At 68.2% G+C, this 230686-nt stretch carries 177 protein-coding genes, 2 tRNA genes, 1 other RNA gene, 1 pseudogene, 1 CRISPR repeat array and 1 riboswitch (1 of these 183 running past the window's edge); of the genes and pseudogenes, 108 read left to right on the forward strand and 73 right to left on the reverse strand.

Going from position 1 to position 230686, the window contains the following annotated elements:
* Positions 1–1199: 1199 nt before the first annotated feature.
* Positions 1200–2314 (reverse strand): IS3 family transposase gene (locus H4O13_17710; GenBank protein MBE5317233.1). Its coding sequence is split into 2 segments (ribosomal slippage): positions 1200–2062 and positions 2062–2314, totalling 1116 coding nucleotides; the frame shifts between segments, so codons are not numbered across the junction.
* A 142-nt stretch (positions 2315–2456) separates the two neighbouring features.
* Between H4O13_17710 and H4O13_17715 the strand changes: the two genes are divergently transcribed.
* On the forward strand, positions 2457–4103 hold the full coding sequence (locus H4O13_17715; GenBank protein ID MBE5317234.1) for an IS66 family transposase: 1647 nt from the start codon (positions 2457–2459) through the stop codon (positions 4101–4103).
* Positions 4104–4338: 235 nt separating this feature from the next.
* On the opposite strand, the gene H4O13_17720 is transcribed toward H4O13_17715, so the two are convergent.
* Together H4O13_17720 and H4O13_17725 are read right to left on the reverse strand one after the other, a co-directional pair.
* On the reverse strand, positions 4339–5781 hold the full coding sequence (locus H4O13_17720; GenBank protein MBE5317235.1) for a hypothetical protein: 1443 nt from the start codon (positions 5779–5781) through the stop codon (positions 4339–4341).
* A gap of 206 nt (positions 5782–5987) precedes the next feature.
* Complete coding sequence (locus H4O13_17725) at positions 5988–6194, reverse strand: hypothetical protein (GenBank protein ID MBE5317236.1); 207 nt, start codon at positions 6192–6194, stop codon at positions 5988–5990.
* 78 nt (positions 6195–6272) lie between these two features.
* On the opposite strand from H4O13_17725, the gene H4O13_17730 reads away from it, so the two are divergent.
* From H4O13_17730 to H4O13_17795, 14 genes are all read left to right on the forward strand, one after another.
* The gene (locus H4O13_17730) at positions 6273–6794 is read left to right on the forward strand and encodes a hypothetical protein (protein MBE5317237.1); all 522 of its coding nucleotides are present in this window, start codon (positions 6273–6275) and stop codon (positions 6792–6794) included.
* A 183-nt stretch (positions 6795–6977) separates the two neighbouring features.
* Entirely contained in the window at positions 6978–8450 is a 1473-nt protein-coding gene (locus tag H4O13_17735) for a hypothetical protein (GenBank protein ID MBE5317238.1), read from the forward strand.
* 793 nt (positions 8451–9243) lie between these two features.
* Positions 9244–9957: a hypothetical protein gene (locus tag H4O13_17740; protein MBE5317239.1), complete on the forward strand. Its 714-nt coding sequence runs from the start codon at positions 9244–9246 to the stop codon at positions 9955–9957.
* Positions 9908–10375: a tetratricopeptide repeat protein gene (locus H4O13_17745; protein MBE5317240.1), complete on the forward strand. Its 468-nt coding sequence runs from the start codon at positions 9908–9910 to the stop codon at positions 10373–10375. The genes H4O13_17740 and H4O13_17745 overlap by 50 nt, the downstream gene beginning before the upstream one ends.
* Complete coding sequence (locus H4O13_17750; protein ID MBE5317241.1) at positions 10362–11360, forward strand: hypothetical protein; 999 nt, start codon at positions 10362–10364, stop codon at positions 11358–11360. The genes H4O13_17745 and H4O13_17750 overlap by 14 nt, the downstream gene beginning before the upstream one ends.
* Positions 11357–11512: a hypothetical protein gene (locus H4O13_17755; protein ID MBE5317242.1), complete on the forward strand. Its 156-nt coding sequence runs from the start codon at positions 11357–11359 to the stop codon at positions 11510–11512. Before H4O13_17750 ends, H4O13_17755 begins: the two co-directional genes overlap by 4 nt.
* An 8-nt stretch (positions 11513–11520) precedes the next feature.
* Positions 11521–12165: a hypothetical protein gene (locus H4O13_17760; protein ID MBE5317243.1), complete on the forward strand. Its 645-nt coding sequence runs from the start codon at positions 11521–11523 to the stop codon at positions 12163–12165.
* 338 nt (positions 12166–12503) lie between these two features.
* Positions 12504–13268, forward strand: a complete 765-nt coding sequence (locus H4O13_17765) for a hypothetical protein (protein MBE5317244.1) — start codon at positions 12504–12506, stop codon at positions 13266–13268.
* A gap of 195 nt (positions 13269–13463) precedes the next feature.
* The gene (locus H4O13_17770; protein MBE5317245.1) at positions 13464–13904 is read left to right on the forward strand and encodes a hypothetical protein; all 441 of its coding nucleotides are present in this window, start codon (positions 13464–13466) and stop codon (positions 13902–13904) included.
* A gap of 117 nt (positions 13905–14021) precedes the next feature.
* Positions 14022–14450, forward strand: coding sequence for a hypothetical protein (locus H4O13_17775; protein ID MBE5317246.1), 429 nt, complete (start codon positions 14022–14024; stop codon positions 14448–14450).
* Between the two features lie 38 nt (positions 14451–14488).
* Positions 14489–14905 (forward strand): hypothetical protein, encoded by a 417-nt coding sequence (locus tag H4O13_17780; GenBank protein ID MBE5317247.1) that lies wholly within the window; start codon positions 14489–14491, stop codon positions 14903–14905.
* Positions 14906–15351: 446 nt separating this feature from the next.
* A complete protein-coding gene (locus H4O13_17785; GenBank protein ID MBE5317248.1) occupies positions 15352–15957 on the forward strand; it encodes a hypothetical protein in 606 nt (201 codons plus the stop codon).
* 316 nt (positions 15958–16273) lie between these two features.
* Positions 16274–17188 (forward strand): hypothetical protein, encoded by a 915-nt coding sequence (locus tag H4O13_17790; protein ID MBE5317249.1) that lies wholly within the window; start codon positions 16274–16276, stop codon positions 17186–17188.
* A gap of 84 nt (positions 17189–17272) precedes the next feature.
* On the forward strand, positions 17273–21316 hold the full coding sequence (locus H4O13_17795) for a patatin-like phospholipase family protein (protein MBE5317250.1): 4044 nt from the start codon (positions 17273–17275) through the stop codon (positions 21314–21316).
* 1359 nt (positions 21317–22675) lie between these two features.
* Here the strand turns inward: H4O13_17795 and H4O13_17800 are convergent.
* From H4O13_17800 to H4O13_17810, 3 genes are all read right to left on the reverse strand, one after another.
* On the reverse strand, positions 22676–23797 hold the full coding sequence (locus H4O13_17800; protein ID MBE5317251.1) for a slipin family protein: 1122 nt from the start codon (positions 23795–23797) through the stop codon (positions 22676–22678).
* Between the two features lie 612 nt (positions 23798–24409).
* Positions 24410–24484: transfer RNA gene (locus H4O13_17805), tRNA-His, on the reverse strand.
* Positions 24485–24486: 2 nt separating this feature from the next.
* A tRNA-OTHER gene (locus tag H4O13_17810) sits at positions 24487–24564 on the reverse strand.
* Positions 24565–25356: 792 nt separating this feature from the next.
* Between H4O13_17810 and H4O13_17815 the strand changes: the two genes are divergently transcribed.
* On the forward strand, positions 25357–27309 hold the full coding sequence (locus H4O13_17815; protein MBE5317252.1) for a hypothetical protein: 1953 nt from the start codon (positions 25357–25359) through the stop codon (positions 27307–27309).
* 372 nt (positions 27310–27681) lie between these two features.
* Positions 27682–28491, forward strand: coding sequence for a hypothetical protein (locus H4O13_17820; GenBank protein ID MBE5317253.1), 810 nt, complete (start codon positions 27682–27684; stop codon positions 28489–28491).
* Positions 28492–28498: 7 nt separating this feature from the next.
* Here the strand turns inward: H4O13_17820 and H4O13_17825 are convergent, their stop codons facing one another.
* Positions 28499–29179 carry a phytanoyl-CoA dioxygenase family protein gene (locus H4O13_17825; GenBank protein MBE5317254.1) on the reverse strand — a complete coding sequence of 227 codons (681 nt, stop codon included), beginning with the start codon at positions 29177–29179 and terminating at the stop codon, positions 28499–28501.
* 233 nt (positions 29180–29412) lie between these two features.
* On the opposite strand from H4O13_17825, the gene H4O13_17830 reads away from it, so the two are divergent.
* Both H4O13_17830 and H4O13_17835 read left to right on the forward strand, forming a co-directional pair.
* On the forward strand, positions 29413–35304 hold the full coding sequence (locus tag H4O13_17830; GenBank protein ID MBE5317255.1) for a S8 family serine peptidase: 5892 nt from the start codon (positions 29413–29415) through the stop codon (positions 35302–35304).
* 158 nt (positions 35305–35462) lie between these two features.
* On the forward strand, positions 35463–36818 hold the full coding sequence (locus H4O13_17835) for a S8 family serine peptidase (protein ID MBE5317256.1): 1356 nt from the start codon (positions 35463–35465) through the stop codon (positions 36816–36818).
* Between the two features lie 274 nt (positions 36819–37092).
* Here H4O13_17835 and H4O13_17840 read toward each other — a convergent pair whose 3' ends face one another.
* The 7 genes from H4O13_17840 to H4O13_17870 all read right to left on the reverse strand — a co-directional run bounded on the left by H4O13_17840 (position 37093) and on the right by H4O13_17870 (position 43640).
* Positions 37093–37389, reverse strand: coding sequence for a hypothetical protein (locus tag H4O13_17840; GenBank protein ID MBE5317257.1), 297 nt, complete (start codon positions 37387–37389; stop codon positions 37093–37095).
* A gap of 126 nt (positions 37390–37515) precedes the next feature.
* Positions 37516–37821, reverse strand: a complete 306-nt coding sequence (locus H4O13_17845; GenBank protein MBE5317258.1) for a zinc ribbon domain-containing protein — start codon at positions 37819–37821, stop codon at positions 37516–37518.
* 227 nt (positions 37822–38048) lie between these two features.
* Positions 38049–38909 (reverse strand): aminotransferase class IV, encoded by an 861-nt coding sequence (locus H4O13_17850; GenBank protein MBE5317259.1) that lies wholly within the window; start codon positions 38907–38909, stop codon positions 38049–38051.
* Positions 38900–39136: an acetolactate synthase gene (locus H4O13_17855; protein ID MBE5317260.1), complete on the reverse strand. Its 237-nt coding sequence runs from the start codon at positions 39134–39136 to the stop codon at positions 38900–38902. The genes H4O13_17850 and H4O13_17855 overlap by 10 nt, the downstream gene beginning before the upstream one ends.
* Positions 39120–40886 (reverse strand): acetolactate synthase 2 catalytic subunit, encoded by a 1767-nt coding sequence (locus tag H4O13_17860; GenBank protein MBE5317261.1) that lies wholly within the window; start codon positions 40884–40886, stop codon positions 39120–39122. Before H4O13_17860 ends, H4O13_17855 begins: the two co-directional genes overlap by 17 nt.
* On the reverse strand, positions 40883–41923 hold the full coding sequence (gene ilvC / locus H4O13_17865; protein MBE5317262.1) for a ketol-acid reductoisomerase: 1041 nt from the start codon (positions 41921–41923) through the stop codon (positions 40883–40885). Before ilvC ends, H4O13_17860 begins: the two co-directional genes overlap by 4 nt.
* A 73-nt stretch (positions 41924–41996) precedes the next feature.
* A complete protein-coding gene (locus H4O13_17870) occupies positions 41997–43640 on the reverse strand; it encodes a dihydroxy-acid dehydratase (GenBank protein ID MBE5317263.1) in 1644 nt (547 codons plus the stop codon).
* A 453-nt stretch (positions 43641–44093) separates the two neighbouring features.
* Here H4O13_17870 and H4O13_17875 point away from each other — a divergent pair, with 453 nt between their 5' ends.
* Positions 44094–45101: a DUF2333 family protein gene (locus H4O13_17875; protein MBE5317264.1), complete on the forward strand. Its 1008-nt coding sequence runs from the start codon at positions 44094–44096 to the stop codon at positions 45099–45101.
* 1 nt (position 45102) lies between these two features.
* Entirely contained in the window at positions 45103–46722 is a 1620-nt protein-coding gene (locus H4O13_17880) for a diguanylate cyclase (GenBank protein MBE5317265.1), read from the forward strand.
* Positions 46723–46984: 262 nt separating this feature from the next.
* Here H4O13_17880 and ppa read toward each other — a convergent pair whose 3' ends face one another.
* The 18 genes and pseudogenes from ppa to H4O13_17970 all read right to left on the reverse strand — a co-directional run bounded on the left by ppa (position 46985) and on the right by H4O13_17970 (position 68249).
* Positions 46985–47533: an inorganic diphosphatase gene (ppa, locus tag H4O13_17885; protein MBE5317266.1), complete on the reverse strand. Its 549-nt coding sequence runs from the start codon at positions 47531–47533 to the stop codon at positions 46985–46987.
* Positions 47534–48121: 588 nt separating this feature from the next.
* Complete coding sequence (locus tag H4O13_17890; GenBank protein MBE5317267.1) at positions 48122–49714, reverse strand: beta-lactamase family protein; 1593 nt, start codon at positions 49712–49714, stop codon at positions 48122–48124.
* 10 nt (positions 49715–49724) lie between these two features.
* Complete coding sequence (locus H4O13_17895; protein ID MBE5317268.1) at positions 49725–50723, reverse strand: DJ-1/PfpI family protein; 999 nt, start codon at positions 50721–50723, stop codon at positions 49725–49727.
* Between the two features lie 1030 nt (positions 50724–51753).
* Positions 51754–54611: direct repeats of the CRISPR family, unit length 37 nt; unit sequence GTTTCAACCCACGCCTGCTCGTTGATGAGCAGGCGAC.
* A 176-nt stretch (positions 54612–54787) separates the two neighbouring features.
* On the reverse strand, positions 54788–55078 hold the full coding sequence (gene cas2 / locus H4O13_17900; GenBank protein ID MBE5317269.1) for a CRISPR-associated endonuclease Cas2: 291 nt from the start codon (positions 55076–55078) through the stop codon (positions 54788–54790).
* Between the two features lie 7 nt (positions 55079–55085).
* Positions 55086–56129 carry a type I-C CRISPR-associated endonuclease Cas1 gene (gene cas1c / locus H4O13_17905; GenBank protein ID MBE5317270.1) on the reverse strand — a complete coding sequence of 348 codons (1044 nt, stop codon included), beginning with the start codon at positions 56127–56129 and terminating at the stop codon, positions 55086–55088.
* Positions 56126–56749, reverse strand: a complete 624-nt coding sequence (cas4, locus tag H4O13_17910; GenBank protein ID MBE5317271.1) for a CRISPR-associated protein Cas4 — start codon at positions 56747–56749, stop codon at positions 56126–56128. The genes cas1c and cas4 overlap by 4 nt, the downstream gene beginning before the upstream one ends.
* Positions 56730–57110: a DUF5615 family PIN-like protein gene (locus H4O13_17915; GenBank protein MBE5317272.1), complete on the reverse strand. Its 381-nt coding sequence runs from the start codon at positions 57108–57110 to the stop codon at positions 56730–56732. The genes cas4 and H4O13_17915 overlap by 20 nt, the downstream gene beginning before the upstream one ends.
* 3 nt (positions 57111–57113) lie before the next feature.
* The gene (locus H4O13_17920) at positions 57114–57353 is read right to left on the reverse strand and encodes a DUF433 domain-containing protein (GenBank protein MBE5317273.1); all 240 of its coding nucleotides are present in this window, start codon (positions 57351–57353) and stop codon (positions 57114–57116) included.
* Position 57354: 1 nt separating this feature from the next.
* A complete protein-coding gene (cas7c, locus tag H4O13_17925) occupies positions 57355–58266 on the reverse strand; it encodes a type I-C CRISPR-associated protein Cas7/Csd2 (GenBank protein ID MBE5317274.1) in 912 nt (303 codons plus the stop codon).
* The gene (cas8c, locus tag H4O13_17930) at positions 58263–60020 is read right to left on the reverse strand and encodes a type I-C CRISPR-associated protein Cas8c/Csd1 (protein ID MBE5317275.1); all 1758 of its coding nucleotides are present in this window, start codon (positions 60018–60020) and stop codon (positions 58263–58265) included. The genes cas7c and cas8c overlap by 4 nt, the downstream gene beginning before the upstream one ends.
* Positions 60017–60682 (reverse strand): type I-C CRISPR-associated protein Cas5, encoded by a 666-nt coding sequence (gene cas5c, locus H4O13_17935; protein ID MBE5317276.1) that lies wholly within the window; start codon positions 60680–60682, stop codon positions 60017–60019. The genes cas8c and cas5c overlap by 4 nt, the downstream gene beginning before the upstream one ends.
* A 10-nt stretch (positions 60683–60692) precedes the next feature.
* Complete coding sequence (cas3, locus tag H4O13_17940) at positions 60693–62924, reverse strand: CRISPR-associated helicase Cas3' (protein MBE5317277.1); 2232 nt, start codon at positions 62922–62924, stop codon at positions 60693–60695.
* A 175-nt stretch (positions 62925–63099) separates the two neighbouring features.
* Positions 63100–63334 (reverse strand): annotated as a pseudogene (locus H4O13_17945) (sodium/proton-translocating pyrophosphatase).
* 51 nt (positions 63335–63385) lie between these two features.
* The gene (locus H4O13_17950) at positions 63386–63727 is read right to left on the reverse strand and encodes a hypothetical protein (GenBank protein ID MBE5317278.1); all 342 of its coding nucleotides are present in this window, start codon (positions 63725–63727) and stop codon (positions 63386–63388) included.
* Positions 63714–64235, reverse strand: a complete 522-nt coding sequence (locus H4O13_17955) for an RNA polymerase sigma factor (protein MBE5317279.1) — start codon at positions 64233–64235, stop codon at positions 63714–63716. Before H4O13_17955 ends, H4O13_17950 begins: the two co-directional genes overlap by 14 nt.
* A gap of 9 nt (positions 64236–64244) precedes the next feature.
* Positions 64245–64988, reverse strand: a complete 744-nt coding sequence (locus H4O13_17960) for a hypothetical protein (protein ID MBE5317280.1) — start codon at positions 64986–64988, stop codon at positions 64245–64247.
* Between the two features lie 121 nt (positions 64989–65109).
* Positions 65110–67143 carry a sodium-translocating pyrophosphatase gene (locus H4O13_17965; GenBank protein ID MBE5317281.1) on the reverse strand — a complete coding sequence of 678 codons (2034 nt, stop codon included), beginning with the start codon at positions 67141–67143 and terminating at the stop codon, positions 65110–65112.
* Positions 67144–67484: 341 nt separating this feature from the next.
* A complete protein-coding gene (locus H4O13_17970; protein ID MBE5317282.1) occupies positions 67485–68249 on the reverse strand; it encodes an NYN domain-containing protein in 765 nt (254 codons plus the stop codon).
* Positions 68250–68365: 116 nt separating this feature from the next.
* Between H4O13_17970 and H4O13_17975 the strand changes: the two genes are divergently transcribed.
* Positions 68366–68647 (forward strand): hypothetical protein, encoded by a 282-nt coding sequence (locus tag H4O13_17975; GenBank protein MBE5317283.1) that lies wholly within the window; start codon positions 68366–68368, stop codon positions 68645–68647.
* A gap of 601 nt (positions 68648–69248) precedes the next feature.
* Complete coding sequence (locus tag H4O13_17980) at positions 69249–69671, forward strand: hypothetical protein (protein ID MBE5317284.1); 423 nt, start codon at positions 69249–69251, stop codon at positions 69669–69671.
* Positions 69672–69800: 129 nt separating this feature from the next.
* Here H4O13_17980 and lpdA read toward each other — a convergent pair whose 3' ends face one another.
* Positions 69801–71711: a dihydrolipoyl dehydrogenase gene (gene lpdA / locus H4O13_17985; protein ID MBE5317285.1), complete on the reverse strand. Its 1911-nt coding sequence runs from the start codon at positions 71709–71711 to the stop codon at positions 69801–69803.
* An 80-nt stretch (positions 71712–71791) separates the two neighbouring features.
* On the opposite strand from lpdA, the gene H4O13_17990 reads away from it, so the two are divergent.
* Complete coding sequence (locus H4O13_17990; GenBank protein ID MBE5317286.1) at positions 71792–74158, forward strand: prolyl oligopeptidase family serine peptidase; 2367 nt, start codon at positions 71792–71794, stop codon at positions 74156–74158.
* A gap of 503 nt (positions 74159–74661) precedes the next feature.
* Here H4O13_17990 and H4O13_17995 read toward each other — a convergent pair.
* The 3 genes from H4O13_17995 to H4O13_18005 all read right to left on the reverse strand — a co-directional run bounded on the left by H4O13_17995 (position 74662) and on the right by H4O13_18005 (position 78721).
* Positions 74662–76425: a S8 family serine peptidase gene (locus H4O13_17995; GenBank protein MBE5317287.1), complete on the reverse strand. Its 1764-nt coding sequence runs from the start codon at positions 76423–76425 to the stop codon at positions 74662–74664.
* Positions 76426–76719: 294 nt separating this feature from the next.
* A complete protein-coding gene (locus tag H4O13_18000) occupies positions 76720–77304 on the reverse strand; it encodes a uracil-DNA glycosylase family protein (protein MBE5317288.1) in 585 nt (194 codons plus the stop codon).
* A gap of 16 nt (positions 77305–77320) precedes the next feature.
* Entirely contained in the window at positions 77321–78721 is a 1401-nt protein-coding gene (locus H4O13_18005; protein MBE5317289.1) for an FAD-binding protein, read from the reverse strand.
* A gap of 150 nt (positions 78722–78871) precedes the next feature.
* Between H4O13_18005 and H4O13_18010 the strand changes: the two genes are divergently transcribed.
* From H4O13_18010 to H4O13_18125, 24 genes are all read left to right on the forward strand, one after another.
* Entirely contained in the window at positions 78872–79564 is a 693-nt protein-coding gene (locus H4O13_18010) for a response regulator transcription factor (GenBank protein ID MBE5317290.1), read from the forward strand.
* A complete protein-coding gene (locus H4O13_18015; GenBank protein MBE5317291.1) occupies positions 79524–80843 on the forward strand; it encodes a HAMP domain-containing histidine kinase in 1320 nt (439 codons plus the stop codon). The genes H4O13_18010 and H4O13_18015 overlap by 41 nt, the downstream gene beginning before the upstream one ends.
* 650 nt (positions 80844–81493) lie before the next feature.
* The gene (locus H4O13_18020; protein ID MBE5317292.1) at positions 81494–81715 is read left to right on the forward strand and encodes a hypothetical protein; all 222 of its coding nucleotides are present in this window, start codon (positions 81494–81496) and stop codon (positions 81713–81715) included.
* A gap of 71 nt (positions 81716–81786) precedes the next feature.
* Positions 81787–82191, forward strand: coding sequence for a glutaredoxin family protein (locus H4O13_18025; GenBank protein MBE5317293.1), 405 nt, complete (start codon positions 81787–81789; stop codon positions 82189–82191).
* Between the two features lie 422 nt (positions 82192–82613).
* Entirely contained in the window at positions 82614–83864 is a 1251-nt protein-coding gene (locus H4O13_18030; protein ID MBE5317294.1) for an HlyD family efflux transporter periplasmic adaptor subunit, read from the forward strand.
* A gap of 222 nt (positions 83865–84086) precedes the next feature.
* Positions 84087–84860, forward strand: a complete 774-nt coding sequence (locus H4O13_18035) for an ABC transporter ATP-binding protein (protein ID MBE5317295.1) — start codon at positions 84087–84089, stop codon at positions 84858–84860.
* Between the two features lie 47 nt (positions 84861–84907).
* Positions 84908–87289 (forward strand): ABC transporter permease, encoded by a 2382-nt coding sequence (locus tag H4O13_18040; protein MBE5317296.1) that lies wholly within the window; start codon positions 84908–84910, stop codon positions 87287–87289.
* Positions 87290–87367: 78 nt separating this feature from the next.
* On the forward strand, positions 87368–89794 hold the full coding sequence (locus tag H4O13_18045; protein ID MBE5317297.1) for an ABC transporter permease: 2427 nt from the start codon (positions 87368–87370) through the stop codon (positions 89792–89794).
* Positions 89795–89819: 25 nt separating this feature from the next.
* On the forward strand, positions 89820–92285 hold the full coding sequence (locus tag H4O13_18050) for an ABC transporter permease (GenBank protein ID MBE5317298.1): 2466 nt from the start codon (positions 89820–89822) through the stop codon (positions 92283–92285).
* Positions 92286–92287: 2 nt separating this feature from the next.
* Positions 92288–94687 carry an ABC transporter permease gene (locus H4O13_18055; GenBank protein ID MBE5317299.1) on the forward strand — a complete coding sequence of 800 codons (2400 nt, stop codon included), beginning with the start codon at positions 92288–92290 and terminating at the stop codon, positions 94685–94687.
* Between the two features lie 110 nt (positions 94688–94797).
* Entirely contained in the window at positions 94798–97203 is a 2406-nt protein-coding gene (locus tag H4O13_18060) for an ABC transporter permease (GenBank protein MBE5317300.1), read from the forward strand.
* A 496-nt stretch (positions 97204–97699) separates the two neighbouring features.
* Positions 97700–100087, forward strand: a complete 2388-nt coding sequence (locus tag H4O13_18065) for an ABC transporter permease (GenBank protein MBE5317301.1) — start codon at positions 97700–97702, stop codon at positions 100085–100087.
* A 49-nt stretch (positions 100088–100136) separates the two neighbouring features.
* Positions 100137–100805 carry an ABC transporter ATP-binding protein gene (locus tag H4O13_18070; GenBank protein MBE5317302.1) on the forward strand — a complete coding sequence of 223 codons (669 nt, stop codon included), beginning with the start codon at positions 100137–100139 and terminating at the stop codon, positions 100803–100805.
* Positions 100806–101218: 413 nt separating this feature from the next.
* Positions 101219–102601, forward strand: coding sequence for a sigma-54-dependent Fis family transcriptional regulator (locus H4O13_18075; GenBank protein ID MBE5317303.1), 1383 nt, complete (start codon positions 101219–101221; stop codon positions 102599–102601).
* Positions 102602–102948: 347 nt separating this feature from the next.
* Positions 102949–104286, forward strand: a complete 1338-nt coding sequence (locus tag H4O13_18080) for a histidine kinase (protein MBE5317304.1) — start codon at positions 102949–102951, stop codon at positions 104284–104286.
* A 399-nt stretch (positions 104287–104685) separates the two neighbouring features.
* Positions 104686–105384, forward strand: a complete 699-nt coding sequence (locus H4O13_18085; GenBank protein MBE5317305.1) for an outer membrane beta-barrel protein — start codon at positions 104686–104688, stop codon at positions 105382–105384.
* 381 nt (positions 105385–105765) lie between these two features.
* Entirely contained in the window at positions 105766–106221 is a 456-nt protein-coding gene (locus H4O13_18090) for a hypothetical protein (GenBank protein MBE5317306.1), read from the forward strand.
* Between the two features lie 1573 nt (positions 106222–107794).
* Positions 107795–108391: a hypothetical protein gene (locus H4O13_18095; GenBank protein ID MBE5317307.1), complete on the forward strand. Its 597-nt coding sequence runs from the start codon at positions 107795–107797 to the stop codon at positions 108389–108391.
* Positions 108392–108439: 48 nt separating this feature from the next.
* Positions 108440–109546 carry a hypothetical protein gene (locus H4O13_18100; protein ID MBE5317308.1) on the forward strand — a complete coding sequence of 369 codons (1107 nt, stop codon included), beginning with the start codon at positions 108440–108442 and terminating at the stop codon, positions 109544–109546.
* A 508-nt stretch (positions 109547–110054) separates the two neighbouring features.
* Positions 110055–110267 carry a hypothetical protein gene (locus H4O13_18105; protein MBE5317309.1) on the forward strand — a complete coding sequence of 71 codons (213 nt, stop codon included), beginning with the start codon at positions 110055–110057 and terminating at the stop codon, positions 110265–110267.
* Positions 110268–110922: 655 nt separating this feature from the next.
* Positions 110923–111276 carry a hypothetical protein gene (locus H4O13_18110; GenBank protein MBE5317310.1) on the forward strand — a complete coding sequence of 118 codons (354 nt, stop codon included), beginning with the start codon at positions 110923–110925 and terminating at the stop codon, positions 111274–111276.
* Between the two features lie 923 nt (positions 111277–112199).
* Positions 112200–112607, forward strand: a complete 408-nt coding sequence (locus tag H4O13_18115) for an ankyrin repeat domain-containing protein (GenBank protein ID MBE5317311.1) — start codon at positions 112200–112202, stop codon at positions 112605–112607.
* Between the two features lie 101 nt (positions 112608–112708).
* Positions 112709–113065 (forward strand): hypothetical protein, encoded by a 357-nt coding sequence (locus tag H4O13_18120; GenBank protein MBE5317312.1) that lies wholly within the window; start codon positions 112709–112711, stop codon positions 113063–113065.
* Between the two features lie 69 nt (positions 113066–113134).
* The gene (locus H4O13_18125) at positions 113135–113602 is read left to right on the forward strand and encodes a hypothetical protein (protein MBE5317313.1); all 468 of its coding nucleotides are present in this window, start codon (positions 113135–113137) and stop codon (positions 113600–113602) included.
* Positions 113603–113869: 267 nt separating this feature from the next.
* Here the strand turns inward: H4O13_18125 and H4O13_18130 are convergent, their stop codons facing one another.
* From H4O13_18130 to H4O13_18150, 5 genes are all read right to left on the reverse strand, one after another.
* Entirely contained in the window at positions 113870–115606 is a 1737-nt protein-coding gene (locus H4O13_18130) for a diguanylate cyclase (protein MBE5317314.1), read from the reverse strand.
* 147 nt (positions 115607–115753) lie between these two features.
* On the reverse strand, positions 115754–118723 hold the full coding sequence (locus H4O13_18135; GenBank protein ID MBE5317315.1) for a diguanylate cyclase: 2970 nt from the start codon (positions 118721–118723) through the stop codon (positions 115754–115756).
* 207 nt (positions 118724–118930) lie between these two features.
* Positions 118931–119854 (reverse strand): branched-chain amino acid transaminase, encoded by a 924-nt coding sequence (locus H4O13_18140; GenBank protein ID MBE5317316.1) that lies wholly within the window; start codon positions 119852–119854, stop codon positions 118931–118933.
* Positions 119855–119961: 107 nt separating this feature from the next.
* The gene (locus tag H4O13_18145; GenBank protein MBE5317317.1) at positions 119962–120330 is read right to left on the reverse strand and encodes a YraN family protein; all 369 of its coding nucleotides are present in this window, start codon (positions 120328–120330) and stop codon (positions 119962–119964) included.
* A complete protein-coding gene (locus H4O13_18150) occupies positions 120308–122092 on the reverse strand; it encodes a penicillin-binding protein activator (protein MBE5317318.1) in 1785 nt (594 codons plus the stop codon). Before H4O13_18150 ends, H4O13_18145 begins: the two co-directional genes overlap by 23 nt.
* 215 nt (positions 122093–122307) lie before the next feature.
* On the opposite strand from H4O13_18150, the gene rsmI reads away from it, so the two are divergent.
* The 5 genes from rsmI to sucD all read left to right on the forward strand — a co-directional run bounded on the left by rsmI (position 122308) and on the right by sucD (position 127183).
* Positions 122308–123141 carry a 16S rRNA (cytidine(1402)-2'-O)-methyltransferase gene (gene rsmI / locus H4O13_18155; GenBank protein ID MBE5317319.1) on the forward strand — a complete coding sequence of 278 codons (834 nt, stop codon included), beginning with the start codon at positions 122308–122310 and terminating at the stop codon, positions 123139–123141.
* 49 nt (positions 123142–123190) lie between these two features.
* Positions 123191–123546, forward strand: an RNA gene (gene rnpB / locus H4O13_18160) — RNase P RNA component class A.
* 276 nt (positions 123547–123822) lie between these two features.
* Positions 123823–124386, forward strand: a complete 564-nt coding sequence (locus H4O13_18165) for an Ax21 family protein (GenBank protein MBE5317320.1) — start codon at positions 123823–123825, stop codon at positions 124384–124386.
* Between the two features lie 698 nt (positions 124387–125084).
* Positions 125085–126248 (forward strand): ADP-forming succinate--CoA ligase subunit beta, encoded by a 1164-nt coding sequence (sucC, locus tag H4O13_18170; GenBank protein MBE5317321.1) that lies wholly within the window; start codon positions 125085–125087, stop codon positions 126246–126248.
* A gap of 59 nt (positions 126249–126307) precedes the next feature.
* Positions 126308–127183 carry a succinate--CoA ligase subunit alpha gene (gene sucD, locus H4O13_18175; protein MBE5317322.1) on the forward strand — a complete coding sequence of 292 codons (876 nt, stop codon included), beginning with the start codon at positions 126308–126310 and terminating at the stop codon, positions 127181–127183.
* A gap of 141 nt (positions 127184–127324) precedes the next feature.
* On the opposite strand, the gene H4O13_18180 is transcribed toward sucD, so the two are convergent.
* From H4O13_18180 to H4O13_18195, 4 genes are all read right to left on the reverse strand, one after another.
* Positions 127325–127570 carry a prevent-host-death protein gene (locus H4O13_18180; GenBank protein MBE5317323.1) on the reverse strand — a complete coding sequence of 82 codons (246 nt, stop codon included), beginning with the start codon at positions 127568–127570 and terminating at the stop codon, positions 127325–127327.
* A 221-nt stretch (positions 127571–127791) separates the two neighbouring features.
* Positions 127792–129036, reverse strand: a complete 1245-nt coding sequence (locus H4O13_18185) for a hypothetical protein (protein ID MBE5317324.1) — start codon at positions 129034–129036, stop codon at positions 127792–127794.
* A complete protein-coding gene (locus H4O13_18190; protein ID MBE5317325.1) occupies positions 129033–129548 on the reverse strand; it encodes a sigma-70 family RNA polymerase sigma factor in 516 nt (171 codons plus the stop codon). Before H4O13_18190 ends, H4O13_18185 begins: the two co-directional genes overlap by 4 nt.
* On the reverse strand, positions 129545–130759 hold the full coding sequence (locus tag H4O13_18195) for an acyltransferase family protein (protein MBE5317326.1): 1215 nt from the start codon (positions 130757–130759) through the stop codon (positions 129545–129547). The genes H4O13_18190 and H4O13_18195 overlap by 4 nt, the downstream gene beginning before the upstream one ends.
* 194 nt (positions 130760–130953) lie before the next feature.
* On the opposite strand from H4O13_18195, the gene H4O13_18200 reads away from it, so the two are divergent.
* On the forward strand, positions 130954–132576 hold the full coding sequence (locus tag H4O13_18200; protein ID MBE5317327.1) for an NAD+ synthase: 1623 nt from the start codon (positions 130954–130956) through the stop codon (positions 132574–132576).
* 312 nt (positions 132577–132888) lie between these two features.
* On the opposite strand, the gene H4O13_18205 is transcribed toward H4O13_18200, so the two are convergent.
* The gene (locus H4O13_18205) at positions 132889–133392 is read right to left on the reverse strand and encodes a hypothetical protein (GenBank protein ID MBE5317328.1); all 504 of its coding nucleotides are present in this window, start codon (positions 133390–133392) and stop codon (positions 132889–132891) included.
* A gap of 814 nt (positions 133393–134206) precedes the next feature.
* Here H4O13_18205 and H4O13_18210 point away from each other — a divergent pair.
* Positions 134207–136570, forward strand: coding sequence for a cellulose binding domain-containing protein (locus H4O13_18210; GenBank protein MBE5317329.1), 2364 nt, complete (start codon positions 134207–134209; stop codon positions 136568–136570).
* A 222-nt stretch (positions 136571–136792) separates the two neighbouring features.
* On the opposite strand, the gene H4O13_18215 is transcribed toward H4O13_18210, so the two are convergent.
* The gene (locus H4O13_18215; GenBank protein ID MBE5317330.1) at positions 136793–137623 is read right to left on the reverse strand and encodes an outer membrane protein assembly factor BamD; all 831 of its coding nucleotides are present in this window, start codon (positions 137621–137623) and stop codon (positions 136793–136795) included.
* A gap of 116 nt (positions 137624–137739) precedes the next feature.
* Here H4O13_18215 and rluD point away from each other — a divergent pair, with 116 nt between their 5' ends.
* Complete coding sequence (gene rluD, locus H4O13_18220) at positions 137740–138735, forward strand: 23S rRNA pseudouridine(1911/1915/1917) synthase RluD (protein ID MBE5317331.1); 996 nt, start codon at positions 137740–137742, stop codon at positions 138733–138735.
* Complete coding sequence (pgeF, locus tag H4O13_18225) at positions 138692–139549, forward strand: peptidoglycan editing factor PgeF (protein MBE5317332.1); 858 nt, start codon at positions 138692–138694, stop codon at positions 139547–139549. Before rluD ends, pgeF begins: the two co-directional genes overlap by 44 nt.
* Positions 139550–139738: 189 nt before the next feature.
* Here the strand turns inward: pgeF and H4O13_18230 are convergent, their stop codons facing one another.
* On the reverse strand, positions 139739–140350 hold the full coding sequence (locus H4O13_18230) for an alpha/beta hydrolase (protein ID MBE5317333.1): 612 nt from the start codon (positions 140348–140350) through the stop codon (positions 139739–139741).
* 30 nt (positions 140351–140380) lie between these two features.
* A complete protein-coding gene (gene aspS / locus H4O13_18235) occupies positions 140381–142141 on the reverse strand; it encodes an aspartate--tRNA ligase (GenBank protein MBE5317334.1) in 1761 nt (586 codons plus the stop codon).
* A 182-nt stretch (positions 142142–142323) separates the two neighbouring features.
* Between aspS and H4O13_18240 the strand changes: the two genes are divergently transcribed.
* A complete protein-coding gene (locus H4O13_18240) occupies positions 142324–143805 on the forward strand; it encodes a tetratricopeptide repeat protein (GenBank protein ID MBE5317335.1) in 1482 nt (493 codons plus the stop codon).
* A 270-nt stretch (positions 143806–144075) separates the two neighbouring features.
* On the opposite strand, the gene H4O13_18245 is transcribed toward H4O13_18240, so the two are convergent.
* The 5 genes from H4O13_18245 to H4O13_18265 all read right to left on the reverse strand — a co-directional run bounded on the left by H4O13_18245 (position 144076) and on the right by H4O13_18265 (position 150557).
* Positions 144076–144789, reverse strand: coding sequence for a hypothetical protein (locus tag H4O13_18245; GenBank protein ID MBE5317336.1), 714 nt, complete (start codon positions 144787–144789; stop codon positions 144076–144078).
* Positions 144790–144907: 118 nt separating this feature from the next.
* Positions 144908–145579, reverse strand: coding sequence for a Fe2+-dependent dioxygenase (locus H4O13_18250; protein MBE5317337.1), 672 nt, complete (start codon positions 145577–145579; stop codon positions 144908–144910).
* 72 nt (positions 145580–145651) lie between these two features.
* Positions 145652–147799 carry a TonB-dependent siderophore receptor gene (locus tag H4O13_18255; GenBank protein MBE5317338.1) on the reverse strand — a complete coding sequence of 716 codons (2148 nt, stop codon included), beginning with the start codon at positions 147797–147799 and terminating at the stop codon, positions 145652–145654.
* A gap of 476 nt (positions 147800–148275) precedes the next feature.
* On the reverse strand, positions 148276–149505 hold the full coding sequence (locus H4O13_18260) for a membrane dipeptidase (protein ID MBE5317339.1): 1230 nt from the start codon (positions 149503–149505) through the stop codon (positions 148276–148278).
* A 155-nt stretch (positions 149506–149660) separates the two neighbouring features.
* On the reverse strand, positions 149661–150557 hold the full coding sequence (locus H4O13_18265; protein MBE5317340.1) for a hypothetical protein: 897 nt from the start codon (positions 150555–150557) through the stop codon (positions 149661–149663).
* A 347-nt stretch (positions 150558–150904) separates the two neighbouring features.
* Here H4O13_18265 and H4O13_18270 point away from each other — a divergent pair, with 347 nt between their 5' ends.
* On the forward strand, positions 150905–151066 hold the full coding sequence (locus H4O13_18270) for a hypothetical protein (GenBank protein ID MBE5317341.1): 162 nt from the start codon (positions 150905–150907) through the stop codon (positions 151064–151066).
* Positions 151067–151085: 19 nt separating this feature from the next.
* Here the strand turns inward: H4O13_18270 and H4O13_18275 are convergent, their stop codons facing one another.
* Together H4O13_18275 and H4O13_18280 are read right to left on the reverse strand one after the other, a co-directional pair.
* Positions 151086–151943, reverse strand: a complete 858-nt coding sequence (locus tag H4O13_18275) for an SAM-dependent methyltransferase (protein ID MBE5317342.1) — start codon at positions 151941–151943, stop codon at positions 151086–151088.
* Positions 151944–152453: 510 nt separating this feature from the next.
* Positions 152454–153389, reverse strand: a complete 936-nt coding sequence (locus tag H4O13_18280; GenBank protein ID MBE5317343.1) for a hypothetical protein — start codon at positions 153387–153389, stop codon at positions 152454–152456.
* Positions 153390–153543: 154 nt separating this feature from the next.
* Here H4O13_18280 and H4O13_18285 point away from each other — a divergent pair, with 154 nt between their 5' ends.
* Positions 153544–157389 (forward strand): hypothetical protein, encoded by a 3846-nt coding sequence (locus H4O13_18285; protein MBE5317344.1) that lies wholly within the window; start codon positions 153544–153546, stop codon positions 157387–157389.
* A 334-nt stretch (positions 157390–157723) separates the two neighbouring features.
* On the opposite strand, the gene H4O13_18290 is transcribed toward H4O13_18285, so the two are convergent.
* Positions 157724–158902, reverse strand: a complete 1179-nt coding sequence (locus H4O13_18290) for an alkane 1-monooxygenase (GenBank protein ID MBE5317345.1) — start codon at positions 158900–158902, stop codon at positions 157724–157726.
* Positions 158903–159007: 105 nt separating this feature from the next.
* Between H4O13_18290 and H4O13_18295 the strand changes: the two genes are divergently transcribed.
* Positions 159008–160021 carry an AraC family transcriptional regulator gene (locus H4O13_18295; protein ID MBE5317346.1) on the forward strand — a complete coding sequence of 338 codons (1014 nt, stop codon included), beginning with the start codon at positions 159008–159010 and terminating at the stop codon, positions 160019–160021.
* 63 nt (positions 160022–160084) lie between these two features.
* On the opposite strand, the gene bla is transcribed toward H4O13_18295, so the two are convergent.
* Together bla and H4O13_18305 are read right to left on the reverse strand one after the other, a co-directional pair.
* A complete protein-coding gene (gene bla, locus H4O13_18300; GenBank protein ID MBE5317347.1) occupies positions 160085–161017 on the reverse strand; it encodes a class A beta-lactamase in 933 nt (310 codons plus the stop codon).
* 134 nt (positions 161018–161151) lie between these two features.
* The gene (locus tag H4O13_18305; protein MBE5317348.1) at positions 161152–162024 is read right to left on the reverse strand and encodes an RcnB family protein; all 873 of its coding nucleotides are present in this window, start codon (positions 162022–162024) and stop codon (positions 161152–161154) included.
* A 359-nt stretch (positions 162025–162383) separates the two neighbouring features.
* On the opposite strand from H4O13_18305, the gene H4O13_18310 reads away from it, so the two are divergent.
* The gene (locus tag H4O13_18310) at positions 162384–163115 is read left to right on the forward strand and encodes a class I SAM-dependent methyltransferase (GenBank protein ID MBE5317349.1); all 732 of its coding nucleotides are present in this window, start codon (positions 162384–162386) and stop codon (positions 163113–163115) included.
* A gap of 162 nt (positions 163116–163277) precedes the next feature.
* On the opposite strand, the gene H4O13_18315 is transcribed toward H4O13_18310, so the two are convergent.
* On the reverse strand, positions 163278–163529 hold the full coding sequence (locus H4O13_18315) for a DUF3297 family protein (protein MBE5317350.1): 252 nt from the start codon (positions 163527–163529) through the stop codon (positions 163278–163280).
* 125 nt (positions 163530–163654) lie between these two features.
* Here H4O13_18315 and H4O13_18320 point away from each other — a divergent pair, with 125 nt between their 5' ends.
* Complete coding sequence (locus H4O13_18320; GenBank protein ID MBE5317351.1) at positions 163655–164182, forward strand: histidine phosphatase family protein; 528 nt, start codon at positions 163655–163657, stop codon at positions 164180–164182.
* A 7-nt stretch (positions 164183–164189) separates the two neighbouring features.
* Here H4O13_18320 and H4O13_18325 read toward each other — a convergent pair whose 3' ends face one another.
* From H4O13_18325 to H4O13_18340, 4 genes are all read right to left on the reverse strand, one after another.
* Positions 164190–165695, reverse strand: coding sequence for an aminotransferase class V-fold PLP-dependent enzyme (locus H4O13_18325; protein ID MBE5317352.1), 1506 nt, complete (start codon positions 165693–165695; stop codon positions 164190–164192).
* Positions 165696–165798: 103 nt separating this feature from the next.
* Positions 165799–167574 (reverse strand): GGDEF domain-containing protein, encoded by a 1776-nt coding sequence (locus H4O13_18330; protein MBE5317353.1) that lies wholly within the window; start codon positions 167572–167574, stop codon positions 165799–165801.
* A gap of 75 nt (positions 167575–167649) precedes the next feature.
* On the reverse strand, positions 167650–170946 hold the full coding sequence (locus H4O13_18335) for a PDZ domain-containing protein (GenBank protein ID MBE5317354.1): 3297 nt from the start codon (positions 170944–170946) through the stop codon (positions 167650–167652).
* A 188-nt stretch (positions 170947–171134) separates the two neighbouring features.
* Positions 171135–172049: an Hsp33 family molecular chaperone HslO gene (locus H4O13_18340; protein MBE5317355.1), complete on the reverse strand. Its 915-nt coding sequence runs from the start codon at positions 172047–172049 to the stop codon at positions 171135–171137.
* A 12-nt stretch (positions 172050–172061) separates the two neighbouring features.
* On the opposite strand from H4O13_18340, the gene mtgA reads away from it, so the two are divergent.
* The 17 genes from mtgA (at position 172062) to H4O13_18425 (ending at position 186720) form a co-directional block, all read left to right on the forward strand.
* Positions 172062–172814, forward strand: coding sequence for a monofunctional biosynthetic peptidoglycan transglycosylase (gene mtgA, locus H4O13_18345; protein MBE5317356.1), 753 nt, complete (start codon positions 172062–172064; stop codon positions 172812–172814).
* Positions 172815–172868: 54 nt separating this feature from the next.
* Positions 172869–173849 (forward strand): glycosyltransferase family 2 protein, encoded by a 981-nt coding sequence (locus tag H4O13_18350; GenBank protein MBE5317357.1) that lies wholly within the window; start codon positions 172869–172871, stop codon positions 173847–173849.
* 17 nt (positions 173850–173866) lie between these two features.
* On the forward strand, positions 173867–174397 hold the full coding sequence (locus H4O13_18355) for a sigma-70 family RNA polymerase sigma factor (protein ID MBE5317358.1): 531 nt from the start codon (positions 173867–173869) through the stop codon (positions 174395–174397).
* The gene (locus tag H4O13_18360; GenBank protein MBE5317359.1) at positions 174390–174860 is read left to right on the forward strand and encodes a hypothetical protein; all 471 of its coding nucleotides are present in this window, start codon (positions 174390–174392) and stop codon (positions 174858–174860) included. The genes H4O13_18355 and H4O13_18360 overlap by 8 nt, the downstream gene beginning before the upstream one ends.
* 104 nt (positions 174861–174964) lie before the next feature.
* Positions 174965–175558: an LON peptidase substrate-binding domain-containing protein gene (locus H4O13_18365; GenBank protein MBE5317360.1), complete on the forward strand. Its 594-nt coding sequence runs from the start codon at positions 174965–174967 to the stop codon at positions 175556–175558.
* Positions 175559–175603: 45 nt separating this feature from the next.
* A complete protein-coding gene (gene mltB, locus H4O13_18370) occupies positions 175604–176653 on the forward strand; it encodes a lytic murein transglycosylase B (GenBank protein ID MBE5317361.1) in 1050 nt (349 codons plus the stop codon).
* A gap of 74 nt (positions 176654–176727) precedes the next feature.
* Complete coding sequence (locus tag H4O13_18375; GenBank protein ID MBE5317362.1) at positions 176728–177657, forward strand: septal ring lytic transglycosylase RlpA family protein; 930 nt, start codon at positions 176728–176730, stop codon at positions 177655–177657.
* A gap of 27 nt (positions 177658–177684) precedes the next feature.
* Entirely contained in the window at positions 177685–178941 is a 1257-nt protein-coding gene (locus H4O13_18380) for a D-alanyl-D-alanine carboxypeptidase (GenBank protein MBE5317363.1), read from the forward strand.
* Between the two features lie 128 nt (positions 178942–179069).
* Positions 179070–179567 (forward strand): hypothetical protein, encoded by a 498-nt coding sequence (locus tag H4O13_18385; protein ID MBE5317364.1) that lies wholly within the window; start codon positions 179070–179072, stop codon positions 179565–179567.
* 33 nt (positions 179568–179600) lie between these two features.
* Positions 179601–180188, forward strand: coding sequence for an RNA polymerase sigma factor (locus H4O13_18390; protein ID MBE5317365.1), 588 nt, complete (start codon positions 179601–179603; stop codon positions 180186–180188).
* A complete protein-coding gene (locus tag H4O13_18395; GenBank protein ID MBE5317366.1) occupies positions 180185–180601 on the forward strand; it encodes a hypothetical protein in 417 nt (138 codons plus the stop codon). The genes H4O13_18390 and H4O13_18395 overlap by 4 nt, the downstream gene beginning before the upstream one ends.
* Positions 180598–181164 (forward strand): periplasmic heavy metal sensor, encoded by a 567-nt coding sequence (locus tag H4O13_18400; protein MBE5317367.1) that lies wholly within the window; start codon positions 180598–180600, stop codon positions 181162–181164. The genes H4O13_18395 and H4O13_18400 overlap by 4 nt, the downstream gene beginning before the upstream one ends.
* 84 nt (positions 181165–181248) lie before the next feature.
* Entirely contained in the window at positions 181249–181545 is a 297-nt protein-coding gene (locus H4O13_18405) for a DUF493 domain-containing protein (protein MBE5317368.1), read from the forward strand.
* Positions 181533–182240 carry a lipoyl(octanoyl) transferase LipB gene (gene lipB / locus H4O13_18410; protein ID MBE5317369.1) on the forward strand — a complete coding sequence of 236 codons (708 nt, stop codon included), beginning with the start codon at positions 181533–181535 and terminating at the stop codon, positions 182238–182240. The genes H4O13_18405 and lipB overlap by 13 nt, the downstream gene beginning before the upstream one ends.
* Complete coding sequence (gene lipA, locus H4O13_18415) at positions 182237–183229, forward strand: lipoyl synthase (protein ID MBE5317370.1); 993 nt, start codon at positions 182237–182239, stop codon at positions 183227–183229. Before lipB ends, lipA begins: the two co-directional genes overlap by 4 nt.
* A 254-nt stretch (positions 183230–183483) precedes the next feature.
* Entirely contained in the window at positions 183484–185661 is a 2178-nt protein-coding gene (locus H4O13_18420; GenBank protein ID MBE5317371.1) for a carboxy terminal-processing peptidase, read from the forward strand.
* Positions 185662–185715: 54 nt separating this feature from the next.
* A complete protein-coding gene (locus tag H4O13_18425) occupies positions 185716–186720 on the forward strand; it encodes a metal-dependent hydrolase (protein ID MBE5317372.1) in 1005 nt (334 codons plus the stop codon).
* A 430-nt stretch (positions 186721–187150) separates the two neighbouring features.
* On the opposite strand, the gene lrp is transcribed toward H4O13_18425, so the two are convergent.
* Positions 187151–187801 carry a leucine-responsive transcriptional regulator Lrp gene (gene lrp, locus H4O13_18430; GenBank protein MBE5317373.1) on the reverse strand — a complete coding sequence of 217 codons (651 nt, stop codon included), beginning with the start codon at positions 187799–187801 and terminating at the stop codon, positions 187151–187153.
* Positions 187802–187831: 30 nt separating this feature from the next.
* On the opposite strand from lrp, the gene ald reads away from it, so the two are divergent.
* Entirely contained in the window at positions 187832–188950 is a 1119-nt protein-coding gene (gene ald / locus H4O13_18435) for an alanine dehydrogenase (GenBank protein MBE5317374.1), read from the forward strand.
* Between the two features lie 119 nt (positions 188951–189069).
* Here the strand turns inward: ald and H4O13_18440 are convergent, their stop codons facing one another.
* Positions 189070–190692: a hypothetical protein gene (locus tag H4O13_18440; protein ID MBE5317375.1), complete on the reverse strand. Its 1623-nt coding sequence runs from the start codon at positions 190690–190692 to the stop codon at positions 189070–189072.
* 72 nt (positions 190693–190764) lie between these two features.
* On the opposite strand from H4O13_18440, the gene H4O13_18445 reads away from it, so the two are divergent.
* The 11 genes from H4O13_18445 to H4O13_18495 all read left to right on the forward strand — a co-directional run bounded on the left by H4O13_18445 (position 190765) and on the right by H4O13_18495 (position 200467).
* Positions 190765–192033, forward strand: a complete 1269-nt coding sequence (locus H4O13_18445) for a serine hydroxymethyltransferase (protein ID MBE5317376.1) — start codon at positions 190765–190767, stop codon at positions 192031–192033.
* A gap of 307 nt (positions 192034–192340) precedes the next feature.
* Positions 192341–192865 (forward strand): transcriptional repressor NrdR, encoded by a 525-nt coding sequence (gene nrdR, locus H4O13_18450; GenBank protein MBE5317377.1) that lies wholly within the window; start codon positions 192341–192343, stop codon positions 192863–192865.
* Entirely contained in the window at positions 192862–193410 is a 549-nt protein-coding gene (locus tag H4O13_18455) for a GNAT family N-acetyltransferase (protein MBE5317378.1), read from the forward strand. The genes nrdR and H4O13_18455 overlap by 4 nt, the downstream gene beginning before the upstream one ends.
* Before the next feature lie 241 nt (positions 193411–193651).
* Complete coding sequence (gene ribD / locus H4O13_18460) at positions 193652–194710, forward strand: bifunctional diaminohydroxyphosphoribosylaminopyrimidine deaminase/5-amino-6-(5-phosphoribosylamino)uracil reductase RibD (protein MBE5317379.1); 1059 nt, start codon at positions 193652–193654, stop codon at positions 194708–194710.
* Between the two features lie 327 nt (positions 194711–195037).
* Complete coding sequence (locus tag H4O13_18465; GenBank protein ID MBE5317380.1) at positions 195038–195643, forward strand: riboflavin synthase; 606 nt, start codon at positions 195038–195040, stop codon at positions 195641–195643.
* 239 nt (positions 195644–195882) lie between these two features.
* Positions 195883–196989, forward strand: coding sequence for a 3,4-dihydroxy-2-butanone-4-phosphate synthase (gene ribB / locus H4O13_18470; GenBank protein ID MBE5317381.1), 1107 nt, complete (start codon positions 195883–195885; stop codon positions 196987–196989).
* A 291-nt stretch (positions 196990–197280) separates the two neighbouring features.
* Positions 197281–197760 carry a 6,7-dimethyl-8-ribityllumazine synthase gene (locus tag H4O13_18475; protein ID MBE5317382.1) on the forward strand — a complete coding sequence of 160 codons (480 nt, stop codon included), beginning with the start codon at positions 197281–197283 and terminating at the stop codon, positions 197758–197760.
* Positions 197761–197830: 70 nt separating this feature from the next.
* Complete coding sequence (gene nusB, locus H4O13_18480) at positions 197831–198295, forward strand: transcription antitermination factor NusB (GenBank protein MBE5317383.1); 465 nt, start codon at positions 197831–197833, stop codon at positions 198293–198295.
* A 14-nt stretch (positions 198296–198309) separates the two neighbouring features.
* A complete protein-coding gene (gene thiL, locus H4O13_18485) occupies positions 198310–199278 on the forward strand; it encodes a thiamine-phosphate kinase (GenBank protein MBE5317384.1) in 969 nt (322 codons plus the stop codon).
* Positions 199279–199370: 92 nt separating this feature from the next.
* Positions 199371–199874: a phosphatidylglycerophosphatase A gene (locus tag H4O13_18490; GenBank protein MBE5317385.1), complete on the forward strand. Its 504-nt coding sequence runs from the start codon at positions 199371–199373 to the stop codon at positions 199872–199874.
* Entirely contained in the window at positions 199871–200467 is a 597-nt protein-coding gene (locus H4O13_18495; protein MBE5317386.1) for a DNA-3-methyladenine glycosylase I, read from the forward strand. The genes H4O13_18490 and H4O13_18495 overlap by 4 nt, the downstream gene beginning before the upstream one ends.
* A 33-nt stretch (positions 200468–200500) precedes the next feature.
* Here the strand turns inward: H4O13_18495 and H4O13_18500 are convergent, their stop codons facing one another.
* Positions 200501–201133 carry a hypothetical protein gene (locus H4O13_18500; protein MBE5317387.1) on the reverse strand — a complete coding sequence of 211 codons (633 nt, stop codon included), beginning with the start codon at positions 201131–201133 and terminating at the stop codon, positions 200501–200503.
* Between the two features lie 142 nt (positions 201134–201275).
* Between H4O13_18500 and H4O13_18505 the strand changes: the two genes are divergently transcribed.
* The 3 genes from H4O13_18505 to H4O13_18515 all read left to right on the forward strand — a co-directional run bounded on the left by H4O13_18505 (position 201276) and on the right by H4O13_18515 (position 205385).
* Entirely contained in the window at positions 201276–202832 is a 1557-nt protein-coding gene (locus H4O13_18505; GenBank protein ID MBE5317388.1) for a 2,3-bisphosphoglycerate-independent phosphoglycerate mutase, read from the forward strand.
* On the forward strand, positions 202829–204007 hold the full coding sequence (locus H4O13_18510) for a peptidoglycan DD-metalloendopeptidase family protein (GenBank protein ID MBE5317389.1): 1179 nt from the start codon (positions 202829–202831) through the stop codon (positions 204005–204007). Before H4O13_18505 ends, H4O13_18510 begins: the two co-directional genes overlap by 4 nt.
* A 130-nt stretch (positions 204008–204137) precedes the next feature.
* Complete coding sequence (locus H4O13_18515; GenBank protein ID MBE5317390.1) at positions 204138–205385, forward strand: S41 family peptidase; 1248 nt, start codon at positions 204138–204140, stop codon at positions 205383–205385.
* 139 nt (positions 205386–205524) lie between these two features.
* On the opposite strand, the gene H4O13_18520 is transcribed toward H4O13_18515, so the two are convergent.
* The gene (locus H4O13_18520; GenBank protein MBE5317391.1) at positions 205525–206073 is read right to left on the reverse strand and encodes a winged helix-turn-helix transcriptional regulator; all 549 of its coding nucleotides are present in this window, start codon (positions 206071–206073) and stop codon (positions 205525–205527) included.
* Positions 206074–206233: 160 nt separating this feature from the next.
* On the opposite strand from H4O13_18520, the gene hppD reads away from it, so the two are divergent.
* From hppD to H4O13_18565, 9 genes are all read left to right on the forward strand, one after another.
* Positions 206234–207316, forward strand: a complete 1083-nt coding sequence (hppD, locus tag H4O13_18525; GenBank protein ID MBE5317392.1) for a 4-hydroxyphenylpyruvate dioxygenase — start codon at positions 206234–206236, stop codon at positions 207314–207316.
* A gap of 197 nt (positions 207317–207513) precedes the next feature.
* Positions 207514–207930, forward strand: a complete 417-nt coding sequence (locus tag H4O13_18530) for an endonuclease domain-containing protein (protein ID MBE5317393.1) — start codon at positions 207514–207516, stop codon at positions 207928–207930.
* 14 nt (positions 207931–207944) lie between these two features.
* Positions 207945–209243, forward strand: a complete 1299-nt coding sequence (locus H4O13_18535; protein MBE5317394.1) for a homogentisate 1,2-dioxygenase — start codon at positions 207945–207947, stop codon at positions 209241–209243.
* A 155-nt stretch (positions 209244–209398) separates the two neighbouring features.
* Entirely contained in the window at positions 209399–210391 is a 993-nt protein-coding gene (locus tag H4O13_18540; protein MBE5317395.1) for a fumarylacetoacetate hydrolase family protein, read from the forward strand.
* A gap of 311 nt (positions 210392–210702) precedes the next feature.
* Complete coding sequence (maiA, locus tag H4O13_18545) at positions 210703–211368, forward strand: maleylacetoacetate isomerase (GenBank protein MBE5317396.1); 666 nt, start codon at positions 210703–210705, stop codon at positions 211366–211368.
* A gap of 373 nt (positions 211369–211741) precedes the next feature.
* Positions 211742–214660: a TonB-dependent receptor gene (locus H4O13_18550; GenBank protein ID MBE5317397.1), complete on the forward strand. Its 2919-nt coding sequence runs from the start codon at positions 211742–211744 to the stop codon at positions 214658–214660.
* A gap of 263 nt (positions 214661–214923) precedes the next feature.
* Positions 214924–216942 (forward strand): S9 family peptidase, encoded by a 2019-nt coding sequence (locus H4O13_18555; GenBank protein MBE5317398.1) that lies wholly within the window; start codon positions 214924–214926, stop codon positions 216940–216942.
* 285 nt (positions 216943–217227) lie between these two features.
* Positions 217228–217914, forward strand: coding sequence for a hypothetical protein (locus H4O13_18560; protein ID MBE5317399.1), 687 nt, complete (start codon positions 217228–217230; stop codon positions 217912–217914).
* A gap of 3 nt (positions 217915–217917) precedes the next feature.
* Entirely contained in the window at positions 217918–219300 is a 1383-nt protein-coding gene (locus H4O13_18565; GenBank protein MBE5317400.1) for a M50 family metallopeptidase, read from the forward strand.
* A 67-nt stretch (positions 219301–219367) separates the two neighbouring features.
* Here H4O13_18565 and fabB read toward each other — a convergent pair whose 3' ends face one another.
* Positions 219368–220585, reverse strand: coding sequence for a beta-ketoacyl-ACP synthase I (fabB, locus tag H4O13_18570; protein ID MBE5317401.1), 1218 nt, complete (start codon positions 220583–220585; stop codon positions 219368–219370).
* On the reverse strand, positions 220585–221094 hold the full coding sequence (gene fabA / locus H4O13_18575) for a 3-hydroxyacyl-[acyl-carrier-protein] dehydratase FabA (protein MBE5317402.1): 510 nt from the start codon (positions 221092–221094) through the stop codon (positions 220585–220587). Before fabA ends, fabB begins: the two co-directional genes overlap by 1 nt.
* Before the next feature lie 318 nt (positions 221095–221412).
* On the opposite strand from fabA, the gene H4O13_18580 reads away from it, so the two are divergent.
* The 3 genes from H4O13_18580 (at position 221413) to metB (ending at position 226260) form a co-directional block, all read left to right on the forward strand.
* Positions 221413–223671, forward strand: coding sequence for a TonB-dependent receptor (locus tag H4O13_18580; protein MBE5317403.1), 2259 nt, complete (start codon positions 221413–221415; stop codon positions 223669–223671).
* Positions 223672–223822: 151 nt separating this feature from the next.
* Positions 223823–223955: riboswitch (SAM riboswitch) on the forward strand.
* Between the two features lie 89 nt (positions 223956–224044).
* The gene (locus H4O13_18585; protein MBE5317404.1) at positions 224045–225091 is read left to right on the forward strand and encodes a homoserine O-succinyltransferase; all 1047 of its coding nucleotides are present in this window, start codon (positions 224045–224047) and stop codon (positions 225089–225091) included.
* Positions 225091–226260 carry a cystathionine gamma-synthase gene (gene metB / locus H4O13_18590; GenBank protein MBE5317405.1) on the forward strand — a complete coding sequence of 390 codons (1170 nt, stop codon included), beginning with the start codon at positions 225091–225093 and terminating at the stop codon, positions 226258–226260. The genes H4O13_18585 and metB overlap by 1 nt, the downstream gene beginning before the upstream one ends.
* Positions 226261–226498: 238 nt before the next feature.
* On the opposite strand, the gene H4O13_18595 is transcribed toward metB, so the two are convergent.
* A complete protein-coding gene (locus H4O13_18595) occupies positions 226499–228253 on the reverse strand; it encodes a DUF11 domain-containing protein (protein ID MBE5317406.1) in 1755 nt (584 codons plus the stop codon).
* A 564-nt stretch (positions 228254–228817) separates the two neighbouring features.
* Here H4O13_18595 and H4O13_18600 point away from each other — a divergent pair.
* Positions 228818–228922 (forward strand): PLP-dependent transferase, encoded by a 105-nt coding sequence (locus H4O13_18600; protein MBE5317407.1) that lies wholly within the window; start codon positions 228818–228820, stop codon positions 228920–228922.
* A 251-nt stretch (positions 228923–229173) separates the two neighbouring features.
* Here H4O13_18600 and H4O13_18605 read toward each other — a convergent pair whose 3' ends face one another.
* Both H4O13_18605 and H4O13_18610 read right to left on the reverse strand, forming a co-directional pair.
* Complete coding sequence (locus H4O13_18605; GenBank protein MBE5317408.1) at positions 229174–230358, reverse strand: chemotaxis protein; 1185 nt, start codon at positions 230356–230358, stop codon at positions 229174–229176.
* 127 nt (positions 230359–230485) lie between these two features.
* A protein-coding gene (locus H4O13_18610) for a chemotaxis response regulator protein-glutamate methylesterase (GenBank protein MBE5317409.1) crosses the window boundary here: on the reverse strand, positions 230486–230686 show its end. 870 nt of this gene lie beyond the right edge of the window; 201 of the gene's 1071 nt are visible here — the last part of the coding sequence; the start codon falls outside the window, past its right edge; the stop codon is at positions 230486–230488.

Genomic DNA, 230686 nt, shown 5'->3' on the forward strand with positions numbered 1-230686 from the left:
ATCTTCTCGGCCTGGATCTCGTTTCTCAACTGGGGTGTCTTTTTCCAGGGCATTGTGAAGAAGAAGCAGGCATCTAACTGGATCCCTCTTCTTGGTGGTCTCTCGGGTGCCGTTGGTTTAATCGCTCTGCCCTCCGAGCAATTTGGGGTCTACTGGTTTCTCCCATTGTTCTTGGATTGGGGTTCCATCCCCGGGTTGGCTTACAGCGCGTTCGCGAGATCAGAGTCGGGTCCAGCGACATGACGGGGCGAGGCTCCGGCCCATCTTCTTCGGTAAGGGGGTAAGGTTCACTTTGTGGTACGGATAAGCGGGTACCAAAAGAGGAAGAAAAGGGTCAGGTTAATTTTCCATGAGCATGTGATTTTCACTGACCCGTTCCGCGCGCCGTTATTGAAGCACTTTTCGGCTAGGCGGCATCGGGATGAGGAGTGCAATGGATGCTAAAGCGGATGGTCGTGACCTCTCTCTTCACCTTGGGGTCTCTTTGGTCCTTACGGCTAGTCTTGTTTTACTGCCAATCCTGCGTCGGTTCGATAGATGTGCCTAGACAGCTTGAAGCGTCGTGCGACGAGTTCGAGCAGGTGTCGGTGACTTTCGCAACACTCGGTCCGCCAAGATATGTCCAATGCTCTGACGCAGTTGATGCGCTTTCCCGAGGCGAGCTGTTGTCAGTACATCTGGTAGTCGATTCCAGTCGAGCACCTTCTTTCGGACTGCTCCAGCACATAAAGCTGTGCGAGTTCTCTACTCTTGGAGGATCTGGAGAGGTCACCCAGGCCGGAGCATGCCGGTTCGAATCGAATGGATTGTAGTTTTGCGATTTCAATGCTGCGAAAAGAACGGGGTCAGGTTCACTTTGTGGTACGGATGCGAAGAATGGGGTCCGAAGAATGGGGTCAGGTTCACTTTCCAAGGCATGAAAAGATACCCTGACCCCCTGCTTGTTCTGAAGGCGTTCGAGAAGTGAGCACTTCGGCACCCGTGCACCTTCGCCCGATGCTTGCCGCCTACGGCTGGATCTGCGGAATCTTCATCGGCATTCCGGCCTTGCTGATGTCCCTCGCGAACCCCTCAGTCGCACTTGGGATCTTCGCCAGCGTGGCGAGTTTCGTTGTGCCTTGCATGCTGGCCGGCGCCTTGCTCTGCGACTGGGCAGGGCGACAGCTTTCGCAGCGCAAGTGGCCGCGTAAGCTCTCCCGTCAAGCGGACAAGGAATTCCTAGAACCTTCGGCTGCTTGGGCTTTGCGCTCGGCGGGTGTCATCCCGTCGAGGGCGTCATGGGGTCGTTCCTCGTTGTAGTCGAGCATCCACCACCACGCCGCCTCGCGGACGTCGTCCAAGCGAGAGAACAGGTGCGGGTCCAGGACCTCCTCGCGGAATGTCCGGTTGAAGCGCTCGATGTAGGCGTTTTGATTGGGCTTGCCGGGCTGGATGTACTGGATGGCCATACCTTGGGACTTCGCCCAAGCCACGAATGCTTCGCCGAGAAACTCAGGGCCGTTGTCGGTGCGCAGCACCTGCGGCAGCCCACGCTCGCGCTGCAGGCGCTCGAAGACGCCGATCAGGCGCTGCGCGTTGATCGAGGTGTCGACCTCGATGTGCAGCGCCTCGCGGTTGAAGTCGTCGATCACGTTGAAGGTGCGGAAGCGTCGGCCGCAGGCGAGCGCGTCGCTCATGAAGTCCGCCGACCACACGCTGTCGGGCAGTCGCGGCACATACAGCGGTACGCGCTCGCGTTTGGGCAGACGACGCTTGGCGGGGCGGCGCAGATTGAGCTTCATGGCCTTGTACACGCGATAGATGCGCTTGGGATTCCAGTCGGGACGCCGGCGCCGCAGCAGGTCCGAGCACTTCCAGAAACCTCGGCTCGGCCGCTCGCGCACAGCCTCTGAAAGCGCTGCGATCAGTTCGGCATCGCGCACCGTCCAGTCCAGTGGCGGGGCGTACCAGGCCGAGCGCGACAGCCCGATGCAGGCGCAGGACCGACGCAGCGGCAGGCGATGGGCTTCCGAGAGGAAACGCACCGCCTCGCGCTTCTGCGCCGGCGCTACAACTTTTTTGCGATCAGGTCCTTCATCGCCGAGTTCTCCAGCGCGAGGTCGGCGTACAGGCGCTTGAGGCGGCTGTTTTCCTCCTCGAGCTCGCGCACGCGCTTGAGCTCCGAGGCTTCCATGCCACCGAACTTCGACTTCCACTGGTAGTACGTCGCCACACTGATCCCGGCCTGCCGGCAAACGTCCTTGACCGGCATACCCGCATCGGCCTGCTTGAGGATCGAGACGATCTGCGTCTCGCTGAACTTTGACTTGCGCATCTGAACCTCCTGGCTGGGAAACCTTGCCAGAAAGTTCTAGAAACCTGTGTCCGCAGTACCGGGGAGCTTACGCGAGCAGCTTGCCGCCATCACCGACATCGAAGCGCTGCGCGCAGCGGCGCTGGCGATGGTGGATTCGCAGCTGCAGCGGATCGCCGAGCGCGACCGCTGCATCGAGTCTCAGACGCATGAACTTGCCGAGCGCACCGCTGCACTGACCGAGCGCGACCAGCGCATCGCCTCCCAGCAGCGGCAGCTCCAGAATCTCGACCTCACGGTCCAGCACCTCAGCCACGAGGTGGCGCGCCTGAAGCGCATCCAGTTCGGCGCCAGGACCGAAGCGCTCAGCGCCCTGCAGCGTGGCCTGTTCGAAGAGACCGTCGCCGAGGAGGTCGCGGCTGCCGAGCAGGCGCTGGAGAACGCCCAGAGTGCGAGCGGCGCGGACGCGGCATCGCCCGCCGACGCCCCGATCGCACGCCCCGCCAAGGCCACACCCAAGCGCCAGGCGCTGCCGCCGGAGCTGCCGCGCATCACCACCGTGCACGAGCCCGCGACGGGCTGCACCTGCGTCACCTGCGCCGCCGCCCTGGTCAAGATCGGCGAGCACGTCAGCGAGAAACTGGCTTACACGCCGGGCAAGTTCCACGTCGAGCGCCACGTCCATCCGCAGTACGCCTGCCGGGCCTGCGAGACCGTCGTCGCCGAGCCGGTGGCACCGTCCGTCATCGACCGCGGCCTGCCCGCGCCCTCGCTGCTGGCGCAGGTGCTGCTGGCCAAGTACACCGACCACCTGCCGCTGTATCGGCAGCAGGCGATCTACGCCCGCGCCGGCGTCGAGCTGCCGCGCAGCACGCTCGCCGACTGGGTCGGCGCCTGCGCTGTCGCCCTGCAGCCGCTCGCGGATCGCTTGCGCGAGAAGCTGCGAGAGCAGGCCTGCCTGCATGCTGATGAGACCCCGGTCGATACGCTGGATCCGGGCAACGGCAAGACCCAGCAGAGCTATCTGTTCGCTTACCGAAGTACCGCCGGGCCACCGATCGTGGTGTTCGACTACGCCGACAGCCGCAGCGGCAAGCACGCACGCGAGTTCCTCGGGGACTGGCGCGGTGCGCTCATGGTCGACGACTACGCCGGCTACAAGGCGCTGTTCCGCGAGGGCGTCACCGAGCTCGCCTGCTGGGTGCATGTGCGGCGCACGTTTGTCGAGGTCGTCCAGGCCAGCGGCAGCCCCCTGGCGCAGGAGGCCGTCGAACGCATCGGCGTGCTGTACCGCATCGAAGCCGAGGCCAAGGACCAAGGACTCCACGGGGAGGCGCTGCGCGCCCATCGCCAGCAGCAGGCCACGCCGCGGCTGACTGAGCTGCACGCCTGGCTGCAAACACTGGGCCTCAAGGCACTGAAGAACAGCGGCCTGGCCAAGGCGGTGAATCACGCGCTCGGCCGCTGGCCCGCGTTGCTGCGCTACCTCGAGGACAGCGGTCGACCGATCGACAACAACCCGATCGAGACCGAGCGAAGCGAAGGCGTAGTGAGCGTAGCGAACGTTGCTGCGAAGCAGCCGAGCGCTATTCGCCCGATCACGCTCGGGCGCAAGAACTGGCTGTTCATCGGCGGCACGAACGCCGGCCCACGCGCCGCCGCGATCATGAGCCTCGTCGCCACCGCCAAGGCCAACGGCGTGTGCCCGCAGGCCTGGCTCACCGACGTACTCACCCGCCTGCCGACCACCCGCAATCGAGATATCGACAGCCTGCTGCCGATTGAGGGCTGGGCAGCGCTCGGCGGCTGAGGCTCAGCACAGGGTGAGGTCCAGCGGTAGGTGTCGTCGCCGGACGCTTACCGAACAACGCGTACGCGCCCACGTCAAGCGGGACACTGCGTGCGCAGCGCCCGCACCTGTACGTTCCGAGCGCCTGCTCTGCCACCTGGGTTCGGGTGCATCTCGCCAGCTCCCGCACGTCCCAACACCGACAGGCCTGCGTCACCTACACGCCTGCCTGTGGTGCGCCGCGCGCGTTCCGGACTCAGCTCTCGAACCCGTCACGAAACAGCCTGTCGCCGAGCCGTTCATGCGCACCGATGTCGCAGGCGGCGTTGCCATCGTCGTTGCCGTCCTGCGGGCGCAGCGTGCCCACGGCGTCGGTGGCCACGCAGGACGCGGCGTTGCCGCTGTCGACCGTGGGTGAGTTGGCGGCATAACGAATCACCGGCATCGGGCTGTTGACGTCAATGCTGCCGTTCGCCAGCGTCGGGATGATCGATGCGCCGGGGATGACGTTGCCGCAGTTGGTGTCCACGGCGATGTTCGCCTGTGCCTGCTGGACGAGCGCGGTCAGAAAGCAGCCGATGCCGGTGCCTCGGCCCAGCACCGTGTTGTACAGCTCTCGCACGACGCTGCTGTTGGCAGCCGTCAGGTTGGACACCGGCCCGCTGTTGCTCTGGAAGCTCAGGTGACGCGCGTCGAGCAGGGTGCGGAACAGTTCGATCGCGCCCGCGTCCGTGGTGCTGGTGCCGCTGGCTGCGTTGCCCTCGAAGCTGAGGTTGTCCATTCGCGCCACCGAGAGGGCGTTCGTGGCGGTGCGCAGGAACAGGCCTGCGCCGGTGCCGGCGACGTTGCGCACGAAGCTGCTGCGTTCGAAGTTGAGCGCGCACTGGACTGAGCAGTCGGCCATCAGGCCGGCCCCTGCAGACCCGCCGGCCACCGTGCTGTCGGCGCGATTGTCCAGAAACACCGAGTCGCTGACGCTGACGCCACTGAGGGCAAGCACCGCGCCGCCGAAACCCGTGCGTCCCGAAACCTGGTTGAGCTCGAAGCGGGTGCCTTCGACGTTCACGACGCGGCCGTACACCGCACCGCCGGAGGCTTGGGACTGGTTGACCGAACCGTTCGAGATGGCGCCGTTGCCGATGAAGTCGCTGTCGGCGATGTCCACGCTGACGCCATTCCAGTGCACCGCACCGCCGCGGGAGAAACCGGCGTACACCGACACGCACTGGCGGAAGCGCATGCGATCGAGCGTCAGCCGGCTGGTCAGCGTGTCGGCGTTGCTGCCGTCCAGACATCCGCCGCCGCTGCCGGTGTTCTCGGCGCGCCCGGAGGACAGCGTGAAGCCTCTCAGGGTCAGCGCCTGCACCGTGCTTCCGACAGTCAGCAGGCGGAACGAATTCAAGGGGTTGATGGGCTCGACCGACAACCCCGGCGCGGCGCTGGCGTCGATGGTCAAGGCCCCTGCGGTGATGGTGGGCAGCGGCTGCAGCAGCTCGATGATGCCCCCGCTCAGGGCAGGCGCAAACACGATCTGGTGGGGCGGGCTGGGGGTGATGTTGGCGAGCGCGATCTGGTCGCGCAGGCTGCCGCTGCCGCTGTCGTTGAGGTTGGTCACGGTGTAGGTCGCGGCATCCGCGCTGTGCGCCGCGCACGTGAGTGCCATCAGGGCGAGGCAATGCAGCTTCAGGCGTGAAGACATGGGGTTCGCTCTTGGGAAGGTCCCTCCGGTTACGGTGACCAGTGCGAGATTCGGACAGGGTTGTCCTCGCCCCGCGCGCTTGCTGGATACGCTGACCATCGCCAGGTAAGGGGGGCAGGTTCGCTTTCTGGGGCGGATGAGCGGGTGCCGAAAGCGGCTGTCGGGTTCGTTTTCCAGAGCACGAAAACTGACGCTGACCTTTTTCCTCAGCCGTGCGCGCGGCCTGGCTGGTCTGCGACGACTTCCTGCTGGTGGCGCTGCCCGCCGAGTTTGATGTGGTGGTCGGCAACCCGCCCTATCTGCCGCAGCAGCGCATCCCCGCGCATCGCTTCCCGCTGGATCGTTCCGATCTGGCTGCGCGCCTCTGCCGCGCTGGCAAGGAGGCTCGCGTTGCTTGAGCGGGATGCGCCCATGCGGCGCTCCAAGCACGTGCTCGGGGCGGGGTTGACGAGCACGCTTCTTCATTGCGACATGAGATTGGACCTGTGTTCATGGCAAGCGCCTCCTTCCAGCTGACTCACAAGCTGTTCTACATCTCGGTCCTGGCAGCGGCTGCTTCCGCACTGCCGGGCTGTGCGGCGTATGAAACGTACCGCTCGACGGCGGTCTTGGAGCGAAAATTCCTTGTTCCGGCTGCCGACGTCTTTGATCGTGTCGAGCGCGCGGCCAAGGCCTGTTGGAACGAGAAGCGTGCGCTCGCGGGTGTCTCGATCGAGGTCCGCAGATACGACGTCGGAGTTGGCGGCACCTCACTTCGAATTGCCCCCAAGGCATCCAAACCGGGGTTCGCTAGCGCCTTCCTCACAGTGCGGGTGACGGCTTCGACAGAGCGCCTGAGTTTTGTGACGATCGAGGAGGCGCAGACCGTCTACTCAGACAACTACCGCGGGTTTGCGCCGACTGTTGAAGGGTGGATCGAAGGGCGTCTCGAGTGCGGAGGTCGTGTGCCCGGAAGGAACCGAAGCGCGCAACGGGCAACGACCAGGTCGCCGGCTTCAGGCCGATCCTCGTAGCCTCTCCCCAGCCCGCGGGCTGGCTGCGCTTGGGTGTCTCTTCCCCGCGCTCCTGCGTTCCCGGAGCCTGCACTTGCAAGGGTGAACTGAGGCGGGCCTCACTCTCAGGCTGAGATGCGCGCGCCATAGGCCACCGGTAAAGTCCTGCTACGCCGCACCGCAGCCATTGGAGCCAGTCGACCCATGCGCCATGCCACACGCTTCGCCGCCTTCGGGCTGATTGCCTGTCTCCCGGTCGCGGGCTTCGCAGCCGGCCCTGTCGATTCGAGCGCGGTGCGTCATGCATCGGGCGAGTTCGCCAGGACGCAGCCGTCGCCAGCGGAGTTCTGGCGCGTGCCGGCGGGAGCGGCCCTCGCCAAGGCGGCGCGTGTCACCCGTGAGGCGCCGCGACCGGACGAAGTGCAGGCCCTGCATCAGCGCAATGCCGATGGCGCGTTCAAGCGTGTGCAGATCGGCCTGGCGCGCGCGCTTGCGCCAGACGGCGTGGCGCTGTCGGCGCAGTGGACGAAGGCGGCCGGCGGCGAGCGCGTGGCGCAAGTGGAGGTGCGCTCGATCGGTGCCGCTGCGCTGCGCGTGGGGCTGGACGTTGCAGGCTTGCACCCGGCGATCGAGCTGCGCTTTGGCGGCTCGCGCAGCCCGGAGCGGCCGCTGGCTCGTACCACAGTGGCCGAGGCGCAGCGCCTGCTGGGCGATGACGGCCTCTACTGGACGCCCAGCACCGATGGCGAGGTGCAGCGCGTCGAGGTGACCATTCCCGCCGGGGCCGAAGCGCCGGCCGCGCTCTCGCTGCCGCGCTTGAGCCACCAGATCGTCGACAGCCGGACACCGTATCGCCTGCCGCAGAAGATCGGCGAGTCCGGCGCCTGTAACGTCGACGTGGTCTGTCGCCTGAACGAGCTGGGCCCGCACTTCGCCAACGCGCGCCACGCTGTCGCCCACATGCGTTTCGTGGTGAGCGGAAGCACCTACATCTGCACGGGCACGCTGGTGGCCGACAACGACCCGGCCAGCCAGGTGCCGCTGTTTCACAGCGCTAACCACTGCTTCTCTTCGAACACCAGCGTGCCGCCCAACGCGACGCAGATGCAGACGGTGGCCAACACGCTCAACACCTTCTGGAACTACGAAGCCACCACCTGCAATGGCCTCGTCTCGGCACCGCAAACCCAGCTTGCGGGTGGCGCCACCTACCTCGGCTCGGACCATCGCACGGACGGCATGCTGCTCCGCTTGAACCAGACTGCGCCCACGATCGCGTTCTTCGCAGGCTGGAACGCCCAGCCCCTGGCCAGCAGCAGCGCCGTTACCGCCATTCACCATCCTTCGGGGGATGCCCGCATGGTCTCGACCGGCCAGAAGCTGTCGGAAGATGCGGACAACCATGAGGTGGGCTGGCTGAGTGGCACCACGGAGGGCGGCAGCAGCGGCTCCGGGCTCTTCACGATTGCGGCGACCGGAGCCTACGAATTGCGTGGTGGGCTGTTCGGCGGCGCCGCCAGCTGCGCGAACACCGGCAACCTGGGCAACGCCGGCAATCGTGACTACTACTCGCGCCTCGACAAGGACTTCGCCTGGATGTCGCCGTGGCTGCTTTCGAGCCCGAACGTGTTCCAGAACGGTTTCGAGGCCACAACCGTGGTCACCGTTTCGCCCTGACACCGCCGACTTCGACGATCGGCCGCCGCCGCGGTCAGCGCGCCATTCGGGGGCAGATCAAGCGTTCTGACTGCGCAGCGGGTCTGCGGTGATGCTGCGCAGGGCCGTGTCCAGCGACGCTGCGGCCACACAGCGCGTACCGAGGGTCGGGTGAAGGGGTCAGGGTTAAGGGGTCAGATCCGGGTTAAGGGGTCAGGTCTAACTTCGTAGCAGGGGCTTGTTCTTTCGCATCGCAATGCCTGCCGATCTCTTCCCCGCTTGCCTGATCTCTCCTCGCCCGCCACCCCCGCCGCATGCCCTCCCTCTGCGACTGCCTAGGTCCCGCCTTCCGCGCGCCGGACGTCTCCGCCGCGCAGGAATCGCTCGCGGCCGAAAGCGAAGTCGAGCGCGCGGCGGTGTTCACCCGGCCCGAGGTCGCGGCGGCCATGCTTGATCTCTGCGGCTACGCCGCCGACTGCGCCCTGCATCGACTGCGCCTGCTGGAGCCTTCGTTCGGCGGCGGCGACTTCCTGCTGCTGGCGGTGCGCGTCTGCTGCAGAGCTGACGTTCCGGGGGCGGCTCGCCGGAGTCCGCGCTCGGCGATCTGCGCGAGGCCGTGCGCGCGGTGGAGCTGCATCTCTCATGCGGGCCCTTTCCCAATCGGGCCAGCGCTTGGATCGGACCGCGCAAGGTGGCGCAGCCCCTCTGCCAAGTCCGGTGTCTGATCGATCTCCACCCCGTTCTACGAGTGGATCTTCTGCGTGCCCTTCACCCGCGCTTGCCCCTTGACCTCGCTTCCCGAGCCCATGACGCCATGCGCTTCTTCGCCCGCGGCCTTCTCGTCCTCAGCCTGCTCGCACTCGCGGCCTGCGCCACCACCAGCCCTGTGCCGACCGGCCCGGTCATGGCGAATCGCGTCGGCCTGGTCAATCTCGTCCAGCCCCAGCTCACGCACAGCCATGTCGGCGTGACGATGTTCGGCAACGAGGCCAAGCGGGCGGAGCCGCAGCAGCTGCGCGCGCCGGAGTATCTGGCGCAGAGGCTCGGCGAGGCGCTGCAGGCGCGCGGTGTGGAGCTGGTGCCCGTTGAGCTGCCGCGCGAACTTGCTGAGGCCGAGAAGAGCCTCATCTACATGCCGTGGGACACACATCGAGTGCGAGAGGAGTATGAGCCCGCGCTGCGCGAGCTGATGCAGTCGCGTGGGCTGGATGTGCTTTGGGTGGTCGAGTCGTCGGCGTGGCAGGATCCGATCGGCCAGTCCACGGTGATCGTTGAGGGTCATGGCCTCTACACCCGGCGAGTGCTGGGCGATGACCTGCCGCATGCCTACGCGTTCCTTTGGAGCTATGGGCTGCAGGCCGATACCCTCGCTGTCGTAGGCGCGGCCGGTGTGCGCGAGTACACCCCGATCGAGGCCACAGAGCTCGATGCGGCGACGATCCCCAAGGTCGAGGCGGCGCTACAGCCCATGTTCGATCATGCTGCTGGCCGTCTGGTGCAGGCGCTGGATCCGCAGCCGCGTCGATGAGGCGATGGCAGCAGCGGCCGAGCGGATGAAGGATCCACAGCGCGCGAAGACGCCGCTTGACGAGGCTGAGCGGTGGGCCGACACGAAGGCCGCGAGGATCTCGGTGCTGCGGCAGCGCGTGCGACTCGAGCGCCTGCACGGCACACCGGAGAGGGAGCTTGCGAAGCTGTGCCGCATCATCGACATCGACCCCAGCGCGGCCCATGCACACGGAAACCTCGGTGCTGCCCTGCTTCGTATGAAGCGCTATGGAGAGGCTATCCACGCGCTTGAGCGCGCGCTCGCGCTCGAGCGCTATCCTCTGGCGGCGCAGCAGTTGGCCCTAGCGCGACAGGGGCTTGCATCGAATTTGGTTTGTTCAATGCGAGAGACTCGCGAAATCCTGTACTCAAGAATCTTCCTCCATGCACGATCCTAGCCGTTGGTACGGGTCTCCGGACCTCCTGTCCTCCCTCGTGCGCGGGGCCGTTCCATCCGCTTTCGTGCGGTCGCTCAGCCTGCTGTGCGTGCTTTTGCTGGCGGCCTGCGCGCGCACCGAGACACGCCTTGCAGCGAGTGCTGCACCTGAGCAGACGATCGAGCGGTCGGACGATGCAGGCTTCTCTTCCGATGGAACAACGACCTCTTCAGGCGGCAGCTGCAGTCACGGCCTGCGCCTCGAGGGCATGCTGGCCGTGCCGACCTGCCCCGAAAACGGTGAGGGCTGCCGGTACGGCCGCGATGCGGTGAATGCGTATGCCGAGCACATCGATAGTCCGCCCCATGAGTTCAGTGTGCTCGTGGCATCAAGCCCTTGGCGCTTCTACAGCGGGGATGGCCGCATCCTTACCATCGAAGCCTTGACGACGGGGCTGCGAAAGAGCCTCAAGCCTGAAGTGCGCGAAGTAGTGCTGTACGCCAGTTGGTCAGGTGTCGCCCCCGAGGCGCATGTGCGATCGCTTGCGCGGCAGGTGTCGGATGCACTGGACGGGTTTCCGGTTCGGGGTCTGGATGGCTTCATGTGGCTGGAACCGGATGGGCGCGTACGGACAACGCAGCAGGCTTTCAGCGGCTGGCATACCGGCGGCGGCTACCGGGTGGCGCCTGACCAGCCGGTGCTGACTTCGCTCGCGTTCGGCGAAATGATGTTCTACAGCGAGCGCTTGCGCGAAGCCAACGAGTACGGCTTGTTGCTTCACGCGGCGGTAGGTTGGGACGTCCACGGGCTCTGTCCCGAGCGCGCACTCGCCGAGTTCGAGCTGATTGCACCCCATCATCCGATCGCCGCCTACAACGCCGCGCTGATGCGCCTGGAGTCGGGAAAGGCTGAAGACCGGGCGACTGCGCTCCGCTTGCTGCAAGTCGCCGAAAACGCGGGTGACGAAGCTGCGCGTGAACTGCGAAGGAGCCTGCTGTCGCCATGACTGACAGCATTGAGCCGGGCGAGCACGACGGCAGGAGGATCACCATCAAGCACACCGGCCCGACGATCGGTTCCTGCCCTGCTGATTTGTCGCGGCCCACGGCATTCTGCCGTTATCTGCGTGTCCCCTCGAGCCTGAGTCACGACCTGTGAGGAATCCCATGCCGAATCGAATCTCTGTCCTTGGCCGCTTCACCCTCATCGCTGGCCTTTTCGTATTGGCGGGCTGCGTACCGGTGTACCAAGTCGCCAAGCCCGATGCAGAGACCGGCCTGTTGCCCACGACCGTCGAGGTCAAGCCGGAGGAGATCAAGACCTACCAGCCCAGCCCGGTGGTTCAGCGCATTCGATTCGTGCTGCTGCGTACGGCCTCCGGCGGGCTCAACACGGAGCCGTACAACGAGTTTGTGTTCAAGGCCCTGCGTGAGCTTGGGATCACCGAGATCATGTCGCGGGACGAGTTCATGCGCATGGTCATCGACTCGCCGCTTCGCGACACGGTGGGCAATGCCACCGACCCCGTAGCCCTTTCGAAGATCAACGATGCGGTCGGGCCCTTCATCATCGTCGACGCCGTGCAACTGCACGCTGGCGGTGCCTGGTTCGAGACCCGACTGCGTGTGACCGATCCCGCGCGGGCCGACGTGCTGCTGGATGTGCATCGCCTCCGCATCAACTGGTCCAACATGGACAAGGAAGTGAACTACCCGGTCCTGAACGTGCTGAAGCGCTGGTTCGATGAATCGAAGGCGCTGCATGACGAGCCCACGGCTCAAGGCGAGTCGCTTCCAAAGGCCGATATCTGAGTTGGAGCGGCAGGCGCGCCCAGCGCCTCCCTATCCTCTGCGAGCGGCTGGCCCAGCGGCAGTCCTGCATAGCTGCCGCGCTGGAGCCCACGAAGCGCGACAGCCGCGAACATCGCGCGCTGTCGGAGGCGACGAGTTTGAAGGCGCTGTTTCGGGAGTTTGCTGGGCGGATGGTGGCGGTGGTGGGTTGAGGGACGGCATGCAGCGAATCGCGGGCTCATGCGGGCGGCGCAAGCTGCCGCACATGCTGACCGCGCAATCCACGTAAACCGCTTGGCACACTCCACGCCACGGGCCATCCTTCGCCCCGACTCTTTCCTACGCACTGTGCCTCTGCCATGCCATTTCCCTTGCGCATCTACAGCCGACTTCTCGTTGCTGCCGTCCTCGCCGCCAGCCTCAGCGCGTGCGTTACGCCCCAGGGCATCCGCCTCACGCGCAGCGGCCCGAGCGCGGCGGAGCTTACGGACTTCAATGCCCGCAACCTGCCTGTCGGCGCATGGGTCGAGCCCGGCGGGCGGGTCGACACACCGGCAACGACCCTGCTGCAGCCGGTGCCCGGGCCTCGGGTGATCGTGGTGGGTCACGTCATGGCGCTGCAGGCGCTGGATGCGGATGACGTCGACTATCAGAGCTACGCCAGGGCTGCGGCGGGCCCCGGCCAGCGCCCGGCGCTGGACCGGGAGGCCTACGTGCTCACCAGCGCGGGCCGCACGGCGGTGCGAACGGCCGGCGTCACCGGCATCTATTCGCAGCAGAACATGGCCGAAGTGCCGCGTGACCTGGTGGACGGTATCGAGTTCTCGTCGGCCTTCGGCACCGCCATGGTCGGCACCTATGGCGATCTGGTGGCCATGCAGGTGATGCCCCTGCTCGGGCCTTGGCTGACGCATGTGCTGTGCCGCAAGCGCGAGCCGGACTACGCCGGCTGCCTGGAGCGCTACGCCACCGGCATGTTCCAGTCCAGCGATGGCCGCGAGATCGACGGGCGGCTGCGCGTGGTCGAGGACGGCGAACGTATCGACCTCGCCACGTTCCGGCGGGTGCCGCCGCAGACGCACGGCGATGCGCCGGCGGCCGCGCCTGCATCGGCGACCCGGTAGCACCGACGAGGGTCAAGGCCTGTGTGCCATTCGCCCACTGGATGTCGCCTCGACCCTTGCGCCGTGCTGGCCTTGGGACAGGGCTGCTTGTGCCAGCCGCTGTGCGCGCCTGAACGGGTTTGCCGGCTTGAAGAGATCCTCGTCGCTGGCGCTGAATCGTGCAGGCATCGGCACATGCGCGTACTGGAGCTTCGAATGAACAGGGTCAAGCGTCGATTCGTGGAAGCAATCTGCCTCGCCGCGCTGGCCTTCGCGAGCGCAGCCAGCGCTGCTGCCGCGCCGGACCGCGCGCCGGATGTCGATGGCGTCCCCCGCGGCGAATACCACGGCGAAATCTGGTCCGACGGTATGTATGCCTCGGTCACCGAGTTCTACGGCGAGACCCGCGACGGGCGCGACGGCGTCTATCGAATCGACTTCGGCGACGGCAGCGAAGAGGGTGTGCTGGTCGACTGCAAGCGACTCAAGGCCCAGGAGTTCCGCTGCGGCTGGCGGGACAGCTGGGGAACCGGCCAACTCGACCTGGAGTTCAGCACCGACTTCAGCGCCTTCACCGGCGTCTGGAGCGACGACGACAACTCGCCCTCGCTCGGCCTGCGCTGGCATGGGCGGCGCAAGCCGGGCGCGGCGGAGTAAGCCACGTTCACCGGTGGCCCGCCGGGATTCGCGCCCGACGCGGCTGGCCGGCAGGCATTCGATCCATCGCAGTTTCCTTCTGTGCTGCGCAAGCACGCCCACACTCCAGAGGCTCACATGATCAACCGTAGTGCTCTCGCGCTTGTCCTGACCTTGACGCTCGCCGGCTGCATGGGCGGCACCGCCGCGCTGCGCGAGAAGCCCGCAGGCGTGCATACGTTTGAAGTCGAAGGCGCGCTGACGGACGTGGCCAACGCGATCCACGCGCAAGCCCGCCACTGCTACAGCGGCGGCACCTACATGCCCAGCGGCGTACAGACCTCGCAGACGCAGGCGAGCCTGCAGCTCGATGCCGCCGCGGGCCGCGCGCAGATCGACGTGACCCTGCACGGCGCGCTGGGCCCACAGACGTGGCTGCTGATGGATCTTCGGCAGATTGATTCGGCGCGGACCGGCGTCGAAGTGCTGTACTCCCGCAGCGGCTACGAGCGCCGCGCGAAGGCGGTCGAGCGGTGGATCAAGGAGGGGTATGAGAAGTGCCGGTGAATCGATCGGCGACCTCTGACCGGTCCTACCTGCGAGCGATGCTCGCTGCCTACGCTTGGATCTGCGGCATCTTTCTGGGCGTTCCGGCCCTGCTGATGTCGATCGTGAATCCCTCAGCTTCTGGAGAGATTCTCCTGACCGTCGCAAGCTTCGTCGTGTCCTGTTTGCTCACCGGCGCCTTGCTCTGCGACTGGGCAGGGCGAGAGATCGCGCGCCGGAAGTGGCCGGCTTTCTGCATGGCGGGCCTCAGCCTGCTGGTGGCGGTGCTGGCGGTGCCTTCGCTTGCTCTTGTGCTCGCGCCGCCGGCCTCGGGCGTGTCGTCTGGTGTCCTTTGGCTCGGCCTGACGTACGTAGTGATGATGATGATTTTCGGTGCAGGGCCGGCGGCACTCGCAGCGGTACTGTTTATCGGCGGCGTAGAGCGTGCAGACACTTGGAAGAGCGAGGCGAGCTGATCCGTGCGCGGAGTGCGTGCCACGGGCCACTGGGAGCAGCGCGGATGCGAGCGGCGACACTCGCAATCACTAGGCTTCGCCTCGGCCGCGCTCTGCACCGCACTGCGCCGAGCATGCGCATGCTTGCTTTCCCTGCCCAACGCTTTGGCGACGACTGGTGCTGAAGGGAAGGGGGGCGGCAGCACTCCCGCGGCACGGACACGGTCGCGCTGGGCGGAAGTGCTCGACAAGAGCGGCGAACGCGCTAAGGTCGAAGCTCTGCCTTTGCGCTCCGGCGATTCGTCATGGCTCTACACCCCGAAGTGAACTTGTGTTTGCACCCCTCGTTCGGAGCGCGCGGGCGGACTGACTCGCAGGCTGCGCCCGCGCAGGACCGGGTGGACTTCGTGTCTGGCACTGGTTGATCATCTGCAGGCAAATTTCCCCAAAGAACCTTCATGATCGCCATGCGTTCCATAGCTTGGATGTGCTGTGTCCTTCTCGCCGGCTGCGCCACCACCGTGGACAAGCAATTCGCTTCCTTGGAACAGGCGCGCCCCTGCTGCACCTCGATCAGCGAGTTCGAATTCGAGCCGCTGCCTGCAAAAGGCAGCAAGTTCAAACTGGAAGTGCACGCGTCAGTGTTCGATTTCGATTCCGGGCGCAGCTACTTCAAGGCCTTTGAGCTGCCTGGGACTGGCCTGCGGCGATTTCGGGTCAAGACCTATTTCAACGGTATGTGGATCGGTCAGTACCTCGATCCTGTGCTGCTGATCCTCGACGCCGAGCACCGCGAAGTGGCCCGCGGAGCGCTGTCCCTGCGCTTCGACGATGGCAATCTGTTTGGCGACCAGAATGCGCACCTGTTTGGCTTCTTCGCGGTGGATGATGAAGCCCGCTACCTCGTCGTGCTGACTGCGCCCTTCGAGTCCGAAGCGCCGGTGGCGAAGACGGATCCCTCGGTCATGGTCACCATGATTGGCCAAACGCCGATCGCGAGCCCGACGCCGGGAACATCGATCCGCCTGCACCGCTCGCCGACCGGCACGGTGCGCGTCGAGCCTCTGCCGTAGTGCAGCTGGCGGCGCAGCCGAGGTGAAGTCGTTGCGCGGCTTGATTTCTACCCATCCTCGCCTCTCCGCGTTCGCCGATCCGCTGTCGGTGGCGTATCCGTCTGTTGTGGCGCCGCGGGTGCTCGGGCTCCGGGAGTCATCTCGCCAAGCAAAGTGAGACGTTTCGCGCGCTGGCGACACTCTTTGGCCGGGGCGCGGCGGCAGAGCCGCGCGATGGGGCGTAGACGAGCATTTGCCGGGTGTCCGCGCCGCGCGTGGACACTTCGGAGGGCGGTGCTCGAGCCTCGGCGTGGCCGTGACTCGGAGGTGTATCGACATGGAGCTGATCTCTCACTGGATCGACTGGCGCGAGGCCATGGGCAGCCCCAACAGCCGTCAGCGCCGGGCGATCCATGAACTGCTGCAACATCGCCCGATGCTGATGTATCTGGGCGACTCCTGGTTCTCGACGCCGCTCTATCGCAATCTCGCCCGACAGAGCGCCAAGCCCATCGACGGTATGGGCATCGTGCTCGGCAAGCCCGGTGGCCTGGCCGCGGATCTGCTCGCCAAGTCCGCCTTGGACAGCCTGGAAGGGCGACTGCTCGCCAACGATTTCGATGCGCTGATCCTCAGCGCCGGCGGCAATGACTCGCTTTCGGAACGTCTGAAGCGGGTCTTCGCCAAATGGGCAAGCGACAAGCCGGCCGCAGCCAAGATCAGCGCCGACCAGGCTTTTGATGTGCTGGTGAATGCGGGAATCTTCGACGACGGGAACGGCGGCGGCATCCTCGGGCGATACCGGGCGCTGCTTCAGATGGCCCAGCGCGTCCAGGCGAAGCGTCCGGATTTCCGCGTGATCGGGCACACCTATGCGCCCTTGAAGCGCATCGGCCAGGAGGCTGATCTGAGCGTTGCCAACATCGGTCTATTGGCCTTCGTGAAGGGTAGCGTTGGGCCCTGGCTGTGGAGCGTCATGCGGCACGTTCTGGCCGACAAGGACGCCGGGCGGGTGTTCGCGCGCCGGCTGCTGCTCGACGGCTTCAGAACCCTCGTGCTGGATCGGCTCGTCTCAGATTTTCCCGATCTCTTCAGTTACGCCGACTTCAGCACCCTGGTCGGTATCGATGTCGACGCCTTCTGGTACGACGAGATCCACCCCAACGAGGCGGGCTTCGCGCGCATGGCGCCACTGCTCAACGATCGAATTCGCGAGGCCTTGCCGCCCGCGAAGAAGGCTGCCGTGCCCTGAGCCACGGCCAAGCCAGAGGGCGCGCGGGGGGCGCGTCCTCCTGCTGAAAGTGTTTGGCTGGACTGAGTGCGCCAAGGGGGACGCATGAGCGGACAGGGCAGTGCAGATGAGACCGGCAACGGGCCACAGGACTCGCTTGGGACACCTCAGCCGGAGCCGCCTTCCTTAGAGCAGGGCGACGGCTCCGACCCTGGCGATCTCAGGGCACTGTGCTTCTCTGGCGGCGGCATTCGCAGCGCCACCTTCAATCTTGGCGTGCTGCAGGAGTTGGCCCGCAACGGTGGACTCAAGCGCTTCGACTATCTCTCGACGGTGTCGGGCGGGGGTTATATCGGCGCCTGGTTCATGGCGCAGATTGCGCGAGCGCGACACAAGCTGGGGGACGAACGCGCGGCCGAGGCCGCCGTCATCGCCAGCCTCGCGCGCGCCGATGAAGCCGGCGAGCCGCCAACGGGCAGGGGGCCTGAAGAAGAGGTCAACGTGCCTTTGGCACTGAAGTGGCTGCGGGACTACAGCAACTACCTCAGCCCAACCTGGGGCTTGTCCAAAGACGCCCTGAGTCTCGTCTCGATCTACCTGCGCAATCTCGCCATTCACTGGATGATCCTGCTGCCGGTGCTGATTGCTGTGCTGCTGGTGCCGCGCCTCGTGCATTGGGTTCTGCACGACCCTTCGCAGCATGTGGATTGGTTGCTCTGGGCCGTGGTCGGATCCACTTTGTTGATAGCTGCGTTCTCCACCAACGGTCCACCGGCAAAGGGTGAGGTCCGATCGCGGCGTATCAACCTGGTGTGGCATGTGGTGTGCTTCATTCTGCCGTTACTCGTCATGCCGATCGGGCTCACGGCCTTGGTGAGCACGAGGGACGGCCTCGTCGCCCTCGGCGGGGCGCTGGAGGTGATATCGCTGGGCCTCTTCCCATCCACGGTCTTCGAGGACGGGTTCGAAAGAGCGGGGCTCAATCCAGCGGGCGTGCTGTCCCCGGCCGCGGGCTTTGCGTATGCCGGTGCGGTGCTTTATGTCTGCGGAAGCCTGCTTCTCGTGTTGGCCCGTTCGCTGCCTTGGATACTCGGCAAGGACGGCGATTGGCGATTCCCGACGCCCAAGGGGTTTAAATTCAAGCCGAGCATGACCGTTGGCAAGAACTTCGAGGAATGGCGCAAGAGCCTTCCTCTGAGGCTGCCGCTCGCCATCGCCAGTGGCGCCCTGATCGGAGCATTTTGTGGTTTCGCAGCCACGATCTCGGCTGTCACCGCCCCGTTCTGGTCGACACATGCTGAGCTCAGGACAGCTCTGCTGCCTGTGCTGTTCGTGTTCGCCATCTGGCTGGGCTCGGTGCTGCGGGTCGCTATCGCAACCCGCAGGTCGAATGAGCTGGCGCGCGAATGGTGGGCCCGAGCGACCGGCGCGACCCTGATCGGCCTGCTGCTCTGGGTCGCGCTCGCCTTGGTCGTCCTTTGGCTGCCACTGTTTCTGCTTGAACTGCCACAGCTGCGTACCGGCTGGGCGGCGGGGGCTGCGGGGCTGGGCGGATTCCTGTTCGCTGCCGTGACCGCCGCCGTCGGCTTCTGGAGCAAGCACGGCGCAAGCATCGCGGAGCATGCGGAGCGCTGGCGCGATCGTCTCGGCAAGCGACTCACCGAGATCGCCGCGCTGCTGACTCTGCTAGGGGCGTCCCTGGTGCTCAACCTGTTGGTGGGCTCTGTGGCCTTCCAGTTCACGGAAAACGGGGACGTCTCCAAATCCAGTGCGCAGATCTACGCCTGTGCATCCTCAGCGCGCGCCGACATCCTGGGGACAGAGCTGGTTGCGAGGCAGGCCATCTCCTGCCGCCTCGGCGAAGTGCTGCTTTCCGAAATGCACGCGCGGGGTTTCCCCGAGTCCGACATCGTGGGAGCTCGAAACCGATTTGCAGCGTGCTGTCTTGCGTCATCCGCTGGAAAGCCGAGTTCAGGAGACACTTCCATCTGCCCGACCAATGAAGGTGAGTCCGGGTCGATCGACGTGATCGAAACCGACTGGCGTTCCGCGGGCTCTTCCGTACTCGATATGCCCTGTCCGCTGCAGACTCCTCCCGAAGCGCTGACCACCAGCTGTGGCGCCAAGGCCGGTGCGCCCACGTGTGAAACGCCCAAGCCACCGGCCGTTTATCTGGCTGCCGCGCTGCCCTGGTCCCTGCAGATGGCGGTCGAGTACCGTTGGGGCCTTGAGCACACCGATGCGCTGAGTCTGGTGCTGTGCCTGCTGGTGCTGATCGTTCTCTCGGTGCTGACGGCGTTTCTGACCGGCGCCAACACCTACTCCCTGCAGGCGATGTACGCCAATCGACTGGTACGCGCCTATTTGGGCGCATCCAACTTCGGTCGTCGCGAGGTCGACCCGCAGCTGCGCTTCGATGACAGCGACGACATGCCCTTGAGTCACCTCCGTGGCGCAAGGCCGAAGCTGGTGATCAACGCCGCACTGAACCACACGCAGGCCGAGGCGCACGTTCTGGCCTGGCAGCAGCGCAAGGCCTCCTCATTCACCTTTGATCCAAACGCGGCCGAATTCGAAGCTCTCGCGCCGGCTACGCTCGGACAGGCGATCAGCATCAGCGGTGCAGCGGTGTCGCCGAGCATGGGTTACCACTCCTCGCCGGCGGTGTCCGCGGTACTCGCGCTGTTCAATCTGCGGCTGGGACGCTGGGTGCCCAGGCCCCATGCTCCTGAAACGTCGGAGCACGAGAATTGGTGGCGCCGTTTCAAGGGCGTGTTGCGATGCTTGATCGACCCGTGGTGCCTGCTCCTGAAGGAGTTCCTGTCGAAGGTCGGAAGCCGCGGGAGGTTCATCTACCTCTCCGACGGCGGACACTTCGAGAACCTGGGCATCTACAGCATGCTGCAGCGCAGATGCCGCTACATTCTCGCCGTGGATGCCGGCGCCGATCTTGGATACGAATTTGCTGACCTCGACAACCTGATCCGCAAGGCGCGGGTGGATCTCGGGGTGGAGATCGAGATCAGCAATGCAGAGAACTGCATCCAGTGGATCCGCGAAGGCCGCCTGCGCTACCTGCACGTGCGCATCCGCTATCCGAAGGACTCTGATCCAGCGCGTGTCGGACCGAGCGAGGGCGAGCTGGTGCTGCTGAAGCCGGTGCTGTGTGGTGACGAGCCTTTCGACGTCCGCCGCTACGCCGAGACGGTGGCCAAACGCAGCTCGCGCTTTCCACAGCAGTCGACGGCGGACCAGTTCTTCGACGAGTCCCAGTTCGAGTCCTACCGCATTCTCGGGCGGCATACAGTGCAGAAAGTGTTCGGCGCGGATGGCGATTGGCCGTCTAGCCCAGTGCGGCCGGTGGGCGGGCCCTATGCGCCGCTGGCGACCCGGCAGTCCGAGATAGGTATGGGCGGGGCGGCCACGGGTTCGGGAGGGGCGGGCCTGTTCAGTGGTGCGATGGATGCCGTCAACTCGCTGGGCTCGGTGGGGCAGGCGGCGGTGCTCGCATCCGCGATTGGCGTGGTTGGTGTGACCGGTATGGTGACCTTGCAGAACACAACGCTGTCGATTGATCAGGCAAGCCTGGAGCAGCTGCGCGATGTTCGCATGAGGCTCGATGAGGAAAGCGTGCGGCAACTTCAAAACTTGAACTGGAAGGTTGATCTCAACGAGGGCGCCAAAGTCAGTCTGGGCGCCTCGGGCTTCGGCGCTGAGCTGACAGAACAGCTCAAGAAAGTCCGCTGGGCGGAAGTGTTGGCGCCTCAAGAATGGAAAGATCTTCGAGAGGCGCTGCGTGCGGTGGTGAACGAAATCACGCTGAAGGTCCAGGCCGCAGACGATCTGCCTTTGCCAGTGAGGTTGACCAACCCTGGCACCGCAAGTGTCGATCCGCAATTGCTTGAGAGACTCCAAGCCATTACGAATGCCTTGATCGAAGCCGCGACTTCGGTGGACACATCCACGCGAAACCTAGATGAGGCGCTGGAGCAGTTGCACTTGGCCGTGGATGAACTCATGCGTGCTGTTGAAGCCGGGAACCCGGTTCAGATTCTGGGGACGCTCCGGCAGATCAATACGGCCCTGAGCGGAATCGAATCGAGGGTCGAGGAAATTTCCCCCCGCAACACCGTGAGGGCGACCCGATGAGCGCTTCACCGGCAAACGCGCTGAGGCTCCTGATCTTGCTGGCCGCCTGCTGCCTGGTTGGATGCCAGACCACGCGCGGGGCCTGGTACTTCCAGAGAGAGCCAGGCGGCAGCCTCATACCAAGAGAATGCGACCCGCACACGCGCGCCTGCCTCTATCTGAGCGTATTGAACGACACTCGTAGGTCACTGCCGGTACAGGAGATTCGGGTGTACTCAAGCCCGCCCTCCAAGATTCCGCTTGCGAGCAGGGGGCTGGAGTTGTGGTCGTGCGAGTCCAATGCCGCTTCGGCGAAGTTCGAGCTTGAGCCGGCTCAGTTGGTTGTGGTGGCCCTGCCCCATACCGGCGCGGCATCTTGCAGGATTCCCATGCACGCCGAGCTGCTTGACGGGCAGGGGACAAGGCTCGCGGGCGTGACCATCGACTCGAACCAGCCGGACTCCATCCCCGGGTCCTGGTTGGCCTGTCATCGGGTGAACCACATGCCCTCTGAGGAGGCGCAATTCACCCCTGACTGTGACCGTCAGCAGCCCTCGGAAGACTTCGCGGACGGTCTTGAGGCCAAGTGTCTCCCGATGCCATTCGCGTGCCGCATCAGCCATGAGCTGAAGTCCCGTTGAATCTCGCCAGCGCGCAGCGCAACTGGCGGCAACCGTGTGCGTACCTCGTCGCGCTTGAACCCCCGATGCGCGATGAGGGCAGGGAGAAGACCGTACACGGCGCTGCCGCGACTCGATAGTGACGGCGAACGCCTGGCGTGGACCCTTGCGCCTTAACTCCTCCGTCGGGCTTGGCGCCGCAGTCGCCCTATGCTTGCAGTTCGCTGGTTGGCCCCCACGGCTCGCTGTTCGAGACCGCTGCCCGCATGCGCAGCACGCACTCGACCCGCTGCTGCAGCGCTACCGCGCGATCCATGCCTGCCGTCAGCTCTGCGGAACTGCCTGCGCGTTCGCGCGACCAAATCGTGCGGATCAGCTTTGTGTCCGCGACGAAGTGCGCGCGCCAGCGGGACTGTGCGCGCTTCAGCTGGGCCTGTTCATCCGCGGAACGCGAGGCCGATAGCGCGTCCTGCGCTCGCTCAAGCGCGCTCTCGAGACGCGCGAGTAAGGCGTCGATCCCGGTGAAGGCGCTGCCGTCCGCCGCTCCCGCAACGGCCTGCTCATTGGCCGCAGCGCGCGAGCGGAACTCGCCGATGTGATCGGGGGCATCGGGGCTGTCGACTGCGCCAAGGGGCGATGCGCATGCAAGCGGGGTCAACAGAGGCAGGATTCGTATCGCGAGCGCGATGGCTGTGCGCACCTGCGCACCCGTTGATGTGGCAATCGCCGCGCGGCCGATTCCCTTCGGCCGCGCGGGCTCTCATTTCAGCGTCACCAGCTGCTTCAGCACGCCGTCCAGGCCGCCGAACACGGTGAGTTTGTCGATCTTATCGGTGATCTTCTCCAGCGCCTCCAGCTCCTTTAGGCGCATCAGCACCGGGCTTTCCTTCATCAGCTTGGCGCTGTTGAGCAGCGAGCGCGTGGCGTTCGCTTCCTCACGGCGGCGGATCACGTTGGCCTGGGCCGCCTTCTCTGCCTGCACCACGCTGTTCAAGATCTCCTTCATGTCGCCCGGCAGGATCACGTCCTTGACGCCGACGCCCAGCACTTCCAGCCCCAGCGCCGCCACGCGAGCACGCACGTAGCCGAAGATGTCGGCATCCAGCGAGGCCTTGTCGCCGAGCAGTTCGTCCAGCGACTTCGACGACACCGCCTGACGCAGGCCGAACTGCAGCTCGCGATAGAGGAAATCCGCGTACTTGGCGACCTTGGTGCGCGCCGCCACCGGGTCGGTGACGCGCACGCTCGCACCCAGGTTCACCCGCAGCGAGACCTTGTCGCGGGTCAGCAGCTCCTGGCCGCTGACCTCAACGGCCTGCACGCGCAGGTCGATGACTTCAGCCACCACGTTCTTCTGCAGGTTCCAGAAGGACGCAGCGCCGGGCGAGAGCACCCGCGCGAGCTTGCCGTCGACGAACAGCAGGCCGGCGTGCTCGCTGGGCACGGTCACCGACACGGCGACCTTGTCGAGCAGGCCGATCTGACGCAGACGCTGCGCGGTGGCCACATCGATCTCGCTCGATTCGGCCACGGCGATGCGCTGCACCTCAATCGGCACCAGGCCCTTCCAGTAGAGCTTGCGCGTGCCCGGCTGCAGCACGTCCTGCAGCTTGCCGTGCTTGAGCACGAGGCCCAGCTCCTGGCTGCCGATGTCGGCGAGCAGGAAGGTTTCGCTCACGCGCTCGCCCAGGGCAGCGATGAGGGTGTCGACATCCTTGCCGGCGTACTCCGGCTGGGTGATGTCGAACAGGCGCACTTCGACTTCATCGAACCAGGCGCGCAGGCGGTGCACGCCGGGGCCCAGCACGCGCTCGAAGCGACGGTTGCGGTAAACGAGGCCGCGCTCGGCGTCGCCGATCACGACCTTGCGGATCATCAGCATTGCGGTCTCCTTTACTTCCAATCGGCTCGACGATGGACACACAGAGCCCAAGGCCGCGGCGAGCCGATGCGCGGCGAGGGCAGGGGTTGATGCAGCGTTGGTCATCTCCGCTCTGCACGACTGTTCTTGAGGAAACGCAGATCTATCCGGCTGCGCTTCCCGTAGGAGCCTGCTTGCAGGCGACCGCAGCCTGTGTCCTGCACAAGGTCTGCAGGGTCGCGAGCAAGCTCGCTCCTACAAACAGCCGGCTGCGCGAGGGCGAAGACGCATCGAATCGCAAGCGTTCGACGTGTGGAGGAGCCGAAGCCCAGGCCATGTGGAGGAACAGGGCGCGCGGCGCTCAGGCCGCGACGCCCGGAAAAGAAGGGTTCGCCCCGCCGTCCTCAGGACGGAGAGCCGGTGCGCGCGTGCAGGCGGCGTGGCGTGGGTGTCGCGCTCTCCGAAGCGGCAGAGCGGCGATCCCTGCGCGGGCCGGCCGCTGGCGCGGGCGGGGTCCCGGTCACGTGGACGTTGCCGAATGGTGTCTCTTGAACGCTTGGCCGAAGCCGCGTGTTCGCGAGCCGCCAGGCGGCGCGGGGCGAAGCCCGTGGGGCGCAAGGCCCCGGGTGTTGCTGGAGGTCACTGGAGCGGGAGTCGAACCCGCGACACTCGGATTCATGGTCCGATGCTCTACCCGACTGAGCTATCCATGGAGTCGGCGTACGGGACTCGAACCCGCGACCTTCGGACCACAGGGTCCGACGCTCTCACCACTGAGCTAACGCCGCCGTCGCGAAGCCTCCTGCAGCCGGCCCGAGGCATACGCCACGGCAGCGCCGCGCGCACCGGACGGGCTTGGGAACCCGTACCGCTACGAACCGGTGAAAGAGGCTTCGCATTGCCGCCGGGCTACAGCGGCAATTTCTGCGGGCGCTGTGGCCCGCTGCCGGCCTGCTTGAGCGGTGCAGGCCCGCGTCTGTGCTGGTGCTCCTTGAGCGATGGCGAACGCTGAAAACAAAACGCCCCCGGGTGGGAACCCGAGGGCGTTCGCATCGCCTCGGGGAGATCGGGGTCGCCGATCTCCCGAGTGCGGAAGATCAGCCGGTGGTATCGATGCCGCGGTGGCCGATCGACCACGGTCGCAGCACGCGCGCGCAGGCGCTGAAGCCGAAGGGCTTCGCGTGCGGCTGGCGTGGCGGGAGGGCGATGCGGTTCATGTCTGGCTCTGCTCTGGAACAATGCGGCGCGTGCCGTGAGGTCGCGCACGATACGCTCGTTTTGCGCGCTGTCAAGCCCCGCTGCGCGTTTTGCGAAGCGATCCGCGCGCGCATCCCGCGTGTGCCGCGCAGCGCGCGGCCGACAGACACGCGCGACGAGAGGCGAGTGGCATGGCCACGCGTGCGCCGTCGTGGATCCAGAACGCAAGCGCGCCGCTGCGGTGCTGCGCGAACGTCCGCACCGGGCCTGTGGTGCCCGTCGGGCGCTGCCTGGCCACGTCAGACGAGCGCGTGCGGGACCCCGCGATAGTTCGGCAGTCGATGCGACGTATCTGCAGACAGCCGCGCCAGGAGACCCACGCCATGCCTCGCCCACTGCATCGATCCGCCTTCGTCACTGCACTGCTCCTCTCCACGGCCAGCGCGGCCACGGCGCAGTTGCTCAGCCTGGACACGAACTTCGGCGCAGGCGGCACGACGGTGATGAGTTTTCCCAGTGGCTGGTGGACCGACTGGGACGACCGCGACGCCCATCTCATCAACCAGGGCGGCGCGTTTTCGAACAGCTGGGTGGTCGCCGGCAGCCACCGCACGCTGATCGGCTCGAACCTCTTCCATCGCCGCGGCTGGGGCTTTTTCTCCGACAGCCTGAGCGCGGGTACGGTCAGTGGCGCGGCCAGTGAGGCCGGCCCGCCCTTGAGCACCGGCGGCATCGTGCAGAACGGCAGCGAAGTGAGCTTCATCGGCACGGGCGCACCGACGGCCTCGCTCGACTCGGTGGACGTGCGGCGCACCAGCGTCGACCCCTTTGCGATTTCGTCCTCGTGCGCGGGCGGCTTCCAGGCCAGCTTCAGCTACGGCCCGAATCAGCGCGACGAAGTGCGTGGCGCGGCGGCGCGCAGCAACGGCCGCATGCTGGCCGTGGGCAGCACGCGTCTGGCCGATGGCCAGAGCCGCGGCCTGATCGCCGCCATCAACTTCGACTGCTCGCGCGACAGCGGTTTCGGCAGCAATGGCGCGGTGCTGCTCGACGTGAATCCCTTCGTGATCGCGCCGCCGCCGCGACGGGTGCGCGTCAACGCTGTCGCCAGCTACACCAACGGCAACGGACAGGAGCGCATCGTGGTCGCTGGCGGCGTGCGCTATGGGCTTGCCGACACCTCGCCCGGCGCCTGCTTCCTCGCCGTGCTGACGCCGAGCGGTGCGCTCGATGCGAGCTTCGATGGCGATGGCCTGCGCCTGTTCGATGCACAGGCGCCGTCCGCGCCCGGCCCGACCGTCTGTGATTTCCACACCGTGCTGCCCCTCGACGATGCCAGCGGCCGTGGCTTTGTCACCATCGCCGACTGGCGGCGCGACAACAGCAGCGAGTCCGGCCACCACCTGCTGCGTTGGACCGAGTCGGGGGCGTCTTTGCCGGGCTTCAACGGCGCCAATGTGTCCTCGGTGAACGAACACGGCCCGAGCGCGCTCGGACGCCGTGAGGATGGCCTGCTGATCACCGCCCGCAACTATCTGGTGACGGGTCAATCGGCTGCGACGCTGGTGTCCACCGGCAATCTGTTCCTGGTCAACCCCGCGACCGGCGCCGCCATTGCGGGCTCCGGGGGCTTCCTGCCCTCGCCCGCGGCCAGCCGTCAGATCTCGCAGATCGTCACAGCCAGCAACAACCGGGTCTATGTGATGGGCACTGCGGGCCCCGGCCGCTTCGGCCACAACCAAGTTGTGATCGCGCGCTTCAGCGACGGCCGGCGAACGGTCACGGTCAGTACGCTGGGAGGCGGCGGCACCGTGTCGAGTTCACCCTCGGGCATCAACGCCTGCGGTGGGCCCGGCGGCGTCTGCAGTGCGGGCTTTCTGCCGGGCACGAGCGTCAGCCTGACGGCGATTCCACAGCCGTCGCATCGCTTCGCGAGCTGGAGCGGTGGCCTGGCGGGCTGCGGCACCAACCCGCTGTGCACCTTCACGGTCAGCGCTGATGTCAGCGGCGAGGCCCTGTTCGTGGCGACCAGCAGCGTCAGCATCGCGCGGGTGGGGCAGGGCGGGGTCAGCAGCGATCCCGTGGGCCTTGTCTGCGGTCTCACCGCCGGCAGCGGCTGCAGCGGCAGCTTCGATCGCGACCCGGGCTTCGGCAATCAGACGCGCTTCACCGCCACGCCCGCACCCGGCTGGCGCTTCCTGGGCCGGAGCGGCGACTTCGCGGGCTGCGGCAGCAACCCGGTGTGCAGCCAAGTGCTGAACCAGCCGGGCTACAGCGCGACGGCGAGCTTCGAAGCCCTGAGCGAGAACGTTTTTGCGAACGGCTTCGAGCCTTGAGGGCGGGGGCGATCGCGCTGCCGATGCAGCCGTGACGTGTGTGTGCTGTTGGACCGTCCTGTTCCAACTGCTTGTCGAAAAACGCCCTTCCTGGGAGTTTTTCGAGTCGGCGGTCCGGCGCAGGTCCGTACCGCCTCACGACAAATCCATCGATCGCGAGTCCGGCACATGTCCGGACTCGCTTGCGCTGGATCAAGCACTCGCGTGCTCGATCCGCGGGCGCGCTCTCCATGGCGCGCGGCAAAGCTGATTTCTTCAGCGTTGCCTTGGCGTCTGCGAGAGCGATACGTCTGCTGCGGTCGCCCCAGCAGGCTCTCGGCGCCCGGCCCATCCCGCACAATCGTTGGCCCAGCGAGGCGAGTCGACGATTCCATGCATCAGGCCACCTTCGTACTGTCGACCGGCCGCTGCGGCACGCAGTGGCTTGCCGAAGCGCTCGGGCGGGTTTTTGAAGGACCCATCCGGGTCGAGCACGAGCCGCTGCACCTGGGCTACCGGCCGCGCGAGCGCCTGGGGGGCGCAACGCCGCCGGAGGCGGTGCAGCGGCATCTCGATTCGATCGACGCAGAGCTCGCGTATCGGCCCTATCTGGAATGCGGACACCCGTGCTGGAGTGCGCTGCCCTGGATCGCGCAGCGGCTGCCCGGGCGTGTGCGCGTCCTCCATCTCGTGCGGCATCCGCTGCCAACGGCGCTGTCCTGGCTCACGCATCAGGCCTACCAGCCGCCGCTGCTGCCGCATCTGCCCGAGAAGGTGCTGCTGTCGCCCTTCGATGCCGGCGTGCGCTTCCCGGACTACCGTGCGCGCTGGCCGGCGCTGACGCCCTTCGAGAAGAGCCTCTACTACTGGCTGGAGGTGAATGCGTTCGCGCTCGCGCTGGAAGCTGAGGGCGCTCTGCCTTGGCTGCGTCTGCGCTTCGAGGACCTGTTCGCGGCCGGGGGGCTGCACTCCCTGCTTGGATTTCTCGGCCTGCCGCGGGACCCGCGGCTTGAGGCGCTGCGCGCGCAGCGCATCGATCGTCACGCCTCGGTGCTGGCAGCGCCCGAGCGCCTCGCCGCGTGGGCCGAACACCCCGACGTCGTCGAACTCGCCCGAACCCTGGGCTACGCGATGGAGGGTCCGGAGGCGTCGGCTCTGCTGCAGCGCTACCTGCCGCAGCTGGGCGACGGAACGGGGCGCTGACGCTGCCTCAGCCGGGCAGCGGAGCGCCCGCCGCGTCGTAGCGCTGGTCCGTCTGCATGCGCACGCCGCGCAGCCTGGCCGTCTTTAGATGGCCGGCATGGCGGTGCTCGGCGAAGTAGCCGATCAGGATCGAGCGCCGCCGCGCGCCGCTGTGGTTGAGGCTGGCGGCGTGCAGGAGGTCGGCGTCGAACACCAGCACATCGCCCGCGCGACCTTCGATGAACTGGGCCCGCGCTTCCTCTTCGGCATCGGCGGGCGCGCTGTTGCTGGCGGGGCGGTGGCTGGCCGGCACCAGGCGGGTGGCGCCGTTGTCCGGCCCGAAATCATCGAAGAAGGCCAGCGCACCGACCGTGTCGCCGGGCCGTTGCTCCGACAGATCGCGGTGCAGGCCCTGATAGCCGCCGCCCGCCAGGGGCTCGCGGCCTTCCACCTGGGCGACAAAGAACGGGCCGCCGATCAGCGCGCCGGCGGTCTGCAGCAACACAGGCAGGCGGCACACGGCCTGGATGAGCGGTTCCAGATCCAGCTGGGCGTGCCGCCAGTCCGGTCCGCGCGGCACCGGCCAGGCGTGCGAAGGCAGCACGCTGGCGTCGAAGAGGGCGCGCAGTGCGTCCAGCCAGTCGGCGGGAATGGCGCCGCGCAGCAGGGCGTAGCCGTCGGAGTGAAGGGCGTCGAGCGGATGAGGCATGGCGGCAGTGCGGGGGTTCGGGCGGGAACGCGGGGCGATAGGGTGGCCCAGCTTGGGGGCGCCTGTCCCGGGTGTTCGCGCCGACGGCCCCGAAGCCGCCCGTCCGCGGCGCTTGCTGCACCTGGGTTGGCCGCACGGCGCGCTTCTCGCTGGGCTCAAGGAGTGCGAGCATTCGCACGCGAACCCGGTCGAGGGGACCGGTGGATGTGAAAGGGGTGACCATGAATTTCTGGATGCGTGCGCGCGCCAAGCGCTGGGCGGTGGGTGCGGTGATGTTCGGCTTGGCGCTGGGCAGCGCCTCGCAAGGGCTTGCGGCCGATTCACCGGGGGCGGCAGACGCCCGCGAAGAGGCCCGCAAATCGGCCGTCGAGGCTGCGGAGTCGGGCCGCTACATCGTGGTGCTGAAGGAGCACGCGCTGGCCAGCTACCGCGGCGGCAAGCCCGGCTTGGCGGCGCCCGAGCGGGCCGCGGGCTCCGAGCGTCTGAACGCGCGCGGCCCCGCCGCGCAGGCCTATGTCGGCTATCTGCGCGAACAGCAGCGGGCCTTCGAGTCGCGTGTGAGCGGAGTGCTCGGCCGCGCCCCGCAGGTGTCGATGCGCATGCAGCACGCGATCAATGCGCTGGTGATGGAGCTGTCCGCCGAGGACGCCGCGCGCGTCGCCGCCTTGCCCGAGGTGCTGCTGCTCAGCCCCGAGCGCCTGCTCGAACTGCATACCGACGTCGGCCCGGCCCTGATCGGCGCCGAGCCGATCTGGAACGGCACCAATCCGGGATCCAGTGGTCCGGCCCAGGGCGAGGGCAGGGTGATCGCGGTGATCGACTCCGGCATCAACTGGGGCAGCCCCTCGTTCGCAGCGGTCGGCCCCGTCGACGGCTACACGCACGTGAACCCGCTGGGCGATGGCAACTACCTCGGCACCTGTGGGCCCGGTGGCGTCGATGAAGGCCGCTGCAATGCCAAGCTGATCGGCGGCTACGACTTCGTCTGCGGTGCCCCGGCCAACATTTGTACTGCTGCCAATCAGCGCGAGGAGCCCGGCTTCGGCGACACCAACGGCCACGGCACCCACGTCGCTTCGACCGCCGCGGGCAATCGCCGCGACGCGCAGTACGTCGGCAACACGGTGCGCATCGCCGGCGTCGCGCCGCACGCCACGATCATCGCCTACGACGCCTGCTACACGGAGATCTCGACCGGGCTTGGACGCTGTCCGAGTTCGTCGACGGTGGCTTCGATCAACCAGGCCGTCGCCGACGGCATCGTCGATGTCATCAACTACTCGATCGGCGGCGGCGAGCAGCCGTGGTCGGACCCGTCGTCGCTGGCCTTTCTCGGCGCGGTGAATGCCGGGATCTACGTGGCCGCTTCGGCCGGCAACTCGGGCCCCGGCCCGAACACGATGGGCCATCTGGAACCCTGGGTGTCCAGCACGGCGGCGGCCCAGCACGGTCGCGGCACCTTCCAGCAGACCATGAACGTGACCGGGCCCGCGCCCGTGCCCGCTTCGCTGGCGACGCTTCTGCTCACGCCCGGCTCGGGCGGCGTGGCCTTCAACGCCACCATTCCCGGCACCACGCCCCTACGCATCAGCGCCGGCATCGACACCGCTTCCGACGGCTGCGCTGCCTACCCGGCGAACACCTTTGCCGGCGCCATCGCTGTGATCCGGCGCGGCACCTGCAGCTTCGCGATCAAGGCCAACAATGCGGCGGCGGCCGGCGCGGTGGCGATGATCCTCGCCAACAACGCGGCCGGCATCCTCGCGCCGTCAGTGCCGGGCACGACCATTCCGGTGTTCTCGGCGACGCAGGCGGATAGCAATGCCCTGCGCAACTTCGGGCAGGCCAACCCCAGCACCGCGACGGCTGCGATTCCGTTCCCGCCGGCCGCACAGACGAACACGCCGGACCAGCTGGCGGCCTTCAGCTCGCGCGGCCCGGCCGGCGAGTTCGACCTGGTCAAGCCCGATGTGACCGCACCGGGCTCGCAGATTCTGGCGGCCTACGCGGGCACCGCCCTCACCGGCAGCGAGAACCTGGTCGAAATCATCAGCGGCACCTCGATGTCGTCCCCGCACCAGGCCGGCGCCGCCCTGCTGCTGCGCCAGCTACGCCCGACCTGGACCGTGCCGGAGCTGAAGTCCGCCCTGCAGATGACCTCGTTCCGCGGCGTGCTGCGCGAAGACGGCAGCGCGGCTTCGCCCTTCGATATGGGCGCTGGCCGCGTGCGGGTAAACCTGGCCGCCAACGCGGGCCTGGTGCTGGATGAAAGCGTTACGGCCTTCCAGGCGGCCAACCCGGCCTCCGGCGGAGACCCCAGCACCCTCAACCTCGCGAGCATGGGCGAGCGCTTCTGCATCAACCAGTGCCAGTTCGTGCGTCGCTTCCGCAACACCGGCACGAGCAGCGTGGACTGGACTGCCGCGGTGGCCGGCCTGACCGGCACGGTGTCGCCGGCGAGCTTCAGCGTGGCGGCCGGGGCGACGGTCGATCTGACCATCACCATCAACAGCAGCGCGATTCCGTTCGATGGCCTCCACCGCCACGGCTGGCTGGAGCTGCGGCGTGTCGGCGGCAGCGCCACCGACGATCTCAATCTGCCGATCTCGGTCTCGGTGCCGCCGCCGCGGATGAGCCTCACTCCGAACGCGCAGGCAGCCACGATCGTCGAGGGAACGACGGGGGCGGTGAACGTCACGCTGCGCAACGAAGGCGGGTTCCCGCTCAGCTTCGATGCCGATCGCACCGGCGTCGGCGTGGTTGGCGTCGCCAACTCAAGCAGCCAGGGCATCGCCAGCGGCTTCCGCTCCACCGTCTACACCGATCCCGCAACGGCCGGCAGCCAGGCCCAGTTCGCGGCCGACGATATCGTGCTCGGTGGACCGACACGGTTGCGCTCGATCCAGGTCGATGGCTTCGTGGTTTCCAACCAGCCGCTCACGGCCGCGGCCACCAATCTGACCTGGAGCCTCTACCCCGATGCCGGCGGCCTTCCCGCGGGCAATCCCCAGACCAATCCCGCGGCGGCGGTCTGGACCTTCACCTCGACGCCCACCGGCCCCGGGGTGAGCACGGTCGGCGCCAACACCATCGCGCTCGATCTGGTTGCCGCAGGCCAGAACGTCAACTTGCCCCCTGGCCGCTACTGGGTGCTGGTCAATACCCGCGGCACCTTCGCCAACCGCTACGCCTGGTACGGCTCCAACGACACCAACGGCAACCCCGGTTTCGCCTCGATCACTGTGGCCACCAACGGCACCGGCAACTGGAATGCGAACCCCACGCTGCCCGGGCTGACGATTCGCGTGCGCGGCGAAGTGGGCTGCACCGCGCCCTGGGTGGGTGAAGCGACGCCGGACAGCGGCAACGTCGATCGCCTGCAGCAGACGCAGGTCAGCGTGCCGCTGGGTCCGACCGCTGCGGGCAGCTACATCGGCGCCGCCTGCTTCACGACCAATGACCCGCTGGTGCCGCGCGTGGCCTCGACCATCAATCTGACGGTCGAGCCGGCCCGGCTCGCCTTCAGCACCGCGCCGTCGACGACGGCGACGGTGGCGCAGGCCTTTGCGGTGCAGCCGACGATCACCGTGCAGGACGGCGCGGGTGTGACCCAGACCGGCTACACCCTGCCCGTGACCCTCGAACTCGCCAGCGGTGCCGGCCCTCTGACCTGCGACGCGAATCCGGTAACGCCGGTGAACGGCGTGGCCAGCTTCAGCGGCTGCCGCGTCGGCAGCGTGGGCACCGTGACCTTGCGGGCGGTGTCGGGCGCCGCCACCAACAGCCTCACCAATCCGCAGGTGGTGGTCCGCCCGGGCCCGCCGGCGCGCTTGTCCTTTACGCCGGCGCCCTCGGCGACGGCCACCGCGGGGCAGGCGATCGCTGTGCAGCCCACGGTGCGCATCGAAGACAGCTTCGGCAACCTTGCGGATGACGCCACCGCGGCCGTGACCCTGCGGCTGGCCAGCGGCAGCGGCGTGCTGAGCTGCGATGCCAACCCGGTCAACGCCGTGGCGGGTGTGGCCAGCTTCAGCGGCTGCAGCTTGAATCGCGCTGGCACGGTGACGCTGGACGCATCGATGACCGGCATCGCCTCGGCCACCGCACAGCCCAGCATCGTGGTGGCGGCCGCCACGCCCACCCAGCTCGAGTTCAGCACTTCGCCGCCGGCCACAGCGACGGTTGGCATGCCGTGGATGCCGCAGCCGGCGATCACCCTGCGCGATGCCCTGGGCAATGTCGCGCTGGATGCGACCGCGCCAGTGACGCTGTTCCTCGCTTCCGGCGCCGGAACCCTCAGCTGCGCCACCAATCCGGTCGTGCCGGTGAAGGGCGTCGCCAGCTTCAGCGGCTGTCGTGTCGATGCGATCGGCTCGATCACGCTCGGCGCCAGCACCAGCGGCATCGCCAACACCACCACCAACCCCGCCGTGCTGATCACCCGCGGCCCGCCGACGCGTCTGGTGTTCACCACCGCGCCCTCGCCAACGGCGACGGCTGGCGTGGCCTTCGCGGTGCAGCCGGTGGTGCGGGTCGAGGACGAGTTCGGCAATCCGGTCACCGACAAGCCGATTGACATCACCCTGGGGCTGGCCAGCGGCAGCGGCCCGATCAGCTGCAGCGCCAACACGGTGGCGGCGGTGGCGGGCGTGGCCAGCTTCAGCGGCTGTCGCATCAACACCGCCGGCACGGTGACGCTGAACGCCTCGGCGCCGGGCATCACCGGCTCGACGACGCAGCCGCAGGTGGTCATCGCGGCGGCCGCGGCCACGCGTCTGGTGTTCGCCACGCCGCCCTCGGCGACCGCGACGGCCGGTCAGGCCTTTGCAGTGCAGGCCTCGATCGCCCTGCAGGACGCGTTCAACAACGTGGTCACCGACGCGACGACGCCGATCACCCTGCGCATCGCCACGGGCACCGGTCCCTTGCAGTGCACCACCAATCCGGTCACTCCGGTGGCGGGCGTAGCGAACTTCGCCGGCTGTCGCGTCGACACCGCCGGCACGCTCACCCTGGATGCCAGCGCGGGCAGCATCGCGAACGCCACCAGCACGCCGCAGGTGGTGGTCAGCGCGGCAGCGCCCAGCCGGCTCGAGTTCGCGCCGCCGCCCTCGGCCACGGCCACGGCCGGCGTGGCCTTCGCCGTGCAGCCGCAGCTGCGCGTGCTGGATGCCTTCGGCAATCTGGCGACGACGGCGACCGCGCCGGTCACGCTGTCGCTGGCCTCAGGCAGTGGTGCGCTCGTCTGTGCGGCCAACAGCGTGACGCCCAGCGCCGGCATCGCCGCCTTCAGCGGTTGTCGCATCGATACCGCCGGCACGGTGACCGTGAATGCAAGCAGCGGCAGCATCGCTGCGGCTACCAGCACGCCGCAGATCGTGATCTCGGCCGCGGGTGCGAACCGGCTGGCCTTCTCGGTGGCGCCCTCCAGCACGGCCCAGGCGGGTCAAGCCTGGCCGCAGCAGCCGGTGGTGCGGGTCGAAGATGCCTTCGGCAACCCGGTGAACTCGCCTGCGACCGTGACCCTGTCCCTGGCCTCCGGTACCGGCCCGCTGGTCTGCGACGCCAATCCGGTGACCGCGGTGGCGGGCGTGGCGAGCTTCAGCGGCTGCCGCATCAATACCGCCGGCACGGTCACCCTGACTGCCAGTGCGGCGGGTCTGGGTAGCGCAGTCACCGCGCCCAGCGTGGTCATCGGCGCCGGCGTGCCGGATCGACTGGTGTTCACGACGCTACCGTCCGCCCAGGCCAACGTCGGTGCGGCCTGGCCGCAGCAGCCGGCGGTGTCGATCCAGGACGCCTTCGGCAACGTGGTCACCGCGGCCACCACGCCGATCACGCTGGCGCTGGCCAGCGGCGCAGGTCCGCTGGTCTGCACCAGCAATCCGGTGACGCCGGTGGCGGGCGTGGCCCAGTTCGCCGGCTGTCGCTTGAGCTCCGCGGGCGTGGTGACCCTGACGGCCAGCACGTCCGGCATTGCTGCAACCACGACACAGCCGCAGGTGTCGGCGGTGCAGGCGCGCGCGGCTGTGGTGCCCACTACCGACCGCTGGGCACTGCTGCTGCTGATCGCCCTGGTGGTGGCGGTGGCGCTGAGTCAGCGTGCGATGCTTCGCGCAGAGTGAGCGCCGTGTTCTCACGGCGCTGAGTGAAGCCGCTGCCGTCCCGCGTTGACCCGAAACCGGGGGATGCCTGACGGCAGCGCAGCAGCGGGGACACGCCGCGGGAGTGGCGCGTCCCCGTTGCCCTGTGTCCTCCGCTGTCCAGCCTCTGGAGACCGATCATGCGCACGCGTCACTGCCGACTGTTCCACCTCGCCCTTGTGGTGCTGCTTGCGGGTCTCGCCCCTGGCCTCGCTGCGGCGGCGAAGATCGATCCCGAGGTCGAGCAGGCGCTGCGCAGCACTGGCACTGTGCGCGTGCTGGTGTGGATCGAGGCCCCCGCCGCACGCCAGAGCAGCTCCGCGGCCAAGGCGGCCGTGGCCGAGCTGCTGGCCGCGCACCCGGCGCTCGAAGCCAAGATCCGGCGTCGATTCGAAACCCTGCCGGCGTTCGCGGCCGAGCTGGCCGCCGAGGATCTCGATCGCCTGCGTCGCAGCGACACAGGGGTTCGCATCGGCCTGGATGTAGGCGGCGGCGGCGGGCTGCTGGAGTCGATTCCGCTGGCCCAGGTGCAGCCGGTGCAGCTGGCCGGGCTGGACGGCAGCGGCCGCAAGGTGGTGATCATCGACAGCGGCCTGCGGCTCGATCACCTGAGCTTCGCCGGGCGCGTCGTCGACGAGGCCTGCTTCTGCACGACCTGCTGCCCGAACGGTCAGATCACCCAGTTCGGGCCGGGGGCGGCGCTGGATGCGCATGGGCATGGCACCAATGTCGGCGGCATCGCCGTGGGTGCTGCGGGAGTCAGCGGTGTGCCGCGCGGCGTGGCCTCAGGCGCCAGCATCGTCGCGGTCCGCGTGCTCGACCAGAACAACAGCTTCTGCTGTTCGTCCGACGTGATTGCGGCGTATGACTGGGTGCGCGTGAATCACCCGGACGCGACCGTGATCAATGCCAGCTTGGGCACCAGCGCGCGCTTCCAAGGGAACTGTGACGCCGCCGCCACCTTCACCCAGACGTTTGCTACGGTCATCAACAACCTGCGCGGGCTCGGCGTGCTGGCGACGGTGTCGAGCGGCAACAACGGCTCGTCGATCGACATGCAGGCGCCTGCCTGCGTCGCGTCGGCGCTGGCGGTAGGCGCGGTGTACGACGCCAGCGTGGGCAGCGCGAGCTTCGGCAACGTGTGTACGGCGGCGACCACCGCGGCCGACCAGGTGACCTGCTTCTCCAATCTCAGCACCACCACGGACCTCTTGGCGCCGGGCGCGCCGGTGACCGCTGCGGGTCGCAGCGGTGCGAGCGCCACCTCGACTTTCTCGGGGACATCGATGGCTGCGCCGATGACGGCGGGTTGCATCGCCCTGCTGAAGCAGGCCGTGCCCGAGGCGACGCCCGACGCGATCGAAGCGGCGCTTGAAGCATCTACGGTGCGTCTGCTGCGCCCGCCGATGACCCAGAGCTACCCGCGGCTGGACTGCGCCGCGGCGCTGCTGCAACTCACGCCCGAGCTGTTCTCCAACGGGTTCGAGGCGCCCTGAGCCGGCGCCGATCGGCGACGCGGCTGTTGACATGAGCCTGCGTCGCCGCTGCTGGGCGACGCGGCTTTCGTTTGCGCTTGCGTCGCCGCTGCTGCGCGACGCCGCTTTCGTGTGGGCCTGCCTCGCCGCGGCTGCGCGACGCGGCTCTCGTGTGGGCCTGCGTCGCCGCTGCAGTTCGACGCGGCTCTTGGTGTGGGCTTCTGCCGCCGCTGCTCCGCGCGGTCGCGCGTCGAGTGCGCTTGAGGCGGCGCTGGGCAGCCTCGCGGCCTCGCGCTCAGCGCTCGCCCAGACGTTCCCAGAAACTGCTGGGCAGCGGGTCGATGTCGGCTTTGCCCAGCTTCTCGCGTGCTCGCGCCGGCGGCGGCTCGCTGCGATGCGGGCGTCGGCAGCAGACGCGCACGACATAGCCTTCGCCCGCGGTGTCCTGTACCTCGGCGCTCAGCGCTTCGCCCTGGCGAAGTGCCTGGTTGATGGCTGCGCCCAGTGCGCGCAGCGCTTGCGGGGTTCCGACCACGGTCGGCATGTCGCGCGGGAAGTCCTGCCCGTAGACATGCAGGATCAGATCAGGCATCAGCGGTCTCCGGGGCGGCACATCCGGCTGTGCCGCGCATGCGAAGCCCTCATGCAAGGTCTGCGCCGGCTGGAGTCGCGCCAGCGCGTCGCGCGTCGCAGGCGGGCGCAAGCCCGCGTGCCGGGCTCAGCCGCTGGTGCCAGTCGAGGCGGGCTTGCTGTCCGCGCTGGCCGCCGGCTTGGACTCGGTGGCAGCGGGGCTGGTGCCCGAACCGCTGCTGTCGCCGGCGAGGTTGCGCTTCTTGTCGCTGTCTTTCTTGAAATCGGTTTCGTACCAGCCGCCGCCGGCCAGTCGGAAGCTTGGCGCGCTGATCTGGCGCCGCACCTGTTCGGCGCCGCAGGCGGGGCAGGTGGTCGGATCGGCGTCAGCGAGCTTCTGCAGGCGCTCAAAGCTGTGGCCGCAGGCGCCGCATTCGAATCCGTAGAGGGGCATGGGGTGCTCCGGGCAGTGCAAAGGGTGGCGCACACATGGTGCCAATCAGCGCGAATTCAAGCGCGCCGCGTCCAACGGCCCCGCGCCCAACCGAATCGCATGCACAGGGTGGCACAAGACCCACCCTGTGCAGGTACGGCGATTCCATAGGGTGGGTCTCGACCCACCGAAGCCTGAAACCCGCCACCGACCACAGCAGCCCGGCCCGCTGAGGCGCGGACTTTGCCTCAATAGGCGGTCAGCCACCCGCTGCGCGAGGCTTCCTGCCCGGTGACCACGCGCTGGTACAACCTGCGTAGTTCGAGGCTGATCGGATTCGCGCCCAGTTCGCGCGCATCCAAGCAACCGACCTGGGCGATCTCGGCCGAGGTGCCGGTGAGGAAGATCTCGTCGGCGTCCTTCAATTCTTCCAGCGACACTGGACGCGCGTCCGCGCCGGCCAGCTCGATGACGGTGGCGCGGGTGATGCCGGGCAGGGCGTCGGGGTGTTCGACCGCGGTGACGCGACCGTTCTTGACCATGAACACGTTCTCGCCGGTGCACTCGACCACCTGGCCTTGCGCATCGGTGAACAGGGCCTCGCCGAAGCCGCGCGAGGTGGCCTCGCGCTTGGCCAGGATCGAATTGACGTAGGCGCCGCAGAGCTTCAGAGGCGGTATCGCCGCGGCCGTGTTGCGCCGGTACGGGCTGTGCGCGAGCTTGACCCGCTCGCTGCCGAGATGCGGCTTCCACGGCATCGAGGCCACCAGCACATCCTCGCCCAGCACTTCGACATCGAGCCCGAGGCCGCCGCGCGCATAGGTCGCCAGCGGGCGGATGTAGGCGTCGCGGTGCCGGTTCTCGCGCAGCACGGCGAGCGTCGCCGCCTCGAACTCGCTGATCGAAAAGCGGATGCCCAGCGCCTCGCAGCCAAGCGCCATGCGATCGAGATGATCGCGCAGGCGGAACACCGCGGCGCCGTCCGGCGTGGCGTAGGCGCGGATGCCCTCGAACACACCGGTGCCGTAGTGCAGGCCGTGCGCCAGCGGGTGGATGCCGACCTCGTCGACGCGGACGATGTCCCCGTTGTACCAGAGGCTCAGGGACATTCGGCCACCTCCACCTTCAGGCAGTCGTAGAGCTTTTCCATCTGCCGGCACAGGCTCTCGGGCGAACGTTCGCCGCTCAGAGTCAGCTGGAGGCGCCAGGATTCCTCCTCGCCGCTGCGCTGGCCTTCGATGGCCAGCGGCGTGTAGCCGCGGCGCTCGGCCGTGCCCAGCACGCGCAGCAGCGCGCCTTCGGCCGGGCGCAGGGTCAGGTCAAGCCGGAATCGCATGGGCTTCGGTCTCGTCCAGCATGGTCGCGTTGCTGTGGTTGGGCGGCACCAGCGGCCAGACATTGGCGCGGGCATCGATGATCACGTGCAGCAGGGCCGGGCCCGGTGTCGCCATCAGCTCGCGCAGTGCGGCCTCGGTGTCCTCACGGCGCTCCAGACGCACGGCGGGGATGCCGAACACGCGGGTGAGTGCGGCGAAGTCGGGGTTATCGGAGAGGTCGATCTCGCTGAAGTTCTTCGCGAAAAAGAGCTCTTGCCACTGGCGGACCATGCCCAGCGAACTGTTGTCCAGCAGCACCATCTTGATCGGCAGCTTGCAGCGCGCGACGGTGGCCAGCTCCTGGATGTTCATCATGATGCTGCCGTCGCCGGAGACCAGCACGACGGGCCGATCCGGGCAGCCGAACTGCGCTCCCATCGCCGCCGGCAGGCCGAAGCCCATGGTGCCCAGCGCGCCCGAGGTCAGATGGTTGCGCGGATGGTGGAAGCGCCAGTGCTGGGCCACCCACATCTGGTGCTGGCCGACGTCGCAGGCGACCACGGTGTCGGGCGGCATCAGCTCGGACAGGCGCTTCAGCAGGGCCGGCGCGTACACGCCCTTGCCCGGCGCGTCGTAGCGCGGCGCGCTGGTCGCGCGCATGCGCTGGCAGCGCTGGTGCCAGTCCTCGCAGTTGCTGCGCGCCGCGGCCAGCCCGCGCAGCGAATCGCGCAAGTCGCCGTAGAGCGGCACGTCGGCACGCCGCAGCTTGCTGATCTCGGCCGGGTCGGCATCCAGATGGATCACCCGCGCGTTCTGCGCGAACTCGCTGAGCTTGCCGGTGGCGCGGTCGTCGAAGCGCGCGCCGACGCAGATCAGCAGGTCGCATTCCTGCACGGCGGTGTTCGCCGCACGGGTGCCGTGCATGCCCAGCATGCCGATCAGGTAGGGATGGTCCGGCGGCAGGTTGCCCTGGCCGCGCAGGGTCTGCACGGTCGGCAGACGGGCCGACTCGACGAAGGCGCGGAACTCGGCGACCGCATCGCCCAGCACCACGCCTTGCCCGGCGTAGACCACCGGCCGTTCGGCCGAGGCGATCGCGGCGATCGCTTCGATGAGATGCGCGGCCGAGGGCTGCGGCAGGGTGCCCTGCACCGAAGGCGGCAGCGGACGCAGATGCTGCGCCGGCGCGTTCTGCACGTCTTTCGGGAAATCGATCAGCACCGGCCCGGGCCGGCCGCTCTTGGCGATGCGGAAGGCTTCGTGGACGACCTTGGGCATGTCTTCGATCGAGCGCAGCAGGAAGCTGTGCTTCACGATCGGCAGGGTCATGCCGTAGACGTCCAACTCCTGGAAGGCATCAGTGCCCATCAGGGTGGTGGGCACCTGGCCGGTCAGCACCACCATCGGCACCGAGTCCAGAAAGGCATCAGCGATGCCGGTGACCAGGTTGGACGCACCGGGGCCCGAGGTGGCCACGCACACGCCGACCTTGCCCGAGGCGCGCGCGAAGCCGTTGGCGGCGAGCGCGGCACCCTGCTCGTGGCGCACCAGGATGTGGCGCATCGGCGAGCCGGTGAGCGCGTCGTAGAAGGGCATGATCGCGCCGCCCGGGTAACCGAACAGCACCTCGGTGCCTTCGGCCTCAAGGCAGCGGGCCATCAGTTCGGCGCCGTTCTTGGCGGGCTTGAAGGCCGCCGTCGCAATCGGCGCGGCGGCGGGTTCGGCCGACGCGTCAGACGCGTCCAGGCTGTGGGCGGCGCGGGCGTTCATGCGGCGGCGTCCTGCCGCTTGGCAGCGGGAGCGTCGGCGGCGGGCTTGGCGTCAGCCTTCGGCGCGGCGTTCAGCCAGGCCATCTCGGCGCGCAGGGTCTTGCCGATCTTCTCGATCGGATGATCCAGGTCGGCCTGCTTCAGGCGCTGGTACTCGGGATTGCCGGCCTTGTACTCGGCGATCCACTGGCGCGCGAAGGTGCCGTCCTGGATCTCGGTCAGGATGTCCTTCATGCGCGCCTTGGTGTCGGCGTCGATGACGCGCGGGCCGCGGGTCAGATCGCCGTACTGCGCGGTCTCGCTGATGAACTCGTGCATGCGGGTCAGGCCGCCGTCGTACAGCAGATCAACGATCAGCTTCAGCTCGTGCAGGCACTCGTAGTAGGCGATCTCGGGCTGGTAGCCGGCCTCGACCAGCGTCTCCCAGCCGGCCAGCACCAGCTTGGTCGCGCCGCCGCAGAGCACCGCCTGCTCGCCGAACAGATCGGTCTCGGTCTCTTCCTTGAAGGTGGTCTTGATCGCCTTCGCGCGCGCGCCGCCGACGCCGGCGCAATAGGCCAGCGCCAGCTGCTCGGCCTTGCCCGAACGGTCGGCGTTGACGGCGTAGACGCAGGGCACGCCGCGGCCGATTTCGAACTCGCGGCGCACCAGCGCGCCCGGGCCCTTGGGCGCGACCAGGATCACGTCGAGGTCTTCGCGCGGCGCGATTTCGCCGTAGTGCACGTTCAGGCCGTGCGCGAACAGCAGGCAGGCGCCCTTCTGGATGTTCGGCTCGATGTGCTCGCGATACAGCTGCGGCTGCACCATGTCCGGGGTCAGCACGGCGATCAGGCCGGCTTCGCGGATGGCCTCGGCCGGCGACTTGACGGTGAAGCCGTCCGCCTTCGCCTTGGCCTCGGTCGGGCCGCCCGGGCGCAGTCCGATGATCACGTCGGCGCCGGAGTCGCGCAGGTTGAGGGCGTGGGCGCGGCCCTGGCTGCCGTAGCCGATGATGGCGACGCGGGGCAGGGTGGCGGCGGGATTGTTCGGCTGGCTCATCGTCGGTTCCTTGGAAGGGCGCTGCGGTGGTGGGTGTGGGTCGTTCGCGGGGGCGAGGTTCTGGGCGTCTGCTTCAAGCGGTGGTGATCGCGCCGCGCGAGGCGGAGCTGACCAGCCGGGCGTACTTGGCCAGCACGCCGGTCTCAACGCGCGCAGCGATGCGGGCGGGGATGCGGCGCGACAGGTCGGCGCTGGTTTCGAGCACGCGCCGATCGACGTCGATGATCACGGTGTCGCCGTCGGCCAGCTGCGCGATCGGGCCGCCGCGCGCGGCCTCGGGGCTGGCGTGGCCCACCATGAAGCCGTGGGTGGCGCCGCTGAAACGGCCGTCGGTGATCAGCGCGACTTCGTTGCCCAGGCCTTGGCCCACGAGTGCCGCGGTCACCGCCAGCATTTCGCGCATGCCGGGGCCGCCGGCCGGGCCCTCGAAGCGGATCACCACGATGTCGCCGGCCTTGATCTCGCGCGCCTGCACGGCGGCGAAGGCGGCGTCTTCCGAGTCGAAGACCTTGGCCGGGCCCTCGTGGCGGCGGCGGCCGTGGCCGGCCAGCTTGACGATGCAGCCCTCGGGCGCGAGGTTGCCGTAGAGGATCGAATAGCCGCCGGTGGGCTTGATCGGATGGCTGACCGGGCGAACAGCGTCCTGGTTCGGATCGCCGGCGGGGGCGGCATCGATCTCGGCGAAGAAGCTGCGGCCGCTGACGGTCGGTGCATCGGCCAGCAGGCCGGCGGCCTTCATCTCGCGGGCCACCAGCGCGGTGCCGCCCATCGTGTACAGCTCGGCGGCGGTGTAGCGGCCGCCGGGCTTGAGATCGGCAATCACCGGCACTTCGGAGGCCGCCTGGAACTCTTCCAGATCGAAGGCCACGCCGGCCTCGTGCGCGATCGCCAGCAGATGCAGGGCGGCATTGGTCGAACCGGCGGTGGCCGAGACCGCGCGGGCCGCATTGCGCAGGCTCTCGGCCGTGATGATCTCGCGCGGCAGCGGGCCCTGGTTTGCGAACAGGCGCATCACCTGTTCGCCGCAGGCCTCGGCTGCATCGCGCTTTTCCGGCGCGGGTGCGGGGATATCGTTCAGGCCCATCGGCGACAGGCCGAGGAAGGTCATCACCATCGCCATCGTGTTGGCGGTGAACTGGCCGCCGCAGGCGCCGGCGCCGGGGCAGGCGGCCTTCTCGACCTCGATCAGCTCGGCTTCGTCGATGCGCCCGGCCGAATGCGCGCCGACCGCCTCGAACACGTCTTGGATGGTGATCGCCTTGTCCTTGCAGCGGCCGGGCAGGATCGTGCCGCCGTAGAGGATCAGGCCGGGCAGATTGAGCCGGCCCAGCGCCATCGCGGCAGCAGGAATCGTCTTGTCGCAGCCGACCAGCAGCACCACGGCATCGAGACAGTGGCCGCGCACCGCCAGCTCGATCGAATCGGCGATGACTTCGCGCGAGGGCAGCGAGGCGCGCATGCCTTCCGAGCCCATGGCGATGCCGTCGGTGACCGCGATCGTGTTGAACTCGATCGGCGTACCGCCGCCGCGCTTGATGCCGATGCCGACGTGCTGGGCCAGCTCGCGCAGGTTGATGTTGCAGGGGCTGACGTCGGACCAGGTATGGACCACCGCCACCAGCGGCTTTGCGATCGCAGCGTCGTCCAGGCCTGTGGCGCGCAGCATGGCGCGGGCGGGGGCACGGGCGGGACCAGTCTTGATTGCGTCGCTCTGCACGGGGGGATTCCTGGTGGCGGTGGAAGGGCTGGCGTCGGCGGGGAGAAATCGAGGGCAAGAAAAAACCCCGCCTCGTTGCCGGGGCGGGGTTTTCGGTGTTTTCGGATCCTGGCCTGCTCTCAGGCTGTCTTCGGACCGTACTTTCCTATCCCGCGCCGGGTGGCAGGCCAATAAGAAGTACAAGTACAAGGAGCGCGAGCGCGGCGGCCGCGATGCGTGCATTCGCCGCCTGCACCTGAGCGGTGCGGGCAATGGCGGTAGCGCGGCGGCGGCTGGGCTGGCGATTCATGCGCCGCAGCAAAGCACAGGCTTTCGCAGAGTGTCAACAGCCGAAACGGCATTAGGCCAACTGCCGTCGAGGGCCGGCATTGTCGGCCGGCTGCGCTGGGCGCGCCCGCGCGGCTGGCCGTAAGGTCTCTACACTGGCCCGTGCATTGCAAGGAGCTGCCTATCATGTCCGTCTCGAACTCGAAGCCCCGACGTTACGCCCTGATCGCCGCGCCGCTGATCGGCGTGCCCCTGCTGGCGATGCTCTTCTTCATGTGGTGGTGGGATCACGAGCCGGACGCCTTCGACGTGGTCGCCCACGCCAAGGCGCGCGCATCCGAGCGCGGCCAGCCGGTGGTGGTCGGCACGGTCAGCACCGAGGCCCTGATCCGCGTGGCGCAAACCCTGCTCGACAAGCGCGGTGGTTACCTGAGCAACGACAAGCTGCCGCCGGGCGCGATCATGGACAACGTGCCCAACTGGGAATTCGGCGCGCTGGTGCAGACGCGCGACTTCGCCAAGGCCTTCCGCAACGAGTTCAGCCGCTCGCAGACCCAGAGCACCGAAGACGTCGATCTGCTTGAGGCCGACCCGCTGTTCTCGACGCCCTCCGACCGCTGGCTGCTGCCCGCCTCCGAAAGCCAGTACCGCAAAGCCATCGGCCACGTCGAGGGCTATCTCGGACGACTCTCGGACAGCGATCCCTACTCGGCGCAGTTCTACGCGCGCGCCGACAACCTCGCCGACTGGCTGGCGGTGGTCGAGAAGCGCCTCGGCTCGCTCTCGCAGCGTCTGTCGGCCAGCGTCGGGCAGATCCGCATCGACACCGACCGCGCCGGCGACCGCAGCGCCACCCAGAGCACGCCCGGCGTGTCGCCGCGTATGGTGCAGACGCCGTGGACCGAGATCGACGATGTCTTCTACGAAGCGCGCGGCACCACCTGGGCCCTGCTGCATTTCCTGCGCGCCGTCGAGCACGACTTCGAGCCGGTGCTGCGCGACAAGAACGCCCTGGTCAGCCTGCGCCAGATCATTCGAGAGCTTGAGGAAAGCCAGCACGATCTCGGCAGCCCGATCGTGCTGAACGGCTCTCCTTTCGGCTTCTTCGCCAACCACTCGCTGGTGATGGCCAACTACGTCTCGCGCGCCAACGCCGCGGTCATCGACCTGCGCCAGCTGCTGGAGCGCGGCTGAGGTGTCGACCGCGCCGCGCCTGTCGCTGCTGCTGTTCGTGCTGCTGGCGCTCGGCCTGCACTCGCCAGCAGCCGCAGCGGGCGAGGCGGTGATCCGCACGCATCCCGATTCCGCGGGCTCGCGCAGCCTGCCGGTGGACTGCTCCGACGCCGAGGGCGAAGGCTGGTCGCGCCATCGGATCGAAGCCCCCGCCCCCGGATGGGAGGCCAAACCCCTGGCCGTGCTGGTCAGCGGTATCGCTGTCGACCGCGTGCGGATTGCCCACGGTGATCGCGTCTACTGCGGACAGTACGGCGACGGTGCGCGCGCCGACTCGCGCTTCCGCACCGGCGTGGGCGGCGTGTTCGTGCCGGTCCTGGGCGGCAGCAACCCGATCCAGGTGTCCGTGTCCGGCGCCGCGCTCGATCTCTGGCCCGTGGTGATCGATGTCGGCGCGCCGCTTGAGGTGCAGCGCGCTGACACCCTGCGCTTTGCTTTCCGCGTGGCGGTGCTGGCGATCACCTTCAGCGTGGTGTTCTCGACCGCGCTCGCGTGGGTGGCGCTGCGCGAGGTCGCGCTGCTGAGCCTGTCGGTGAACACCGTGCTGGTGGTGGTCTGGATCGCCGTGATCACCGGGCTTTCGGGCTTTCCCGAGGCCTGGCTGCCGGTGGGCGAGGCACGACTGCGGATCCTGCTGAGCTCGCCCCTGCTGGTGGCTGCGATCACCGTGTTCCTGATGATGACCTCGACGCGCCTGCGCACCCATTCGCGCGGCGCACGCCTGATCAGTGCCGGCTGCGTCGTGCTCGCCATGCTGGCCTTGCCGGCCTGGCTGCTGCCGTGGTCGGCGATTCCCACCTTCGCCGCCTGGGCCGAGTTCGGCGTCGCCCTGCTGTTCGGTGGCGTGGTGCTGGTGTCGCTGCCCGGCATGCTCAGGCGACGTCTGCTGCCCACCGCCAACCTGATCGGTGTGCTGCCCCTGGCCGCGGTCAGCGCCTCGGGCGTGTTTCTGCCCGGCCTGCTGGGCGGCTGGAAGATCGAGGCCTATGTCGGCGGTGCTGCCTGGATCGCCGTGGCCTCCAGTTCGATGCTGATGATGCGGCTGGCCAGCCTGCGCCGGCAGCGCGACGAGATGCGCGCGCTGGCTCAATCCGACCCGCTCACTGGACTCGCCAATCGCCGCACCGCGCTGGCGCGCCTGCAGAGCGAGGTTGAACGTCGGCGCAGCCAGGGCAGCGACTTCGGTCTGGTCTTCGTTGATCTGGACAACTTCAAGCAGATCAACGACAGCTTCGGCCACAGCGCCGGCGACCGCGTGCTGGTCGCCGTGGCCCAGCTGCTGCGCAGCCTGGTGCGCGGCAGCGATGTGGTGGCGCGTTTGGGCGGCGACGAGTTCGTGCTGATCCTGGTGGGCGCCGATATCGCCACCAGTCAGCGCTTGGCCGAGTGTGTGCGCGAGCGCATCGAGCTGCTGCCGCTGGTGGGCAGTGGGCCCGAGGCGCCGCTGGCCTGCACCGCCAGCATCGGCGTGGTCGCCAGCGCCTGGCATCCCGACGCCAGCGCCGAAGAGCTGCTGAAGCGCGTCGACGAGGCCATGTACGCCGCCAAGAAGGCCGGCCGCAACCGGGTGGTGCGCGGCTGAGCCGAGGCATCGTCGTCGCCAGCAGGCGCGCTGAGACCATTGCCGGGATTCGGCTTCGGCTTCGGCTTCGGCTTCGGCTTCGGCTTCGGCACTCGCCAGAGCGACCGCGCTCCGCGCTCCTGCGGGCGCCTGCATGCAGGCCACAGCGCCACGATCAATGCACCGCTTGCCCACCACACACGACAACGCCCGACCAAGGGCCGGGCGTCGCGCACATCCGCCGGATCACGCCGCACTATCGGCGCAAGCCTGAGCGCCTGGATCAGAACTTCGGCTTGTCGTCGCTGCTGTTGTAGCGCTCGATCGCGTCCAGCAGGATGGCCTTGGCCTCGGCGGCATTGCCCCAGCCTTCGAGCTTGACCCACTTGCCCTTCTCGAGATCCTTGTAGTGCTCGAAGAAGTGGCCGATGCGCTCCAGCCAGTGGCCCGACACCTGCTCGATGTCGTTGATGTGGCTGTAGCCGGCGAAGACCTTGCCGACCGGCACGGCCAGCAGCTTCTCGTCCGAGCCCGCCTCGTCGGTCATCTTCAGCACGCCGACCGGGCGGCAGCGGATCACCGCGCCCGGGATCAGCGGCAGCGGCAGGATCACCAGCACGTCGGCCGGGTCGCCATCGCCGCACAGGCTGTGCGGGACATAGCCGTAGTTGCAGGGGTAGCGCATCGGCGTCGACAGGATGCGGTCAACGAAAATCGCGCCGGTGTCCTTGTCGACCTCGTATTTGACCGGCTCGGCGTCTTTCGGGATTTCGATGACGACGTTGATCTCGTTCGGCACATCGCGGCCGGAGGGAACAAGTTCGAGGCCCATGGCTGGCTCCTGCGGGGGGTAGGAAAGGAAGTCGATAGCGGGTCGGGCCCGGCGCTTGGGGCGGAACACAGCGCCCTGCTTGCCCTGGCCGCCGTGCAAACAACGGCCGCCCGCGCGGCGCGAAGGATACGGGATCGGCTGCTGCGGCGCACCACGGCCATAGTCGGTGCGCCCTGGCGGCACGGCCGCACTAGCTTGCGCGTGCCGCGCAACAGAGGTAGCACACAGGGCGCGCGTGTCGCGCACCAGAGGTGGCACATTGGGCGCGCGCACCGCGCTCCCCTCCCTCGTGATGAGCGGCGCCTCGGACGATTTCCAGAAGCCCTGCGAGCAGCCGGTGCACACGGCTTGTCCGCCCAACGTCCCCAGAGTTTCTCGGCCGCGCGTTGCGAGCCAGGTGTTCTTGAAGAGACCGGGGCACGTCCGCTTGCGCGCCCTGTAGGAGCCTGCTTGCAGGCGACCGCTGCCTGCGCTCTGCACCACCCTGCGGGTCGCGAGCAAGCTCGCTCCTACAAACGGCCGCGCCTGGCGGGACGACCAGTGGGTTCCAAGTGTTCTGTTTCTTGAGAGTGTCGAGTGCGCCGTGGGTCAGCGCTCCACGGCGGCACTGCCCGGCGCTTCGGCCACCCGCTGCAGCCTCAGTGCGAACGGCAGCAGCAGGCGCAGCCGCTGCGGCCCCTCGTAGGCCACCAGGGCGCCTTCGAGGACGTCGTCATCGCGCAGGCTGAGCTTCAGCAGCAGCGCGGCCGCGCCGTCCGGCGCGTCGGCCGAACGCCAGGGCCCCTGCACGGCGCTGACCAGCGAGTTCTCCCTGACGATCGCCTGGAAGGTCCGAACGGTGGGCGTGGTCTCGCCGTCGACGCCGGACAGGTACTCGAACCGGCTCTCGCCTTCGGGATCGATCTGCAGGCGAACGCTGCGCGCCTGTCCATCGACCGTGACCGTGCCCGCCCAGTCGCCGCGGAAGCGCGTCGGTGTGCTCAAGGCAGCAAAGCCGGCGATCGGGTCCAGGCCCAGCGCCGGTGCCTCGGGCCAGGCGGTTCTCAAGAGGCGTTCCGCCAGCGCCTGCACGAAGGGCTGGGCCTCGCTGCGGTTGACCAGCACGGTGAGCACCAGGCCCTGCTCGGGATAGAGCGCAAGCAGCGTGCTCGCGCCGGGCATGCCGCCTTCGTGCCAGAGCTGCTGGGGTGCGGCGACCGGGCCGCGCACGTACCAGCCCTGGCCGTACCAGGCCTCGCCATACAGCGGATGCGCGGCGCCGTCGGGGTCGGGGCCGCGCATGGCCATCACCTGCGCTTCTGGCAGCCGCGCGAGCATCGCTTCGAAGCGCGACGGGTCGAGATGAAAGGCGCCGAAGCGCAGCAGGTCGTCGACGCTCGCGAACACGTTGCCCGCGCCCGGTGTGTCGTTCCACAGCGGGCCGATCGGTGTCAGCGACGCGTCGTAGGCGACCGCGCCCGCGTGGGCGTGTGTGCCGGCCACAAACGCATCGCGCATCGCCAAAGGGGTGAACACCGCACGCTGCAGGTAGCGCTCGAAGGAGACGCCGCTGCGCGCGCTGATGGCATCGCCGATCAGGCCGTAGCCAAGGTTCGAATACTCGGCGATCCGGCCCGGCGTCTGCACGGTGCGCAGGTAGGGCCGCTGCGCCATTGATGCCCGGGCTGCGGCCGCCTCGATCGCCTCGCCGTAGTGGATCCGCGCATAGGTGCCCAGGCCCGCGGTGTGGTGCAGCAGCCGCGCCAGCGTGACGCCCTGCGGTGGATCGGCCTGCCCGTTTTCCGGTGCCAGCGCAGGCAGCAGCTCCTGGATCGGTGCGTCCAGCGACAGGCCAGAGGCATGCTGCAGCACGCGCAGCGCGGTCGCGGTGATCGGTTTGCTCAAGGATGCCAGCGCATAGGGCGTCTGCAGGCTCGCCGCGATCCTGCGCTCACGATCGGCCGTGCCAACCGCAGCGGCATGCAGCACCACGCCGTTGCGGGCGATGGCATAGGCCGCCGACGGGATCTCGCCCGCATCGAGCGCCGCGCGCGCAAACGCATCGGCCTCGCTGAAGTCAGGCGGGCGGTGCTCGCGCGCCTCGGATGCGGCGGCAAGGCCGGTCGCCATCGACAGCAGCAGGAACAGCGAAGCGCGAACGCGTGTAGCGGCAGAGCTTGCAGGGCGTGCAGCGGGAGTCATGTCGACAGCCTCAGCGGGTGGATCGGGATTGAAACTGCGCGCGGTACTGCAGCGGCGCGATGCCGTAGTGGCGCTCGAAAGCGCGGCGGAACACATCGGCGCTGAGGTAACCCACGCTGCGGGCGATGCGCTCGATGCCAAGGTGGCTCGCGATAAGCCGCTGCCCGGCCTCTTCCACCCGCAGCCGCTCGACATAGGCCGCTGGCGACAGCGCGAAGTGGCGCATGAACAGGCGTGAGAGCTGACGCTCGCTGCAGTGGCAGCGCGCGGCCAGCGCCGCCACCGACAGCTCGCCGTCGAGATGATCGAGGATCCAGGCCGACAGCCGGCTCAAGCGGACGTCCTCTGCATCCCGCGACGCCAGCCGATCGCAGTACTGGCGCTGGCCGCCCGGGCGCTTGAGATGCACCACCAGCTCGCGCGCCACCGCCAGCGCGCAGTCGCTGCCGTGGTCCTGTTCCACCAGCGACAGGCAGAGGTCGATGCCGGCAGTCACTCCCGCGGAGGTGTAGAGCGCGCCTTGGCGCAGGTACAGGGCATCGATCACCAGACCGATCGCCGGATAGCGCGCGGCGAAGGCTGCGGCATGCTTCCAATGGGTGGTCGCCTGCAGGCCATCGAGCAGTCCGGCTTCGGCCAGCGCATAGGCGCCGGTGCAGATCGAGGCCAGACGCCGCACGCCCGCGTGGTGCTGCCGCAGCCAGGCCGCAGCGCGCGCGAGCCGCGCCGGTTCGCGCAGGCCTTTGCCGCCCGGCACGATCACGGTGTCGGCCGGTGCCGGGTTCTCCAACAGCGCGTCCGCCACCAGGCGCAGACCGTTCTCCGCCGTAAAGCACGGGCCATCGAGGCTCATCACCTGCAGGGCATAGCCACCGCGCCCTCGCGGGCGCCGCTCGCGCAGCCAATCGTTCGCCGTCGCGAACACTTCCGCCGGCCCGGTCAGATCCAGCGCGGTCAGCCCGTCGTAGCCGAGGAGAACAATCTGTCGGGTGCGGGTGGAGGGTTTCATGCGGCCAGTCTGCGCTGGGCGAGGCGGGGCAGAAAGACCAGGAAACGATGATTTCAGCCACGTATGGGTTGCGGCGCGCGCGCCGAAGTAGATGCAGATTCGACCGGACGCTTCAGCGGGCCGAATCACCCTGGGCGATGCGCGCTGCGTTCGACCTCCGCCGCGGCCCTAGGGCGACGCTGGCGTGCTGCAGCGAAGGGTGTGCCCGATCAGCCCATAGGGTGGGTCTTGACCCACCGGCGCTCGACCACCGGCTCTCGATCACTGGCACTCGACTTCCGCCTCGGCCCGGCACCCCGGACAGCGCGAGGCGCTGTGGCAGACACCACGCCGCGGTGGGTCAAGACCCGCCCTATGGATCCGGCGCGATGACGAATGAACGCGTTCGGCATAGCGCGCCGGTTCACGCGCGACTTGTGAACGCCTTGCGCCCAAGACTTCAGCTGGTCGGGTCGATATCGCCGCCTTCCCGCCAAGGTCACAGCCAAGCCACCGGCGCACGGTCAGTGCCTGGGCTTGTGCTTGCGCGACCTTTACCTGCGCTCCAGCCCATAGGGTGGGTCTTGACCCACCGGCTCTCGACCACCGGCTCTCGACCGCCGGCGCTCGATTTCCGCCTCGGCCGGGCACCCCGGACAGCGCGAGGCGCTGCGGCGGACGCCACGCCGCGGTGGGTCAAGACCCACCCTATGGATCCGGCGCGATGAAAATTGAACGCGTTCGGCACAGCGCGCCGGTTCACGCGCGACTTGTGAACGCCTTGCGCCCAAGACTTCAGCTGGCTGGGTCGATATCGCAGCCTTCGCGGCAAGGTCACAGCCAAGCCATCGGCGCCCGGTCAGTGCCTGGGCTTGTGCTTGCGCGACCTTTACCTGCTCTCCAGCCCATAGGGTGGGTCTTGACCCACCGGCTCTCGATTACCGCCCCGTTCCGGCACCCCTGATCCCGCGAGGCACTGAGGCGGGAACCGCCGCCCGCGAATTGATATGCGGGCGACGAGGCCGACGTGTTCGGGCGCACTGACGTTCCAGGTTCAACCCACGCCTGCTCGTTGATGAGCAGGCGACCGACACCAGCGATCCTCACCGTCTCCTCGAACAGGTTTCAACCCACGCCTGCTCGTTGATGAGCAGGCGACCGACACCAGCGATCCTCACCGTCTCCTCGAACAGGTTTCAACCCACGCCTGCTCGTTGATGAGCAGGCGACGCCGCCGCCGCTGGCGCGCGCCAGATCCGCGTTGTTTCAACCCACGCCTGCTCGTTGATGAGCAGGCGACGCACCTGATTCTGCAGGCGCCGCCGCTCGACCCGTTTCAACCCACGCCTGCTCGTTCATGAGCAGGCGACCTCCTGGTACTCGCCAGTGATCTGCACCTGACCCATGTTTCAACCCACGCCTGCTCGTTGATGAGCAGGCGACGGGGCTCAGCCCGCTGGCCAGCACGTACTGCCCGTTTCAACCCACGCCTGCTCGTTGATGAGCAGGCGACATTCCAATTCGGCTGGGCGTCTGCCGCAGCATCGCTTCAACCCACGCCTGCTCGTTGATGAGCAGGCGACCGGGCGCGAAGTTGTCCATGAAGGTCCGCATGCCGGTTTCAACCCACGCCTGCTCGTTGATGAGCAGGCGACCTGGCCGCGCGCTTGGAGCGCGTGCGCGTGGCGTTTCAACCCACGCCTGCTCGTTGATGAGCAGGCGACCCGACACAGACCGCACGCCCTGCGGACTCAGAAAGTTTCAACCCACGCCTGCTCGTTGATGAGCAGGCGACGCCGCGCGCTATCACGAGCACTGCCCGCCAGACCTGTTTCAACCCACGCCTGCTCGTTGATGAGCAGGCGACACAGGCTGCACCCGCGTGGGCAGTGGACCATAGGTTTCAACCCACGCCTGCTCGTTGATGAGCAGGCGACGATCAAGAAAGACCCCAAGCGACTCGCGAACATGTTTCAACCCACGCCTGCTCGTTGATGAGCAGGCGACCGGCCGCGCGGACGCGGCGCGGATGAGGAGCTGGCGTTTCAACCCACGCCTGCTCGTTGATGAGCAGGCGACTCGCACTACCACCGTGCTGTTCCGCCACGGCGAGTTTCAACCCACGCCTGCTCGTTGATGAGCAGGCGACAGGCTGTGCCGCTGCGAATCGCCGCGCGCCTTCTTGTTTCAACCCACGCCTGCTCGTTGATGAGCAGGCGACCTGCTGGCAGAGCGCGAGGCCCTGGGCCTCAAGTTTCAACCCACGCCTGCTCGTTGATGAGCAGGCGACCTTGGCTGCTGCAGAGGCTAGGGCACGCGACCGGGTTTCAACCCACGCCTGCTCGTTGATGAGCAGGCGACCTGATCGGCGGCGAGCTAAACGCGGCTGTTGTGTTTCAACCTACGCCTGCTCGTTGATGAGCAGGCGACGAAGCCTTCGCGCGCGCGCGCGAGGAAGGAGAGGTTTCAACCCACGCCTGCTCGTTGATGAGCAGGCGACCTGATTCGCGGCGCAGGACATTGACTCCGTAGCGGTTTCAACCCACGCCTGCTCGTTGATGAGCAGGCGACCCGAGAAACTGACTCGCCAGCTTGGCGATCTGGTGTTTCAACCCACGCCTGCTCGTTGATGAGCAGGCGACGCAGATGATCTCTTCGCGCTGCTTGTTCACCTTGTTTCAACCCACGCCTGCTCGTTGATGAGCAGGCGACCCGCCCAGGCTCAGGCGAAGGGAGGTGCGGAGTGTTTCAACCCACGCCTGCTCGTTGATGAGCAGGCGACGCGCGTGGATCAGGGCTTGAAGGTGCCGCGCAGTTTCAACCCACGCCTGCTCGTTGATGAGCAGGCGACGCCGGCATCCTTGGCCACAAGCACCGCCGACTGGTTTCAACCCACGCCTGCTCGTTGATGAGCAGGCGACGCTGGCAAAGACTGCCTGCTAGTAGCCATCACTGTTTCAACCCACGCCTGCTCGTTGATGAGCAGGCGACCGGGCTCACGCCGCAGCAGGCCAGCTTTGTCGAGTTTCAACCCACGCCTGCTCGTTGATGAGCAGGCGACGCGTCGCGCGCACCAATGCGATCGATCTTGTCGAGTTTCAACCCACGCCTGCTCGTTGATGAGCAGGCGACGCTCTGCAGCGTGCCGTCAAGCGGATCCAGCCCGTTTCAACCCACGCCTGCTCGTTGATGAGCAGGCGACCTTGGAAAGCAGCGCAACATCCCTCGCCATGCGCTCGTTTCAACCCACGCCTGCTCGTTGATGAGCAGGCGACCGCTTGTTGGTCATGGGTCAGGCCAGCCAAGCGTGTTTCAACCCACGCCTGCTCGTTGATGAGCAGGCGACTCGATCGCAGCGCCGCGCATGGCCGTACTGCAAAGTTTCAACCCACGCCTGCTCGTTGATGAGCAGGCGACCACGCGCATCGTCACACAGCAGGACTGCCAGGCGTTTCAACCCACGCCTGCTCGTTGATGAGCAGGCGACAGCGCTAGACGCGTCTAGCCTCGTCGAGCATGTTTCAACCCACGCCTGCTCGTTGATGAGCAGGCGACCGTTGTTGATCGGCGCCAGCCGCTGGATTTCTAGTTTCAACCCACGCCTGCTCGTTGATGAGCAGGCGACACGCGGATGGTGTAGGGCTCAAGCCCGCCGCGGACTTGTTTCAACCCACGCCTGCTCGTTGATGAGCAGGCGACGTTTTTCTGCCTGCAGCTCGTCAATTGCATCTTGTTTCAACCCACGCCTGCTCGTTGATGAGCAGGCGACACGCCGGTCAGACCGCTGTCGCCCACTGCCGTGTTTCAACCCACGCCTGCTCGTTGATGAGCAGGCGACCGTGTTCGCCAATCCGGTGGTGGGCACCAGCACCGTTTCAACCCACGCCTGCTCGTTGATGAGCAGGCGACTCCACCTCGGCAAAACGCTGATCTGCAAGGCTTGCGCGCACGCTTTGCGCGAACCTCGTTGAATGCTGGACATCGAGCGAGCGAACAGCCACGCGCGGCTCCGCAACTTCAGAGAAATCAGGGCTTTCCGGTCTGCGTGAACCTGACGGGAAATCGGGCGATGCTTGGGGTTCGCGTCAGACCACCAAGGGGCCGTCGAAGTCTAGCGCACGGAAGTTGCCGTGCTGCTTGATGTTGAGTTCCACCGGCTCGTGCAGGCGGTAGAAGCGCAGGCAGTCCTGCTCGGGGTCGATGATCGACAGCAGGCGGCGCTCCAGCTCTTCGAACTGCATCTGGTTGATGCGGCACTCGAACACCGACTTCTGCACGCGCTGGCCGATGCGTTCACAGGCCTTGGCCACGCGGCGCAGGCGACTGCGGCCTTCGCTGGTTTCGGTGGACACGTCGTAGCAGGCGATGACCAGCATGGCGACCTCAGCGGTGCAGATAGGGCAGGTAGGCGGGTGTTTCGCCGCGCAGGCTGCGCGCCAGGATGCGGGCCTGCACCTGCGGCAGCAGACCGCAGGGAATCTCGGCCTCCAGCAGCGGGTGGGTCAACACGTCTTGCTTGCGGGTTTGCCAGGCGGTGGCGACGGTGCGGCGCGCCTCGTCGCCCAGCAGCACACCGCCGCCTTCGGTGATGCGGAAATCGTTCTCGCCGATCTGCCCGCGGTTGATCAAGGACAACGCAGTGCGATCGGCCAGCACCGCGCGAAACTCTTCCACCAGGTCCAGCGCCAGCGCGGGCCGACCGGGGCGCAAGGCATGCAGGAAGCCCATCTGCGGGTCCAGCCCCACCACTTCGAGCGCGCTGCGGCATTCGTGAGTGATCAAGGTATAGAGGTAGGAGAGCAGGGCGTTGCAGCGATCCCGCGGCGGCCGTCGGCTGCGCCCGCAAGGAGCGAAGGCCTCGCGGCGGTCGGGGCGGATCAGGTGCTGGAAGGCGCCGAAGTAGGTGCGTGCGGCTTCGCCTTCCACGCCACGCAGGGCATCCAGATCTTCCACTGCGGTGGCTGCGCGCAGCGAGGCATCGAACTTCTGCACCGCCGCAGCCAGCGCTTCGCTGTCGGCTTCGGTCTTCGCCTCGCGCGCGCCGCGCTGCAGCACATGCCGGCTGTTGCGCAGCTTGCCCAGCACGAACTGGCGCGCGTTCGCCAGCGTGCTGGCGGCATCCGAGACGGCCTGATGCTGGGCCTGTCGCAGCAGTACGTTGCCGCTCATCGGGCCTTCGATGCGCGCGCGGAATCGGCCGCTGCGATCGAGCAGGCAGAGCCCGATGCCGGCTTCCGCGCAGCGTCCGATCAGGGCCGGTGAGATCAGCACATCGCCCAGGCAGACGATGCTGCCCAGATGGTGCAGGGGCACGCGCAGGCGGGTTTCGCGCTCCACTTCGATGCGCACGGTGTCGTTGTCCAGATGCAGATAGCTGCCGCCGGTCATCACGTACAGGGTGTTCTGCAGGGTGTAGCTGAGGCTCATGGCGCGGTCAGCTCCTTCAGCAGCGCCGCGTAGCGGGCGTGCTCGGCCAGCGGCTTGGGTTGGCAGAGTTCGATCAGCGAGCACTCGCGGCAGCGCGCGTCGTTGGCCGGTGGCGGCAGGCGCGCCTCACGCAGCATCTCTCGCACTGCGAGGGCTGCTGCTTCCACCTCGGCGCGCAGCGCGGCGTCGACGCGCACTTCGCGCCGACGACGCGAGCTGTGGTGGTAGATCGCGCCCGCGGGCACCGGCTTGCCGGTCATCTCTTCCAGGCACAGCGCCTGCGCGGCGAGCTGCAGTTCGTCGTGCCGACGCTGGCGTCGGCGACCGTGCTTGTATTCGACGGGGTAGGGCGTGCCGTCAGCGGCGAACTCGACCACATCGGCCTTGCCGATCAGGCCCAAGCGCTCGCACCACAGCGGCATGGCGCGCTCGATGCGCGTGCGGCCTGCACGCTCCAGCCCGGGTTCATCGACCAGCGCATGCACGGCGCGCCCGCGCGCGGTGTGCAGGTTCTCGGCAAAGGCTTGCTCAAGATGGATCAGCGCGCACTGGCGCGGGCAGTAGCTCCAGTGCTGCAGGGCTGACAGCGGGATGGGGTCTTCAGCGTCCACCCGCGGCATCGCCCAAGGGCCGCCAGCGCACGGCCTCGTCCAGCACGATGAAGTAGCCGCCGCTGCGCGCTTCAGCTGTATCGAGCAGGGCCAGCAGGCGCAGCGCGGCATCGTCCACGCCGAAGCGCTGCAGGCGGTAGAGCACCAGCGCAGGCGGTGGCGTCAGCCCGCGCCGGAAGATCAGCTCGCCGTAGTCCATGTCAAAGGTCAGCAGCCAGCGCTGCTCGGCCACGGCGCGCGCCAGCACGCTGACGTCATCAATGCCCGGTGAGTCCTCGCGGATGGCGGCCACTTCAATACCCGCGGCCCGAAGCCGCCGGATCGACGGCGCGGGCAGGTTCTCGTTGGCCAGCAGGCGCGGCGGCCACATGGCCTAGGCCACTGCCTTGCCCGCGGCGATGTAGCGTTCGTCGCGCATCAGCTCGGCGGCAAAGGCCAGGGCGGCCTGGATGTCTTCGGCGCTCAGGTGCGGGTAGGCCTCGATCAGGGTGGGCAGGTCCCAACCGCCGGAGAGCCGCTCCAGAATCCACTCCACCGAGATGCGCGTGCCGCGGATGCAGGGCTTGCCCAGCATCACCTCGGGTTCGGCCACGATGCGGCTCTTCCAGTCCATGTCAGCACCTGCGGATCAGTTCAACGCCCGGGCCGGCGGATACGACTTCGCCCGCGGCAAGGGTACGCCCGTCGAAGTGCACGGCGTAGTCGTCGAAGCGGCGGGCAATCGACACTTCGGGCTTGCGCGCCACCGTGAGACGGTCGAACAGGCTGTGCGCAGGCGCGTTGCCCAGCTCGCTCTCGTGCTTGAACACGTACAGGCCGCGGGTGGACATCTGCCCGCGTGCGGCCGAGCGGTCGTGCTCGAACATCTGGCCGAGCGCCTGCCACAGCAGTTCGAGGTCGACTTCGGAGAAGCCCGACTGCTTGGCGAGGAAGCTGGAGACGAAGCCATGCGCGACATAGAGGCCATAGGGCACGGTGTGCTTGCGGCCCATCGTGCGGTTATCGCCGCCCTGCTTCTCGGCCTCGGCCTCGGCTTCGGTGGCGACCGCCATGCGGGTGATGCTGTGCTCCTGCGCGACGATGGGGTCGACCGAGCGGCCAAAGGTCAGCTGCACGGGGCCGCGGACCTGGCCGCAGTTGACGCCAGTCGACATCACCGCGCCAAAGGTGCGGACATCGAAAAAGTTGCGGCACATCCACTGCCGGGCCTCATCGACATGGGCGCCACCCTTGCGCTTTTTGTCATCGCTGGCCAGCGCCTCGGCGGCGCCGATGCCTTCATAGGCGCGCTCGTGCTGCTTGTTGAGCACGGCGCGCTCCTTGACGTAGATCTCGTAGGGCGGCTGCTCGCTCTTCACCAGGCCGACGTAGTTGCGCACCTTGCGCTTGAGGCAGACGTCGGTCACCAGGCCCAAGCCGGTTTCCACGTCCAAGCGCGGCAGGTTGCCGGCGTCGGGGTCGCCGTTGGGGTTGCCGTCGATCACGTCGAACAGCAGGGCAAAGTCATAGCGATGGGCGAGGCTCATGCGGCGGTCTCCTGTTCATTGACGGTGCGATAGGTCGAAGTGTGCTGACGCTGGTGGTAATAGCCGACGGCAAAGCGTCCCTGGTCGGCGAGCGCCAGGCTGGGTGGGAAGGGCACATCGGCCGGCAGGCCGTCGATGATCGCGCCGACCAGCTTTTCAAGGTTCTGCGCGCGGCCGCGGCTGTCGATCTTGGCGAGGTGGTGATTCTTCAGGCGATTCAGCGTCGGAAACACGGCCAGCGGGTTGCTGGATGCCGAACCGAAATAGCGATCGCGGATCGTGGCGTTGAGGCCCGGATTCGCCTCTTCCTGGATGCGTTCGAGCACGGCAAACAGGCGGCCGAGGCGATAGGCGACATTGGTGTTCTCTGGGTCGAGCGACACGGTGAGCTTCTCCTTGTCTTCAGTGGCCATCCGATTCAGGCAGGCCTTGAGCGCGGCGGCGCGTGGGTAGTCGATGTCCTGTTCGGCCCGGCAGCGCCGCAGCGCGGCCTGCAGCCAGCTCTGCGGGTAGGCCGCACCCGACAGGATCGAACGCAGGATGTCGCCGCCCAGGCTGGGCGGCAGGTGGTCGAGCTTGCCCTGCAGGGCGCAGGCGCGAAGCAGTCGGTTCAGCGGGAGGGCTTCCGGCTGGTTCGGGCCGTGAGCGAGCGCGATGTCATCGAACCAGCGGGCAAAGCGCGCGGACATTCCGGCAATGGTGTCGACATGCCAGAAGCGCACCGACAGCCGCGCGGCATTCGGCGCTAGCCCCAGCACGTAGAAGCGTTGTCGCGCTTCGGGCAGCTGTGCGTACTGGCCGGTGCGCACCGTGGCATACAGCTTCGCGACGCGGTCGGTGTGGGCGGCCGGGTCGTCCTCCTGGGCGATGCCCAGCAGGCTCAGAAAGTCGCCTTGCTCCATGGCGCTGTCGTGCTCGGACCAGAACACCATCGAGGTATCGCCCACCTGCGCGCGCTGCCGGGAGTTGCGGCCCAGCAGATCGTTCAGCGCTGTCGTGTACTTGGCGGCAGCGTCCTTGCCGACGGGGGCATTCGCGCCCTGCGACTTGCCGTAGGACGCGAACGAGGCCTGATTGAAAGACACGATGTTGGCGCCCGAGGTCTGCGCACCCCAGACGCCCTTGATGGCCGCATGCAGTCGTTCGATCGACGCAGGCTCGCCGCTGACCAAACACAGGCCGTCGTTGTCCGCGGCCGACAGCAATGACCTGCACGCGGCCACCACGGCGGGGCGCTGGCAGACGAGGTCGTCATCATTGGAGAGGCGAAAGCTCATCAGAGGGTTGCTGGTGCGGATCTCCTCCCACAGCGGGTCGCGCGCCAGCTGCTCCAGATCGAGCGCATCGAGAAAGGCGAGCACGGCCGCGACGCCGGCATCGCTGCGCGCAGGCTCCGGCAGGCTTTCGACCCGCTGGCGAAAGGCGAGATGCTGTTCGCGCAGGCGCTCGGGCTTGGAAGCTTTTCCCTTCAGCTCGACCGGACAGCCCAGAACGTATTCGGCGGTGTCCCAGAGCAGGTTGGCTTTGACGCCGGAGGTCTTCTTCTCGCCCTGCGGCACGATGCGCGGCCGCGCCCGCCGCGCCTTGCCTTCGCCCTGGCGCACATCGCGGAACTGGAGGAAGCGTCCGCCGCTGTCGATCTCGATCAGGAACGGAATCTCCTTGCTCTCGAACCCCAGCGGCGCCGGCTGCTCATTCCTATCGCTGAGCTTCGCGCGGCGCTCGTACAGCTCGACCAGACTCTGCAGGATCATCCGCGCACCTCCGGGCTGTTCCAGGCCGGCACCTGCACCACGCCCTGCTGCAGCGTCGCTTTGAAGAAGCGCGGCGCAGGCTCGGTGGGGGTGGCGAAGTCGAGGTCGTACAGCATCCAGCCGAGCTCGCGGCTCTCGTCCAGCGCGGCGGGTTCAGCGGCCACGTCTTCCACCCAGCGCACGTCGGCCGAGAACTCGCGGCAGCCGAGGTAGGGCTGGTTGACGCACTGCCCGCGCTGCGCGCGGCGCCGGAACATGTCGGCGAACTTGCCAGCGTTGTCGCCGGGCCCGGCCTCGCGGGTCAGCTCAAAGCGCGCATGCAGGCGGTAGCGCACATCGCGCAGAAACAGGCCGGCGCGTTGCTGGCGATCCTCGTCGGCGTACAGCGCCAGCGCGCCCGAGCCCGACCGCATCGCAGCCTCGACCGAGCGCGACGACACCACCGAGCCGACCTCGTTGCGGCGCAGGCTGAACCAGCGGATCGGGTTCAACACCTCGATCTTCTGCACCTGCCAGCGGATCGCCGGCTTCCAGCAGATCGACTCGAAAATCGCGCGCGCCGCCGACGGGGTGATCACGTCGTAGGACACGCGCTCGGCCTTCATCTCGGGCCGGGTGAAGCAGGCGAAGTCGCCGCGGACGTCCAGACAGAAACCTTGCATGCGTGCTCCATCAAACCATCAAGAGGGCGCCGGCATCCGGGCCATCCAGCCGCAGGCCCAGCACCGCGTCGTACTGCGTTGGAGAGACCAGTTCCCAGACCCCCGGGAACAGCTCGTGAACTTCGTGGGAGTGCTGCAGGTGCTGAAAGTCCCGCGGGTTCACGTTGACCGTGAAGCGCTGCAGCCGGCGCAGCGCAGCGCCTTGGCCCTGCTGCGCCATCAGTGCGGCGCGCGCAGCCGCGTAACGCCCGTCATCGGCATCCGACTGGTACGGCACCAGGATCGCCTGCTGGCCATCATCGATCAGCTTGAAGCGCTCGGCCGCCGTGCGCAGCTGCAGGTTCTGGGCCTTCAGCAGACCGACGATGTCGTGCTGATCCAGCGCGCAGTCGCTGTAGAGGGACTGGAAGTAGCGGGTGAACAGCGCGGGCTGCAGCGGATCACCTTCAGCCTGCTTCAAAACGCCGATGCAGGCTTGCGCGCCCATCCGCTGCAGCCCCGGCGGCGCCGGCTTCATCGGCACGAACACAATCACTCTGCCCAGCTCCGCCAGCAGCCCCTCGCGGTTGCAGCGCCCGGCCGCCTGCGCGATTGAGTCCAGCCCAGCCAGCGCGCGGTAGACCACAGGGAAGTCCACATCCACACCGGCCTCGATCAGGCTGGTGCTGACCACGCGCAGCGGTGCGGTGGCGTGGCCCTCGCGTCGCGCCTCCAGTCGCTGGCGGATCTGCTGGATCACTTCGGAGCGATGGGCGCCGCACATGCGCCCCGACAGATGCAGGCTGCCCGTGGGCAGCACCGCATGCAGCGCCTGCGCATCGGCGCGGCTGTTGACGATCACCAGCACGCAGTCGTGGGCGCTGACGCGTTCTGCCAGATCGGGCCAGTCGGTGCCTCGCGACAGGTCTTCGGGCAGCTCGACCCGCACGCGCTTCAACTGCCGGTACAGCGCCTCGCGGTCTGCAACCAGCTCGGTGGGCTCAGGCAGGCCGCGGAAGTGCTGGCCGAAGCTGCGGCGCTCCGACAGCGCGGGCTGGGTGGCGGTGCACAGAACGATCGAGGTGCGGTAGTGCTGGCCCAGCAGGCGCAGCACGTTGGTGATCGGCAGCAGGAAGGGCGGCGGCAGCATCTGCGCCTCGTCCAGGATCACCACGCTGTCGAGGATGTTGTGCAGCTTGCGGCAGCGGCTGGTGCGGGCGGCGAACAGGGATTCGAAGAACTGCACATTGGTGGTGACGATGATCGGCGCGTCCCAGTTTTCCGTGGCCAGCCTTGAGCGTTGGGTTTCGCGGCTGCCCTCGTTCTGGACCTCGAAGTTGCTGTGGTGCTCGACGACCGAGTCACCGAAGATCCCGCGGAACACGTCTGCGGTCTGCTCAATGATGCTGGTGTAGGGGATGACGTAGATCATCCGCTTGAAACCGTGGCACTGCGCGTGCTCCAGCGCGAAGGCCATGCTGGACAGCGTCTTGCCGCCGCCGGTGGGTACGGTGAGGCTGAACAGGCCCGGCGCGCAGGCTGCGCGCTCGCGGCAGTCGGCGAGAATCTGCGCGCGCAGCTGCTTGACCGGGCTGTCGGCCTTGAACCTCGCCATGTGGGCATCGAAGCGCGGCTTGAGTTCGGCCAGCGCGGGATAGGCGCTGCGCAGGCGTGAGGCCGCCGGGTCGCCGAAGGCTTCGCTGTCTAGCACATCGGCATCGACCAGGCAGGAGAACAGCAGGCGCAGCCAAGTGGCGAAGGCGAGGGGCTCTTTCGCGTGAGCCCCGGGAATCGTGGGTGGCGCAAGTGCGGTGCTGTCGAGAACGTGCGGCGGTGGTGCGCCCAGCTTTGCCGCTTCGAGTCGGCCAGCCGTTCTTGCGCGTTCCAGTCGAGCCTCAAGCTCGGACGCGTCGTAGAGCCCCGCATGGTGGGCTGCGATGGGATGGGCGATGAGCACGCCGAGTTGTCCCAGATGACGCAGGGCATGCAGCGCGCCAGCGGCGGAGTGATCCACGCGACCGCTGTCGCCGATCCCCGCATCCTCGTGATCCACCTCGACGCCATTCGCCTCCAGCAGATAGCGCTGAAAATCGGCAGCGTACTTGCCGAGGTCATGCCAGCGGCCGGCCAGCTCGCCCCAGGCCTCGCCTCCAAAGGCCGCTGCGAAGCGCTGGGCGCGGCTCGCGACGCCCTCCAGATGATCCTCAAGCGCCTGAAACCTCAGTGCGCCCTGGGCGTCCGTGATTGCACGCGCATAGACCATTTCATCGAAGTCCCGAACTGGGAGGGTGGACGCTAGCAGCCAGCGCGCACCTGCAATACCCCACGCACTGCCAAGAAATGCAAACCCGAGGCCGATTCTTTGGTCAGACACAGCGCTGGAAGCACGCGGCCCTCACAAGGCGGGCCGCGTAGCGTTCAGGCATCGACCGCGGCGACTACAGCAGCGGCACCAGCAGCAAGGCGACGATGTTGATGCTCTTGATCAGCGGGTTGATGGCCGGCGGCGATGGCGTCCATCAGCAGCCCGCCCAGCGCGGCTGGGCCGAGCAGCAGGCCGACCAGCAGAGCGATGGTCAGCAGCAGCATGGAGGGCAGGATCCTCTCCTTGATCGCCGCACGGGTCAGCAGGTCGACCGCTCTGTCCTACTCCGGCTTGCCGCTGCCTTCCATGACGCTCTTGATGTCGCGGAACTGTTGGCGCGCGAGGCCCCGGCGAGACGCTTACGTCCGCTCCGCTGCAGGGGCGCGCTCGCGCTGCAGTTCGATGACGCGCGTGCCGTTGTCGAGCCGCCGATCGGAGATCAGCACGAAGCCTTTGGCAGAGATCGGGGCGGATCCTGCGGCCTTGTCGATCGCGGCCTCCAGGCGTTGCCGGAAGGCGTGTTCCTGCCAGGCCCGATGGGCCGCGGGCGCGACCAGCAGCACTGCACACGCAGTCGCAGCAAGCGTCCAGGCGGGGCGCGTTGAGCGCTGACGCGGGGGTGCGTGCAGCGCCTGCTGCAGTCGCTGCAGCCCGCCCGGTGGCGGCGTCAGGATCGGCAGCTTCAGCTCAGGGCTTCTCATGTGATCTCTCCCCACCCAGACGCAGCCGAAGCTGGCGCAGGGCTTCGTGCTTGCGCGAGCCGACCGTGCCCTCGGCGATGCCGAGCAGGGCCGCGATCTCGCGGGTGTCGAAGCCGCTGAACTCCGACAGCAGCAGCACCTCCCGCAGCGCCTGCGACAGCCCGCCCAGTGCGTGACGCAGCGCGGCGTGCTCGGCCAGCAGCTCGGGCGAACGCACCGTCGCCAGCAGGTCCCACTCGCTGGCATCGGGCTCGCTGTCGATGCTCAGAAAACGACGCAGTCCGCGCCAGCGCAGCTGGTTGCGCGCGAGGTTCAGCGCGCTCGCATAGATGAACTGATCGAGCTCTTCGATGCGCACGCGCTCGCGCGCCGCCCACACCTTCATGAAGGCCTCGTGCTGGATGTCCTGGCACTCGCGCGGGTCCCATAGCAGGCGCAGCAGCACGTTGTAGAGCGGCCGTTCGAGTCGTCGGTATGCGCCGCTCAGGTCGGCCTCGGAGATCGGCATTGCCGGCGCTCACGGTGCCGGCGCCGGGTCGATCGGTTCGATGCGCACCACCAGGGCCTCGCCAGCGCCGCGCTCGTCGCGGAAGCTCAGAAGCATGTATTCGCCGGGCTTCATGGTGAGACGCGCTTCAGCACCCTCCTGAGCCAGACTCGCCGCGGCCGTGACGCTGCCGGTGCGGCTCGACGTCAGGCTGAGTTCGGCGAGGTAATCCTCGCCCAGCCGGAGCAGGGTGGCAGAAATGCCGAAGTGGACGCCGGAGCTGAGGCTCGGTCGCCCGTCGGTGGTGCGGGTCTGGACCGAAGCTTCGAGTTGCCGCCAGTCCGCGTAGGGCAGCCCGGTAAGCGCTTGCCTGATTTCGGGTGCCGCCGGTGGCAAGGCATCCAGTCCTTCGCCGGCCTTCAACGCCCAGGTCTGCAAACGCACGCGATGACCGCTGTCGGGCTGAGGCTGCGACTGCTGTTTGGCCTCGCGCATCTGTTCAAGGCTGCTCGCAATCTGCTCCAAGGTGCCGGCGTCGGCGCGAACCAGGATCTGGCCCGGGCCGGCCATGCTGGCCTTGCCTGCAGCCGAAGGCGTGAGCAGAGCATTCAGCGCGTCGACCAGAGCCTCCGTGCGATCTGGTGAGACCTCGAGGTAGCGCATCTCGAGTTCGCGGTTGGCATCCGATCCCTCACCGACCTGGCGACCGCATCCGGCCAGCGTCAGAACGTTGATGGAAAGCAGGAGCGCAAGGGTCCAACGGGCGTGTCGCATGGCGTGTTTCCAGTGGTGGGGTCGATCTGCTTTACACGCGAGCGCAGGATTTCTTCGATCGCCAACGCACGCGGCCCGCACAAAGGCGGGCCGCGTAGCGTTCAGGCATCGACCGCGGCGACTACAGCAGCGGCACCAGCAGCAAGGCGACGATGTTGATGATCTTGATCAGCGGGTTGATGGCCGGGCCGGCGGTGTCCTTGTAGGGGTCACCCACGGTGTCGCCGGTCACCGCGGCCTTGTGGGCCTCGCTGCCCTTGCCGCCGTGGTGGCCTTCCTCGATGTACTTCTTGGCGTTGTCCCAGGCGCCGCCGCCGGTGCACATCGAGATCGCCACGAACAGGCCGGTGACGATGGTGCCCATCAGCAGGCCGCCGAGCGCAGCGGGGCCCAGCAGCAGGCCGACCAGCACGGGGATGATCAGCGGCAACAGCGAGGGCAGGATCATTTCCTTGATCGCCGCCCGGGTCAGCAGGTCGACCGCCTTGTCGTACTCCGGCTTGCCGGTGCCTTCCATGATGCCCTTGATGTCGCGGAACTGGCGGCGCACTTCCTCCACCACCGCACCGGCCGCGCGGCCCACCGCCTGCATGGCGTAGGCGCCGAACAGGAAGGGGATCATGCCGCCGATCAAGAGCCCGATCAGCACGTCGGGACGATCAATCGAGAAGTCGACGGCGTCGACCCCGAACTTCTCGTCGAGCTTGTGCGCGTAGTCGGCGAACAGCACCAGCGCGGCCAGACCCGCCGAGCCGATCGCATAGCCCTTGGTCACCGCCTTGGTGGTATTGCCCACCGCATCCAGCGCGTCGGTGGTCTTGCGGATTTCGGGGCCCAGCTCGCTCATCTCGGCGATGCCGCCGGCGTTGTCGGTGATCGGGCCGTAGGCGTCGAGGGCGACGATCACGCCGGCCATCGACAGCATCGAAGTCGCGGCCACCGCAATGCCGAACAGGCCGGCCAACTCGTAGCAGGCGTAGATCGCGGCGGCCACTGCCAGCACCGGGGCGGCGGTGGACTTCATCGACACCGCAAGCCCGGCGATGACATTGGTGCCGTGGCCGGTTTCAGACGCCTTGGCCACCTGCCGCACCGGGCCGTATTCGGTGGCGGTGTAGTACTCGGTGATCACCACCATCGCGGCGGTGAGCACCAGGCCGATCAGGGCGCAGGCGAACACTTCCGTGGCATTGGTCTTGATCATGTCCTGGGTGACGAACCAGAAGGCGATTGCCGCCAGCACGCCGGCCACGATCAGGCCCTTGTACAGCGCCTTCATGATCTTGCCGTCGCTGCCGACCTTGACGAAGAAGGTGCCGATGATCGAGGCCACAATCGACACCGCGCCGATCACCAGCGGGTACATCACGCCGCCGAAGCCGTAGGTGGCGAAGCTGATGCCGGCGATCAGCATGGCGGCGATGATGGTCACCGCATAGGTTTCGAACAGGTCGGCCGCCATGCCGGCGCAGTCGCCGACGTTGTCGCCGACGTTGTCGGCGATCACCGCCGGGTTGCGCGGGTCGTCCTCGGGAATGCCGGCCTCGACCTTGCCGACCAGATCGGCGCCGACGTCGGCACCCTTGGTGAAGATGCCGCCGCCCAAGCGCGCGAAGATCGAGATCAGCGAGCTGCCGAAGGCCAGTCCAATCATCGGCTGCAGGGCCGCCTTGATCGCGGCCTCGTCATCGACCACGCCGCCGACGAACCAGAAGTAGCCGGCCACGCCGAGCAGACCCAAGCCCACCACCAGCATTCCGGTGATTGCGCCGCCGCGGAAGCTCACCGCCAGCGCCGCATTCAAGCCCACCGTAGCGGCCTGGGTGGTGCGCACGTTGGCGCGCACCGAGACGAACATGCCGATGAAGCCGGCCAGGCCGGACAGCACCGCGCCGATCGCGAAACCAATCGCCGTGGGCCAGCCCAGGCCGGGCAGGAAGCCGATGATCAGCAGCAGGATCACGCCGACCACGGCGATGCTGGTGTATTGCCGGCGCAGGTAGGCGCTCGCACCTTCCTGGATCGCCGCCGCGATCTTCTGCATCCGCTCGTTGCCGGTGGGCTGCGCCAGGATCCAGCGCGTCGAGAACACGCCGTAGAGGATGGCGAGCGCCGCGCAGGCGAGCGCCAGAGTCAAACCGTGCTGCTGAAGCATTCAGAACCCTCCCATTGCCATTCGTATGGACCCGTCGTGCGGGCCTTCGTGGACCGACGCGTCGCGAAGCGAGGAGGTGGATGGCACAGCGCTGCGGATGAAGCGCAGCCCATCCGATCAATCAGAGTTACGAGCCCCCCGGCCCAGGTAACGCCTGCCGCCCGATCATGCGGGCGGGTCGAGTGTAGCGGGAAAGCTTCGGGGCCGGGATTCGGGATTGTGGATTGGGGATTGGCTGTGAGGCGGCGCGTTCGCGCGGCATGCCGCGCGCGCCGCCGAACGCGCGAGCGCTGTGCGCGAGGGCCGGGCCGAAGGCAGGCGGCGCGCTTGCGCGGCATGACTCAGCCGCCGCGACGTCGGCCGCGGGCGGGCTTGGGTTTGTTCGCGGCGCGACGCACTTCCACGCGCACGTGGCCGGCGGGCTCCACCGGTGTGCGCTTGATCTCGAAGGCGGCCAGCGACTCGAACAGCTGGCCGAGTTTCTGATGTCCGTGGCTGCGCGGGTCGAACTCGGGCTGCAGGCGGCCGATCTGGTTGCCGACCTCGCCGAGCTGCGCCCAGCCGTCGTCTTCGGCGGCGGCATCCACCGCCGAGCCCAGCAGGGCGAGCAGGGCGGCATCGCCATCGGCGGGTGCGGTCGCGACGGTGGCCTTCGCCTCCTCGCCGCCGAGAAGATCGGTGTAGACGAAGCGGTCGCAGGCGGCCACGAAGGGCCGCGGAGTCTTGCGCTCGCCAATGCCGATCACGTTCAGCCCGCCCTCGCGCAGGCGCTGCGCCAGCCGGGTGAAATCGCTGTCGCTGCTGACGATCGCCGCGCCCTGAAGCTGTTGGCCGTGCAGCAGGTCCATGGCGTCGATGATCATCGCGCTGTCGGTGGCGTTCTTGCCGCTGGTGTAGCGGAACTGCTGGATCGGCTGGATGGAATGTTCCAGCAGGGTCTCTTTCCAGCGCCCCAGGTTGGGCGTGGTCCAGTCGCCGTAGGCGCGCTTGATCCCGGCCACGCCGTACTTGGCGACCTCGGCCAGCATGCCCGCCACCAGCGAAGCCTGGGCGTTGTCGGCATCGATCAGCACGGCGTAGCGGGGGGCGTCGGAGCGTGGGGTCATGGGGCACCGAGTCGTAGATGTGATGGCATAGGGTGCACCGCCTGCCGGCGCGATGCATGCTGAAAATTGCCACGCTCGCTGAAAGGCCAAGCACCTGAAGAACGATGGATCGACCCATGAGTGAACATTCTCTCCCCGCGTACTGGACCACGGTCGGATCGGATGTCGTCCGCGATGGCATGTTTGCCGAGCTGTGGCGCGAGGCGAATCCGGCTCCTGTGCTCGTCGCCGAGGCCTTCTGGTCCGACGCGAGCGCCGAGTTCACCGTTGAACTTTTCGAGGGTCCGCTGCCGATGTCGGCGGTCGAGCGGTTTCTGTCCGAGGCGCGCGCATCGCTTCCTCCGACGCAGTCTCCGCTGGAAAGCAATCGCGTTTCCGGATTTGGCAGGCCGCGTTGAGATGCGGGGCGGGGGTCAAGCTGCCGACGTCCGAGACCTACGCTGTGGTGGTGCGCCGGAGGTCCTATTCAACGCGTGCCTGCGATAGTCCGAACCGCTGCCCTCTCGGCGCTTGCAGCGAGTTTCGCGCTTGCGACGTTGGGCGGCGCTTCGCTTGGCCCAACCTGCGTGCTACACCGCGATTACGAGCGAAGACATCGCGCGGCGGACGACACACGCGCCGGGCGCGTCCGACACCCCATAGGGTGGGTCTTGACCCACCGATGCGCGGCGAACAATCACAGCGCGTTCGGTGCGGTGCTCTGAGCGATTCAAAGGAAAATCCCGGTGCGCCTCGTGGATTGGCGACCGCGAACCGGGATTCGCAGCATCGCAACCGAGGCAAGCGTCGAGCGCCGGTGGGTCAAGACCCACCCTATGGGCTAGCCTTGGCGTGCCCTGCGGCGCGGCGGTGCACGACGCTCAGAGCTCGCTTCGCGCCACGCATCAGGTCATGCTTGAGGCGCCGACTTCGAGGGACCAGATACGGCTCAAGCGAGATGCGCGTCATGGCTCTGGCGACTTGAATCGGTGTTTTCCTTGGCCTCGCGGGAGCAACGCAATGAGATGGTCCCTGCTGATGACGCTTTCCCTTTCCACTCCGGCACTCGCGACAACGCCAACGCCGGCCGAGCTGACAGGTGTTTATCTGAAGCAGTCCACCGGCGCGATGTGGGATCCGGGGGTGCAACTCGTGCTTACCAGCAGCGGCCGAGGCACGCAGGTGATTCTGAGGTGTGGCAAAGGGGAGCTGTCAGGGCTTCCTCAAGTCCTGGCTGCAAGGGTGACGCGAGGAGAGGTCTCCTTCTCGCTGCCCGAGGGTGGAGACTCGCATTGTCCCGCAGGCGAATACAAAGGCCGCTTCCGCGTCGTCGATGGGGTTGCTACGTCGCTGACTCTCCGTCTGCCTTCGGACGAAACAGCGCTCGATCTGCAGCGCGAGTTTGGGTTCGCCCCCGCCGGCTCCTTTTACCCGTACGAGTAGAGGCTGGCTTTAGCCGACGACATGCCGGCCATGGGCACGCATGCCTGTGCAAGGATTTGCTAGCCCGCGCCCGAGCTCAACAAAGCCACCTGCAGGTGGCTTTGTGCGCGCATTTCATGGCGCTCCGGGCTATTTCTTCGGCAGGTAGAGGTCGGTAATCGTCCCCTCATACACCTCGGCCGCCATGCCCACCGATTCACTCAGGGTCGGATGCGGGTGGATGGTGAGGCCGATGTCGCTGGCTTCGGCGCCCATTTCGATGGCGAGGCCGACTTCGGCGATCAGGTCGCCGGCGTTGGGGCCGACGATGCCGGCGCCGATGACCTTGTGGGTGGCTTCGTCGAACAGCAGCTTGGTGAAGCCCTCGGTGCGGCCCTGGCCGATGGCGCGGCCTGAAGCGGCGTAGGGGAACTTGCCGACGCCGACCTTGATGCCCTTGGCCTTGGCTTCGGTCTCGCTGACGCCGACCCAGGCGATTTCCGGGTCGGTGTAGGCCACGCTCGGAATCACGCGGGCGACGAATTCGGTCTTGTGGCCGGCGGCGACTTCGGCCGCGACCTTGCCTTCGTGCGTGGCCTTGTGCGCCAGCATCGGCTGGCCGACCAGGTCACCGATGGCGAAGATATGCGGCACGTTGGTGCGCATCTGCCGGTCGACGGCGATGAAGCCGCGCTCGGACACCGCCACGCCAGCGGCGTCGGCATTGATCTTGCCGCCGTTGGGCGTACGGCCCACCGAGACCAGCACGCGGTCGAACAGACTCGCCTCGGGTGCTTTGTCGCCTTCGAAGCTGACCTTGAGGCCCTGCGCTTCGGCGACCACGGCGCTGACCTTGGTCTTCAGATGGATGCCCTTGAAGCGCTTGGCCAGGCGCTGCTGCAGCGGGCGCACGAGGTCCGGATCGGCACCCGGCATCAGCTGGTCGGCCAGTTCGACCACGGTGACTTCCGCGCCCAGCGCCGCATACACGCTGCCCATCTCAAGCCCGATGATGCCGCCGCCGATCACCAGCAGGGACTTCGGAATCTCCTTCAGCTCCAGCGCGTCGGTGGAGTCCATCACCCGCGGGTCGCCCCAGGGGATGCCCGGCAGCTTGACCGGCTGCGAGCCGGCGGCGATGACGGCGTGCTCGAAGCGCACGATCTTGGCGCCGTCTGAGGTCTGCACTTCGATCTCGTGCGGGCTGATGAAGCGGCCCGTGCCGGTGACGGTGCGCACCTTGCGCTGCTTGGCCATGCCGGCCAGGCCACCGTTCAGCTGCTTCACCACTTTCGACTTGTAGGCGCGCAGCTTGTCGAGGTCGATCGTCGGCGCGCCGAACGTCACGCCGAAATCTTCGCCATGCGCCGCTTCGTCAATCACGCGGGCGGCGTGCAGCAGGGCCTTGGACGGGATGCAGCCGACGTTCAAGCAGACGCCGCCGATCTCGGGATAGCGCTCGATCAGGATCACGTCGAGCCCCAGGTCAGCGCCGCGGAAGGCCGCGGTGTAGCCGCCGGGGCCCGAGCCCAGCACGGCGAGCTGGCAGGTGTAGTCGGCTTCGCGACCGCTGGCTTGCGCCGCCTGCGGTGCGGCTGCGGCAGGGCTTGAGGGTGCGGGCGAAGGCGCGGGTGCTGGCGTGGCCGCGGGCGCGGGCGTCGCAGCAGGGGCCGCCGCCGCGGGGGCCGCTTTCGCCGCGCCGGCTTCCTCGACGCGCAGCTTGGCGATCACGCTGCCCTCGCTGACCGCATCGCCGACCTTGACGCTGAGTGAGATCAGTACGCCGGCGTGCGAGCTCGGCACTTCCATCGTGGCCTTGTCGGATTCGAGCGTGACCAGGCCTTGATCCTTGGCGATGCTGTCGCCGGGTTTGGCCAGCAGTTCGATCACCGGCACGTCGCTGTGGCCGCCGATGTCGGGCACCTTGATCTCGATTTCCGTGCTCACGCTCGCTCCTGGAGTGCTGTTAAGCGCCCGATTGTAGCGGCAGCGCGCAACCCCGCCGCCAGCGTACGGGGTGGTCTGGCAATGGTCGGCCGACACCCTGCGCGCGGCCCGCATCCATGCCCTTCGGCGGTGTCGGCTGCAGGCGCGCAGCGTCTAGGCTGCCGCCTCCTCCACTGCCTGCATGGAGCGCCTCGATGCGCCGACTGCCCCTGCGCCTCAACGCCACGTTCGCCCTCTACTGCGCCGCGCTGATGCTGCCGCTCGCGATCAGCGCACAGCCGCTGGAACTCGAGAAGATCATGGACGACCCGGCCTGGATCGGGCCGTCGGTCGAGAATCCGCACTGGTCGCTGGACGGCCAGACCGCGCTGTTCCAGCTGAAGCGCGCCGACAGCCCGCTGCGCGATCTGCATCGCGTCGGCTTCGACGGTGCTGCGGCGACCCGGCTCGCGGACGCGGAGCTGGCCGGTGTGGATGCGCCGAACCCGGTGTTCGATGCGGCGGGTGAGCGCGCGCTGTTCCTGCGCGATGGCGACGTGTTCCTGCGCGAGCTCGGCAGCGGCGCCCTGCGCCAGCTGACCCGCAGCGAGGTGCCCGAAGCTACGCCGGCCTTCATGGCCGACGGCCGGGTGATGTACCGCGCGGGCGCCGACTGGATCGTGCACGACCTCGGCAGCGGCCTGGCCGGGCCGATCGCGGTGCTGAAGGCCGAGAAGGATCCGGCCGAGGCGCCGAAGGCCGACGACTTGCGCGACATGCAGCTGCGTCTGATCGCCACGTTGGCGCGCGAGAAGAGCTGGCGCGAGGCCCAGGCCGCGCGCGAGTCCGAGCTGCGCCGCGGGCTGTCCACGCGGATCGCGCCGCCGGTCTATCTGGGCGACACGGTGACGATCGCCGACAGCGCGCTCAGCCCGGACGGTCGCTGGATGCTGGTGGTCACCGAGCCCAAGGGCGGCGAGCCGGGCCGCATCGGCAAGATGCCGAAGTACGTCACCGAAACCGGCTACGAAGAAAGTGAGGACGTGCGCGTGCGCGTCGGTCGCAATCCGCCGGCGGGGCAGGCGCTGGTGCTGGTCGATCTGGCCGATGGCAAGCAGTACCCGCTGGATCTGAAGGCGCTGCCGGGCATCGACACCGATCCGCTGGCCGAGCTGCGCGCGGCCGCCGGCAAGGATGCGCTGAAGGGCTTGCGTCCGGTGCGCGTCAACGCCGTCGAGTTCAGCCGCGACGGCGCGCGTGCGGCGGTGATGCTGCGCTCGGTGGACAACAAGGATCGCTGGATTGCCGAGGTCGAACGCGAGGGCCGTTCGCTCGAAACCCGCCATCGCCTCACCGACCCGGGCTGGATCAACTGGAACTTCAACGAGTTCGGCTGGCTGCCCGACAACCGCACGCTCTGGTATCTGTCGGAAGAAGACGGCTACAGCCACTTCTACACGCGTCGCGGCGACGCGCGGCCGAAGCAGCACACGCGAGGTGCGTGGGAGTTCTCCGAGCCAGTCATCAGCCGCGATGGAGGCGAGGTCTATGCGCTGGCGAACCAGGAATGGCCGGGCAAGTACGAGGTCGTGCGCCTCGATCTCGGCAGCGACCGCATCGACACGCTCACCGCGCTCGGCGGCGTCAACGCGTTCGTGCTCGCGCCCGACGAGCAGCGTCTGCTGGTGCTGTATTCCGAGCCGCATCTGCCGCCCCAGCTCGGCGTGCTGCCGGCGAACGGCGGCGCCCTGCGCGCGCTGACCGACACCCGCAGCGAGGCCTACAAGGCGCAGACCTGGCTTGCGCCCGAGTTCGTGCAGGTGCCCAGCCGCCACGGCGCCGGCACGGTGTGGGGCAAGTACTACGGCCCGGCCCAGCTTGAGCCGGGCAAGCGCTACCCGATCGTGCTGTTCGTGCACGGTGCCGGCTATCTGCAGAACGTGCACCTGCGCTGGTCGCAGTACTTCCGTGAGCAGATGTTCCACCAGCTGCTGGTGGAGCACGGCTACATCGTGCTCGACCTCGACTTCCGCGCCTCCGCGGGCTACGGCCGCGACTGGCGCAACGCGATCTACCGGCAGATGGGCCACCCCGAGCTGGAGGACTACCTCGACGGCATCGAGTGGCTGGTCGAGAACCGCCAGGGCGACCGCGCCAACGTCGGCATCTACGGCGGCAGCTACGGCGGCTTCATGACCTTCATGGCGATGTTCCGCGAACCCGGGGTCTTCCATGCCGGTGCGGCGCTGCGGCCGGTCACCGACTGGGCGCAGTACAACCACCCCTACACCTCGAACATCCTCAACACCCCGGACATCGACCCTGAGGCCTACCGCAAGAGCTCGCCCATCGAGCTGGCCGAAGGCCTGCAGGGCCACCTGCTGATCGCCCACGGCATGATCGACGACAACGTGCTGTACCAGGATTCGGTGCGTCTGGCCCAGCGCCTGATCGAGCTGCGCAAGGACCACTGGGAGCTCGCCAGCTACCCGCTGGAGCGCCACGCCTACGTGCATCCCGAGGCCTGGTTCGACCAGTACCGGCGCATCTTCAAGCTGTTCGAGCGGGTGTTGAAGGATTAAGGCGCGTGCCCTCGCCCGGGCCCCGCAGACATCGAGCGGGGCCGGGCGGCGGCGCCTTCGCTTCCTTGGGGTCGGCCTGGCCTTGGTGGGTCAAGACCCACCCTATGACAGCGCATCGCGGGCTCTCCGAAACCGGCATCGCGCCGGGCCCGTGGGCGGGGCGTGGCCTTGGTGGGTCAAGACCCACCCAATGCGAGCGCATCGCGCGTGCTCCCGAAGCCGGCATCGCGCAGGGCCCACGGGGTGGGCGTGGTTTTGGTGGGTCAAGACCCACCCTATGGCAGCGCATCACGTGCTTCCTCCTTTGGGGCTCTCCCGAACGGATGTCGCGCGGCCCATAGGGTGGGTCTTGACCCACCAGGCCGAAGCCTCGGACGCCTCGCGATCCCATCGGGCGCCGACCGCGTCTTCGGCAGAGCGCCGCGCAGATCGGCCCATCGCAAACGAAAAGGCCGGCGGGTCGCCCCGCCGGCCTTTTGCTCATCGAGAACTCCGATCAAGCGTTACGGGCGCTGCATCCAGAAGTTGTAGCTGCCCGAACCGCTGTAGGAGTACACGCGCCAGCGGTAGTACCCGACGGTGCCGTTGAAGCTCACGTCTTCGCTTGCGGTCGAGCCGGTGCCTGAAGCGACATTGACCCAGCTGGAGCCGTTCCAGCGCTGCAGCGCGAGGTCGAAGTCAGCCCCGGCCGCCGGGCCGCGCAGCCAGCCGCGATGGGTGCCGCTCACCGCGCTGTAGTAGTACGTACCGCCCGGGATGAAGGCCTGTGCACCGGTGCCGGAAAGCGTGCCGCTGTAGGCCTCGCAGCTGGTGCAGGGCGCGGTCGGGCCGGTGCTCACGGTCACCGTGCGGCTGGTGGCGTTGGCCTGGTTCGCGCTGTCGCGCACTGTCAGGGTCACCGTGTAGGTGCCGCCGGCGGCGTAGGTGCGGCTGGTGGTCGAGCCGGTGCCGCTGGCGCCGTCGCCGAAGGCCCAGCTGTAGCTGCTGATGCCGTTGTCGTCGGTCGAGCCGGTGCCGTTGAACGAGCAGGTCAGGCCCGAGCAGCTGAAGGTGAAGCTGGCGGTCGGCGGGTTGTCGACCGGCGTCGTGCCGCCGCCGAAGATCGAATACAGCAGACGGTTCGGCGAGCCCGTGCCGGCGCTGGTCACCTTGTTCGGCGTGCTGTTGTTGATCAACGCGGTGGCCACCTGGGCCGGGGTGGCGGCGGGGTTGTTGGCGAGGAACAGCGCAGCGGCACCGGCCACATGCGGCGACGCCATCGAGGTGCCGCTGATGGTGTTGGTGGCGGTCGTGCTGGTGAACCACGGCGCGGTGATGTTCGAGCCCGGCGCGAAGATGTCGAGGCAGGTGCCGAAGTTCGAGAAGCTCGAACGCGCGTCGGTGTTGGTGGTCGAGCCGACGGTGATCGCCAGCGCCGCGCGCGCCGGCGAGAAGTTGCAGGCGTTCGAGTTGTCGTTGCCCGCGGCCACCACGACGGTGACGCCGGCGTTGTGCATGCGGGTCACGGCCTCATCGGTCGCCGTCGAGGCGCCGCCGCCCAGGCTCATGTTCGCCACGGCCGGCTTGATGTGGTTCGCGGCCACCCAGTCCATGCCGGCGATCACGCCGGAGTTGGTGCCCGAGCCGTTGCAGCCCAGCACGCGCACGGGGTGGACGATCGCGCCCTTGGCGATGCCGTGGGTGGTGCCGGCCACCGTGCCGGCGACGTGGGTGCCGTGGCCGTTGCAGTCGGTGGTGCCGCGGCCGTCATTGATCGCGGTGTAGCCGTTGCCCATGCGGCCGCTGAACTGCACGTGGGTGCCCAGCACGCCGGTGTCGACGATGTAGGTATGGACGTTGCTCGCCGTGGTCAGGTACTCGTAGCTGCTCGACAGCGGCAGGTTGCGCTGGTCGACGCGGTCGATTCCCCAGGTGGCGCCGGTCTGCACGGCAGTGGTGCTGACGTAGCCGTCCTGCTCGACGTAGGCGACGCGCGCGTCACCCAGCAGCTCGGCAATCTGCTTTGGGCTGGCGCGCACCACGAAACCCGGCAGCACATGCGAGTAGGCCATGCTGACCTGCAGGCCGAAGCGCGAGGCCATGTCGACGGCCATTGAGTTGACGTCCGGACCGCGCGTGGCGCTTTCGGCACCGAACCGGACCAGATCTTCTTTCAGTACGACGATGTACTGGCCATCGACCGGCTTGTCGACGCGACGCAGCTCGGAGGCGGCGGCAAGGCCGGGCAGCGCCATGGCCACGGCCACGGCGAAACAAAGCTTGTTCATCAGATGTGACTCCCCGTTGAGTTCAGCGGATTGGACCGGTGGGAGCGGATGCCCTCTGGTACCGGCGCGCGACGCGGGAGTGACGTGTCCATGTGATCTGGCGGCGGGCTCCCCCCGGAGCCCGTGCCGGGCGTCATGCCCCGCGATCGCGCAGCGGAACGTATGTCGAGGTGTCGTGATGTGTCAATCTGCAAACGCGCATTTGCAGGCTCGCAGCGCGATCAGGCTGCCAAAGCGTGATTGACATCGCGAACAGGCGCTCGGATGTGAAGAGCGACACGCTCTGACTGCGCGTCAGTCCGCAAGCGCCTCGGCCACCGCACGCCGCAGCGAGGGCACCACCTCCACATCGAACCAGGGGTTGCTCGCCACCCAAAGCTGGTTGCGAGGGCTCGGATGCGGCAAGGGAAAGAATGGCGGCCCGAACCGCGCATGCTCTCGCACGGTGTCGGTCAGCGTGCGCCCGCGCGCGGCGCCGAGAAATCCGAGCTGGGCGTAGTGACCGATCAGCAGGGTGAGGCGCACATGCGGCAGCAGCGGCAGCAGCTGCGGGTGCCAGGTCGGCGCGCACTCCGGCCGCGGCGGCAGATCGCCGGCGCTGCCCTTGCCCGGATAGCAGAAGCCCATCGGCACGATGGCGATGCGGCTGGCGTCGTAGAACTGCCCGCGCTCCAGCCCCAGCCAGTGGCGCAGGCGGATGCCGGAGGCATCGTTCCAGGGGATGCCGGACTCGTGGACTTTGGTGCCCGGTGCCTGCCCGACGATCAACAGCCGCGCGCTGGTCTGCGCACGCAGCACGGGCTTCGGGCCGAGCGGCAGGTGCGCCTCGCAGAGGCGGCAGTCGCGGATGCGCGTCAGCAGGGCATCGAGTTCGCTCATCCGTGTGCGCGGGCCTTCAGTCGAGGTCGGGCAGCAGTTTGCCCGGATTGAGCAGGCCCTTGGGATCGAAGGCGCGCTTGACCGCGGCCATCAGCTCCAGGGTGCGTGCATCGATGGCGGCGCGCATGAAGGGCCGCTTGGCCAGCCCGATGCCGTGCTCGCCCGACAGCGTGCCGTCGAGCGCGATCACCAGGCCGAACAGGCCTTCGAGGCAGGCCTCGGCGGCGGCATCGCGGCCGGGCTCGGCGGGGTCATACATCAGGTTGACGTGGATATTGCCGTTGCCGGCGTGGCCGAAGTTGACGATGCGGATGCCGTGCTGGTGCGACAGCCCGCGCACGCCCTCGATCAGCTCGGGCAGACGCGAGACCGGCACCACCACGTCCTCGTTGATCTTCTTTGGCGCCAGCGAGCGCAGCGCCGGCGACAGAGCCTTGCGGGCGGCCCACAGGGCTTCGCTGTCGGCGGCGTCGCGCGCGACCTGCAGATCGTTCAGGCCACGGCCTTCCGCGGCACGCGCCACGGCGGTCGCCGCGCGCTCAAGGCTGTCCGCATCGCCATCGACCTCGACCAGCAGCAGGGCCTCGCCGGGCGGCAGATCGAGGCCGCGCGCCCGCACCAGGGCCAGCGCCTCACCGTCCATGAACTCCAGCGCGCAGGGCGTCATCGGCTGGGCCATGATCCGCGCCACCGCTTCCGCCGCGGCGACGATGTCGGCGTAGATCAGGCGCAAGCCGCGACGCAGCGGCGGCAGCGGCGTGAGCTTCAGCGTGGCCTCGGTGATCAGCGCCAGCGTGCCTTCGGAGCCAATCAAGAGGCGCGTCAGATCGAAGCCGACCGCGCCCTTGCTGGTGGGCGCGCCGCAGCGGAAAGCGTGGCCGCTGCCATCGACCGCGCGCAGGGCCAGAACGTTGTCGCGACAGGCGCCGTACTTCACCGCGCGTGGGCCGCCGGCGTTGCAGGCGAGGTTGCCGCCGATCGTGGAATACGGCGCCGAGGTCGGGTCCGGCGGCCAGAAGAAGCCATGCGGCGCGAGCGCCGACTGCAGATCGCCGTTCAACACGCCCGGCTCGACCACGGCGTAGCGGTCGGCGGTGTTGATGTCGACGATGCGGCGCATGCGCTCGAAGCTTAGCGCCACGCCGCCGGCGATCGGCACGCTGGCACCCGTGGTGTTGGTGCCGCGGCCGCGCGCGGTGACGGGCAGATCGTGTTCGGCACAGACCGCGACGACGGCCGCCACCTGCTCCGCCGTCTCGGGCAGGGCCACCGCCAGCGGCAGGGCCTGGCGCTTGCTGTTGTCGACGCTGTAGGCGATGCGGTCGGCCGACGCCAGCAGCAGCGCGGCCGGCGGCAGCGCCGCGTGCAGGGCACGCAGGGCGGAGGGGCTCAGCGAGATGGGCCAGGGCGATGACATCCGCTGCAGTGTATCGGCAGGGCCGCGGGTGAACGAAGCGCGCGCCGGGCTGTCCACCGCGATCGCGTTAACCGTTACCCTTGCGACGCGGCCCAGCCCACGCCACCGCGCCCGCCCGCGCCCTGAGCGCCCCACACCACAGCGGACCCCATGCGCATCCTGGTCATCGAAGACAACACCGACATCGCCGCCAACCTCGGCGACTATCTGGAAGACCGCGGCCACATCGTCGACTTCGCCGCCGACGGCGTCACCGGCCTGCACCTGGCCGTGGTCAACGAGTTCGACGCCATCGTGCTCGATCTCAACCTGCCCGGCATGGATGGGCTTGAGGTCTGCCGCAAGCTGCGCCAGGACGCTCGCCGGCAGACGCCGGTGCTGATGCTTACCGCACGCGACGCGCTGGAGCAGAAGCTCGCCGGCTTCGATGTCGGCGCCGACGATTACCTGGTCAAACCCTTCGCCCTGCAGGAAGTCGAAGCCCGGCTCACCGTGCTGGCGCGCCGCGGCAAGGGCCAGCAGCCGCGCGTGCTGGAGGTGGCCGACCTGCGCTACAACCTGGACACGCTGGAGATCAGCCGCGCCGGCAAGTCGATCAACTTGAACCCGACCGCGCTGAAGATCCTGCAGTGCCTGATGGAAGCCAGCCCCTCGGTGGTGACGCGGCAGGAGCTGGAAACCCGCGTCTGGGGCGAGGAGCTGCCCGACAGCGACTCCCTGCGCGTCCACATCCACGGTCTGCGTGCGGCGCTGGACAAGCCCTTCGACAAGCCGCTGATCCACACCCGCCACGGAATCGGATATCGCCTTGCCGACACCGAAGCAGTTCAGACGCCGGCTTAGAAGCCGGATCATCATCTCCTTCCTGATTCTCGGCAGCGGGCTCACGGCCCTGTTCGCCGTGGCCACGATCGGCCTGCGCACGCGCCTTGAGAACCAGCTGGTCGATAACTGGCTGGCCCAGGAGGCGCAGAACTTCGTCGACTTCAAGCGCCTGAACCCGGCGCCGGATGCGCAGTTCCAGTTCTCGCGCCAGATCGAGCTGTTCGTGGTGCGCAGCAATCGCCAGGAGAGCGTGCCCTTCCGCTGGCGTGAACTGCCCGAGGGCGTGCACCAGGTGGTCGAGGCCGGACCCGAGGGCGAGCCCACCGAGTACAAGCTGGCGGTGCATCGAGCCTCCGATCTGGTTGGCTTCCTGCGCTACGACTACTCGAAGGAGGCCCTGGGCCAACGCCAGCTGATCACCGCCCTGATCGCCGCGGTGGCAATCTTTTCGGTGCTTGCTGGCTTGATCGGCTTGTGGTCCTCGCGCCGCGTGATGCAGCCGGTGGCCGAGCTGGCGCGCCGCGTCGAGGGCTACAGCAGCCGCAGCGCGCCCGAGAAGCTCGCGCCGCATTTCCCCGACGACGAGGTCGGCCAGCTGGCCAGCGCGCTCGACGACTATGCCGAACAGCTGACCGAGCGTGTGACCCGCGATCGTGAGTTCAACGCCGACGTCAGCCACGAGCTGCGCACGCCGCTGGCGGTGATCCGCGGCGCGGTCGAGCTGATCCAGTCGCAGCCCGATCTGAACGACAAGACCCGCCAGCGCCTGCAGCGCATCGAACGCGCCGTGCAGCAGTGCACGGACCTGATCACCGCGCTGCTGATGCTGTCGCGCGGTGAGCGCGGCAGCGGCGCCACCGACGTGCGCAAGCTGGCCGAGCAGCTTGCCGAAGCCAACCGCGTCAACATCGGATCGAAGCCCATCAAGGTCCTCGTCGAAGGCCAGCAGGGCGTGCTGGTCGATGCGCCCGAGGCCATCGTCGCGGTCGCGCTCGGCAACCTTATCGTCAACGCCTTCAAGTACACCAAAGAGGGCGAGATCCGCATCAGCGTGCTCGGCGACCGCGTCGAAGTGCGCGACAGCGGCCCCGGCATCCCGGAAGACGAAGCCGCCCGGCTGTTCGAGCGCGGCTACCGCGGCAGCAGCTCCGAGGGCAGCAAGGGCGGCGGCATTGGCCTCGCCATCGTGCGGCGTCTGTGCGAGCTCTACGACTGGAAGGTCAGCCTGGCGCCGCGTGCGGATCAGCAGGGAGCGCTGGCAACGCTGGAGTTCGCGGCGTTCATGCGCAAGGCGTAGGGCGGGCGGCTGGGAGCCTGTCGGACTTTGGATGGCCGGGCTAGCAGGCTGCTTTTCAACAGCCTGCTAGGTGCGCGGCGCGCCCGCGCGGAACCTCTGCACCTGGGGCGCTCTTCGATCAGACCTCAATCCCAGAACGGCAACACTCGCCACCCCCACGGTGCAGCACGTGCGGAACGGGGCGGATCCGCGCCGCCCCGCAGCGCGTAAGCGACAGCCAAAGGCAGACAGCGTGGGAGCGGTGGCGCCCTTGGCATGAGGCGCAGACTGCGGTGCCTGCAGCCGGGGGTTTCGCCTGCCGCGAGCCCGGCGGCTGTCAGATCTGACAGGTAGGCGCGACCCGTTCCGCAGCTCACCATTCGGCGGTCGGAAGCGCAGCACCTCTTCGGTGCGCCAGAGCTGGCGGGTGGCAAGGCTGAAGCCTTCAGCATTGCCGCGCGCCAGCGAGGGCGCGCACGCGGGTCAGCCACAGTGCGATGCGGGCGACTTCCGACCCTGTTGCGATCTGTCCAGTTGGCCGCGGTGCCAATCCGTGCCGGCGCCACCACCACGGACTGCCTGTGGCGGGGCGCGTCATGCGGAGGGTGTCGCGGGCCGATCTGCGACGGCACGCGACCCTCGACTATCGCTTCCCACACTGGAGAACCCGCATGAAACTGAAGCGAATCGTGTTCTGGGGCGCATGCGCCCTGTCCGTCGGCTTGGGCATGGGCGTTGCCATGGCGCAGTCGGTGCCCGACCTGCGCTGCCAGTACTGCCAGACCATCTTCATGCAGTGCCTTGCCGCCTGTGACGCGGAAGGTGGAGAGGGCGACTGCTATCGGCCGTGCATTGTTCAGCGCCGGCTCTGTCAGCAGACCTTCTGCAATTGAGTGTGACGCGGCGGGGTGCCTGCCCGGCCCCCGCCGCACCTGCAGACGCACACGCATCAGGGAGACCGCGCGTGTCCAAACGATGGGCCATGGGCGTTGGCGTCGCTGCCATCGTCGGCTGCTTTCTGCTGGGGCTTTGGCTGGGGCCGATCGCCGCGGGCTATCTGCGCGCGGATGCCCCGACCTCGGCCTATGTGCACTACGACAGTTCGCGCCTGAGAGAGCGCACGGGGCGCTCGGTCATCCTCTTCTCTACCGCCACCTGCGGCTACTGCGCACAGGCCCGTGCCTTGCTGGATGCGCGCGGCGTTGCCTATGCCGATCTGCGCATCGACGGCTCCGAGGAGGCGCGTCAAGAGTTCGAGGCTTTGTCCGCCGTGGGCGTGCCGGTGCTGTTGATCGGCCAGCGTCGGATCGAGGGCTTCCGCGAGCAGAGCATCGTCGATGCGCTCGTTGCGCTTGGCAGCGACGGCTGAGAGCGTGTGAGAGGCCATCCGCCTACGGCGGCTGCTGCTTCCTGACGCCCGTGCCTGCAGCCCGTTTCGCGGACTCCGCGGTTGTCGGGTTCAACAAACTCCTTTGCGTTCGCGTCGCGCGCTTTGCCACGAACGAGCGGAGACGCCCTCGCGACTGCGTCGGGATTGTTCACACGCTCCCAGCGCAAGGAGGCCCGGTGTCGTCCAGAACACCGACCGCGGCCGACCGCCGGGGTCGCGGCAGCTGCGCTTGCGGTGGGGCGGCGCTTTGCCAGGAGGCGCGGCGACCGAAGCGTCCAGAAGCGGGCAGGGCACGGCTTCGGGCCCTGTTCGGATTCGGACAGTTGTCCCTTGCAGGCTCAGCAAGTGATTGATCGAGCGACGAAAAGGCCCTTGGCACACTGCGTGCTAGCTCCCAGGGCATGGACATCCAGCGCATCGATCTCAAGCAGAAAGCCCGCCGTCGCCGCATCGCCTATGCGGTCGGCGGCGTCCTTGCCCTAGCCGCATTGGTGGGCTTCGTCAGCCGGCTGGATCCAGCCGCCCCCAGCGTGGCTGAGGCCAGCCTGTGGATCGACACGGTCAAGCAGGGCGACATGCTGCGCGAGGTGCGCGGCCCCGGCGTGCTGGTGCCGCGCGAGATCCGCTGGATCGCCGCCGAAAGCAATGCGCGGGTCGAGCGCATCGTGGTGCGCCCGGGTGCGCAGGTCGAGGCGGATACGGTGATTCTGGAGCTGTCCAATCCCGAGGTGATCGATCAGCAGCTGTCGGCGGAATCCGCGCTGACCGCGGCCGAGGCCGATTTCGTCGCGCGCCAGGTCGGCCTTGAAAGCCAGCTGCTGGATCAGCGCGCCGCACTCGCCGGCATCCGCGCCGACTACGAGGGCGCGCGGCTCACCGCCGAGGCCGAAACCGAGCTGGCGACGCGCGGCATCATCTCGCGCATCCAGGCCCGGCGCAGCGAGCTCGCCGCCGAGCAGCTGAAGCTGCGCACCGAGATCGAAGTCGAGCGCATCGCCAAGTTCGAGCAGACCATCCGCGCCCAGCTCGCCGCCGAGCGCGCGCGCATCGAGCAGCTGAAGAACGTCGCCGAGCTGCGCCGCCGCCAGGCCGAGGGCCTCAAGGTGCGCGCGGGCATCGCCGGCGTGCTGCAGCAGGTGCCGGTGCAGGAGGGCCAGCAGGTCATCGCCGGCACCAACCTCGCCCGCGTCGCCAAGCCCGGCGCATTGATGGCCGAGCTGCGCATCAGCGAAACCCAGGTCAAGGACATCGTCCACGGCCAGAGCGTTCGGGTGGACACGCGCAACGGCGTGGTCGCAGGCCAGGTGGTGCGCATCGACCCGGCCGTGCAGAACGGCACCGTGCTGGTCGAAGTCGACTTCACCGAGAAGCTTCCGGAAAGCGCACGCCCGGATTTGAGCGTCGACGGCACCATCGAGATCGAGCGTCTGATCAACGTATTGCATGTCGGCCGCCCTGCCTACGGCCAGCCCGAGAGCGAAGTGCGCCTGTTCCGCCTCGACGAGGACGGCCAGGCCCACCGCATCCCGGTGCGCCTGGGCCGCGCATCCGTCAACCAGATCGAAATCGCCCAGGGCCTGAACCCCGGCGACCGCATCGTTCTTTCGGACACCTCGCAGTGGGATGGGTATGAGCGTTTGCGGATCGATTGATCCGCGAACGCGGGGATTGGGGATTGGGGATGAGGGATTGGCCGACGGTTGAATCACTGCGCAAGGATCCGTGGCCCCGCTACGTAGCGCTGCGCCGCGGAACGCCGGGGACAGCCGGCCGCTCAATCCCCAATCCCTAATCCCCAATCCCGGCTTGAGCAGGGCCAGCCGGCCAAGCCACACCCCACAACACATCGACACACCAGAAACGGAAGCCAAGCAATGACCACCCAAACGGCCCTGCTCAAGCTCGAAGACATCGCCAAAGTCTTCTACACCGACGAAGTCGAGACCCACGCGCTGTCGGGCGTGCACTTCAACATCCAGCGCGGCGAGTACGTGTCGATCTCGGGGCCCTCGGGCTGCGGCAAGTCGACCCTGCTGTCGATCCTCGGCCTGCTGGATACGCCGACCTCGGGCGTGTACGACCTGAACGGCGTGCCGGTGCAGGACATCAGCGCGTCCGAGCGCGCGCGCATCCGCAACAAGGAGATCGGCTTCATCTTCCAGGCCTTCAACCTGATCGGTGATCTGTCGGTGTTCGAGAACGTCGAGCTGCCGCTCACCTACCGCGATGGCGTGTCGAAGGCCGAGCGCCGCGATCGCGTGCAGCACGCGCTCGAACGCGTCGGCATGGCGCATCGCCTGAAGCACTACCCGGCCCAGCTCTCCGGCGGTCAGCAGCAGCGCGTGGCGGTCGCGCGTGCGCTGGTCGGCCAGCCCTCGCTGCTGCTCGCCGACGAACCCACCGGCAACCTCGACAGCAAGAACGGCGAGGCGGTGATGGCCCTGCTGGATGAGCTGCACCAGTCCGGCTCAACCATCTGCATGGTCACCCACGACGCCCGCTACGCCGACTTCGCCCAGCGCAAGATCTGCATGTTCGACGGCCGTATCGTCGACGAGGACACCCTGCATCGCCTGCGCCGCGAGGAAGAAGCCCGTCTGGACGCGCAGATCGCCCGCGCCCGCGCCGGCCACGTCGCGGGGGTCTGAATGCGCTCTGTCCCATCCATCTTCTGCGAGCACGCGAGGCACACGCCATGACTGCGCTCACCGCTATCTGGGGCGAAGCGCTGCGCCTGCTGCGCGCGCGGCCGTTGGGCAACGCCGCGGTCGTGCTGGTGCTGGCCTTGGGTCTCGTTGCGGTCATGTGCGTCAGCGCGATCAGCGCGCTGGTGATGGATGCCGCACCCGACACGCTTCCCGGTGAGCGCCTGTTCGGCTTTGGCGTCGGCGGCAGCGCCGCGCAGGCGCGCAGCCTGCCCGGCAGCGAGGCGCTGGCGCTGCGGCGCGAGTTGCCGGGGCTTGAGCGCACGGTTCTGCTGCGCGCCGTCGAGTTCAACCTGGCCGCCGCCAGTGGCGATGCCTTGCGCAGCGAGCGCGTCAGCGGCGCGCTGCTGGATGGCGATCCCTTCGCCCTGCTGGGCTGGCCGATGGCGATGGGCCGCGGCTTCAGCGCCGAAGACTTCGCCGCCGATGCGCCGGCCGTGGTGGTAATCGGCGATGCGCTGTGGCGCTCGCGCTTCAATGCCGACCCCTCGGTCATCGGCCGCAGCCTGCGCATCGATGGTGCGCCTGCGGTGCTGGTCGGTGTGCTGCCGCCGCAGCGCGCCTATCCCTTCCAGCAGCAGATCTACCGGCCGGTGAATCTCGCTGCTTCGCCCAGCCTGCACAGCCGCTACTGGCAGACCCTCGTGCGCATCGATGAGCCCAGCGCGCTGCCGGCGACCCGCGCGGCGTTTGCGGCGGCGCAGGCCGAGCGCGAGCGCCTGGAGGGCGCCGCGGCCAAGCACGAAGCGCTGCACTTCGGTTCGCTTTGGGGCGCGGCCTCCGGCCCGCAGACCGAGCTGCTGGTGCTGGTGCTGGCGGCGGTGGTCGGTCTGGTCATGCTGATGGCGGCGACCAATGCCGGCGGCCTGCTGCTGGTGCAGTGGTTGGGCCGCGCGCGTGAGCTGGCGACGCGGCGGGCGCTGGGTGCCGGCGCGCTGCGCATCGGCGCGGGCCTGCTGCTGCAGGGGCTGCTCCTGGTCGGCTTGGCCTGGGTGCTGGCCCTGCTGTTGAGCGATCGGATTCTGGATGCGCTGTCGCGCTACTTCTGGAGCGTCGAGAGCGGCATGCCCCTGTATGTCGAACTGCAGCTGTCGGCCCAGGTGCTGGCGATCAGCGCCGCCGCTGCGCTGCTGGCGGTGTTGTTGTTGACCGTGCCGACCCTGATGCGTCTGCGTGGCGCCGGTGCCCTGGCCGAGCTGCGCAGCGGCACGCGTTCGACCAGCCGGATGCTGTCGCGCTTCAGCCGCGGCCTGTTCGCCCTGCAGGCCCTGCTGGCGGTGGTCACCGTGCTCGCCACCCTGCAAGCCGCGTTGGGCGCGCATGCCCAGCAGACGCGGTCGATCGGGCTCGACACCGGGGCGGTACTCGTAGCGCAGTTCAACGGCGCCGACCTCGATGCCCGCGCCGCTTTCAGCGAGCGCCTGCAGCAGCGGCTGCGCGCCGAGCCGGGCGTGAGCGCGGTGAGCGTGTCCAACCACATTCCGTTGGCGGTGGTGAGCCGGCCTGATCTCGAACTCGGCGAGCGCCGCGTCAATGTCGATCTGGCGCCGGTCGATGCCGGTTTTGCCGAGGTCTATGGCTTGCCCCTGCGCCGCGGGCGCTGGTTCAGCGAGGACGAGATCGCCCAGCAGCGCCGCGTGGCGGTGATCGATCCCGCGCTGGCCGCAGCCCTGTTCGAGGGCCGCGACGGCATCGGCGAGAGCTTCACCCGCGACGTGGGCGGCGAGAGCGTGCGCTACCAGGTGATCGGCCTCAGCGAAGAGCTGCGGCTGGCCGAGGCGGTCGGCGCGGATCGCCCCAGCGTGTTCCTGCCGATGCCGCCGCGCAGCGGGGCCGAACTCGCGCTGGCGCTGCGTCTTGAGGGCGATATCGAAGCCTTTGTGCCGCGACTGCAGGCGCTGGCTGCCGAGCTCGATCCGGACTTCGCGCTGGCCGAGATCGGCAGCTTCGCCGAGCGCCGCGCGCGCGCCAACGAATGGGCGCAGATGGTGCTCGGGATGTTCGCCCCGTTGGGCCTGCTCGCCCTGGTGCTGGCTACCACCGGCCTGTCGGCCCTGCTCGGCAGCCTGGTCAACGAGCGCATCCGCGAGATTGGCCTGCGCCGCGCGCTGGGTGCGTCCGGGCTCAGCCTTGGTCGTGGCCTGCTGGGCGGACTGGGCCTGTGGGGCGCCGTCGGCGCGCTGCTGGGCGTTGCCGCGGCGGTGGCCCTGGTCGATCCGCTCAGCCAGAGCCTGTACGGCGAGAGCCAGGTCGGCGCAGTGGCGATCGCCGCGACCCTGCTCAGCCTGCTGCTGGCGCTCGCCGTGGGCGTGGCCGGTCCGCTGGGGCGCGCGCTGCGAATCGATCCTCTGACCGCGCTGCGCAGCGACTGAAGCACAGCGCCACAAGATCCAAGTTCAAGGAGGCGACATGCAAGGACGCATTCATCCACAGAGCCCGGAGGCACAGCCATGACCCTGTTGAGCGAGATCCGTCAGAGTCTGCGCAGCCTGCTGCGCCAGCCCGGCTTTCTGTTCACCGCCGTACTCACGCTGGCGCTTGGCGTCGGCGCGGTCACTGCGGTGTCCAGCGTGGTCTACGGCGTGCTGCTCAAGCCCCTGCCGTACCCGCAGGCCGAGCGCATCGTCGAGGTGCTGCGCGTGCAGGAGAACTACGGCGGCCCGGTTTCGCGGCCGCTGTACTTCGACTGGCGCGAAGCCACGCGCGGCCAGTTCGAGGCGCTGGCCGCGACCAACGGCGGCATCGGCACCCTGCGCATCGGCGACGCCGCCGAGCGTCGTATCAGCTATCGAGTCAGCCCCGAATTCTGGACGGTGATGGGCCTGCCGCCGCTGCTCGGCCGCTGGTTCGGACAGGCTGAGGAGGACAGCGGCGAGAAGGTCGCCGTGCTCTCGCATGCGCTGTGGCAGCAGCGGTTCGGCGGCCGCAGCGAGGTGATCGGCGAGCGTATCGAACTGAACGGCGAAGCCTGGACGGTGATCGGCGTAGCCCCCGCGGCAATGCGTCTGCCCGAGGGCGCCGAGCTCTATCTGCCCACCCATCTGCCGCTGAGCGGCTCGGATCGGGGTACCAGCTATCTGCGCCTGATCGGCCGTGTTGCCGATGGCATCACCCAAACCCAGGTCGATGCGGCCATGTCGGCCTTGAATGCGCGCTTGGCCGAAACCCATCCCGACGATCACGCCAAGCTCGGCGCGCGCCTGAAGCCGCTGCGCGACAGCCTGGGCGCGCATCTGCAGGACGCGCTGTGGAGCCTGTTCGTGGCCTCGCTGCTGGTGCTGCTGATCGCCTGCGCCAACCTCGCCAATCTTCTGCTGGCCCGCGCCAGCCAGCGCCGCGCCGAGTACGCGGTGCGCGCCGCCCTGGGCGCCGCCCGCGGCCGCCTGCTGCGTGCGGCCCTGGTCGAAGCGCTGCTCATCGGCGTGCTCGGTGCCATCGGCGGTGCGCTGATCGCCGCCGCCGGCGTGCCCCTGCTGCTCGCCGGTGCACCGGATCTGCTGCCCGCGCAGGCCGAAGTCGCGCTGGATTGGCGCGTGCTGGCCGCCTGTCTCGCGCTCAGTCTCGGCACCCTGCTGCTGTTCGCCCTGCTGCCGGCGCGGCGCGCGGCCAACGTGCCGCCGGCCGGCAGCCTGGGTGAGGCCGGGCGCGGGCCGGCGGCGGGCCGTCACGGCGGTCGCGCGCGGCGCGCGCTGGTGGTGGCGGAAGTCGCACTCGCCCTGACCCTGCTGGCCGGCGCCGGCCTGATGATCGAGAGCCTGCGCCGCCTCGGCGAAGTCAACACCGGCGTGCGGACCGAGGGCGTGCTGACGGCCAGTGTCGTGCTCAACGTGCCGGCGGGCCCCGACGGCGAAGGCTGGGAGGACAGCTACCGTCGCCACACCCTGTCGATCGCGCCGAAGCTGGACGCGGTGCTCGCAGCGGTCGCGGCACTGCCCGGCGTCGAGGCCGTCGGCGTCAGCGACTCGTTGCCGCTTTCGGCGATGGACAACTACAGCTCCGGCGTGCGGGTGATTGGCAGCGAGCCGGTCGAAGGTCAGGAGCCCGGCGCCAACTGGCGCTTCGTCAATCCGGACTACTTCGCCGCGGTGGGCGTGCTGATCGAACAGGGCCGCGCTCTGCAGGACAGCGACGCACGCGCCGGCGAGCTGCCGCAGACCGTGCTGGTCAACGCCAGCTTCGCCCGCCGCTTCATGGGCGAGGGCGATCCGGTGGGTCGGCAGATCGAGTTCCTGGGCGGGCCGAAGACCGTGGTCGGCGTGGTCGCCGACGCCCGCCACTTCGGCGCCGACCGCGAGCCGACCCCGGAGGTCTACATGCACCACCACCAGGCGGTGCAGGAGCAGTTCTTCCTGGCGCTGCGCGTGCGCGGCGAGCCCATGGCCCTGGCCGAGCCGCTGCGCCGTGCGCTGCAGACACTCGACCCGGCGATGCCGGTGTCGTCGATCCGCCCCTTCGAGAGGCTGGCCGCGGAGTTGAACCAGCTGCGCCAGTTCCGTCTGCAGCTGATGGCGATCTTCAGCGCGGTGGCGCTCAGCCTGGCGGCGATCGGACTGTATGGCGTCATCAGCTACGGCGTGCAGCAGCGTCGGCAGGAGCTCGGCATCCGCATGTCGCTGGGTGCCGATGCCCGGCACCTGCTGGGCCTGCTGCTGCGGCAGGGGCTCGGCCTGCTGCTTGCCGGGCTCGCCCTGGGCGCGGTAGGCGCCGTGCTGCTGGGCCGCAGCCTCAGCACCCAGCTGTTCGGCGTCGGCAGCGTCGAGCCCGGCGTGCTGCTGACCGTGGCTGGCGTGCTCGGCGCGGTCGGCCTTGCGGCCTGTCTCATCCCCAGCCTGCGTGCGGTGCGCGCGGACCCCGTGCAAAGCCTGCGCGGCGCATGACCGCCCGCGCCTTCAGGAGATCGACATGATCGCAAGCCTGCTGCAGGACCTGCGCTACAGCCTTCGCGGCCTGCTCGCGCGGCCGCTGTTCCTGACCATTGCCGTGCTCACGCTGGGCCTGGGCATCGGCGCCAACACCGCGATCTTCTCGGTCATGCACGGCCTGCTGCTGAGGCCGCTGCCGTATACGGACGGCGAGCGTCTGGTCGAAGTGTTCAATCGCTATCCGAACATGAATCTTGGCTATGCGGGCACCTCGATTCCGGACTATCTCGACCGCCGCGAACAGGCGCCCTCGATCGAGGACATGGCGCTGTACACCAGCGCCAGCTTCGGCTTGAGCGCGTCGTCCGGAACGCCCGAGCGTCTGAGCGCGCTGAAGGCCACGCCCAGCCTGTTCAGCACGCTTGGCACGCAGGCGGCGCTGGGCCAGGTGTTCACCGAAGCCCATGCGGAGATCGGCAACGAACGGGTGGCGGTGCTGTCGTGGGCCCTCTGGCGCAACCGCTTCAACGGCGATCGCGACGTGCTGGGGCGCGAGATCCGCTTGAACGGCGAAAACTACCGCGTGCTGGGCGTCATGCCCGAAGGCTTTGGCTTTCCCTCGCGGGACGTTCAGCTGTGGGTGCCGTTCGCCTTCACCGAGCAGCAGAAGAGCGATCAGGAGCGCGGCTTCGAGAGCTCCGCGAGCATCGCCCGCCTGAAGCCGGGCGCCACGATCGAGGGGCTTACCGCCGAACTCGACACCATCATCGCCCGCAACGCCGATCGCCTGGCCTCAGCGGGCGAGCAGGGCGCCGGGTTCGCTGCTTTTCTGCGCGCCGGCAACATGAAGGGCGGCGCCTCCAGCCTGCGCGAGCAGCAGGTGGGCGAGGCGCGCGAGGTGCTGACCATCCTGCAGGCCGCGGTGGGCATGGTGCTGCTGATCGCCTGCGCCAACCTCGCCAACCTGCTGCTCATTCGTCTGCACGGCCGCCGCAAGGAGCTGACGCTGCGCAGCGCGCTGGGCGCAGGCCGCTCGCGTCTGGCGCTGCAGGTGCTGGGTGAGGCCCTGCTGCTGGCCGCGTTTGGCGGGCTCGCTGGGCTGGCGGTGGCCACGGTCTGCATCGAGCTGATGCCGGCGCTGGGCATCCAGCCCAGCTCGGCCGACTACGAGATCCGTCTCGACCGCGAGGTGGTGCTGTTTGGCCTCGGCATCAGCCTGCTGGCTGCGCTGCTGGCGAGCGCGCTGCCGCTGGCGAGTCTGCTGCGCATGGACATCGGCGAGACGCTTAAGGAAGGCGGTCGCTCCGGCGCCGGCGGGCGTCGCGCCGCGCTGTCGCGGCAGGGCCTGGTGGTGCTGCAGATGGCGCTGGCGACCACGCTCTTGATTGGCGCCGGCCTGCTGCTGCGGAGCTTCCAGGCTTTGTCCGAACAGAGCCCGGGCTTCGAGTCCAGCGGCCTGCTGACCGCCCGCGTCGACCTCGATGCGCCGCGCTACGCCGAGGACGCCGCGCGCGCACGCTTCATCGACGAAGCGCTGGCCCGGCTGCGCGCGCTGCCGGGCGTGCAGCAGGCGGCCTTTACGTCGAATCTGCCCTTCAGCAACAGCGACTCCTCGGGCTCGTACAGCATCGTCGGCCGCGACACCGCCGATGGCGAGCCCAACCCGCACGGCATGCAGCGCCAGGTGGGCGGCGACTACTTCGAGGCCCTCAAGATTCCGCTGCTGGCCGGGCGCTACCTCAATGCCAGCGACAGCGCGCAGTCCGAGCAGGTGGTGGTGATCGACGAGATCCTCGCCAACACCCATTTCAACGGTCGCGATGCGATCGGCCAGCAGCTGAGCCGCTTCGGCGGTGATGCGCCAGCGGCCACCATCGTCGGCGTGGTCGGCACGGTCCGCCACCAGCAGCTGGCCACCGCCACCAGCAAGGAAACCCTGTACTGGCCGGTGAGCCAGGCCACGCCGCCGTTCGGCAGCTTCGTGCTGCGCTCGGCGCTGCCGGCCGAACAGCTGCTGCCGCAGGTGCGCGAGGCCCTGCGCGCGGTGGACCCCGAGCAGCCGGTCTACGACATCCGAAGCCTGGATGAGCGCATCGCGATCTCGCTGGACCAGCAGCGCGCGCCGATGCTGCTGCTCGGCGCCTTTGCCGCGGTGTCGATGCTGCTGGCCGCGCTCGGCATCTACGGCGTGCTGGCCTACGCGGTCAGCCAGCGCACCGGCGAGCTGGGCGTACGCATGGCGATCGGCGCCAGCGCACAGGAGCTGCTGCGCATGGTGATGGGGCAGGGCGCGCGGCTGGTGGCGGTCGGTCTCGGTCTCGGCCTGCTCGGTGCTGGCCTGTTCGGCTACGCCGCGCGCAGCCAGCTGTTCGGCGTCAGCGCCGGCGACCCGCTGACCTATGTGGGGGTCTGCGGCTTCCTGGCTACGGTCGCGCTGGCCGCCTGCTACCTGCCCGCGCGCCGCGCCGCGCGGACCGATCCGATGGTTGCGCTGAGGTACGAATAGTCATGTCCAGCCTGGCCAGTGCCTGGAACGAACTGCGCTCGGCGCTGCGTGGTCTCACGCGCGCTCCCGGCTTCAGTCTGATGGCGGTGCTGATGCTCGGCCTGGGCATCGGACTGAGCGTCGCGATGTACAGCGCTCTGCACGGCATGCTGCTGAGCCGCCTGCCGCTGCGGGACGGCGCATCGGTGGTCGTTCTGCAGGCGCGCAATCAGGCGCAGGGCATTGAAGCGGCGCAATTCACCGTAGAGGAGGCCGAGGCGCTCTCGGCGGGCGTGGCGGGCTTTGAGCAGATCGCCTACTACTGGTGGTACAGCGTCGGTGTATTCGACGGCGAGTCGGCGCGTGACCTCACGACCCACATGGTCGGGCCGGGCTACTTCGCTGCACTCGGTGTCGAGCCGGTGCTGGGCCGTCTGCTCAGCGAGGAGGACATCCGCGAGGATCGGCCGGTGGCCCTGCTCTCCCATTCCGAGTGGCAGCGCCGGTTCGGCGGTTCGACCGCGGTGCTGGGTCAGCGCCTCGATGTGATCGACGAGGCGCCGCTGGAAGTCATCGGCGTGTTGCCCGCGGACATCAGCGTGTTCTCTGGCGATGCCGCGCTCTGGCGTCCGTTGTCGCCGCGCTTTCTGCCCCAGGGCGAGCCGCGTCGCACGGTGCGAGCGGTGATGCTGGTGGGGCGCCTGCTGGGTTCGACCTCTGCGCAACAGGCAGACGCCGCGCTGGCGGCGCGGATGCAGGCGCTGGTGCGCGGCGAGGCGGAATCCGGTTGGACGGCGTCGAGCCGCAGTCTGCTGGATCAACTGGTGGGTGATGTGCGCGGCGCTCTGTGGGGCGCGTTCGCGCTGGCCCTGCTGGTGCTGCTGATCGGCGCCAGCAATCTGGCCTTGATGCTCGATGCGCGCCGTACTGCACGCCTGCGCGAGCGCGCTGTACAGCTCGCCTTGGGCGCGAGCTCAGCGCGACTGGGTCGCGCCGCGTTGATCGAGCTCGCCGCCCTTTCGATGGCAGCGGTCGCGATGGGTGTGCTGATCGCACTCGCGGCCATCGCCCTGCTGCGCGAAGTCGCCGAAACCAGCCTGGCGCGCTCTGAACAGATCCAGCTGGATTCCGGTGCCCTGCTGTTTGCGGTCGCCCTGGGCCTGCTGCTGCCGGGTGTGGTGGTGGTGGTGGGGGCAGTACGCGGGGGCGCTGTCGAGGCCGCAGCCATGCGCGGCGCGGGCCTCGGCCTGCCGGCTTCGGCCGGCCCGCAGCGCTGGTTGCCGGCCGTCGCGGTGGCACTGGCCACGCTCAGTCTGGTGAGCGCACTCGGGCTTGCCAGTGGGCTGTGGCGTTTGCAGCAGATTGAACCGGGCTACCAGACCGATCGCGTGCATGCCCTGCAGATCTTCCGCGTCGGCCAGGAGGCCTTCGTGCCCTTCGCCGAGCGCATGCTTGAGGCCTTGGCGGCCATCCCCGGCGTTGAGCAGGCGGCACTGTCCAGTGCGGTTCCCCTGTCCAACATCGGCAGCGCTCAGCTCCAGCTCCGGTCTGCGGACCAGAGCGATGCCGCGCCGCTGCAGGCGGGTGTTCGGCACGTCTCGCCCGGCTATCGAGCCCTGCTCGGGATTCCTCTGCTCAGCGGTCGCGATTTCAGCCGCGAGGATCGACGCGGCTCGGCACCGGTTGTCCTGCTGAGCGCCGCAGCCGCGCGTCGTTTGTTCGCGAATGAGAACGCCGTGGGGCGCCAGATCGAACTGCCCGATGGGCGGGGCGGTCAGCTGCGGCATGAAGTGGTAGGCGTCATCGCCGACATTCGCAACGAAGGCCTGCGCAATGCGCCTGCACCCGAGGTGCTGGTGCCCTACGCGCAATCGCCGCGGATGGGCATGAGCTTTCTCGTGCGCAGCCGCAGCGGTGGGCCCGAGATCGACACACAGGTTCGCGCGGCGCTGCAGACCCTTGATCCGCGTCAGCCGGTGACCGACCAGTTCATGTTGCAGGCGCAGCTGACCGATCAACTGCGGCCGGCGCGTGTGTTCTCGGCCACCGTTGGCGTGTTCGCCGCACTCGCCCTGCTGCTGGCAGCGGCCGGTGTGTATGCCGTGTCCTCGCTGCAGCAGCGGCGTCGCCTGCCTGAGTACGGCCTGCGTCTGGCGGTCGGCGCGCGACCTTCCCAGCTCGCCTCGCGCGCCTTGCGCGAAGGTCTGAGGGTCGGCCTGATCGGCGTCGTGCTGGGTGCCTGCGCCAGCGCAGCTGCGTTCGGCTTTGCCGAGCTCGGCGCCTTGGGGGTTGAGGCGGGTCTCCCCCTGGGCGCCCTGCTGATCGGTGCGGTCCTGATGGTGCTTGTGGCCCTGGCTGCCAGCGCAGGCCCGGCGCTGCGGGCAGCGCGCACGCCGCCCACCGAGGTGCTACGACATGTTTAGGCCGCGATCCGGATTCGCGCGAACGGTCGGTTTCTGTTGCCCCCCAGCCCGGCGCACTTCTCCGCGCAGGCTGATCCCCGGCTTCGAGTTGCATGGAAAGGGAGATTCGCATGCCGATGCTTGAGCTGAACAACGCCGCCCGCCGCCTGCTGCGCCGACCCACCCAGAGTGCGCTGGTGGTCGGCGTGCTGGGCCTCGGGCTTGGCGCTTTCCTGTTTCTGCTGTCGGTGGTCAACGGCCTGCTGATCCGGCCGCTGCCCTTTCCCGAAGCCGACCGTCTCGTGGCCATGGGCGAGCGCCGCGAGAGCGGCGTCGGCGGCATCCATGCCAATGACTACCTGCGGCTGCGCGATGAGCTGCGCAGCTTCGAGCGCATGGGCGTGTACGACGAGGCCACCGCCAACATCAGCCGCGGTGGCGACAGCCTGCCGCAGCGCTACGAGGGCGCGCAGATGAGCGTTGAGGCGCAGCAGCTGATCGGCGTGCAGCCGATTCTCGGCCGCGGCCTGATCGAGGCCGACGACCAGCCCGGCGCGCCCGCCGTGCTGCTGCTGGGCGAGCGCGTCTGGCGCGAGGATTTCGGTGCCGATCCATCGGTGATCGGCCGCGTGCTGAAGCTCAATGGCGAAGCCGCCACGGTGGTCGGCGTGCTGCCGGAGGAGTTCCGCTTCCCTTACATCGCCGAGGTGTGGATGCCGCGCCGCCTGCGCAGCGATGACCCCTACGGTGGGCAGGTGATCGCCAAGCTCGCCGACGGCGTTTCGCTGAGCCAGGCGCGCGTCGAGTTCGACACCGTGGTCGAGCGCCTGGGGCCGGCGCTGATGGCGCACCGCGACCAGCGGCCCTTGAGCCTGAAGCCGCTGGTGCTGCGCTTCGTCAACGAGAACACCCGCGGCATCGTCGGCATGATCTTTGTCCCCGGCGCCCTGGTGCTGCTGCTGGCCTGCCTCAATGCCGCGAACCTGCGCCTGGGCCATGCGCTGGCGCGCCAGCAGGAGCTGGCGGTGCGCGGCGCGCTGGGTGCAAGCCGCGGTCGCCTGCTGCGCGAGCTGCTGGCCGAGAGCGTGCTGCTCGCGCTGGCCGCGACTGCCATCGGCCTGGTCATCGCCGATGCTGCCGGGCGCTGGCTGCTCGCCGTGTTCATCGCCAACGAGGACGCGCCGCCCTATTTCGTCAACTTCAGCATCGACCTTCGCATGTTCGCTTTCGCCCTGCTGGCGGCGCTGGTGACCGCGCTGGCCTCGGGCCTGTGGCCGGCGCTGCGGGCCTCGAAGCTCGACCTGCAGCAGGGCCTGCGCGCGGGTGGCCGCAGCGGCGCCGATGCCGGCGCGGGGCGCACCGTGCGCGCGCTGGTGGTGGCCGAGATCGCGCTCACCGTGCTGCTGCTGGTCGGCGCCGGCACCTTCCTGCGCGGGCTGGAGCGGATCTTTGCCTTCGATTTCGGCACTGCCACGCCGCCCGCGGAAGTGTTGACCGGCCGCATCGGCCTGCGCGATGCGCGCTACGCCGAAGCGCCCGCGAAACAGGCCTTCTACCAAGCGCTGGTCGAAGACCTCGAAGCCCAGCCCGGCGTGCGCGCGGCATCGGTCTCCTCAGCCCTGCCGGGCACCATGGCCGGCGCCAGCGAGAGCATCGGCGCCGCGGGTCAAGCCGAGCCCAAGGGTGGCTGGCCGCGGGCGCTGGCGGCGCATGTCGATCCCGGCTTCGCCGAGGTGTACGGGCTTGAGCTGCTCGAAGGGCGAATGCTCGACGCCCGCGACACCGCCGACAGCGCGCGCGTGGTGGTGGTCGATGCGCGACTGGCGCAGGCGCTGTGGCCCGCCGGCACTGCGCTCGGTCAGACCCTGTGGGTCAACCCGCAGCGCGCCGAGCCCGATGCCTACACGGTGGTCGGCGTGATCGCCCGCCTGCATCTGGAGGACGCCGATGACTCCGTGCAGCCGACCCTGCTGGCGCCGCTGGCCCAGCATCCGCGCGAGTTCGTCACCGTGGCGATCCGCGCCGAGGGCGAGGCGCTTGACTTGGCGCCGCTGCTGGCCGAGCGCGTGCGCCAGCTTGACGCCGACCTGCCGGTGTACCAGCTGCGCACCCAGCAGCGCGCGATCGAGATGGGCCGCATCGGGCCGGTGATCCTGAGCCAGATGTTCAGCGCGATCGGCCTGCTCGGCCTGGTGCTGGCGGCCACCGGCCTCTACGGCGTGCTGGCCCAGGCGGTGCTCTCGCGCTCGCGTGAGATCGGCATCCGCCGCGCGATCGGCGCCGACGCGCGCAGCGTGCTGCGCCTGGTCGGCGGCGGCGTTGGCCTGCAGCTGGCGATCGGCCTGTCGATCGGCATGGCCCTGGCCCTGCCCTGGTCCGGGATGCTCGCCAGCGAAAACTTCCACACGCGCAGCGCCGAGCCCGCGGTGTTCCTCACGGCCCTGCTGGTGGTGCTGCTTGCCGCGCTGGCGGCATTTGCTGGCCCGCTGCTGCGCGCGCTGCGGATCGATCCGATGCAGGCGCTGCGGCAGGACTAGGAGTGATCCGCATGGATTGCACGAGCGTAGGAGTGATCCGCATGGATTGCGCGAGCGTCAGCTCCAGCGACGTCGAGGCGTGCTTCAAGCCCCTCTCCCCTCGTGGGAAGCGGAGCAGAGCGCGTATCGGCTGCCGGTGGCAGCCGATGCTCTGCGGAGCCCGAGCGAAGCGAAGGAAGGTTGGGGAGAGGGGGCAAGGCGTGCCGCAAGCGTTCTCCCCCTCTCCCCCAACCCCTCGCACTCGCGCCAGGGCAGATTGGGACGAGGAGCGAGGCGTGTCGCAAGCGTTCTCGCCCTCTCCCTCAACCTGCCTTCGCTTCGCTCGGGCTCCGGAAAGCGTCGGCTGCTGCCGGCAGCCGACCTGCGCTTTCCTCCGCTTCCCACGAGGGGAGAGGGGAGCCATTCGCCTGAGCGCTCTCGTCTGATGGCCTGCGCTGAATGTCCTGCTATCCCACCACCACCCGTCCCCTGATCCCTCCCAGTCGAGGCAAGACCCATGTCGATCTCCACGGACTTCCGCTACGCGCTCCGCCGCCTGCTGCAGGCGCCCGGCTACTCGCTGGCTGTGGTGCTGATGCTGGCGCTGGGCATCGCCATCAGCACCACCCTGTTCGCTGTGCTGAGCGGGGTGCTGGGCAGCCTGCCGTTTCCGCAGTCCGAGCAGCTGGTGGTGGTGGAAAGCCGCAGCCTCGAGCGCGGCGTGAACAGCAGCGGCCTCACGCCGGCCGAGGCGCGGCGGCTGGAGCAGCCGGATTCGCCCTTCGCCTCGATGGCCTACTTCAACTGGGGCGGAATGACCATCTATGCCGAGGATCGTCCGCGTGAATTCAACATCGCCGTCGTCAATCCCGGCTTCTTCGCGACCTTCGGCGTGCAGCCGTTCCTGGGGCGCTGGTTCGAGCCCGAGGACCACGCCAGCGAGCGCGGCGCGCTGATCCTTTCGCATGCGGAATGGCAGCGCCTGCTGGGCGGACGCGCCGACGCCATCGGCGAGATCATCGAAACCTCCGAGGGCGGCATGCAGGTGGTCGGGGTGATGCCGCCGGACTTCGCTGTGCCTACCAGCACGATTGGCGCCTGGCGCCCGCTGCTCAACAGCACCTTCGACCGCACCGAGCCCTGGATCTGGAACGCGCGCTATCTCGACGCCTACGCGCGACTCGATCCGCAGGTGGACGCGATCCAGCGAGCTCAGCGACTCGACCAGATCAGCGCGGAGTTGGCGCGCACTCACTCGCTCGCCGAGCCGCGCTGGGGCCTGGGTGACCGCCCGCTGCTGGATTGGATCGTCGGCAGCCTGCGCGGCGTGCTGTGGGGCGTGTTCGGCGTCGCCCTGCTGGTGATGCTGGTGGCCTGCGCCAATGTCGCCATCCTGATCGACGCCCGCCAGGTGGCGCTGCGTCATCAGCAGGCGGTGGCGCAGGCACTCGGCGCCACCCGCGCGCGCCTGTACCGCGGGCTGCTGCTGGAGATCGGGCTGCTGACAGCGATCGCGCTGGCGCTGGGCGGGCTGCTGTCCACGCTCAGCGTCGACGCCCTGCGCGAACTTGCGCGCGGCAGCCTGCCGCGGGTCGAGGCGATCGCCATCGATACGCGCGTGTGGCTGTTCGCCCTGGGGCTTGGGCTGCTGGTGCCCCTGATCGCCGCCTGCGCGGGCGCGCTGCGCCTGCAGTCGCGGGCGATGGAAGCGATGCGCGCCGGCCGCGGCGTGCTCGGCCGCCGCGCTTCGCGCGCCTGGCTGCCGGCGGTGGGCGTGGCCCTGTCCACCGCGGGCGTCGCCGCCGGCGGTGCGCTGCTGGTCAGCCTGTGGCAGCTGCAGTCGGTGGATCCCGGCCTGCGCCATCAGGGCGTCTACGTGCTGCAGCTGTTCCATCGCGGCGATGACGACACGCTGCGCGGCTTCGCCCAGCGCCTGTCCGCGCAGCTCGAATCGCTGCCCGGCGTGGAGCAGGTTGCACTGGCCAACGCGGCGCCGCTGTCGGTCATCGGCAACTTCAGCGCCGACCTGAAGCTGCCCGAGCGCGACCAGCCCGAGCCTTTCCAGGTTGGCATCCGTCGGGTCTCGCCCGAGTACCTGCAGCTGATGCAGCTGCCGCTGCTGCAGGGGCGCGGCATTGAGGCGACCGACCGCGCCGGCAGCGAGCCGGTGACGGTGATCAACCAGACCCTGGCGCGTCAGCTGTTCGGTGACGCCAGCGCCCTGAACCGCATCGTCGAACTGCCGGTGGGCGACTCCGAGCGCATTGCCTACCGCGTGGTCGGTGTGTCCGGTGACACCCGCAACCGCGGGCTGCGTGCCTCGCCCGGCCCCGAGCTGCTGATTCCGTATGCGTCCGCGCCGTCCGCGGTGATGACCCACCTGCTGTACGCGCCGAGCGGGCTTGGCAACCACCAGAAGCTGCTCACCGACGCGCTGTACGAGGTCGATCCGCGCGAGGCCAGCACGCAGATCTACACGCTAAGCGATGCGTTCGACGATGAACTGGTGCAGGCCCGCTTCTTCGCGCGCACGGTGTCGGTGGCGGCGCTGTCCGCCCTGCTGCTGGCCGCCTTCGGCGTCTATGCCGTAGCCGCCCTGCGCCAGCGCCAGCGTGTGTCCGAATTCGGCCTGCGGCTCGCGGTGGGCGCGGCGCCCCGGGCGCTGGCCCTGCAGAGCCTGAAGGAAAGCACGCGCGTCGCGGCCCTGGGCATTGCGATAGGGCTGCTCGGCGCCTGGGCGGTGCTGCGCGTGCTCAGCGCCCAGCTGTTCGGGCTGGAGGGCATTCAGCCGCTGGTGATCGGCGCCGCGGTGCTGCTGCTGGCGCTGGCCACGGTGATTGCCGCGCTGGCACCCGCCCTGCGCGCAGCCCGCACCGACGCCATGAGCGCGCTGCGCGAAAGCTGAGCGCCACGCGCGCACGTCCGCACTACGACACCCAAGAGGAAAGCGACCCATGATCGAACTCCGCGACATCGAGAAGTCCTACCCGCTGGCCGCCCAGCGCCACTACGTGCTGCGCAAGATCAGCCTCGACATCCGCGAGGGCGATTTCCTGTCGATCATGGGGCCGTCCGGCTCGGGCAAGACCAGCCTGCTGTCGGTGCTGGGCCTGATGGACTCCGACTGGTCGGGCAGCTACCGCTTCGCCGGCACCGATCTGCAAGCGCTGAAGGAGCGCGCGCGCAAAGACTTCGCCCGCGAGCACATCGGCTTCGTGTTCCAGCACTACCACCTGCTGGATGATCTGACCGTCGCCGAGAACCTGGAGCTGCCGCTCTCCTACCGCAACGTGCGAGGCAGCGAGCGGCAGGCGCGCGTGGCCGAACTGCTCGATCGCTTCGGCATGGCCGCGCGGCGCGACCTGTATCCGCGCCAGTTGTCCGGCGGCCAGCAGCAGATCGTCGCAGTGGCCCGCGCAGTGATCGCCCGGCCGCGCCTGCTGCTCTGCGACGAGCCGACCGGCGCGCTGCATTCGAGCCAGGGCGAGCAGGTGATGGACCTGCTCAGCGAGTTGAACAAGGAGGGCACCACCATCGTCCAGGTCACCCACAACCCCGAGTACGCCGCGCGCGGATCGCGGCGGGTGGAGCTGCACGACGGTTGGATGAAGCAGGTTGCGTGAGAGCGGAGACCCGTGCGGTGGGTCAAGACCCGCCCTATGACCTTGCCGCAGCCCATAGGGTGGGTCTTGACCCACCGGAGCTCGACGCTCGCCTCGGTGTTGGCAAACCCATAGGGTGGGTCTTGACCCACCGGAGCTCGACGCTCGCCTCGGTACGTCGAAACCCATAGGGTGGGTCTTGACCCAACAAAGCTCCGCGCTTGCGTCGACCCGTGTTGTCATTCGACGTTCACCCGATACGCTGTCGCCAGTTCCGATGTCCCAACACGCAACACCGGGGCGAGCTTCGGGCTCCGGTGGGTCAAGACCCACCCTATGAGCTCGCTACGCTGGCGCCCGAACACGCAACACCGGGGCAAGCGTCGAGCTCCGGTGGGTCAAGACCCACTTTATGGTTTGCCACAGAATTCCCCATGACCTCTCGCATCCTCATCGCTGACGACCAGGCCGACGTGCTGCAGGCCCTGCGCCTGCTGCTGAAATCCGAAGGCCACACCTGCGTCTGTGCGGACGGCCCGCGCGAGGCCGTCGAGAAGCTGCGGCGCGAGGCCTTCGACGCCGCGCTGATCGACTTGAACTACACCCGCGACACCACCTCGGGCGAAGAGGGCCTGGCCCTGCTCGCCGAGCTGAAGAAGCTGGCGCCCGAGCTGCCGGTGGTGGTGATGACCGCCTGGGGCAGCATCGATCTGGCCGTGCGCGCCATGCGCGAAGGCGCCGGCGACTTCATCGAAAAACCCTGGGACAACGCGCGCCTGCTCAGCATCCTCGCCACCCAGGTCGCGCTGGGCCGCAGCCAGCGCCGCGCGGCCAAGCTCGAAGGCATGCTCAAGCAGGGCGAGGGCGCCGAGCCCTTCATCGCCGAAGCGCCTTCGATGCGGCCGTTGCTCGATCTGCTCGACCGCGTCGCGCCCTCGGACGCCAACGTGCTGATCCTCGGCGAGAACGGCACCGGCAAGGGTCTGCTCGCACGCGAACTGCACCGCCGCTCGGCGCGGGCCGAGGCGCCGCTGGTCAAGGTCAACATGGGCGGCATCGCCGAGACGGTCTTCGAATCGGAAATGTTCGGCCACGTGCGCGGTGCCTTCACCGACGCCAAGGCCGACCGCATCGGCCGCTTCGAGCTGGCCGACGGCGGCACGCTGTTTCTGGATGAGATCGCCAACATCCCGCCCAGCCAGCAGCCCAAATTGCTGCGCGTGCTGGAAGACGGCGAGCTGGAGCGGGTCGGCTCCTCGCGCACGCTCAAGGTCGACGTCCGCCTGGTGTCGGCGACCAATGCCGACCTCGCCGACGAAGTCGCCGCCGGCCGCTTCCGCAAGGACCTGCTGTACCGCTTGAACACAGTCGAGCTGCGTCTGCCGCCGCTGCGCGAGCGCCGCGAGGACATCGCCGCCATGGCCCGCGACTTTCTCGCCCGCGCCGCCCAGCGTTACCGCCGTGAGGGCCTGCGCTTCGCGCCCTCGACCCTGCGTGCATTGGAGCAACACGCCTGGCCGGGCAATGTGCGCGAGCTGGCCCATGTGATCGAGCGTGCGGTGCTGATGGCCCGCGGCAGCGAGATCGACAGCCTCGACCTCGGCAGCGGCAGCGCCGTGGTGGCGGATGCACCCGCCGCCAGTGCGGCCGCACCCGCTTTGAACGGCATGACCCTGGAGCAGGCCGAGCAGGCGATGATCCGCAACGCGCTGGACCAGTGCCGCGGCAACATCCAGCGCGCCGCCGAGGTGCTGGGCTTAAGCCGCGGCGCGCTCTACCGGCGGCTGGAGAAGTACGGCCTGGCGACGGAGGAGTAAGCGATGGGCGCACGCGCTACGCATCAGGCGCAATCGCACCGCCGCGGGATGCGGAAGCGGCACGGCCCGGTTGCCGCGTTCGCCAAGGCAAAGCTCAAGCGTCCAACCTTGTCGTGCCCCATGCAGGACGCGCCCGCGGATCGAGCGCACCTGTGCTGGATCCCGCGTGACCGAGGGCAGCGAGGGCTTGGCCCGGCAGCGGCCGAATGGGTCGGGAAATGCGCCGGATCTGCGAGCACCGATCAAGGCCATGCTGAATCCGATACGTGTCGGCTTGGCCCCGCCAGCGCGCAGGCGACGTTCGCAGTGCGCGCGTACGCGGCGCGGGAACACAGCGCAGCGCCCGCATGCTGAAGCCCAACTTCGAGCGCCGCCTGCTGCTCGATGCCGCCCTGCTGCTGCTGCCGGCCGCGCTGTGCATCGGCCTGCTGCTGTGGCTGCCGGCCGAGGCCATGAGCCGCCTGCGTGCGCCGCTGCTGATCACTGCCGCCATCGCCAGCCTGCTGCTGGCCCTGCGCCTGAAGCAGCGCGTGGTCTACCCGCTGTACACGCTGGCCAACCTGCTTGAAGCCCTGCGCGAAGGCGACTTCAGCCTGCGCGGCTCGCGCGCCCAGCGCGGCGATGCGATCGGCGAAGTGATCTGGGAGGTCAACGCGCTGTCCGCCACACTGCGCGAGCAGCGCCTGCGGGTGGAGGAATCCAACGCCCTGCTCGGCAAGGTGATCGAAGCCATCGACATCGCCCTCTTCAGCTTCGACGCCGAGTCGCGCCTGCAGCTGGTCAACGCCGCCGGCCTGCGTCTGCTCGGCCGCAGCCACGCCGCCGGCCGCAGCGCGGCCGAGCTGGGCCTTGAGGATTGCCTCGCTGTCGAAACCGCCGCCGTGCTGAAGCGCAGCTTCGGCGGCAGCGAAGGCCGCTTCGACGTGCGCCGCTTCCGCTTCCGCTCGGCCGGCCGCCCGCAGGACCTGCTGGTGATCACCGACCTCTCGCGCGCCCTGCGCGAAGAAGAGCGCCAAGCCTGGCAGCGCCTGATCCGCGTGCTCGGCCATGAGCTGAACAATTCGCTGGCGCCGATCAAATCCATGGCCGGCACCCTGGTGCGCGTGCTGGCGCGCGAGCCCCTGCCCGAAGACTGGCGCGAGGATGTCGACGCCGGCCTGCAGGTGATCGGCGACCGCGCCGAGGCGCTCAACCGCTTCATGATCGGCTACACCGCACTCGCCCGACTGCCCCCACCGCAGCGCCGCGAGGTCGAGCTGGCCCCGCTGCTGCGTCGCGTCGCTGCGCTCGAACAGCGCGTGCCGGTGAAGCTCGGCGCCCTGCCCGAGCTGCGCTTCGCCGCTGACCCCGACCAGCTGGAGCAGGCGCTGATCAACCTGGTCAAGAACGCCGCCGAAGCCAGCCTGACCCAGCGCGGCGGCGTCGAAATCCGCGCTCGCGCCGACGGCGCCCAGGTGCACATCGAAATCCTCGACGAGGGCCTGGGCCTGTCCGGCAGCGACAACCTGTTCGTGCCCTTCTTCACCACCAAGCCCGGCGGCTCCGGCATCGGCCTGGTGCTGGCCCGCCAGATCATCGAAGGCCACGGCGGGCGCCTGACGCTGCGCAATCGCGATGACGCTCGCGGCTGTCGGGCAGAGGTGTGGCTGGAGAGCGGGGATTCGGGATTGGGGATTGGGGATTGAGCTGCCGACTGGGGCGGCGAGAGTCTCCTCTGTAGTGTCGGCGGAGCCTGAAAATCTACCGAGGGGATGCCGGGCGAACACGCCTGCGCGAACTTGCGTCGCGGACGCGCGCGTAGCGACCGCATCGACACGCGTAATTCGCGAACTGCAGCCTAGGCTTGCCGCCGCCTGAGTCCGGTGGCGCGGCCCAAACCCGTCACACCCCACTTCGACACCGACCGCAAGGCGGACCGCTACCCATGGATGATCCGGACGGCCGATTCCGCGGCCCGCGGCGTCGATGCGAACGATCCGCTCTCGGCGTAGCTTCAACAGCATCGGCAGGCCGCTCGCAGGCCGACACCCACAGCCCAGCCCGCAGCGGCCGGTCGCACTCACAAACACACCAAGGAGAAACGCATGACCACGCGACAACGGATGATCGCGCTTGCAGTGACGCTCGCGCTTGGTGCGCCGGCGGCTGCCAGCGCGCAGGACATCGGCTTCAACTACATCGAAGGTGGCATCGTCGGCGGATTCGTCAACGATGTGGAGGGCGCTGGCACCTTCACGGGCAGCGGCACGCCGCTCGAACTCGAAGCCGATGCAGGTGGTGGCGCTTTCATCGGTGTCGCCTGGCAGTTCAGCGAGAACATGCACGTGTTCGGCGAGTACTCCAACGCCGGCCAGGAGTTGGAGGTCAGAGGCGGCCCCGAGATTATCGACGGTGAGTTCGACATCGTGCGCTGGCGCATTGGCGTCGGCTACGCGCATGCGCTGTCGCCTCGCACCAGTCTCTACGGGCGCCTCAGTTTTGACAGCGCCGAGCTGAAGAATCTTGAAGCCGCCAACTTCCGTTTCCCGGCCGACGGTGCCGAAGATGGCTTTGGCAGCGAGGTCGGCGTGATCTGGGCGGCGAGCCCGAGCGTCCACCTGCAGGGCCACGCGCGCTACACCTCGGTGGGCGACGTCGCCAGCGAGGGCTCAAGCGGCTTCGACGCCGACGTCCTGGTCGGCCTGACCGGCCGCTGGTACGTCCGTCCCAAGGTCGCGGTTTTTGCCGGCTACGAGCTGGGCAAGATCACGACCTTTAGCGTGGGGGCGCGCTACGCGTTCTGACGCGGCCTCAGCGATCGAATCGGGGCTTGTCGCACGCCTCGCGAGGCCCAGCGGTTCTGCGAGCGTCCTTCCTGCGAGCGGATTGATCTATCGCGAGTGCAACGCGCCCCGTCGCATCGCAGTTCGCAGGTAGGGCGTCTTCGTACCCGCAGCCGACGCACTCAGCCGGCGTGCTTGCCTTGAGCCAGCCGCGGTGCAAGGATCGCGCGTTGCCAGAGCTTCTGCGAAAGGCCGCCAGATTAGGCCGACGGGATAGGCGGAGCCGGCGGTGTAAGGCTCTGAATAGCGGAGGAAATTTCCCACGCTCGCACGCACGGCTCAAGATTATGCGGCGGTGTTATCACGACGGTTTCCGTCTAATAGTAGTTGGATTCCACGAACATGCGTCGCAAAGTGATTCAACACTTCGCAAACATGTTCCCTCAGAGGTTTATCGACCTCCCTGAGGGATACGATCTCGCTTTGCTCGCACGCGCAAAGCGAGGAGTGCCATCCTTCAATCTCCTCGAGGGTACGGCCTCCATTGATGGGGTTCCTGAGCCGCTGCTCCGAACCGCATCGAGCTATCGTGAGTGGCTCCACAAAGAGGCCGCTGCCCACGGCGTCGAGCTTGAGGGCATCCGAAGCGCATCAATGGAAGTTAGGTTCGAGGTTGATGCTGTTGAGGTGGAGGAGTCTTTTGGTCACGTATCGCACAGTGCAAGATTCCGGTTTGAGTGCGCCAGCGAGCTACGCACCGACGAGAAGTCCTATACGTGCGAGAGCTCATGTGAAAGGCAATGGGGTTACGGCTGGTACTGGGAGCAGCTGTTTGGTGTACCGGCGCGTGGAATCTAACTGTGCGTTCAAGCGGACCGCGGGGAAAGGTTTCGATGTTTCCTGATATGTCTGCGGCCCGCGGCCGCTTAACGCGGCGTTAGATTTCTCGTTCAACGTTCTCTGCGAGATTCAACCAATGGCGTTCCCCGCTTGGCAGGTTGCCCAACTGCGATCTCCGGAGGGCGATACCATCGCAAGGTTCCGAACGGATTGCTCGGGGCTGCTCGGGGATTCGAACTTTCCCGCGGCGCTGTGGGTAAAGGTCGATCCGCCGGACGCGGGTGACCTCGATGCATTGCTGACCGAACTGGATGCGATCGAAGATGCAGTCATGAGAGTCGTGGAAGGAGAGCATGGAGGGCGGCTGCTAGTCACGCTGACTGGCGCAGGGCGCCGAGATCTTGTGTTTGCGTTGCAGGGCGGAGGCAATCTGGTTCTCCGAGCGGTAGCTGAGGTCTCTGCCACACGCGGCAACTGTCTTCAGGCAAGTCTGTATCCAGAGCAAAGATTCGGCCCGTATCAAGCACTTCTTAAGGCCGCGGCGCGTGCAATCTAACTGTGTGCTCAACTGGACCCGCGGGGACATGCTTCATTCAAGCCGATCACCGCTGGCCGCGGGCCAGTTAGCACGGCGTTAGGCCCAATGGACACTCTCGTCGTAAAGCGAGTTGAATCGCTCGGTGAATCGGCCGAAGTCACCCTGGCAAGTGACAGGGGCGAGATCGTTGCCTTTTGTCATCCCTGCAATCTTGTGGCTGGGCAACGTGTTCCCAATCGCCTCCATGGCGCCTGCGAGAGCGTAAAGGCGGCCTTTCTCACAGACTGGCCAGAGGAAGCGAAGCTTTTGCGCGCTGCTGAGCGTCTCGAAAGCGTTGGTAGCTTTACGTATCGAGGGTGCGGGAAGGTTCGCGATCAGTCAGGGGGGCTAGTTGAAGTGCTTGGCTTCATCGTGGATGTTGGTGAAGCATTGCCATTCGATGGGCCCCTTGAGTTTGAGTCCATGCGGATTAGCATATGGGCCTAACAGTTCGCTCAAGCGGACAGATCAATCGCTTCGCGATTGATGCTGCCGCTTAGCTCCGGCGTTAGGATTGGCATGTCAGGTACCCCGCAATCTGCGAAGGCCGCATCCGCTCGGTTCATGGCCGTCGTCGCAGCTACGTTCGCTCTGGCTGCATTCGCTGGCTATGAGGCTCCGGGGCTAGTCTCTGTCGAGTCGGCGTTCTCGATTTTGCTGTTCCTGCTTGGGCTATCCCTTCTTGCACGCCTTCCGGGCTCTCGTTCAATTGCGCAGGCCACCTACAGCGTCTTCGCAGTTCTTGGTGTCATCGGCACCCTTTACAATGCCTTGGTCACATTCGCGGTGCCGCCGCTAGCCGTCAACGGCATCCTTCTTCTTTCCGGCTCCGTCGTTTACACCACGGGTGCCGTTGCAATTGCTCTTTGGCTTCGTGGCTGTGAGGCTCGGCTGCTTCTGGCTAGCACAAAGCAACCCTAACTGTGTGGTCAAGCGGACCTGCGGGGAGAAGCTTCGAGTGAACCGATCACTGTCGGCCGCAGGCCGCTTACCACGGCGTTAGGGAGCATCAGGATGGATGGTCGCGAAGTCATTGAGAATCTTCGAGCGGCGGTTCGGGACGCTGAGGCAGCAGGCCACAAGGCGATAGACCCGGCCGCGCTTAAGTCGTTCTTGGATTCTCTAGAGCGCGAGGCATCTGGTCGGCCTTCGCAGCAAATGGTCGCAGAGGCAAATCTCGAGGAGTACCGAGCCCGCCTATCGAAGTGGATTGCAGATAACGCGCACTTCAACGAGTGGAGTTTGGAGTCCTTTCGTCAGATCATTGCGCTCGGCCAGAGTGCGATCAAAAGCATCTTCTTCATTAACGGTGGCGCGGCAGTTGCCCTTCTGGCGTTCATCGGTCATCTCGCGACATCGGCAACCACGGCTAAGGCTGTAATGCCTTTTGCCCATTCGTTACAGCTCTTCGTCTTTGGTGTGTTTTGCGCCGCACTCACCTCTGCGCTCACTTACCTCTGCCAGCTTGCCTATGGCGGCAGCAAGCGCTGGCACGGCCGTGTCGGCATTGGCTTGCATATCCTCACGGTAGCGTCTGGCGTCGGTTCATTTGTGTACTTCTTCTGTGGTGCCGAGGCCGCATATGGTGCTTTCAAGTCAATCGCCCCCTAACTATCCGCTTAACTCACGCGTTAGGCAGCGCACGGAGATTTGAGGCACGTGAAAGAGGGCACTCCAATCATCACGGCTAATGCTAAGCCGTTTCGCTTCGTGTGCCGAGGTGAAGCGGACGCGTGGAAGCCGTCCCTGGATGAAGTCAACTCGCGCTCCTACGACTACGTGAAGCTTCATCGCATGTCTACATACCTCGACGTGGGAATCGCACCGTTTTCTCTCGGGGTTTGCTTTGACGGCACCTTTGTTCTCCCCGCGATCGAGCAGTACCGCGAGCGTGAAGCAGCTTTGGCCAAGTTCAATCAAACCCTCGTTGAACTTCTAGTAGGTGGCCTCTACTGCGAAGCGGCAGAACCGGACGACATCGGCTACGGGTCACTGTCGATGGATGGCTACAGCAGAATTCTCGGCGGCGCTTACGGGCCAGCGGCTTCTATGCATAAAGCCGCGCGAATGAAAATGCTCGGAACGCTAGACAACATCTCGCTTTTTTCGCCAGAAATCGTTACTGCGGAAGACTTGGAAGCGTCGCTTAAGAAGGGCCGATCTCTTCTGTCCCGGGTCGGCCCCGTGCCCCAAGAGCAGATTCTTTACGGGGCAACCTTCTACGTCCGAAAACAGTGGGCCGAGGCGCTGCTGCACCTATGGACGACAACAGAGCGAATCGTAGAAACAGCGTGGAATCGCCACGTTCTAAGCTACCCAACGCCGCCGTCTAAAAAGCGCCGAGCTTTCCTAGAGGACCACCGCACGTGGACGGTTTCAGCCAAGCTGGAAGTTCTGCACCAGAAAGGGCTGCTGCCGGCGGAGGTTTACGAAGAGCTCGATGAAGTACGCAAGGCTCGAAACAACTTTGCCCATCGCGGCACGGCGCCTGACCATGCTGTCGCAAACAAGGCGTTACGCGCTTGTTTTCAGATGGCATCGCTTTGCGCATCGGAATTCAAGGAGCGTCAGCTATTCTCCGAAGTGGTCGAGTTAGTTGATTCTCGGTGCCACCCGGATCTCTATCCCAAGAAGACGCGCTTCGAGCACTCGGAAGTAACTCATTGGCTTGCCATTCCACCTTTACCAGGCGATGAGGGCTGGGGAGATGCGCCGTATGAAGTAATTGATGAGCTCAGGCTGCGACCCATTGAAGGCGCTGCCTAACAATTCATTCAAGCCGACGCCGCTTCGCGCCGCGGCTTAACTCAGGTGTTAGACTTAATGGAGGACTCGCCCTGTTTTCGATAAAGTCAAATTCTTCTGAGCGCGAACTTGTGTTTTTGTCGTCAATTGACGATCACTTTACGGTCGAGCTCAAGGGGCGGTCTGTCTACGCTACCCAAGTGGTCTATGCGTATACCGACGCTCTTGGCGTCGCAGAGCTCTTTGCACGCCTAGCCGCCAATGAGCGCCCATGGACCGGCGTCGAGAGCTGGGAGTCATTGGAGGGAGAGTTTCGATTGTCTGCAATGTGCTCGCCGCTTGGGGAGGTAACGTTCTTCCTTGAGATCGCTGGTATGCAGGGCGCACCAGAGGAGTGGCGTGTCTCCGCCTCCATCACTACAGAGTTTGGCCAGTTGTGCCAACTTTCAGCGGGCGCTCGCCGTTTGTTTGGTAGCGCCTAACGTCGTTCAAGCGGCAGCTCCAGCGTTGGGCATCTGAGGAGAATTCCATGCAGAAAGGAAACAACGCATCGGCAGGTCGCTACGTCGGCATTGGTCTGTGTATCGGTGTCGCCATCGGCGCAGGGCTCGGCGTGGCATTGGGCAATCTGGCTCTTGGTATGGGGCCTGGTATCGCAATCGGCGCCGCGATCGGCATCGTCGCTTCGCGGCGAGCAGCGTCCAAAGCGGCATCGAGTGCCTCGCAGGCACCCGATGACTAACTTGCCGCTGGGCTCAAGCGTTAGGCCATTATCAATGGACAGCTTGGGACCATTGAGGATGCTCGTCGGGTGGCTCGCGAGGTCCTGTCCGGAACCATGGACCCACATCTGGGTTGTGGGCTTGTTGGAGGCATTGGCAAGAAGTTGAACCACCATCCGTCGCTAATGGAGTTCATCCATATCGCACATCTGCTCGAAGGACCTGGGCACGAGGGTTTCACTGAAGAGTCGTTGTTGCCGAACATCATGGTCGCCTGCCGCGAGCTCGTGGCAGTTCAGGCCTAGATCGTCATTCAAGCCGACGCCTTCGGTACGGCGTTAGGCCGCGCCGAGGGTGCACCGCGTCGCTAGAGAGCTTTCTGAAAAGTGGGTGCACGGTTGTTTTCACCTCCTCTCCGCCCCTCTCCCCTTCTTGGAGAATGAAATGATCAGAAAATCCTGTCGCAGGTCTCGTTTTTCCACATGGGCCGGCGTAGTGTCGGCGCATGTCTCGTCCTCAACGCATTAAGTGCACGGTGCACGGTGCGACGATTAGCCGGCTCGCGCGCCTACGGTCCGTTGCAGCGCATGTCAAAACAAAACCACACTCCGTATCCAACGCCATGGCATTGATCTGGCTGCCTGGTTCGCTGGTTACGTCCAAAAGTAGGAAGCGATGAAAAGAATCTGTGTCTTTGTTGCAATGGCAAGTATTTGCGGTGCTGCGTCATCACAGGAAATGAGCAAGTTGGAGTTCATTTCTGTATCTGGCAAGCAGCTGACTGATGCGCTGTGTCAGTCCGAGCGATTCCTGGAGTGCGTAGCTGACTCGGAGGAGCTATGTCGAGCCCAAATGAATGCGCTAGTCGTCCCGCACTGCCTCAAGGAAAATGACAGCATCATTCCCGAAACAATGGCCGATGGAGAGGCTCAGGAAGTCGCGAATGAACTTAAGAAGTGTGTTGCAACCGCGTATCTGGCATTGAACCAGGTCGATGGGAACGAGTTTCAAGAATGCATAGTGAAGTAGCTTCCTGTCGAAAGCGTGCAGACCCGTTCAATCATCGTTCCGGCGTGCGGTCTCGAATGGATAGGCGAAACTATGTGGCTGTGGTGCATTCGCTGCGATAGATTTCGTGAAGTTCGGATTCAAGTCTTGTTTTTCACATTGCGTTCCTATGCTTTCGCTCTCCGCGGGCAACTGCGCTGTTTCCGGAGCGTTGCAGATCTGGTGTTCCTTGATTGCCGGAGTGGATTGACTTGCAAAGACTCTGTTTCCCGGCCCGCGCCGCAGACCGGCCGCGCTCACCTGGCCACCCTCTGTCGCGCTTGTTTGCCGAGTCGAGCCGGGGAGTTTTCATCGTGGTCCTCACCGCCGGGTTGGTCTCTTGCATCAATCCAGATGTCTTCAGTTCGTCTCACGAGAGCATGGCCGATGCAGTCGCCTCGGGGATTGTACGACAGGGGTGGGTGCCTGATTGGCTGCCTGAGCATGCCAGGCAGATTCGAGAGATCCATGATCTCGACACCAACGAGTGGGCAGTGTCGTTCGCCTATGCCGCGGAGCGCGGGCTGGCCGTTCCCGAAGGTTGCTTTCAGACCAAAGGGCTGGAGACGTTGGCGCCACGACTTGACGCGAGGTGGTGGCCTGAGGATGTGCCCTCAAGCGTCCTCGACACGCCCAGGCACGAGTATTTCCAGTGCGCTGGATATGTGATCGCCAGAGCGGACGCGCGTGGCGAGGGTTTTGTCTGGAGTTCGAGGGCTGGCGAATGAGCGCCGCGCGTGAATACCGCGTACATGTCCTGATCCGCCACACATGTTCGTGCGGGCTGGATGGCTGCGGCGCGAGCGGCCCACTTGGCGTTGGCGCTTGCGCCGCGGTGAATTGCCAAAGTGAGTGGTGCGACGAGTTCACGATCCACGTTTTCTCAATGACGCGGAGTGCTCCGCATGCGTGAACAAAGCTCGGGCGCACGAGGCGAGGCGGAGTCACCGCTGCACGGCGCCGCGTGGTGCAACGAGTCGCGGCGCATTCGTCGCCTGGTTTCGCGCGGGCACGAGGTCAACTTCAGGGATGACATTGGCGAGACTCCGCTGCACGGCGCGGCGGCTTGGGGCAACTGCACGGCCGTGCGCACCTTGCTGAAGCTTGGCGCGCGCCATGATCTGGTGTCGGCCGACGGCATGACCGCGCTGCACTGGGCGGCGGGTTGGGGAGGTCTCGGCGTAGTTCGTGCGCTCGTCCGTGCGGGTGCGGACACGAAGCGGCCGGATGCTCATGGACGCACGCCCGCGCAGCTCGCAGCGTCACGTGGAAAGGCGAAGGTGGCCGCCTGGCTTGCGGCTCAGGGCGCTTGAGGGTGAAAGCGCGGGCTTGGTTTGCTTCCAAGGCACTGGAAGCGCCACGCGCCCCGTAGCGCTCAGCGTGTCGCGAGCGCCAAAGACTGGCACTCAGGAGGATGTGGGTGGATCTGGCTACGAAATCGGACGCGGACATCCTGTCGGTGGCGAACCCCATCATGGACAACCTGATGGAGGCATCCACGGCCATCGACTACGACCGGCACGTCCGCGACTTCACCGATCGCCTCAAGCAGCGCCTGTCCAGGCAGCAGCTGGAGTGGATCTGTCAGGACTACCAGAGCAGCAAGGGCTATTTCGCCGAGCGGGAGTTCGTTGCCGTCTTTCGTCGCCCGGATTCGGTCGCGTTGGTCTGGAAGCAGCGCTTCACCCGGCAGCCCGGTGACTTTGTCGCCGAGATGGTGCTGGTGCAGCAGGACGGCCGCTACCTCGTTGACCATGTGATGGTGTTCTAGCGTAGCGCGCGCCAGTTCATACAAGCCGACCTCGCGCTTCGGCGCAGCACGTCCCAGGCCTTCCTGCTCATGAAAAAGCTCATCGCGTACGTGCTTGTCTCGATGCCCTGCAGCAGCGTCGCCGCATGCGACCTCAGCCTGATCGGGACTTGGAAATCGGACGGGCCGACCACCATGGCTTTCCTGCGTGACAACGCAAAGCTTGAACCGAAGGCCATGGAGTTCCTTGAGGCGCTGATGGGCCAGATGACGCTCACCTTCTCCGACAGCGAGCTGCATCAGGTCATGCCTGACATCGAAGTGCCGGTCGACGGCCAGCTGCGACCCTTCGCAGGCTCGGACGAGCGCAAGCCCTACAGGCTGCTCTTCTGCGGTGACTCCACGATCGTGTGGTCTGCGAAGCGCTCCTTCGGCACAGGGGACGGCGCAACTACCTTCAACTTTGTCGGGCCTGACACGGTGTGGGTCTACATGGGCAGCACCGAGCCCGGCGTTCCGGACCTGCATGCGAGGGAGTACTTCCAGCGGGTTCGTTGAGGCTGGGTTCAGCGGTTGCTGATCTGGCCAAGGCTGGTCGCCTGCTAGCAGGCTCCTACCCACCGCTCGGCTGTCTGGCCCTGTGGCACGGGGGAGCTGCAAATCCCGAATCCCGGCCCGGCCCTCGCGCACAGCGCTCGGGCGTTCGTCGGCTCGCGCGGCAGTGCCGCGCAAACGAGCCTCCTGCCTTCGGCCCGGCCCTCGCGCACAGCGCTCGGGCGTTCGTCGGCTCGCGCGGCAGTGCCGCGCAAACGAGCCTCCTCACTCTCAAGCCTCCACCACCATCACCCGGTTCTTGCCCGCGTGCTTGGCTGCGTACATGGCCTTGTCGGCGCGGTCGATGACGTCGCTGGGGTGTTCGCCTTGGGCGAAGGCGGTGACGCCGGCGCTGAAGGTGAGCAGCAGTTTCTGAGTGTTGGCGAGGAAGAAGCGGCGGGTGAGTTCGCGCTGCAGGCGCTGCACGACGTTGCTGGCTTCTTCGACGCCGACGCCGGGCAGCAGCAGCACGAACTCTTCGCCGCCGAAGCGCACCACCGAGTCGTTGCCGCGCAGGGTTTCGCGCAGCACGGTGGCGATGTGGCGCAGCACTTCGTCGCCGACCAGGTGGCCGTGGCTGTCGTTGATGGTCTTGAAGTTGTCGACGTCGAGCACGACCACGCAGAGCTGAGTGCCCAGGCGCTGCATGCGCGCCATCTCGCGCTCCAGCGCTTCGTCGAGGCCCTTGCGGTTGAGCGCGCCGGTGAGCGGGTCGAGGCGCACGAGCTGGCTGGTTTCCTCCAGCTCGCGCTGCAGCACCAGCACGCTCTGGTTGGCGGTTTCGACCTGCTCGCGCAGATCGGTCAGCTCCTCTGCCGAGCGTGCGGCGGTCTCGCGGGTTTCGCGGGTGCGTACCAGCAGCAGGCTGACCACGTCGGCCAGGGTGTCGAGGCTGTCGGCCTCGCTGATGCGGGTGGCGCAGTCGCTCAGCACGTCGTGGTAGCTCGCGGTGGTGCTGGTGAGTTCGCCGAGTCGGCCGATGAAGCCGGCCAGCAGGGCCTTCAGCCGCTGCTGGGCATCGGAGATCTGGCGGGCGAGATGGCGCTGCTTTTCGATGACCCGGCGCAGTCGACGGCCGACCTCTTCCAGCATGCGCACGTCAAGCTGGTCCTGCAGCGATTCGGCCAGCAGGCCCAGCTGTCCGTGCAGCCAGTGGTCGTCGACCACCAGCAGGCGGATGTTGTCGATGATCAGCCGCAGCAGGTCGATCAGGGCGTCGCGCAGCGCGGCTTCGCTTTGCCCGGCCAGCTCCAGCCCGCGCTGGAATCGATGCAGCTGCTGTCCCAGTGCCTGCAGGTTGAACTCGCCTTTGGATTCGCGCAGCTGGGTGGCGAGCAGGCGGGCTTCGTGGGCCAGCGCGGGCTGGCTTTCGAGCAGCGGGGCGATGCCTTCGTGCAGCAGTCCGGCCAGCAGCTCGTGCAGGCCTTCGCTGGGAGTGTTCGCGGCCTCTTCGCGCGGTTCGCTCGGCCGGCGGTTGCGCCAGTCGCGCACCAGAGCATCCATGCGCCGGTGCAGCTGCGCGGCTTCCATCGGCTGGGCCAGCAGCTGCAGCAGCTGCAGCTGACGCAGGCCGCGCTGTGGGCCGGCGCGATCCGGGTCGAGCTCGCGGAGGGTTTCCAGCAGCAGCGAGGCCCAGGGCAGCTCGGCGTCGACGATTTCCAGCAGGCCCGTGCTGAGTGCGCTGCGCAGTTCGCTCCAGCTGCCCTGGGCGAGTGCGCGTTCGCACTGGCGGGCCAGATTGAGCAGGGCGGGCGTGCCGCGCGGCAGGGCGTTCACGAGGGCGCGCAGCGATTCCTCAGGGAACACGGCGACCGGCTCTTCGCCGCTGATCTGCTGATAGATGCGCGAGTAGTTCTCGGGCGTCGGCGGCAGCCTAAGGTTCGCCAGCCGCTTCAGGGTTTCGCGCGCAAGCTCCGAGGGTGCGATGCGCGCGGGCTCCGATCCGTTCGAGGGGCGATGTGGGCTCATGGTCGAAGCGATTCCGGAAGGCGCAGGGAAAGTTCAGAAGCGCGTGCAACGGGTTTCGTGCGTTGTCGAGCGTACGCCGATCGCAGAACGACGGTGCGGTAGGCGCCAGGCCACGCTGCCGGAGTTGCGGTCCTGCTCGCGTCCATCTCAGCAGGCCACCCGGTTGCGGCCCGCCTGCTTCGCCGCGTACAGGGCGGCATCGGCCTGCGACAGCATGCGGTCGTAGTCGGCGTGGCCCTCGTGCGAGGCGATGCCGATGCTGATGGTGGTGCGCAGCCCAGGCGCGATCGCGTCGAGCTCCAGCCGTTCGACGCCGGCGCGCACGCGCTCGCAGACCGCCAGCGCGTCTGACAGCCGGGTGTTGGGCAGCAGCAGGGCGAACTCCTCACCGCCCCAGCGGGCCACCGTATCGATCTCGCGACACAGCCCGCGCATGCGTTCGGCCACGGCTTTCAGCACTGCGTCGCCGGCGGCATGGGACAGCTCGTCATTGATGCGCTTGAAGTGGTCCAAGTCGACCAGGGCCACGCACAGCGGCTGCTCGCTGCGGCCGGCGCGCGCGAACTCGTAGGCCAGCAGTTCGTCGAGCGCGCGGCGATTGGCGAGGCCGGTCAGCGCGTCCTCGCGGGCCTGCCGTTCGAAGGCCTCGGCCTGCTGGCGCAGCTGCTGCATGAGTTCGCTCTTCTCAAGGTCGGCCTGCTGCAGGCGCTGCGCCTGCAGGCGCAGGTCGGCGGTGCGCTGCTCGACCAGGTCGCCCAGCCGCAGTTCGTTCCGATGGGCGCGCAGCAGCCTGCGCTGCAGCAGCCCATGCACTGCCAAAGCGGCAACTGCGGCCAGGATGAGCCAGGCCCAGGGGCGCTGCCAGAGCTGCGGTGCGATTCGCAGATCGATGCGCGCGACCTGCTCGCTCCACGGCCCATTGGGGTGGGCGGCCTGCACCTCCAGCGAGTAGTGGCCGGGGCCGAGGTTGGTGAAGACGGCGCTGCGCTGCTCGCCGCGCTCGACCCAGTCCTCGTCGAACCCCTGCAGGCGATAGCGATAGCGCACGCGCTGCGGCATCACGAAGGCGAGGCCGGTGAATCCGATTTCGATGCGGCTGGTGCCTGCGGGCAGGTCCAGGCGGCCGTTCAGCGGCAGCGCTTGGCCGTCCACCAGTACCGATTCGATCACCACGGGCGGCGCCTGCTCGGCGAAATCGTGCAGGCGCGCTGGCTTGATGTAGGCCACGCCCTGCGCGGTGGCAATCCACAGGCTGTCGTCAGCGCGCCGCACCGCCGCGGGCATCGAGCCGCCGTTGCACTGGGCGCTGGCCATGCCGTCGGCTTCGTTGAAGTGCTCGAAGGGCACCGGCTCGCTGCTGCTGCCGTCCGCATAGGCATGGGCCGCGGCGCTGGGCAGGCGCAGCACGCCGCGGTTGCCGGTCAGCCAGAGATCGCCGGCGGCATCCTGCAGCACGGCAAAGAACTTCTCGAACGGCAGCCCCGCGGCGTGCCCGACCGCGGCGATGTGGCCGTCGCTGCGGCGCCAGCGCAGCAGTCCGCGATCGGTGGCCAGCCACAGTGCGCCAGCACGCAGGTCTTCGTGGATGGCGAACACCGATTCGATGCCCAGTTCGCGGCCGAGCGCGATGGTCTCGACCTGGCCGCTGTGGATGCGGCCAAGCCCGGTGCCGGTACCGACCCAGAGCGCGCCCTCCGAGTCCTCGAACAGCGCCACGATGTATTCGCCGGGCAGGCCTTCGCTGCGACCGAAGATCTGCAGTGCGCCGTCCTTGCGCAGCGCCAGGCCTTGGGTGGTGCCGATCCAGAGTTCGCCGCGCGTGTTTTCCAGAATGGCCCGCACCTCGTTCGAGGGCAGCCCGGACGCGTCGTCGATGCGCTCTGCCACGCCCGTGTCTTCCACCCGCAGGGCGCCCTGGTGATAGCTGCCGAGCCAGACGCCGCGCGCGCTCGGCGCGAGACTCAGCACCGAGAGGTCGGAGAGCGCGCCGACCGCCGCCGAGGGCCAGGGCTGGACGCCGTGGCCGTTGATGCGGCTGAGGCCGCGGCTGGTGCCGACCAGCAGGCCGCCGTCGGGCAGCTCGAGCACGCTGCGCACGAAGTCGTCGGCCAAGCCGTGCCTGCGGCTGAGCGTGGAGAACGGGGCCGCCCCCAGCCTGACCAGGCCGCCGTTCGTGCCGACCCAGAGGTTGTCCTCGCGATCTTCGAACAGCGCCAGCACGCGGTTGTTGGGCAGGCCGCTGCGGGTATCCATCGCATCCAGCACGGCGCCGCTGCGGCGGTAGAGGCCCTGTGAGACGGTGCCGATCCACAGCTGGCCCTGACGGTCGAGCAGCAGACGGCTGATCGAAGCCTTGGCCAAGGCGGGTTCGATGGCGTCGAAGCCGAGATCGGGATCGGCGGCGGCAGCAATCGGCTGACGCGAGGTGAACAGCCCCTGTTCGGTGCCAACCAGCAGATGCCCCTGCGGGCCCAACAGCAGGGACAGAACGGGGCGCTCGCCCAGCGCAGCTAGCTTGTCAGGAGCGGGCAGCAAGCGGTCGTCTTGCGCCCGCATCAGGCCGCGTGAGGTGCCCACCCAGATGCGGCCCAGGGCGTCTTCCGCCAGCGCGTAGACGCTGCCGCCGCCGGTTTCGGGGGACACGCTGAAGTGTTCGCGGGTGCCGTTGGCGTCGACGCGCATGAGGCCGCCGTTCTCGGTGCCCGCCCAGAGCCGGCCCGAGCGATCGCGCAGCACTGCAGTGACCAGCGCCGGTGCCGTGGGCATGGGCTCCCAGCGACCTTCTGCGCGCCGCACGATGCTGCCGCGCGACCCTGCCACCAGCAGGCCGCCCGAGGCTTCGATCGCCAGCGCGCGCACGCCGGAGTCGAGCATGCCCGTGCCGGCGTTGTAGTCGAAGTTCTGGAAGCGCAGGCCGCTGTAGCGGACCACGCCCTCCCAGGTGCCGAGCCACAGGTAGCCGTCAGCGCTCTGGGTGATGGCGTTGATCGTGTTGTGCGGCAGGCCCTCGCGCGTGGTCCAGACTTCGAGGTTGTACTGGTCGAGCGGTCGCTGCTCTGCCGCAAGCGCCTGCGCCTTGCCGGGCAGGCCCGCGAGCAGCAGGCCCAGAACGAACACGCAGGCCGCCGCCGCGCGCAGCCCGGCGCATCGCCGCGCAGGGCAGGAGCACACCGTAACCGCAAGGCGAAGCAGGCAGGGCATCTGGGGCAGGGCAGGCCGACGTGAGCGAGCCCGAGATGCATGCAAGACCTGAACCGTCAACGACGGTGACGTTGAGACGCGGGCCGCGGCGGAGCGGCTGTCGCCCGCCGCGGCCTGAACCTATCAGCCCACGGCCTCCAGCCAGCCGTGGCGGTCCGGCGTGCGGCCGTTGAACAGGCCGAAGAACAGCTCCTGGATGCGCGCCGTGACCGGGCCGGGCTTGCCGGTGCCGACCGGCTTGGCGTCAACGCTGCGGATCGGCGTGATCTCGGCGGCGGTGCCGCACATGAACAGCTCGTCGCAGAGGTAGAGGTACTCGCGCGGCATGTCGCGCTCGACCACCTCGATGCCGTGCTCGCGGGCCAGGGTCATGATGCTGTGGCGGGTGATGCCGTTGAGGATCGCCGCCGAGGCCGGCGTCGTGTGCAGGGCTCCGTTGAACACCAGGAACAGGTTCTCGCCCGCGCCCTCGCTGAGCAGGCCGGTCGAGGCCAGCGCGATGCCCTCGCCGAAGCCCAGGCGTCGCGCCTCGCGCGCGATCAGCTGGCCAGACAGGTAATTGCCGCCGGCCTTGGCGCCGGTCGGAATGGTGTTCGGCGCCATCCGCTGCCAGCTCGACACGCAGGCGTCGATGCCCTGCTCAAGCACGCCCGCGCCGAGGTAGGCGCCCATGTTCCAGGCCGCCACGGCGACGTCGGTCGGGCAGTCGGCCGACAGGCCGAAGCCGCCCAGACCGCGGTAGGCCACCGGCCGCAGATAGCCCTTGCCGAGGCCGTTGCGCTTCAGCACGTCACGGCAGGCCTGCGCCAGCGTGGCGAGGTCATAGGGCATGGGAATGTCGTAGATCTTGGCCGAATGGAACAGCCGCACCAGGTGATCGGTGAGGCGGAAAATCGCCGGGCCGTTCGGGGTCTCGTAGCTGCGGATGCCCTCGAACACCGAGGAGCCGTAGTGCAGCGCATGCGCCATCACATGCGTGGTGGCCTCGGCCCAGGGCTTGATTGCGCCGTTCTGCCAAATGAATTCGGGGTACTGGGGAGTGCTCATGGGCGCGTGCGTCGGGGCGTGAGAAGGGCCCCGGATGATGCGCGAGCGCTCACGGGCGCGGCAAGGCGACAAAGGTCATCGCGCCGCGCTCGTCGAAAGCCGGCCCTTCAGGCCGATTCGAGCACATGCTGCAGCCAGTGCAGGCGCTCGCCGCTGCCCTGGCCCTCGATGGCGACCACGTCGAACCGGCAGGGGCGCTTTGCCAGGGCGGGATTCGCCGCGAGGTAGGCCTGCGCGGCCTGCCACAGGCGCTGGCGTTTGCCCGCGCCGATCGAGGCCAGCGCGCCGCCGTGGCTGCCGCTGCGGCGATAGCGCACCTCGACGAAGACCAGCATCTCGCCGGCTTCCATCACCAGATCGAGTTCGCCGAAGCGGTAGCGGACGTTGGCGGCGCGGAAGCGCAGGCCCTGCGCTTCGAGATGCGCCCGCGCCTGCGCCTCGCGGCGGGCGCCCTCAGCGGAGACCGGCGCTGCCATCGAGCGGCAGGCCCGTCTCTTCGCTGGGAATGCGCAGCGCGCGGCCGGACTGGAAGCGGCCCCAGCCGGGGCGGCGCTGGATCTGGCCGAACTCGTCGAGGCTCAAGCTGCCGCTGGCGCCTTCAATCGCGCTGCCGGGCAGGCGCGCCAGCGCCGGCAGGGCGGCCAGCACGCGATAGGCATCGAGGCCGAAGGCGAACAGACGCGCCGAGGCCCCCTGCGCGGTGCTGAGGCGGCGGGTGTCGTCCTGCGTCGGCAGGCCCGGGCCGCTGGCGCCCAGCAGCCAGGGCAGCTCGGTGAACTCGATGCCGTCGAAATCACGTTCGGGGCGGGTGTTGCCGTCGGCGCCGCGGATCTGCGAGCTGGCCAGCAGCGGGCGATCGAAGATGCCGGCCGAGCGCAGCTGTGGCACCAGCAGACGCGCCTGTTCGAAGCGCAGCGCGAGGTAGATGGCGTCGATATCGACCCGCACGGCGCCCGAACGGTCGGGCGTGGTGACAGCAGGATCGGGAGCGCGCGAGCCCGCCGCCGCGATGGCGCGCCGGATCTCGGCCGAGTAGTCCGGGCTGCCCTCGGGCAGCTGGATCTCGGTGACCACGCTGCCGCCCCCGCGGGCGAAGGTGGGCAGCAGCGCGGCGAGCACGCGACGCGCATGTTCGTCGCCACCGTTGGCCACCAGGATGCGGCGGTAGCCCAGCGCCAGCAGGCGCTCGGCCGCGGCCATGCCTTCGTCTTCGGGGCTGAGCGCGAAGCTCTGGCTGCCCGGTGGCGGGGTGACCGTGCCGCGGTTGAGCGCCAGCACCGGCACCTGCAGGGTGCCCATCTCGAACAGCGCGGTGACGGATTCGCGCGAGAGCGGGCCGACGATGCGCTCGGCGCCGTCAGCGCTGGCTTCGCGGAAGGCCTGCAGATTCTGCTCGATGCTGTCGCCGGCGTCGTACAGCACCACTTCGGGGCGCTCGCCGGCATCGGCGTAGTAGCCGGCCATGAAGCCGTCGCGCACCGCTTCGCCGGCCGCAGCCAGCGGGCCCGTTCGCGGCAGCAGCAGGGCGACCCGGCGCGCGCGCTGCTCCGGCGATGCGATGGCCACGCCAGAGGCCGAGGGCATGGCCAGGCCGAGCGAGCGCAGCTGGCGCGCGGCGTGGTCGTACAGGGGATCGCCGCGGCGCAGGGCGGCGCTGGCCCGCTGCAGCTCGGCCGGACGCATCTGCCCGAGCAGCGAGGCGATGGCCTGCGCGTTCTCCTCGCGCTCGCCCGCCGGCAGCCAGGCTTCGAGGGCCGCACGCTCGCGCGCCGCATCGAAGGGGCGATCCAGCCCGGCGAACGCCTGCGCGCGCAGGAAGTAGACGCGATCGCGCTGGCCTTCCGGCACCGCTTCGATCGGCTGGCCGAGCACGTCGAGCGCGCGCTGCGGCTCGCGGTCGGCGATGGCGATCTCGGCACGCAGCAGGTTGAGGCGCAGCAGGCCGTCGACATCGAGGCGACGCTCGCCCACGTTCGCCACCAGCGGGCGCGCCTGTTCGATCTGTCCATCCTCGCGCCAGGCTTCGGCGGCGCGAAGGGTCAGCAGATCGCGCTGCGCACGCGAGCGCTTGGCGGCATCCAGAAAGGCCTGCGCCGCCATCGGGAAGTCGCCCTCGGCGTACAGGCGCTCGGCCATCTCCTGCTCGGGCGAAGTCGACGCACGGGTCGGCGTGCTGTCGCAGCCGCTCAGGGCGGTGGCGATCAGGAGGGCGCAGAACAGGGGGCGCAGACGGCGCATGGGCGGGGGCTCGGCGGGAGAGTCGGAAGCGGGAGTTTAAGAGCGGGGATTGGGGATTGGGGATTCGGGATTCAGAAAACCGATGCTTTCGCAGGCTTGACGGCGGGCTCCGGATCTCGCCGACGCCTGCAGCAGTTAGCATGACGCCGCGCCACGGCGCGCCCTCGACGCCGCCGCTGGCGCCCACGAATCCCCAATCCCGAATCCCCAATCCCGTGCTCCCAACCGGCTGCCTCCACGTCGTCGCCACGCCCATCGGTCACCTCGACGACCTCTCGCCGCGCGCGCAGCAGGTGTTGGCCGAGGCCGATCTGATCTGCGCCGAAGACACCCGCCACACCCAGCAGCTGTTGGCGGCCAAGGGTCTGAAGCGACCGCTGCTGGCCCTGCACGAGCACAACGAATCGGCCCAGGTCGAGGCGGTGCTGGCGCGGCTGCGCGCGGGCGAACAGATTGCCCTGGTGTCGGATGCCGGCACGCCGCTGATCAGCGATCCCGGCTTCCGTCTGGTCTGCGCTGCCCGCGCGGCGGGCCTGAAAGTGAGCCCGGTGCCTGGGCCCTGCGCGGCCATTGCCGCGCTGTCGGTGGCGGGCCTGCCCTCGGATCGCTTCGCCTTTGAGGGCTTTCTGCCGGCCAAGTCCGGCGCTCGCCGCGAGCGCCTGCAGACGCTGTTGGGCGAGCCGCGCACCCTGGTGTTCTACGAGTCCAGCCACCGCATCCTCGAATGCCTGGAGGATGCCGTCGCCGTATTCGGCGAGCTGCGCCGGGCAGTGGTTGCGCGCGAGCTGACCAAGCTGTTCGAGACCGTGCTCGACGGCCGCCTGCCGCAGCTGGTCGAGACCTTGCGGGCCGATCCCAACCAGCAGCGCGGCGAGTTCGTGCTGATGATCGAGGGCGCGCCCGAAGACAGTGATGCCGCGCTGCGCGAGGGCCAGCGCATCTTCGCGGTGCTGCGCGAGCACCTGCCGGCGTCGAAGGCCGCCAAGCTCGCGGCCGAGCTCTCTGGCGCGCCGCGCAAGGCGCTGTACGCCGCCGTCAGCGACAGCTGAGCCGGGTGTTCAGCGGGTGCGACCGCTGAGCGCGTACACTGCGCGCCGCGAAGTTGGCCGGATCGTCGCGAGGGTGCTTGCCACCTTCGAGGAAAGTCCGGGCTCCACAGGGCGGGATGCCAGGTAACGCCTGGGCGGCGCGAGCCGACGGAAAGTGCAACAGAGAACAGACCGCCGAACGGTGTCGCAAGACATGCGTGGTAAGGGTGAAACGGTGCGGTAAGAGCGCACCGCGGACCTGGCAACAGGGACGGCACGGCAAACCCCATCCGGAGCAAGACCAAATAGGAAGGCGTTGGCGCGGCCCGCGTTGCCTTCGGGTAGGTTGCTTGAGCCCTGCGGCGACGCAGGGCCTAGAGGAATGACGGTCCTCGACAGAACCCGGCTTACAGGCCGACTTCGCCCCTTCCGTTGACCTCGATCCGCTCGCCTTGGCGGGCGGGTCGAGCGTCGGGCTTTCTTGCGCCGGCTCGCTGCCGTGAGGCCACAGCCTGAATCGCATGTGATCCGCCAGCTCCTTGCCTCGTGGGCGTTCAGCGAATCCTCAATCGGGCGCGCCGAGACTCCGCCCCGCTGCCCCGATCGGGATTGTCGTAGAGCATCCCAAGCAGCGCCCGGAACGAGTCCGGGTGGGCGCCTGCCATCGCAGGCGCCATTGACACACCACAAGGAGGTTCACCCATGAAGCGTTCCCTCATCGCCCTCGGCCTGCTGGCGGTCCTGCCGGTTGCCGCCAACGCCAGCGATCTCTCCTACAGCTACGTCGAAGGCGGCTATGCCCGCGTCAATGGACTCGGTGCGAAGGTTGACGGTGCGGTCCTCAACGGTTCGGTCGCACTCGGCTCGCGTTTCCACGCCTTTGGCGGCTACGAGGCGCTGGATATCGATGCGGCGGATTCCGACGTCGACAGCTGGACTCTGGGCTTTGGCTACAACCACGAGCTGAGCCAGAGCACTGACCTGGTCGCCCGTCTCGGCTATCGGAACTTTGACTTCAACGGCCCGTTCGACCTGTCCTTCGAAGGGGAGTCGTACTTCACCGAGGTCGGAGTGCGCAGCCAGCTGGCACCCAGCTTCGAGGGCTACATCTACGCTGGCTATGAGCGTCCCCAGAACGGTAGCGGCGACTACTACGGCCGCATTGGTGGCCAGTACAACTTCAACCCGAGCTGGGGTCTGGTGGCCGACGCCAGATTCGGTGACGGCGTCGAGCAGTACTTCTTCGGCCCGCGCCTCAGCTTCTGAGCCACGAGCGACATCGCAGCACCCGACGCCCGGCCTTGCGCCGGGCGTCGTCGTTTGCGGCACTCCGAGCACAGTCGCACGGCGCATCAATCACAGTCGCAAGGCGCATAGGGTGGGTCTCGACCCACCGGAGCTCAGCTCTCGCCTCAGCCACTGGATGCGCCCCTGCCAGCGCGGAGACCCCCAAAGCGGTGGGTCAAGACCCACCCTATGCGGGCCCCTGGGGTTTGGTCGTCGACGCCAGATTCGGTGATGGCGTCGAGCAGTACTTCTTCGGCCCGCGCCTCAGCTTCTGAGCCACGAGCGACACCGCAGCACCCGACGCCCGGCCTTGCGCCGGGCGTCGTCATTTGCGGCACTCCGAGCACAGTCGCATGGCGCATAAGGCACAGTCGCAGGGCGCCATAGGGTGGGTCTCGACCCACCTGAGCTTCACTCTCGCCTCAGCCACTGGATGCGCCCCTGCCAGCGCGGAGACCGCCAAAGCGGTGGGTCAAGACCCACCCTATGGGGGCTCGGATGCACGCGCCGGATCGCGATGCCGCCCCGGTCAAAAACCCACCGACCATGGTTTGCTTGGCATCGGCAGCCTGAACGGCGACAATGCCGCGCTGAATCGCGCCGGTAGCCCTACGGTGCGTCGCCCCTTCCGGCGCCGGATCCTGCGCGCCGGGCCCTCCCCCGAAGCCAGGTGCAGCATGAACTTCCACGAGTATCAGGCCAAAGAGCTGTTCGCCGAATTCGGCATCGCCGTCCCCGCCGGGTATATCGCCCGCACTCCCGAAGAAGCCGTCGATGCCGCCAAGAAGCTGGGTGGCGACCACTGGGTGGTGAAGGCGCAGATCCACGCCGGCGGCCGCGGCAAGGCCGGCGGCGTCAAGCTGGTCAAGACCTACGACGACGTCCGCGAAGCCGCCAAGAAGATGCTCGGCACCCGCATGGCCACCTACCAGTCGGGCGGCGTCGCCCTGCCGGTGGACACCGTGCTGATCACCGAAGCGACCGACATCGCCAAGGAGCTCTACCTCTCCGTGCTGGTGGATCGCGGCGCCAAGGCCATCACCTTCATCGCGTCCTCCGAGGGCGGCGTTGAGATCGAAAAAGTTGCGGAAGAAAACCCCGACGCGATCCAGACCCTCATCGTCAACTTCGTCGAAGGCGTGCAGCCCTACCACTGCCGCAAGCTCGGCTTTGCCCTGGGCCTGAACCCCAAGCAGGTGGGCCAGCTGACCAAGCTGATGCTGGGCCTGTACAAGCTGTTCAACGAGCGTGATCTGTCCCTGGTCGAGCTGAACCCGCTGGCTATCGATCAGAAGGGCGACCTGGTCGCGCTCGACGGCAAGGTCAACTCGGATGACAACGCCAGCTTCCGCCAGCCCAAGCTGGTGGCTATGCGCGACATCCGCCAGGAAGACGAGACCGAAGTGCTGGCCAGCAAGTTCGACCTCAACTACGTGACCATGGACGGCAACATCGCCTGCATGGTGAACGGTGCGGGCCTGGCGATGGCGACCATGGACGTGATCAAGCTGGCGGGCGGCGAGCCGGCGAACTTCCTGGATGTCGGCGGCGGCGCCACCAAGGAGCGCGTCACCGAGGCCTTCAAGCTGATCCTGTCCTCGCCCAAGGTCGAGGCCATCCTGGTGAACATCTTCGGCGGCATCGTCCGCTGCGACATGATCGCCGAGGGCATCATCGCCGCGGTCAAGGAAGTCGACGTCAAGGTGCCGGTGATCGTGCGTCTTGAGGGCACCAACGTGGAGAAGGGCAAGGAGCTGCTGCGCAACAGCGGGCTTGCCATCACCCCGGCCGACGACCTCAACGACGGCGCCAGCAAGGCCGTCGCCGCCATCCGCAAGTAATTGCGCGCCCGCACGGCGCGCAGCGCGCCGCGGGCCCACCCACCAAGGATCCAAGACCCATGAGCGTTCTGGTCAATTCCAACACCAAGGTGATCGTGCAGGGCTTCACCGGCCAGCAGGGCACCTTCCACGCCCAGCAGATGCTGGACTACGGCACCAAGGTCGTCGGCGGCGTCACCCCCGGCAAGGGCGGCAGCGAGCACATCGGTCTGCCGGTGTTCAACACCGTGCAGGAAGCCGTCGACGCCACTGGCGCCGATGCCTCGGTCATCTACGTGCCGCCGCCGTTCGCGGCCGACGCCATCCTCGAAGCGGCCGACGCCGGCATCCGCGTCATCGTCTGCATCACCGAGGGCATCCCGGTGCTCGACATGCTGCGGGTCAAGAACGTGCTGAACGGCTACGACGACGTCGTCCTGATCGGCCCGAACTGCCCCGGCGTGATCACCCCCGGCGAATGCAAGATCGGCATCATGCCCGGCCACATCCACAAGCCCGGCAAGGTTGGCATCGTCAGCCGCTCCGGCACCTTGACCTATGAAGCCGTCAAGCAGACCACCGACGTCGGCCTGGGGCAGTCGACCTGCATCGGCATCGGCGGCGACCCGATCAACGGCACCAACTTCATCGACGCCCTCAAGCTGTTCCAGGACGACCCGCAGACCGAGGGCATCATCATGGTCGGCGAGATCGGCGGCAGCGCCGAGGAAGAAGCCGCCGAGTTCATCAAGGGCTATGTCACCAAGCCTGTGGTCGGCTTCATCGCCGGCGCCTCGGCCCCGGCCGGCAAGCGCATGGGCCATGCAGGCGCGATCGCGTCGGGCGGCAAGGGCACCGCGGCCGGCAAGTTCGCCGCACTGGAAGCCGCTGGCGTCAAGACCGTGCGCAGCCCGGCCGACCTCGGCAAGGCGCTGTTCGAGCTGATGAACAAGTAAGCGCCGGCTGCAGCGCGCTTGCACGCAAAGGCCGCCTTCGGGCGGCCTTTGCTTTGGGGTCAGCTACCTCAAGCGACGCGGCCTGTCGGCCACGCCCCGCCAGCGTTGAGCGCTTGTCGGACCATGTCCGAGAGAGTGGGTCTAATCCAAATCGACACCGAACAGGTGCGCGAGCTCTCGATCACCACCCTCGGCCTGGTTTGGAACCTCAAAGGCACCCTTCGCGACCCCAATCCGCTGTGCGCTTGAGGGGGCGTGTGCCGGCAGAAGTCGTGCGACTGGCTGGCCGTTGCGGGTGATCACGAAGCCTGATGCTTCACCTCGCTCCAGCGCTGCGACCAAGCGCGGCAGCCCGGACTCTGCTTCCACCACCTCGACCGTGCTCATCATTCGATTGCTCCATTCTCGGCAAGGCGCGACCTCAGCGGAGGCAGTGGGTCGCGGCGAGATCTCTAGCAGGCTGTTGAAAAACAGCCTGCTAGCCCGGCCAGGGATGGTCGGGACGACGAAGCAAGCGCGTAAGCGATTGATTTGTCGTGAGGCGGTACGGACCTGCGCCGGACCGCCGACTTGAAAAACTCCCCGGAAGGGAGTTTTTCAACAAGCTGCTAGTCCGGCACCCTGCTGCAGCTCAATAGTGCCTCGCCGCGAACCAGCGCGAACCCGCTCAGCGCGTCCGCCCATGCGGACATCCGTTTCGCCCCGCGCCGCGCCTGAAGAACCAGCAGCGCCGTGAAAATCGCAGCGAAGCCCAGCAAGGCGCCGCTCGCAGGCGCTCCCAAGGCGGCGACCAGGTCCACGGCAGATGCGGTCTGCACCACCACCTGCACCAGCATCAGCACCATCAGCGGGAGCCCGATCACGCCGCCGATGGCGAAGCGGCGGCGCAGCTGCAGTGCCGATGCCAGCCGCGCACGGAAGGCGGGCAGGCCGCCCGGCAGCGGGTTCAGCGCCAGGCGCAGCTGGATCGTGGGCGCCAACTGCGCGACCAGCCAGAGGTTGATCAGCACGCCCGGCACGATGAACTGCGGCAGGCCGGCGTGCGCCGCATGGAACAGGCCGATCGCGACCAGTCCGGCCGCACAGGCGAGGATGCCGAGCAGCAGGCGACGGCGCAGGGCGGCGACGTCGGCACGCAGGTCGTCGGGCAGCGTCTGCGACTGCAGGGCGGCTTCGGGGTCGCGCTCGGCATCGAGATCAAAGGCGAGTCGCGCATCGAGTTCCACGCGCGCGCGCGTCCAGCTGTCGCCATCACCGGCGCGGGCGGAGCGTGTGCTCGTCGCGAAGCGCCTGCGCCACCACGCGGCTGCGCCGAGACTGAGCGGGATGAAGGCGAGCCCCAGGCCGAGGTTCACCCACCACACGCTGGCAGGCAGACCGCGCAGCAGATCGCCGCCGAACAGGCCCTTCAGCAGCACCGCCAGCAGCGGCAGCCACAGCAGCAGGCTGCAGGACAGCAGCAGTCGGGTCTGGCGCTGGCGACGTGATTGCAGCCGATCCAGGCGCTGCTGCAGTTCGACGCTGGGCGCGCTCAGGTCGAGACGGCGCAGCGCCAGCCACTCGCTGAGGCCCACCAGGACTTCGCCAAACGCCAGTGCCAGCAGAGCAACGCCCATCAGCACCCAGGCCCACTGGCCCCAGTGCGAAGCGATGAAGACGAGCAGGCCGAGCGACATCGGAACCGCCAGCGCGAGGCCCGCGATGAGCCAACCGCGGTGTCGGCGAAAGGCCGAAGCGGTGCGGCGATCGAGCTGCGCGCGCACGGCGGCCAGATCCAGGTGCAGGCGCTGATCCAGCGCGCGGCCCTGGTCGGCCCAGCGGCCGCGCAGGGTGTCTAGGTCGAGCGGATTCATGGGTGTGCCTCCGAGGCCGCGTAGTCGCGCTGCAGCCGTTGCTTGATGCGGTGGATGCGGGTCGAGACGTTGCTGGTGCTCATGCCCAGCAGCTCGCCGATGTCGTCCTGCGAATACCCTTCCAGCCACAGCAGGATCAGGGCGCGATCGATGGGGTCCAGGCGCGCGATCAGCTGGTGCAGGGCGCGCAGGTCATCGCCTTCGGCGTCGAGCACCGCGTCGGCGGCGGCGAGGTCCATGCCGAAGTCCTCGATCGGCAGCGCGTCGCGGATCCGCCGCGACTCGCCGCGGTGCAGGGAAATCGCCACGTTCATCGCGATCCGGTACATCCAGGTCGAGACGGCGACGCGGCCGTCGAACTTCGGCCAGGCCCGCCAAAGCTCGGCGATCACGTCCTGGATGAGATCGCCGCGGTCCTCACGGCGCGAGCAATACGCGTTCGCGACCTTGTAGAGCAGGCCCTTGTGGCGATCGAGGGCTTCGAGAAAGGCGGTCTGCTGATCGCGGGTCACGGCGAAGTTTCCGAGGCTACCGCCGGGGCCTGTGCGCGTCGCGGCGAGCCACCGTTGAGCCAGCGCCCGAGAGCGGTGTGGCGCACGCCGAGCTGATAGGTCGCCAGCAGAGCAGCGAGGCTCAGAGCCAGCGCCACGGGATACTCGACCCACCAGGGCGCCTGCACCCGACTGGCCAGCACCTGCGCCGCCATCACCACCGGCAGGTGGGCGAGATAGAGGAAGTACGAGGACTCCGCCAGATAGCGCGAGGCCGGGTGCGCGCGCTCCAGATAGCGCAGGGCCAGGCCCAGCAGCGCCAGCGTCCAGCCCCAAGCGCAGAGCCCATTGGCATAGGCGTACAGCCAGGTCAGCGGCGCGCCGTGTTCGGCGGCTGCCGCCGGCGACTGCAGGCCGATCAGCGCGATGCAGGCGATGTGGCCGATCAGGGCCAGGGCAAGATTCAGCGGCCAGCGCCGAGCGAGCGACTGCAGCAGCGGTGGCTGCCGCTGCATCGCCCAGCCGACCGTAAACGCAAGCCCGTAGCAGAGCAGGGCCGCGGCCGAGGGATACAGCGACTGATCCGGCGTCGGAATGCCGAACCACTGCCACCAGCCTTCGCGCATCGCCAGCGCAGCGGCCACGGGCAGAGCGAGGATCAGCGCCGCACGCGGGCCGAGCACGGCGCGCATCAAGACATCCAACGCAGCCTGCACGCGGCCTCCGCGTTCGCTCCAGGCCAGCAGCGCGCGCAGCGCCAGCGCGGCCGGATAGAACAGACAGAGCAGGTACAGGAACCACAGATGCATCAGCGGAAAGTTCTCCGCCGACAGCGGCGGCTGCTCCTGCTCGGGCAACTCGCCGCCGTGCTTCAGCCATGCCGCCCACACCACCACCGCGATCACCGCCACCAGCAGCGGAAACCAGAAGGCCAGCAGCGGCAGCAGGATGCGCCGCAGGCGATCGCGCACGAAGCCGCCGAACCCGCGGCGCTCCAGCAGCAGTCGGCCGAAGTAGCCGGCCAGCAGGAAGAACAGGCTCATGCGGAAGCTGTGCACCCAGAAGAAGAACCCGCCCAGCGCCAGTGAAGCCTGGCCTTCGGCGACGATCCAGAAGGTCTCCGCGCCCGGCAGGTAGGACATGCTGGCGTGCAGGGCGATGCCCAGCAGCAAGGCGAAGCCGCGCAGGGCGTCCAGGCCGTGCAGACGATCGATGGTGGCGGTGGGAGTCACGGAGTCCTCGCTTGCGGTGGTCGGGTTGAGCGGCCCATGCAGCGTTGTTCGCCAGCAGGCGATGGAATCTCACAGTCGTGTGACCTGCGCGGAGAGGTTCGCGCTCGATCTTTCCCGTGACCCGGACGCGTCATCGCGCCGCGGCTCCGTTGCGCAAACTAAACTCATCGGCCAGCACTCGCGACCACCCTCCCATGCGCCTCGCCCTCGCCCAGTTCGATTTCCCCGTCGGTGCCGTCGCCGCCAATGCCGCGCGCATCCGCGCCCTGATCGAGCAGGCGCGCGACCAACTGGCGGCCGATCTGGTGGTGTTTCCCGAGCTCGCGATCTGCGGCTACCCGCCCGAGGACCTGCTGCTGCGGCCCAGCTTTCTGGAGGCCTGCGAAGCGGTGGTCGATGCGCTGATCCCGCAGGTGCAGGGCATCACCGCCGTGGTCGGGCATCCGCAGCGCATCGAAGGGGCGCTGTACAACGTCGTCAGCGTGATTGGCGAGGGCCGCTTGATCACCCGCTACGTCAAGCAGCGTTTGCCCAACTACGCGGTGTTCGACGAGAAGCGCTACTTCGCGCATGCCAGTGATGACGCCGCTGGCGCCGGTGTGTTCGAGGTCGCCGGCGTGCGCGTCGGCCTGCTCATCTGCGAGGACGTCTGGCACGACGCACCGCTGGCCGAGCGAGCGCGTCAGGGTGTGCAGCTCTGCGTCGTCACCAACGCCTCGCCCTATGAGGCCGACAAGCTGGCCGAGCGCGCGGCGCTCTTGGGGCGCCAGTCGGCGGCGAGCGGCGTGGCCATCGCCTATGCCAACGCGGTGGGCGGGCAGGATTCGGTCGTGTTCGACGGCGCCAGCCAGCTCGCCGATGGCGACGGCAGCGTGCACGCGCCGGCGGAGAGCTTCGCCGAACACCTGCTGCTGGCCGGCTTCGATGCCGCAAAGCGCCAGCTGGTGCCGATGCTGTGGCCACAAAACGCTGCGACCTCACGCGCCGCGCAGACCTGGGGCGCGCTGGTCCGCGGCACCCGCGACTATGTGCGCAAGAGCGGGTTCTCGAAGGTGCTGCTGGGCCTGTCCGGCGGCATCGATTCGGCGCTGGTGCTGGCGGTTGCGGTGGATGCGCTGGGACCCGAAAAGGTCAGCGCCGTGCGCCTGCCATCGCGCTACACCTCGGACCTGAGCCAGGACCTCGCCGCAGACCAGGCGCAGCGGCAGGGCGTGCGCCTGCTGACCCTGCCGATCGAGCCGCCGTTTGCGGGTTTCCTCGGCAGCCTCGACGGCCTGCTGGAAGGCCGCGACAGTGATCTGACCGAACAGAATCTGCAGTCGCGCTCGCGCGGTGCGCTGCTGATGGCGCTGTCGAATCTGGAGGGCGCGCTGCTGCTCACCACCGGCAACAAGAGCGAGTACGCGGTCGGCTACGCCACCATCTACGGCGACATGTGCGGCGCCTACGCGCCGCTGCTGGATGTCTACAAGACCGAAGTCTACGCGCTGGCCGAGTGGCGCAATCGCGAGGCCGAAGTCATTCCGCGCGGCGTGATCGAGCGCGCGCCGTCGGCCGAGCTCAAGCCCGGCCAGGTCGACCAGGACTCGCTGCCGCCCTACGAGCTGCTGGACGCTATCCTCTATCGCTTCGTCGATCTTGAGCAGTCGCAGGCCGAGATCACTGCGCAGGGCTTTGACGCGGCGACAGTCGATCGCGTGGCCAGGCTGGTGTTCCGAAGTGAATACAAGCGCCGCCAGGCCGCGCCGGGCCCGAAGGTGTCGCGTCGCGCATTCGGGCGCGAGCGGCGCTATCCGATCTGTTCGGGGTGGGGGTGAGGTGTGCCTCGCGCGCCCCGACGCTCTCGGACGTCCTACTCCCGGGCGACGATCAGGTGAGGCGAGTCCTCGAATTCGGGAAGTCGATCCGAGAGATGGATGTGGTCGTAGCGGGCTCCCATGCGCTCCATCTCCGATGCGCAGTGGTGCAGAAAGCTGGCGATCCTACGCAGCGCTTCGGGGGACGCGCAGAGAGCAACTTCACTGAGTCGGTGAGGAGAATCGCCATCGCGGGTCTCGGGGTGTCCGTATAGCTTCATGTCTGAGATGTCCGGTCTTGGCGTTGGAAGGCACACGCCGCTGGAAGGTGTTTCAGGGCGAGGACGTAGGTCGCCATTCGAACTCGATGTCCCGGCACTCGATCAGCCAGTTGTCTCTGCCTAGAAACTCGATCTCGTGAAGCACGAGACCCCGGTCAGAGAGTCGCACTTCGTCGCGATATACCTCGGTCGGGGATGTATCCGCATGCTTCGAGGAAAGTTGGAAGGAGCGGACTCCGCGATACCTCAGGTGCAGATACCCGTCGTGGTAAGCGCCCAGCAACACGAGTTCCAGATCTGTTGCTCGTTCTCCACCGGCTGTCGGGAGCGAGCGATCAATGAAGTGGATGCTTGCAACCCAGGCATCGTGTGGTGCGCGATGATCGCTGAAGTTGTTGCGCCATGGCGCCGAAGCGTACTCGAATGCCGAAACCGGGAATCGAGCGCAGTTCTCTTCGAGATACGCCGCATAGCGACGGTGGGCCGCGAGCATGTTCTGGATCTCAGCGGCGTCATCGCCGTCGAGTGCTCGCCAGTCTTCGTACAGCGTGAACATGGGGCTGTGGTTCCTTGATCGAGTTGCAGAACAATCGCCGAGCTTCGCGCCCTCGAGCGAAATGGGGCAGAGCCAAGCGCCGCCTTCTTGCATAGCCGTTTCGTGTGCCAAGCCAATGCCGCGAATGGCGTCGCAGAGCGGCATCATCCGCGTTCCGTTGACGTGGGAGGACCGCCAGCCGCCCTGAGAACACCGCCTCCGCAAAGATGGCCAGATCCCACCGCGGTTGATCGAAGGCTTCGCGCGTTCGCTCTTGCTGTGCTTCGCGTCGGTGCTCGCCCGGTAGCCGGTGCTCATGCGAGCTGACGGTGCGCGCCAAGGGCTCGTCCGCCGCCATAGCGCTTCAGGCGAGCTGACTCCGCCCACCGCCTTGAGCGTCTGGCATCGCGCCCCCGTTGCGGCGGTTGACGCTGCTGAAAGCTCTACCCGCGCGCCGCCTGTGCGTATCGGGAGTTCCGATGATCCCGGTAGACATCGACGCCTGACACCGGTGGCGCGCGACGAACGTCGGCGAACGTGAGGGATCTCGGGTCCGGGCGACGAGCGGTTGCGTCGGGGGCATGAACGGCGATGTGACCAAATGTTTCTGCGTGCAGCATGGCGGCGGGGAGAGCGGGCGCGTGTCGCGGCCTGCTCGCGCAGGGGGCTGCGCATTCCGAGATGTCGAGGCTGGCTGCGCGTGGGTCCTCCGACCTGCGCGGCGTCGGCCTGCGTCGCATCGATCGGGTTGCCCGCCCCTGGGCCCTTGCTGCGCCGCTGCGTCCGGCGCCTGAACTTCATCGATCGTCGAACGAATTCCGGAGAACTGTCCGCCATGCTTCTACATTCGCTCACCGCCGCCCTGCGCCTTGCCATTGGCACCGGCCTGTTGGCTTGCACGCTCACCGCACCCGCTCTGGCGGCACGCCAGGCTGAATACCTGGACCGCGGTGTGGTCGCCCTGCCTTCAGGCAACGGCATCTTCGTAAGCTGGCGTTTGCTCGGCGACGATCCCAGCGCGATCGGCTTCAACGTCTACCGCAACGGCACCCGCCTGAACGGCTCGCCGATCACCGCCAGCACGAGCTTCTTCGACGCTGCCGGCAGCACCAGCGCGGCCTACACGGTGCGGCCGGTGGTGAACGGCGTCGAGCGCGCGGCCAACCCGGCCAAGCCGACCTGGTCCAACCCCTACTGGACGATCAACCTCAGCCGTCCGGCGGCCGGAACGACGCCCAGCGGCGAGGCCTACACCTACTCGCCCAACGATCTCAGCGTGGGCGATCTCGACGGCGACGGGCAGTACGAGGTCGTGGTCAAGTGGGACCCCTCCAATGCCAAGGACAACTCGCAGTCCGGCTACACCGGCAACGTCTTCGTCGACGCCTACCGGATGAACGGCACGCGGCTGTGGCGGATTGATCTCGGCAGGAACATCCGCGCTGGTGCGCACTACACGCAGTTCATCGTCTACGACCTGGACGGCGACGGTAAGGCCGAAGTGGCGATGAAAACCGCGCCGGGCACTCGCGACGGGGTCGGCACGGTGCTGGGCGGCAGCAACGCCAACGCCGATTACCGCAACAGCGGCGGCTACGTGCTGACGGGCCCTGAGTACCTGACCATCTTCAGCGGCCAGACCGGCGCAGCGCTGAGCACGGTGGACTACGTGCCCGCGCGCGGCACCGTCAGCAGTTGGGGCGACAGCTACGGCAACCGCGTCGATCGCTTCCTCGCCGGTGTGGCCTATCTGGACGGTGCCCGCCCCAGTCTGATCATGGCCCGCGGCTACTACACCCGCGCGGTCGTTGCCGCCTGGGATTGGCGCGGCGGCAGCCTCAGCCGTCGCTGGACCTTCGACAGCAATGCCAGCGGCAATGGCGCTGCGGCCGGCCAGGGCGCGCACAGCCTGAGCATTGCCGATGTCGACCAGGACGGTCGCGATGAGATCGTCTACGGCTCGGCCACGCTCAACGACAACGGCAGCCTGATGTATTCGACCCGGTTGGGCCACGGCGATGCGCTGCATGTCGGCGACTTCCAGCCGGGCCGACCGGGCCTTGAAGTGTTCATGATCCACGAGTCGCCAGCGAGCTACGGCAACAACGGCGTGCAGATGCACGACGCCCGCACGGGCCAGATCCTGTGGGGCTTCCAGGGCGGTGGCGACATTGGCCGCGGGGTGATCATGGACATCGACCCGCGCCATCCTGGCGCCGAGAGCTGGGCCAGCGTGGGCGGCATCAACTCGCCGACCGGGCTGGCCATCAGCGCGACCAAGCCGGCCTCCACCAACTTCGCGGTGTGGTGGGACGGCGACCTGCTGCGGGAGCAGCTCAACAACACCATGATCGACAAGTGGGACCACAGCAGCAGCCGCAGCGCGCGACTGCTCAGTGCGCACGACAGCGGGGCGGCGTCGAACAACAGCACCAAGGCCACACCGGGGCTGTCGGCGGACCTGCTCGGCGACTGGCGCGAAGAGGTGATCTGGCGGCACTCGAACAACACCCAGCTGCTGGTGTTCTCGACCACCGCACCCACCGGCCACCGCCTGCGCACCCTGATGCATGACCTGCAGTACCGCGTGGCCATCGCCTGGCAGAACGTGGGCTACAACCAGCCGCCGCACCCGAGCTTCTTCCTCGGCGACGGGATGACGCCGCCGCCCGCGCCGGCCCTGAGTTTCGTCGGTGCGAATCCGAACGCGGGCCCGGGGTCGGGATCGAGCAGCAGCGCGTCCAGCAGCAGCGCCAGCAGCAGTTCGTCGAGCAGCCTGTCCTCCAGCAGCAGCTCGTCAAGCAGCAACTCGTCGAGCAGCAACTCGTCGAGCAGCAGCTCTTCCTCCAGCAGCTCTTCCAGCAGCTCTTCCAGCAGCAGCTCCTCTAGCAGCTCGGCGCCGGCGGCAAGCTGCAGCTATGTGATCACCAACAACTGGGGGGCCGGGTTCACCGGCGCGATCCGCATCACCAATCGCAGCACGCGCGCCATTTCCGGCTGGTCGGTGAGCTGGACCTATGCGGGCACCACCCGTCTGAGCGGGGCTTGGAACGCCAACCTCAGCGGCAGCAACCCCTACTCGGCCTCGAACCTGAGCTGGAACGCCAGCATTCAGCCGGGTCAGACGGTGGAGTTCGGCTTCCAGGGCACGCACGGCGCAGCCGAGATTCCCGTGGTGCGCGGCAGCGTGTGCGGCTGACGGGCGAAGAGCAGCCCGGCCCGCGAGGCCGGGCTGCAGCGGGTGGGAGCCGCGACGCAATCGCCTGGGCGCGTCGCCTGTCGTGAAGCGGTAGTGGCCTGCGCCGTACTGCCGACGCCAGAAACGCCCAGGAAGGCCCTCTTTCGACGGACGAGCGGAAGGCGAAAAAGAAGAAGGCCGCGCAAGCGCGGCCTTCGGGTTCAACCGGACGACGCGGCGAGCTCAGCCGCGCGTCTCGCCCATGAAGGGAATCAGCTGCTTCCACTTGGCCTGCTCACGCGGCCAGCCGCCTTCGAAATACGCGTGGTTCGGGTGGTTCAGCTCCAGCACGCGGCGGGCATCGGCTTCCAGCGTGGTCTGTCCCAGCTGGCGGTAGCTCTCGGCCAGCACGGCCACGGCATCGCCGCTGAACTCCGACTGCGGGTAGTTCTCCAGGATGAACTGCGCGCGGTTGATGGCACCCACGTAGGCGCGGCGCTTCAGGTAGTAGGTGGCGACGTTGATCTCGTAGCGGGCCAGCTGGTTGCGCAGGAAGATCATGCGCTGGCGGGCGTCGGCGGCGTAGCGGCCATTGGGATAGCGCTGGATCAGCTCGGCGAAATCGTTGAACGCCTGGCGCGGCGCGCCCTGGTCGCGGCGGGTCATGTCGAGGCCGCCGATGCGCGAGAACACGCTGCGCTCGCGGTCGAAGTTGATCAGACCGCGCAGGTAGTAGGCGTACTCGATGTGCGGGTGCGTCGGGTACGTGCGGATGAAGCGGCCCACCGCCGAGGTGGCCTCTTCCGACTGGCTGTTGCGGTAGTACACGTAAGCGAGCTCGATCTGCGACTGCTCGGTGTAGGGACCGAAGGGGAAGCGTGCGATCAGGCGCTTGTAGTAGCGCTCGGCCTTGGGCAGGTTGCCGCGCTCCAGCGCGGACTTCGCCTCGGCATACAGGCCCTCGACCGGCAGCGTCTCCAGCGGGTCGTCCTTGCCGAATCGGCCACAGGCCGAAAGCATCAGGGCGAGCAGGCTGAGCAGCAGCAGGCGGGGCAGTCCGGCGGTCAGGGTCATGCGGAACGCGTTCCTGTTCGGGGCGAAGGCGAGTCGGGCATCATAGCAGCCCGCTTCCGGCGCGGCCCGGGCTCTGGCCTGACCGCGTATCGGGCGCCCACTAAAGCGCGCAATCGATGAATCCCTCTGGAACACCCGCTGACGACGCCTCGATCGAAGTCCGCGAACTCACCCTGGCGGTCGGCTCGGCAGGCCTGCGCTTCGACCAGGCCCTGGCCGAGGCCCTGCCCGAGTTCTCGCGCTCGCGTCTCGCAGCCTGGATCAAGGCCGGCGACGCCCTGATCGAAGGCCGCACGGCGAAACCCAAAGAGCCGGTCAACGGCGGCGAGCGGGTGCGACTCACCGTGCGGCTGGAGACGGTCGAACACGCCGCCCCGCAGGACATCGCGCTCGACATCCTCTATCAGGACGCCGACCTGCTGGTGGTCAACAAGCCCGCGGGCCTGGTGGTGCACCCCGGCGCGGGCAACCCGGCCGGCACCCTGGTCAATGCCCTGCTGCATTTCGATGAGCGCCTGAGCGCGCTGCCGCGCGCCGGCATCATCCATCGGCTCGACAAGGAAACCAGCGGCGCGCTGGTCATCGCGCGTACGCCCCAGGCGCACGCAGGCCTGGTTGAGCAGCTGGCCGCGCGCGAGGTGCATCGGCAGTACGAGTGCGTGGTCTACGGTGTGCTGGTGGCGGGCGGCACCGTCGATGCGCCGCTCGACCGTCACCCGGTCGATCGCCTGCGTCGCGCCGTGGTCGAGGACGGCAAGCCCGCGATCACCCACTACCGCGTGCGCCAGCGCTTTCGCGCGCACACCCACCTGCAGGTGAACCTGGAAACCGGCCGCACGCATCAGATCCGCGTGCACATGGCGCATCTTCGCCATCCGCTGCTGGGCGATCCGCTGTACGGCGGTGGCCTGAAGCTGCCAAAGGCCGCCGCGCCCGAATTCGTCGAGGCTCTTCGCGCCTTCAAGCGCCAGGCCCTGCACGCCGAGCGCATCGCGTTTGCGCATCCGCGCAGCGGCGAGACCGTCGACGTGGAAGCGCCGCGGCCGACCGATCTGCAGGCCCTGCTCGATGCGCTGGCGGTCGATCTGGCCGAAGCTTCGCTCAAGCGCTGAGGCGGCCGTGATCGATCCGCGCATCCGTCAGCCCCTCGAACGTGCGCTCGACGCGCAGGCGCGGGCTTCGGTGAGGCTTGACGCCGACTGGCCTGCGCATTCCCACATACGCGGCTTCAGCACCCTTCGGCGCGGCTTGAACGTCGGTGTATCCAAGCCGCCGTTCGATGACTTCAACCTCGGCGCGCACTGCGGCGATGAGCCGCAGGCGGTCGCCACCAATCGCGCCGCGCTGGGCTGGGCGGGCGCCTTGCCCTCCGCACCCTGCTGGCTGCGCCAGGTGCACGGCACCCGGGTCTGGCGCTTCGACGCGCCGAGTGCGGTCGAGATCGAAGCCGATGCCTCGGTCACTTCGACGCCCGGCGTGGTCTTGGCCGTGCTGACCGCCGACTGCCTGCCGGTGCTGTTCGCCGCGCGCGATGGCAGCGAAGTCGGCGCGGCGCACGCGGGCTGGCGCGGGCTGTGCGCGGGCGTGCTGGAGAACACCGTGGCGGCGATGCGCAGCGCGCCGAGCGATCTCATCGCCTGGCTCGGCCCCGCTGCGGGGCCGCAGGCCTACGAAGTGGGCGAGGAAGTGCGTGCGGCCTTCGTTGGGCGTGATATGGCGGCGGCCAGCGCCTTCGTCGCGACCCGAGCGGGCCGTTGGCTCTGCGATCTCTATGCGCTGGCGCGGCTGCGGCTCGCTGCGGTGGGCGTGCAGGCCGTACACGGGGGCGGGCGCTGCACCATCAGCGAACCCGCAGCCTTCTTCTCGCACCGGCGCGACGGCCGCAGCGGGCGCATGGCCAGCCTGGTGTGGATCGAGCCTACCTAGGCGGCGAGCCCTCAATCCGTGCGCGCTTGGTGCGTCGTCGACCTCAGCTCAAAGCGCACCACGGGCGAACCCAACGAAGGCGCGTGACGCCGCAGCTTCAACGCGCGGAGTGCCTCGATTCGCATGGGGTGGGCCCGCGCCCACTCTGGCCTCGAACCTGCGCCGACCACCGCGCGACCCCGATCCGCCTCAGCGCTCGAACCGCCCCTCGCGCAGAAACTGTGCTGCCTGCCGCGCGACCTCCTGCGAGTAGATCAGCCCGGTGTGGCTGGTGCGCACTACGACATGATCGACCAAGCCTGGCGGCCGCGTTTCGGCCACGGTGACCGTGCCGTCGTGCGCCCCTTCAAAGCGGCCGAACCAATGGCCGAGGCCCAGCGGCAGCGTGCCGGCGATCACCCCAACCTCGAAGCCTTCGGGCAGCGGCAGCACGCCTTCGCGCAGCAGGTGCACGGCCTTGCCCAGCACGCGCCCCAGCGGTCCGCGCGCGGCCACTCCCGCGGCCGTGCTGCTGCCGGTCAGGGGTGAGCCGAGGCAGAGGATCCGCCCGATCGGCAGCTCCGGATGCGCGCGCGCGCACTCGACGGACAGCAGCCCACCCATGCTGTGCCCGATCAGGTGGATCGGACCTTCGCCCGGCCAGTCGCGGAGGCGACGCTGCAGGCGCGAGAGATGCTCGTGCGGGCTGGCCAACACCGAGCGGTAGTCGAAATACTCGGCCTCGAAGCCCGCCGCGCGCAGGCGCGCGCGCAGCGGCAGCAGGGTCAGCCCACGCAGCCAGAGCCCGTGCAGCAGCAGCACACGCGGGCGCGGCGACTCCGTCACCGCCGCTCAGCCCTGCGGAAGATCGACTTTGACCGACAGCTCCTTGAGCTGTGCGGCCGGAATCGACGAAGGCGCCGAGGTCAGCAAACACTGCGCGCTCGCGGTTTTCGGGAATGCGATCACGTCGCGGATCGACTCGGTGCCGGCGATCAGCGCGGCGATGCGGTCGATGCCGAAGGCGATGCCGCCGTGCGGCGGCGCGCCGTGGTTCAGCGCCTCCAGCAGGAAGCCGAACTTGAGCTGGGCCTCTTCGGCCTCGATGCCGAGCAGCTCGAACACGGCCGCCTGCATATCGGTGCGGTGGATGCGGATCGAACCGCCGCCGATCTCGTTGCCGTTCAGCACCATGTCGTAGCCGCGGCTGACCGCGATCTTCGCGTTCGCGCGCAGGTCGGCGATGTCGTCGACGGCAGGCGCGGTGAAGGGGTGGTGCAGGGCGACGTAGCGGCCGCTTTCTTCGTCCCACTCGAACATCGGGAAGTCGGTGACCCACAGCGGCTTCCAGGCGTTATCGACGCGGCCGAGGTCGCGGCCGAGCTTGAGACGCAGGGCGCCCATGAAGTCGCTGACGACCTTGTAGGTGCCGGCGCCGAAGAACAGCAGGTCGCCGTTCTCCGCATTCGCGAGCTTGAGGATCGCGGCGATGGCCTCATCAGAGAGGAACTTCGCGATCGGCGAGTTGATGCCTTCGCGGCCCTTGGCGATGTCGTCGACGCGCATCCAGGCCAGGCCCTTGGCGCCGTAGCGCGCGACGAAGGCCGCGTAGTCGTCGATCTGCTTGCGCGAGAGCTGCGCCTGCGGCGCGCGCAGCGCGACCACGCGGCCGTCGGCGTGCTCGGCCCATTCGGCGAAGACCTTGAACTCGCAGCCGCGCACGGCCTCGGCGATGTCGACCAGCTCAAGGTCGATGCGCAGGTCGGGCTTGTCCGAGCCGTAGCGGCGCATGGCCTCGGCATAGGTCATGCGCGGGAAGGGATTGGCCAGCTCGATGCCGTCGACCTCGCGCAGCACACGGCGGATCATGTCCTCGACGAAGTCCTGCACGTCGCGCTCGCGGACGAAGGCGAACTCCATGTCGAGCTGGGTGAACTCCGGCTGGCGGTCGGCGCGCAGGTCCTCGTCGCGGAAGCAGCGGGCGATCTGATAGTAGCGATCGAAGCCGGCCATCATCAGCAGCTGCTTGAACAGCTGCGGCGACTGCGGCAGGGCGAAGAACTGGCCGCCGTGCACGCGCGAGGGCACCAGGTAGTCGCGCGCGCCTTCGGGCGTGGCCTTGGTCAGGATTGGCGTCTCGATATCCTGGAAACCGGCGGCGTCCAGATGCCGGCGCAGGGCCTGCACCAGCTTGATGCGGGTGCGCATCATGCGCTGCATCTCGGGGCGGCGCAGGTCGAGGTGGCGGTACTTCAGGCGCGAATCCTCGCCCGGGTTCTCGTGGCCGTAGAAGGGCAGCTTGCCGGCCTTGTTCAAGATCTCGATTTCGCTGGCGACGATCTCGACGCGGCCCGAGCGGATGCGCTCGTTGACGCTGTGGCGCGCACGCACGGTGCCGACCACGCGCAGCACGTCCTCATAGCCCAGGCTGGCCGCGACCTCGAACAGGGCGGCCTGGTCGGGCTCGACCACCACCTGCACCACGCCCTCGTGGTCGCGCAGGTCGATGAAGCAGACGCCGCCGAGGTTGCGGGCGACATCGGTCCAGCCGCAGAGGGTGACGCTCTGGCCGAGCAGGGCCTCGTCGACGAGACCGCAGAAGTGGGTACGCATGGCAGCTCCGGGGCGCCGCGCTTGGCGCGGACGCGATCAGCTTGGGAAAGGGAGGAGGCGCGGCGGCCGGCTCAGGGCCGGTCGCGCGGGCCGCATAGCGTAGGCCCGCGGACCGCCTGCGGCAATGCGGCATCCGGGCTATTCTCGCCGGCTTTCGCGAAAGCACCGGACCCTGTCGTCGCATGAGCACCCCCCAGCTGGACGCCGCCATGAACCTCCACCGCGCCGGGCGCCTCGACGAGGCCGAGCAGGCCTATCGGGCCCTGCTGCCGACCCAGCCGGCCAGCGCCGGGCGAATGCTGGGCGTGCTGCTGCTGCAGCGCGAACGCTGGGCGGAAGGCGCCGCTGTGCTGGTGCCGCTGTCCAAGGCCGAGCCGCGCGACGCCGAGCTGGCGGTGAACGCGTCGCTGGCGCTGCGGCGCAGCGGCCAGCGCGAACCCGCGGTGATGGCGGCGCGCTGCGCGACCGCGGCCGATCCGCAGCGCCTGTCGGGCTGGAACGCGCTGGGGCTCGCTGCGCTGGAAACGGGCGAGCTTGAAGAAGCGCTCACGGCCTTCGAGCGCGGCCTCCAGCTCGCTCCTGGACACCCGGCCTTGTCCCTGCACCGCGCCCAGACCCTGCGTCGGCTGGGCCGCTACAGCGAGGCCGGGCCGGCGTTCGCCGAGCTGGTGAACGCCCAGCCCGCTTTGCTTGAGGCCTGGCGCGGCCTGGCCGCGACCAACGCGGCCGTCGGCAACGTCGATCTTGCGCTTGAATGCCGCAGTCGCGCGCTGGCGCTGCAGCCGCAGGACCCGGAGCTGCGCCTTGAGCACGCGGTCGCCCAGCTGCTGCACGAGCAGGCCGAGGCGGCGGTGCGCTCGATCGAGGCCCTGATTGCGGACGGCCACGGCGATGCCCAGGCCTGGGCCTGGCTGGGCCGCGCGCAGCTCAAGTGCGGCCAGCGCGAGGCCGCCCGCGCGGCTTTCGCGCAGGCGCAGCAGCGCGATCCCCAGGATCAAGTGGTTGCCCACTTTCTGGCGGCGCTCACCGGTGAGCTGCCGAGCGAGGTGGAAAGCGACTACATCCGACGCCTGTTCGACGACTTCGCCGGCCATTTCGAAAGCACCCTCGTCGGCAAACTCGGCTATGCCACGCCGGCGCGGCTCGCGGCGTTCATCCGCGAACAGGCCGGCGATGCCTTCGCGACCGTGCTCGACCTCGGCTGCGGCACCGGCCTGATGGCGGTCGAGCTGGCGGCCGAGGGCCGCGTCATCGATGGCGTTGATCTGTCGACCCGCATGCTCGACGTGGCGCGCACCAAGGGCCTCTACCGCGCGCTCTACGCCGCCGAGGTGCTGGAGTTCCTGCGCGGACTCGATCAGCGCTGGGACCTCATCGTCGCCGCCGACGTGTTCGTCTATTTCGCCGACTTGGCGGCCGTGTTCGCCGCGGCCTTCGAGCGCCTGCCGCCGGGTGGCGGCTTCGCATTCTCGATCGAGCGCAGCGCCGGCGATGCCACCGAGCTGCCGGCCGAGACCGGCCGCTACCGCCACGCGCCTGCAGCGCTGCGCGCGCAGCTGGCAGCCTGTGGTTTCGTTGGGATTGCGGAGCAGCAGGTCGCCATCCGCCTCGAAAAGGGCGAGCCGGTGGCCGGCGTGCTGATGCTGGCCACGCGGCCGGGCTGATCGCGAGGGAAGCTCTGATTTGTTGGAGCTTCCGGCGCGCGAGGGATGGCGCGCCCGCGGATCCAGCAGGCACGTGCTTGATCCAGCTCGACCGAGCGAAGCGGAGGCGTCGCCGCGCAGCGGCCGAACGCGTCCGGACATGCGCCGGACGCGCGACCACGGATCAAGGCCAGGAGGGACTTGGTCCGTGTTGCCCTAGGCTCCGTTCTCCTCGATCGGTCAAGGCGCAGGGAGAGCGGAGCAGCCTGCCTCGTCGCAGCCCCGCCGCGATCAGCTTTCCGCGCGTTTCTCACCGTCGCCGGGCAGCGGCGCATGGCCCCAGGGCGTCGGCGGGATGTCGACCGGCGTGGTCAGGTCGAACTCGACCTGGAACAGGCGGCCGCCCGGTCGCGACAGTTCGTACAGGTAGCGCTTGCCCGGCTCGATCTCGATCGCCCAGGTGTTGGTGGTGGAGACCGCCCGGCCCTGCGCGTTGAACAGGTCGATGCTGAAGGCATCGACCGGGAACTCCTGGCGCAGCGCGCTGCCCTCGCTCGCGGTGTCGCCGCCGTACTGGGTCATCGCGTCCTCGCTGCCGTCGGCATGACGATGGTCGTGCTTGAGTCGCAGGCCGGTCTCGGTGCGGGTGATGACCCAGGTGCGCGAACGGTCGTCGCCGACGTGGAAGGGCAGCTTGACCTCGGTGTCGCCGCACTCGCGCACATGCATCACCAGCGCCTTGCCCTCGAAGGGGTCGTTCGGCTCCGCCGGCACGTTGGTGACGATGCGTCCCGCGAAAGCCTGGCCGCAGTGTTGGCGCAGGGCGTCGAGGAAGGCATCGGGGGCTGCGCGCTCGGCGGGAGCCACCGGCGCTTCGGCGGCGGCAGGTGCGGCGGCCGCGGTCGTCGGTGCCGGCGCTGCAGTGCTGCTGGCGGGAGGCGCATCGTTGCCGCAGGCCGCGAGCAGACACAGGGCGGGCAGCAGGGCCAGTTTCGGAAGCGTCATCGGGCTCGGGCTCGAAAAATGGAAGGCTCGGGACCGTAGCAGAGCTCGGCCGCGAACGCATCGCGGCGCCCGCAGCGTGCTGGTGCGTGGGCCCTCGCTCACCCGGCGCGGTGTGGGTTCAGAGCTCCGCCCACTGCCTCATCAGGTTGTGATAGACGCCCGACAGCTGCACCAGCTCCGCGCTGTCGCCGTGGCGGCGGCGCAGGCCCTGGATGTTGAGATCGAGATCGAGCAGCAGGCGGCGCTGCTCACCGCTGCGGACCAGGCTCTGCACCCAGAAGAACGAGGCGATGCGTTCGCCGCGCGTCACCGGCGCCACGCGATGCAGGGTGGTCGCCGGATAGAGGATCATCGAGCCGGCCGCGAGCTTGATGCGCTGGGTGCCGTGGTAGTCCTCGATCAGCAGCTCGCCGCCCTCGTACTCCTCGGGGCCGTTCAAGAACAGCGTGCAGGAGAGGTCCGTGCGCAGCTTGCGCGTCTCACCGCGGATGGCGTTGTCGATGTGGTGGCCGAAGTCCATGCCCTCGCCGTAGCGATTGAACAGCGGCGGAAAGATCGCGTGCGGAAGCGCAGCGGCGATGAACAGCGGATGCGCAGACAGCTTTCCAACGATCCGCTCACCCAGCACCTGCGCAGCCTCGCAGTCCTCCGGCAGCTGCTGGTTGCGCTTGACCTGGGCCGACTGGTGGCCGGCGGTGATGCGGCCGTCGGCCCAGGGCGCGCGGGCGAGCAGGTCGCGGGCGAAGGCCAGCTCGTCCGCGGTGAGCACATCGGGGATGGGCAGAAGCATGTCTGGTCAGTCTTGCAGTGAGGTTGGCGATGCAGGACGCCGGGCGCGGGCCCGGCGTCCTTTCCAGCGGCATCAGAACGCGTAGCTGAAGCTCAGGCGCCAGCTGCGCCCTTCGCCCGGGGTGAGAAACACCGGGTGCGCGAACTCGAAGTACTCGGTGTCCGCCAAGTTGTAGGCGTTCAGCGCCACTCGCCAGCGCTTCGTGCGGTAGCCGGCATAGGCATCCCAGCGCGTGTAGGCGGGGACGGCCAGCGTGTTGCCGGTGTTGGCGAAACGCTCGCCGACGTGGAAGGCGCCGCCACCCAGCTCGAAGCCGCCACCGAACTCGTAGACGCTCCACAGGCTGGCGCTGCGTCGCGGCGCATTGGCCGGGCGATTGCCTTCGATCGCAACGCCGCTGTTGGTCTGGTTGGATTCGATGATCTCCGGATCCATCAGAGCGACGCCCCCGAAGACGTGCCAGGCCTCGGTGATCGCCCCCGAGATGCCCAGCTCCACGCCGCGGCTGCGCTGGCGGCCGTCCAGGGTCTGCACCGCGGTGTTGCCGGGATCGACGTCGCGGGCGTTGAACTTGTCGAGGGAGAACAGGGCGACATCGACCAGCAGGCGATCGCCGAGGGGCGTGTACTTGAAGCCGACTTCGAGATTGCGCGTCTCTTCGGGGTCGAGCTGGGCCGAGCTCTCGCTCAAGCCGAAGGTTTCCGCCGAGGGGTTGAAGGCGTTCGAGGCGTTGGCGTACCAAGCGGCCTTCTCGCTGGGCTGGTAGACCGCGCCGAGCGTGTAGGCCGTCATGTCGTCCTCGCGTTCGAGCACGGCGCCGGTGAGTTCGTTGCTCACCCGCGCCTCGAACTGGTCGTGGCGCAGGCCAGCCAGCAGCCGCCACTGCTCGCTCAGCTTGAGGTTGTCCTGCAGATAGAGCGCGCGCGTATCGGTCGCGGTCTTGCTGTAGGTCGACAGCGCGGCGCCCTCCAGCGAACTGGGCAGCGGCACGCTGACGCGCACCGAGCCCGGGTTCAGCAGCGGCACCGGCGGCAGCGCGGCCAGACCGGCGCGCGCGCGGTTGCTGAAATCTTCGCGGCCGAGATCGAGGCCAAGCGCGATCTCGTGGCTGATCGCTCCGGTGTTCGCGCTGAAGGCCAGATCGGTCTGGTTGTAGAAATTGTTCTGGGTGGTGCCGGTCAGCGTGTGGTTGCGCGTCACCGGGGTGCTGGCATCGAGAGTGGCGGCGGTGAGCGCGTTCGGCCGCACCATCCGGTGCAGGCGTTCGACATCGCTGAAGCTCATCGTGTGGCGCAGCTCGGCGCCGTTGGCGAAGCCGTGGCTCAGGGCCACGCGGCTGCTCAGAACGTCGTACTGGCTGAAGGAGTCGCGGCCAAGGCCATAGTGATTGCCGCGCGGTACGTCGACGGGCGTGCCTGAGGGCAGGTGCCAGGGGATGCCGTAGTCGGCGACGCCATCCTCGGTCTGCCACAGCAGATTCGCCTCAAGGCGTGTCGTATCGCCGAGGCTCAGGCCCAGGCTGGGGGCCACGCCTCGGCGCTCGACGAACACCGTATCGCGGAAGCTGTCGGCGTCGTGGTAGAGCGCGGCCACGCGCAGGCCCGCGGCTTCGTTGACGCTTTCGTTCAAGTCGAGCACGGCGCGCTGCAGGCTGTGCGCGCCCAGGCTGAGATCGACGCGCTGGAAATCTTCGGCCTGCGGGCGCTTTGAAGCGGTGTTGACCACGCCGCCGGCGGCACCGCGGCCGAACTGCATGGCGGCGGCGCCCTTCAAGACTTCGACCTGCTCGGTGGCGAAGGTGTCGCGGGCGTACTGGCCGTTGTCGCGCACGCCGTCGAGGTAGATGTCGGTGCGCCCACCGAAACCGCGCAGGCTGATGTTGTCGCCTCTGAACCCACCCTCGCCCGAGGCCAGCGTGAGGCCCGCCACGTTGCGCAGGGCGTCGGCGAGATTGATCGCGCCCTGGGTCTCGATGACCGCGTTCGGCACCACGCTGACCGCGCGCGGCGCATCGCGCAGCGGTTCCGGCAGCTTGAGTCCGCCGGCTTCGGCGCGGTAGCGGTCGGGCGTGCTGCCCTGTACGTCGACGCGATCCAGCTGTTCGGCGGGCGCGCTGGCGCCGTCGGCGGTTTCGATGAGGACCGATTCGGCCTGGGCGGGAAGGGCGAACGCAGCGAGCAGGGCCGCATACAGCGGCGCGCTGTGGGACGGGGAGGGCATTGCGTAACTCCGGTCGAAAGGCAGGCGTGTTGTCGTGAGGGCCTGGCTGTGGACCGTGGCGACTGGCCTCGGAGGCGAACGCGATCGGTCGTGCATGACCCGAGCGCGCGGTCGATCCGGAGCGAGCTGCACAGTCCCACTCGAACGGCTGGGTACCCGCGGGGCCGCGCGCACTCAGCGTGGCGCGGCGGGCGGCAAGTGTAGAGTTAAATGAGAATTGATCGCAACTGAAGCCCGGCCCGGAGGGGCAGTCGACCCAGCCGCCGCAAGCCGCGGAGTCTGCGTGCGTATGCGCGTCTTCTCCGAGTTACGAACGCGCCTGGGAGTGGGAGAGCGATGGCGCGCCTGCCAATGGGCCGGCGAGTCGATGCAGGGGCTCAGCGCGCGCAAGCCGCCGCGAAGCCAGGGCGGGCCCTGCCTTCAGGCGTCAGGCGGAGCGCGCGGAGGGCTGGGCAAGCGCTGGTTTGCGCGGGCGCTCAGTCCGCTTCGGCCGCATCCTGCGCCGCGCGCAGGATGCGCAGCACGTTGCCGCCCCAGAGCTTGCGGATCTCGTCTTCGCCGTAGCCGCGGCGCATCAGTTCCCAGGTGACGTTGAGCGTCTCGGCCGCATTGTCCCAGCCGACCACGCCGCCGCCGCCGTCGAAGTCCGAGGCGATGCCGACATGGTCCACGCCGATGAGGTCCACCGCGTAATCGATGTGGTCGACAAAGGCGTCGAGGCCGACGTCCGAATAGCGCGCGCGCAGGTCGAGCACACCCTGGTTGTAGGCGGCGATGTCGGCTTCGCTGGCGGCGTCCCACCCCTTGGCGATGTGCGTGGCGCGCAGCTCGGCGATGCCGGCGGCCACCTCCGGCGCAAGCGCCGCCACGTAGGAACGGAAGGCCACCATCTGCGCGACGCCGCCGTTGTCGCGGATCGCTTTCAGCTGTTCGTCGTCGAGGTTGCGAGCGTTCTCGTAGCGGCCCGCGGCGCCCGAGTGCGAGGCGATGACCGGCGCGCGCGACAGCGACACGGCCTCCAGCATCGAGCGTTTGCCGACGTGGCTGATGTCGACCAGGATGCCGAGATCGTTCAGCGCCTTGACAAGATCTCGCCCGAGCTCGGTGAGGCCTTCGTCCTCAGGGGCATCGCCCAGCGCCGGGTTCGGATTCGAGCTGCCGCCGAACTGGTTGTGGCCCATGTGGGTGAGGCCGACGTAGCGCACGCCGCGCTCGGCCCACAGCGCTATGCCCGCGATCGAGGGGCCCAGCGGATAGGCGTTCTCCATGCCGATCAGCGCGACCTTGCGGCCGCTGGCGTGGATGGACTCGACCTCGTCGGCGGTGGTGGCCAGCGCGATCTGGTCCGGGTAAGCCTCGATGGCGCGACGGATCGCGCGGTAGCTGTTTTCGGCGCTGGCCGCGGCTTTCGCGTAGCCCGCGTCATCGCGCGCGCCCTGACCGGTGAAGACGATCAGGAACATCGCATCAAGGCCGCCGGCGCGCATCTTCGGCAGGTCAACCTGGGCGCGGGTGAAACGGCCGGGGTCGAGTTGTTCGGTCGCATAGCCGCGGCCGATGTCGACGTGGGTGTCAAGAGTGAGAACCTGCGTGTGCAGGGCGCGGGCCTCGGTCTCGGACACCTCGCGCGGCGTGCGCGCGTCCGCGCTGGCGAAGGGCAGGGCGAGGCCGGCAAGCAGCAGGCAGGACAGGACGGTTCGAGTCATCGCTGGGGTTCGCGGAAAGGGAAGCCAAACCCGAGTGTCGCGGCGCGGCCCTCGCCTGCACACCGCCGAAAGTCCCATGGATGTGGGGTCAGCCTGCGCAGCAAAGGCCGCGACCGGGCTCCAGGCGCCCGGTCGCGGCCTTTGCGTGAGTGGCCTCAGCCTTCCGACTCGACCGGCTCGTCGCCGCCGAGCTCGATGTGCACGTGTTCGTTCCAGTCGGCCGCGGCCTCCTTGGTGTACCAGCGGCCTTCGACCAGCACCAGCGACTGCTCGAACTGCAGCGGCGCATCGAACACGGTGACGGTGGTACGCACGCGCGCCTCATCACCCTCCACCTCGAGCACTTCCATGCGCGCGGTCGAGGCGATGGCGTCGACGTCGATGCCATACAGCTTCACCGCCTGCTTGCCGGCGGCCAACATGCGCCCGCCGTGGCCCAGCAGCTGCTCGAAGCTCAGCATCTTGAGCTGGTCCAGCTCGCTGATGCCGGTGCGACGCGCCGCATCCGCGAACAGGCTCAGGGCCTCACGCAGGGTGTCGGCGCTGAAGAAGTCGGTCTCGATGATCCAGGCTTCGATGCCCGGCAGCGCGCGCTTCAGCATCTCGCGCTGCTCGTCGGTCAGCTCGGAGTCCGGCGAGGTGATGGCCATGTTCATCGCGCCCAGACCCAGCAGGATCATGCCTTCGGACTGCGCCGCGCGCTCACGCAGCTTGGGCTCGATCTCCGCCATCAGCTGGTCGACAGCGTCCGGCGCGATCAGCTTCTGCAGGCCTTCGGTGAACTCCGCCCGCTGTGCCTCGGTGGTTGGCTTGAGGCGGGCCTCTTCGTACTTGTCGAGCAGGCGCTGGTAGTGCGACGGCGGCAGGCTGCCGCGGACCAGGGCCGCCAGATCGTTGCTGCGGAACTGGCGCACCAGCTCCTGCAGCTGGATCGCCGGGTCGGCAGCCGCAACCGCGCTTATCGCCACCGTGGCCGGGGTCTGTGCGGGCAGGGTCTGCGGGGCCAGGCCCAGGAAGGCCAGGAGTGAAAGGGTGAGCATCGTGCTGCGCATGGGCATCCTCCTTGTGCGGTGCCGGGCGGATCGCCGCGGCCGCATGTCCCGATCGGAACTCCCGGTCGGCGTCCTGCTGGCCGGGAGTCGGTGTCCTGCACGCGGTCATCCGCTCGCAGCAGGTCCTGCTCGGCGGCGGTTGCGGTGTGCATCCGGGGCAGCAGGTGGGTTTAGTGTTGTAGATAACTACAACACCACGCAGTGCCGGAAGTCATGCCTGTGCGTCACGCGCGGCGGGGGCTTGCGTCCGGCCCTCGCCGAATCGGAGAGTGCGGCGGCAGCCGATGCGGCTCCCCAATCCGCCCTGCCGCGTGCCCCGGCTCGCGGCCGTCAACGAGGAACGCCCCATGCTGAGACTGTGGATCACCCTGCTGCTGGTGCTGCTGCTGATCGGCGCCGTGGTGGGGGCGTTGACGCGGACCGAGCCCAAGCGGCTCTGGGCCTTCGCCTTGGGCCTGCTATGCGTGGGCCTGATCGGCGGCGGGCTGCTGTGGATCTTCGCGCCCTGAGGCGTGGCAGCGCCGCGGGTCAGCGGTGCTGCCGCGTGGCCTTGATCGCGAACACGCCGTCCAGCGCCAGCTCGGCGCGGAAGCCGGCCTTCTCCAGACGCCGCGAGACCTCGCGCGGCACGTCGCGGCCGCTGGTCAGCCGGTTCGGCGCACCGGTGTAGTGGAACAGGCGGCCGCCGGGCTTCAGCACCCGCGCCAGCTGGTCGTAGAACGCCTGCGAGTAGAGCTCGCCGGCAATGCCGAAGCGCGGCGGATCGTGCAGAGCCGCATCGAAGCCGGCCTCAGGCAGATCCGCGATCGCCAGCGAGACGTCACCCTGTCGCAGCTCCAGACGGCCGGCCGCTTCGGCCGAAGATGGATCGGGCGACCATGGGTTGAGTCTGCGCAGCCAGTGCACCGAGGGGTTCTTCTCGAAGCTCAGGATCTGCGCGGCGCCTTGCTCCAGCGCACAGGCAGCGAAGTAGCCGAGGCCGCCGCAGGTGTCGAGCAGGCGCTTGCCGCGCGGCTGCACCAGTTTGACCTTGCGCCGCGCGTCCTCGAAGGGCGAGAGCTTCGAGGTCGGCAGCATCTTGATGCCATCGATCTCGAAGGTCGGCGCGCCCCATTCGGTTGGCACCAGCTTGATCAGCGAACCCGAATACACCTGGACCGGGAGAAACTCGCCCTCATCCCAGTAGTACAGCGTGCGTTCCCGCAGGGCCGAGGGATAGGGAAAGCGCTGCCCCCTGGCGCTCCAGTCTTCGAAGGAAAGCGCTAGGCACTCCGTGCTCCGACCGAGGTCGAGGGAAAGCGTCAGGCCTGCATCACCCCTGTCACGCGCTGCTCTCAGGGCGTCGGCAATGTCCTTGGTGATTAGCAACGTGGTGGGCGCTTTCAAGAGATCGACTTCGAAGAAGGCGGCGCGGACCTTAGCAGATGACCGCAGCCCGTCGAGGCTCTCCTGTCGCGACCCGCAGCCGGTGGGCGCATCCGGCCCTGGCGCGCCTGAGGGCCGCTTTGGCCCACGAGTGCCCGACCGGCGCCCACGCCCCCGATCCTCCAGGAGTCAAGCGCCCATGCCCGCTGCCGTCGCGCTCTTCGCGGGCGAACCGGCGGATCCTTGGAAGACCTCGAAGTGGGAAGGGCTGAAGCACATCCTGCGAAAGCTGCCATCAAGGCGTTCTCGTGCGGATGTTTGGCGTCGAAATCAGCGGCTGTGGTCGTCGACCCGACGCACGGGCAACGCAGAGACGATCCCCGTGTGCGGCGGTTACGTCTGCAGCCATCCGCGCCATCCTGGCGCCCATCGACCAGCGAGATTCGCAAACGCCAACGCTTCAACTGCCGCAGTGGCGCTTGGCATCGCCCGAAGTGGCTGCGTCACCTCAGCATTCGCCAGCGGCTTGCTTCAAGGCGGGTAGGGGCCGCGGAACTCGGTGTCGCGAATCTCAGCCTGCCACAGCCGTTTGCCGTCGCTCAGATTGATTGCCTGCAGCTCCGGTCGCTGGACGTCAATGTCGTTCTCTTCGAACGCAATGCTGAGGGGCTCAACAAACAGCAGCACACCTTCGACCACTTCGAAGGGCAGATACGAGTGCTGGCTGTCGATCGATCCCAGCGCGGCCCCCTTGCTGTCCTGCAGCGTCCAGCGATAACCACCCTGAGAGATCGGTTCTGAGACCAGAGTGTGAGCGCTACTGGCGGAGTGGAAGCGCCGTGCAGCCCCCGGCTGAGGCAGGCCGATTTCGACAAGGCGCGGCTTTTCTGACCCGAGGCCTTTGCTGTTTGCCACCGGCGAGAGCTTGGCATCCGTCCAGTCGACGCTGAAACTGCCCGCGAGCGCTACCGAAGCGTCCTCCGGCTGGGCTTTCTTCGGCGCAGCGCCATCGCGGGTCGGGCCCCAGTCATCGCCGGCCAGCAAAGCCCCGCTGATGTGGCTGTGCCGGTACGCCCAGTCAAGGCTGGCACTGCTGGCCTTGATCTGGAATTGCTCGCCCAGGCGGTCGTCGATGAGTGCCCGAGCGGGGTGCGGCAGAGGCGCGGATCCGTGACCACCGACAGCCCCCGAGCTGGCATCGATGAGGGCGTAGTGCACACGTCCGCGTTCCGCCGGTTCAGCCACGGCCAGCACCCGGTTCTCGCTCAGCGCGACGGGCATGTCGGCGGCCTGACTCGTCCAGCGCTGCTTGCCATTGGCGATGTTGATGGCGGCAATGCCGCCCTCAGGGCGCATCACCAGGACCTGCGAATTGGCAGGGTCCACGAGCACCCCGCGCTGCAACTCGGTTGCTTGCGACGGACTGGCGAAGCCCAGGCAGGCCAACACGCACAGGATGGGGCGCATAGGTATGAACATGGATCAACCTTGATGACTAAGTGCGCATTCTGGCAAGACTGGGCTGCTCCGTCGAATGGGAAGCAATGCCATCGGGTCGCGTATCCTGCCCCTTTTGTGAATCGAGTGTGAGGCGGTCATGAGGAAGTTGGGGCGGAGCTTGATGTCTTTTCTGTGGGGCGTGGTCGGCTGGACATTCCTGGTCGCGGCCGCCCATGCGCAGCCGGCGAATGACAACTTTGCCGATGCCGCGACGCTGTCCGGCGACGTCGTGAGCGCCACCGGCAGCAACGTCGGAGCCACCCGTGAAGCGGGCGAGCCCCAACACGCGGGAAATGCCACTCGCGCCAGCGTCTGGTGGCGCTGGACAGCGAACCGCTCCGGTACCGTCAATGTCGATACGGTGGGCAGTAGCTTCGACACCGTTCTGGCGATCTATACCGGCACGGCGGTCAATGGTTTGACCGAGATCGGCAGCAACGATGACTCCGCCGGCGTACAGAGCCGGGTGAATTTCCAGGCCGTCCAGGGCACGACCTATCGGATTGCGGTCGCGGGCTTCGATGCTGCTGTCGGCAGCATTCGCCTGCAGTTGCTGGCCGGCGAACCGCCCCCGCGAATCGCCTCCAACCCTGCGCCTGGCAGCGCGTTGACGCTGCCGGCCGGCGCCCTTGGAAGCGTCACGCAGCTGCGGCTCGATCTGATCACCACCGGTGGATCCACCGGCTCCAGCCTGCAGGTGACTTGCAATGGCGCTTCGGGAGTGCTGGTGGGTCCAGCAGGCTCAGCGCCGAACAGCGCCAGTTTCAGCCAAACGGTCAACGCCGGTTCGCAGCCCGCCGATCTGCAGATCGCTGCCACCGTGGCGGCGACCGAGCAGCGCATCAGCAACGGATTGAGCTGCCAGGTCCAACCGTCGCTGGGCGACGGCTACGCGCTGGCGTACTCGGTGGTGGTGCCGGCGGCCCAAGACGCCGACAGCCCGCCGCTCATCAGCGCGCTGCCGGCCGGCGGTTCGCGCCTGCTGCTGCGTCCCGCGCTGGCCGGTGGCAGCGCTCGCGGCGGCGTCGACTTGCAAAGCCGGGCCGGCTCGGGCGATGGCTCCGCAACCGTCAACTGCAGCGCCACGGGCAACCTGTTGATCGGTGTTTCCGGCAGCACGCCGAGCAGCTCCGCCTTTGCCTTTTCGGTGGGTGCCAATCAGGAGCCCTTCGACCTGGAACTGGCCGCTGCGGTGGGGGCCACGTCGAGTACGGCTGAGCTCAACTGTCGTGTCACGCCCAGCCGCGGTGCCACGTACACCCTGAGCTTCAGCGTGGTTATTCCTGCGGCCATTGCAGCCGAGGCGGGGGAATGGGAAGCGCAGGGCCCGATCGAAGTGACCGGAGGGCAGGTTGAAGGCGTCAGTGTGCCGCGCGCCAATCCGGTGGCAGGGGCGATCCACGTGGTGGTTCCGCACCCCAGCAATGCCGATATTCTGTACGTCGGCGCCGTCAATGGCGGCGTGTGGAAGACCCGCAATGCAACAGCGCCAGATCCGCGTTGGGTGCGCCTTACGGATAGCCAGTCATCGCTCAGCATCGGCGCGCTGGATCTCGATCGGTCGGTCGCCGACGGCGAGACGCTGGTCGCCGGCATCGGCCGATTCAGCAGCTATGCACGACTTGGCGGCGTGCGCAGCGGTTTGATCCGCACCACCAACGGCGGAGACAGTTGGACCCCGCTGGATAGCAGCATGCGCGGCAGGAACATTTCCGGCGTGGTGGCGCGCGGGAATGTGATCGTGGCGGCGGTCGACACGGCAGACAGCTTTACCTGCAGCAATGTCGGTCTGTTCCGCAGCGTCAGCGGCGGCGCCAGTTTCACCAGGCTTATGGCCGCCCAAGGGTTCCCAAGCGGCGGCGTGGATGCACTCGCCGGCCATCCGACCAACCCCAACGTGATGTACGCCAGCCTGGAGGCGGCTGGGTCCTGCGCCTCCAACGCCGCATTGAACGGCATCTATCGCACCGCCGACGGCGGCGCCAGCTGGGCCAAGGTCAGCGATGCCGTCATGGATGCCTTGATCGATCAGGGGGACTCCAGCAACTACCTGTTCAAGATCCAGGTCGCGCCCGACGGTGCGGTGGTCGTGGCGATTGCGCGCGGCACCCTGTTGGGCGTGTTCCACAGCGCCAACGACGGCGCCAGCTGGACCTCCCTGGGCGTGCCGCAGACCATCGAAGGCGATGAGGCGGTGGGCATTCACCCGGGGCGGCAGGGCAGCTTGCACCTGTCGGTTGCGATCAGCCCGACCGACAGCAATCTGGTGTTTGTCGGCGGCGACCGCCAACCGCGCGGCGGCAATGGCGCATTCCCCAACAGCATCGGCGCCGCCAACTTCAGTGGCCGACTGTTTCGCGCCGATGCGCGAGCCGCCGGCGTCTGGACTTCGATCACTCACAACGGCACCGCGAGCTTCGGCTCCAGCCAGTCGCCTGCCGGCAGCGCGCCACACGCCGATTCGCGCAGCATGGCCTTCGATGCGGCTGGCCGCCTTATAGAGGGCGACGACGGCGGCGTCTATGCGCGCCTGTCGCCCGCCAACAACAGCGGTGACTGGATCAGCCTCAACGGCGATCTGCAGGTGACCGAGCAGCACAGCCTGGCTTACGACCCGCTCGCTCGAGTCACCCAGTCCGGTAATCAGGACAACGCCAACATGCGCCAGCTGCTCAGCGGTCAACCGCAGTGGGGCGTGGTGCTGAGTGGTGATGGCGGCGCGGTGGCGGTAGACCGCTTCCAGTTCGCCTCCGATGGTCGCTCGATGACCTTCTCCAGCACCCAGAACCTCGGCTCCTTCTCCCGCCGCACCTATGACGCCGACAACAACCTGCTGCGCACAGAGTTCCCCGCCCTGCGGGTTACCGGCAACGGAGCCACCCCGCGAGGACAGTTCCTCACTCCGGTCATCGCCCATCAGCTGCAGCCTCGCCGCTTGGCGATCGGCGCTGCGAACGGCGTCTACGAGTCCTTCGACTCCGGCACGACGGCGGTGCTGGTGGATCCCAACCTGCGCGCGTTCTCCATTCCAACCGCCGGCTCCCTTGCTTACGGCGCGATCGACAACCCGGACGTGCTGTACGCAGCCGCCTGCACCGGTGCCTGCGGCGATGTCCGGGACGGCGCGGACGGACTGTTCCTGCGTCGAGCCTTGGGCGATCCCATGACCTTGCTGCGGCAGGACTCGGAGGGTGTTTCCATCGTCAGCGTGACCCTCGACCGCAGGAACTCGAACCACGTCTTCGTGCTCGAGGATCTGGGTAGCGAATCGAGCATTTATCGAACGGCCGACGGTGGTGTCACCTGGACCGGCATCAGTGGCAACCTACCCGCGGGCGCGGGGGAGGTGCGCATCATCCGTTTCCTGCCCGGCCCCAACGGCAGCATGCTCGCCGCCGGCACGGACCGCAGCGTCTACCTCGCCAGCGAAGCGGAGGGGTTCGCGGTTTGGCGCATTGCCGGCAGCGGCCTGCCCGGAGCACCGGTCTATGCCCTCGACTATGACGAGAGCCAGGATCTGCTGATCGCCGGCACCCTGGGGCGCGGCAGCTATAAGCTCTCCGGACCGGTGGTGCGCACCTTCCCGGCGCCGCCGGTGGGCAGCGTCAACCCGCCGCCCGGCACCGATTACTCCGGCGCCTGGTCGAACCCGAACGAGAGCGGTTGGGGTCTGATCATCGTGCGCGGTGGCAGCGGCGCGTATGGGGTGTACATCTTCCACTACGGCGACGACTCAAAGCCTGACTGGTACCTCGCACCCGGCGCCCTCAATGGCAACCGCTTTCAGGCCAACGTCAGTGCCTTCAGCGGCCCCTGGTTCGGCACGGTGCCTTACAACCCGGCCAACGTCAGCGCTCGAAGCGCCGGCTCGATCACGATCGATTTCAGCGGCGAGACCACGGCCAACGTCAGCTTCACGATCGACGGCCGGACCGTGAATTCGAGCCTGAGAAAGCTGAACTTCTAGGGAAGCTCTGATCTATCAGAGCTTCCCGTGCGCCATGAATGGCGCGCTCGCGAATCAAGCATGCAAGTGCTTGATTCAGCGCGAGTGAGTCCGGACCTGCGCCGGACTCACGACGTCTGAAGAACTGCAGGATGGAGTTCTTCAGACCTTCCCTAGTGGATTCCGGGCGGGTTGTGACCCGCCCGGGTCTGCGAAGAGATTCGCTGGCTGCTGCCCTTCGAGGCCTGTCGCAGTGCGCCGTCAGCACACTGCGGCCGAGCCCGGCCGACGCAGTCATTGCTTCGATCCGCGCCGTGGACATGTGGCCGACTGAGGTGGCCGGCGCGCTTGGCTCTCAGCCTCTTCGCGCGAACACTTGGACCGTCCTCCCGGGGTGTCGACGTGAATCCAGGTTGATCCGAGCTGCGTCCCCCTCCGCCGCCGCGATCACCCGCGGGTCCATCACCCGGAACCACAGCGGGGGCAGGTAAGCCAAAAGGAACATGCCGAAGTAGCCGGTCGGCAGCTGCGGAGATTCCTCGAAGTGGCGCAGGCTCTGGTAGCGACGCGCGGCATGGGCGTGGTGGTCGGCATGGCGCTGCAGGTGGAACAGCACCCAGTTCGAGACCAGCGAATTGCTGTTCCACGAGTGCCGCGGCGTGCAGCGTTCGGGTCGGCCTTCGGCGTCGATCGGACGCTTCAGGCCATAGTGCTCGATGTAGTTGGCGGAAGACAGCTGGAAGTTTGCCCAGGCCGAGGCCAGCAGCAGAAAGCCCAGCGCTGCGATGCCGAGCCACAGAATCAGGGCGGTCCACAGCGCGAGCGTGAGTGCGCCGGTCTGCAGGATCTCGTTGTCGGGGTGCCAGACGCTGCGGCCTTCGCGCTGCAGCCGCTCGGCTTCCAGCGCCCAGGCGCGGCGCCAGGCGCCCGGCCACTCGCGCAGCACGAAGCGCCAGATCGATTCGCCCATGCGCGCCGAGGCGGGGTCGGCGAAGGTCGCCACGTCGCGATGGTGGCCGCGGTTGTGCTCGACCACGAAGTGGCCGTAGGCGGTGGGCGCCAACACCCACTGCGCCAGCGCACGTTCGATGCGCGTCTTCTTGTGGCCGAGCTCGTGGCCGGCATTGATGCAGAAGCCGCCGACCACGCCGGTCGACAGCGCCAGCGCCAGCCAGCCGTGCCAGGGCAAGTCGGCCCGGGTCGCGTACCACGCACCGACGATGAACCAGAACCACAGCAGGGGCACCACGGCCCAGGTGATCCACCGGTAGTAGCGGTCCTCCTCCAGCTCCGGCACCTGCGACTCCGGCGGATTGCTGCGGTCTTCGCCGACCGCCCAGTCCAGCAGAGGCAGGATGACGTAAACCAGCAGCAGGGGTGCCCACAGCGCCAGCGGCGTGTTGAGCGCTTCGGCGAGCAGCGGGCCGGCGCCGATCAGGCTGGGCACGGCCAGCGACAGCAGCCAGAGCGGGCGCTTGTGGTCTCGCCAGGGCGGGGCGACCTGCGTCGGCGCTGTGACAGGGGGCTGGGGCACGGTGCGGCCTCGCTCTGCAATGGAGGCACAGCGTGTCGGCTTGGCAGAACGCGTGCCAGCGTTGCAGCTGCCAAGGACTCGTCAGTTCGTGCCAGCATGCTGCGCATGTCCACGCCCTCTGCGCCTGCGCTGCATCCGGCCTACCTGCGCCTGCTTCTGCTGCAGCTGAGGCGTTCCGGGCTGAGCGCTGAGCCCTTGCTCGCCGAGGCGGACATCGCCGCCGCCGAGCTTGAGAGCGACCATCATCTGCTCGACCGCCAGCGCGTGCAGCGCATCGTGATCGCCGCGTTGCGCGTCAGCGGCCGGCCTTGGCTGGGGCTGGAGTTCGGCGCGGCGGTGCCCGTGTTGAGCCATGGGGCGCTGGGCTTGGCGGCCTCGGCCAGCGGCAGTCTCGGCGAGGCGCTGAGCTTGATCGCGCGTTTTCTTGCGCTGCGCGCACCGATGCTGAGCCTGAAGATATCGCCCGCGGCCGGCGGCGTCTGGGCTCGCTTCGAGCCCGCGGCGGAGCTGGGCGAGGCCCGCACCTTCGTGCTCGAAGCCGCGCTGGTCATGCTGGAGCGCCTGCTGCAGGGCTTGAGCGCCCGCGACTTCTGCGAAGCGCGGATCGAGCTGCCCTGGCCGCGTCCCGCCTGGGCGCGCCACTACGCCGCTTTTCTCGCCTCGCCCCTGCGTTTCGACGCCCGCGCCGCGCGGCTGTGGCTGCCAGATGCGCTGATGCATGCGCCCTGCCTGTCGGCCGATTCCGCGGCGCTGGCGTTCGCCCGCGCCGAGTGCGAGCGGCGCCTGGCTTCGGCCAGCCCGCGCCTCGATTTCGTCGCGGCGATCCGTCAGCGGCTTCAAGCCTGCGAGGGGGCGTATCCGGACGCGCTGCAGATGGCGGTGGAGCTGGGCCTGTCGCCGCGCAGCTTCTTCCGCCGGCTGGCAGATGAGGGCCTGCGCTGGCGCGGCCTGCTCGACGAAGCGCGCTGCGCGCGCGCCCTGCAGCTGCTGGGCGAGACCGATCTGCCGGTCGAGCGCATCGCTGAACGTCTGGGCTATGCCGACGCCAGCAACTTCAGCCGCTGCCTCAAGCGCTGGTGTGGCAAGAGCGCGCGGGAGCTGCGGGCCGTGCGGCCCTGAGCGGTGGCGTGATCGCCGCAGCCCGCGTCAAGCCAGCGCTCGGCTTCGCGCCGGGATCGCGCCTCAGGCCATCCATGCCGCGACGATCCGCCCGACTTCGGCCAGCACGGCGTCGTCCTGGGCGCGCATCTTCGGGTAGTGGGCGTCGGCTTCGTAGTAGGCCGCGATCAGCACCGGCGGACGCCGCGGCGGCCAGGCGATGGCGACATCGTTGTGCTTGTTGGCCATGCCCGCGCTGATGCCCGTGCCCGTCTTGTCGCCGATCCGCCAGCTGGGCGGCAGGCCGGCGCGCAGGCGCTTCAGACCCGTGCGCGTCTCGAACATCCAATGCGCAAGCACGCGCTGGCTGCTGGCGTCTAGAAGGCCGGGCCCGAACAGCCGCGCGCACAGTCTGGCCATGCCGCGCGGGCTGACCGTATCGCGCTCCTCGCCAGTCGGCACCTGGTTCATCTCCGGCTCCCAGCGATCAAGGCGTAGGTCGCTTTCGCCGAGCGCGCGCAGCTGGGCGGTGAAGCCCGCGGGGCCATCGAACAAGTGCAAGAGCAGGTTCGCCGCAAGGTTGTCGCTGGTGGTCTGGGTGGCATGCGCGAGTTCGAGCGCGCCGAGCTGGGTGCGCCCCAGCGCGCGCGCTGCGTCTACCGCCGGCTGATGCGGTACGTCCGGCAGGCTGTCCAAGGCGATCGGCGCGTGACCATCGATCCGCCCGGCCGCATGTTCGCGCAGCACCAGTGCTGCCAGCGGCAGCTTGAAGGTCGAGCACAGCGCAAAGCGTTCGGTGTCGCGCCAGCCGAAGCCAAGGCCGCTGCCGGTGTCGATCACGGCGGCGCCGAGGCGACCGCCGTGTTCCTCTTCAAGCTCGGCGAGACGCGCAGTCGCCGCGCTGCTGCTGAGTCGGTGCGCCGCGGGCGCGGCGGAGGCGGCGGTCGGCAGCAGTGCGAGGCCGCCGCCGGCGGCAAGTCCGCCCAGCAGGCGGCGACGGATTCCGAGTCGGGACATGGGGAAGGCTCTGGGTCAGGGCGCTTGAGCCTGCCCTGCGCCCGTGGCGAAACGCGGGCAGCAAGCTGCGAGCCGCTGACAATGCCGCCTCCGGCACACAGCCGGAGGCGGTCGTGGTTTCCGCTCGGCGCGGATCAGTAGTAGAAGAACCCGTACAGCACGTCGACGATCTCGCCGCTGCGCTCGTCCACCAGCAGCAGGTCACCATCGACGCGCAGCCAGCGGCAGCCCCAGGGCGGCGCCGCAAGACGGTAGTAGCGCCAGTCCACGTACCAGTCGCTGGCGAAGAACACCGACGGCAGGCGATAGCCGATGCGCCAGCTCTGCGAGCGGTAGCCGCGCGGGTAGATGTAGCGCACCTCGGCGCGATAGCGGTGTCCACCCCAGCCGTGCCGCCAGTGGCGACGCCACTCTGGATTGCGCCAGTCGCGACGCCAGTCGCTGCGGTAGCGGTTGTCGTGATGCCAGTCGTTGCGGCGATAGTCGTCGTGGCCCCAGTCGCTGCGGCCGCGATGCTCGTTGCGCCAATCGCGGTCCGACTGCCAGTGTCGGGCGTCGTCGCGCCGCTGACCGGAGTTCCAGTGCTCACGTCCACCCCGGCCCCAGCGGTCGCCCTGCCACTGCGGTTCGCGACCGCCACGGGGCTCCGGCTCGCGGTGTCCGCCCTGGAATCCGGCGATGCGCTCCATCTGGCTGGCTTCGCCGCGCGACTCGCCGCGCCAGCCCTCGCTGCGGGAAGCGCCGCGTTCCTGCCAGGCATCCCCTCGATCCTGCGGCTCGGCCTGCCAGGTCTGCTCGCGTTCTCCGCGACCGCCGTTGTGCTCGCCCCAGCCGCCGTCGCCGCGGCCTTTGTCGGGCTCGCCCCGCTCGACGCCAACATCGCTGCCCCGATCGCCGTAGTCGGCGCCCCGATCGGAGCGCTCGGCCTGAGCGCTGCCGGCGCCGAGCGCAAGGCCGAGGAGGAGGGTGGCATGACCAAGGAAGCGACCGCTGAGCTCGGTTCTCATGACTTCAGATCCATCGATGGGTCGGGGTCCCGTCCGCGGGATGGCCTCGACCCGCGCTGCCGCGGGTGGACTTTGCCGGGCGTCCTGCCCGGCCCCCGACGCCTGCGTCGGGAGGCGGCGACCGGCAGCGGTCGTCGCCGGGCAGAGCATCGAGTCTGCAAGCTGTACGCGAGATAGCCCACGCGCGCACGGATGCGGGGCGTTCAGCTGGCGACCGGCTTGCCGCACGCCCGCTGAGCGCGGTGCTTTGGGACATGTCGCAGAGAGCCTCCCTGTTGCGTAGGCCTTGCCGAACGATGCCGGGGGTGGCGACTGCTAGCATCGCGTCCCGTTCTGAAGCGTTACGGGAGTGCGTTCGCGTGCCGACCATCGTCCATCGTCTGTCGCGAAGAATCCGGCGCAGTCTGCGCACCCGCGGTGTGTGGGGAAGCCTGCGTCACACGCTGCGCACGCTGCTTGCGCGCCTGACCGCCCCAAGGGCAGCGGCGGGGCACGCGACCGACGACGACTTCGATCAACGCTATGGCGTCGATACCGGCGGCGTGATTCCGCAGGCGGATCTGGACGTCGAGCGCGACAGCTGGGTCCATGGTTCGGCCTACGTCGCCACCAGCCCCGTGGATTTCGCCGAGGTGCTGGCGCCGTTCGCGCTGACCCCGGAGCGCAGCAGCTTCGTCGATCTCGGCTGCGGCAAGGGTCGCGTGCTGCTGATGGCGGCGGGGCTGCCCTTCGCGCGGATCATCGGGGTCGAGTACTCGCCCGCATTGTCGGAGATCGCGCGCGCCAATCTCGACCGCTATCGCGGCCCGCGCAGGGCGCGGCGGCTCGAAGTGCAAACCGGCGACGCCGGCGACTACACCTTCCCGGACGGTGATCTGGTCGTGTTCATGTACCACCCCTTTGACGAGGTGGTGATGGCGCGCGTCGTGGCGCGGCTCTCTGCCTCGCTGCGCGCGGCGCCGCGCCGCGCGCTGGTGCTGTACTTCAAGCCCGTGCATGCCAGCCTGTGGCTGCAGGCGGAACGCTTTACGCCGCGCCATCGCAGCGGGCTCTACGACGTGTACGAGCACCGCGCTGACGCCGCCCCCTGAGCCTTGTCGCTGGGGCCGCTCTCGCTGGCGGTCATGCGTTCCGCTCGGACTGCCGCCCGCGCCGGGCGGGCTCACCGCACAGCCCCGGCGCTGGCGTCCGCACCGGCAGGCGCCTTCCGGCGCGGCGGCGTCATGGCGCCGCCGCGAGGCGCGTGCCTTGGTTCAGGCCGGTGCGTCCTGATCGAGGAACCACACCTGCACTTCGCCGCTGTGCTTGAAGCACATCGGGCGGCCGCGGCGATCGAGCGTGCGGCCCACCGGCAGGCGGACCCAGCCTTCGCTCACGCAGTACTCCTCGACGTCGGTGCGCTCGACGCCCTTGAAGCGCACGCCAATGCCGCGCTCCAGCGCTTCGGCGTTGTGGAAGCGGCTGCGCGGGTCGGCGCACATGCGGTCGGGGGGCTGGTCACTCATGGCGGTTCCGGGGTTCTGGCGGGCGCGCAAGGATACCGATGCCGGCGTCGCCCGACACCTGCGGGCTTGACCTCGCGCGCAAATGCCGCAGGCTGACGCCCTTCCGATGACAAAGGACAGCGACGATGCGCGGACGATGGATGCTGCTGGCGGCGCTGGCTCTGCCCGTGGCCGCAGCCGCGCAAACCCTGCCGGTGCCCAGCGACGGACTGCTGGTGGTCGTGGTGCGCCACGCCGAGAAAGCGCAAGACGACCCGCGCGATCCCAATCTGAGTGAGGCGGGCCGCGCGCGCGCAATGGCGCTGGCCGAGCGACTGCATGCGCTGCCGCTGGCGGCGGTTTACGCCACGCCGTTCCGCCGCACCCGGCAGACCGCTTCGCCCAGCGCCGAGGCGCAGGGCATCGAGGTCGAGGTGCGCGAGTTCGTAAGCCGCGATCCCGACGAAGATGCCCGCGCCCTGCGCGAAACCCTGCTGCGCGAGCACCGCGGCGAGGCGGTGCTGGTGGTCGGCCACAGCAATACCGTGCCGGCGCTGGTGGAGGCCCTTTCGGGCCAAGCGGCCGAACCGATGCCGGAGACCGAATATGACCGCCTGAGCCTGATCCGCATCGAGGCCGACGGCCGCGCCGAACTGCGCGTCGAGCGCTACTGAACGCAGCTCACAGCGGCGCGAAGAAGCCCGCGGCGGTGCTGTCGACGAAGTCGCAGTCCTGGCGGTGGAACCATTCGTTGCGGCGCTCGCAGTAGTGGTAGTCCTGCGCCCATTCGCGGTGGCTGGCGGCGAGCGCACGGATCGCCTCGACAATGAAGCGCGCCTCGGCATCGGTCATGGTCGGGTGCAGCGAAAGCCGCACCCAGCCCGGCTTGTCGCAGAGGATGCCGGCGCTGATCTTGTCGGTGATCGACTTCGAGCGCTCGTAGCTGACCTGCAGCAGGTAGTGCCCGTAGGTGCCGGCGCAGGAGCAGCCGCCGCGCACCTGGATGCCGTAGCGGTCGTTCAGCAGGCGCACGGCCAGGTTGTAGTGCAGGTCCTCGATATAGAAGCTCAGCACGCCCAGCCGATCCGGGTGGTCGGCGGCCAGCAGGTGCAGGCCCGGGATGGCCGACAGCGCCGGCCAGACGATGTCCAGCAGCTCGTGCTCGCGGGCGAGGATGTTGGCAACGCCCATCTGCTCCTTCAGCTGGACGGCGAGCGCGGTGCGGATCGCCTGCAGGAAGCCCGGCGTGCCGCCGTCCTCGCGGGCCTCGATGTCGTCCACGTACTTGTGCTGGCCCCAGGGGTTGGTCCAGTCGACCGTGCCGCCACCTGGATTGTCGGGAATGCGGTTGCGGTACAGCCGCGTGTTGAACACCAGCACGCCCGAGGTGCCCGGGCCGCCCAGGAACTTGTGCGGGCTGAAGTAGATGGCGTCGAGCCCGGCCTGCGGCCGACCCGGCGGGTGCATGACGATGTCGATGTAGGGCGCGCTGCAGGCGAAGTCGACAAAGCACAGGCCGCCGGCGGCATGCAGGCGCTCGGCGATGTCGTGGTAGGGCGTGAACAGGCCCGTGACGTTCGAGCAGCTGGTGATGCTGGCGATCTTGACCGGCCGCTGCGCGTAGGTCGCCAGCAGCGCGTCGAGCGCACCCAGATCGACCTCGCCATTGCCATCGGGCGGGATCACCTCGACGTCGCACAGGGTCTCCAGCCAGGAGGTCTGGTTGCTGTGGTGCTCCATGTGGGTGACGAACACGATCGGGCGCTGGTCCGGCGCCGGGCTGACCCGGTCGAGGTAGCTCTCGTGCACGCGCAGGCCGAGGATGCGCTGGAACTTGTTGACGACTGCGGTCATGCCGGAGCCGTAGCAGATGATCGCGTCCTCGGGCGAGGCGCCCACATGCGCTTTGATCTTCTTCAGCGCCTGGTGATAGGCGCGGGTCATGAGCGTGCCGGTGGTCGAGGTCTCGGTGTGGGTGTTGGCCACGAAGGGGCCGATCACCGCGCTCATGCGCCGCTCGATCGGCGCGTACAGCCTGCCGCTGGCAATCCAGTCGGCGTAGACGATCGGCATCTCGCCGTAGGGCGTGCGCAGGCGCTGGCCGGTGCCAAGCGTGCGCTCGCGGAACGGGGCGAAGTGGGCTTCAAGCGCGCCGGGCGCGGCGTGGGCGTGGGGCAGGGCGGACATGGCGAGCGCTCATATGCGAGGCCGCTAATGTACGCGTCGGCGGCGCCGGACGCATCCGGCGCTGCCGCAGCGTGGCCGCAGCGGCGGCGCCCCCGTAGCGGCCTCAGCCTTCGGTGACCGGTGCGTCGATACCGCGCGGCTGCAGCTGCCAGAGCGGGCCGGGCGCCAGCTCCAGCCGATTGCGGCCAGCGTTCTTGGCGACATAGAGCGCGCGGTCGGCTGCCGAGACGATGTCTTCAGGCCCAGTGCCCGGCTGCCACCAGCCCCAGGCCAGGCCGGCGCTAAGGGTGACGCGTCCCGAGGGCGCGCGCGCGTGCGGCAGATCCAGCGCCTCGATGCGCGCCAGCAGTTCGCGGGCGATCGCGATAAAGCGTTCGATCGGGCAGCCGGCGACCACCATGGCGAACTCTTCGCCGCCGCTGCGCGCGAGCTGGGCACCGCATTCCCGCGCCACCGTCTGCAGCAGATCGGCAACACGGCGCAGACAGAGGTCCCCGGCCGGATGCCCGTAGCTGTCGTTGTACTGCTTGAAGTGGTCGATATCGACCTGCAGCACGGCCATCGCGTCGCGGGTGCCGGCGATCCGCTGCCAGCATTCCTCGATGGACTGCCGGTAGGCACGGTAGTTGCCGACGCCGGTCAGGGAGTCGGTGCGGCTCTCGTCGCGCAGCGCGGCTACCGCGCGGCGCAGGGCCGAGGTGCGGCGCTCGATTTCGTGCTCCCGCTCGCGCAAGGCAGCGTCGAGCTGGGCGAAGGCCTCACGCTCGCGGCGCCACAGCGCGGCCACTTCGCGGGCGATCGGCTGCAGTTCGCGCGGCAGCGGTTGCGCCAGCACTTCGCCGGCCTCGACCGCTTGCCCGGGCTGCAGGCGACGAATGGCGCGGCTCAGCTGCAGCACGGGTCGGGTCAGCCAGGCGCCGCCGTAGTGCGCGGCTATCCACACGCCCAGCAGGGACAGCAGCAGCACCGGCAAGGCCAGCCGCAGGCCTTGCCAGAGGGCGCTGTCGAGTGCGGGCTCAGGCAGCAGGGCTATCGCGGTCCAGCCGAATTCGGTGGACTCGACCATGGCGAAATAGCGCACCGCGCCGATCGTGACGATGCCGGGCTCCTGGGCGCCCGACAGAGCGTCCAGGGTCCGCCGCAGGCCGGTCTCACTGGCGATGCCGGGCTTCAGGCCGAGCTCGGCGCTGGCGAACACGACCTGTCCGCTGCGATCAAGCAGCAGGCCCAGGCGCTGGCGGTCGACCAGCGCGCCGAGACGTCGCTGGATGACGTCGAGATTCAGCGTTGCCTGCAGCACGCCAATGGGCTCGCCGCTGCCGTCCAGGATCGGCGCGGACAGCGCCACGACCGGCTCGCTCCAGAGGCCCCGACCCATGAACACATCGCTGAGATACGGCCTGCGTTCGAACCAGGCGACGCGGAAGTACTCGCGATCGGCCACCGAGGCGCCGATCCGGCTGCGCAGGGCTTCGACGCTTTCGGACTCGCGCTGCAGCGAAACGATGCGGCCTTGCGCATCAGCGGCAAGCAGGGTGCGCAATTCGGGGTTGCGCTGGGAGAGCTGGCGCAGCCGTCGTTCGGCGCTTTCGGTGTCAAGCGACTCCCAGGGCAGCCGGGCCGCCAGCTCGATTGCCGTGAGATGGCGTTCGACCAGGCCGATGCTGCCCAAGGCGAGCGCATCGGCCACCGACGACAGGGCGTTGCCGATGCGCATCTTGGCGCCGTCGAGGTAGTTCCACAGCAGCACGCCGAGCAGCAGCAGGCTGGGCAACAGGGCGAATGCGGCCAGCAGGGCGACGCCGCGCGAGTGCAGACTGCGGCCGCGCGGCGGCGCAGCTTCGGGTGCCGTGGCGGCGATGGCGTCGGGCGTACTCATGGGCAGCCGCGCATGCTAGCAGCGCGCCGCGTCGACAGCCCGCGGCGGCTGTGTTCCTGAAGAGGTCTGCTCGCCTCAGCGCCGCACGTCCTGCCCAGGTTGGCCGCGCGGAGGAATCGGTTCGGCTCGCAGTGGCGGCAGCGGCGCGTCTTCGAGGCGCTGCCGCAGGTGAGCCAGGGCGGCCTCCAGCTGGGCGTCTTCGCCCAGGAAGCTCGCCCGTGGCGGGTTGTCGACCGCGATGTCGGGGGCCACGCCCAGGCCTTCGATCAGCCAGCGGCCGCTGCCGACCTCGAACTGGCCGAACTCGGCGATGCGCGCCACGCCGCCATCGACCAGACGGTTGCGGTCGGACAGCCAGATGCCGGCGCCGGCCGTGCGCGCGCCGATCACCGGGCCCAGCTGCAGCGCCTTGACCCCGGCCGCGAAGGTCTCGCCGTCGGAATAGGTCAGCGCATCGGCGAGCACCACCAGATGGCCACGGAAGGTCTGCTGCATGTTGGTGTAGGGCGCACCGCGCGGCGGCTGCCAGAACGCCCAGGCGCGGCGCAGCAGCTTCTCGATGATCCAGCTGTCGATGTTGCCGCCGCGGTTGCGGCGCACATCGATGATCAGGCCCTCGCGATCGAACTGGGCGTAGAAGTCGCGGGCGAAGCTGGCGATGTCCTGCGGGCCCATGGCGCGCAGATGCAGATAGCCGATGCGGCCTTGGGCCGCGCTGCTGACGCGGGCGCGCCGGCCTTCCACCCAGTCGCTGTAGCGCAGCGCGGCCTCGCGGTCGCTGCGTACCGGCAGCAGCACGGTGCGATGTGGGCTGGCTGCGCCGCGCTGCAGCTCAAGCAGCACCTGCTGGCCGGCCTGGTTGGCCAGCGCCTGCGCGAGCTCGGCGCGATCCTGGATCGGGCGGCCGTTGACGGCCAGCAGCCGATCGCCGCCGCGCGCGTCCACGCCCGGCTGGACCAGCGGGCTGCGTTCGCCCGGCAGTTCGGGGTCGCTGCGGTAGATGTGCTCGATGAACAGGCCGCGCGCATCCGCGCCGATCTGCGCGCCGAGCGCGGCCGGCACCGGCGCGTCGGGTGAGCTGCGGTACTCGCCGGGGCGGATCTGCGAGTGCAGCAGACCGACTTCGGCAATCATCTGCGCCAGCAGGTCGTCCAGCTCGATGCGGTCCTGGACGCGCGGCAGCAGCGCGGCGTACTTGCCGCGGATGGCGTCCCAGTCGAGCCCGCGCATCGCCGGGTCGAAGCTGAATTCGCGGTGCATGCGCCAGGCGTCGTCGAACATCTGCGCCCACTCTTCGCGCGGGTCGTTGGGCAGGCGCCAGTCGGCGAGCTTCAGGGTGGCCCGCGACAGGTCCTCCGGCGCCTTGGCGCCGGCCTCTACGATCTGCAGCTCGCCGATGCCGGCGTTGTCCGGCTTCGCGCGCAGCAGCAGGAGCTTCTTGCCGTCGGCCGAGAGCGCGTAATCCGCGAGCCCGGCAGCGAAGGTCTCGGGCTTCGGCGGGGCGTTGCCGATGCTGAGTGTGCGCAGCTGGGCCAGGCTGCCCGGCGCGCTGTCGCGCTCCAGAAAGTAGAGACGCGCGTCGTCCGCGCTCAGCTCGCTGTAGTTTCCCGCTGGCAGCGGCGCCTCGAACAGACGCTCGGCGAGACTCTCCCAGACGAGGGGCTGGGTGTCATTGTCCTTCTCGTCGCCCTTGCCTTTCTCCTCGCCTGCCGGCGCGGCGGGATCGAGCTCGGTGGTGGGCGCGAACGGGAAGCGTGCCTTCGGATCCAGCGCCAGCGCGTACAGCCGGTTGCGGCGATCGAAGAAGGGCCCGGTGTTGCGGTCGCCCCAGGGCCCGGGCACCGAGCTTGCGTAGCTGCGGCTGGCCAGGAAGTAGAGGAAGGCGCCGTCGCGCGAGAACGCCGTCGACACCGTCGGATAGCGATCCGAGGTGAGCGTCGCGCGGCGGCCGCTGGCGGCCTCGATCAGGAGGAGCTGCGGGATCAGCCGCGGCGAGTCCACCCGCAGCACCGCGAGATGACGGCTGTCCGGCGACCAGTCGATCTCGGCATAGGCGTCGTCGCGGGCGAACTCGCCGTGGTCGACCTCGCGGTTGCGGCCGCTGGCCAGCTCCAGCACGAACAGCCGGCCGGCCTTGTCGGTGTGCGCCAGCAGGCGGCCATCGGGCGAGGGAAACAGGCGGAACCGGTAGCTGCCCTCGTCGCCGAGCACGCGCTCCGCGCCTGGGCTGCCGTCGGCCGGATAGCGCCACAGCTCGCTGCGGCCCTCGATGTCGGTGAGCGCATACACATGGCGGGCGTCCTTCGGCACCACCGCTTCGCGCAAACGCGCGCCAGGCGGGGCGTTCAACTCGATGCGGCGCAGGCTGTCGAGGCCGACCAGCACCGCGCTGCCGCGCGCGCTGAGGACGGCGCGGCTGCCGTCGGCGGCCAGCGTCGCGCTCTGCAGGTACTTGAGCGGCTCCGTCAGCTGGCGCTCGCGCGTCTGCGCCAAGTCCGAGCCCAGGCGGATGTCGAGCCTGCGGTTCTCGCCGCTGGCGAGGTCCAGCAGGCGCAGGTCGGCGCCGTGCTGGTAGACCACCCGCCCGCCCTGGGCGCTCGGGCGGCGCACGTCGAAGTCGCTGTGGTCGGTCAGCGCCTGCGGCGCGTCGCTGCCGTTCCAGCGCCACAGATGGGTCAGGCCCTCGCGTTCACCGAGGATCAGCAGCTGGCCGTCGACGAACAGCGGACGCTGCGGGTTGCTGAGGCCCGGCGGCTGCAGGCGCTGGGCTTCCTGCTTGGAGCCGAGCTGCCACTGCCACAGCTGGGCCGCCGCGCCGCCCACGTAGTCGCGGGCATTGTCGTTGGTGACGGCGAGCCCGAAGCGGCTGAAGTAGAGGCGCCCGCCCTCGGCATCGAAGGCTGCCTCGCGGGCGTCGGCGAGCGGCAGGGTTTCGGTGGCGCCGCTGGCCGGATCGACCAGGCGCAGCACCCGCATCCACGAGGGGCCGACGGTGGCCTCGCTGGCGTAGACCACGCGGCCGTCGGGCGCGAAGCCCTGCACCCAGACGCGGGCGTTTTCGAAGGACAGACGCTTGGGCGCGCCGCCCGCGACCGGCATCGCATACACCTCGGGTGCGCCTTCGTAGCTGGCGACAAAGGCCAGGGTGCGGCCGTCCGGCGACAGCGCCGCCTGGGCCTCTTCCGCCGGGTGCGTGGTCAAGCGCTGCGCCAGCCCGCCCTGCGTGGACACCCGCCACAGATCGCCTTCGGCGGTGAACACCACGGTGTCGCCGTGGATCGCCGGATCGCGATACCAGCCCTCAGTGGCCCCGGCCGGCAGGGAGACACACAGCAGCAGGCCGGCACGCACCGGCAGACCAGGAAAGGACATCGGCGAAACCCTCGGCGGACGATGCCCCGAGTGTCTGCGGCGGGCGTGAGCGCGGCAATGGTCGATGGTTGGGATTGGAGCCGGGATTGGGGATTGGGGATTGGGGAGAAGCGCGACATCGATGCGTGCCGCGAGCGTGGTAGCCCGGCTTCAACGAATCCCCAATCCCGAATCCCCAACCCCGGCCCTTACTGCACCGTCCCCGCCGTATCGCTGCCGCCGCCGGCGAACAGCTGCTCCAGGTCAACCGGGTCGAAGTGGTAGTGCTGGCCGCAGAACTCGCAGATCACCTCGACGCGGCCGTCCTCCTGCAGCGAATCGAAAGCTTCCTGTCGGCCCAGCGAGAGCAGCATGCCGCCGACGCGGGCGCGGGTGCAGGAGCAGCCGAAGGCCAGCGCATCCTGCTGCAGCAGGCGCACGCCCTCCTCATGGAACAGGCGGTAGAGCAGGGTTTCTGCCGGCAGCGCCAGCAGCTCATCGCGGCCGAGGGTGTCGAACAGGGCCTGGGCGCGGGGCCAGGCATCGGGCTCCTCACTGGCGCCGGGCAGCTGCTGCAGGATCAGGCCGCAGGCGCGCGCACCGTCGGCCGCCAGCAGGATGCGCGTGGGCAGCTGCTCGCTCTGCCCGAAATAGCCCTCGAAGGCTTCCGCCAGACTGCGCGCGTCGAGCGCCACCAGGCCCTGGTAGCGCTGCGGTTCGCGCTGCACGCCCAGCGTGTTCTCGATGGTGATCGCCAGCATCGAGTCGGCGCCAAAGTGGCGCGGGTCGAGCGGCTCGGGCAGGGGCTCCTCGAAGCGCGCCAGGCCGCGCAGGCGGCCCTGCGAGGTGCACTCGGCGAACAGGGTGCGCAGCGCGCCGCTGCCGCGCAGCTGGATCGACAGCCGGCCGTCGACCTTGACGTGACCCGTGAACATCGCCGCCGCAGCGCAGGCCTCGCCCAGCAGGGCGGCGACGGGCTCGGGATACTCCGCGCGGGCGCGGATCGCCTGCCAGGCGGCGTCGAGTCGCACATGCACGCCGCGCAGCCCGCTGCGCTCCAGCAGGAAGCGGCTCAGCACGCCGTCGGTGTCGGCCGCAGCCGCGGGGGTCGCCTCGGAAGCCATTAGGATGCCGCCATGTCGAATCGAGCCCGCCATCATGGGGACGCGCGAAAGCGCCCGCAAGCACAGCGCACCTCAAGGACGCGGCGCTGGCTGCGCCGCGCAGCGCTGCTGAGCCTGGTCCTGCTGCTTCTGCCGGTCCTGGCGGTCGGGCTGCTGCGCTTCGTCGATCCGCCGACCTCGGCCTTCATGCTGGCCTACCGGATCGAGAGCGGCGAAGCGGCCGACTACCGCTGGCGTCCGCTCGACGAAATCGCCCCGGCGCTGGCGATCGCGGTGGTGGCCGCCGAGGATCAGCGCTTCCCGCAGCACTCGGGCTTCGACGTCGAGGCCATCCGCAGTGCGCTGGAAGAAGCCCGCGACGGCGGCCGCGTGCGCGGGGCCAGCACGCTGAGCCAGCAGGTGGCGAAGAACCTGTTCCTGTGGGAAACCTCGAGCTGGCCGCGCAAGGCGGCCGAGGCGGGTCTGACAGTCCTGATCGAAGCGCTGTGGTCCAAGCGGCGCATTCTGGAGATGCACCTGAACCTCGCCGAGTTCGGCGTCGGCGTCTACGGGGCCGAGGCCGCGGCCCAGCGCTACTTCGGCAAGCCGGCGGTCGCGCTGACGCCCTTCGAGGCTGCCCGGCTGGCGGTGGTGCTGCCCTCGCCGAAGCGCTACAGCGCGCTGCGTCCAGGGCCGCAGCTGCAGCAGCGCGCCGCATGGGTGCAGCGCCAGATGCGCCAGCTCGGCGGGCCCGCCTACCTGCGCGACTGCTGCGGCCCCGAGTAGCGCCTGCCTGCTAGCATGCGCGGCCGATTGGACAAAGACGGAACGAGTGAGCCCGTGAACCCGCGCCTGACCGTGGTAGTGCCTGCATACAACGAGGGTGAAGGCCTGCGTGCCTTCCATGCGCGCACGCGCGCGGCACTGGATGCGCTGCCCGATATCGAGGGCGAGATCCTGTACATCGACGACGGCAGCCGTGACAACACCTGGCAGGTCATGCTCGCGCTGGTGAGTGAAGATCCGCGCTGCGGTGCCCTGCGGCTGGCGCGCAACTTCGGCAAAGAGCTGGCGCTCACCGCCGGCCTCGATGCGGTCGATGCCGATGCCGCGGTGGTCATCGACGCCGATCTGCAGGACCCGCCCGAGCTAATCGCCGACTTCGTCGCGCGCTGGCGTGAAGGTTTTGACGTGGTCTACGGCACCCGTCTGGAGCGCGAGGGCGAAACCTGGCTGAAGCGCTTCACGGCGGCCGGGTTCTATCGGCTGATGGAGCGCATGTCGTCGACCCCGGTGCCGCGCGATACCGGCGATTTCCGTCTGCTGTCGCGTGCGGCGCTGGATGCGCTGCGCCAGATTCGCGAGCGCCACCGCTTCATGAAGGGCCTGTTCGCCTGGGTGGGATACCGTCAATGCGCGATCGGCTACCACCGCGATCCGCGCCACGCCGGCACCAGCAAGTTCAACTACTGGAAGCTCTGGAACTTCGCGATCGAGGGCATCACCTCCTTCAGCACCGTGCCGCTGCGGATCGGCACGTACATCGGCGGGCTGGCCGCGCTCGCGGCCTTCGTTTTCGGCCTGGTGATCATCGCCAAGACCCTGCTTTGGGGCGATCCGGTGGCGGGCTATCCCTCGCTGATGACGGTCGTCCTCTTTCTGGGCGGCCTGCAGCTGATGGCGCTGGGCGTAATCGGCGAGTATCTCGGCCGCCTCTACATGGAGGCCAAGCAGCGCCCGCTGTACCTGATCGAGACGGCGCTGAAGCCCGCGGCACGCGCGGCTGCGCCCGCGAGTGCGCGCGCTGTCGCGAGCGTCTGAAGTCCATGCCGTCGGAGGTGAAACTCCGTCTGGAGGCGCTGCTGGCTCGATTCGGCGCCCGCGTGCGCGCCCAGATCGAGTCCAACCGATTGAATCAGCACGGAATCGACCCCGAGGACGTGGAGCAGGAGGTGCGCATCCGGCTGTGGAAAACGCTGGAGCGTGACCCAAACGCCGAACTCCCTGCGTCTTATGTCCAGAGAACGGTGGCCAGTGCCTTGGTCGATGCGGTGCGGCGCGCTCAGGTGCGCCCCACCGAGGCGCTTCCGGAGACAGAGGACGGCGTCGTCGATCTGCCGGGCCTGGGCCACGGTCCCGATCGCAGCACGCTCGACGCCCAGCACGTCGAGCATCTGCGCAGCTGCATGCAGGCCCTGCCGCCCCGACGGCGCCTGCCGCTGCAGTTGTACTTGCAGGGCTATGCGCTGCAGGAGATTGCCGATCTCACCGATCTCACCTTGGATGCGGCCCGCAAGCTGGTGTACCGCGGGCTGGACGAAATCAAACAGCGCCTGTCGGCGCTTGGACTGGACGACTTCGATGACTGACGCGCCTGCCCCCCGCCGCCTCGCCGAGCTTTACCGCGCCAGCATGGCGCAGTCCCCGGCCGCAGACGCCGAGGCCCTGCTGTCCGCCCTCGACGGCCGCGGCAGCCGTGAATCGCGCGATGAGATCCTGAGCCAGGCCGCACAGAACCCCGCGCAGGCCGCCCTGCTGCGCACCCTCGCCGATCTGCGCGGCGACGTGGATCTGCTGCAGCGCGAAGTAGCCGGTCTGCGCCGGCGCACAAGCGCCCGCCCCCGGCCGGTCTGGGCGGCGCTCGCTGCCTCCTGCGCCTTGGCTGCGGTCGTGGCGTTTGGTCTCAAGACGCCCGATACCGCTCCCGGAGTCGACGCCGCCGTGGCCCAGCAGGCGATCGACAATGCCGATCGGATCACCGTGGTCTCGTTCGAAGGGCCGGCCGAAGTCCGCCCTGAAGACACGCTGTTCCGCGGTGACTTTGACTCCTGATCGCGGTTCTGTGGCCAGCGCGCTCGTGGGCGAGGCCTGCTGAAGCCCGCAACTCCCTGACTGCGTCCGCAAGCGACCTCATCGGCCGAGCTAGACTGCGCTGCATGGTTGCTCGCGATCTGCCGCTGTTTCCCTTGCGCACCGTGCTGTTCCCCGGCGGGGACCTGCGTCTGCGCGTGTTCGAGCCGCGCTACCTGGACCTTGTGCGTGAGTGCAGCCGGCAGGGCTCGCCGTTTGGCGTCAGCCTGATTCTTGAGGGCGTTGAGGCCGGTGGCCCGGCCCTGCCGGCCGCCGTCGGCACCACCGCCCGGATCGTCGACTTCTACACCCTGCCGGATGGCCTGCTTGGCCTGCGCTGCATCGGCGAATCCCGTTTCCGAGTGCGCCAGACCCGCATGCGCGACACCGGCCTGATCATCGGTGAGATCGAGTCGCTCGAAGCTTTTAAGCCAGAGCCGGTGGCGCCGCAGCACGGCCTGTTGGCACAGCTGCTGGAGCGACTGCTGGCGCACTTCGGCGGGCCGCACGGCGACGCGGGCAAGGCCGAGCTGGACGACGCCCATTGGGTCAGCTTCCGCTTGGCGGAGATGCTGCCGTTCGAGAACGAGGCGCGGCAGACGCTGCTTGCACTCGACTCCGCCGAGGAGAGGCTGGATCGCATCCTCGATGCACTGCCCGGGTTCCAGAGCGAAGGCTGAAAGCGGGTTCAGACGTGGGCGGCCGCGAGCCGGCCTACGTGTAAGATGCCGCCGCTATCGGCTGCCAACGTGCTCACTTCGATGCGATTCATTCTCTCGATCCCCGCCCTGGCCGCGGCCCTGGCGCTGGCCCTCACGCCCACGCCGTCCCTCGCCTCAGCGCGTCCCGCCCTGAGCGCGGAAGCCCGTGCGGCCTTCATCGCCGAGGCCGCCGAAAAGCACGCCATCGAGCCCGCCGAAATCGAGCGCTGGCTGGGTGAGGCGCGCTACCAGCAGTCGATCATCGACGCCATCACCCGTCCCGCTGAGGCCAAGCCTTGGCGCGACTACCGGCCGATCTTCATGAACGAGCGGCGCATCAGTGACGGCCGCGCGTTCCTGCGCGAGCACTGGGATCTGTTGGCCCGCATCGAAACCGATACCGGCGTGCCGGCCGAAATGATCGTCGCCATCATGGGCGTCGAGACCAGCTATGGCCGCATCACCGGCAGCCACCGCGTGCTGGATGCGCTGTACACGCTTGGCCTGTTCTACCCGCCGCGCGAGGCCTTCTTCCGCGGCGAGCTGGCGACGATCTTCAAGCTCGCCCAGGAAGAGAACATCGACCTCAACACCGCCAAAGGCAGCTACGCCGGCGCGATGGGCTGGGGCCAGTTCATGCCGTCCTCGTACCGCGCCTATGCCGTCGACGGCGATGGCGATGGCCGCCGCGACCTGTGGGGCTCGCTGCCGGACATCACCGCCTCCATCGCCAACTATTTCGTCGCCCACGGCTGGGAGCGCGGTCGCCCGGTCGTGGTCCCAGCGAAGTTCGAGGCGGCCGAGGAGTTCGTGCCCGGCAATCTGGAGGCCACCCATCGCCTCGCTGATCTTGCTGAACGCGGCTACCGGCCCAAGCAGGCGGTCGGCGCTGATTTCTCGGCGACAGTGCTGAACCTCGACGGCTCAGCAGGCCGCGAGCACTGGATCGCGTTCAAGAACTTCTACGTGATCTCGCGCTACAACCGCAGTCAGCTGTACTCGCTGGCGGTGTTCCAGCTGGCCGGCGAGATCGCGCAGGCGCGTCCGGACGGCGCGACCCCGCTGGCGCCGTGATGGGGCACACCTGCGTGCGCCGCGTCGAACCCAAGACGTGGCTGCGATGGCGCTGCACCGCCGGCGTGTTGCTGATGGGGGCCCTCCTGCTGCTTGCCGGCTGCACGGGCGGCCCGCCGCAGCGGCCTTCGGAAGGCCATGCGCCCATCTCGCGTCCCGATCCTTCGCGGCCGCGGCGCCCGCCCTCGCACGGCGAGCCGGCGGGAGAGCAGGGCGGTGGCCTGTACGCCCCGCACATCCGCGACGGCGGACCCGAAGTGCCGCCGGATGTCAGCGGCCTGCCCGAGCCGGTGCCGCGCGCCGAGCCCCGCGCGCGCTACGGCAACCACAGCCCCTATGTGGTGCTGGGCCGCCGCTACCACGTGATGGACAGCGCCGAAGGCTACGTCGAGCGCGGCGTTGCCAGCTGGTATGGCACCAAGTTCCATGGCCGACCGACCTCGAGCTTCGAGCCCTACGACATGTACGCGTTCACCGCGGCGCACAAGACCCTGCCGCTGCCGACCTATGCGCGGGTGACCAATCTCGAGAACGGCCGCAGCGTGACCGTGCGCATCAACGACCGCGGGCCCTTCCATGCCGATCGCCTGATCGACCTGTCGTACGCGGCGGCAGTGAAGCTCGGCATCCACATCCGCGGCACCGGCCCGGTCGAAGTGCGCGCCATCGTCCCGCCGGGCATGCATGCGGGCGTGGGCGAAGCGCCGCCCGCAGCGCGTGCCGCCACCGGCCAACGCCCGGCGGCGCAACCGCCGCCGATGCTGGTCGAGGCTGGCGACGTGCTGCTGCAGGTCGGCAGCTACGGCGAACGCAGCAACGCGCGCCGCGTGCAGGAGCAGCTCGAACGCGCAGGCCTGCGCCCGGTCCGGATCGAGCGCGCCGAGGTCGGCGCTGGCACTGTCTTCCGCGTGCGCATCGGCCCGATCGACGTCGACCGCCAGACGGCTGTGGTCGAACGCGTGCAGTCTCTGGGACTCGGCACGCCGCGCCCGGTCCGCCCCTGATTTCCCGTTTCCGACAGAGGACCTCCCATGCCCCGATTCCACCAGCGCCTGCTGGCCGCCGCGCTCTGCGGCGCCGCGGCTTTCGCTACCGCGGCCCTCGCGCAGGCGCCGGCGGCTCAGCCCGCCGCCGACGCGCAGCCTGTTCCCAGCCCGCAGCCGGTGCCGCGCCCCGTGCCGGTGCCCAGCGCGCCGGCGCCGGCGCCGCAGCCGCCCAGCGTTGAAGGCACCGCCTGGCTGCTGATGGACTACGCCACCGGCCAGATTCTGCTGGGTGAGAACATCGACGCCCGCGTCGAGCCCGCCAGCATCACCAAGGTGATGACCAGCTATGTGGTCTCGGCCGAAGTGGCCGCCGGCAAGGTTGGCATGGATGACGAGGTCACCATCTCCGAGTACGCCTGGCGCCGCGGCGGCGGCGGCACCGATGGTTCGACCAGCTTCCTGCCGGTCAACTCGAAGCACCGTCTGCAGGACCTGCTGCACGGAATGATCGTGCAGAGCGGCAACGATGCCTCGATCGCGCTCGCCGAGCATGTCGCCGGCAGCGAGGAGGCCTTCGCCAGCCTGATGAACCGCTATGCCCAGCAGCTCGGCATGACCGGCAGCTCCTACGCCAATGCCACCGGCCTGCCTGACCCGAACCTCTACACCACGGCGCGCGACGTCGCGATCCTGGGGCAGGCGCTGATCCGCGACTTCCCCGAGAGCTATGCCGTGCACTCGCAGAAGGAGCTGACGCTCAACGGCATCACCCAGCACAACCGCAACTCGCTGCTGTGGCGCGACCCCACCGTCGACGGCATCAAGACCGGCCATACCAGCGCCGCCGGCTACTGTCTGTTGACCTCGGCGCAGCGCGAGGGCATGCGCCTGATCAGCGTCATCATGGGCTCGTCCGGCGAGAAGAAGCGCGCCGACGACAGTCAGGCCCTGCTTAACTACGGCTTTCGCTTCTTCGAGTCGCACCAGCTGTACGGCGGCGGTGAAGCGCTGGCCGAGCCGCGGCTGTGGAAGGGCGCGCAGGCCACGCTCAAGCTGGGCGTCAGCGAGCCGGTGCGGATCACGGTCGCCCGCGGCAAGTACGAACAGGTCAAGGCCCTGATCGACGTGCCGAAGCAGCTCGTCGCGCCCTACGCCAAGGGCGATGCGGTGGGCACCTTGCGCCTGGTGCTCGACGACCAGACCCTGGTCGAGCGTCCGCTGGTTGCACTGGAAGACGCGCCCGAGGCCGGTTTCTTCGGCCGCACCTGGGACGGCCTGATGCTGTGGTGGGAATCCGAGTGATGCAGCCACGGCGCGCCAGGCGGCCGCGCTGAACGGAACCTCGCTGGGCCGCGACGGAAGCGACGGCCCGCCGCGTTGGAGGCTTCAAGGCAGCCCGCCTTGAGTCCCCAGTGCAAAGGAGTCGCGCCATGCATGCCCCCGTTCATCGTTCCCTGCTGGTGCTGGCCATCGGCGCCAGCCTGTTCAGCCTCGCCGCCACCGCCGCTCCGTCGGCGGGCCCGACCGAGCGCGGCGCTCGCGCCGAGCACCACGCCATGCGCCAGGCCGAGCGCCTGAAGCAGCTCGACAGCGACGCTGACGGCCGCGTCACCCAGGCCGAAATCGACACCGCCGCAGCGCGCCATGCCGCCGAGGTCGACGCCAACCGCGACGGTCGTATCGAGGCCCTCGAGATCGAAGCCTTTCGCGAAGCCCGCCGCGCTGAGGCGCGCGCCGAGCGCCAGCAGCGCCAGCTCGCCAAGCTGGACGAAGATGGCAACGGCCAGATCAGCGCCGAAGAGTTCGCCGCCGCCCATGCCCAGCGCCTCGCCCGCCTCGACCGCAACGGTGACGGCGTGCTTGAAGCCACTGAGTTCGGGCGCGGCCACGGTCATCATGGCCGTCGCCACGGCGGTCGCGGCGACTGAAGCCAGCACGGCGACCGGTACCCGATGCTGAGCATGCTGCCCGTTGCGCCCGACAGCGCCGCCGAGGATGCGGACGCCGCCGTGATGGCGGCGGCCGCTCGCGGCGAGCCGCGGGCCTGCGCGCAGCTGGTGGACCGCCATCTGGCGCGCGTCCATCGGCTGGCGACGCGTCTCTTGGAAGACCCCAGCGAAGCCGAGGACGTCGCCCAGGAGCTGTTCCTGCGGCTGTGGCAGATCGCCCCGGGCTGGCGCCCGGGCGAAGCGCGGGTGTCGACCTGGATCCACACCGTCACTCTCAATCTCTGCCGCGACCGCCTGCGCCGGCGCAGGCCACAGCTCGCCATCGACGAGGCCGTCGAGAACAGCCTGCCGGGCGAAGCGTCCGCCGAGCCGGAGTGGGCGCTGCAGTTGGACCAGCGCGAAGGCGCCCTGCGCGCAGCCATCCGCGCGCTTCCGGAGCGCCAGCGCGAGGCTCTGCTGCTGTTCCACTACGAAGGGCTCGACCAGGCCGAGTGCGCGCAGACGCTTGGCGTCAGCGTGGATGCGCTCGAATCACTGCTGGCGCGCGCGCGCCGCACGCTCAAACACCGCTTCGCAGCGTCCGAAGGAGGCGCGCCATGAATCCAGAACGCAGGCAGCAGTGGATCGACGCCTACGGCGCCGACCCGGCGCGCTGGCCGGCCGCAGAGCGCGGCCCCCTCGACCTGCCCGCCGGCGCGGTCGACGAGGGCCTGCGCGAGGCGAAGAGGCTGGAGCAAGCGCTCGACGCCGCTTTCGAACCGGTGGCGCTTCCCCTTGGTCTGCGCGCCCGCATCCTTGCCTCCGCACCGCAGCCCCGGCGCGCGTGGTGGCAAGAGCTGGCGCAAGCGCTCGGCGGTCCGCGCCTCGCTGGCCCGGTGTTCGCTGGCGCCCTGAGTCTCGGTCTGGGTTTGGTCTGGCTGCTGCCCGGCAGCAGCACGGCGGTCGACGGCGAACTCGACAACTACCTGGCCCTGGCCTGGATCGATCCCATCGACAGCGAGGAACTGCCGTGAGCGCGCTGAGCACCCCCGTCCGCATCGTTCTGCTGGTCTCCCTCAGCCTCAACCTGCTGCTGACGGCTGCCGCCGGTGGCCTGTGGTGGCGCCAGCGCGCCGCCATTGCGCCGCATGAGGCGCTGGAAGCGCGCAGCCTGCCTGACCCCCGGAGGATCGCCAAGGCGCTGCCCCCAGAGCGTCGCGCCCTGGTGCGCGAGGCACTGGCCCCGGATCGCGCCGCTTTCGCCGAAGACCTGCGCGCCTTGCGCGCGGCCCACGCCGAGGTCCGCGATGCCCTGCGCAGGCGGCCCTACGAGGTGGCCGCGCTGCAGGCGGCCTTGGCTGACGTGCGCGAGCGCGAGCGGGCGATGGCCGAACGCGTGCATGCCGGCCTGCTGCGGCTGTCCACCCAGCTCAGCGACGCCGAGCGCGCACACCTGGCGGACAGCGTGCCCCGGCGTGACCACCACCGCAGTCATGAGCGTGAGCGCGGACACCGCGATCGCGAAGAGCGCGATGAAGGCGGGCGCGGAGGCGACGACGAGCGCCGCGAGGAAGATCGAGCGCGCCCGAAGGATTGAGGCCGCTTGGTCGCCCGAACCTTGCGGACGTGATTCGCCCCGCCTTCGCTTGGGAATCATCGGCGCCGGCCCGATAATGCGGCGATGAACAGCCAGCCTCCTTCGCCCTTTGGCGGCGCGCCCGAGCAGCGCGGCTTCGAGTTTCCCTGCAGCGTCGAGATCACCGCGGTCGGCCTGGCAGCGCCCGACTGGGTCGAGCGCGTCACTGGCGCGATCACGGCGGCCGGCCTTGCGCTGGACCCGGACAGCGTGCGCACGCGCGACTCCTCTGGCGGCAAGTACCAATCGGTCTCGCTGGCCTTTCACGCCGAGGCGCGTGAGCACTACGAAGCGGCCCACGCCGCGCTGCGCGCACTGCCCGGCATCAAGTGGACGCTGTGAGCGCGCTGCAGGTCTGCCGCCTGGGTCGCCAGCCCTATGCGCCGGTCTGGCGCGCCATGCAGGCCTACACCGATCAGCGCGGGCCGGACAGCCCGGACCAGCTCTGGCTGGTCGAGCACGAGCCGGTGTTCACCCTCGGCCAGGCCGGCAAGCCCGAGCACGTGCTGCTGCCGGGTGACATCCCCGTGGTGCGCGTCGACCGCGGCGGCCAGGTGACCTACCACGGCCCCGGCCAGCTGGTGGCCTATCCGCTACTCGATCTGCGTCGCTTAGGCATCGGCGTGCGCGAGCTGGTCTGCCGCATCGAGAAGGCGACCATCGACGCCTTGGCCGAGTGGGGCGTCAAGGCGCATCGCGTCGACGGCGCACCCGGCATCTACGTCGACGGCGCCAAGGTCATGGCGCTCGGCCTGCGCGTGCGCCGCGGCTGCAGCTTCCACGGCCTGGCCTTCAACGTGGCGATGGACCTTTCGCCCTATGCCCGCATCAACCCCTGCGGCTACCAGGGGCTGGCCGTGACCCAACTGCTAGACTTGGGCGGCCCCGGCTCGCTTGAAGGTGCCGCCGCTGTGCTGGTGCCGGCGCTGGCGCGCGTATTTGGGCTGGAACCCGTCGACACCCCCGCCCCGGACCTGGTCGCGCTCGCCGCGCAGGCCGCGGCTGTTTCCTCCTCTGCCGAGCCGAGCCCCGCATGAGCGACATCGCCACCAAGCCCGAGTCCCGTGAGATCCCGCTGCTGGTGATGGGCGAGAAGCAGCTCGGCGAAACCAAGATCGCGCGCAGCCCGGTCAAGTTCGACGAAGCGCCCACTCTGCGCAAGCCGAGCTGGATCCGCGTGCGCCTGCCCTCGGGCAATGCCGTGCAGCAGCTGAAATCGCGCCTGCGCGAAAACGCCCTGGTCACGGTCTGCGAGGAGGCCAGCTGCCCGAACATCCACGAGTGCTTCAGCCACGGCACCGCCACCTTCATGATCCTTGGCGAGGTCTGCACCCGCCGCTGCAGCTTCTGCGATGTGGCCCACGGCCGGCCCAAGCCGCCGGATGCGGCCGAGCCCTTCAAACTCGCGCAGACGATCGCCGACATGCGGCTGAAGTACGTGGTGATCACCTCGGTCGATCGCGACGACCTGCGCGACGGCGGCGCCCAGCACTTCGTCGACTGCATCCGCGAAACCCGCGCGCTGTCGCCCAACATCAAGGTCGAGATCCTCACCCCGGACTTCCGCGGCAAGGGCCGCATGGACCGCGCGCTGGAGATCCTCGCCACGAATCCGCCGGACGTGTTCAACCACAACCTCGAAACCGTCCGCGAGCTCTACACCAATGTCCGCCCTGGCGCCGACTACGACTGGTCGCTGCAGCTGCTGAAGCGCTTCAAGGCCCAGCATCCGAACGTGGCCACCAAGTCCGGGATCATGCTCGGCCTCGGCGAGGACATGGACCAGGTCGTCGGCGCCCTGCGCGACCTGCGCTCGCACGACGTCGACATGGTCACCATCGGCCAGTACCTGCAGCCCACCCCGCACCATCATCCGGTGATGCGTTACTGGCACCCCGACGAATTCGCCGAGCTGGAGCGCATCGGGCTCGAGATGGGTTTCACCCACGTCGCCTCAGGGCCGCTGGTGCGCTCGTCCTACCATGCGGATCGCATGGCGAAAGATGCGGGTTTCGTCGAGCTCTGAGGCCTCGCCCCCGGCAGTCGTGCGCGGGCCAGTCACGCGCCGCCTGTCCTCCGGCACACGCTAAGCCGACATTCGCGGGTGCAGGGTAGGGACCTGAACCGCTCCGGGTCGGCGGGGGAACTCTTCCGCGCCCTCGCACTCCTTGCGGTCCTGTTGCGCGCTTGTGCCGCGTGGCCGTCGCCCCTGGGCGCGGCGACTGGCATGATCGCCGCCATGGGCGCTCGCGCCCCACTCCGCAACCGAAGGTGCACGGCATGCGTTCCCGCTCTCTCCGCTTCGCCCCCCTGCTGTTGGCCCTCCTGCTGCCGCTGGCCCCGGTGTCGGCCAAGACCGAGCGCAGCCGAGTCGATGCGCTGTCGCTGGAGCCCAATGCCCAGCAGACTGAAGCCGCGCGCTGGATGGCCCAGTTGGTCAGCAATTCGCGCTTCCACTACAGCCCGCAGGCGCTCGATGACGCGCTGTCCGGGCAGATCTTCGATCGCTATCTTGAAGCGCTGGACGGCGACAAGCTGTTCCTGCGCGCCGAAGACGTGGCTGCCTTCGAGTCGTACCGGCTGCAGCTCGATGAGGCCATCAACGGCGGCAGACTCGCGCCGGCCTTCGAGATCTTCAAGGTCTACCGCCAGCGCGTGGACGAGCGCACCGCGGAAATCCGCGAGCTGCTGAAGCAGGACTTCGATTTCACCGTCGACGAGAGCTACAGCTTCGATCGCGAAGACGCCGCCTGGGCGCAGTCCGAGGACGAACTGGACGAGCTGTGGCGCCTGCGCGTCAAGAACGATGTGCTGCGTCTGCGTCTGGCCGGCCGCGAGATGGACAAGATCCGCGAGACGCTCGACAAGCGCTACAAGAACTTCGGCGAGCGCATCCGCCAGATCGATGCAGAGGACGTGTTCCAGTCCTTCATGAACGCCTATGCTGGCGCCATCGAGCCGCACACCTCGTACATGAATCCGCGCACCTCGGAGAACTTCAATATCTCCATGCGCCTGTCGCTGGAAGGCATCGGTGCGGTGCTGGGGCGCGACGACGAAGAATTCACCGTGGTCCGCTCGGTGGTGCCCGGTGGGCCGGCGGCGCTGTCCGGCAAGGTCAAGCCGGGCGATCGCATCGTCGCTGTGGGGCAGGGCGAAAGCGGGCCGATGGTCGACGTGGTTGGTTGGCGTCTGGATGACGTGGTCGACCTGATCCGCGGGCCCAAGGACTCGGTGGTGCGCCTCGACGTGCTGCCGGCCGAGGCTGGCATCGACGGCGAGCACGTGCTGCTGTCGCTGTCGCGGCAGAAGGTGAAGCTTGAAGAGCAGGCGGCCAAGAAGGAAGTGATCGAGGTTGGCGAGGGCGAGAATGTCCGCCGCGTCGGTGTCATCTCGCTGCCTGCCTTCTACCAGGACTTCGAAGGCCGTCGTCGCGACGAGCCCGACTACCGCTCAGCCACCCGCGATGTGGCCCTGCTGCTGGAGGAACTCAAGGCCGAGAACGTCGAGGGCGTGGTGATTGACCTGCGCAACAACGGCGGCGGCTCACTGGACGAAGCCACGGAACTGACCGGCCTGTTCATCGACACCGGCCCGGTGGTGCAGATCAAGGATGCCGGCCGGCGCGTGTCGATCCAGACCGACCGCAAGCCCGGCGTGGCCTGGGATGGACCGCTGGCGGTGATGATCAACCGCGCTTCGGCCTCGGCGTCGGAGATTTTCGCCGGCGCCATCCAGGACTACGGCCGCGGCCTGATCGTCGGCGAGCCGACCTTCGGCAAGGGTACGGTGCAGAACCTGGTCGATCTCGACGCCTTCTCGCGCGAGAACCCGGGCCTCGGTCATCTGAAGATGACGGTAGCGCAGTTCTTCCGTATCGCCGGCGGCAGCACCCAGCACAAGGGCGTCGAGCCCGACATCGCCTTCCCGGTGACCTGGGATGCCAGCGAGTACGGCGAGAGCGTGTACGACAACGCCCTGCCCTGGGCGGCGATCGCGCCGGCCAGCTACGAGGCCTACGGCGACTTCGCACCGCTGCTGCCGATGCTGAAGACCAAGCACGAGGCGCGCATCGCCGAGGACCAGGAGTTCCAGTGGTGGATCGAGGATGTCGAGGAGTACCGCAGCCTGCGCGATCGCAAGACCCTGTCCCTGAACGAGGCGACCCGTCGCGCCGAGCGCGAGCGCGACGAGGCCCGCCGCAAGGCGCGCGACGAGCAGCGCAAGGCGCTGGGCCAAAGCGTGGATGAAGACGCGGTCGCCGAGCTGGACGACGGCCTGCAGGCCGACGAGCGCCCGATCGAAGCCGAGGACGAAAGCGCCGACGAGAAGCCCGATGCGCTTGTGCGCGAGACGGCGCATCTGCTGGTCGATGCGATCGACCTGCTGCGCGCCGACTCCAAGCTGGCCGCGCGCGTGATCCCCGCAACCAGCCCGCTCAAGGCCCTGGTTGACTGAGGCCCCTGCGGCGGTGCGCTGTGCGTACCGCCGCACGCTCTTCGAGAACATCGAATGGATTCGCTGAGCCAGCTGCTGCTGGGCGCGGCCTGCACCGCCGCTTGTGTGCCTGCGCGTCATCGCCGCGCCGGCCTGCTGGTCGGCGCTGCGCTCGGCACCTTGCCCGATCTCGACGTGATCCCGCTGTCCTTCTTCGATCTCGATCCGGTGCAGCAGATGACCCTGCATCGCGGCGCCTCGCACTCGCTGTTCCTACTGCCCCTGCTGGCGCTGGCGCTGTGGGCGCTGCTGCGACGATGGACGCCCGTGCGCGAGGCACCGCGCGCCTGGCTGGCCGGTATCGCGCTGGCCCTGCTCACTCATCCGCTGCTCGACGCGCTGACGGTCTACGGAACCCAGCTGGTGTGGCCGCTTGCGCCGCATCCGGCGATGTGGTCCTCGCTGTTCATCATCGATCCGCTCTACACCCTGCCGCTGCTGCTCGGCTGCGCGCTGGGCTGGCTGCTACGCCACCGTCCAGCGGGAACGCGCGCGCTGCTGGCCGGGCTGATCCTGTCGACCGGCTATATCGGCTGGTCCCTGACGGCGAAGGCGCTGGTCGAGCGCGAGGTCGAGCGCAGCCTTGCCGGCACCGGTCATGAAGATGCGCCGCGCTTTACGGTGCCCATGCCCTTCCAGACCCTGCTGTGGCGCGTTGTGGTGATGACGCCGGACGGCTTTCTCGAGGGCGAGCGCTCGCTGTGGGCCGACTCGGGCCCGATCCGTTTCCGCAGCTACAGCAGCGATACGGACGCGTTGGACGCAGTGCGCGAACTGCCGGCCGTGCAGCGGCTGCTGTGGTTCAACCGTGGCTTCATGAAAGCCGAAGTGCGCGAGGGCCAGATCGTGCTGTCCGACCTTCGCATGGGCGCTGAGCCTGACTACAGCTTCAACTTCGCGGTAGCACGGGTCACCGGTACGGGGATCGAGGAGATCCGCCCCGAGCAGCTGGCCTGGCCCTGGCAGGTGCGGCGGCGACTGGCCGCGATGTGGGCGCGGATCTGGGTGCAGCCGGATTGAGCCGGGATTGGGGGGTGAGATGGCTCGTTTGCGCGGCACTGCCGCGCGAGCCATCGAACGCCTGAGCGCTGTGCGCGAGGGCCGGGGCCGCAGGCAGATGGCTCGTTTGCGCGGCACTGCCGCGCGAGCCATCGAACGCCTGAGCGCTGTGCGCGAGGGCCAGACGGAGATGTGGGATTGGTAGAGCAGGGCTGCCCGAGCGTTCCCGCCTGGCGCAAGCCCTGGACGCAGCTGCTGCAAGGCGGGTGGATGCGCTGCATCAGTGGGCCGATCGTCTCCCCTCTCCCCTTGTGGGAGAGGGGCAGGGGGAGAGGGGTAGCTATCTCGCGGCAGGCTGTCTCCCCCTCTCCCCAACCCCTCTCCCTCAAGGGGAGAGGGGCTCAAGCGCGCACCATGCGGAGCCCTACGAATCCCCAATCCCCAATCCCCGCTATCCATCCACCTCCAGCTCCAGCGTTTCCTTGACCTCCTCCATCACCGCATAGCTGCGTGAGCCGGAGACGTGCGGCAGGGTCAGCAGGGTTTCGCCGAGCAGGCGGCGGTAGGCGGCCATGTCGGGCACGCGGGCCTTGATCAGGTAGTCGAAGTCGCCGGACACCAGGTGGCACTCCAGCACCTGCGGCAGCACCACCACCGCGCGCTTGAACTCCTCGAACACATCCATCGCCGTGCGCAGCAGGCGGATTTCGACGAAGACCAGCAGGCCGGCGCCCATGCGGCCCGGGTCCAGCCGGGCGTGGTAGCCGCGGATATAGCCCTCGTCTTCGAGCTTCTTGACTCGTTCCAGACAGGGCGTTGGGGACAGCCCGACCCGTTTGGCGAGCTCGACGTTGGCCAGACGGCCGTCGCGCTGGAGCTCGCGCAGGATTCTGCGATCGATCTTATCCAGTTGATTCAAAATGACTTTTTTCTGCTTCACGGAGATCCTGCTGCCAAGGTGCGGTTGCGCCGACGATTCGGCGGTCAATCGCCAATCTACAGCAGGAAACTCTGTTAGGCCGCGCCTAGACTTCGCGACTGTTTTGCTTTGCGGGCCCGGGGCAGTGGATCTGCTCTGTTGCGGCGCAGCATGGCAGGGCATCTCCCACCCCATCGCATCGAGGTCGCAGCCATGCTCATCGGCGTTCCCAAGGAAATCAAAAACCACGAGTACCGCGTCGGCATGGTTCCGGCCTCGGTGCGCGAGCTGGTGCAGCACGGCCATCAGGTCGTGGTCGAAGCGAATGCCGGCAGCGGCATCGGCTGTTCGGATGCCGACTACATCGCCGCCGGCGCCACCGTGCTGGCGACCGCCGATGAGGTCTTCGCGAAGGCCGACATGATCGTCAAGGTCAAGGAGCCACAGGCGGTCGAGCGCGCCCGTCTTCGCGAGGGCCAGGTGCTGTTCACCTACCTGCACCTGGCGCCGGACTGGCCGCAGACGGAAGAGCTGATCAAGTCCAAGGCCACCTGCATCGCCTATGAGACCGTCACCGCCGCCAACGGCAGCCTGCCCCTGCTGGCGCCGATGTCCGAGGTCGCCGGCCGCATGTCGATCCAGGCCGGTGCGACCGCCTTGCAGAAGGCCAATGGCGGCCGCGGCATGCTGCTCGGCGGCGTGCCGGGCGTGGAGCCGGCGAAGGTCGTCATCCTCGGCGGCGGCGTGGTGGGTGCGAATGCCGCGCTGATGGCTGTGGGCCTGGGCGCGCAGGTGGTGATTCTGGATCGCAACGTCGACGTGCTGCGTCGCCTGGTGGCCCAGTTCGGCACCCGCGTCGAGACCGTGTTCTCCAGCGCCGACGCGGTCGAGCGCCATGTGCTGACGGCCGACCTGGTGATCGGCGGCGTGCTGATTCCCGGCGCCGCTGCGCCCAAGCTGGTCAGCGCCGATCTGGTCCGCCGCATGAAGCCGGGTGCGGCCGTGGTCGACGTCGCCATCGATCAGGGCGGCTGCTTCGAGACCGCGCATGCCACCACTCACGCCGAGCCGACCTACATCGTCGATGACGTGGTGCACTACTGCGTGGCCAACATGCCGGGCGCGGTGCCGCGCACCAGCACGTTTGCGCTGAACAACGCGACCCTGCCCTTCATCCTTGAACTGGCCAACAAGGGCGCAAAGCGCGCGATGGCAGAAAACGTGCACCTGCTGCGCGGCCTCAACGTGCACGCCGGCCACGTGACCTACCAGCCGGTGGCGGAAGGTTTCAAGCTGCCCTACGTGCCGGCAGAGAAGGCACTGGGCCTGTAAGCCGCGCCGGGCCTGCGCTCCGCCGCCTCGGCGGGGCGTGGGTGAGGCCATCCATCGCAGCCCCCGCGATGCGCACACAGCCCGGTCTTGCCGGGCTGTGTGCGTTGTGGGCGCCCGATTCAGCTGACGCGCGGCTGCGCCGTGGCCAAAAAGTCGGCAAAGGCCCGCTGGGTATCCGCGCGCGCGTACAGCGTCGGCCCTCGCTCGCGCAGCCGGGCGCGCAGGCGCTCGCGCAGAGCAGCGTCGCTGCCGAGCCGCTGCGCCGCGCGCACCATCCCGGCGGCGTCGCGGGCGATCAGCTCTGGCGTGTCCAGCCACGTCAGCAGGGCGGCGGTCTGCCGCGAGCGCATGGTCGGGCCTTCCACGGCGACGATCGGCAGCCCCTGCGGCAGCAGGTCAAGCGCGCTCATTCCGCCCGACCAGCCCAAGGTGTCGAGGCCGAAATCGCAGGCGGCAGCCAACGCCTGGAAACGCTCCAGCGGCATCAGCGCATGGGTCAGCACGCGTGTGTCCATGTCCACGCCCTCGCGCTCGAAGGCCGGGCGCATGCGCGCGCGCAGATCGGCGATGTGTTCCTCGCCGACCAGCGGAGTCAGGTGCAGGCGGGCCCGCGGCAGCGCGCCCAGGATCTTGGCGAACACCGCGTCCTGTGCCGGCAGCAGCTTGAAGGCCGCTTGCGCGCAGAGGATTTCGAGGCTGTCAGGTTCGCTCCGGCTCAGCCCTTCGGACGCTTCGGCGCGCGCCCGTGCCGGCGCCGGCGCGAGGCCATGGCCAAGGCCCGGCAGGCGCACCAGCGCTTCGTGGTAATGCTCGGCCGCATCGCGCGGCTCCAGCACATCCGGCACCAGCGCGTAGTCGATCGTCGGCAGCCCGGTCGTCACCGGATGGCCCCACAGGCAGGCCTGCACGGGCGCGAGACGCAGCGCGGCCAAGCCCTGATGCATGGGGTGCATGCCGATTTCGGGGTAGACGATGACGTCGGGTTCGAGCGCGGCGAGCAGGGCCCGCCACTGTGGCGCTTGGCGCGGCCCGGCGTGACGCGTGCCGGCGGCGTGCAGGCGGGCCTGCCATTGGGCGGCGCCGGGTTCGAGGTCGAGGAAGTGGACGTCGAAGCGCTCGCGGTCCAGGCCCTCGAACAGCGGCAGGAACAGTCGCGCCACGGTGTGCTCGCGGAAGTGCGCGCTGACCACGGCGATGCGGCGCCGGCCCTGGCGCAGTGGGCGTGGCGGCAAGCCAGGGTCGAGCGCCGCCATCATCCGCGCGATGAGCCGCCCGTAGCGGCGCATCTCCGGCACCGCGTCCTCGATGTAGTGCAGGTAGAAGGGCGTGGCGCTGCCCACGCAGCCCCAGACCTGGGCGGCCATGCCGGGCCGACGGAAATCCTGCGACTCGAACCAGCGCAGGCCCTCGCGCCAGCGCTGGACGAAGGCCGTCTGTTCCGCCTCGCTGGCCGGGCTCGGGTCCAAGGGGTACTGGAAGCCCAGCCAGCGCGCGGGCAGGAAACCCGGATCGCGGCGCAGCGCCTCGGACAGCGCCAGATGACCCTCGCGAAAGCAGAAGCCCGTGAAGCATTCGAAGGCCCAGTCCATCGCGGCATACACGTCTGCGCCAGCCGCGGCGCGCATCCGTGCAGCCTGTCGTCGCGCCGCGCTGCCGGCGGGTTCTGCGCGGATCAGCGCCGCATAGTCGGGCAAGGCGCCGCTCACGGCCGTGACACTGGCGATTCCGCTGGGATGTGACATGGGCGAATTTCAGGGGCCAAACCCCAGCACGGTATCATCCGCAACCTTCCTCCCAGCGCCGGTGCCCGCCCCATGTTCAGTGCCTCCATGAAGATCGAAGGCTACGACCCCGAACTCGCCGCGGCCATGGCCGCCGAGCATCAGCGTCAGGAGGATCACGTCGAACTCATCGCCTCGGAGAACTACGCCAGCCCGCGCGTGCTGGAGGCGCAGGGCAGCGTGCTCACCAACAAGTACGCCGAGGGATATCCGGGCAAGCGCTACTACGGCGGCTGCGAACACGTCGACGTCGCCGAGCGCCTGGCCATCGAGCGCTGCAAGCAGCTGTTTGGCGCGGACTACGCCAACGTGCAGCCGCACTCGGGCAGTCAGGCCAACCAGGGCGTGTTCCTGGCCCTGCTGCAGCCGGGCGACACGATTCTTGGAATGAGCCTGGCCCATGGCGGCCATCTGACCCACGGCGCCAAGGTCAATGCCTCCGGCAAGCTGTTCAACGCGGTGCAGTACGGCGTTGACGAGCAGGGTCTGATCGACATGGACGAAGTCGAGCGCCTGGCGGTCGAGCACCGGCCGAAGATGGTCATCGCCGGTTTCTCCGCCTACTCGCAGGTGCTCGACTGGGCGCGCTTCCGCGCCATTGCCGACAAGGTGGGTGCTTACCTGTTCGTCGACATGGCCCACATCGCCGGTCTGGTCGCCGCCGGCGTCTACCCCAACCCCCTGCCGCATGCCCACGTGGTCACCAGCACCACCCACAAGACCCTGCGCGGCCCGCGCGGCGGCATCATCGTGTTCAGCCGCGAGGGCGCTGGCGACAAGGCCGAGGAGCTGGAAAAGAAACTGCAGAGCATCGTCTTCCCGGGCATCCAGGGCGGCCCGCTGATGCACGTCATCGCCGCCAAGGCCGTCGCCTTCAAAGAGGCGCTTGAGCCCGAGTTCAAGGCCTACCAGCAGCAGGTGGTGAAGAACGCGCAGGCGATGGCGAAAACGCTGATCGCGCGCGGCTACAAGATCGTGTCGGGCGGCACCGAGAACCACCTGATGCTGATCGACCTGATCGGCCGCGAGGTCAGCGGCAAGGATGCCGAAGCCGCACTCGGCAAGGCGCACATCACGGTCAACAAGAACTCCGTGCCGAACGACCCGCGCTCACCCTTCGTCACCTCGGGCCTGCGCATCGGCACCCCCGCCGTCACCACCCGCGGCTACACGGAGGCCGACTGCGTCGAGTTGGCGAACCTGATCGCCGACGTACTCGACGCACCGACCGATGCCGCCGTGCTGGCCCGCGTGACGGATGCCGTCACGGCACAATGCCGGAAGTATCGGGTGTATCAGTGAAGCTGGGATTGGGGATTCGGGATTGGGGATTCGTTTGGAGCCGGCGTGCTGGGCTCGCACGGCAAGCTGCGCCCGTGACGCAAGGCCGAAGCCAAGCAAGAATTCTTGCCGCATTCCGCTCTTGCGAATCTCGAATCTCGAATCCCGAATCCCGGCTCCAAACGAATCCCGAATCCCGGCCTCCGCGCGTAGCGCTCCGGCGCTCATCGGCGCGCGGACCAGTGGTCCGCGAACGCGCCTCTTCGCTCCCAAATCCCGGGCCGGCCCACACGCTCGACAAGAACCTCACCCAAGATCGCCGGCCCTGATGCGCTGCCCCTTCTGCCAGCACGAGGACAGCCGCGTCGTCGACAGTCGCGTCAGCGAGGATGGCGGCAGCATTCGCCGGCGGCGTGAGTGTCCCGCCTGCGGCGAGCGCTTCTCGACGCTGGAGACGGTGGAGATCAAGCTGCCGGCCATCGTGAAGAGCGACGGCCGGCGCGAGGCCTTCGATGAGCGCAAGCTGCGCGGCAGCCTCGGCAAGGCGCTGCAGAAGCGGCCGGTGTCCGAGGCGCAGGTCGATGAGGCCGTGCGCGGCGTGGTTCGGCAGCTGAGGCTCTCAGCGGAACGCGAGCTGCCCTCGCGCCAGCTCGGCGAGTGGGTGATGGAGGCCCTGCGCGGTCTGGATCAGGTCGCCTACGTGCGTTTCGCCTCGGTCTACCGTCGTTTCGAGGACGTGCAGGCTTTCCGCGAGGAGATCGAGAAGCTCGAGCGCGAGCTGCCTGGCCTCGACAAGGTGCAGCTGCCCCTGCTGCAGGACCTGCCGCTGCCGCCCTTGCGGAGTCGCAAGTGAGCCAGCGCCTGCACACCCCACAGCCGGTCGAGCCGATCCCGCCCTACCGGATCACCTGGCTGTCGGCGCATCGGGACCTGGTCCCGACGCTGGCCGCCTGGCACTACGATGCCTTCCGGAACTACGTGCCGAACTGGAGCGTGGCGGCCGCCGCAGCCGAGCTTGCGACGCACCGCCTCCATGAACTGCCCTGCACCCTGGTGGCGATCAGCGAGGACGACGAGGCCCTGGGCTCGGTCAGCCTGCTGGAGGAAGATCCGCCGGGCGGCCCGGAACACGCCCCCTGGCTAGCCAGCTTCTACGTCCGCGCCGATCTGCGCGGTCGCGGCGTTGGTCGCGCCCTGATGCAGCGCGCCAGCAGCGAGGCCTTCGACATGGGCCATGCCTACCTGCATCTCTGGACTCGCGATCAGGCCCCGTACTACGAGCGTCACGGCTGGGAGCGCGTGGGCGTGGTGCGTCTGCCGGTGGGGCCGGCGATCCTGATGCGCACCCGCACCCGTCCGAATGCACCGGAGCCCGAGAGCGTCGCGGAGGATTCGTAGCCCTGATCGCTTGCATGCGGCAAAACCCGCTTCGAGCGAGCGGCATGGCATGCCGACCTTTCTTGCGACTGCGCCGCGAGCGTCTCGATGCTGCTTGTCAAGCCGCGCCGCGGCATGCCCGGCGGCGCATGCCTGTTCCCGCCGCGACACTCGGCGTTTCCAGACGACTGCGAGCCTCTAGGCTGTGAATCCCCAATCCCCAATCCCCAATCCGCGCTTTTCCGCCACCGATCACGCTCACATGGCGCGAGCGCTGCGTCTGGCCGCGCGCGGGCTGTTCACCACCCAGCCCAATCCGCGGGTGGGCTGCGTGATCGCGCGCGGCGATGCGGTGTTGGGCGAGGGCTGGCATATCCGCGCCGGCGGCCCACACGCCGAGGTGCACGCGCTGCATGCGGCCGGCGAGTCGGCGCGCGGCGCCACGGCTTACGTCACCCTGGAGCCCTGCGGCCTGCACGGGCGCACGCCGCCCTGCGCGGACGCCTTGATCGCGGCCGCCGTCGCGCGGGTGGTGATCGCCTGCGAAGACGCTTTCCAGAGCGAGGGTGGGGCGCTGGCGCGCATGCGCGCGGCGGGCATCGAGGTCGTCTCGGGGCTGATGCGCGAAGACGCGCGCGAGCTGAACATCGGCTTCTTCAGCCGCGTCGAGCGCGGGCGGCCGTTCGTGCGGCTCAAGCTCGCGGCCAGCCTGGACGGGCGCATCGCGCTGGCCTCCGGCGAGTCGAAGTGGATCACCGGCGAAGCCGCGCGCGCCGACGTGCAGCGCTGGCGTGCGCGGTCCTCGGCCATCCTCACCGGCAGCGGCACCGCGCTGGCGGATAACCCCAGGCTTACCGTGCGCCTGCCTGACACCGACTTCCTGCCGCCGCTGCGCGTGCTGCTCGACCGTGAGCTGCGCCTGTCGCCTTCGGCGCATCTGCTGGCCGACGGCGCCGCACCCACGCTGGTGTTTCACGCCGATCGCATCGCCGCATCCGCAGACTGCGCGCCGCATGTGATGCGCTGCGGGGTTCCTGAGCGCGAGGGCGCGCTTGATCTCAACGCTGTGGTCACCGAACTGGCGCAGCGCGGCATCAATGAACTGCTGGTGGAATGCGGCCCCCGGCTCGCCGGAGCGCTGATGCGCAACGGTCTGGTGGATGAGCTACTGCTGTACCAGGCGCCGGTGCTGCTGGGCGGCGACGCGCAGCCGATGCTCGATGCGCTGCTTCTGGCGCGGCTTGATCAACGCACCGCGTGGCGGGTGATCGAGCGCCGCCAGATCGGCGACGACCAGTGCCTGCGCCTGCGGTCTGCATAAGGTGGGTCCCGACCCACCACGGCAGCGAGTCTCGCGTTGGGCGCGAATCGGTGTCGACGCTGCTGCACGGGATGAACACGTGCGTCGACCGTTGAGCTCTGCTGCAAAGGATGAACACGTGCGTCGAGCATTGAGCTCCGGTGGGTCAAGACCCACCCTATGCGGGTCGCGTTGATCGGCAGCGTGCGCTTTGAAGGATCGAAGTGTTCCGAAGCGGATGCCGCTTCCCCGGCCCCACGCGCTTGGCGCTCGGGCGTTCGTCGGCTGGCGTGGCAGTGCCGCGCCAGCCAGCCTCCTCACCCCCAATCCCCAACCCGGCTCTCAACCATGTTCACTGGAATCATCGAATCTGTCGGCCGCATCAGCGCGCTGGAACCTGTGGGCGGCGACGTGCGCCTGCACATCGATACCGGCACGCTCGACCTGCGCGACGTGGTGCTGGGCGAGAGCATCGCGGTCAGCGGCGTCTGCCTGACCGTGATCGCCTTCGAGGCAGCGAGCTTCGCGGCGGACGTCTCCAACGAGACCCTGTCTCGCACCACCCTGGGCGGCCTCAAGCCGGGCTCGGCGGTCAACCTGGAGCGCGCCATGCGCGCTGACGGCCGTTTCGGCGGGCATATGGTGTCCGGCCACGTCGATGGCGTCGGCGAGGTGGTCTCGGTCAGCGAGGACGCCCGCTCGCAGCGCTGGCGCTTCCGCGTCCCGACCAACCTCGCGCGCTACATCGCCGAGAAGGGTTCGATCTGCATCGAAGGCACCAGCCTGACGGTCAACGCCGTCGACGGCGCCGAGTTTGAGGTCAACCTGGTCCCGCACACCGTCGCCCACACCAACTTCGGCGGGCTCGGCGCTGGCGCGCGCGTCAACATCGAGGTGGATCTGGTGGCGAGGTATCTTGAGCGGCTAGTCGCCGCTCAGGGGATTGGGGATTAGGGATTGGGGATTGCGCGGCCGGCCCCCTGGGGTGGGCTCAGGTTCGGTGCTTCGTAGCGTGGCCTTGGACCAGCGGTAAAGGTCGACCTTCGGCAATCCCTAATCCCCAATCCCGAATCCCGGCTGCACGGGAATCCCGTTCCCGGCCTTCGCGCATAGCGCTCAGGCGTTCAGCGGCTCGCGCGGCAGTGCCGCGCAAGCGAGCCGCCTCACCCCCAATCCCGACTCCCGGCCCAAAAATGCCCTTCTCCCCCATCCCCGAACTCCTCGAAGAAATCCGCGCCGGTCGCATGGTCGTCATCGTCGATGACGAGGACCGTGAGAACGAAGGCGACCTGATCATGGCGGCCGAGCTGGTGCGGCCGCAGGACATCAACTTCATGGTCACCCACGCGCGCGGGCTGGTGTGCCTATCGCTGACGCGCGAGCGCTGCCAGCAGCTGGCGCTGCCGCCGATGGTGGTCGACAACAACTCGCCCTACCGCACCAACTTCACGGTCTCGATTGAGGCGGCCGAGGGCGTGACCACCGGTATTTCGGCCTACGACCGCGCCCACACGATTCGTACCGCCGTGAAGCCCGATGCGCGCGCCGCCGATTTGCGTCAGCCCGGCCACATCTTTCCGCTCACCGCCCAGCCCGGCGGCGTGCTGGCGCGCACCGGCCACACCGAAGCCGCCTCGGACCTGCCGCGACTTGCGGGTCTGGAGCCGGCCGGCGTACTGGTCGAGATCCTGAACCCCGACGGCAGCATGGCGCGACGGCCCGACCTTGAGGTCTTCGCCCGCGAGCACGGCCTCAAGATGGGCTCGATCGAGGATCTGGTCGCCTACCGGCTGGCCAACGAGCACACCGTCGAGCGCATCGACAGCCGCGAGATTCCGACCCGCTTCGGCGCCTTCACCCTGCACACCTACCGCGACCGGCTCAGTCACGAGCTGCACTTCGCGCTGGTGCGCGGTGAGATCCATGCCGATCAGCCGACCCTGGTTCGCGTCCACGTCAAGAACCCGCTGGCCGACGTGCTGCACTGGCAGCGCCCGGATTTCGGCGTGGCCGCGATCGACGCGCTGCAGGCGATCGACCGTGAAGGCCGGGGTGTGCTGGTGGTGCTCACCGAGCCGCAGTCGACCGAGCAGCTGCTGGCGCGGATCACCGGCGACAGCCCGCAGTCCGGCCACGGCGATGCCGGCCCCGCCGGTGCCCGCGCTGGTCAGTGGCGTCGCAACGGCGCCGGCTCGCAGATCCTGGCCGACTTGGGCGCCGGCAAGCTGCGCGTGCTGGGCACCCCGCGCCGGCAGATCGGTCTGGGCGGATTTGGGCTGGAGGTGGTGGGGTATGTGTGAGAGCGGGGATTGGGGATTGGGGGTGAGGCGGCTCGCTTGCGCGGCACTGCCGCGCGAGCCGCTGAACGCCTGAGCGCTATGCGCGAAGGCCGGGAACGGGATTCGCTAGAGCGGGCTGCGGCAAGGCCCATCGTCGTGCTTCGGCAGTGGGTCGTGGGTGGTGCCTGCTCGCGAGTCCGGCGCGCCGGCTTCTGACGAATCCCGAATCCCGAATCCCCAATCCCGGCTCCAAGCCAATCCCAGCTCCACCAATAAGCTAAACTCCCGCCCCCTCAAGAGAATTCCGATCCCATGGCGCATTACGAAGGCGACCTGCGGGTGGTGCCGGGCGCGCGGTTCGCGGTGCTGGCCAGCCGCTGGAACCCGCGCATCACCGATGCCCTGGTCGACGGCGCGCGGCGCGCGCTCTCTGGCAACGGCGTCGACCCGGCCGATATCGACGTGATCCGTGTGCCCGGCGCCTGGGAGCTGCCGCTGGCGGCACGCGAGCTGGCCCTGGCCGGCCGGCATGCGGCCTTGATCGCACTGGGCTGCGTGGTGCGTGGCGACACTCGCCACTACGAGCATGTGGCGGACCTGTGCGCCGAGGGCCTCGCCCGGGTGGCGCTGGACTCCGGTATTCCGGTCGCCAATGGCGTGCTCGCTGTCGAGCGTCTGGAAGATGCCGAGAACCGCGCCGGTGGCAGCCACGGCAACAAGGGCGAGGAGGCCGCCTTGGCCGCCTTGGAAATGGCCAGCCTGATCAACCTCCTGCGCGGTCAGGACGACTGACCCCACGCGCTGGTTCGCCAGCGGTTGCATGAACAGGGCAGGGCCACGTACCCCGCCCGCGGAGCCGAACATGAAGCACACCCGTCCCGATGGTATCGATCCCGCTGCGCGCTCGCGCGCCCGCCGCCGCGCCCTGCAGGCGGTCTATGCCTGGCAGCTGTCCGGTTCCAGCATGAACAAGGTGCTGGAGCAGTTCCGCGACGAGCAGGACATGGAGATCGCCGACCTCGAGTATTTCGAGGATCTGCTGCGCGGGCTGGAGGCCCATCTGGCCCAGGTGGACGAGGCGCTCGCGCCCTTCATCGATCGCCCGCTGGAGCAGGTCGATCCGATCGAGCGCGGCGTGCTGCGTCTCGCCGTCTACGAGCTGCTGCATCGGCTAGATGTGCCCTATCGGGTGATCATCAACGAGGCCATCGAGATCGCCAAGCGCTTCGGCTCCGAGCACGGCCACACCTACATCAACGGTGTGCTCGATCGCGGTGCGCAGAGCTGGCGCGCGGCCGAGGCCCGCGGCGGCCCGCGTCGCGGCTGAGCGCGCGCATCGCCGTGGCAGTCGGCGAGTTCGATCTGATCGCGCGCATCGCTGCGCGCAGCCGCAGTCGCCCGGATGTGCTGCTCGGCATCGGCGACGATGCCGCGCTGCTGGCCTCGCCGCCGCTCGGCGAAGCGCTTTGCGTCTGCGTCGACACGCTTAATGCCGGCGTGCATTTCCCGGCTGAGACCGCGCCCTTCGACATCGGCTGGAAAGCGCTTGCGGTCAATCTGAGCGACCTCGCCGCGATGGGGGCCATGCCGCGCTGGGCGACGCTGGCGCTCAGTCTGCCGAGCCCGGATCCGGCCTTTGTCGATGCCTTGATCGACGGCCTGCTCTCGCTTGCCGAGCAGCACGACGTCGCCCTGGTCGGCGGCGACACTACGCGCGGGCCCTTGAGCCTCACCGTGCAGGCGATCGGCAGCGTGGCGCCTGCGCAGGCCCTGCGTCGCGATGCGGCGCGGGCGGGGGATGCCCTCTACGTCAGCGGCACGCTGGGCGATGCGGCGGCAGGGCTCGCGCTGCTGCAGGGGCGGATCGCGTGCGGGCAGGCCGCAGTCGCCGAGACGCTGCGCGCGCGTCTCGATCGACCAACGCCGCGCCTCGCGCTGGGGCGTGCCTTGGCCGGTGTGGCGCGCGCAGGCATCGACGTCAGCGATGGCCTGCTGGCCGATCTCGGCCATGTGCTGCAGGCCAGCGGCGTGGGGGCGGAAATCGATCTGGATGCCCTGCCCACGTCCGACGCGCTGCGCGCCCTGCAGCCGCAGGACGAAGCTCGCTGGCCGCTGCAGCTGGCCGGCGGCGACGACTACGAGCTGTTGATCAGCGGCGACCCGGCGCGCATCGAGGCGCTGCCTGCCTTCGCCCGCGGCGAACTCACCCGCATTGGACGCCTCCGCGGCGAGCCGGGCCTCACCTTCGTGCGCGGCGGCCAGCCCTGCGACTACGCGCCGGCGACGCGCGGCTACCAGCACTTCGCCTGAGCCTCGGCGCGAGTGTTCTCGCGTGACTGCCCATGACTTCGGCGGTCTCGCGACAAACCCGTCGCCATCACGCCGCCGGCATACTTGAGCGCATGAAGCGCAACCGTCCTCCGCTGAGTCTGCTCAAACATCCCTTCGGCTGGATCGCCAGCGGCTTTGGCTCCGGTTTCTCTCCCGTCGCCCCCGGAACGGTGGGCAGCGCGACCGCACTGATCCCCTGGCTGTGGCTGCGCGAGCTGCCGGCCGCGTACTACCTGGCGATCACGCTTGCCTTCTTCGCGCTGGGCGTGCTCGCGGCCGAGTGGGTGATCCGCACGATCCGCAGCGATGACCCCGGCGTGGTTGTGGCCGACGAGTGGGTGGGGCAGTGGCTGGCCCTGTTCCTGGCTCCCGCCGGTTGGGTCTGGATGCTGCTGGGTTTCGCCCTGTTCCGGCTGTTCGACGTGTGGAAGCCGTGGCCGGTGCGTTGGGCCGATCGGCGCCTGCACGGCGGCTTTGGCGCGATGTTTGACGACCTGCTGGCGGGCGTGTACGCCTTCCTCGCCCTGCAGACGCTCGTGCTGCTCAATGCCCGCTACGGAGTGCTGCCCTCATGAGCGATCTGCCGGCGGGCCTGCTGCGCGGCGAGGACGGCGTGCTGCGCTGCGCCTGGCAGCAGAACCTGCCCGACTACGCGCACTACCACGACCACGAGTGGGGGCGGCCGGTCCGCGACGACGTGCGCCTGTTCGAGAAGCTCTGCCTCGAAGGCTTCCAGTCGGGCCTGAGCTGGCTGACCATCCTGCGCAAGCGCGAGAACTTCCGCGCGGCGTTTGCCGGTTTCGACCCTCAGCGGGTGGCGCGCTTCGACGAGACGGATGTCCAGCGCCTGCTGGGCGACGCCGGCATCGTCCGCCATCGCGGCAAGATCGAAGCGGCCATCCACAACGCGGCTCGGGTGCTGGAGATCCAGCGCGAGTGCGGCAGCTTCGCCGACTACATCTGGGCGTTTCAGCCGCCCGATTCGGAGCGGCCGCAGCGCCATGACTGGGACAGCCTGCGCGCGCTGGCGCAGACGCCCAGCTCGATAGCGCTGTCCAAGGATCTGCGAAAGCGCGGCTTCAAGTTCGTTGGCCCCACCACCTGCTACGCCTTCATGCAGGCGATGGGGCTGGTCAACGATCACGTCGAGGGCTGCGCTTTTCGCTGAGCCCCGGGCCGTCCGTGGCCGAGGCTCACTCGATCAGGGCAGTTCGCTGCCGCTGTAGGGCTTGGCTTCCGCGCCCTCCACACGGCCGATGCGTGCGCTCTCGTGCACGAACAGTTCGACCTCGCGCTTGAACACCATCGGGCCCACCACTTCCGAGTTCGGACCGATGACGACCTTGGGCAGGCGAGGGGTGCTACCCCAGTTGAACCAGCCACTGCTGGGTTTTTCGATGGTGATGCCACCGGCGATGCGGCTGCCGTCGAGCAGGGTGATGTCGCCGTTGACGGTTTCGACGTCGCCGCCGATGGAGGCGGCTTCGAGGCGGATGGCGCCGTTGACGGTCTCCACATCGCGCTGCACGGTGGCGCCCGCATCCAGTCGGATGCTGCCGTTGACCGTTGCCGCGGTGCCGGCCTGCGCGGCCGCCCCCAGACTGATCGAGCCGTTGACGGTCTCCACGCTCTCGGCGCGGGCGCTCTCGTTCAGGCTGATGCTGCCGTTGACCGTCTCGACGCTGTCGGCGCTCACCTGGGCGGCAAGAGTGATGCTGCCGTTGACGGTTTCGAGGCTGTCGTAGGCCTGGCCCTGCTCGGTGCGGATGGAGCCGTTGACCTTGTCGATGCTGGCGAGGCGCTCGGCGGCGGCGCTGCCGGCGAAAGCGATCAGAACAACCAGGGGAAGAATGGACATGCGCATCGGTGCTGCTCCCTGCGGGTAAGCCACGCTCTGCGGTGGCGGCGATCAGGCGGATGCCGGACTGTCGCAAAGGGTTTACTGCCACCGGTGTCGACGCGGTCGCTTGGCTAGAATGCGGGCCTTGCCCGCTACCCGGAGCCCGCCCGTGTCCCGACCCAAGCCCGTCATGCTGCTGATCCTCGATGGCTGGGGCCATCGCGAGGAGCGCGAGGACAACGCCATCGCGCAGGCGAAGGCCCCGCATTGGCGAGCCCTGCTGGCGAGCTGCCCGCACACCCTGATCCAGACCTCGGGCAAGCACGTCGGCCTACCCGACGGGCAGATGGGCAATTCCGAGGTCGGCCACATGAACCTCGGCGCCGGCCGCGTCGTGTACCAGGATCTGACCCGCATCGACCACGCCATCGAGACCGGCGAGTTCTTCGAGAACGCAGGGCTCACCGGCGCCTGTGCGGCGGTCACGGCCAGCGGCGGCACCCTGCACGTGTTCGGCCTGCTGTCGCCGGGCGGCGTGCACAGCCACGAGGACCACATTCACGCGTTCCTCGATCTGGCCAAACGGCGGGGCGTATCGCGGCTCGCCGTGCATGCGTTTCTTGATGGTCGCGACACGCCGCCGCGCTCGGCACGGCCGAGCCTCGAAAAGCTCGATGCGCGCTGCGCCGAGCTGGGCTACCGCATCGGCTCGGTCAGCGGCCGCTACTACGCGATGGACCGCGACAAGCGCTGGGATCGCGTCGAGCGCGCCTATGCCGCGATCGTCGAAGCCAGCGCCGAGCATCGCGCGGCCACCGGCGTGGCGGCGCTCGAAGCGGCCTACGCGCGCGACGAGAACGACGAGTTCGTGCTGCCCACGGTGATCGGGGGCGCTGCCCCCATGGCCGACGGCGACGCCGTGGTGTTCATGAACTTCCGCGCCGACCGCGCGCGCGAGCTGACCGCGGCCTTCGTGCAGCCGGGCTTCGATGGCTTCGTCGCGCGGCGCCCGCAGCTGGCGCGCTTCGTCTGCCTGAGCGAGTACGACGCCAAGCTGCCGGCGCAGCTTGCCTATGCGCCCGAGACCCTGCACAACACCCTGCCGCAGGTGCTGGCCGCGCACGGCCTGAGCCAGCTGCGCATCGCCGAGACCGAAAAGTACGCCCACGTCACCTTTTTCTTCAGCGGTGGCGTCGAGGCCGAGCAGCCCGGCGAGTCGCGCGTGCTGATCCCCTCGCCCAAGGTCGCCACCTACGATCTCAAGCCCGAGATGAGCTGCCCCGAAGTCACCGCCGCCCTGGTCGAAGACATCCGCGCCCAGCGCCACGACGTGATCGTCTGCAACATCGCCAACCCGGACATGGTCGGCCACACCGGCGTGCTGGCCGCGGCGATCGCCGCGGTCGAGGCCGTGGACACGGCGATCGGCGAAATCACCGCGGCCCTGCGCGAGGTCGGCGGCGAGCTGATCCTCACCGCCGACCACGGCAACCTCGAGAAGATGCGCGATGTCGACACCGGCCAGCCGCACACCGCGCACACGGTCGGCCCGGTGCCGCTGGTGTATGTGGGCCGCGCGGCGCGGCTGAAGGACGGCGGGGCCCTGCGCGACGTCGCGCCCACGCTGCTGCATCTGCTTGGCCTGCCCAAGCCTGCGGAGATGAGCGGGCAGTCGCTGGTCGAATTCGTGTGATCCAGCGCCTCGCCGGCCTCGCGCTGGCTCTGCTCTGCGCGGGCGCGGTACTCGCCTTTGCTGGCGCCGGCGCGGCGCAGGCCCAGCCCAGCGATCCGGAAGCGGAACGCGCCGCGCAGGCGCGGCTTGAGGCTGTGCGCGCCGAACTGCGCGACGTGGCCGCGGTGCAAGCGCGGCTGGCGGTCGAGCGCGATGCCGCCGCGGCGCAGATCCGCGAGGTGGATCAAGCGATCGCCGGGCAGCTCAAGGCCCAGGCCGGGCTGGAAGCCGAAGTGGCCGCGCAGCGCCAGCGCTTCGAGGCGCTCGAGTCCGAGCGGCAGACGGTCGCCGCCGGGCTGGAGCGGCAGCGTGCCGCGCTGGGCGCGCTGATGCGTGCCGCCCACGTGCAGGGCGGGCAGGCGCCGCTGCGCCTGCTGCTGTCGCAGGATCGCCTGCGCGACGCCAGCCGCGCGCTGGCCTATCACCGCTACGTGCAGGCGGCCCAGGTCGGCCGCATTCGCGGCCTGCTCGATGAGCTGGCGGAGCTGGCGCGCGTGACCGCCCAGGTCGAGGCCCAGCGGGCGGCGCTGGATGCCGCGTTGGCGCGCGAGCTGGCGGCCCTCGCCGCGCTGGAATCGCAGCGCGCCGACCGCAGCGCTTTGCTGGACGTCCTGGCCGGTCAGCAGAAAGCGCAGGCGCAGCGCGTGGCCGAGCTGAAGCGCGACGAGCGTGCGCTGCTCGATCTCCTCGAATCGCTGCGCGACATTTTTGCCGACATCCCCGACCAGCTGGACGGCGATCAACCCTTTGCCCAGCGCCGCGGCAGCCTGCCCATGCCGGTGCCGGGCAAGGTGCTGACCGCGTTCGCGGGGGCCCTGCCCGACGGCCGCCGCAGCGAGGGCTGGCTGATCGAAGCCGCAGCCGGCGACAGCGTGCGCGCCGTGGCGCCGGGCCGCGTGGCCTTCGCCGATTGGATGAAGGGCTACGGACTGCTGCTGATCCTGGATCACGGTGACGGCTTCCTCAGTCTTTACGCGCACAACGACGGCCTGCTGCGCGAAGTCGGCGATTGGGTGAAGGGCGGCGAACCGCTGGCCCAGGCCGGCAGTTCGGGCGGGCAGGGCCGCAGCGCGCTGTACTTCGAACTGCGCCGGCAAAGCCAGCCGCTGGACCCTCGCCTCTGGCTGCGACGATGAGGAGCACGCGCGGCGCCGGAGAGTCTCGCCGCGAGTGCGGCGCCCTATACTGCCGCGCATGAACATCACGCCCCGTCCTCGCCTGTCGCTGCTCGTCTTCGGCTTTCTGCTCGCCTCCGGCGCGCCTGTCATGGCGCAGGAAACCCCCGACCCCGCGCCCGCCGAGGACGCGCCGGCCGCAGCGCCTGACGCTGAACGCGTCAGCCTCGACGAAGTGCGTCGTTTCGTCTCGGTGTTCCGGGCGGTGCAGCAGGCCTATGTCGATCAGGTTCCGGACCAGCAGCTGATGCAGTCGGCGATCCGCGGCCTGCTTACCGATCTCGATCCGCACAGCGCCTATCTCGACGCGCGCGCCACGGAGGCGATGAACGAGACCGCCACCGGCGCCTACGGCGGCCTGGGGCTGGAAATTCTGCAGCGCCCGGATCGCAGCCTGGTGGTGATCGCGCCGATGGACGACACCCCGGCGGCACGCGCGGGCATCCAGCCCGGCGACATCATCATCGAGCTCGACGGCGCGCCGATCAGCGCCGACAGCGTGGACGCGGCGGTCGAGGCCATGCGCGGCGAGCCGGGCACCACCATCGTGCTGACCGTGCTGCGCGAGGGCGAGAACGAGCCGCTCAAGCTCAGCCTGACCCGCGAGATCATCCGCGTCGCCAGCGCCCGCGGCGAGGCCCTGGACACCGACTTCGCCTACATCCGCATCGCCACCTTCCAGGCCGACACGGCCACCGAGGTGCAGCGCAAGCTGGAAACGCTGAAGGCTGCCGGCAGCGGCGCGCTCAAGGGGCTGGTGCTCGATCTGCGGCGCAACCCGGGCGGCCTGTTGAACGCCGGCATCGAAGTCGCCGACCTCTTTCTTGACCGCGGCGTGATCGTCAGCACCCGCGGCCGCGTGCCGCGCGCCAGCGCCGAGTACGACGCCAAGCGCGGCGATCTGCTCGGCGGCGCGCCGATCGTGGTGCTGATCGACAGCGGCAGCGCCAGCGCCGCCGAGGTCGTGGCCGGCGCCCTGCGCGACCACCGGCGTGCCCTGATCATGGGCAGCACCAGCTTCGGCAAGGGCTCGGTGCAGACCGTGCTGCCGCTGGACAACGGCGACTCGATCAAGCTCACCACCGCGCGCTACTACACGCCCAACGGCACCTCGATCCAGGCCACCGGCATCGTCCCCGACATCGAGCTGCCAGAGAACGCCGAGCTGCGCGTCGGTACGCAGACCGCGCCGCAGCTGCGCGAGGCCGATCTGCCGGGCCATCTCGAAGCGGAGAGCGCGACGGACGAGACTGGCGAGGCCGCGGCCCAGGCCGACTACGCCGTCAACGAAGCCCTGAACCTGCTGCGTGGGCTGGCGGTGTTCCGCGAGCGCGGCTGAAGGCCGAACGGCCGCGCTCCGCATCCGCGGTCATCACTCGCGCGTGCGTGCACAGGCTCATGGCGCGTGAATGCAGAGATGAGGCTGCAGCGCGGGTGTCCAAGCGTAGTCGCGGCAGGCGGAGAGTATTGACACCTTCTCAGCCGCGCGGAGAAGCATCGGTCGCTCGCAGCGCTGCCGAGCGCAGTGAATCCTCCGCCCCCGAGGTTGCCTCCAGCAGTCGCCCGAGCAGGGCGTCGAACTGCGCGTACTCGGCGGCATCGAGGCCCGAGAGCAGGGCGCGTTCGTATTCCAGCGCCAGAGGCGCGACCTGCGCATGCACCGCGCGCCCGGCGGCGCTCAGCTCCAGCGGCACGCGCCGGCGGTCGCGCTCGTCGCTGCCGCGCTCGACCCTGCCCGACGCCATCAGCCCGGCCACGGCGCGGCTGACCGCGACCTTGTCCATGGCGGTGCGCTCGACCAGTTCCCCTGCGGTCAGCCCGGGATAGCGCCCCAGCACCGCCATCAGCCGCCATTCGGTGACCGAGAGGTCGAAGCGCTCGGCGTAGATGCGTGCAATCGCCTGGCTGACGCGGTTCGACAGCACGGACAGCCGATAGGGCAGGAAGCACTCCAGAACCAGTTCGGCCGGCGCTTCAGCGGATGCGGAGCCGGGCGAACGCGCCGCGGCGGACTTGGAGGGGCTCATCCTGCACTGCACCTTGCAAATGGTTTCATCTGAAACTATAAAACGCCCACCTCGCGGCGACCAGCCGCGAGCGTCTTCCGGTGTCCGCCAAGAGGCGGCACCGAGCCCTTGCCACCGCTGCGCGCGATCTCAGCACGCGTAGCCCGTAGAGGAGCCCAGCATGAACGCCCAGCCCAACCTCGGCATGCAGGTCACCACCTTTGAAAACCCCATGGGGATCAACGGTTTCGAGTTCGTTGAATTCGCCGCCCCAGCGGGCAGCATCGATCTGCATGCGCTGTTCCGGACGATGGGTTTCGCCGCCGTGCTGAAGCATCGCCGCCGCGCGATTACCGTCTATCGGCAGGGCGGGGTCAACTTCCTGGTCAACGAGGACCCGGACAGCTTCGCCGCCGATTTCGCCGCCCAGCACGGCCCCAGCGCCTGCGGCTTCGGCATCCGCTTCACCCAGCCGGTGGCCCAGGTCGAGCAGAAGGTCATCGCCAACGGCGGTGAGCGCATCGCGCACAAGCCCATGAGCCGCGCGATCGACGCGCCGGTGGTCAAGGGCATCGGCGATTGCATGCTCTACCTGGTGCCCAGCGAGGGTGATGCCTACGCCGCCGACTACCTCGCCATCGAGGGCGCCGAAGCGAATCCGGCGGGCTTCGGCCTGACCTTCATCGACCACCTGACCCACAACCTCTACTTCGGCAACATGGAGAAGTGGTCGAACTACTACGAGCGCCTGTTCAACTTCCGCGAGATCCGCTACTTCGACATCAAGGGCGCCAAAACGGGCCTCGTGTCGAAGGCGATGACCGCGCCGGACGGCATCGTGCGCATCCCGCTGAACGAGTCCTCGGACCCGAAGAGCCAGATCAACGAGTACCTCGACCAGTACAAGGGCGAGGGCATCCAGCACATCGCCTGCTTCACCGACGACATCTATTCCACGGTGGAGGCCATGCGCGCCCAGGGCGTGCAGTTCCTCGACACGCCGTCGACGTACTTCGAAGTGATCGACCAGCGCATCCCCGATCACGGCGAGGACGTGGCTCGACTGGCGAAGAACAAGATCCTCATCGACGCCGACCCTGAAACCAAGAGCCGCAAGCTGCTGCAGATCTTCACCCAGAACGCGATCGGCCCGATCTTCTTCGAGATCATCCAGCGCAAGGGCAACGAGGGCTTCGGGGAAGGCAACTTCCAGGCGCTGTTCGAGAGTATCGAGCGGGATCAGATGAAGCGTGGGTTTCTCTGAGAGCCGGGATTGGGGATTCAGGAATCGGGATTGGCTGAGTGCGAAGCAGTTGCGACTGTCTCGACAGCGGCCCCGGCCTCAAGCGCTTGCTTAGGGCCCCTCTCCCCGCGGGAGAGGGGTTGGGGTGAGGGGCAGTTCAGAGCGCAAACTACCCTCCCGGAGCATCGCGCGGGCGGAAGGCATCGAGGGTTGATCGGATGACCGAGCACCGCCGACCGCCGCTGCCCAGCGCAGGCCTTGAGAGGGCGCGCAGCCTGCGCCGCAGCCTGACGGATGCCGAGCGCGAGCTCTGGTCCCCTCTGCGCGGCGCACGGCTCGGTGGCTACCGATTCCGCCGACAGCATCTGGATCCGCCCTATGTCCTCGACTTCTACTGCCGTGCCGCCAAGCTCGTCGTCGAACTCGACGGCGGCCAGCACACCGAAGAAGCTGATGCCGCACGGACCCGCGCGCTCGAAGCTCGCGGCTTGAGAGTGATCAGGTTCTGGAACAACGACGTACTGAGCAATACAGAAACGGTGCTTGAGGCGATTCTGAGCGCGCTGCAAGCCCGGCCCCTCACCCCAACCCCTCTCCCGTCGGGAGAGGGGCTTGAGCGAGACATCCAGCCATGACGCACACCGCAGCCATGACGCCCGCCACGACCTACCTCACCGGCTTCGCCAACGACTTCGCCACCGAGGCCCTGCGCGGTGCGCTGCCGATCGGGCGCAATTCCCCGCAGCGCTGTGCTTACGGCCTCTACGCAGAGCAGATCTCGGGCACGGCGTTCACCGCCCCGCGCCATGCCAATCGTCGGACCTGGATGTATCGCATCCGACCGGCGGCCGTCCACGGCCGCTTCGCGCCCTACGCGCAGCCGCGCCTGCACAACCGCTTCGACGAGATCGCGCCGAGCCCCGAGCAGTACCGCTGGAGTCCGCTGCCGCTGCCGACAGAACCCACCGACTTCATCGATGGCCTGTTCACGATGGGCGGCAATGGTGGCCCGGATGCGGCCGGCATGGCCGTGCACCTGTATGCCGCCAACCGCGACATGACCGAGCGCTATTTCTACAGCGCCGACAGCGAGCTGCTGGTGGTGCCGCAGCTGGGGCGGCTGTGCATCGATACGGAGCTGGGGCGCGTCGAGGTCGAGCCACAGCAGATCGTGGTGCTGCCGCGCGGCCTGCGCTTCACCGTCAGCCTGCCGGACGGCGAGGCTCGCGGCTATGTCTGCGAGAACTTCGGCGCCCTGCTCAAGCTGCCGGATCTCGGCGTCATCGGCAGCAATGGCCTGGCCAATCCGCGAGATTTCGAAACCCCGGTGGCGCGCTACGAGCAGCGCGAGGGCAGCTTCGAGCTGATCGCCAAATTCCAGGGCCAGCTGTGGCGCGCGCCGATCGGACACAGCCCGCTGGATGTCGTCGCCTGGCACGGCAACTACGCCCCGTATCGCTATGACCTGCGCCGTTTCAACACCATCGGCTCAATCAGCTACGACCATCCGGACCCGTCGATCTTCCTGGTGCTGCATTCGCCGGGCGAAGCGGAAGGGGTAAGCAACCTCGACTTCGTGATCTTCCCGCCGCGCTGGCTGGTGGCGCAGGACACCTTCCGTCCGCCCTGGTTCCACCGCAACGTGGCCAGCGAGTTCATGGGCCTGGTGCACGGCGCCTACGACGCCAAGGCCGAAGGCTTCGTGCCCGGTGGCGCTTCGCTGCACAACGGCATGACGGGCCACGGGCCGGACGCGGCGACCTTCGAGAAGGCTTCGAATGCCGACCTGTCCAAGCCCGACGTGATCACCGATACCATGGCCTTCATGTTCGAGGCACCGCGGGTGATCCGCCCGACCCAGCAGGCGATCGATGCCGCGCATCGCCAGCGCGGCTACCCCGATTGCTGGGCCGGTCTCAAGGCGCACTTCGATCCAACCAAGCCCTGATTTCCCCCGGCTCGCGCTTTGTGCGAGCCGCCCCTCAAGCACGGGCTCGCCTTCCGCGCGGGCCGAACACCAAGCATGGGTTCGCGCAGCGCGCGAGCTGAACATCAGGACCCCGTGGTTCGAGGAATCATCGAGCCAAGCACCAAGGACACACCATGAAACTCGCAAGCCTCAAGGAAGGCGGCCGCGACGGCAGCCTGATCGTCGTCAATCGTGAGCTGAGCCGTGCCGTGCGCGTGCCGCAGATCGCGCCGACCCTGCAGCGCGCGCTGGAAGACTGGAGCGTGACCGCGCCGCGCTTGAACGCCGTATACGAGCAGCTGCAGTCGGGCGCCGACAGCGTCGAAGGGCAGGCCGTGTTCGCGTTCGACACCGCCGCGCTGGCCGCGCCGCTGCCGCGCGCCTACGAATTCGTCGACGGCTCGGCCTACCTGCCGCACGTCGAGCGCGTGCGCCGCGCCCGCGGCGCCAGCGTGCCCGAGAGCTTCTACGTCGATCCGCTGATGTACCACGCGGTCGGTGCCGGCTTTTACGGCCCGAATGATCCGGTGCGCGTGCCTGATGAGGCCTTCGGCATCGACCTAGAAGCCGAGGTCGTGGTGGTCACCGACGATGTGCCGATGGGCGTGTCGGCCGAAGCCGCTGCGAGCCACATCCAGCTGATCGGGCTGATCAACGACGTCAGCTTGCGCAACCTGATTCCGGACGAGCTCGCCAAGGGTTTCGGCTTCCTGCAATCGAAGCCGCGCTCGACCCTGTCGCCGGTGTTCGTGACCCCGGACGAGCTGGGCGAGGACTGGCGGGACAGCAAGGTCCACCTGCCGCTGCTCAGCCATATCAACGGCGAGTGGTTCGGCGCGCCCGAGGCCGGCGTCGACATGCAGTTCAGCTTTGCCCAGCTGATCGCCCATGCCGCGAAGACCCGCCCGCTGGTGGCCGGCAGCATCGTCGGCTCCGGCACCGTGGCCAACGAGGATGAAGGCAAGGGCGCCTCGTGCCTTGCCGAGAAGCGCATGCTCGAAATCATCCGCGACGGCAAGCCCAGCACGCCCTTCATGAAGTTTGGCGATCGCGTGCGCATCGAGATGCTTGATCGCGCGGGCAGCTCGATCTTTGGCGCAATCGACCAGGTGATGGAGAAAGGCTGACGCAGCCGCGTGCGCTCCGCCGCACGGCAGCGCGGCCGTGCCCTCACGCTTCCAGCGGCTCCGGCGCAGTGCTCGCGCTGGCGGCAGGGCGTGGCCCAGCCTTGCGGCGCGCGCGGGCGTCTTCTGCGAGCGTTAGCCAACGCAGCGCGGGTGCGGCTGCGCCGGACGCTTCCAGGCACGGCTCTGACATCGGCGTTGACGCCGTCTCTCGACGCCGTTCGACGCTGGCATCTGCCGTACGTGTTGCCGAGGCCCACCGGCAGCGCGTAGATTTTTGTGAGGGCGATCACGTCCGATCCGGGAGCGGCACCATGAGCGAGATGCTGAGCCTCTACAGCTACTGGCGCTCAAGCGCCGCCTACCGGGTGCGAATTGCCCTGCACCTGAAGGGCCTGGCCTACGCGCAGAGGCCGGTCCATCTGCTCAACAACGGCGGTGAGCAGCGCAGCGCAGAGTTTCGTTCGATCAACCCGCAGGCGCTGGTGCCGGTGCTGTTGGACGGCGAGCGCGCGATTCGTCAGTCCCTGGCGATCATCGAGTACCTCGACGAGGCATTCCCCGCAGTTCCTCTGCTACCAGCGATGGCGCGCGATCGCGCGCGCGTGCGCAGCTTGGCCCAGCTCATCGCCTGCGATGTGCATCCGCTCGCCAACCTGCGCGTGCAGCAGTACCTGGAGCGCGAGCTTGGCGTTGACCAGGCCGCCCGCGAAGCCTGGTCGCGGCATTGGATCGCCGAGGGCCTCGCCGCCTTCGAGGCCTTGGTTTGCGACAACCCCTCGACCGGCGAGTTCTGCGAGGGCGAGATGCCTTCTCTGGCGGACTGCTGCTTGATCCCGCAGATCTACAACGCCCGTCGTTTGCACATGGACCTGTCGCCGTTCCCGACTTTGCTGCGGATCGAAGGCAACTGTCTGGCCCTGCAGGGCTTCCAGCAGGCCGCGCCGGAGCGGCAGCCGGATGCGCCGCCCAGCTGTTGACGGGCAGATGGGGCTCGCCTCAGGGATCGGTGGCCATGGCCCTTGAGGCGTCTCCCGACGAAAGCCCAGCGGCTTGATCGTGCCGAGCGTGCAAGGCGTCCACTCAGGCTTTTGGCGCACTCTCCGCGGCGGATCCGGACCCCGGCGCCGGTCTAGTTCCGTCAGCCTGCCGAAAACCCGTGTCTGCAGGGCGTCCGCTCAGGCTCGGGCGGCTGGCGTAGCACAACATCGATGACGTCGTCCGACCGCAGGGGCGGGCCTGTTTCCTCCAGGGCGACAAGCTGTTATGTTTCCATTAAGCCCGCGCCCAGACGGCTCTCGTTCAGCTGTGGCGTGTGGCTGCCATCGGTTCCACTCACGCGAGATCAAACTCATGAAGAAGACGAAGGTACCGGCGCGCCACCCGCTCGCCCTGGCCTTGGGGGTCGTCCTTGCTGCGTCGCTGGTCCAGCCCGTGCTGGCCCAGGAAGAGAGCGAGCAGGAGTCGGCCGAACAGCAAGACGGCGAAGAAGGTGATGAGGCTACTCTTGACCGAATCCAGGTCACGGGCTCCTTGATCGGCCGCCTTGGCTTCAACTCCATTTCTCCGGTGCAGGTCATCACTGCCGACACCAGCATCAACGCCGGCAAGCTCGACACCGCTTCGATCCTGCAGACGTCGAACGTCGCCGCCGGCTCGACCCAGATCAGCAACCAGTTCTCGGGCTTCGTGGTCGAGGGTGGTAACGGCGTACAGACCCTGTCGCTGCGTGGCCTTGGCGCCAATCGCACCCTGGTCCTCCTGGACGGCCGCCGTCCGGGCCCCGCCGGCACCCGCGGCCAGGTCGGTGCCTTCGATCTGAACGTCATTCCCAGCGTCATCCTGCAGCGCGTTGAGCTTCTCAAGGACGGTGCAGGCTCGATCTACGGTTCAGACGCCGTCGCCGGTGTGGCCAACCTGATCACCCGCAAGTCGGTCGATCGCCCTGAGCTGCTCGTTGACACCAACCTGCCGGAAGAGTCGGGCGGCTCGCGCTTCAACATTTCCGGTGCCACCGGCTGGAACTTCGAGAGCGGCAGCATCGTTGCCGCGTTCCAGTACTACAAGCAGGAACCGCTGCTCCGCGGCGACCGCGACTTCTTCCGCTGCAACGACGATCTGGTGCGTGATGCCAACGGCGCGCTCCTGCCGTTTGAAGATCGCTCCACCACCCGCGGCACCGCGAACGAGGGCTGCATCAACTTCGGCATCTACAACGCCGTTGACGATCTGGGCCTGCCGGCGGGTCTGCGTCGCTACGGCCCGTCGCCGGACGGCGTGAGTACCGGTCCGATCCCCGGCTACCGCATCGTGCGTAACGCCAACGCCGTGCCGGCGTCCGGCACCCCGGCGTTCTACGAGCAGCCGGCCTATGCCGAGTTCAACAATGCTGGCCACATCTTCGCCGGGCAGGAGCGTCAGAGCCTGTTCTTCTCGGGCGACTTCACCTTCGGCGATATCGGTTGGAACGGCCAGTTCCTGTACACCGGCCGTGACACCACTTCGCGCGGCTTCCGCCAGTTCTTCCCGGTGGTGGACGGCCGCCCGGCCGGCTTCCGCGGCCAGGCGAACACCGGCAACGTGCAGATCATCATGCCGTTCCGGTCTGACGCGAACATCAACGTTGACTACCTGTACGCCTCGTCGTCCTTCAACGGCGGCTTCGGCGCGGATACCAGCTGGTCCTGGCGCTTCGACACCACCTTCTCGCGCTCGGACGGTGACTACACCGTGCTCAGCATCGCCCGCGACCTGACGGGTGATCGCGTCAACAGCCCCGATCGCAACGGTGGCGGCGCTCCGATCAACTACTTCGACCCGCGCATTCTGAGCGGCGCGGCCATGGGTTCTCTGGTCGACGCGATCGGTGTGACCCATACGGGCAACACGATCTACGACCAGCTCGTTGCCAACGCCGTGGCTTCCGGTGATCTGTTCGAAACCCCGGCCGGCTACGCCGCAGCCGCGATCGGCACCGAGTTCCGCCGCATCGAGATCAACGACACCCCGAGCGACATCGAGCGCACGGGCGGTCTGTGGGGCCAGAGCTCGGCGACCGGCACCAAGGGCTCTGACTACATCTCCGAACTGTTCGGTGAGGTCGAAGTGCCGCTGCTGGCCGGCCTTCCGGGCATCGAAGAGCTGACCGTCAACGCCTCGTCCCGCTTCTTCAAGTACGACAGCGTGGCCGACTCCGATCTCGTGTGGAAGATCGGCATGGGCTGGCAGGTGATTCCGTCGCTGCGCGTGCGCGCCACCAACGGCACCTCCTACCGCGCGCCGGGCCTGTACGAGCTGTACCTGGGCGACCAGACCGGCTTCGTCGGCCAGACCGGCATTGACCCCTGCGTCAACTGGGGTGTCGACGCCACCGATCCGCGCGTGCGGGCCAACTGCGCTGCCGCCGGCATCCCGCAGGATTACGACGGTGTTGGCTCCTCGGCGACGGTCATCAGCGGCGGCGGCTTCGGTGTGCTCGATCCCGAGACCTCCAAGTCCACCAGCGTGGGCCTCGTGTTCACCCCTGAGTTCGCCAACCTGAGTGCCTCGATCGACTACTTCGAGATCCAGGTCAACGACCAGATCACCCAGCTGGGCGCTGCCGCCATCGTCGGCGGCTGCTACTTCGGCGACGTGTTCCCGAATTCCTTCTGCGATCTGTTCACCCGCAACGCGGCCAACGCGCCGGTCGGTGCTTACAACATCAGCGAAGTGCGCGACTCCTATCTGAACATCAACAAGCAGCTGGTCCGCGGCTATGACCTGAACCTGCGTTGGGATCAGGAGTTCGGCTTCGGCAGCCTGGAAGTTGAAAGCCAGTTCACCTACACCATGGAAGACGTCGAGCTGCTGTTCGACTCGGCCGAGGAAAGCGGCTTCGTCAACGAAGACCAGAACGGCCTGGTCACCCGTCCGAAGCTGGTGGGTAACCTGCGCACCGCCCTTAACCGCGGTGACTGGACGTACACCTGGACGATGGACTACGTCGACGGCACTCAGAACTTCACCGTTGCTCCGACCGGCTTGTTCCGCGGAACTCCCAACGCGGTGTTCGATCGGGATGCCGAGTCGCGTCTGTACCACGGTCTGTCCGTGCGTTACCAGGCCGACAAGTGGAGCACGGTCGTGGGCGTGACCAACGTCCTCGACAAGGAGCCGCCGACCATGTCCAACGGTGGTGGATCGACCCGCTACGGCACGATCCCGGCCTTCGCCACGCAGTACGACTGGTACGGCCGTTCGCTGTTCGCGCGTTTCGCCTACGAGTTCTGAGTGGGCTGAAGGGCAAGTCCGACGGCCGGGATCTCCCGGCCGTCGGCATTTTCGGGGCACGCAAGTCGCTTCCCAACGGCCTCAACAGACCCTTGACATCGAGCGGCGCGTGATTCGCGGTGCGTGGCGCCTTGCGCTGTCACGAACGATGCGCGGGAGCATCGGGTTGCGGGTCGGATGTGGGTGATCCACGCTTCACGACATCAGCAGTTGGGGCGCGCCGCGCGCGCGGGTACCAGACCATGTTCATCAGGAGCACGTACATGAAGCACAAGATTTCGCTTTGGCTCGCGCTGGTCGCGGGTCTTGTGGGCTCGCCGCTGGCTGCGGCGGAACCTGCACCCATCTCAATCGATGCGCTGGCGCGCATGCCCAACATCCAGTCGATCTCGATGAGCGCTGATGGCCGCCATCTGGTTGCGCTGCTCGGCAAGCCCGGGGCCGAAGAGTTCGACACCTCGTTGGCGACGTGGGATCTCAACGATCTCGACAAGGGCCCGACCGTCACCGCATCGGGCGATCGCATGCGCTTCATCGGCGCCTCGCCGTTGAAGGCGGGCAAGTTCCTGGTCGTGGGTCGCCAGGAGTGGACCGGCGATATCGCCGCTTGCGGCGGTGAAGGCAACAGCGTGGGTTCCACCAAGACCTTCGTCAACAAGGTCTACTTGACGGACGCGAGCCACGGGGAGTTCCAGGAGGGCCTCGCGCCGACCCAGCGCAAGACGGGCATGAGTGACAACACCAAGCGCTGTCTCGAGATTTTCGGCACCTCCGACCTTGTGAGCGCGCTGCCGCTGGATCCGGAGCGCGTGGTCATCGCCCAGCTCGACATGTCGACCTTCCGCGACGTCTACCTGCGCTACAACCTGCGCACCAAGGAAAGCGAAATGCTGTTCCGTGCCGGTGGCCGCTCGCAGCCGGGGCTGTTCGATCCGCGCAACGGCGATCTGCTGACCCGCGTGCAGCTGGAGGCGAAAGAGGGTGGCTACGAGCAGTGGGTGCTGATCCGCAACCCGCAGACGCTGGAGTTCGAAGTGCACGACGCACTCACCACCAAGGTGCGCGATCGCTACAGCATGAACATCGTGGGTCGTGACGAAGAAAGCGGAAAGTTCTACGTGCTCACCGACAAGTTCTCGGACCAAGTGCAGGCCCGCATGTATGACCCCGTCGCGAAGAAGTTCGACGACGAGGCGCTTGTTGCGCATCCGCAGTTTTCGATCATGAACCTGATCCTGGGCACGCGCGAAAGTGACTTCAACAAGGTCATCGGCTTCACTGTCGGTGGACTGGTGCCGGAGACCCAGTGGGTCGAGCCGCGTCTCGCCGGCATCCATGAGGGCCTGAAGAACGCCTACCCCGGCAAGATGGTGTCGATCCTTGGCTACACGGACGATCGCAGCAAGGTGCTGTTCTCGACCGAGAGCAACCGTCATCCACCGATGTATGGCCTGCTGGTCGATGGCAAGAACGTCGTCACGCTGGGAACCGAGCGCGACGGCATCGACCCCGAAAGCCTCGGCGAGCAGAAGTGGGTGACCTACGAGGCGCGCGACGGCATGAAGATCCCGGCCATCCTGGATCTGCCCGCCGGCTGGACCAAGGACAAGGGCCCAGTGCCGACAGTCATCCACCCGCACGGCGGCCCCTGGGCGCGTGACTTCGGCGGTTGGGACGTCAGTGGTTGGGTGCCCTTCCTGACCTCGCGCGGCTATGCCGTGCTGCGTCCGCAGTACCGCGGCTCCTCCGGCCTCGGCCGTCAGCTGTGGCTGGCTGGCGACGCTGAGTGGGGCCAGAAGATGCAGGACGACAAGGATGACGGCGCCGCCTGGCTTGTGAAGGAAGGCATCGCTGATCCGGAGCGTCTGGTGATCTTCGGCTACTCCTACGGCGGATTCGCCGCTGCCGCCGCGGTGGTGCGTCCGGACAGCCCTTACCAGTGCGCTATCTCCGGCGCTCCGGTGACCAACCTGGCCCGCCTTGGCAACCGCTGGAGCGAGAACCGCCTGCAGCGACTCCTGCAGGGCCGCACGGTCAAAGGCATGGATCCGATGCAGAACGTTGAAAAGGCGAACGTGCCGGTGCTGCTCTACGTGGGCGATCGCGACGTGCGCACGCCGGCTTTCCACGCCCGTGATTTCTACAACGGCGTCAAGGACCGAGTTCCGGCGACCTTCGAGCTGATTCCCGACATGCCGCACAGCCTGCCCTGGTATCCGCGCCACCAGCAGCAGACGCTGAAGCTGATCGAGGACTTCCTCGCGGGTCCCTGTACCGCCTGAAGCGCCCCCGTCACGCGAGACCCCCCCAAACGGCCGCCCGCGAGGGCGGCCGTTTGTGTTGATGCAGTCCAGACCAGGTTCAAGGGTCTTGGCGACCGCGGTCTGGCGCCATTCCTCGCACGCCGCTCCTCAATCGCGTTCCTCGGGCGCGGTGGTGGCAGAGAACCACCGCGCGCGTTGAGCCCGGCAAGCGTTGGCAGAATGCCACCGCCGGGAGCTTGAACGGCACGTTCCGCGACGAGTTTCTGAGCTATGGAGTGGCTCTGTAGCCGGGCCGAGGCGCGTGTGATCATCGAGAGCTGGCGCTGCCACCCCAACGAGGATCGCCCTAACTCGAGTCTCGGGTACCGCACCCCGAAGCAGTTCAAGGACGAACAGAAGCGGAAGAGCGAAGCATCAACCCACCGATTTCTCCGCAAACGGATCCGCGTAAAGGAAGGTACTGCGCGCCTAGCGCAATCGCTGCGCCGGGTTGTGATTCCCGTGGTCGTGCGAACTTCGCTCGATGCGCCGGACCACGTGGTTGCGGGGGAGCCACTGGTGGCCCCTCGGGACACCGAAGGTCGACAGCGCATGATGCAGTCGATCTACAACGCGCTGGCGGCAGAAGTGGAAAAGGACCCCGTGCCTTGGGAGTTCGCTTTCTGTCTGCATCGATGGATGGTGGCGGACGCTGCCCCAGGGTTTCCGCTAGAGCGCGGTCTTGATGAAGATGCCCCGATGGCACTGCTGCCACAGCACGTCACCTTGTTTGAGCGCGACCGACATCAGTACTGGGTGCACGTGGGTTCGCAGATGGCCTATCGGCTTCCCGACTGGGCCTATGGGCTTCATGGTCGGTTGCGCGAAGGCCCAAAGACTGCGCGCGCCCTGAGCCATGAATACAGCGCGATGGGCATAGACGCATCGGATCTCGGCAGGCTGCTCGAATCGCTCGTACAACGCCGTCTGCTGGCAGTTGCTGGACCCTAGACCTTGGCTGATTCTTCCATCTCTGCGAATGAAGCAACCCATTGGGTTCTTAATGGTGAGCTTTGCATTTTGCCGTTCGAGGGGGATGGCGGCGAACGTTGGCTGCTGGAACTTGACGATGTCAAGGGCAAGACCCAGCGCGTGGTGGTGACGGATCGCGTGAAGCGAGCGCTGATGCAGTTTCGTATTCCGAGCACCTTTGCTGAAGTCACCGATGCGCTCTGCCGAGAGGGCTGGGATGGAGAGGCGCTTGAGTCGCTGAAGTCGGTCCTGGAGAAGGACTGTCTGCGCAGGCATCTGTTGGTGAGGGAGAACGTTGGGGCAACCAGCGCACCACTCCAAATCGAACGCCCGGGTTACATGACGGCGTTGCTCAGACTGCTTTCGCCGCGCTCGGTCAATCCACTCGCGCGCTGCCTTTCCCCTGGGTTCTCGCGGCCCGGAATTCTGCTTGGTAGTTGCGCCGCCCTGCTGGGGTTTGCCTTGCTGCTGTCGGAGCTTCAGTCGTCGCGAACCTATGCGTCACCGACCTCGGTCGAGCTGCTGCTAGGGGTTTTGCTCGGGCTGTTCGTTCTGCTAGTGCATGAGCTCGGACACGCGGCAGCCGCCTGGCGGTGTGGAGCTCGCCACGTCAGCATCGGTGTTGGCTGGTATGTGCTGTTTCCCGTCGCCTGGGCCGAGCTGTCGGAGTGCTGGCGTCTGCCTGCCCGCCAGCGGGCGCTCATCGATATCGCGGGCGTCTTTCTGCAGGCGCAGCTTGTCCTAGCGTTCATGCTCGTTTATCTGGCGACGAGCCATGCACTCCTGTTGGCGAGCGCAGCAGCCGCCAGCGCCTCGATTCTCTGGAATCTGAACCCCCTGCTGCGGATGGACGGCTACTGGCTGTTGAGTGATCTTCTCGGGCGCAGCAATCTTCGGCGCGATGGGCGCGAGACCATGGCTGCCCTCTGGCAGCGGCTGAGATCAGCGAGCGTCGTCAAACCATCTCGGGCTCATCCGAGAGGCCTCACTCCGGGCTTGCTTCCGTTGCTTGCGGTTTATGGCCTGGCATGTGCCGGGGCGTTCGCGGTGGTGCTGGTACTCGCGGGTATCCAACTTTGGCAGGGCGTTCTACAGGAACTGCCCGCGCGTCTGGAAGCGGTTGCGGACCTCACTCTGGCCGAGATCAGTTGGGCAGATGCCATTGTTCTGGTTGGCGCACTGATGTGGAAGAGCCTGCTGCTGTTCATGCTCGCCCGCTTTCTGCTCGGTCTCGCCGTGCGCCTGTTTCGCCGCACCCGCACCCGCACCCGCACCCGCACCCGCACCCGCACCCGCACCACACGGAGAGCGGACTCACGGGTCTCGTCGCCGGTCACAGCAGGTGTGCCCCCCGAAGCCCGGTGAGCGTGTGCCTTCCCGATCGGGACGATGTCCGCAATGGCCGGTGTGCAAGGAGCATTGGAACCGGGATTCAGTGCAGGGTCCTCAGCACGAGACAGGCATTCGTTCCCCCAAACCCAAAGCTGTTCGACAGCACCGTCCGCAGCGAGGCCTCACGGCTCGCCCGCAGCAGCGGTGCATCGCCCACGCCTGGGTCGGGTGTTTCCACGTTCGCCGAGCCGGCCATGAAGCCGCCCTCCAGCATGGCGAGACAGTAGATCGCTTCGTGCACACCGGCGGCGCCCAGCGAATGCCCCGACAGTGACTTGGTCGAGGAGAACGGCGGCATGGCTTCACCAAACACTTCGCGCAGGGCGCGCAGCTCGATGAGGTCGCCGAGTGGTGTCGAGGTGCCGTGGGTGTTGATGTAGTCGATCGGCTGATCCAGCCCGGCAATCGCCTGGCGCATGCAGGCGACCGCGCCTTCGCCCGAGGGCGCGACCATGTCGGCGCCGTCCGAGGTCGCGCCATAGCCGACGATCTCGGCGAGGATGCGCGCGCCGCGTGCCTCAGCGTGCTCCAGAGCTTCCAGCACCAGCGCTCCGCCGCCACCGGCGATGACAAAGCCGTCGCGGTCGGCGTCATAGGCGCGCGAAGCGGTTTCGGGCGTGTCGTTGCGCTGGGTCGACAGCGCGCCCATGCCGTCGAACAGGCTGGCCATGCCCCAAGAGTTCTCCTCGCCGCCGCCGGCGAACATCATGTCCTGCAGGCCCCAGGCGATCTGCTGGGCAGCCGCGCCGATGCAGTGGGCCGAGGTCGCGCAGGCCGAGCTGATCGAGTAGTTGATGCCGCGCACTTTGAAGCGCGTCGCCAGGCAGGCCGACACCGTCGAGGCCATGGTGCGGGTGACCTGGTAGGGCCCGATGCGACGTACGCCCTTGCTGCGCAGCGTATCGGCGGCTTCGATCTGGTGCGCCGGCGAACCGCCACCCGAGCCCATGATCAGGCCGGTGCGCGCATGACTGACCTGCTCCGGCTTGAGGCCTGCCATCGCGATGGCATCTTCCAGCGCCACGCAGGCATAGGCGGCCGCGTCGCCCATGAAGCGGCGATCGCGGCGGTCGATGCGCGCTTCCAGATCGATGTCCGGCACCCCGGCAACCTGGCTGCGCAGGCCCGCTTCCACGAACGCCTCGCAGCGGCGGATGCCGGAGCGACCGTCGCGCAGCGCGAGGCTGACGCTGGCCAGATCGTTGCCCAGGCAGCTGACGATGCCGGCCCCGGTGATGACTACCCTGCGCGGAAACATCAGAAGCCCGAGGTGTCGGTGAACAGCCCGACGCGCAGCTCGCTGGCCGTGTAGATCTCGCGCCCGTCCACCCACATGCGGGCATCGGCCACGACCATGTTGAGCCTGCGGCGAATCACCCGCTTCACGTCGATCAGATAGCGCACGAGCTTGGCCGTCGGCAGCACCTGGCCGGAGAAGCGGACCTCGCCGACGCCGAGTGCGCGACCGCGCCCCGGCAAGCCTTGCCAGGTCAGGAAGAACCCGGCCAGCTGCCACATGGCGTCGAGCCCCAGGCAGCCCGGCATCACCGGGTCGCCGCGGAAGTGGCTGGCAAAGAACCACAGGTCCGGGCGGATATCGAGCTCCGCTTCGACTTCACCCTGGCCGTGCAGCCCGCCCTCGGCGGCGATGCGGGTGATGCGGTCGAACATCAGCATGGGCGGCAGCGGCAGGCGCGCCTGGCTGCCTTCGAACAGACGGCCTTCGCCCGAGGCAATCAGCTGGTCGCGATCGAAAGTGTCGAACATGTGTTCCGGTTCCAAAAGGCTGCCAGCCGGCAGCAGGGGCTGGAATTATCCCTGAAAACGGAACAACTGTTCACTGAGTTGCGGGCGGCGCGCCTGGGCGGGGCCTTGGCCTGCCGCCGCGTTACCAGAACAGCCGTCGCCGTCGCCAGGGCACCGACAGCGGGCGCAGCTTTCTGAAGGTCTTCCTGGGTTTTCGGCGCAGAGCGCGCGGTTCGAAGGAGTCCCTGCAGCATTTCCGTCGTAGCAGTGTCACCGACCTGCCACGGGCGGCGCGTACACAGGCGGGCTTTCCACCTGTCCCGTTCGAGGCTCCCCGTGATCCGTCGCGCCCGTCTGCACCGCGCCATCCTCTCCGCCCTTGCCCTCGCCAGTTTTGGCGCACAGGCCCAGACGCCCGCGACGCCCGACAGCGCGAACGCGGCCGAGCTCGACCGGGTCGAGGTGCGCGGCGCCATCATCTACCGCGACCGCACTGAGGCGCCGGCCACGCTCAGCTACGACCTCGAATACTTCCAGCGCTTCGAGCCCCTGACCGTCGGCGACATGCTGAAGCGCGTGCCCAGCGTGGCCTTTCTCGGCGACGTGCTGGAGTACGACGGCGTACGCCTGCGCGGCCTGGACCCGGGCTATACGCAGATCTTGATCAACGGCGAGCGCGTGCCCGGTGGCGGCCTGGACCGCAGCTTCTTCGTTGATCGCATTCCGGCCGAGCTGGTCGAGCGCATCGAAATCCTCCGCTCGGCCTCGGCCGATCGCAGCGGCGATGCGGTGGCGGGCTCGCTCAATATCGTGCTCCGCGATGGCTACTCGCTGGACGGCGGCTACCTGCGCATTGGCGCGCTGGACTACCGCGACGAGAGCGAACCGCTGGCCGGCGCCGTCTGGGGCGGTGAGGCGCTGGGCGGCCAGCTGCTGGCCGGCTTCAACGTGCAGGGCCGGCGCAGCCCCAAGGACAAGTTCAGTCAGCGCTTCGACGAGCCCGGCGGCGAGCTCGACAACACCGAAGTGCAGACCGACGTGCGCAGCGGCGAGGACTACGCCTTCAATCTCGACTATCGGGTGGCGGCGGGCGAGGGTGAGCTGGGCCTGCGCGCCTTCTACGTGCGCACGGATCGTCTGCAGGACGAGGATTCGCTGGAGTACGCCGCCGGCATCGCCACGCAGGCCAACCTGCAGACGGTGAACGACAACGACCTCGATATCCGCACCGACAACTGGTCGCTGGGCCTCGACTACACCCTGCCGATGGCCGGCGGCGAGACGCGCGTCCGGCTGGGCCACGCCGGCTTCGACGACGACCAGTCGGAGTTCGAGTACGAGACCGAATACCTGCGCGATGCGCTGCCCTTTCCGGACGCAGATCGGTTTACCGGCGACCTGATCGAGTTCGATCTGGAGGATCGCGAGACCACCGCCGAGCTGCGCCACACGCGCGACCTGCACAACGCCCGCCTGCGCTTCGGCCTCGACTACACCGCGAAGCGCCGTGACACCTCGCTGCTGGAAGTGCGCAATCGCTTCACCATCGCCAACGGCGCGACGCCTTCGATCCCCGGCACCTTCGGACCACTGCAGCCGGTCGATGGCGGGGTCAACGAGATCCGCGAGGACCGCATCGAGCCTTTCGTCCGCATGGACGGCCAGGCCGGCCAGGTCGAGTGGGAAACCGGCCTGCGCTACGCGCAGACAGAAGTGGAGCTGCAGGACTTCACGGTCGACGCGCAGGATCAGCGCCAGGACAGTGACTACGGCCTGCTGCTGCCCTCGGCGCACCTGCGCTTCAACCTGGACGAGCGCCAGCGCATCACCGCGTCGCTGGCGCGCACCCTGCGGCGCCCGGACTTCAATCAGATCTCGCCGGCCCTGCTGACCGCCGAGCTGGGTGACAACGACTTCCTGGGCAATCCGGACCTGGAGCCCGAGCGCGCCTGGGGCTTGGACCTCGGCTGGGAGTACCGGCTCGGTCGCAGCGGCGTGGTCGGCGTCAACGCCTTCTACCGCGACATCAGCGATCTGATCGAGCTGGCCAACACCGGGGTCGAGGGCGACGAAGGCCCGGGCACCTTCGTTCTGCAGCCGCGCAACACCGGTGACGGCGAGGTCTGGGGGCTGGAGTTCGATCTGTCGACGCCGCTCACCGCCTTCGGCATGGACAACACCGGCGTGTTCTTCAACTACTCGTGGCTGGACAGCGAAATCGAGGACGACTTTGGTACGCGCACCTTCAACAGCCAGTCCGACTTCGTCTTCAACGTCGGCTTCATCCAGGAGCTGCAGGGCGTTGGCGCCTCGTTCGGCCTGACCTACCGTGAGCAGGGCGATGCCTTCAGCCGGATCGTGGGTGAGGAAGTGCTGACCCGCTACGACGGCGATCTTGAGGCCTTCATCGAGAAGCGCTTCGGCGAAGCCTGGGTGCTGCGCCTGTCCGGCTCCAACCTGCTCAACGCCAGCAAGGATGAGGTGTTCGACAAGTTCACCACGATTGCCGACCAGATCGCCCGCGACTACGACGAGTACGAGCTGGAAAGCGAGACCGGCGGACGCGTCTACCAGCTGGTGCTGCGCTACCAGTTCTGATCGTCTCCCACGCGTACTGCACGCAAAGGCCTCGGGCATCGCTGCCCGGGGCCTTTGCCGTTCAACGGCCGCGCTTGTGACGCGGCGTCATATATCGCTGTATCCGGATGAAAGGATTGACAGTCATTCCGATCGTGGGCAGACTGCCGCCCAGCCATCAAGACCGGCAGAGGGACAGGCCCTTTGAAGCCGGGGCAACCTGCACGCGCAGCACGCGCTCAGCAGGTGCCAAATCCTGCGGCAGGCGCGTGTCTTCATCGACGCGCGCAGCCGGAAGATGGGCATGCCGTGCAGGGGTGGATCCCCGCCGCCATGAATCGCTTCCGACTCTGCCTCCGGTCTCGATGGATCACCGTCCACCCCGGAGCGCGCCATGTCACTTGCCTCTGCCGAAGCCTGCGCCCCCGCGCACAGCGAGCCCGACTGTTGCGGGCTTGAACTGAAATCGCGTCTGCCCGCGGGTGGGCAGGACAGCTTCGAGTTTGAGCTGGAGATGCGCCACGCCGGCCTGCGCCGGGTGCGCCTGCGCGTCGAATGGACGGGCGATCCGCGCCTGCCGGCGGTGTGGGTAGCGGGCGGCATCAGCGCCCATCGGCACGTTTGCGCCAACCAGATCGATGCCCAGCCGGGCTGGTGGCAGGAGTTGGTCGATGCACATCCCGCGCTGGACCCACAGCGCTACTGCCTGATCGCCTGCGACTGGCTCGGTGCCGAGGGCGACATCGACGCGCCGATCAGCAGCGAGGATCAGGCCGACGCCATCGCGCGCGCCCTGGATGTGCTCGGAATCCGCCGTCTGCGCGCCTTCGTCGGCGCCTCCTATGGCGGCATGGTGGGGCAGGCCTTGGCTGTGCGCCACCCGCGCCGGCTGGAGCGGCTGGTGTGTCTGTCGGCCGGGCCGCGCCCGCATCCCTTCGCTTCCGCCTTCCGCGCCTTGCAGCGGCAAGTGGTGGCCCTGGGGCAGCTGCAGTGCGCCGACCAGCTTGGCCTGTCGCTGGCGCGGCAGTTCGCCATGCTGAGCTACCGCAGCCCCGCCGAGTTCGCGCAGCGTTTCGACGCGCCGACCGAGCTCAGCAACGGTCGCGCGCGCAGCCCATCCGAGGCCTACCTCGCCAGCTGCGGCAGCCGCTATGCCGAGCGCTGGAGCGCGACGGCCTTTCTGCGGCTGTCCGAGTCGATCGATCTGCACGCGATCCAGCCCGCGCAGATCCGCGTGCCCACGCATCTGCTGGCCGTCAGCGGCGACTGGCTGGCGCCGCCGGAGGACCTGCGGGCCTTCGCCGCGGCCATCGCCGCGCCCGCCCAGTTCGAGAGCATCGACTCGCTGTACGGCCACGATGCCTTTCTCAAGGAAACCGACCGCGTGGGCGCGCTGATCGCGCGTGCCCTCAACGCTCCGACCGCCAACGAGGTGCACTGATGAGCCGCCACGCCCCTGCCACCGTCGCCGCGCGCGCCGGCATCGACCGTGACTCCGCCTACGGCGCGGTGGTGCCGCCGCTGGTGCTCTCGACCAACTTCAGCTTCGCCGGCTTCAACGAGAAGCGCACTTACGACTACACGCGCTGCGGCAATCCGACTCGCGACCTGCTGGGTGAGGCCCTCGCCGAACTCGAAGGCGGCGCCGGCGGCGTGGTGACATCCAGCGGCATGGCCGCGATCACGCTGGCGCTTGCTCTGCTCGATCCGGGCGATCGGCTGGTGGTGCCGCACGACTGTTACGGCGGCAGCTGGCGGCTGTTCAATGCGCTGGCGAAGAAGGGCCACTTCGAGCTGGTGGTCGCCGACCTGACCTGCCCGCGCCAGCTGGCCGACGCGCTGTCAACGCCGCCGAAGCTGGTGTGGATCGAAACGCCCAGCAACCCGCTGCTGCGGATTACCGACCTGCGCTTCGTCATCGAGGCCGCGCATCGTGCCGGCGCGCTCGCCCTCGTCGACAACACCTTCCTCTCGCCGGCGATCCAGCGGCCGATCGAGTTCGGTGCGGACCTGGTGCTGCATTCGACCACCAAGTACATCAACGGCCACAGCGACGTGGTCGGTGGCGCGATCATCGCCGCCACGCCTGAGCTGCATCAGCAGCTGACCTGGTGGGCGAATTGCCTGGGTCTGACCGGCAGCCCCTTCGACAGCTTTCTCACCTTGCGTGGCCTGCGCACGCTGGAGCCGCGTCTGCGCTGCCATGTCGAGAACGCACAAGCACTGGCCGAGCTGCTGAGCGAGCACCCTGCCGTCAAGGCGGTGCACTACCCGGGCCTGACGAGCCACCCAGGCCATGCGCTGGCACTGCGTCAGCAGAAGAACGGCGGCGCCATGATTTCGTTCGAGCTGGACGGCGGTGAGGCGGCCGTGCGCGCCTTTGTTGAGGGCCTGCAGTGCTTCACCCTGGCCGAATCGCTGGGCGGCGTGGAAAGCCTGATCGCGCACCCGGCGACGATGACGCATGCGGCCATGAGCGCCGAAGCCCGCGCGGTCGCCGGCATCAGCGACGGTCTGCTGCGTCTGTCGGTGGGCATTGAGGCGAGCGCTGACCTGGTCGCCGACATCGCAGCGGCCTTGAGGCGGGCCGAGCGCGCGCAGGCGGCCTAGAGCAGCGCGTGAAACTTCAGCACGCAAGGGGTCGGTAGCTCCAGCTCCTTTCGACGCGCGTGGCTCTGGATCACTCTGCTGCTGACTCATCCCGCTGCGGCGAGGTGGACGCCAGAGGCCGCGGAAAGCCGATACCCGCATGGGATCGACGCGCTGTGCCGCCTCGTCGGATTGGCAGCCCCAGAACAGAACGCCCGCCTTTCGGCGGGCGCTCTGCGTACTGCGCCTGACTTCGATGTCAGCGGTCGCGGCGTCCGAAGGCCAGCCCACCCACGGCCAGCAGACTGAGCACCAGCGCCAGCAGGCCCACGGCATTGAGGCTCGGCACCACGGCAGGCCGCGGCGCACCGACTGGCGCGCCCGCGAGGTTGACCGCAGCCGCGTTGTTGGCCGGAACCGGGTCCGCCGTAGCCGACGCCACGCTGGAGCTGATGCTGATTGCTCCGCCCGCGGCGATGCGGGTGTTGAGCGTGCAGCTGGCGCTGGCGCCATTGGCCAAGGCACCGACGGACCAAGTGATGGTCTGGCCGGCCGCGCTTGCGCCGCAGCTGCTGCTGACGAAGGCCAACTGCGCCGGCAGTGCGGTCGAGGTGGTCACCCCGCTCGCCGGGCCGGGGCCGGCGTTGGCGACCGTCAGTCCCACAGTCAGCGGGTTGCCAACGATCTGGCTGGGGGGTGGAGTCACGGTGTGGGTGATGGAAATGTCCGCATTCTGCGGGGCCACACAGACCGGCGGGCCCAGCAGGCTGGCATCGTCGATGCTGAAGTTGCTGATTGCAGCCGCCGTACCGCTGGTGGACTCGAATCGGATCACGCGCGTGCTTCCCGCCAGCGCGCTGATGTCCACATTGGCGAGTGCATACGCCGCTGCACCGCACTCGGCCGAAGTCGCATCGCGGCGCCACAGTTCGGTTCCACCCACCGTGAGCCGGATTAAGTCGTTGGCGCCGGCAGCGGCGGCGCACAGGCCAAGACGATAGCCAAAGCTGAGGCTCGTCGCCCCTGTCGGGATGGCTACCGACTGTTCGGCCACGCCCACTTCCAAGGCTGCGGCACCGCCGAACCACATCCACTGAGCGCCGGTACGCGGGCCCGCCGACCCGCCGCCGTTGCCGCAGCCGGCGTCATCACAGAGCGGACTGCCGAAGTTGGTCGAGCTTTGCGTCCACGCAGGGGCGCTGGGCGCCTCGAAGCTGCCGTCGACAATCAAGTTGCTACCGCCGTTGCTGTGGGTAGCGGTGTTGTTGGCGGGAATCGGGTCCGGCTGAGCGCCGCTGATGGTGGCTGTGCTGACCACCGAGCTGCAGGTAAGCGACGTGCGCGAGACCGTCAAGGTGCAGCTCGCGCTGCCGCCATTGGCAAGCGCGCCGATCGGCCAAGTGACGGTTTGCCCGGAGGCCGTCGCGCCGCAGGTGCTGGCGCCAAAGCTCACGCCGGCCGGCAGGGTGTCAGTCACCGTCACGCCTGTTGCGTTGTCGGGGCCGGCATTGCTGGCAGCGAGAACATAGCGATAGCTGCCACCGTTGACCACGCCGTCAGGCGCTGTCTTGGTCAGGCCGAGGTCGGCGGAGGGGCCGCCGATTGCCAGGCTGATGGGGCCCGGGCCAGTGATCTCGTTGCTGAAGCCGCCAACTTCGCCGTTATTGAACGTGGTCGTCACCAACACATAGGGCGTGCCGGCGCTGAGGGTCTGCGTGATCCGCGACAGCGGGGCAATTCCCGCTGCGTCGTCGTTGAACGCGATGCAGTTGGTCAGCGGTGCCGCGGCACTGAAGCTGCCCTGGTAGAGCGCGATCACCGAGTCGATCGCGGGCGTCGTATTCAGTACGGTCAGGGTGTAGCTGCCCGCCGTGTCCACCGTGAAGGATTGCGTGTGGAAGGACACCGCAGTTCCAACGCTGGACACGCCCGAGCATCCCGCAGGGCGGTTGAAGGTCCGGCTGGCGGGCAGGGTGCCGGGATCACGCACCGTCGCCACACGCGTGGCGGTCATGTCCACTCGCGGTGCGCTGAGCGGCTTTTCGGCGCCGGGTGCGCCTTGTGAGGGTATGCGACGGGCACCGTCCGCGTGCGCACTCGTGGCGAACAGTACTGCAGCTGCCGCTGCCGGAATCCAGAACTTGAGCATTGCGATGACCACTCCCGGGTTGAGGTGCGCGGAAACGGGCGAAAACGATCAACCCGTCGTCCGCGCGGCGACAAGTCGCTCCAAGCCTGCGGTCATCGACAAGTTGCGCCCACGGCCCAGCATGCGAACCCCTTGCATGCGCCGGTTGTTGATGTCCCCCGTCTGCGCGGCGTGCTCACATGCAGACTTCAGCGGAGACTAGGGATGTGATGTGGCACACGCAAGCGACCAGAGCGCCGTCGCGGCCTCGCGAGCGTGCGCGGAATCGACGAAGACCCTTGCGGGGTAAGGCGTTGCCCTGGATTCGCGAAGCGCCAGGACAAAGATGTGAAGAAACGTCAGTGCGTCGCGGGCGTGCGAAGGGGCGTGTTCGGGCGGACAGATCGGGGCCAGGGCCGACGTTGCCGGCCGTTCGGGCCGGACTTCGCCATGACCGAATCGCTGGGCGGCGTGGAAAGTCCGATCGCGCACCCGGCGACGATGACGCATGCGGCGATGAGCGCCGCAGCCGGCGCGGTCGTCGGCATCGGCTAGGACTCGACGCGCGCTGCACCGAACAAATCCGAGACGGCGGGTTTTGCCCGACAACCACTCGACGCGCGCTGCGCCCAAACAATCCCATAGGGTGGGTCTTGACCCACCAAGACTCGACGCTCGCCTCGATCACCGCATCCTGTTGGGTGGGCTGCGGTCTGCGTGAAAGCTCGACATGCGCCTCGCCCGTTCAGAAGCCGGAGTGCAGCGACCTGGGGCGAGTGTCCAGCTCCGGTGGGTCAAGACCCACACTAAAAGAGATCCACGCCGCCGGCGCCCATATCGGTCTGTGACACCGGCTTGTGCGGCATGGGCTGCCAGTTGTCGCGCAGTTCGCGCAGGCGGCGGTGCAGATCGTTCAACGCTTCGAGCTTGCGGTGGCTGCTGGCGCCGGCACTCGACGAGAGCAGCTGCTGCAGGCCCGTCGCATCGCGGTTGATGGCTTCGAGTCGCTCCAGGTGGCGCTCGGCCGCGCCCAAGGCCTGGGTGACGATGTCCTCGAACTGCAATGAGCGCACCGCCTCGGCCACCGACTGGTCGATCACCCGCGCGCTGCTGGCGACCTCGTTGATCCCGGCGGCCAAGCTGTCGTTGATGGCCTCGACCTGCGAGAACAGCTTGGAGGCCTCGTGGCGCGCCTGCTGGCTGCGGCTCTGGTCGCGAGTTGCCATGTTTGACACGGTTTCGCGCACCTTGTGCACGGAGTCCTTCGAGCTGTTGGCCAGCTTGCGGATCTGCTCATTGAAGCTGGTCGAGCGCTCGGACAGGCTGCGAACCTCATCGGCGACCACCGCGAAACCACGGCCTGCCTCGCCGGCGCGGGCGGCTTCGATGGCCGCGTTCAAGGCCAGCAGGTTGGTCTGGTCAGCGATCGACTTGACGTCTTCCAGCAGGGCGAAGATGCCTTCGAGGTGCTGGGTCATGGCATCGATGTGGTTCACTGTCGTCGAACTCTGCTCGCTGACCTGCTCCAGTGCCGAGGTCAGTTCGCCCATGTGCCGGCTCGCCTCCTGGGCAAAGCGGCGTACGTCGATCGAGTTGCTCTCGCCGCTGCGGTCGACAATCTTCGCCAGCGTCTGCGTCTGGTGGCGAGCGGTTTTGTTCATCGTCTGAAAGCTGTCGGCCAGCTTGCCGATCGATTGCGCCAGCAGCGCGCGGGTGCGCTGGATCTCCTGCTGGCTGCCGCCCACTTCGCGGCTCACGAACTCGCGCAGCTCGCCGAGCAGCTGCTCCTGTTCCTTCAGCAGCCGGGTTTCGTCCGGCGTCAGCGCGAAGGCGTTGCGGGAGAACCACCACCCAAAGGCGGCCCAGGCGAGAAACATCGTGGTCAGCAGAGCGAGCTCAAGCGCCAGTGGCCACTCGACGAACTGCGCCACCACGTGCGCAAGCGTGAGCAGCAGGGCAGGAGCGATTCGGATCAGGATGCCGGTTTGCATTGCGGTGTTCCCTCGGACTCGTGCTTCTATCGGCCAATCGCGCGGTGGACTTGAGCGCTTCTGGATCGCGGCGCAGCGGACGCCTGACTACCGGGCTTCTGCAATGCCCGTTCCACGAGCACTGCGCTCAGCCTGCAGTGCGCGGCGCGCGGCGCGATTCGTCGGCTGCGAGTTCCAGCAGACGGCCGGCGATGCGGTTCAAGGGAAGGATCTCGTCCACGCCGCCCATCTTCACCGCCGCCCCGGGCATGCCCCAGACCACCGAGGTCGCTTCGTCCTGCGCGAGCGTGGGGATGCCCACCTGGTGCATCTCCAGCATGCCGGCAGC

The organism is Lysobacterales bacterium (genome assembly GCA_014946745.1).
Classification (GTDB): Bacteria; Pseudomonadota; Gammaproteobacteria; order Xanthomonadales; family Xanthomonadaceae; genus Aquimonas.

Coding starts and splice junctions, on each gene's coding strand:
- H4O13_18035 (MBE5317295.1), top strand. CDS start 84,087: ATGACCACCCAAACGGCCCTGCTCAAGCTCGAAGACATCGCCAAAGTC.
- H4O13_18070 (MBE5317302.1), top strand. CDS start 100,137: ATGATCGAACTCCGCGACATCGAGAAGTCCTACCCGCTGGCCGCCCAG.
- H4O13_17800 (MBE5317251.1), bottom strand. CDS start 23,797: ATGCTGATGATCCGCAAGGTCGTGATCGGCGACGCCGAGCGCGGCCTC.
- cas7c (MBE5317274.1), bottom strand. CDS start 58,266: ATGAGCCTCGCCCATCGCTATGACTTTGCCCTGCTGTTCGACGTGATC.
- H4O13_17850 (MBE5317259.1), bottom strand. CDS start 38,909: ATGTCCCTGAGCCTCTGGTACAACGGGGACATCGTCCGCGTCGACGAG.
- H4O13_18215 (MBE5317330.1), bottom strand. CDS start 137,623: ATGACCCTGACCGCCGGACTGCCCCGCCTGCTGCTGCTCAGCCTGCTC.
- ppa (MBE5317266.1), bottom strand. CDS start 47,533: ATGGGCCTCGAACTTGTTCCCTCCGGCCGCGATGTGCCGAACGAGATC.
- H4O13_17995 (MBE5317287.1), bottom strand. CDS start 76,425: ATGAACAAGCTTTGTTTCGCCGTGGCCGTGGCCATGGCGCTGCCCGGC.
- H4O13_18405 (MBE5317368.1), top strand. CDS start 181,249: ATGAACAGCCAGCCTCCTTCGCCCTTTGGCGGCGCGCCCGAGCAGCGC.
- cas1c (MBE5317270.1), bottom strand. CDS start 56,129: ATGAGCCTCAGCTACACCCTGCAGAACACCCTGTACGTGATGACCGGC.
- H4O13_18265 (MBE5317340.1), bottom strand. CDS start 150,557: ATGCGCAGCACGATGCTCACCCTTTCACTCCTGGCCTTCCTGGGCCTG.
- H4O13_18005 (MBE5317289.1), bottom strand. CDS start 78,721: ATGTCATCGCCCTGGCCCATCTCGCTGAGCCCCTCCGCCCTGCGTGCC.
- H4O13_18180 (MBE5317323.1), bottom strand. CDS start 127,570: ATGAGCACGGTCGAGGTGGTGGAAGCAGAGTCCGGGCTGCCGCGCTTG.
- H4O13_18585 (MBE5317404.1), top strand. CDS start 224,045: ATGTCACTTGCCTCTGCCGAAGCCTGCGCCCCCGCGCACAGCGAGCCC.
- H4O13_18245 (MBE5317336.1), bottom strand. CDS start 144,789: ATGACGCTTCCGAAACTGGCCCTGCTGCCCGCCCTGTGTCTGCTCGCG.
- cas2 (MBE5317269.1), bottom strand. CDS start 55,078: ATGCTGGTCATCGCCTGCTACGACGTGTCCACCGAAACCAGCGAAGGC.
- H4O13_18425 (MBE5317372.1), top strand. CDS start 185,716: ATGGATTCGCTGAGCCAGCTGCTGCTGGGCGCGGCCTGCACCGCCGCT.
- H4O13_17895 (MBE5317268.1), bottom strand. CDS start 50,723: ATGAAACCCTCCACCCGCACCCGACAGATTGTTCTCCTCGGCTACGAC.
- bla (MBE5317347.1), bottom strand. CDS start 161,017: ATGTCCCGACTCGGAATCCGTCGCCGCCTGCTGGGCGGACTTGCCGCC.
- mtgA (MBE5317356.1), top strand. CDS start 172,062: ATGTCGAATCGAGCCCGCCATCATGGGGACGCGCGAAAGCGCCCGCAA.
- H4O13_18390 (MBE5317365.1), top strand. CDS start 179,601: ATGCTGCCCGTTGCGCCCGACAGCGCCGCCGAGGATGCGGACGCCGCC.
- H4O13_17775 (MBE5317246.1), top strand. CDS start 14,022: ATGATCAACCGTAGTGCTCTCGCGCTTGTCCTGACCTTGACGCTCGCC.
- H4O13_18130 (MBE5317314.1), bottom strand. CDS start 115,606: ATGAGCCCACATCGCCCCTCGAACGGATCGGAGCCCGCGCGCATCGCA.
- H4O13_17840 (MBE5317257.1), bottom strand. CDS start 37,389: ATGCCTGATCTGATCCTGCATGTCTACGGGCAGGACTTCCCGCGCGAC.
- H4O13_18440 (MBE5317375.1), bottom strand. CDS start 190,692: ATGTCACATCCCAGCGGAATCGCCAGTGTCACGGCCGTGAGCGGCGCC.
- ribD (MBE5317379.1), top strand. CDS start 193,652: ATGGCGCGAGCGCTGCGTCTGGCCGCGCGCGGGCTGTTCACCACCCAG.
- H4O13_18260 (MBE5317339.1), bottom strand. CDS start 149,505: ATGACTCGAACCGTCCTGTCCTGCCTGCTGCTTGCCGGCCTCGCCCTG.
- H4O13_18330 (MBE5317353.1), bottom strand. CDS start 167,574: ATGAGTACGCCCGACGCCATCGCCGCCACGGCACCCGAAGCTGCGCCG.
- maiA (MBE5317396.1), top strand. CDS start 210,703: ATGAGCGAGATGCTGAGCCTCTACAGCTACTGGCGCTCAAGCGCCGCC.
- H4O13_18380 (MBE5317363.1), top strand. CDS start 177,685: ATGCCCCGATTCCACCAGCGCCTGCTGGCCGCCGCGCTCTGCGGCGCC.
- H4O13_17960 (MBE5317280.1), bottom strand. CDS start 64,988: ATGCGACACGCCCGTTGGACCCTTGCGCTCCTGCTTTCCATCAACGTT.
- H4O13_17970 (MBE5317282.1), bottom strand. CDS start 68,249: ATGACCCCACGCTCCGACGCCCCCCGCTACGCCGTGCTGATCGATGCC.
- H4O13_18555 (MBE5317398.1), top strand. CDS start 214,924: ATGAAGCACAAGATTTCGCTTTGGCTCGCGCTGGTCGCGGGTCTTGTG.
- H4O13_17725 (MBE5317236.1), bottom strand. CDS start 6,194: ATGGGCGCATCCCGCTCAAGCAACGCGAGCCTCCTTGCCAGCGCGGCA.
- H4O13_18090 (MBE5317306.1), top strand. CDS start 105,766: ATGCGTCGCAAAGTGATTCAACACTTCGCAAACATGTTCCCTCAGAGG.
- metB (MBE5317405.1), top strand. CDS start 225,091: ATGAGCCGCCACGCCCCTGCCACCGTCGCCGCGCGCGCCGGCATCGAC.
- H4O13_18385 (MBE5317364.1), top strand. CDS start 179,070: ATGCATGCCCCCGTTCATCGTTCCCTGCTGGTGCTGGCCATCGGCGCC.
- H4O13_17780 (MBE5317247.1), top strand. CDS start 14,489: ATGCTCGCTGCCTACGCTTGGATCTGCGGCATCTTTCTGGGCGTTCCG.
- H4O13_18040 (MBE5317296.1), top strand. CDS start 84,908: ATGACTGCGCTCACCGCTATCTGGGGCGAAGCGCTGCGCCTGCTGCGC.
- H4O13_17815 (MBE5317252.1), top strand. CDS start 25,357: ATGCCTCGCCCACTGCATCGATCCGCCTTCGTCACTGCACTGCTCCTC.
- cas8c (MBE5317275.1), bottom strand. CDS start 60,020: ATGATCCTGCAGAGTCTGGTCGAGCTGTACGAGCGCCGCGCGAAGCTC.
- H4O13_17855 (MBE5317260.1), bottom strand. CDS start 39,136: ATGCGATTCCGGCTTGACCTGACCCTGCGCCCGGCCGAAGGCGCGCTG.
- cas5c (MBE5317276.1), bottom strand. CDS start 60,682: ATGCAAGGTTTCTGTCTGGACGTCCGCGGCGACTTCGCCTGCTTCACC.
- hppD (MBE5317392.1), top strand. CDS start 206,234: ATGAACGCCCAGCCCAACCTCGGCATGCAGGTCACCACCTTTGAAAAC.
- H4O13_18340 (MBE5317355.1), bottom strand. CDS start 172,049: ATGGCTTCCGAGGCGACCCCCGCGGCTGCGGCCGACACCGACGGCGTG.
- H4O13_18030 (MBE5317294.1), top strand. CDS start 82,614: ATGGACATCCAGCGCATCGATCTCAAGCAGAAAGCCCGCCGTCGCCGC.
- H4O13_17975 (MBE5317283.1), top strand. CDS start 68,366: ATGAGTGAACATTCTCTCCCCGCGTACTGGACCACGGTCGGATCGGAT.
- H4O13_18050 (MBE5317298.1), top strand. CDS start 89,820: ATGATCGCAAGCCTGCTGCAGGACCTGCGCTACAGCCTTCGCGGCCTG.
- H4O13_17955 (MBE5317279.1), bottom strand. CDS start 64,235: ATGCCGATCTCCGAGGCCGACCTGAGCGGCGCATACCGACGACTCGAA.
- H4O13_18605 (MBE5317408.1), bottom strand. CDS start 230,358: ATGCAAACCGGCATCCTGATCCGAATCGCTCCTGCCCTGCTGCTCACG.
- sucD (MBE5317322.1), top strand. CDS start 126,308: ATGAGCGTTCTGGTCAATTCCAACACCAAGGTGATCGTGCAGGGCTTC.
- H4O13_18255 (MBE5317338.1), bottom strand. CDS start 147,799: ATGCCCTCCCCGTCCCACAGCGCGCCGCTGTATGCGGCCCTGCTCGCT.
- H4O13_17745 (MBE5317240.1), top strand. CDS start 9,908: ATGCTGCTGGCCGTCTGGTGCAGGCGCTGGATCCGCAGCCGCGTCGAT.
- H4O13_18185 (MBE5317324.1), bottom strand. CDS start 129,036: ATGAATCCGCTCGACCTAGACACCCTGCGCGGCCGCTGGGCCGACCAG.
- H4O13_18305 (MBE5317348.1), bottom strand. CDS start 162,024: ATGAGAACCGAGCTCAGCGGTCGCTTCCTTGGTCATGCCACCCTCCTC.
- H4O13_18045 (MBE5317297.1), top strand. CDS start 87,368: ATGACCCTGTTGAGCGAGATCCGTCAGAGTCTGCGCAGCCTGCTGCGC.
- H4O13_18075 (MBE5317303.1), top strand. CDS start 101,219: ATGACCTCTCGCATCCTCATCGCTGACGACCAGGCCGACGTGCTGCAG.
- H4O13_17730 (MBE5317237.1), top strand. CDS start 6,273: ATGGCAAGCGCCTCCTTCCAGCTGACTCACAAGCTGTTCTACATCTCG.
- H4O13_18515 (MBE5317390.1), top strand. CDS start 204,138: ATGGCGCAGGAAACCCCCGACCCCGCGCCCGCCGAGGACGCGCCGGCC.
- H4O13_17750 (MBE5317241.1), top strand. CDS start 10,362: ATGCACGATCCTAGCCGTTGGTACGGGTCTCCGGACCTCCTGTCCTCC.
- H4O13_18285 (MBE5317344.1), top strand. CDS start 153,544: ATGTCTTTTCTGTGGGGCGTGGTCGGCTGGACATTCCTGGTCGCGGCC.
- H4O13_17720 (MBE5317235.1), bottom strand. CDS start 5,781: ATGTCTTCACGCCTGAAGCTGCATTGCCTCGCCCTGATGGCACTCACG.
- rluD (MBE5317331.1), top strand. CDS start 137,740: ATGAATCCCTCTGGAACACCCGCTGACGACGCCTCGATCGAAGTCCGC.
- ilvC (MBE5317262.1), bottom strand. CDS start 41,923: ATGAGCCAGCCGAACAATCCCGCCGCCACCCTGCCCCGCGTCGCCATC.
- H4O13_18550 (MBE5317397.1), top strand. CDS start 211,742: ATGAAGAAGACGAAGGTACCGGCGCGCCACCCGCTCGCCCTGGCCTTG.
- H4O13_17830 (MBE5317255.1), top strand. CDS start 29,413: ATGCGTGCGCGCGCCAAGCGCTGGGCGGTGGGTGCGGTGATGTTCGGC.
- H4O13_18080 (MBE5317304.1), top strand. CDS start 102,949: ATGCTGAAGCCCAACTTCGAGCGCCGCCTGCTGCTCGATGCCGCCCTG.
- H4O13_18165 (MBE5317320.1), top strand. CDS start 123,823: ATGAAGCGTTCCCTCATCGCCCTCGGCCTGCTGGCGGTCCTGCCGGTT.
- H4O13_18325 (MBE5317352.1), bottom strand. CDS start 165,695: ATGTCCGCCCTGCCCCACGCCCACGCCGCGCCCGGCGCGCTTGAAGCC.
- H4O13_17860 (MBE5317261.1), bottom strand. CDS start 40,886: ATGAACGCCCGCGCCGCCCACAGCCTGGACGCGTCTGACGCGTCGGCC.
- H4O13_18495 (MBE5317386.1), top strand. CDS start 199,871: ATGAGCGATCTGCCGGCGGGCCTGCTGCGCGGCGAGGACGGCGTGCTG.
- lpdA (MBE5317285.1), bottom strand. CDS start 71,711: ATGCGGGCCGCGCGCAGGGTGTCGGCCGACCATTGCCAGACCACCCCG.
- H4O13_18600 (MBE5317407.1), top strand. CDS start 228,818: ATGACCGAATCGCTGGGCGGCGTGGAAAGTCCGATCGCGCACCCGGCG.
- H4O13_18395 (MBE5317366.1), top strand. CDS start 180,185: ATGAATCCAGAACGCAGGCAGCAGTGGATCGACGCCTACGGCGCCGAC.
- H4O13_18365 (MBE5317360.1), top strand. CDS start 174,965: ATGGTTGCTCGCGATCTGCCGCTGTTTCCCTTGCGCACCGTGCTGTTC.
- H4O13_18270 (MBE5317341.1), top strand. CDS start 150,905: ATGCTGAGACTGTGGATCACCCTGCTGCTGGTGCTGCTGCTGATCGGC.
- H4O13_18465 (MBE5317380.1), top strand. CDS start 195,038: ATGTTCACTGGAATCATCGAATCTGTCGGCCGCATCAGCGCGCTGGAA.
- H4O13_18240 (MBE5317335.1), top strand. CDS start 142,324: ATGAGCACCCCCCAGCTGGACGCCGCCATGAACCTCCACCGCGCCGGG.
- H4O13_18320 (MBE5317351.1), top strand. CDS start 163,655: ATGCGCGGACGATGGATGCTGCTGGCGGCGCTGGCTCTGCCCGTGGCC.
- H4O13_17990 (MBE5317286.1), top strand. CDS start 71,792: ATGCGCCGACTGCCCCTGCGCCTCAACGCCACGTTCGCCCTCTACTGC.
- H4O13_17740 (MBE5317239.1), top strand. CDS start 9,244: ATGCGCTTCTTCGCCCGCGGCCTTCTCGTCCTCAGCCTGCTCGCACTC.
- H4O13_18540 (MBE5317395.1), top strand. CDS start 209,399: ATGAAACTCGCAAGCCTCAAGGAAGGCGGCCGCGACGGCAGCCTGATC.
- H4O13_18000 (MBE5317288.1), bottom strand. CDS start 77,304: ATGAGCGAACTCGATGCCCTGCTGACGCGCATCCGCGACTGCCGCCTC.
- H4O13_17785 (MBE5317248.1), top strand. CDS start 15,352: ATGCGTTCCATAGCTTGGATGTGCTGTGTCCTTCTCGCCGGCTGCGCC.
- H4O13_18375 (MBE5317362.1), top strand. CDS start 176,728: ATGGGGGCCCTCCTGCTGCTTGCCGGCTGCACGGGCGGCCCGCCGCAG.
- sucC (MBE5317321.1), top strand. CDS start 125,085: ATGAACTTCCACGAGTATCAGGCCAAAGAGCTGTTCGCCGAATTCGGC.
- H4O13_18295 (MBE5317346.1), top strand. CDS start 159,008: ATGTCCACGCCCTCTGCGCCTGCGCTGCATCCGGCCTACCTGCGCCTG.
- H4O13_18205 (MBE5317328.1), bottom strand. CDS start 133,392: ATGTTCACGCTGTACGAAGACTGGCGAGCACTCGACGGCGATGACGCC.
- H4O13_18060 (MBE5317300.1), top strand. CDS start 94,798: ATGCCGATGCTTGAGCTGAACAACGCCGCCCGCCGCCTGCTGCGCCGA.
- H4O13_18055 (MBE5317299.1), top strand. CDS start 92,288: ATGTCCAGCCTGGCCAGTGCCTGGAACGAACTGCGCTCGGCGCTGCGT.
- H4O13_17980 (MBE5317284.1), top strand. CDS start 69,249: ATGAGATGGTCCCTGCTGATGACGCTTTCCCTTTCCACTCCGGCACTC.
- H4O13_18125 (MBE5317313.1), top strand. CDS start 113,135: ATGAAAAAGCTCATCGCGTACGTGCTTGTCTCGATGCCCTGCAGCAGC.
- H4O13_18535 (MBE5317394.1), top strand. CDS start 207,945: ATGACGCCCGCCACGACCTACCTCACCGGCTTCGCCAACGACTTCGCC.
- H4O13_18490 (MBE5317385.1), top strand. CDS start 199,371: ATGAAGCGCAACCGTCCTCCGCTGAGTCTGCTCAAACATCCCTTCGGC.
- H4O13_17755 (MBE5317242.1), top strand. CDS start 11,357: ATGACTGACAGCATTGAGCCGGGCGAGCACGACGGCAGGAGGATCACC.
- H4O13_17890 (MBE5317267.1), bottom strand. CDS start 49,714: ATGACTCCCGCTGCACGCCCTGCAAGCTCTGCCGCTACACGCGTTCGC.
- lipA (MBE5317370.1), top strand. CDS start 182,237: ATGAGCGACATCGCCACCAAGCCCGAGTCCCGTGAGATCCCGCTGCTG.
- mltB (MBE5317361.1), top strand. CDS start 175,604: ATGCCGCCGCTATCGGCTGCCAACGTGCTCACTTCGATGCGATTCATT.
- H4O13_18145 (MBE5317317.1), bottom strand. CDS start 120,330: ATGGCAGCGCCGGTCTCCGCTGAGGGCGCCCGCCGCGAGGCGCAGGCG.
- H4O13_18095 (MBE5317307.1), top strand. CDS start 107,795: ATGGATGGTCGCGAAGTCATTGAGAATCTTCGAGCGGCGGTTCGGGAC.
- H4O13_17875 (MBE5317264.1), top strand. CDS start 44,094: ATGTCCGTCTCGAACTCGAAGCCCCGACGTTACGCCCTGATCGCCGCG.
- H4O13_17920 (MBE5317273.1), bottom strand. CDS start 57,353: ATGGACTGGAAGAGCCGCATCGTGGCCGAACCCGAGGTGATGCTGGGC.
- H4O13_17825 (MBE5317254.1), bottom strand. CDS start 29,179: ATGCCTCATCCGCTCGACGCCCTTCACTCCGACGGCTACGCCCTGCTG.
- H4O13_17735 (MBE5317238.1), top strand. CDS start 6,978: ATGCGCCATGCCACACGCTTCGCCGCCTTCGGGCTGATTGCCTGTCTC.
- H4O13_18530 (MBE5317393.1), top strand. CDS start 207,514: ATGACCGAGCACCGCCGACCGCCGCTGCCCAGCGCAGGCCTTGAGAGG.
- H4O13_18315 (MBE5317350.1), bottom strand. CDS start 163,529: ATGAGTGACCAGCCCCCCGACCGCATGTGCGCCGACCCGCGCAGCCGC.
- nusB (MBE5317383.1), top strand. CDS start 197,831: ATGAAGCACACCCGTCCCGATGGTATCGATCCCGCTGCGCGCTCGCGC.
- ald (MBE5317374.1), top strand. CDS start 187,832: ATGCTCATCGGCGTTCCCAAGGAAATCAAAAACCACGAGTACCGCGTC.
- H4O13_17965 (MBE5317281.1), bottom strand. CDS start 67,143: ATGCTTCAGCAGCACGGTTTGACTCTGGCGCTCGCCTGCGCGGCGCTC.
- fabB (MBE5317401.1), bottom strand. CDS start 220,585: ATGTTTCCGCGCAGGGTAGTCATCACCGGGGCCGGCATCGTCAGCTGC.
- H4O13_18505 (MBE5317388.1), top strand. CDS start 201,276: ATGCGGGCCTTGCCCGCTACCCGGAGCCCGCCCGTGTCCCGACCCAAG.
- H4O13_17915 (MBE5317272.1), bottom strand. CDS start 57,110: ATGTGGCCGCCGCGCCTGCTGGCCAACGAGAACCTGCCCGCGCCGTCG.
- H4O13_18520 (MBE5317391.1), bottom strand. CDS start 206,073: ATGAGCCCCTCCAAGTCCGCCGCGGCGCGTTCGCCCGGCTCCGCATCC.
- H4O13_17765 (MBE5317244.1), top strand. CDS start 12,504: ATGCCATTTCCCTTGCGCATCTACAGCCGACTTCTCGTTGCTGCCGTC.
- H4O13_18010 (MBE5317290.1), top strand. CDS start 78,872: ATGCGCATCCTGGTCATCGAAGACAACACCGACATCGCCGCCAACCTC.
- cas3 (MBE5317277.1), bottom strand. CDS start 62,924: ATGGTCTATGCGCGTGCAATCACGGACGCCCAGGGCGCACTGAGGTTT.
- H4O13_17820 (MBE5317253.1), top strand. CDS start 27,682: ATGCATCAGGCCACCTTCGTACTGTCGACCGGCCGCTGCGGCACGCAG.
- H4O13_17760 (MBE5317243.1), top strand. CDS start 11,521: ATGCCGAATCGAATCTCTGTCCTTGGCCGCTTCACCCTCATCGCTGGC.
- H4O13_18085 (MBE5317305.1), top strand. CDS start 104,686: ATGACCACGCGACAACGGATGATCGCGCTTGCAGTGACGCTCGCGCTT.
- H4O13_17835 (MBE5317256.1), top strand. CDS start 35,463: ATGCGCACGCGTCACTGCCGACTGTTCCACCTCGCCCTTGTGGTGCTG.
- H4O13_18105 (MBE5317309.1), top strand. CDS start 110,055: ATGCAGAAAGGAAACAACGCATCGGCAGGTCGCTACGTCGGCATTGGT.
- pgeF (MBE5317332.1), top strand. CDS start 138,692: ATGCGCTGGCGGTCGATCTGGCCGAAGCTTCGCTCAAGCGCTGAGGCG.
- H4O13_17795 (MBE5317250.1), top strand. CDS start 17,273: ATGAGCGGACAGGGCAGTGCAGATGAGACCGGCAACGGGCCACAGGAC.
- aspS (MBE5317334.1), bottom strand. CDS start 142,141: ATGCGTACCCACTTCTGCGGTCTCGTCGACGAGGCCCTGCTCGGCCAG.
- H4O13_18210 (MBE5317329.1), top strand. CDS start 134,207: ATGCTTCTACATTCGCTCACCGCCGCCCTGCGCCTTGCCATTGGCACC.
- H4O13_18445 (MBE5317376.1), top strand. CDS start 190,765: ATGTTCAGTGCCTCCATGAAGATCGAAGGCTACGACCCCGAACTCGCC.
- H4O13_18020 (MBE5317292.1), top strand. CDS start 81,494: ATGAAACTGAAGCGAATCGTGTTCTGGGGCGCATGCGCCCTGTCCGTC.
- H4O13_18150 (MBE5317318.1), bottom strand. CDS start 122,092: ATGCGCCGTCTGCGCCCCCTGTTCTGCGCCCTCCTGATCGCCACCGCC.
- H4O13_18115 (MBE5317311.1), top strand. CDS start 112,200: ATGCGTGAACAAAGCTCGGGCGCACGAGGCGAGGCGGAGTCACCGCTG.
- H4O13_18120 (MBE5317312.1), top strand. CDS start 112,709: ATGTGGGTGGATCTGGCTACGAAATCGGACGCGGACATCCTGTCGGTG.
- nrdR (MBE5317377.1), top strand. CDS start 192,341: ATGCGCTGCCCCTTCTGCCAGCACGAGGACAGCCGCGTCGTCGACAGT.
- lrp (MBE5317373.1), bottom strand. CDS start 187,801: ATGCCCTGCCATGCTGCGCCGCAACAGAGCAGATCCACTGCCCCGGGC.
- H4O13_18110 (MBE5317310.1), top strand. CDS start 110,923: ATGAAAAGAATCTGTGTCTTTGTTGCAATGGCAAGTATTTGCGGTGCT.
- H4O13_18335 (MBE5317354.1), bottom strand. CDS start 170,946: ATGTCCTTTCCTGGTCTGCCGGTGCGTGCCGGCCTGCTGCTGTGTGTC.
- H4O13_17790 (MBE5317249.1), top strand. CDS start 16,274: ATGGAGCTGATCTCTCACTGGATCGACTGGCGCGAGGCCATGGGCAGC.
- cas4 (MBE5317271.1), bottom strand. CDS start 56,749: ATGCCGCGGGTGGACGCTGAAGACCCCATCCCGCTGTCAGCCCTGCAG.
- H4O13_18360 (MBE5317359.1), top strand. CDS start 174,390: ATGACTGACGCGCCTGCCCCCCGCCGCCTCGCCGAGCTTTACCGCGCC.
- H4O13_18250 (MBE5317337.1), bottom strand. CDS start 145,579: ATGCTTCTGCCCATCCCCGATGTGCTCACCGCGGACGAGCTGGCCTTC.
- H4O13_18200 (MBE5317327.1), top strand. CDS start 130,954: ATGCGCCTCGCCCTCGCCCAGTTCGATTTCCCCGTCGGTGCCGTCGCC.
- H4O13_18475 (MBE5317382.1), top strand. CDS start 197,281: ATGGCGCATTACGAAGGCGACCTGCGGGTGGTGCCGGGCGCGCGGTTC.
- H4O13_18065 (MBE5317301.1), top strand. CDS start 97,700: ATGTCGATCTCCACGGACTTCCGCTACGCGCTCCGCCGCCTGCTGCAG.
- H4O13_18140 (MBE5317316.1), bottom strand. CDS start 119,854: ATGAGCACTCCCCAGTACCCCGAATTCATTTGGCAGAACGGCGCAATC.
- H4O13_17845 (MBE5317258.1), bottom strand. CDS start 37,821: ATGCCCCTCTACGGATTCGAATGCGGCGCCTGCGGCCACAGCTTTGAG.
- H4O13_17950 (MBE5317278.1), bottom strand. CDS start 63,727: ATGAGAAGCCCTGAGCTGAAGCTGCCGATCCTGACGCCGCCACCGGGC.
- ribB (MBE5317381.1), top strand. CDS start 195,883: ATGCCCTTCTCCCCCATCCCCGAACTCCTCGAAGAAATCCGCGCCGGT.
- H4O13_17770 (MBE5317245.1), top strand. CDS start 13,464: ATGAACAGGGTCAAGCGTCGATTCGTGGAAGCAATCTGCCTCGCCGCG.
- H4O13_18420 (MBE5317371.1), top strand. CDS start 183,484: ATGCGTTCCCGCTCTCTCCGCTTCGCCCCCCTGCTGTTGGCCCTCCTG.
- fabA (MBE5317402.1), bottom strand. CDS start 221,094: ATGTTCGACACTTTCGATCGCGACCAGCTGATTGCCTCGGGCGAAGGC.
- H4O13_18595 (MBE5317406.1), bottom strand. CDS start 228,253: ATGACCGCCACGCGTGTGGCGACGGTGCGTGATCCCGGCACCCTGCCC.
- H4O13_18280 (MBE5317343.1), bottom strand. CDS start 153,389: ATGCGCCCCATCCTGTGCGTGTTGGCCTGCCTGGGCTTCGCCAGTCCG.